This is a genomic window from Rhizobium sp. No.120 (genome assembly GCF_054558365.1).
This window is the reverse complement of record NZ_BAAJNQ010000002.1, coordinates 390,639-615,961: the sequence shown is the minus strand read 5'-3', so window position 1 is coordinate 615,961 and position 225,323 is coordinate 390,639. Positions and strand designations below refer to the sequence as shown.

Sequence of the window (225,323 nt, the reverse complement as noted above, 5' to 3'; positions counted from 1 at the left end):
CGCGCCGACAACAGCCCAGTCCCGTATTTCGGCGAAGCCAGTATTTCCGCGCTCCTCACGGGGCTACAGAAGAAGAGCGGCTGGGATCCGATCATGGACGGTGACAATATCATCGGGCTCGGTGAACCCTCGGGCATGGGCGCGATCTCGATCGAGCCGGGCGGCCAGTTCGAACTTTCCGGAGCTCCGCTCGAAACCATCCACCAGACCTGCAAGGAATCCAACAATCACCTGGCGGCGGTGCGCGAGATCGCCGAGCCGATGGGCATCCGCTTCCTCGGCGTCGGCGGCAGCCCGAAGTGGACGCTCGCCGAAACGCCGCGCATGCCAAAATCGCGCTACGAGATCATGACCCGCTACATGCCGAAGGTCGGCACCAAGGGTCTCGACATGATGTACCGCACCTGCACGATTCAGGTGAACCTGGACTTCTCGTCGGAAGCCGACATGCGCCGCAAGATGCGCGTGTCGATGAAGCTGCAGTCACTGGCAACAGCGCTCTTTGCCTCTTCGCCCTTCACGGACGGCAAGCCGAACGGGCTTTCCTCCTGGCGCGGCGAAATCTGGAAAGATACAGATAATCGCCGCGGCGGCCTGCTCGATTTCACGTTCCGCGACGATTTCAGCTTTGAAGATTATGTGAAGTGGGCACTCGACGTTCCCATGTATTTCGTCGTTCGTGACGGCCGCTATCACGACTGTACACATATCACCTTCCGCCAGTTCATGGACGGTGCGCTGAAGGGCGAAATCGCCGATTGGCAACCGACGATGGGCGATTGGACAAATCATCTCTCCACCCTCTTCCCGGATGTTCGCCTCAAGCGCTTCCTCGAAATGCGCGGCGCGGACGGTGGCCCGTGGCGCCGTATCTGTGCGCTCCCGGCCTTTTGGGTCGGCCTGCTCTATGATGACGAGGCGCTGACGGCTGCCGACGAACTGACTAAGGATTGGAACTTCCAAGAGGTCAACGCCCTGCGTGACGTCGTGCCGGTACAGGGCTTGAAAGCATTGATCAAGGGCCACGGTCTGCTTGATATCGCACGCGAAGTGATCGGCATTTCCCGCCTTGGCCTGAAGAACCGCAATCGCCTGAACGGCGACGGGCAGGACGAAACTGTGTTCCTTTCGCCGCTTGATGAGGTGCTTGCCAAGAAGGGCACGCTCGCCGACGATCTGCTGATGCTCTACAATGGCCGCTGGAACCAATCGGTCGAGCCGATCTTCGAGGAATATCAATACTGATAGGCGATTGCCTGCCGTTGCTGCCTGGCAAGTTCACGGCAGAAACCGGTATGCGCCCTCCTTTTTCCGCTATACTATCGGAATCAAGCGCCGCCTGATTCCGAAGCGGCCTCCTAGAGCTGGATGATTTTAGGTCTATTCGACCTAAAATCATCCAGCTCTAGAATCAAAGAAGTAGAGTGTGATGTCATCCGAAAACCGCCTACACTTTTCGGCATCACGCTCTAGCGGGGAAAGGGACTTCGATGCTGCCACTCTTCGAGATGATGATGCAGGCCCAAAATGGCGCCGCCACGGAGGCGCTGGCCAAGCAGTTCAATCTGGCGCAGGAGCAGGCAACGAAGGCGATGGCCGCGCTGATGCCGGCCTTTTCTTCCGGCTTCAAGCGTAGCGCTACCGATCCCTACAATTTCGTTGGCGTCATGCAGGATATCTCGTCCGGCAATTATGCCAAATATTTCGAGGACATGACCAAGGCCTTTACGCCCGAGGGCATTGCCGACGGCAATGCGGTGCTCGGACGGCTGTTCGGTTCGAAGGACGTATCGCGCGCGATTGCCGCACAGGCCGCGCAGATGACCGGCATCGGGCAGGAAATCTACAAGCGCATGCTGCCCGCCATGGCCGATACGCTGATGGGCGGGCTCTTCAAGGAGACGAGCGGCCAGATTCCACAGATGGCCAATCCCTTCCTCAATACCGATATGGGCGAAATGATGCAGGGCTGGCTGCAGAGCATCGGCTTTGCGCCCAAGCAGCAGCCGACTCCGCAGGCGAGCATCTTCGACAATCCTTTCACCCAGGCGATGGAGCTGATGTTCGGCGCCGATTCGGTCAAGCGCGAGAAGCCGGCACCGACCAATCCGTTCCTCGACAATCCCTTCGCCAAGGCGTTTCAGGACATGATGAAGAACTTCCCGATGCCGGCGGAGCCGCCGAAGGAAGAGCCGAAAGCCAAGCCTCCCGCCGGCGTCGACATGGCGGCCTATACCGAGATGTTCAACGCCATGTTCGACAGCGGCCTCGAAGTGCAGAAGACCTATCAGAAAAACATGGAAGCGATCTTCGACGGCTATTTGAAGAGCGAGGACAAGCCCGCTCCGAAACAGAAGTGACGCTTGGGTACTCGCTTTCGATTCCTGCTCACTGTTCGCAATTCCGTACAGCCCGTACACATTGCACCCGGTTATCATACACTACGACTGCGCCTATTTCTGCTTTCATCTTGAAAAGGAGATAGCCATGTCCAGCATCGATCAATCCGGAAGCTTCACCCTCGGCAACCTCAAGGTCAAACGGCTCGGCTACGGTGCCATGCAGCTCGCAGGCCCCGGCGTATTCGGCCCGCCGAAAGACCGTAACGCTGCGCTCGCAGTACTGCGCGAAGCCATCGCCTTCGGCGTTGACCATATCGACACCAGCGACTTCTACGGTCCGCATGTGACCAACCAGCTGATCCGGGAAGCGCTCCATCCCTATCGCGACGATCTCGTCATCGTCACAAAAATCGGCGCGCGGCGCGGCGCGGATGCCTCCTGGCTCCCGGCCTTCTCCGCCGATGAGCTGAAGCAGGCGGTGCACGATAATCTGCGCAACCTCCAGCTCGACGTGCTCGATGTCGTCAACCTTCGCGTCATGATCAACCCGCATCACCCGACAGAGGGCTCAATAGAGGCGCCGCTGACCGCCCTTGCGGAGCTCAAGCGGCAAGGGCTGGTGCGCCATATCGGGCTGAGCAACGTCACACGCAGCCAGATTACCGAGGGACGCAAGATCACCGAGATCGTCTGCGTGCAGAACCTCTACAATCTGGCGCAGCGTACGGATGACACGCTGGTTGATGAGCTTGAGCGCGACGGGATCGCCTATGTGCCGTTCTTCCCGCTCGGCGGCTTCACGCCGCTGCAGTCCTCGGCGCTCTCAGACGTGGCTGCCCGCCTGAACGCCACGCCGATGCAGGTAGCGCTCGCTTGGCTGCTGCAGCGTGCGCCGAACATCCTGCTCATTCCAGGCACCTCGTCACTTGCCCATTTCAGAGAGAATATCGCAGCGGCCGAGCTGAAGCTGCCGGAGGATGCGATCGCCGAACTCGATCGCATCGCCGGCGCCGGCCACGCCTGACGCGATCTCTCATCGATCCGAGATGGCTCGATCAGCCAGCTCGAGCCGTCTTTCTATGCCGATATTGTCGAGAAACACCTCGTCGTGGCTGACGACCAGAAGCGCGCCATCATAGGCTCGCAACCCGGCCTCGACCGCAGCGATGGAATCGATATCCAGATGGTTGGTCGGCTCGTCGAGGATCAGCAGCGATGGCGGCACCGAGCCGCCGAGCACGCAGGCAAGCCCGGCGCGCAAAAGCTGGCCGCCGCTGAGGCTAGAAACGATCTGCAGCACGGCATCGGCTCGAAACATGAAGCGCGCCAGCGCCGCCCGGCAGGCATTCTCGTCAGCCTCCGGGTTGATCCTTCGGAAATTATCGCGAATCGACAGCGATGGATCGAGAAGGCTGACCCTTTGGTCCAGCAGAGCGGAGTGGACGACCCGCACCGTGCCGCTCCACGGTTCCAGCGCACCTGATATCAACGCCAGCAGCGTCGTCTTACCCGAGCCATTCGGCCCGGTGACGGCAACGCGTTCCGGCCCGGTGATAGCGAAATCGAAATCGCGCAGGATCGGCCGTTCGGGCTCATAGCCGGCGGTGACGCCTTCTATCCTGAGGACGACCCTGTTTGTCGGCAGCCCCGATGTTGGCAGCTTCACGGTCAGGGGCTGCAGTATCTCGATCTTCTCGCGGGCAGCAGCGGCGTCCTGCAGAGCCTGGGCGCGGCGGCGTTCGGCGAGCCGCGTATTCTCCGCGCTTGTCATTTCAGCCCGCTCCTTCAAGCCGCCGAGCATGATGCGCGGAATACCGCCCTTGGCCGCCATCTTCCGGCCCGCCTTGTCTCGCCGTGCCTGCCGTTCGACGGCTGCCTGGGCGCTTCTTTCCACTTCGGCTACACGCTTCTCTGCCTCGGTAGAATCATGTTCGGCGGCGGAAAGCTCCAGCGCCTTGCGCTCGCGATACTGGCTCCAGTTGCCGCCATAGCGCGAAGCGCCGAGCGAGGTCAGTTCGACGATCGCATCCATGGTGTCGAGCAACTCGCGATCATGGCTGATGACAATCGCGCCTGCCCTCCAGCCCGCAAGCAGATCGATGACAGCTACGCGACCGTCGCGATCGAGATTGTTGGTGGGTTCGTCGAGGATCAAAAAATCGGGATCGTCGAGGATAAGGGCAGCAAGACCACAACGGGTGCGCTGTCCGCCGGACAGGGTCACGAGAGGCGTTTCCGGGGTGACGTCGAGCCCGACGCGGTCGAGGGCCGCGGTGATGCGCGCCTCGAGCGTCCAGTCCGCCGAGGCGAGCTCATCATTGGTCGCCTCACCGGCTTCCGCCCGCTTCAGCACGGTAAGGGCTCCGCTTGCACCGAAGAGATCGGCAACCGTCTCATTCGCCGCCACCTGCACGCTCTGGCGCAAAATCCCCAGCCGGCCGTTGAATGAGATGCTGCCGGATTGTGGCTGCACCTCGCCGGAGATGAGCTTGATCAGCGTGGTCTTGCCAACGCCGTTGCGTCCGACAAGGCCGGTGCGCTCAGCGCCGAAGCTCAGATCGAGATGGGAAAGAAGCGGCCGGCCGTCAGGCGTGGACCACGAAAGATTGGATAGAACGATGGATATGGGCATGAGCAAGAATGTCCTCGATGGCAAGGCTGAACGGCATTGCGGTCGAGGTGGAATCCATTGCTGCACACATCCTGTTGGTATCAACGATGCTCATAAATTAGGCGAGTAATATCTTCAATTCAAGTCCTGCGAGTAAAGATGCAGGCATTTCACGCATTGACGTTGATGGCATCGAGGAAGTCGATGACCCGCTTCCAGGTGAGATCGGCCGCCTTGGCGTCATAATCGGGCAGGCTGGCATCGGTGTAGAGATGGCCGCCGCCCGGATATCGAAAAATCTCCGCAGCGGTTCCGGAGCGCTCGGCAGCCTGTCGCCATGCCGCAACGTCTTCCTCCGGTTCGAACGGGTCCGGTTCGGCCAGATGAAGCTGCAGCGGCAGGCCCTTGCACGCATTCTCGGCGATCGGGGCAATGCCATGTAGAAACAGGATGCCGGCAGTCTTTTCCCGCTTCGGCCAGAGGCTAGAGATAACACCCGCCCCCATAGAGAAGCCGGCCAATACAGTCGAGGCCGGCAGGCCTGCCAGCGCCCATTCGGCACGCTTGCAGATCGTTGCCCAACCGATCTCGTCCTTGAACTCAAAGCCTTCTTCGATGGATCGCGCGATCAGCCCGTCATAGAGATCTGGCGCGAAAGCCTTGTGTCCGGCTGCCTGCGCCCGCTCGACCGCCTCATGCTCAAGCGAGCGCAAGCCATAGACGGAATGGAAGAAGATCACCGTTGCCATCATCGCTTCCCTATTATCGGTTCAGGTCGTTAGATAAGACAGTTGCCGCCGGAAGCAACTTACCCCGCGCGTGGTCCATGACGGAAACCCGGTCTCCAGAAAGAAAAAACCCGGTGTTGGCCCTTGGGCCGAACACCGGGAAAGAGGCAGGGCTTATTGGCTATCACCCTGCGGGGAAACTATTGTCCGCCATCAGCCTCTGAAGCTGCTGGAGGCGGAGAGGCGCGCGCAGCGACGCGCGGAATTAGTGAGATGGCCCGACGGATCCCCGAAGAACGTCGAGGTGGTCAGGGCAGCGTTCAAATCCTGCCGGGTGAGGCCAATGTCACGCAGCTGGCTATCGTTCAGCTCACTCAGATATTCGATTTCCTTGCGATTTCGGATTGCGCGCCAGATCGATGCGACATTACCCAAAGCAAGCATCATGCGCGCCGTCAGCGGCAGCGATGGCGTTGCTAGGCCGAGGTGAAGGGTCCGATCTGTCGTGCGCATTTCCGTATTCCTTTTCCTTGGGCACACGCGAGCCCAGCCCCTTTCCGGCGATCCGGAAAAGGGGCGTAGGCCGGGAGGAGTTCGACAGGGTTTCTGTTCGATTGGTATGCTGAATTGCATTAGGAAGATGCCAAAGCCCTATTGATCAGTCCAACGAATGTTTCTAATGATAACTATCAAACTCCTTTATAGGTGAACCCATGTCCGCGCCGCTTGATATCGATCAGTTGCAGACCTTTATCGCCATCGTGGATTCCGGCAGCTTCACCAAAGCGGCCGACCGCGTGTTCAAGACGCAATCGGCCGTCTCCATGCAGATGCGACGGCTGGAAGAGCGCGTCGGCAAGCAGCTTTTCATCAAGGACGGCCGCGGCAACCGCCTCACGGCGGAAGGCGACAAGCTGCTGAACTATGCCCGCCGCATCATTCGCCTGAACAATGAGGCCATCGCCGCTTTCGATGACAACCGTCTCGAAGGCACACTGCGCATCGGCACGCCAGACGATTATGCCGATCGCTACATGCCGGAAATCATCGGCCGCTTCGCCAAGACACATCCGAATGTCGAACTCTACATCGTCTGCGAACCCTCGGTCGATCTCGCCGAGCGCATGCATCGCGGCGAGCTAGATATTGCGCTCGTCACGCACAATCCGCGCGAACGCATGTCCGATGTGGTGCGAACGGAGCCGCTCTGCTGGGTCGGCTCGGCCAATCATCCGCTGCGAGACGATGCGCCTATTCCACTCGCTGTCGGCCGGCGCGACTGCCAGTGGCGTCAGCTTGCCTGCTCGGCGCTCGATGCCGGCGGCCGCGACTATCAGATCCTGTTCACCAGTTGGTCCTGCACCGTCGTCGCCGCAGCAGTACTTGCCGGCATGGCGGTTTCGGTCATGCCGGAATCGGCGCTCAGGACAGGCATGAAGGTGCTGACCCAAGCCGATGGCTTCCCGCCATTGCCGCCTGTGCAGATCGGCATCATGAAGCGCGCGGGTCTTTCCGTATCGCTGATGAACGCCATTACGGCGCATATCTCGGCCTGCCTCGACAACATCACGCCGGCTGCGGTGGATGACGATCTTGATGGCGAGGTGAAAACTTATACGCGCTACTATCCGCGGCTGCGCGCCGGGCACATTCTGCCGGGCTGGTGAGATCGAAGCACGCCAGCCGGTTACCTTCGGCTATGGTTACTGCGCCGGCTCTGCCAGCAAGGTAGCGCGGATCACCTGCTTCCATTCGTGCAGCATGCGAAGCGCCATTTCCTCCTCGCTCATGATGGCGAAGCGGACGGATGCGCCGATCAGATGGCTGAACAGCTGCGTGCGCGCATCGAGGTCGATGCGGCTTTCGGCCGGCAGGAAAGGCCGAATGCTCTCCAGGAAAATTTCGGCGACGCGGTTACTATGCTGTATGTTGAGCTGAAGGATATCCCTATCGATATCCGTGCCGAGCCAGACGCCGATATAGGCCGGATCGCTACGAAACTCGCGATAATACCAGTCGATCATGGTGCATACGAGCTCGACGGCGTGATCGAGCGACGTCACGAAGGCAAAAGCCTCGCCGACCTTTTGCCGGATGCGGCTGGAATGCCGATCGAGCAAGGCACGGACGATCGCCGACTTGTCCGGAAAATACTGATAGACGGAGCCGATCGGGATCGCGGCGACCGCAGCCAGCTCGGTCATCTTCATTGCGCTCACCCCCTTCTCGGCGATCAGCGCGGCCGCAACCGAAAGAATGGCATCGACACGTTGGATGCTTCGCTCCTGCTGTGGCCTCTTTCGGAACGTGATGCGGGCGGGATTATCCGGATTCATGCTCTTCCCGTTTCATTTTTGCACTGAACGACGCTCAGCGCGCAAACGCTATGACATCCGACGCGTTCAATGCGCGTAAACGGGAAAAGTTCAATTTTAATCATCACTTAGGAGCTAGCGCGAACTCCGGAGCGAGGGCCGAAACATGGTTTCGGCCCCTGTAATCGGCAAGCCTGCATCCTGAACCTGTGCCGTTCTAGGAAAGGTATTTCCTCAGGAAATCGATGGTTCTGCCCCAGGCAAGATCGGCCGCCTTCTTGTCGTATCGGGCAGCCGAAGTATCGTTGTTGAAGGCATGATTGACGCCTTCATAGACGAAGATCTCGAAGGTCTTGCCGGCTGCCTGCAGCTCCTTGCGATAGGCCTCGATACCGGCGTTGATGCGATCGTCCAGCCCGGCATAATGCAACAGGAGGGCAGCCTTGATGTCAGGCACGTCGCCTGCCGGCGGCTGCGCACCGTAATAGGCAACACCCGCCTTCAGCTCCGGCGAGATGGTCGCAAAACGATTGACGAGGCCGCCGCCCCAGCAGAAGCCGACGGCGCCGACCTTACCATTGGTCCCCTCGAGCTTGGCCAGGTAGTTCAGGCTTGCCTCGGCGTTGGCGGCCGTCAATGCCGGATCGAGATTGGTGAACATGTCGCGCGCCTTGTCCTCGTCCTCAGGCGTGCCGCCGAGCGGAGAGAGGAAGTCCGGCGCCAAGGCCACGAAGCCTTCCAGCGCTACACGCCGGGCAACATCGCGGATATGCGGGTTGAGGCCGCGATTCTCGTGGATGATGATGACGCCGCCGAGCTTGCCGGCCGCATCCTTCGGGTGGACGAGATACCCCTTCATCTCGCCCTTGCTTCCGGCAAAAATCACATCCTTTGCTTCCAGCCTGCCGTCGCCGGCGGCAACGACCTCGGCGCTTGCCTTGTTGGCTGCGAGCAGCGGCGCGATCGCAGCGGCAGCTCCGGCCGAGCCTGCGAGCTTGGTCAACTTTTCCATAAAACCCCGACGATCGAGCGTCAGATGCGTGTATTCATCATAGGCGTTGATCATCGCCTGCGTCACGACCGGCTTTTCCCTGCTCATAATCCTCATCTCCCTATTTCCTCGGCGGCAGACGACAAACAGCCCGCTCCCGCTGACAAGATAGGGCAGCCGATGTCGCCGCAACGGTAAAGGAAAAACACAAACACGTTACCGCAGGTTGCGGCTTGCGGAACGCAAGCAGCCTCAGGAGAAGGCGAGCCAGATACCGAGCCAGCCCCACATGCAGACCAGGGCCGTAAAGCCAAGAGCGAAGAGCGGGCTGCGATAGCCCAGATCGTTGCTGGTCACATGCACGAAGGCATGAGCATAGCGCGTGACGACGAAGATCCAGGCGAGGATGACGGCCGGCAGATTATCCGCCTGAGCGGTGTAGAGGACGATACAGCATACATAGAAGAGCAAGGGGAGCTCGAACTGATTGGCGAGGCTGTTTCGTACCACCAGGCTTTCCGCCGGTTCATCGGCTGCATGGTTTTCGCGAAATTGCGCTGGCTGAATGCGGCCGGCCTTCACCAGCACGCGGCGGCGCCATCCGAGAAGCGTATAGAGGATGAAAACCAATACCGCATGCGCCACCATGGGCCAGAACATTTCGTAGCCTGTCATGCCGCCAACTCCTTTGGAATTTCCGAAAGCCGATAAGACAATCAGGACGGTTTGGAGCCGTCCGGCGACAGGTAGCGAAAAATCGCGAAGCGGGCCAGCAGAATAACCGTCACAACCAGTGTGAGGAATTTCAGCCGCACGATGATCGGCAGCAGACCGGCAAGCAGCGATACCGTGGCCTCGGAGGGCGTTGCCGGCGGATACAGCATCAGGCCGGCGATATTCTCGGCATAATCGACTAACGTATAGAAGATCGGCAGGCAGAAGATGATTGTGGTCGCGCCGGGCGGGATCGGCCGGCCGAAGAAAAAGCCGCCGGGGCCGACCAGCCGCATCAGGCAAAACAGCAACCCGCCGAGCACCAGCGGGAAGATCAGCTCCGGCCCTAGATACATGGAATGCAGGATCGCCGCCGGATCGGGATGCTCCTTGAGATAGCGCAGCATGGCGATGACATCTTCGCGCTCATAACCGCCGACGCGTGCATCGAGCATCTGCTGGCCGGCTGCGACACCACTGAATGCTCTGACGAAGCCGGCCTGGATCCAAGCGAAGAGTGCAAGCGAAAGAGCCGCTAGAACCGCCGCCAGGCCCTCTACAGCGCCGCGTGTCATATGTGACACGCAAGGGTCGCTGTAGCACTTTTAATCTGCTGCATAATTCTATCCTTAAATCGATCACGATTTAAGGAATTATGCAGTAAGGGCTTGGCGTTGCCCGAAGCGCGATCTGCCAGCAATCAGCCGCCGGCGCCCGGATAGTTCGGGCTTTCGCGGGTGATCGTGACATCATGGGCGTGGCTTTCGCGCAAGCCCGCGCCCGAGATGCGGACGAAAGTGGCCCGCTCCTGGAAATCCTTGAGATCGGCACCGCCGACATAGCCCATGGCTGCCTTGAGGCCGCCCGCGAGCTGGTGCAGCACGCCGGAGACCGGCCCCTTATAGGGAACCTGGCCTTCAATGCCTTCCGGAACGAGCTTCAGAGTGTCGCGAACCTCGGCCTGGAAGTAACGGTCTGCAGAACCACGCGCCATGGCCCCGACGGAACCCATGCCGCGATAGGCCTTAAAGGAGCGGCCCTGGTAAAGAAACACTTCGCCCGGGCTTTCATCCGTGCCGGCGAGCAGCGAGCCGATCATGACAGCCGATGCTCCGGCGGCGATCGCCTTGGCAAGATCGCCGGAGAATTTGATACCGCCATCGGCGATGACAGGGATGTTCTGTTCCCGCGCCGCTTCGACCGCCGACATGATGGCGGCAAGCTGCGGCACGCCAACGCCGGCGACGATACGGGTTGTGCAGATGGAGCCGGGACCGATCCCGACCTTGACGGCATCGGCGCCGGCATCGATCAGCGCGCGCGTGCCGTCATAGGTGGCGACATTGCCGGCCATGATGCGGACGGAATTGGAAAGCTTCTTGACTCGGGTGACGGCATCGAGAACCCGCTGCGAATGGCCGTGAGCGGTATCGACGACCAGAAGATCGACGCCGGCTTCGATCAGGCGTTCGGCACGCTCGAAACCGTCATCGCCGACATTGATGGCCGCAGCGGCACGCAGGCGGCCCTGCGCATCCTTGGAAGCGTTCGGATTGAGCTGCGACTTCTCGATGTCCTTGACGGTGATCAGGCCGACCAGACGGCCATCGCCGTCGACGACGAGCAGCTTTTCGATACGATGCGTGTGGAGCAGGCGCTTGGCTTCCTGCTGCTGCACGCCATCCTTGACCGTCACGAGATTTTCGCGGGTCATCAGCTCGTAGATCTTCTGCTGGGGATCGGAGGCGAAGCGGACGTCGCGGTTGGTGAGGATGCCGACGAGGCGATGCGACTTCTCGACGACCGGAATGCCGGAAATGCCGTGCGCCTTCATCAAGGCGAGCGCTTCGGCAAGGGTGGCGTCGGGGCCGATGGTGACCGGATTGACCACCATGCCGCTTTCGAACTTCTTGACCTGGCGGACCTCTTCGGCCTGCTGCACCGGTGTCAGATTGCGGTGGATAACACCGATACCCCCGGCCTGCGCCATGGCGATCGCCAAACGGCTTTCGGTCACCGTATCCATTGCCGCTGAAATGATCGGCAGGTTGAGATCGATATCCTGGGCGATCCGGGTGGCGACATTCGTCTGGCCGGGCATGACCTCGGAGTGTCCCGGCTGCAGGAGCACGTCGTCGAATGTCAGGGCATCCAACCCGGTTGGCGTTTCAATGATGCGTGCCATGGCCAATTCCTTCGTCTGTGAAAAACAGGAAAGCCCGGAACGAATCGTCTACCGGGCGATCTTGCAAGTGTTGCTTGGAAGTTGGCGAGGGCTGGTAACACGTCTATGACAGGAAGGGAATAGCAAAAAGCGATGGGCAGGTATGCTAAGCTCTGGCGTGCTCATGTCTGATCAGTCACCTTGCCAGGAACCGGTCCGGCGGAGCAGTTTCCGCGCCACGTAAGTTGAAGATTTTTACTTGTTGTAAAAAACCGATTTCATCATGCTGGAAAAATTATCTGCGCATTTGGCCGGAGGAGGAATGGCACATGAAGACAGTCACAGCCGGCGTTCTGGAAATCGCCTATCGTGAGAGCGGACCACTCGACGGCCAGCCGGTGATCCTTCTGCACGGCTTTCCATATGACATTCATTCTTATGACCAGGTGGCCGAGCAACTTGCTGCAGATGGGTGGCATTGTTTCGTGCCGTTCTTGCGTGGGTTCGGGTCGACGCGATTCCTTTCCGACGAGACCTTCCGGTCAGGAGAGCAAGCCGCTCTCGGTTCGGACCTTCTGGCTTTCATGGACGCGCTTGGCATCTCTTCGGCGACGCTTGGCGGCTATGACTGGGGTGGCCGCGCGGCATGCATCGTCGCTGCACTCTGGCCCGAGCGCGTTCGCGGGCTGGTAAGCTGCGGGATGGGATACAACATTCAGAACATCGCCGCCGCCAGCAAACCCGCCTCGCCCGAAGAAGAATATCGCTATTGGTATCAATATTACTTCCATTCGGAGCGCGGCCGAAAAGGATTGACCGAGAAACGCCGCGAGCTTTGCCGTTTCATCTGGCAGCTATGGTCTCCCACGTGGACTTTCGATGACGCAACTTACGAACAGAGCTTTGCGGCATTCGAAAATCCGGATTTTGTCGATGTCGTCATTCATTCCTATCGACATCGGTTCGGCGGCATTCCCGGAGATTCAGAGCTGCAGTCCATAGAGGCAGAACTCGCCAAGCAACCTGATATCACCGTGCCAACCTTCGTTCTGCAAGGCGCCGACGACAGTGTCGATCCCCCTGATGCATTCGACCACGCCGCACAGCATTGCAAGACCGCGTTCTATCAACGACGCATTATTGCAGGGGTTGGACACAATCTGCCGCAGGAGGCGCCTGGTGCTTTTGCAGACGCCATTCGTGCCGTTACGCATCAAGATAGTGGTCGCTTTCGCGACCGTTCGTGAGCTTACATCCTGCGGTCAAGTCGCGGATATGCTAAGCCTTGGCTTCAGTAGAGAATCCGCCCCCCCCGCTACGATAATTCTATGCGAATAACCGTTGAGGATACAGACAAGGTGGCATTCATGACTTTCTGGATAGCGGGCGTAGTTGGGTTGGCGATTGCCTATCTCTTCGGCTCCATACCCACGGGCTATCTGGCAGGGAGACTGCTCAAGGGCATCGATCTTCGGGAACTCGGTTCCAAATCGACTGGCGCAACGAACGTATTGCGGACCCTTGGGAAATGGCCGGCCTCGACGGTACTCCTCGTCGATGTGCTGAAAGGTGCCGCGGCGATCGTCTTTGCGCGTTGGTTTTATCCCTGGCTCTACACGCTGCCGACTGCGCTTGGTCCGCAGAGCCAGCAAAGCTTGGTTCCATGGGCGGTTTGCTTGGCAGGGCTCGCCGTATTGCTCGGGCATAGCCGCCCCATCTGGTTGAATTTTCGGGGCGGCAAGTCCGTCGCGACCGGATTGGGCCTGCTGCTGGCGATAGCCTGGCCGGTAGGCTTGGGCGCGGTAACGGTTTTTGGCGTTGTCCTGGCTATTTTTCGGATTGTTTCTCTGGGATCAATCCTGGCAGCACTGACCGCGATTGCCCTTGTCTGCGGCCTGGAACAGCCATTGCCCTATCGGTTGCTGGTGATTGCCGGCGGCCTCTATGTGATATCGCGCCATCGTACGAACATTCAGCGACTTCTCGCGGGAACAGAACCCCGTCTTGGGCGAAGTGCCGTGGTCTCAAACTGAAGCGGGATCGCACATCCAGCATATGCGATCCCATACTGCCTCGATTGGCTCACACATCGAACTGGTAGCTCTTCGGAATGTAGCGAAAACCTTCCGGCTGCTTTTCGATGAAGCCGACGGCGGGGAAAGGCATGTGGAAGCCGAGGAAGGGGATGCGGTCGGCGGCGATCATGTCGAAGATGCGGCGACGAGTCTTGGCCGCCTGCGGCTTGTCCAGATCGAAACGCACGTCCCAGTCCGGACGGCCGAGAGAGAGCACATAGTGATTGGCGGTGTCGCCGGTCATGACGAGCTGGCTGCCACCGGCTTCCAGGTGGAAGACGAGATGGCCGGGCGTGTGGCCGGGCGCCAGCATGGCGGTCATGCCGCTGACGATCTGGTCGCCATCCCTAAGGAAGGTCATCTTTTCGGCGAAGGGCACGACATTGGTAAGCACTGCCTTATGCCCGCCTTCCGTCGGCGTTCCCTCGCGCGCCGTGTCAGTCCAGAATCCGTATTCGATCTCGCCGGCAACGTAGCGGGCGTTTGGAAAGGCCGGGCCATGCTCCTCCATCAATCCGTTGATATGATCGCCGTGCAGGTGCGTCAGCGCAACGACGGTAACCTGTTCCGGCGTGTAGCCGACCGCCTTCAGACCTTCGCGAAAGCGGCCGAGGCCACGTGCACGTCCAGCCGCGCCAAAGCCGGTATCGACAACGATCACCTCGGAGCCGGTGTCGATGATGGCGGGCGCATAGCTGTTCACAAGCTTTTCCGTCGGCAGGAAATTCTGCTCCAGCAGCTTGCGAACCGTATCGGGCGTCTGGTTTATGCCGAAAGTCTCCCAGGGGTTTTCCATAATGCTGGCGCCGTCCTTCACGACGGTGATGGTGCAGGATCCCAATTTGAACTGATGCGTGTCTGGGGGCGGGACGGCAGTCATGATTTCACTCCTTCTGCTGATGCGCGGCGTAAGCCACGCCTATCGTTGCCGCCGGCAGCAACAGTTCGGGAAAGTCGTTCTGTCCGGCCAAAATTTGGTCATGACAAGACAATCCAATTCCGCTAATACACCGACGACGTTTTATGCGCTTAGCATTTCCATGCTCTTAGCATATGTCAAACCCTGCTTTCGATGCCCGACGGTGGCAGACATCACGAAGACGTGATCCCCCGGCGTCTATAGAGCAAGATCCAGGATTGGCAGCAGCCTCGCATGGGACTACAGAGCGGCTGATCGTGCCAAAAGCGGCAGCTTTACCGCAGACATACTATCGAGGCAGACGCCTATGAATCGCATCGTTCCATTGATCCTGGCCGTCGCACTCTTCATGGAACAGATGGATTCCACGGTCATCGCGACAGCGCTGCCCGCCATCGCCAACGATCTGCATGTCGGCCCGATCACACTCAAGTTGGCGCTGACCTCCTACATGGTGTCACTCGCTGTCTTCATCCCGATCAGCGGTTGGATGGCGGATCGCTTCGGAGCGAAGAACATCTTCCGTGTTGCCATCTGCGTCTTCGTCATCGGTTCCATCATGTGCGCTTTTTCCGGCGGCCTTCTGGAATTCGTCTTTGCCCGCTTCCTGCAGGGTGTCGGCGGCTCGATGATGACGCCGGTCGGGCGCCTTGTGCTGGTTCGCACCACGCAGAAAAGCGATCTCGTTTCGGCCATGGCGCTGCTGTCAATTCCAGCCCTCGTCGGTCCGCTTGCCGGCCCTCCGCTGGGCGGCTTCATCACCACTTACGCTTCCTGGCACTGGATCTTCCTGATCAACGTGCCCGTCGGCGTCCTCGGCGTGATCTTGGCGTCTATCTTTCTGCCCGAGGTGGAAGCGACCAAGCCGCCGAAGCTTGATGTCATCGGTTTCCTGCTGACCTCCTTTGCCGCTTCCGGTGTCGTCTTCGGCATGTCCGTCATCAGCTTGCCGGCACTGCCGCCCTATATCGGCATCTCGGCGGTCATCATCGGCTTTATCTGCGGCGTTCTTTATGTCGGCCATGCCCGACGCCACCGGGCGCCGATTCTCGACCTGTCACTGTTGAAGAATGCCACCTTCCGCGCCTCAGTCACCGGCGGCACGCTGTTCCGCATCTGCATCGGCGCCATGCCCTTCCTGACGCCATTGATGCTGCAGCTCGGCTTCGGCCTTAATCCCTTCCAGTCCGGCCTGATTACCTTTGCCGGCGCGATCGGCGCGATTTCGACGAAATTTATCGCCCGCCGCGTCTTCACTGCCGTCGGCTTCAAGACGGCACTGCTCTCGGCTGCTGCCGTTACGACAGTCACGACAATCTGCACTGGCCTTTTCCAGCCATGGACGCCGCATCTTATCATTGTCGGCATCTTGCTGATCGGGGGCTTCTCGCGCTCGTTCTTTTTTACCGGCGTCAATGCGCTCGCCTTTGCCGATATCACCGACAAGCAGGCGAGCCAGGCGACATCGATGAGCTCGGTCATGCAGCAGATCAGCCTGGCGCTCGGTGTTGCCGTCGCCGCCATGATCCTGGAAGCCTCGACCTTCTTTAGTGGTACGGAGCTGCAGGTTCGCGATTTCCACATCGCATTCTTCTGCATTTCGATCCTGACCGTCGTTGCCACCATCCCCTTTATCCGGATGGATCGCAGCGCCGGCGCCATGGTCTCCGGCCACAAGGCCGGTCTCAAGCGCGTCGCCGCGCTGCAGCCCCAGGTGGAGCAGACGGCTGCCAAATAATGACACCACCCTTGTTGCGCTCCGTCGAAACCGGCGCTTGAGGCGTCTGTTGCTAGATTGAGGGGCGCCGGATTTAACGCGCGGCGGCGGATTGCTTTTCTTCCGCCTGATCTTCCGGCTTCCGGCCCTTGAAGCCCTTCGCCAGCAGGAACATTTCCACCGACTCGGCTCTGGATGCGCCGGGCTTCACATGGATGACCTGACGGAAATTCTGCTTCAGGAAGGTCAGCAGGTCACGCTCGGTGCCGCCCTGGAAGGTCTTGGCAAGGAAATGCCCGCCTTCCGCCAGCACCTCAACGGCAAAATGCGCGGCCACTTCGCAAAGATGCATGGTGCGCAGATGGTCGGTGCGGTGATGGCCCGTCGTTGGCGCCGCCATGTCGGATATCACGAGATCCGGTGTGCCGCCGACGGCTTCGATCAGCCGCTGCGGCGCTGTCGGATCGAGGAAATCGAGCTGCAGGATGCTGACGCCTGGGATCGGCGCCATTTCGAGAAAGTCGATAGCGGCGACACGGATATCCTCCTCGGTCGAGTCGGTCACCTTAGCGGCGATCTGCGACCAGCTGCCCGGAGCAGCACCCAGATCGATGATGCGGCGTGCGCCCTTCAGGATCTGATGCTTCTCGTCGATCTCCAGCAGCTTAAAGGCGGCGCGGGCGCGATAGCCCTCAAGCTGGGCGCGCTGCACATAGGGATCGTTGATATGGCGTTGCAGCCATTGGCGCGACGAGGCCTTCAGCTTCTTTTTCTTGACGCGCTGGCCGAGCTTACGGCCCGTGCGGTTGCCGGCGATGGTTGGCTTGGTCACGTCTGCGGCCCCTTCATATCCCTCGGTCGATGACCCCGGCGCGAACGGCCCCGCCGCCAAACACCATCGTCTGCCATCATGTCGGTCAGCAATCCCTCGCGTAGGCCGCGGTCGGCAACGCGCATGCGCGGGCTCGGCCAGCGGCGGCGGATCGCCTCCAGAATGGCGCAGCCTGCCAGCACCAGGTCGGCGCGATCCGGCCCGATGCAGGGATTGGCGGCGCGACCGGCAAAATCCCAGGATAGGAGCTTAGCCTGCATCGCACTCACTTCGTCATCCGACAGCCAGACGCCGTCGACCCTGCGCCTGTCGTAGCGCGGAAGATCGAGGTGAACCCCGGCAAGCGTCGTCACCGTGCCCGAAGTCCCGATCAGATGGAAGTCGCCGCTGTCCCGCGCTGCGCCATGCACCGGTGGGCAATCGAAACCCTCGAGCATGCGCTGAACTTCGCAGACCATCGTCTCGAACAGCTCCGGCGTCACGTCGCGACCGCCATGCCGCTCCGAGAGTGTGACGACACCGACGGGCAGCGAGGTCCAATGGGTGATGTGATTGGCCAGCCGGCTGGAGCGGTTCTCGCCGATACGGATGACGGCAATTTCGGAAGAGCCGCCGCCGATATCGAACAACACGACGGAGCGCGCCTCCGGCCCCACGAGTGAAGAGCAGCCCGAGACGGCAAGCCGTGCCTCGGTTTCACGGTCGATGATCTCAAGCCGCAATCCCGTCTCTTCCGTCACTCTCGCAAGGAAGGCTTCGCCATTGGCGGCAGCGCGGCAGGCTTCGGTCGCGATCAGCCGCATGCGGCGGATTTCACGCGTTTTCAGCTTGGCCGCGCAGATGCGCAACGCTTCGACGGCGCGATCCATGGCATCGCTAGACAGACGTCCGCTGGCTCCGAGCCCCTCGCCGAGGCGCACGATTCGGGAAAATGCATCGACTACTCGGAACTGGCCGGGACGGGTCGGCTGCGCGATTAGCAGGCGGCAATTATTGGTGCCGAGATCAAGGGCCGCGTAAAGGTCGAGCGGTCGGGAGTCGGCGTCGGCATGGTGATGATGCTGCCCTGGCCCTTCGCGGCGTTGCGGCGATTGCCTTATCGGGCGATCGTCATGGGCCGCCGGAGCATGCGCATTTGAAGGCGTTTTGGCAGGAGCGACGATCTGCGCCACTTTCTCATGCACCAGAGGCCGGCCCTGCAGGCCACGCTTGCTGCGATGCTTACGCCGATTCTTGCCGCTTTTGTGCGAAGACGGATGGCCATGATCCGGCGAGGAGCGATGCTCCGCCGGTGCCGAAAGCTGCTGTGTCTGGGAAGCATGCTGCGCGCCACCTTGGGCTGCGCGTGCACGGCGCCGGCGCTTGCGCTTTTTGGCCGGTGAGCCGGCCTCATCCTCTGCTGGGCGTTGCGCCACCTGGCTGGACTTGCCTGCCTGGATGGCCTCCGCAGAATGAGCGTTCGGACGGCCATGACCGCGCTTACGCTTCGCGCGCCGGGAGGATTTACCCTTCCTGCGCTCTGCTGCCGACGCCCCGTCTGCCTGCGGCGCTAAGCCGCTGTCGGGGTCACTCACGTATCTTTTCCACCGCGCCGCGCAAGGCCCCTGAAGGTATGCTGCTGGCGCTCGTTTGATTTTCGTTGGGCAAAGAATACCAGCAGGATGGGTTTTCGCCAAATTCTTTTTGAATCACGCCATTTTAGGCGCGCCAAAGACAGCCCTCAGGCGATCAGATGCGCCCTGACATCAGCCGCAAGTTGCTCCATCCGGTCGATCGGCGCGTGACCGATCAGCATGAAGGCGTGCGTGGCACTCGACCAATAGACGACATTCATGCCCTTGCGATTTTCCATGTCCGGCGCCGCCGCCCCCCTGGCAGATCGGACGATGCAGAGCGCCATTGGACCGCTTTCCGGATCGAGATAGGCGATCTGGGCGAGCGGCTTACTGTCATAGTTCAGGATCTGGGCACGCTTGAACTCGATACCTGGCATCGCAACAGCTTCAGGCGCCAGCGACAAATCCAATTTGGCTCCGACTTCATTCAATTGCGCAACCTGCTGCGCATGGTCGCCGGCCGGAGCACTCAGCGTATCCGCCGTATAGAGCGAGAGATATTCCGCCACTACGGCACGCCATTCCGTATCTTCATCTGGTTTCGAGAGCTGATGCCGGATGCCGATTACGGCACGATCGACGGCGATGGCAGCGACGAAGCTTGCGGCGACAGCCGCAAGGAAACCACGGCGGCCGATGCCGGCAGAGCGTATTTTGCTCTCCTGCCTCGAGGGAATAGCGGCAAGCATGGCATCCAGCTTCGCAGCCGGCGCCCGGCTAAGCATCGGCTGGAATGCCTCCGCAAAGGGCAAGGTGCTGCGCGACAGAAAATCGAATCGCTCCGCCACGCGCTCGTCGTCGGCGATCAATCGTTCGATCCGCTCGCGCTCGGCGGCATCCAGCTCGCCATCGATGAAGGCGGTGAGCTGCTCGTCCGAGGGCATCTGTCCTTTATGCAATTCACTCATTTCCATTCCCCAGTCGCTCACCTCCGGACGATTTTCCGTCAGCCGCCACTCCCATGCCATCAGCAAGTTTTGCCCGCGCCGCCGCCAGCCGGCTCATGACCGTTCCGATCGGCACCTCCAGAATCTCGGCCACTTCACGATAGGAAAGCCCCTCGACATAGGCGAGAAATACCGCGGTGCGCTGCGCCTCCGGTAGGGCCTGAACACGCTGCAGCACCTGCCCGGCGAGAACGCGTGTTTCGGTTTCCTGTGCGCCGTCGAAAACCAGCGTCTCGTCGGCATCGACGAAGCCCTGCCCCATACGCACCCTGCGCGAGCGAACCTCGTTCAGCCAGATCGAATGGAGGATGGCGAAGAGCCAGCGGTCAAGCCGCGTGCCCGATGTGAACTGAGCCGCCCGCTCCAGAGCCCTGACGCAGGTCGCCTGCACGAGATCGTCGGCCACGTCGCGCTGCCGCGACAACACGACACCATAGCGCCACAGCCGCGTCAGATGCTGGGACAGGCCCGCCCTGATATCCTCTTCGCTCGCTATGACATCCTCCGCCGCTTTCGCATGTCCGGGAGCCGCCAATCTTTTCGGCGGCTCCGTTGCCGTCAGACTATAAGCAGAAATTGCGCCACGAGCGACTGGCATCACTCCCATATTCCTCGCAAAGCTCCCTGCCTATCATCCTCATCACCGGCCATGCCCTGCCATTACAGGCTGGACGGGTTCATGATCGCTGCGTGAAGATCGCGATATTCCTCACAGCTCGTATTGCCGCAGAGCGTCTTGATCGTGTTCAGCTGGTCCTTGGCTAGGTCCATCTGGCCCTTGATGACATAGGCCTCGCCGAGATATTCGCGAACCAGCGTGTACTTCGGATCCATGGCGACGGATTTCTGGTAATAGGAAATGCCTTCATCCGTGCGGCCAAGCTTTCGGGTGACATAACCGCGATAGTTCAGCGCCTCGGCCGTATTTGGGTTTTCCATGGTATCGAGAACGGCAAGCGCTTCCTCGTAACGATGATCCTTCTTAGCAAGCGAATAAGCGTAATCCGCACGGTTCTCGTCCGTGACGTTGGCACCCTGCTGCTTGACGCACTTCTTCGTCTTCTGATCGTAGATCTCGCCCTTCTTGCAGGTCGGCGTCGTGCTGGAATCGTTGCCGGCGGCGAAGACGGGGATGGCGAAGGCGCCGAGGGTCAGGCTTGCGCCGAGGGCGATGGAAGCCAGGCGAAATGCTTGGGTCGTCATGGAATGTCTCCTTGGCAAAATGAACGTTGCGAGGGGAGAACACACCACCCGCATCTTTTATTCGGACGATGCGCAAAATTTTTTCGACGCATTCCAAGCCGGGGCGCCGTCACTCTTTCGTGACCGCTCCGGCATCGAATAGACCGTCGTCATCGCGTGTTTTCGTCCCATGCCCCCAAGGGCACAGGAGAAACTCGTGACCGATACCGTCAAACTTTTAAGCGTCGCCGCCGCAACGCCCGATAACATCATCCTCCAGACTGACGCCGCCGAGACGGCGAGCCGCCTCTTCTCAAGCCGTTTTCAAGACTTCAAATATCTCGCCCGGGTGTTCGAAAGCACCGGCATTCGCAAGCGCCATGTGGCACGGCCGCTTTCCTGGTTCGAAGAGCCGCACGGATGGCAGGATCGGATGGCGGCCTATACCGAGGTAGCCTCGGTGCTTTTCCACCGGGCGGCGACTGCAGCGCTGCGACGCGCCGGTCTTGAGGCCCGGCATGTGGACTGCGTTGTTACAGTCTCGTCCACCGGACTTGCGACGCCAAGCCTCGATGCGCGGCTCGCCGGCTTGATGGGCTTCCGCAGCGATATCGAGCGCGTGCCGGTCTTCGGGCTTGGCTGCGCCGCCGGCGTATCCGGTCTTGCGGTCGCGACGAAGATGGCAAGAAGCCAGCCGGGCGCCGTTGTCCTTTTTATCTCGATCGAACTTTGCTCGCTTGCCTTTCGGCTGGACGAGCTGACGCGGCCCAACATTATAGCCACCGCGCTGTTCGGCGATGGAGCAGCGGCATGTGTACTGCGGGCCGGCGAAGGCGGAATTGCAGAGATCGAATCGACGGGCGAACATCTGTTCCCCGATAGCCTCGGCATCATGGGCTGGAAGATCGACGATACCGGCTTCGGCATCATCCTCGAACAATCGCTGCCTGTCTTCGCTGAGACCCACCTCAGGAGCGCCGTTGCCGGCATTCTGGAGCGATCCCGGCTTTTGATCTCCGATATCGACCGCTTCATCTGCCATCCCGGCGGCGCCAAGGTGTTGGTGGCGCTCGAGAGCGCACTCGGCCTTGAAGAAGGCTCGCTCGATATCGAACGCGAGGTAATCCGCGACTACGGCAACATGTCCTCGCCCACGATACTGTTCGTGCTGGAGCAGGCCATTGCAGCCGGCTTGCCGGGGCGTTCCGCCCTGCTCGCCATGGGGCCGGGATTTTCGGCAAGCTGTATCACGCTGAGGAGGGTCGCCTGATGCTGTGGTCATCGATCGCGCTTCTGACCTTCGTGACGCTGCAGCGGCTGGCGGAGCTCATTTATGCAAGGCATAACACCGCAGCGCTCATTGCCCGCGGAGCCCGTGAATATGCGGCGGAGCACTATCCGTTCATGGTGGTGATGCACGCGGCCTGGCTGATCGGATTGTGGCTGCTCGCCATCGGCCGACCTGTCGATCCCCTCTGGTTCCTACTCTTCATGGTGCTGCAGGCACTGCGCCTATGGGTGCTGGCGACTCTGAGAGATCGTTGGACAACGCGCATCATCGTCTTGCCCCGTGCGGCGCTGGTGACCAAAGGACCCTATCGCTTCCTCAGCCATCCCAACTATGCCGTCGTCGTCGGCGAGATCGCCGTGCTGCCGCTTGCTTTCGGGCTGCCGCTTTACGCCGCGATCTTTTCTCTTCTCAACGGTATCATTCTTGCGATCCGCATCCGCGCGGAAAACGCCTGCCTGAAACAGAGTACGGCTTAACGGCATTTTTCAATTGCGTCGCTGAAATTTGGCAGGCATTTTCGATGCTTAAGGCACGGTCACGCAACGCAGAACGACCGGTTGACAATGCAATAGGCATACGGATAGCAGGATAAGATGACAAAGGACGCAATCGTTCTTGGTGCAGGCATCGTCGGTGTTTCGACGGCAATCCATCTGCAGCGGCGGGGACGGCAAGTCGTCCTGGTCGATCGGCAGCCGCCGGGCCAGGGAACATCCTTCGGCAATGCCGGCCTCATCCAACGCGAGGGCGTCGTGCCCTATGGGTTTCCACAGCAATTCGGCCTGCTGCTGCGCTATGCTTTCAACAATCGCATCGACGCGCATTATCATCTGCGCGCCCTGCCGGCGCAGATCGCCTTCCTCGCCCGCTATTGGTGGAATTCCAATACGAAACGCCATGAGATGATTTCGCGCGCCTATGCGCCGCTGATCGAACATTCCGTCAGCGAGCACAACGATCTCATCGAAGCCTCGCATGCAGAGGAGCTCATTCGCAAGAACGGCTGGGTGGAGCTGTTCCGTTCGAACGAGAAGCGCGACGCGGAATTTGCCGAGGCCGAGCGCCTCAACCGTGAATTCGGGATCGGTTACGACGCGCTGAGCAGTGCAGAAATCACAACCATGGAGCCGCATCTGAGGGGCAGCTTTGCCGGTGCGCTTCGCTGGCGCGATCCCTGGTCGGTGCTCGACCCGCATGGGCTGACGGCAGCCTATCGGCGATATTTCGAAAGCATTGGCGGGCGTGTGACGACCGGGGATGCGGTTTCGCTCGGAATGGCCGGCAAAGCCTGGAGAATGGTGACGGCTGAAGGATCGATCGAGGCGGAGGATGTCGTCGTCGCACTCGGCCCCTGGGCTGATATCGTGACGAAACGCTTCGGCTATGCCTTTCCGCTCGGCGTCAAGCGCGGCTATCACATGCATTACGCCGCCGAGGGCAACGCCGTCCTCAACAACTGGACGCTCGATGCCGAGCGCGGCTATCTGCTGGCGCCGATGAGCCGCGGCATCCGGCTGACGACGGGCGCCGAGTTCGCCTTGCGCGATGCGCCGAAGACGCCGGTCCAACTCGACCGTGCCGAGGCCGTCGCGCGCAGCACCTTCCCGCTCGGCGAACGGCTCGATCCGGAACCCTGGATGGGTGCTCGCCCCTGTACGCCCGACATGATGCCGATCATCGGCAAGGCGCCGCGCCACAACGGCCTATGGTTCGCCTTCGGGCACGCCCATCACGGGCTGACGCTCGGGCCGGTGACCGGCCGCGTGCTGGCCGAACTCATCACCGGCGAGACGCCCTTCATCGATATTTCGGCTTATGCTCCGGGCCGGTTTGCACCCTAAGCTGTTCTATCTCCCGCAATTCCGGACGGAAAACCGCTGCACACTTTTCTTGGAATTGCTCTAGAGGATCGCCCGAAGGCTTTTGACGGAGGCATCGACGATCTCCTCGATGGTGGCGTCGATATCGACAGTGACGACGCGAGGCTCACCGGTCGGCACTTCCAGCGTCTGCAATTGGCTTTCGAGCAGCGAGGTCGGCATGAAATGCCCCTTGCGCTCACCCATGCGCTTCGTCAGCAGCTCTTTCGAGCCTTCGAGGTAGATGAAATAGAGATGGCCGCCGGCGGACGCCCGCAGGCGTTCGCGATAGACGCGCTTCAGCGCCGAGCAGGTAACGACAACGCCCTGGTCTTTTGCAAGGCTTGCCGATATTTCCTGACCGATCTTCTCCAGCCAGGGCCAGCGATCCTCGTCGGTCAGGGGGATGCCCTTGCTCATCTTCTCGACATTGGCGGCCGGATGCAGAGCATCGCCTTCGATGAAATGGATGCCAAGCTTGGCCGCGACACCCTCACCGATCGAGGATTTACCACTGCCGCTCACACCCATGACGATGATGGCAAGGGGAATGTCTTGATTATCGCGCATAAGGCCTGTCCGGAATGATTGACTTGAACCGGGCACGACCGGTCTCGCCAGCCGTGCCCGACTCACAACTTGGATCAATCCAGCGGAAAGAAACAGGAAAATTTATGCGTTCCGTCGCCCGCGAGTTCCGGTTCGACCTGCCGGCACTTGTCCTGGGCACGCCAGCAGCGCGGATTGAAGTGACATCCCTTCGGCGGATTGAGCGGCGACGGCAATTCGCCCTGAAGGCGTATACGGTTCTTCTCGCGATCCGGATCGGCGATCGGCGTCGCCGACAGAAGGGCCGCGGTATAGGGATGGCGCGGCCGGCTGAAGACCTCGTCCGCCGTGCCGGTTTCCACCGGGCGTCCGAGATACATAACCATCACATCGTCTGCGATATGACGGACGACCGAGAGGCCGTGCGAGATAAACAGATAGGCAAGCCCCATCTCCTTCTGCAGGTCCATCAGCAGGTTCAGGACCTGCGCCTGGATCGACAGATCGAGTGCGGATACCGGCTCATCGAGCACCAGCACCTTCGGCCGTAGCATCAGAGCACGCGCGATCGCGATGCGCTGGCGCTGGCCGCCCGAGAACATATGCGGGTAGCGATCATAGTGTTCCGGACGCAGGCCGACGCGCGCCATCATCTCCTCCACCTTGCGGCGGCGAGTGGCGGCATCATCATCCGTGTTTATCTTCAATGGCTCTTCCAGGATGGAGCCGACCTTCTGGCGCGGGTTCAGCGAACCATAGGGGTTCTGAAACACGATCTGCACGGCACTGCGCAGGCTGCGATCGCCGAGTCTGGCGGGTTTGCCGTCGATCAGCAATTCGCCTGATGTCGGATTTTCGATCATCGTCACCAGACGGGCGAGCGTCGATTTACCGCAGCCGGATTCGCCGACGACAGCGAGCGTGCGGCCCGACTGCAGGCTGAAGCTGACGCCGTTCAGCGCCTTGACGGTCGCTTCCGGTTTAAAGGTGCCGCGCTTGACGGTGTAGAAGCGGGCGAGATCGCGCCCTTCGAGAACAGCGCCGGTCATGCGGCACCTCCTGCTTTTTGCGTAGCGGCAATCCCGGGGTGGCCGAGCGGCTTGCCATGTTGCAGCGGATAATTGCATAGGGCTACGCCCAGTTCAGGCCCCTGACGCTTGACGCCCCTGTCGCATTCCGGCGTGGCAAAGGAGCAGCGCGGCGCGAAGAGACAGCCTGTGGGACGATCATGTTGACCGGGAACGACGCCGGCAATCGACGGCAGACGCTCGCCGACTTCAGCGCGCTCCGGCAGAGCCGAAAGAAGCGCTGCCGTATAGGGATGATGCGGGTCGCGGAACAGTTCCTTGACCGGCTGCTCCTCGACCTTCTGGCCGGCATATTGCACTTGCACGCGCTCCGCCGTTTCGGCGACGACGCCCATGTCATGGGTAATGAGCACGAGCGCCATGCCCTGCTCCCGCTGCAGGCGCACGAGCAGGTCGAGGATCTGCGCCTGGATCGTCACGTCGAGCGCGGTCGTGGGCTCATCGGCGATCAGAAGCTTCGGATTGCAGGCGAGCGCCATGGCGATCATGACGCGCTGGCTCATGCCACCAGACATCTGATGCGGAAAGTTCGACAGACGATCCTCGGGAGCTGGAATGCCGACGAGATTCAGCAGTTCGATCGAACGCTGGCGGCGCGCTTTACGGTCGAGGCCCATGTGGATGCGCAGTGTCTCGCCGAGCTGGAAGCCGACCGTGAAGCACGGATTGAGGCTCGACATCGGCTCCTGGAAGATCATCGCCATGTCCTTGCCGATGATCTTGCGGCGCTGGCGCGAGGAGATGCCGCGCAGGTCCTTGCCATCGAACACCATGCGGTCGGCGGTGATCTTCGCCGTCCAGGGCAGAAGCCCCATCATGGCAAGCATGGAGACGGATTTGCCGGAACCGGATTCACCGACGATCGACAGGATCTCTCCCTTGTCGCAGGTGAGCGAAACGCCATCGACCGCACGGAACAGGCCGGACGAGGTCTGGAATTCGACGGAGAGGTTTTCAATATCGAGGAGTGCCATTACGACCTCTTCAGCTTCGGGTCGAACGCATCGCGCAAGCCGTCGCCCATCAGATTGATGGCGAGCACCGTGATCAGGATGCAGAGACCGGGGAAAGTAACGAGCCAAGGGTTGCTCTGGAAGAATTCACGCGAATCCGCGAGCATCGTGCCCCATTCCGGCGTCGGCGGCTGCGCGCCCTGGCCGAGGAAGCCAAGTGCTGCGGCATCGAGAATGGCGGCCGAAAAGGCAAGCGTCGCCTGCACGATCAGTGGACCGAGGCAATTCGGCAGGATCGTCTTGAACATCAGCCGCAGCGGACCGGCGCCGGCAACGCGCGAAGCGATGACATATTCCTTGTCGCGCTCGGACATGACGGATGCTCGCGTGAGGCGAACGAAATGCGGCTGGTTGACGATGGAGATCGCAATCATCGCATTGGTCAGGCCCGGGCCGAGGATTGCCACCAGCACCAGGGCAAGCAGCAATGACGGGATGGCAAGAATGATGTCCATAATGCGCATAATGATCGTATCGATGCGGCCACGGGCGTAGCCAGCGACAAGGCCGATCAAGATGCCGGCGATCGCCGAGAACGAGGCAACGACGAGGCCGATAAACAGCGAGAAGCGCGTGCCATAGATGAGGCGCGACAGGAGATCGCGACCATTGGCATCGGTGCCGAGCAGGAAACTGCTGTTGCTGCCCTCCGCCCAGGCTGGCGGCAGACGCTGCATGTCGCTGCCGTAAGCGGCATCGGGATTGTGAGGCGCCACGACGCCGGCAAAGATTGCCAGAAACAGGACGAAGAGGAAGATCGCGAGACCGATGACGGCGCCCTTGTTGCGAGAAAAATAGTACCAAAACTCCGCAATAGCGGAAGGGCGGTCGGATTTGACACTAACCGTTTTGACGCTAACCGTACTCATGGACCGCTCCTAGTGACGAATGCGTGGGTTGACGAAGCCGTAGAGCAGGTCGACAGCAAGATTGACGAGCATGACGATGCCGGCGATCAGCAAAAGGCCACCCTGCACCACCGGATAATCGCGCTTGAAGACGGCGTCGATCATCCATTTGCCGATGCCTGGCCAGGAGAAGATGCTTTCCGTGAGGATAGCGCCGCCGAGCAGCACGCCGACCTGCAGGCCGATCGTGGTGACGACGGCGATCATCGCATTTCGCAACGCATGCACGGACACGACACGTAGCGGCGAGAGCCCCTTGGAGCGCGCCGTGCGCACATAATCCTCGCCCAGCACTTCCAGCATGGCGGAGCGCGTCTGGCGCGCAATGACGGCGAGCGGAATGGTGCCGAGCACGATGGTCGGCAGGATCAGCGAATTCAAAGCGGACCAGAAGGCACCCTTCTGACCGGACAGGAGGCTATCGATCAGCATGAAGCCGGTGATCGGCTTGAAGAAATAGATGAGGCCGATGCGGCCCGAAACCGGAGTCCAGTGCAGATAGCCGTTGAAAACGATGATCAGCAGCAGACCCCACCAAAAGATCGGCATGGAATAGCCGACCAGAGCCACGCCCATGACACTTTGATCGAACCATGTGCCGCGCTTGACGGCGGCGAAAACGCCAGCCGGTATGCCAAGACAGATCGCGAGGATCATGGCACAGATCGACAATTCGAGCGTTGCCGGGAAGAAGGTCAGGAAATCGGTCAGCACGTCGCGCTTGGTGGTGATCGAAGTACCGAGGTCGCCATGCAAGGCGTTCCAGATATATCGGCCGTACTGTACCACCATCGGCTGGTCGTAGCCGAGATCGTGGGAGATTTGCGCATGACGTTCCGGCGACATGACGCGTTCGCCCGACAACAGCATGACGGGATCGCCGGGAAGCAGGCGAATGAAAGAGAAGGCGACGATCGATACGCCGAGGAATGTCGGGATCAGCACCGCTAGCCGGCTGAGAAGAAATCGCAACATGGCAGATGTCCAAATTTTTCCGGCGGTCAGACAGGGTGTCTGACCGCCGGGTCGCCCGGTCTTAGCCGGGCATTCTCACAGATTTTTCGTTATTCGGCGATATCGACGCCGTCGAAGCGATGAACGCCGACCGGATCCTGGAAGTAGCCGGAGACATTCTTCGTCATCGGGATGAACTCTTCCGAATGGTCGATGGTCATCCAGGGAGCTTCGCGCTTGAAGACGACCTGAGCCTGTTCGTAGAGCTTGGTGCGCTCCTTGATGTCGGCGGTCTGCTTAGCCTTCTTCACGAGATCGTCGAATTCCTTGTTGCACCACTGCGCGCGGTTGTTGCCGCCGACGGCATCGCAGCCGAGAAGCGTGTCGAGGAAGTTGTCCGGATCGCCGTTGTCACCGGTCCAGCCGAGGATGGCCGCACCGTCGCGGTCCTTGGCGGAGGAGAGCTTCAGGTACTGAGCCCAGTCATAGGTGACGATCTCGACCTTGACGCCGATCTTGGCGAGGTCTGCCTGCATGAGTTCGGCAGCGCGGCGGGCGTTCAGCATGTACGGACGCGAAACCGGCATTGCCCAGATCTTCATGCTCAGATCCTTGACGCCAGCCTTTTCAAGCAGCTTCTTGGCTTCGTCCGGATTGTAGGCGTCGTCCTTCACGTCCTTGTTGTAGGACCACATGGTCGGCGGGATCGGGTTGGTCGCAACCTTGCCGGAACCCTGGAAGACGGCGTCGACGATGGCCTGCTTGTTGACGGCCATGTTGATCGCCTTGCGAACTTCGACCTTGTCGAACGGCGCAACGAGCGTGTTGTAGGCGAGGTAGGAAACGTTCAGGCCGGCCTGTTCTAGAACCTTGAGGTTCTTGTCAGCCTTCAGGTCCTTGATGTCGGCTGCGTTCGGGTAGGGCATGAGGTTGCATTCGCCGGACTTCAGCTTCTGTGCCCGGACGGATGCATCCGGCGTGATCGCGAAGACGAGATCGTCGATCTTTTCCTTGCCCTTGAAGTAGGTCTCATTTGCCTTGTAGCGGATAACGGCATCCGGCTGGTAGGCCACGAAGGTGAACGCGCCGGTGCCGAGCGGCTGCTGGTTCATCTGCTCCATCTTCTTGTCGGCCTGCAGCTTGTCGGCATATTCCTTCGACAGGATCGAGGCGAAGTCCATGGCGAGGTCGGCGAGGAACGGCGCTTCCGGACGGTTCAGGACGAACTTGACGGTGAGGTCATCGACCTTGTCGATCGACTTGATGAGCTTCGGGAAGCCCATGCCGTCGGCATATTCATAGGAACCGCCGGCAACATACTTGGCCCACGGATTGTCCGTACCGAGCTGACGGCCGATCGAGAAAATGACGTCGTCGGCATTGAGGTCACGCGTCGGGGTGAAGAAATCGGTCGTCTGGAACTTTACGCCCTTGCGAAGCTTGAAGGTGTATTCCTTGCCGTCGGGGGAAACGGTCCAGCTTTCGGCGAGGCCGGGTTCGATCTCGGTGCTGCCGTGCTTGAATTCGACAAGACGGCTATAAACCGTGCGCGAGGAAGCATCAAATGTGGTGCCGGCGGTATAGATGCCGGGATCGAAACCTTCCGGCGAACCTTCCGAGCAATAGACAAGCGTTTTCGACCAGGCGGACGTCGCCATGACCGAAGCCAAGGCTGTCACTGCCAGCAGGACAGAAATCTTTTTCATGATATCGTTTCCCAGATTGTTATTCTTTTGAAGCCGTGGACACCACCAGAGGTTCCCATCCGGATCGCGCCGATGGAACTTTATTTTAAGTTTGAAAGCAACAAGCGCCGCCTAAAATTTTTCCAATTTCTGGAGTTTGGAAATTTTTAGATGAAAAAACCTCTGGATTGGTAATTTTCTGGCAAAAATTTGCATGCTTTTAATCGATTCAGAATGATTTGCCATTTTCCTCTTTCAATCCGCGAACGGCCTGTTGCCCGGATAGGAGGCAATACAAACAAAAATCCGCAGCTACCGGCGGTAACTGCGGACCAAAACATGACTGAACTTCGGATAACCGATCAGGCGGCGGGGGCCGCGACCACCGGCTTCTTCGCAATCGCCTTGTGATCCTTGTCGGTGAGGCCCAGCAGGAAGTTGATCTGCGGGCGGGCCTTGACGAGGTCGTCGATGGAATATTCGGTCAGAACGTCGAAGAAAGCATTGAGCGCCTTCCGCAACGCCGAGTTGAGGCCACAGCTATCGACCAACGGGCATTCCACCACGCCATCTTCGAAGCATTCCGCCATGGCGAAACTGTCCTCGGTGACGCGGACGACATCGAACAGGCTGATATCGGTCGCGGGCTTCCCAAGGCGCACGCCGCCATTGCGGCCGCGCACCGTTTCGACAAGACCTGCCTTGGTCAACGGCTGCAGGATCTTGAAGAGAAACAGTTCAGATACACTGTATGCCTTGGCGATTTCCGGAATTCGGCTCAGATGGCCTTCATTGGCGGCGCAATACATCAGCATGCGCACTGCGTAATTGGTCTGCTTGGTCAAACGCATGCCGATCTCCTGGAATCGAGGCTGCTTAGGGGCTGCCCCGTATATAGTGGCTTTCTTAGTTTTGAACAATTCCAAAATATGAAATTCATATTCAGCTTATTTAGAAAGCCTGAGCCCCTCACCCCTTCGGCTTCGCCCCCTTCTCCTTCAGCTCACTTGCATAATCAAGGATCGCCTGCTTGCGTTCGGGCGTCCCCGGATGGGTTGAGAGCATGCTGGTGCTGCTATGATCGCCAAGCCTCGTTTCAAGGATATCGAAAAACCGTGAGAGTGCCGTCGGATCCATGCCCGCCGCCTGCATCAGCTCGACGGAGCGGCGATCGGCTTGTGCCTCCGCTTCACGGGAATAGGAAAGCGCAAGTAGACCGCCGCCTTGCGTCAATAGGTCCTGAATGCCGGAGCCTACGTCACCGGCTATCAAAAGCACGAGACCTGCGATACCCGCAGCACGGTAAAGCTGACGCAGGCTGTGCCTATATTCGACGTGACCGATCTCATGGCCGAGCACGGCGGTAATCACTTCCTTATCACCGCCGGCAAGTTCGACCAGTTGATCAGTCAGAACGAGGTTTCCGTCCGGCAGAGCGAAGGCGTTCGGACCGATGAGGCCACCATCGCGGAAATTCAGATGGTAACGGCTGGTACCACCTTCCGCATTTGCGGCTATCGCGGCGAAATCATTGCGAATTTCCGTCTGCTGTGCCGCCGGCAGCTTGCTGGGGCCGAATGTCACCTGGTCCAATGTCCTCAGCGTCCCTGCCGACATCATCTCCGGCACCACGGGCGGCGTCACCAGTACCGCAACCTCCACCAAGACCGGCAAGGCGTAGCGATATATGGCCGAAGCAAGGACGATCGTCGCGAGAGCAAGGGCGATCAGACGGGGACGAACTATCTCAAGCCCATGAATGAAACCACTGCGTCCCTCGCCGCGACTTCGCAGGTAAGCATCGACAGCGTCGTTATCGCGGGTTTCAAAAACCGATTCATTTCCGAACATAATGCGACGCGGGATGGAGCCGACCCGCGAGCTGAACTCGATATCCGAACGGATACCCCAGGCGAGCCGCTTGTCTTCCGCGCCCTCTTCAGACGAGAGCACGATGAGAGACCCGCCGATATCCATCAGCCGGGACGGAACCTCCCGGCTGGAATGCGGCGGATGCCAGACACCCGTCGCGATCGTCTGCGGATCAGAAGCCAAAGTCGAATCCATCGACATCGAGATATTCCGCGCTGATCGCGTTGCCGGTCGAGCGGATCTGGTCGAACACCACACCGATTTCGCCATCGATACTGATCGCCGTATGCTCGGCCAAGAAGCGCTGCATGCGCACCGCCGCCCAGGGGCGCATCAATCCGAGAGTTACCAGGGTGACGATGACATTCGAAACTGCAATCCATGCATAGCGCCGGCGACCGAGATTACTTCTGAGCTGATGACGATGATCGATCGTTGTCGCCGACCAGACGATGTTACGGATCGACGCCCGATAGTAGAGGCCAGCAAATACATATGCGGACAGGCCAGCAACAGCTCCCACTTGCGTCGACGTGAGGCCGGCACCTGCTGAATTTGCCACAAAGCCGTGGAGACCAGCGGCGGCAACAAAGCCAAGTACTAAGCCTCCGCCGATGGCGACTGCGACCATGCCTCCGAAAACCCTATAGAGCGCGCTCAATCGCGGTTCGGTCGAGAACGGGCGATCGCCATAGCGCAGATTGTCGAAGATGTATTTATAAAACCAACGGCTTGCGATTGGGGACAACAGCCCGACAGATATCACCGTTACAAGGGCACCCAAAAAGATCGCCTTGAACGCACCGCCATAGGTGCCGACGAAATCGAAGCGCACATTGCGATAGCTCGTCACGCGCGCATTGAAGCGAAGGCCGCGCATGAGGAACCATGGGAATACCACCAGCATCACGGGCCAGATTGCCAAAACTGCCAACGGCGCTACATGTGAAAGTATGTTCACCGCGATCAGAAAGCCGAACACGATCAGCCGGCCGATCAATATCTGCTTGCCCTTGGCATGATATTCGAAACTGTGGTCCAGAATGACCGTATTCCCGTAGAAATACCGGTTCCGGCGGACCTTTGCCCAGGCCGAATAAATACCCAGCGTAACGATCGTCAGCAGAATATTGACGATCCAGATGCCGAAATATTCCGAAGCGTTGCCTGTGAAGGAAGCCCTTTGGAAAAAGGGTCTTCCGCCCAGCGGATAATCTTGCTCAACGACTGCCATGCTATGTTCCCTCCCCCACAAGAGGACGAGCGTTCCCACGGGCGCTCCTAGTAAGCACCAGACGGTGGGCGACGTGTTGCGCGGCACGTCACTCGCCTTAACATTGCATTTGAGATCAGGAAAACGACCGTCAATCAACGGAAAAATACAAGCTTACCCCACTTGAGGCGCGAACGGGCGATTTGCCCGCAAGACTGCAACCTTAATGCCACAACGGCGCCAACTCACTTATGGCACGGAAATCCAGACCGCCATTTCGCAGCCGCCGGGCTCGCGGAAATGAAACCGACGACCGCCGGGAAAATCGAAAGCTGGGCGAGTGATGACGCCGCCGGCAAATTCCACGGCGCGCTGTGCGGCTTCCAGATCGGTTGTGCGCACGACGGGCAGCGGTGTTCCGGCCGCCTCTCCCGCATCGCCATCTATGCCGGCGTCTATTCCGGCCGCCTCGATGACATGGTAGGTCGGCCCGTAGCTGACAAAGCTCCAGTCGAAGGCTTCTTCAAAGAAGCGGCGGGTCTTCAGGCCGTCTTTCGACGGAAATTCGAGATAGTCGATCTGATAGGTTATGGCCATCGCTCGGCCCTCCCGTTGTTCTTGCTTTGTTCTAAATGAAGACAGCGGTCCTGACAAGATGACTCGATCGAAAACAAACGCAATAAAAAAGCCGCCGCCCGAAAAATACCGGACGACGGCTGACGTGAGCCGGTGATTGCGATGCTTATTTCATCGTCGGCATGACGAACTCCGCACCATCCTTGATACCGGACGGCCAGCGGGCGGTGATCGTCTTCGTGCGCGTCCAGAACTTGATCGAATCCGTGCCATGCTGATTGAGATCGCCGAAGCTCGAAGCCTTCCAGCCGCCGAAGGAGTGGTAGGCAAGCGGAACCGGGATCGGAACGTTGACGCCGATCATGCCGATGTTGATGCGCGAAGCGAAGTCGCGGGCCGCATCGCCGTCGCGGGTATAGATGGCGACGCCGTTGCCGTATTCATGCTTCATCGGCAGCTCAAGAGCCTCTTCGTAGTTCTTGGCGCGAACGACCGAGAGAACCGGTCCGAAGATCTCCGTCTTGTAGATATCCATGTCCGGCTTGACGTGGTCGAACAGCGTGCCGCCGACAAAATAGCCATCTTCATAGCCCTGCAGCTTGAAGCCTCGGCCGTCGACGACCAGCTTGGCGCCTTCTTCGACGCCGCGATCGATCAGGCCGTTGACGCGGTTGTAGGCATCCTTCGTGACAAGCGGGCCCATGTCGGCCTTGTCGTCGGTATAGGGGCCAATGCGCAGGGATTCGATCTTCGGCACCAGCTTCTCGACGAGACGATTTGCCGTGTCTTCGCCGACCGGAACTGCGACCGATACCGCCATGCAGCGTTCGCCGGCAGAGCCGTAGCCGGCGCCCATCAGGGCGTTGACGGCCTGGTCCATATCGGCGTCGGGCATGATGATCATGTGGTTCTTGGCGCCGCCAAAGCACTGGGCCCGCTTTCCGTTCATCGCGGCCGTGCCATAGACGTAACGGGCGATCGGTGTGGAGCCGACGAAGGAAACGGCAGCGATATCCGGATCGGTCAGGATGGCATCGACGGCGGCCTTGTCGCCATTGACGACGTTGAGGATGCCTGCCGGCAGGCCGGCTTCGATCATCAGTTCGGCCAGGCGGAGCGGCACGGACGGATCGCGCTCGGACGGCTTCAGGATGAAGGCATTGCCGCAAGCGATTGCCGGGGCGAACATCCACATCGGGATCATGGCCGGGAAATTGAACGGCGTGATGCCCGCGCCGACGCCGACAGCCTGGCGGATGGAATACATGTCGATCGCCGGGCCGGCGCCTTCGGTAAACTCGCCCTTCTGCAGATGCGGAATGCCGCAGACGAATTCGCAGACTTCGAGGCCGCGGATGATATCGCCTTTGGAATCCTCGACCGTCTTGCCGTGCTCCTTGGAAAGAAGCGTCGCCAGCTCATCCATGTTCTGGTTCAGAAGCTCGACGAACTTGAAGAAGACGCGGGCGCGGCGCTGCGGATTGGTGGCGGCCCATTTCGGCTGCGCGGCCTTGGCGTTTGCGACGGCTGCGCGCAGTTCTTCGACGCTCGCAAGCGCGACAGTTGCCTGAACTTCGCCCGTTGCCGGATTATAGACGTTGCTCGTGCGTCCGCTCGTGCCGGCGACGTGCTTGCCGCCGATGAAATGACCGATCTCACGCATGGATGTGCCTCCTCGTTTTCTTGGATGATGACAGGATCGCACTTCAATTTGCACAAATCAATGAGCTGCTATAAGCAACCGTTGTGCAGAAATTGAAGTCCTTCTTGTGCAAGAGAGGGTGTGTGAATGGATTGGGATGATGTCCGGATGTTCCTGGCTGTGGCCCGCACGGGCCAAATCCTGGCCGCTTCGAAACGGCTCGGCGTCAACCACGCCACCCTCTCCCGTCGCGTGACGACGCTGGAAGAGCGCTTGAAGACGCGGTTGCTCGTGCGCCGCACCAATGGCTGCGATCTGACCGCCGAAGGCGAGATCTTCCTGCACGCGGCGGAGCGCATGGAAACGGAGATGCTGCGCGCGCAGGCGAGCGTCGGCCACCTCGACAGCGCGATCACCGGGACGGTGCGCATCGGCGCGCCTGATGGCTTCGGCGTTTCCTTTCTCGCGCCGCGGCTCGGGCGGCTGATCGCCCGTTATCCGGAGCTGCGTATCCAGCTCGTGCCGGTTCCCCGCTCCTTCTCGCTGTCGCAGCGCGAGGCCGATATCGCCATCACGCTCGAACGTCCCGAGCAAGGTCGCCTGGTCTCATCGAAACTGACGGATTACACGCTCGGGCTCTATGCTTCCAAAGCCTATCTGGAACACGCCGGATTGCCCGACAGCGTGGAAGCACTAAAACTACATCCGCGCGTGGGCTACGTCGAAGACCTGATCTTTACGGCTTCGCTCAATTTTTCCGGCGAGATCATGCGCAGTTGGGACGCCTCCTTTGAGATATCCACAGCGATTGGCCAAACGGAAGCGGTGCGCTCTGGCGCCGGCATCGGCATCCTGCATGATTACATCGCCAGGCAGTTTCCCGAGCTGACGCGCATCCTGCCCGATGTGTCCATCAAGCGTGCCTATTGGACGACCTATCATGAAAGTGCCCGCGACCTGGTGCGCGTGCGCACGGTCGCGGACTTTCTGCAGGAGCTGGTTAGCGAGGAGCGGCGGATTTTCCTGTAAAAATCATGCCGATGGACGCGTCTTCGGCTCGCAGGCGAAGGCCACCGCATCAGGCCGCACCACCATGATGGCGCATGCGGCGGCTGAGCCTCCGCATGCTTCGGCGGCTCCTCGTTCTCGTCGGGATTGGGAACTGGAGCCTCATCCGGCAACCTGTCCGGTTCCGGCTCTCCGATCGGCGGCTTCGGCGCCCAACCTGGGTCGGGCATCGGAGGCGTATCGGGAATAGGCTCGTTTGGTACGGACATGCCCGCTCCTTTCGTCTGCTTGCCGATATGGACACAACGACCAGCGATGCCGACGGTTCCAAGCTAATTTCGGCATCCGGCCAGCGCTTGCGACATAAGCGCGGTTCGCCGCCCCCACGCCTTGCTGCTGGACAACGGCCAGACGAAGCCTAGTATTTCACGGAGAAATCAGGAGCCAGGACGATGAGCGACAAGAAGCAGCAGAAACTGGACGAGAAAAAGCACAAGGAACAGGACGATTATCTGGAGGAAGCGCTGGAAGAGACTTTTCCCGCTAGCGATCCGATATCGCCCGGCCATGTATCGAAGAAGCCTGAAGACAAGAAATAACCCAGCCAGGTCAAAGCCGCGGGCATCTTATAAGAACGATCGGGAGAGAATGGTACGGTTGAGTGGGGTCGAACCACTGACCTCAGGTGCCACAAACCTGCGCTCTAACCAACTGAGCTACAACCGCACATGATCGCGTTGCCGCGTCAACGGGGGTCACATACGAGGACTTTGAAATTATTTCAAGTCCTATCTCCCCGCAATATAAAAAAGCTTTGCAGATATCCAAAATGATGATGCGGCTGGATGCCGACCAAGCCGGCTTGAGCTGCAAATGAAAAGTCCCGCCCCAGGTTTTCACCCGGGAACGGGACATTCATGCCTTGGGAGGCTTATCGGCAATGATCAGGCCTTGAAGGAGGCCATTGCCTTTTCAGCGGCGTCCTTGGCAGGCTTTGCCAGCTTTTCGGCAACCTTCTTGGTGGTGTCCTGGATGGACTTGGCCTGCTCGACGGTGACTTCGGCCTGCTTGCGGATGAAAGCGGTCTGAAGTTCGAAGAGTTCTGCAACCGACTTGACACGAAGAAGGGCTTCCATGTGAGCCAGCGAGCTTTCGGCATTGGTGCGCAGAACGTCGATAGCCTTGAGGCCAATCTCCACGGAACCGGACTGTGCGGTCTGCACGGTTGCCTCAACCGTCTTGCCGGCTTCCTCGGTCGCAGCTTTCAGCTTGGCGAAAGCTTCCTTGGACTGAGCAGCGCCCTTTTCCGCGAAGTCACGGAAGGTTTCGGAGAACTTGGACGGGTCGAATGCAGCCGTTGAAAAAACGTCGTCTTTCTTTACAGTAGCCATGATTACGCTCCTAAAGGGCCTATCTGAGAGGCCGTCGTGTACCTGTGTGAGGAGTATATAATATAAATTATTGTGCAGCGCAACATAATTGTGCGTCGCACAAGACGTTAACCTTTCCGGCCGAAAAATGGACCGCTCGCTGGACCGAAAAGCGAGGCGCCGTTATTAATAAACTGTTAAATCACGAGAGGCGATTACGCCCGCAAAACAGGTTGGAAAATGCCCGCAATTCAATATCCGTTCATTGACATTGCCGTGCATCCCCGCGTTCGGGAGCGTTTCGCGCGCGGTGAAGCCATGGTCATGTTCTCGACCGGCATGGATCGCGTGCTATGGGCAAACGCCGCCGGCGCCAACCTTTTTGGCTATAACATCATTTACGATTTCATCGAGCAGGGACCGAAGTCCGGCGACATCTCATTTCGCCAGATCGAGGCGACCGCGCGCGGCCTTGGCGCCGTCGGCGATCAGCGCACATTCTTGATCCGCATGGCATCGGGCTTCCAGCGAGCCGTCGTCAATGCAGCCGTTGAGCTCATCCGCATCCAGGTCGGCGAAGAGGCTGTGCTGTTTTCCTCTCCGATATCCTCGAAGCCGCTCGCAGCAGCGGAATGCGCCAAGCGCATGATCGACGGGTTCGACGATCCCGATACCCATATGGCCGTCATCGGCCGCGATGGCGAAATCGTCACTGCGTCAGCCGGCTTCAGGACGCTCGGGGTCACTCCGCAGACCGCACGAATGCTGACGACCATGGCCGGCGCGCAGCCGGACCGGCTGATCAAGCGACCGATCCCGACCGGGCGTGGCTATTTGCCTGCCGCCATCGGCAAGCTCTCCGAAATCCCGGCCCTGCACCTGCTGTTCGTCGTCGAAACGGTGCTTGGCCATCTCGATCCGACGGAAAGCCTTGCCGACGAAGCCCGTCCCGCGGCGGCCATCGAACCGCAGGCGGAGGAAGTGCGCAAGGAGCTTGAAGGCGCGGCGGCGGACGAGGAGCCAAAAGCCGCGCCAACCGCCCCCTTCGGCGACATCATCGATGCGGTGGCCGACATTGAGGAGCTGGACGAAACCCCGGAATATCGGGAGGACGAACAAGCGGAGGCGGCCTCGGCCGCCGGAATCTCAGCGGAAGCCGGAACGGAAGCGACTGCCGATGGGGATAGCGCGACCGGCGCAGTTGCCGAAACCGAAGCTCACGCCGATGAGCAGAAGCCTGAAACCATGGCGGACGGCGGAGATGATGCTGCCCCAGAAGTGACGGCAGCAGCGGAGTCGCTTCCAGCGGACGCGCATACCGATATCGAAAACACGCCCGCAGAAGGTTTCATTTTCAAGCGCAACGGACGTGCCACCCGCTTCGTGTGGAAGATCGATGCCACTGGCCGTTTCAGCGAGGTTTCGCGTGAATTTGCTGATGCGGTGGGGCCGCATGCCGCCCAGATTGCCGGCATTCCCTTTACTGATGTGGCTCGCCGTTTCAATCTCGATCCGGATGGCAAGATCGCGGAACTGCTGGCGCGGCGCGACACATGGTCCGGCCGCACGATCTACTGGCCGGTGGAGGGTACGAGCTTGACCGTGCCGGTCGATCTTGCTGCCCTGCCGACCTATACACGCAGCCGCGAATTCGACGGCTTCAGGGGCTTCGGCGTCGTCCGCCTGGCGGATGTCATCGATGATCCGATGAAGCGCGGGATGGCTCTCGGCACACAGGCGGCCGATGACACCGCGACCGATGCCGAAATGGCCGCGGAAGCAGAGGCGGCATCGAACGAGCAGCCCGCTCCCGAAATTGAACCCTCTCCGACGAAAGAAGAGATCGAAAGCCCGGCTGAGAAGGCTACCGGAGCCGACACGGTCCCGCCTTACGAACCACCTGCCCTACGGATTTCCGAGACGCCAAACCGTCGTGAGTCGGACAAGGTCGTCCGCCTCCACGAGCGCCGGACGTTGACGCAGACCGGCCTTTCGCTGAGCGAACAGGCAGCCTTCCGCGAAATCGCCCGACAACTTGAGCCTTTCGGCAAGCGCGAGGAACCGCCTGTTGGGGAGCGTCAAGACGAGCGGCATGAGCATGAGGAGGGTGCCGATACTCCTCCGCAACCGAATGCGGCCGACGAAATCCTCTCCGAAGCATCCGAAACCCCGGACGGAGACAGCCATGCCGATGACCAGCCGCCAGCAGCGGCAATTGCGGAAGAGAACGTCGCACCGCCAGTCGTGAAATTCGTCGAGGCTGCGGATGATAACAGCGCGAAAGCGGCCGACGAGGCCGCAGCTGAAGCGTCGCCGGCATCGGCCGAGCCAGAGGAGGACTTCGATCCCCTCGAGGTTCTGAACAACGCCATTCCGCCGCGTGTGAAGATGCGCACCGGCCTGTCGCCCGATATCATCGACCAGCTGCCGCTCGCGATCCTCATCCACGCCGGGGATCGCCTGATCCACGGCAATCCGGAATTCCTGCGGCTGACCGGCTATGACAGCCTCGACGAGCTCGAGCAGGTCGGCGGGTTGGATGCGCTGCTTCAACGCAACGATCTCGAAGGCAAGACCGAGCAGCCCGCCACAATGATGGTCGTACGCGCCGACGATGCGCTTGTGCCTGTGACGGCCCGGCTACAGTCGATCCGCTGGGAGGATGGTACGGCCCTTATGCTGGCGCTGATGCCGGTTGAAAGAAGCGAGCCGCCGGCACCGCTTCCAATTCCCGAAGAAGCCCGCCCCGAGCGCATCCTCGAAAAGGTCGCCAAACTGCAGGTGGAGATCGAGGAACTGCGCTCGACACTGGAAACGGCGACGGATGGCGTGATCATCATCGGCCAGGACGGCGAGATCCGCTCAATGAACCGCTCTGCGAGCGCCCTCTTCAACTATGACGACCAGGAGACCCGTGGCAAACCCTTCGTGATGCTATTTGCGCATGAAAGCCAGAAGGCAGTGCTCGACTATCTCAGCGGCCTGTCCGGCCACGGCGTCGCCAGCGTGCTGAACGATGGTCGCGAAGTGATCGGTCGCGAGGCTTCCGGCGGCTTCGTGCCGCTGTTCATGACCATGGGTCGGCTGAATTCCTCGAACGGTTACTGCGCCGTTATCCGCGACATCACGCAATGGAAGCGAACTGAAGAAGAGCTGCGCAACGCCAAGCGCGCCGCCGAAACCGCCAATGCCCACAAGACGGATTTCCTTGCCCGCGTCAGCCATGAAATCCGCACGCCGCTCAACGCCATCATCGGTTTTTCCGACATGATGGCCGGCGAGCGCTTCGGGCCGATCGGTCACTCGCGCTATATCGAATATGCGACCGATATCGGCCGTTCCGGCCGCCATGTGCTCGACATCGTCAACGACCTTCTCGATATCTCGAAGATCGAAGCCGGCGAGATGGATCTGGATTTCGCGTCAGTCGGCCTGAACGAAGCGATCACTGAAGCTGTGTCGCTGGTGCAGCCGCAGGCCAACAGCCAGCGCGTCATCATCCGCACCGCTCTGTCGCAAGCTGTGCCGAATGTCGTTGCCGATCTACGTTCGATCAAGCAGATCGCGCTCAACATTCTCTCAAACGCCATCCGCTTCACGCCGTCGGGCGGCCAGATCGTCGTCTCCACCTCCTATGAGAGCAATGGCAGCGTCGTCCTGCGCATCCGCGATACCGGCGTCGGCATGACGCGCTCGGAGCTGGAGCAGGCCATGAAGCCCTTCCGGCAGGTTTCCACCAATTCCCGCAAGCGCGGCGACGGCACCGGCTTGGGATTGCCGCTGACCAAGGCCATGGTCGACGCCAACCGCGCCACTTTCTCGATCAATTCCGCCCCGAACGAGGGCACCCTGGTCGAGATCACCTTCCCATCGCAGAGGGTGCTGGCGAACTGAGACAATCTCAGCTCGCCGTCAAAACCAGAGGTCGCGCACGCATCGTCCGTCGGAAGGAAGATCTTCAAACGTGTCGAGCCCATCGAAGTGATCGATCGGCAGGTCGGCAACGAGATCCGGCGGCGCCAGCCGCACATTGACGGCCATACGCCGGCGGCCATCCTTTTGCAGCCTCAGGCCGCGCCAGCTTACGACGCAGGCGCAGGATGGGCAGAACAGTATTTCGAGAGACGGCCTGTCCTTGCCGGCGCGGGTATAGGTGGCAGTCCGGCCGGTCACTGAGACCCGCTCTCCTTCGTAACCATAGGCCCACAGCGTGCCGTAGCGCCGGCAGAGCGTGCAGTTGCAGGCCGTGATCGAGCCCGGATCTCCTTCAAGCGTCCAGCCCGCCTTGCCGCAATGACACGAGCCGATCAGCATGGGTGCACCACTCCATTCGCTACGTGGTCGAAGGAGCGGCATTTTGCCTTAGTCACGAGATCCCTGCAAATGCACGGAGGACACGAATTCTCACTCCGGGCCACCGACGCGGCGAATGCCTCGGCTTTCAGGAAACGAAGACAGTCCAACCGACACCCAGGGCGGCAGACGCCAGCAAGGTCGATATCACCGACATCTTCAGGCGGAAGATGGCCAGCGCGGCCAACAGGGTCAGCACCAGCGAGGGCGGTGAAAGCGAGGTCAGGACGGGCACATCCATCGTCCAGGAGCCGTAGGTGAAATTCGTGGTCTCACGGAACAGCACATGGAGTCCGAACCAAATCGCGAGATTGAGGATGACGCCAACGACCGCCGCCGTTATCGCCGACATGGCGCCGGTCAGCGCGACATTGCCACGCATCTTCTCGATGAATGGCGCGCCGGCGAAAATCCAAAGGAAGCTTGGCAGGAAGGTGACCCATGTGGTCAGCACGGCGGCAAGGGTTGCTGCCGCAAGCGGGCTGAGGGTGCCGGGATTGCGATAGCCCGCCAGGAAACCAACGAACTGCGTGACCATGATCAGCGGTCCAGGGGTCGTTTCCGCCATCCCCAGACCATCCAGCATCTCGCCCGGCCGTAGCCAGCCCAGCTGCTGCACGGCCTCCTGTGCGACGTAGGCCAATACGGCGTACGCACCTCCGAAGGTCACGACCGCCATCTCGCTGAAGAATATCCCGATTTTGGAAAAGACGTTGTCGGGACCAAGCGTCATCACCAGGGCCGCAACCGGAATGAGCCACGCGGCAGCCAGCGCACCTGACGTCTTCAGAGACCAGGCGAGGTTTGGTCGAGCGTGCAAAGGGATCTCCTCGCCAAGAACGGAGTCCTTGTCTTCCAGAATTGCCCCGGAGCCCGACTTGTGCCCGCCGCCTATCCTGAAGGCCGCAATCCCTGCCCGAGAGGCCAGGTAGCCGATAAGTCCGGCTCCCACGATGATGAGGGGGAACGGAACGTGCAGGAAGAAGATCGCCACGAAGGCAGCCGCGGCCAGAGCAACCATAGCCCTGCTCTTGAGGGCTCGGCTTCCGATGCGAAACACCGCCTGAACAACGACCGCCAGGACGGCGCATTTTAGACCGAAGAACATCCCTTCGATAAAGGTCAGATTACCGAACATGACGTAGAGATAACTGAGCGCGAGGATTGCAATGAAGCCGGGCAGGACGAATAGAATGCCGGCGATCATGCCACCCAACGTCCTGTTCAGCAGCCAGCCGATATAGATGGCGAGCTGATGCGCTTCGGGACCTGGCAGCAACATGCAGTAGTTCAGGGCATGAAGAAACCTGTGCTCTCCAACCCATTTCTTCTCATCGACGACGATGCGATGCATGACGGCGATCTGTCCCGCCGGTCCGCCGAAGCTCAAGGCGGCAACGCGGATCCAGACCTTGACGGCCTCATGGAGGGGAACGATGTCCCGATGAGCCGCGCTTGATCGCTCGGCTACATTTTTTACGAGATCGGTCATAGTCGGTTACATCTTCCTCGGATTCGGCCAGTTGTGTGTCTCTTCCGTCGCATCACGACACCAACGATAGAAGGCATCATAGAGCGTCATGCCGGCTTCCAGCTGCTGCAGGTCGTCGTTAAACATCCGCGAAAGCCCGAGCGAGGCCGCAAGCAGCCCGGGCACCTCAGGCGCCAGGTCGGGCCGAGCGGTATCGGCTCCCCGGACGATAGTTGCAAGATGAAGGAGAGGTTCGATGCCGAGACCAAATTCTTCGATCATGACATCGAAGGTGCATAGCTCGCCGCGATGGCTCCAGAAAACATCTTCGATATCGAATGGCGTTGCCATGAAACGATCGGCGACGGCCGAAACTTCGGTTGCGGGAACGAACAGGAAGATCGCTGACGGATCGATAAAGCGCCGGATCAGCCACGGGCAAGCGATGCGATCGATCTTCGGTCGCGCCCTTGTTACCCATACCGTCCTGCCGCTAGCATCTCGCGGAGGCAGCTTTTCCTCGGCGACCAACATGTACTTCGCGCTTCGCCACGCTTCGAACCCGCCTTCAAGGACCTCCGCCTGCTTTCCGACGACACGCAGATGGGCAGCAACTCCGTGAGCGAGTTTCTGTCCTTTCTGGCAGAGAATGATGGCAGGTCTCGCCAGCTCGTTCGCCCAGTCGGTTACGGTTCGATAGTTGCGGCGAATGGAGCCGGGAATAAGACGAGGATCGGCGGCGAAATCCTCATCATTGCGGACGTCGAGGATCGGCGGCAAATTGGGCGTGCCGATAATACGATTGAGCTTGTCGGGTGTAATTTCCAGAAATGACGGCATGGCGCGTCCTCCGTTGGCTCGGTTTCACGGACGCGATTCTTCAGCCGTGGCCTCGTGGGGTGATCGCGACCCCAGAATTAATTTTCTGCCTGACGCGTTCCAAATGTCAAGCCGAATAACCGCGTGCTGCACCAGGCAGACAGTTCCTGGCTTCGGCGTCCACTTGCAGATTGGCCGTAACGTCGCGGCTGTTGTGAAGTTCCGCCGCGACAATGAAAGACCGCCCCGCCGATCAAGAATATCTGATGTATCTCCGAAGTATTATTGATGACAAACTTAAAATCCGTCGCCTTTTGTGAGATAATTCATCGCTGCGACCGACTATTCCGGTCGGTCATTGGGCACATAAGGGGGATCCAATGTCATCGACGGCAGTAGAAGCAGACGTAGGCGAAGTTTCGCCCAATCTAGTAGTCGATGCGATGTTTGCATGCCGAAAGACGGCCGCCATCGTAGCTGCCATAGAACTCGATCTTTTTACCTTGATTGGTGATGGCAGTGATGCAGCATCTTTGGCGACCGCTACAAATGCAGCCGAAAGAGGCGTGCGCATTCTGTGTGACTATCTCGTTGTGAACGGCTTTCTCACGAAAACAGGCAATCAATACGCTCTGACACCATCCAGCCGAGCCTTCCTCGACCGGCATTCGCCGGCCTATATGGGCGCGGCCATCGAATTCCTAGCCGCACCGGAAATCCTCAAGCAGATTCTAAACGATCCGCCTTCCTATGTCCGCAACGGCGGGTCCATTGGATTGGCGAACATGTCTCCCGACAATCCGGTTTGGGTGAAATTTGCTCGCGGCATGGGCGCGTTCACGGGCGGCAGCGCGATCAGCCTCGCCGCCGAAATGGCCAACTTGCCCATGCAGCCAAGGAAGATACTTGATATCGCCGCAGGCCACGGGCTTTTCGGGATCGAGATGGCGAAAACTTTTCCATCAGCCGAGATCGTTGCGGTCGATTGGGGCTCCGTTCTGGAATTGGCCAAACAAAATGCGCAGCAATTTGGCGTCGCCGAACGCTATAAGGTCATTCCCGGCAACGCATTCGAAGTCGACTGGGGCACGGACTACGATCTTATCCTGCTGCCGAACTTCCTGCATCATTTCGACCTGGAAACCTGCGCCGGATTGCTTAGGAAGAGCCGGGCAAGCCTGAGCGCCGAGGGCAAGGTGGTTGCGGTGGACTTCGTGCCGAACGACGATCTCGTATCGCCGCCCTTCCCCGCCGCATTCTCATGGGAGATGCTGGCGAGTACGCCTAAAGGCGAGGCCTACACGCAGAAGGATCTGGCTGAGATGGCTAGGCGTGCCGGTTTTCATAATGTGAGGGTAAAGCCACTACCACCATCGCCGGCAAGCTTGATCTTCTTCGAGTAGCGGTGCCCGGAGTACCCGGCCCCTCGTGCTGGGGGATGCGGAGATAGCGCCAAGGGGGCGGCCGCCCCCTTGAACTCGGAGATAGAAATTAATTCTCCTGCGCCCGTGCAGCCTTGCGCTTGGCCCTCGAATTCGGCTTGCCTGCTGGCGGGCCGTCGTTCTTGGCGAAGCCCGGCTTGCCGGGCTTTTTCGCCCAGGGCTTCTTGTCGGAACGTTCGGAAACACCGCCCTCGCCTGCATGCGTCCGCTCCGGCTTGCGGTCGGACTTCCATTTCGGCTTCGGGCCGTCATTCGAACGCGGTCCCTTGTCAGCAAAGGGCTTTTTCTTTGCAAAGCCGCCTTCCCGCTTAGCCTGGAAATCCGGCATGCCTGCAAGCGGCTTGACCCTGATGCCGCGCTCGAGCGTCTTGTCCGGACCGATGGCCGCGAGGAAGCGCTCGAAACCCTCCTGCGAGAGCTCGACGAAGGTCTCCTCGGGCTGCATCTTGATGGCGCCGATGTCGCGCTTGGTCAGATTGCCGTTGCGGCAAAGCATGGGGATCAGCCAGCGTGGCTCGGCATTCTGCTTGCGTCCAACCGAAAGCGATACCCAGAGACCATCGGTGAAGTCGTTGCGCCCCGCAGATGAGCCGTCATCGCGAGGCGTGACCGGAAAGTCATCCCGCCGCGGCTTTCTGCGCTCGCCTTCGGCCGGCACGTCCTGTAGCTCCTCGGGGGCGGAGTGACCAGTGCGGTATTGCCGCAGGAATGCAGCCGCCACCTGCTCGGCGCCGTGGCGCTCCAACAGCTGCCGGACGATCGACTGCTCGTCTTCGGCAAGCGGTGCTTCAAAGACCGGATCGGCTAGAAGACGCTCGTCGTCCCGCTGGCTCACCTCGTCGGCCGACGGTGGCTTTGCCCAGGTGGCACGGATGCGGGCGGCTTCCAGCAGGCGTTCGGTGCGTCGACGGGCGCTCAGCGGCACGATCATGGCGCTGACGCCCTTGTTGCCGGCGCGGCCGGTGCGGCCGCTGCGGTGCAGCAGCGTTTCCGGATTGGTCGGCAGATCGGCGTGAATGACCAGCTCCAACCCCGGCAAGTCGATGCCGCGGGCCGCGACGTCAGTCGCGATACAGACGCGGGCGCGGCCGTCGCGCATGGCCTGCAGGGCGTGCGTGCGCTCGTTCTGGCTGAGCTCGCCCGAGAGCGCAACAACCGAAAAACCGCGATTGTTGAAGCGGGCCGTCAGATGATTGACGGCAGCGCGCGTCGAGCAGAAAACGATGGCATTGCGCGCTTCATAATAGCGCAGCACGTTGATGATGGCGTTTTCCCGGTCGCTCGGCACCACGGTCAGCGCGCGATAGTCGATATCGACATGCTGCTTGGCCTCAGAAGCGGTGGCGATGCGGACGGCGTCGCGCTGGTAGTTTTCGGCAAGCTTGGCGATTGAGCGCGGCACCGTTGCGGAAAACATCAGGGTGCGGCGCTCGGATGGCGCGGCTTCCAGAATGAATTCCAGATCCTCGCGGAAACCGAGATCGAGCATTTCGTCGGCTTCGTCGAGCACGACGGCCTTGAGTTCGGAGATATCCAGCGAATTGCGGCGGATGTGATCGCAGAGACGACCGGGCGTGCCGACGACGATATGGGCACCGCGCTCGAGCGTGCGTCGCTCCGTGCGCATATCCATGCCGCCGACGCAGGAGGCGATCGTCGCGCCCGTGAGGCCGTAGAGCCATTCCAGCTCGCGCTGGACCTGCAGAGCCAGTTCACGCGTGGGCGCGATCGCTAGCGCCAAGGGAGCGCCTGCCGGGCCAAACCGTTCCGCGCCATCAAGCAGGCCGGGCGCCAGCGCCAGGCCGAAGGCAACCGTCTTGCCCGAGCCGGTCTGGGCCGAGACAAGCGCATCCTTGCCAGCCAGGCCGGGATCGAGCATGGCCTTTTGCACCGGCGTCAGCGTTTCATACCCGCGCTTTGCCAAAGCCTGGGCGATCGCAGGAGCGATGCCTTCGAATTCAGTCATCATCTGTCTTTCGGAATTCTTCGCGCACCATCAGGCGGCGATCATCGTGGCTCGCACGTCGCGAACCTCTTCTTCACGCGTGCACATACTTGCTCAAGGCCGCAATGTACAGAGCAGAGGCGGATTCGCGACGAGGAAACGAAAAAAAGGCAGCGAACCGCGCTGCCTTTGAAGTTTATGCTGTCGAAAGCAAGCTCGAGTCACGGAACTTCATGTCTCGGGAGCCGAGAGTGGCTCCAATCCGTTCCAGCTCATGCGAACGGCCTCAAGTTAGCCTTTACTTTTGACCAAGCTTTCTTAACGCAGGGTTACCAAATGAGGGTCATCGTTTGCTCCTCAATTTTAAGGTGCGCCTCAGTTTTTCAGCTCTTCCAGCCCTTCAAAGAGATCCAGTGCTTCCGGATTGGCGAGCGCCTCCTTGTTCTTGACTGGACGGCCATGAACGACCTCTCGCACGGCAAGCTCGACGATCTTGCCGGATTTCGTGCGGGGGATATCGGTAACCGCGATGATCTTGGCCGGCACATGGCGAGGCGAGGCACCGGTGCGGATGCGCGTCTTCATTGCCTTGACCAGATCTTCGGTCAGGGAGACGCCGGCGGCAAGGCGGACGAAAAGCACGACGCGGACGTCATCGTCCCAATCCTGACCGATGCAGAGCGCCTCCAGAACCTCGGGAATCTGCTCGACCTGATTGTAGATCTCGGCCGTGCCGATGCGAACGCCGCCAGGATTGAGCGTCGCGTCGGAGCGGCCGTGAATGATGAGGCCGCCATGCTCCGTCCATTCGGCGAAATCTCCGTGGCACCAGATATTGTCGAAGCGCTCGAAATAGGCGGCGCGATATTTGGCGCGCTCCGGATCGTTCCAGAACATGACCGGCATGGAGGGAAAGGCCTTAGTGCAGACGAGCTCGCCCTTCTCGCCACGCACCGGCTTGCCTTCGTCGTTCCAGACATCGACGGCGAGGCCGAGGCCCGGCCCCTGGATTTCGCCGCGCCAGACCGCTTGCAGCGGGTTGCCGAGCACGAAGCAGGAGACGATATCCGTGCCGCCGGAAATGGAGGCCAGCTGGATATCGTCCTTGATGCCCTCGTAAACGAAGGTGAAACCCTCGGGCGACAGCGGCGAGCCGGTGGAGGTCATCAGCCGCAGGCTCGAAAGGTCATGCGAGGTCTTCGGCGTCAGGCCGCTCTTGTGGACGGCGTCGATATATTTGGCAGAGGTGCCGAACAGCGCGAATTTCTCTTCCTGCGCATAGTCGAACAGGATGTTGCCGTCAGGCGCGAAGGGCGATCCATCGTAGAGGCAAAGCGTGGCGCCGGCGGCAAGGCCCGTCACCAGCCAGTTCCACATCATCCAGCCGCAGGTGGTAAAATAGAAGACCTTCTCGCCGGGTACCACGCCACAATGCAGACGATGTTCCTTGATGAGTTGCAGCAGTGCGCCGCCAGTGGAATGCACGATGCACTTCGGGACGCCCGTCGTGCCCGAGGAAAACAGGATGAATAGCGGATGGGAGAAGGAGACGGGCTCGTACTCCACAGCTTTCGCCTCGAAGGGTGCAATCAGATCGTCGAGAGTTCGCGCGCCTGACGTTGCCGCCACGACCGCCTCGGCATTGCCGGCGTAGGGCACGATGATAGCAGGCGCTTTCAGTCGCTGAGCGATGGCGCTGGCCTTGGCGGTAACATCCTGCAGCTTGCCGGCGTACCAGTAGCCGCTGCAGGCGATGAAGAGCTTCGGTTCGATCTGACCGAAGCGGTCCATGACGCCCTGCTCGCCGAAATCCGGAGAGCAGGAAGACCAGATCGCACCGATCGACGCTGCCGCCAGCATGCAGGCGATGGTTTCGGGCATGTTCGGCATCATGGCTGCGATGCGGTCCCCCTTGCCGATACCCTCGGCGCGGTAGGCCTGCTGCAGCCGGGATACCATGGCGGCCAGCCGATCCCAGGACCAGCGATCGCGCACCTTATCCTCGCCCCAGAAGACCAGCGCATCGCCCTCGCCGCTCCGCGACAACAGGTTTTCGGCGAAATTCAGCTCGGCATCGGGAAAGAAGCGGGCATCCAACATGACATCGCCATGGATCAGCGCCCGCTCACCGCGCTTGCCCTTCACGCCGCAGAAATCCCAGACCGCCGACCAGAAGTTTTCACGATCTGCGATGGACCAGGCATGGAGGCCGGCAAAATCCGCCAGCGAAAGGCCGAAGCGGCGGTTGCATTCCTGCATGAAGGCAAACATGGGGCTCCGGCGGCGAAACTCCTCCGACGGCGTCCAGAGCGGCTGCTGATCCTGCATATTTCTCTCCCCGCTTTTCGCTCTATATATAGCGATGTTGCAGCGCATTATAAAACATGGTGTTGTGGGCATTGCCAGTGCGTGATGTTTGCATCGGGCAAACATTTCCTATATCCGGCAAACTCAGGCAGACTATCCCTATCAGTTCAAGAGTCTCCTCGGGATCATGAGTGCTTCGAAAAACAACAAGTGGCGGTTGACGATGCGTTCGGCCTCGCGCTGGCTGCCTGCCTTTGCTCGCACGACCGGCATCATTCTTCTCACGATCCTCATTGTCTTTGCTGTCTTCAGAGCGACCGCCCCTTTTCTGATTTCAAGCGGTCTTGTGCGCTCTGGCATCGAGAAGGCACTGTCGGATTGGACGGGATATCGCGCCCAGATCGAAGGCGACCCGACGCTTGATTTCTGGCCGACGCCACGTGTGACGCTCAATCAGGTCACCATCCGCGAACCGTCGAAAAACGGCAAGGTTCTCGGCCATGTCGATAGCCTTTCGGCGGATTTCTCCCTGTGGTCGGCGATCCGCGGGCACGCGCATTTTCACGAATTCCATTTCCTGCGTCCGATCCTCTACATCCGCCGCGACGACAATGGCCTGATCGACTGGACGAACGAAGGCCGCCTTTCCAAAGCGATTGAGCAGGCCGAGGCCTCCTCCGGCGACGGCATGCGGATAAGCAAGGAACAGGATGCAGCCATCGGCATGCTGACCATTGAGGACGGCAGCATTGAGATGACCGACGAGCGCAGCGGCAATATCTACAAGCTCAACGCCGTCAACGCCGACATCTCCTGGCCACGGCTTTCACAGTCGCTGAGCGCCGTCGTCCTTGCCCGCTTCAACGGCCAGGACATCAAGCTGAATTTCGATTCGACGCAGCCTCTGCTTTTCTTCGCCGGCAAGAATGTGGATACCAAAACCAGCTTCGTCTCGCCGCTGATCAGCTGGACCTATACGGGTATCACTAGCATATCGGATTTTTCGGCGCTTTCCGGCAATCTGGATCTGAGCGTGCCGAACGTTCCTTCCTTCATCGCCTGGAGCGGCCAGCGCCTGCCGGCGGCCGACGCCTTGGAGAATATCTCGCTCAACGCCAGCATCGCAGCGATCGACAATGGCCTGCGCTTCAACAATCTCAGCTTCAAGGTCAACGATTCCGCAGCCTCCGGCATCATGGACCTGAGCTACACGAAAGCGGGCAAACCGAAGATTTCCGGCACGCTGGCTTTCGACCAGATGAACCTCAATCCTTTCCTTGCCGCCTTCTCCATGCGCCTGGCCGCGCAAACCGCCATCGATGCACTGCTGAACGGCAATCCGCTGCAGCGGCTCGACCTCGACTTGCGGTTATCATCGAACAAGGCGGCCCTCGGCCCCTTCCAGTTCGACAATATCGGCGCCAGCCTGCTGGTGGCAGATGGCAAGGCGAAATTCGACATAGGCGACAGCGGCTTCGAAAATGGCTCGCTGACCGCGCATCTTGAGGTCGCACCGGGCGACTTCGACGGCGGCGGCAAATTGCAGATATCGATTCGCAACGCCGATTTCGGTGGGCTCTTCACGCGCCTGAATTTGATTGGCCCGCTGCCGATGCCTTCATCGGCGTCGCTGGATCTTTCGCTCAGCACCTCGAAGCCGATCTGGGTTGCCACGCTCAGCGACGTCGCCGGCACACTGCATTTCGCTTCGTCGGGAGGATCGTTCCGCCAATTCGATCTTTCGAGCTTTCGGACGCTCGCCACCCAGAAGGCATTCTTCCGGATGAGCGATATCGCCGGCTCATCCTTCACCTTCGACAGCATCAACGCAGATGCAAGTTTTGCGAAAGGCTCCGCCGAGGTCCAGAACGCAACCATTACCGGCCGCAACGAGACGATCAGCTTCAACGGCGTGGTTCCGTTCCGCACTAACGGGCTGGCACTCTCTGGCGCAATCGAGGCGACCTCACCCTCCGACGCCAGCGAACTGCCGATGCTGCCCTTCTTCATTGGCGGCAGCTGGCCAAACCCGGTGATTTCGCCGGTCGCAACGCTTCTGCAAAAACCGGCACAGCAGCCATAGTTCTTGCGGAGGCGCCGTTCGGCCGCAGTACTTCAAGCTGCTGCAGCCGCCTGCTCATCCCTCTGTCGCTGGACTTCTCGGCGCTTCGTCGCGATGGAAGCGCATATGACGCCGAGGGCGACCACGCCGATCAGGATGGTGCAGATGGCATTAATCTCCGGCGTCACCCCAAGCTTGACCTGACTGTAGATCAGCATCGGCAGGGTCTTGGCGCCTGCGCCGGAAGCAAAGGTCGCGATTACCAGATCGTCGAGCGACAAGGTGAGCGCCAGCACCCAGCCGGAGAAGACGGCCGGCGCGATGATCGGCAGCGTCACCTCGAAGAAGGTGCGCACCGGCGGCGCGCCGAGATCCATCGCCGCCTCCTCGATGGAGCGATCGAAGGTTAGTAGGCGGGACTGAACGACGACGGCGACGAAGCACATGGTCAGCGTCGTATGCGCCATGACGATCGTCCAGAAGCCGCGATCGACGCCCGATGTTACGAAGAGCAGCAGCAGCGACAAGCCGGTGATGACGTCTGGCATAACCAGCGGCGCATAGATCATGCCCGAAAACAGGATTCGGCCGCGGAAACGCGTGTAGCGTACAAGCGTGATGGCCGCGAGCGTACCGAGTACGGTTGCAATCGTCGCTGAGAGCAGCGCGATGCGCACCGTCAGCCATGCAGCATTGAGCATCGTATCATTGCTGAAGAGGTGCACGTACCACTGCGTCGAGAAGCCGCCCCAAACGGTGACGAGACGCGAGCTGTTGAAGGAATAGATGACCAGCAGCAGGATCGGCAGGTAGAGGAAGGCCAGGCCGAGCGTGACCGAGACAATGTTGAAGCGGGACCAGCGAATCATTCGTTATCTCCCCTTCTCATCGGCTTTGGCTTGGAAATGCTGGAAGAAGACGATGGGCACTACCAGCACCAGAAGCAGGATAGTCGCTACCGCCGAAGCCAGCGGCCAGTCGGTGTTGCTGTAGAATTCCGTCCAGAGCACCTTGCCGATCATCAGGGTCTGCGAACCGCCGAGCAGATCAGGGATGACGAACTCGCCAACGGCCGGGATGAAGACCAACATGCAGCCGGCGACGATGCCAGGAATGGAGAGCGGAAAGGTAACACGCCAAAAGGCGCCGATCGGCGTGCAGCCGAGATCTTGCGCCGCCTCGATCAGCGTGCCGTCCATCTTCTCCAGCGCGGAATAGAGCGGCAGAACCATGAAGGGCAGGTAAGAATAAACCATGCCGATATAGACGGCGGTATTGGTGTTCAGGATGACGAGCGGCTCATGGATGATGCCGAGCGCCATCAGCAATTGGTTCAACAGGCCCGTCGTGCTCAAGATCGACATCCAGGAATAGACGCGGATCAGAAAGCTCGTCCAGAAGGGCAGGATGACCAGCATCAGCAAGGTCGGCCGGATCGTGCGCGGCGCCTGCGCCATGCCATAGGCGATCGGATATGCGATGATCAGCGTCAGAAGCGTCGAGATGCCGGCGATCTGCAGGCTCTCGATATAGGCGTTCATATAGAGGGGGTCGCCGGTCAGCCACACATAATTGTCGAACGACATGGTCTGCAGCTTGTCCCACCAGTCGCCGAAGCTGTCGCTCCAGGCGAAGGACGGATCATAGGGCGGGACCGACAGCGCCTTCGTCGACAGCGAAATGCGGAAGACGATGAGGAAGGGCGCTAGAAAGAAGATCAGCAACCAACCATAGGGAACGATGATGACGAGGCGCTGATAGATGGAGGAGCCGAGCGCTTTCATGATCAATCCTTCAGCAAGACGCCGGCATTTTCGTCGAAGGAGACCCAGACATTCTGATCGTAGGCGAAGGGTTCTTCCACGGCGCGCACCGCATTCAGGGAAGAGGCCTTGACCACCTGACCGCTTTTCAGCTTGACGTGGAAAACGGTCATGTCGCCGAGATAGGCGATGTCCCAGATCTCGCCTTCGGCGGCATTGACCGAAGCATTGGCGGGCGGGCGCGGCGATACCCTGAGTTTTTCCGGGCGGATGGCAAGGCTGGCACGGCTTCCCGCCGATGGCATATCGCTGGAAGCGGTACGCACCGCAAATCCCGAATCGACCGCGATCTCGACGATGCCAGATTGTGCCGAGGTGACGTTTCCGTCGAGAATATTCACATCGCCGATGAAGTCGGCGACAAAGCGACAATTGGGTGCCTCATAGATCTCGGCTGGGGTCGCAACTTGCACCACCTTGCCGTGGCTCATGACCGCGATGCGGTCGGCCATGGTCATCGCCTCTTCCTGGTCGTGGGTGACGACGACGAAAGTCAGCCCCAGGCTTTGCTGCAGATCCATGAGTTCGAACTGCGTCTCTTCGCGCAACTTCTTGTCGAGCGCGCCAAGGGGTTCGTCGAGCAGCAGCACCTTCGGCCGTTTCGCAAGCGAGCGGGCAAGCGCAACGCGCTGGCGCTGGCCGCCGGAAAGCTGGTTTGGCTTGCGCTTGGCGAATTGCTCCAGCTTGACGAGCTTCAGCATCTGCGCGACGCGATCGTCGATCTCGGCTTTCGGCATGCCATCCTGGCGCAGACCAAAGGCGATGTTCTTTTCCACCGACATATGGGGAAACAGCGCGTAAGACTGGAACATCATGTTGACGGGGCGACGATAGGGCGGCGTGCCGGCAAGATCCTGGCCATCGAGCACGATCTCGCCCGTCGTCGGCTGCTCGAAACCAGCCAGCATGCGCAAAAGCGTGGACTTGCCGCAGCCGGATGCGCCGAGAAGGGCAAAGAATTCACGATTGTAGATATTCAGGGAGAGGTTATCGACGGCGGTGAAATCACCGAACTTCTTGGTCACGTTCCTGAAGGAAATGTAAGGCTTGGCCGAAGGATCGGTCCAAGGAGCAAAGGAACGTCGGATATTACCGAGTGATTTCATTATCTATCCCCAAATGGATGCCCGGATGGGCGCGTGTCGTGCCGGCTCTTCCCCGTTCCGGCGCGCTCGTGATTCCTGCATTATCCTCATAAGGAAAGGCCCGGACGTTGCCGTCCGGGCCGCTTCGATTTATTGGCCTGTCGTGACCTTTGTCCACAAGCGCGTCGCCACGCGCTGCGTTTTAGAGTCCCAAGGGGTCAGCGTGTATAGTTTCTCGCGGACCGCGTCGGTGGGATAGACGGACGGATCTTCCAGCACGTCCTTGCTCACGAACTGCTGCGACGCCTTGTTGCCGTTGGCATAGGAAGTGAAGTTGCTCGCCTTGGCGATGACCTCAGGCTTCATGATATAGTTGAGGAAGATATGCGCCTCCTCGACATGCGGCGCATCGGCAGGGATCGCCATGACGTCGAACCACATCTGCGCCCCTTTCGTCGGGATCGAATAGGCGATGTTGACGCCATTTTTCGCCTCGGCGGCGCGGTTTCGGGCCTGCAGCACGTCGCCGGAATAGCCAAACGCCAGGCAGATATCGCCATTGGCAAGCGCATTGATATATTCGGAGGAATGGAACTTGCGAACGAAGGGACGGATCGCGGTCAGGAGATCCTCGGCCTTCTTGAAGTCTTCCTGCTTGGTCGAATTCGGGTCGAGACCCAGATAGCGCAGGGCGGCCGGAATGACGTCCGTCGGCGAATCCAGCACGTAGATGCCGCAATCCTTGAACTTGGCGGCCAGCGCGGGATCAAAGATCACATTGATGTCAGGCGCCGCATCGGTGCCGAGGATCTGCTTCGCCTTGTCGACATTGTAGCCGACACCGCTGGTACCCCACATGTAGTCGATGGCGTACTGGTTGCCGGGGTCATATGTGGCGATGCGCTGCTGCACCGTATCCCACATGTTGGAGATGTTCGGCAGCTTGGACTTGTCGAGCTTCTGGAAGACGCCGGCCTTGATCTGGCGCTGCAGGAAGTAAGCGGTCGGCACGACAATGTCGTAGCCGGTCTTGCCGGCCAGCAGCTTGGTTTCTAGTGTCTCGTTCTGGTCGAAGGTGTCGTAGACGACCTTGATGCCGGTTTCCTTGGTGAAATCCGTCAGGATGGAATTATCGATATAATCCGACCAGTTGTAGATATTGACGACCTTGTCTTCTGCCTGAGCGACCGTTGCCAGCGAAACGACAGCGAATGCCGTTGCTGCAAGCCGTGCGAACATGGACTTCATAGTCTCTCCTGTTTTGTTCAAGGGCATCCTAGCGATGCCCAACCCTCTGTTTTTCCCGTTAGACTAGAAAGGAAATCGGAAGGCGACAAGGGAAAAAGCAAGCCGACATAAGCTTTAGCCCTTTTCCTCGAAAACGATCTTTCGCCCCGCAAATTAGCAACGCCTTTAGCACGCAATCGTGAACTCAAAGCCGGCTTCACACGTGAATACGGAAGCAGGCTTTGCTAACATCGCGACATTCTCGCTCGCGAACATTCTCAAGCCCGTTTCGCCATCCTGCCCAGCGGGCAAACTCAAACCCATCATCGGGGACCTATCATGGAGTATCAGAAATTCGGCAATACCGGTCTCAGCGTCTCGCGCCTGTGTCTGGGCACGATGACCTTCGGCCTGCAGATCGAGCAGGAAGACATAGCCCATGCCATTCTCGACAGGGCGACCGATGCCGGCGTCAATTTCATCGACACCGCCGATGTCTATCCGCTCGGCGGCGGCGAACAACTTGCCGGCCGCACTGAGGAGATCGTCGGGCGCTGGCTAAAGGGCAAGCGCGACCGTTTCATCGTCGCTACGAAGGCTGTCGGAAAGGTCGGCCCGTCTCCCTGGGATCAGGGGGCGTCGCGCAAGCATCTTCTCGACGCCATCGACGCTTCGCTGCGGCGCCTGGGCACTGACTATGTCGATCTTTACCAGTTGCATTCGGACGATCGCGAAACACCGCTAGACGAGACGCTGGAGGCGCTCGACGTCATCGTACGCTCGGGCAAGGCTCGCTATGTCGGCGTGTCGAACTTCCTCGCCTACCGGCTGGCGCTGGCGCTCGGCCGCGCCGATTTTTTGCGCACCGCCCGCTTCGTTTCGGTGCAGCCACGCTACAATCTCCTGTTCCGTCAGATCGAGCGCGAGCTTCTGCCGCTTGCCGAAGAACAGCGTATCGCCGTCATCCCCTACAACCCGATCGCAGGAGGCCTCCTCACCGGCAAGCATAAGCACGATGTCGCGCCGACAGAAGGCCGCTTCAGCGCGCAGCTGCGCAGCGCCGGCAGCAATTATCTGCAGCGCTATTGGCATGAGCGCGAATTCGCGACCATCGAGAAGCTGCGGGGTATTGCCGAAGAGGCCGGGCAATCGCTGACCAAGCTTGCCATCGCCTGGGTTGCGGCCAATCCGGTGATCACCTCTGCCATCATTGGCGCCAGCCGTCCCGAACAGCTGACGGACACGCTTGCCGCCATCGATCTCAAGCTCGATCCGGAGCTGAAGGCGAAGCTTGACGAAGCCACGGTCGAATATCGCTGGGGCGACGCGGCACGGTGAAGAAGCACGAACCGGCGGTCAATTGCCGCCGGTTCTTTCACACATAGGTCGGACGCTTGCCGGCAAAGAGTTCGGCATGGCTTTTCAACAGTTTGGTCATGCGGTCGACCACCGTGCGGATTTCCTGACGATGGCGGTCGGCATTGTTCATGACGATCCATTGCCGATGGCGCAGCTCGTGAATTTCCTCGCCGACTCGCTCCAGTCGGGGTTCCTGATCTCCGACGAAACAGGGCAGAACGGCAATGCCGGCTCCGGCAAGCACGAGATCGTGCAGCGAGCGCGGACGGCTGACCGTGAAAACAATTTCCTGACGCTTGTTCTGATGGGGCCAGCGCAGATAGGCCGAGATTGCTTCCTCCTCCGCTACCGCGATCCAGCGCTGTGGGCCGACAAAGCGCATATTGCGGGCCTGATAGGCGGCATAGGCAACATCACTGATCTTGATGGCGGCGAGATTGGTCTCTTCCGGCTCGAAAGCACGAATGCCGATATCGCTTTCGCGATGAGCGAGGCTGGCGCGGCGCTCGCCGAGATGCAGATCGATGCGAAAGCCGTCGCGCTCCGAGCAGATGGTTGGCATATTCTGGCTGAGCAGCCAGCCGATCCAGGTGCCAGCGGCGATGCGGACGACAGACATGCCCTGGGCATTGCGTTGCCAGCTGTCGACCTTGCGGGCGGCCGCCTCCATCTCCAGCAGCTGATCGAACAGCGCCTGGCCGTCGCCGGTCAGCGTATAGCCCGCTTGGCTGCGCTCGAAGAGCGGACGGCCGATCTGCGCTTCCAGTTCCAACATCCGCCGGCCGATCGTCGCGGGGCTGAGGCCGCTTGAAGGGACCGCGCCGGTCAAACCACCGCCACGGGCGACATCGAGGAAAAGCTGATAGGAATCCCACGTGGTGTTTTTCATAATTGAAAAACATAAGACGATCATGGCCGTTTATAAAGCAACTTCCGATGTGTAGTTGAAGGGATGCCTCACGGAAGGAGACATCTCATGCTGGACAGCATAGCTCTGGCGAAAGCCATAGAAATCCAAAGCCTGACGCGCGAAAAGCAATGGCACTGCGACGAGGATTTGTTCTACCTCGACTACGGGCGCGAGCCGCCGCAGTTTTTCATGTGGATTGAGCGGATATTTGCTGCTTTGAACACCCGACGCAAGGAAATGAAAAAAGCGGACCGGCCGGAAATCGGCCGATCCGCCTGCAGTGGTAGTTGCAGTTAGGCTGCCGCCTGCTCGCGCATGTAATTCGCGCTGTAACCAGCATCGATCTTGAACTGTTGAATGAGGTGCAGCAAGGCATCGGCCTCAGCGGCAAGCTCGCGGCTGGCAGCCGTGGTTTCCTCAACCATGCCGGCATTCTGCTGCGTCATCTGGTCCATATGATTGACCGAGGAGTTAACCTCCTGCAGCGCGCTTGCCTGGTCGTGGCTTGCGCGGGCGATCATTTCCACATGGTGGCTGATGGTCACGATCTGGCTGCTGATCTGGGCCAGTACCGAACCGGCCTCCTGCACGAACTGCGAACCGGAATTGACCTCCTCGGTCGACTTGTTGATGAGTCCCTTGATCTCCTTGGCGGCTGCTGCGGAGCGCTGTGCAAGTTCGCGCACCTCCATGGCAACGACGGCAAATCCCTTACCGGCCTCGCCGGCGCGGGCGGCTTCGATGCCGGCATTGAGCGCCAGAAGGTTGGTCTGGAAGGCAATCTCGTCGATGACGCCAATGATCTGTTCGATCCGGCGGGAGGCGTCCTCGATACGCGACATTGCATCGATGGCATTGCCGACGACGACGGAGCTGTTATCGGCGCTGCGCTTAGCTTCGCGCACGATTGCATCCGCATCCTTGGCGCGTTCGGCAGATGAACGCACCGTCGTCGTGATCTGGTCGACAGCGGCGGCAGTCTGCTCCAACGAAGAGGCCTGCTGCTCGGTCCGCTTCGACAGAGCCTCGGCGGAAGTCGCCATCTGGTTGCCGTTGCTCTGGATCATCTCGACATTGTCGCGCACCTGGCTCAGCGTGTGCTGCAGGCGCGACAGAGAGCTGTTGAAATCCTGGCGAAGCTGTTCGAGGCGACCGATGAACGGCGTTTCGATCGTTGCCGAAATATCGCCCTGGGCAAGGCGCTCGAGACCGGCGGCAAGTTCGCTGACGGCATAGTCGATCTGACGGTCAAGCTCGCGCTTTTCGGCATCGTTGCGCTGACGTTCGTGCTCCGCTGCCGCACGCTCCTCGTCGCTCTGTTCCTCGATACGAATCTTCGAGATAGCGTTTTCCTTGAAGATGCCGAGGGCCCGGGCCATATCGCCGATTTCGTCGCGGCGCTGCTCGCCGGAGATCGAAGTTTCGAGCAAACCGTCAGCAATGCGGCGCATGGCGGCGGTGATCTGGCCAATCGGGCGCTGCAGGGTCAGGACGAGCGCGATGCCGCCGGCGACCGAAAGGATGATGCCGAGTGCGGTTGCTAGGATGGATATGGAATTTGCCTGGTTGCGCTCGCTGCCGGCGCTCTGTTTCTGCGTCTCGGCGAAAGCGGTGAGCTGACCCCAGACCTGATCGAGTTGCTGGCGGGCGCCGGCATATTCGGCGATCCGCTGGTCAATGGTTTCGACCAGCTTGCCGCCGGCGTCATCCATGGACTTGATCGCAGGACGAATGGCCGAGTCGATATCGCCGGCAAAATCCATGCTCTTGGCGCTCTGGTTCAGCGTATCGATATCGCCGCCGAGCTTGGAGACTTCCTGGCGCAGGCGGACGAGATTGTCCTTGGTCGTATTGGCATCGAAATCCGCCAGTACCAGCTGCAGCGAATAAATAGAATCCTGCAGGCGGCGCGTATCCTGAAGAACCGAATTGGTCTGTGCGACGCGCGCATCAAGAGACACGAAGGTCGTGGTCGCCTGGCGCATCATCTGCGTCGCCGTCAACTGCGTGTAGGTCGAGGTCTGACGGAAGCGCGAGAGTAACCGACCGATATTGGTGATCGTGTCGTCGGTCGGAGCATCCGTGCTTTCGGTGAAGGCCGCAAGATCCTTAATCGTGCCCGTCAATGACTGGACGACGCTTTTCTGGTTCTGCGGCAATGCGAGGTCGATCGACCGCTGCGCCTTGTTCAGATCTGTCAGACGATCCTTCAGAAGCTTGACCTTGTCGGCTGGCGTCGCCGCGTTATTGAAGTCTTGCGCCACGGCAACCAGCAGGTCGCCGCCCTTCAGCAAGCGATCGGCCGAACGCAAAGTCGAGGTCGCATCCGCCTGATCCTTGCGCATCTGGTCTTCAAGCTGCTGGCTGTTGAAATTAACGTTGAAGCGGGCACTGATCAAGGCGCGTTGGGCGTCGTCGATCGTCTTGCGTAGAGACAGTTCCTGTTCATGCAGCGACCACAGCCTACCGACGAGGTTGGACAAGTCGGCGGTCTTTGTCGTCGCGTCGGTGAGGTTGTCGCGGCCTTCCGACTCGGGCCCAAGCTGACTCAACGTCGAATTGAGTACGCTCTGCTGCGATTTGATGTCCTCATAGAGCTTGTCGCGCTGGCGAGCGTTCGTGATGCGGAGGAAATCGTCCATGGAACCATAAAGGTTCTTGAACCCGGTCAGGGACTGCAGGACGCTGTTGGAGATCTCCATGCGTCCCTGAAGCAGGCCCGATGCATAAAGCCCGGTGAGGCCCACGGCAGAAATGCTGATGACGAATGGCAGGACGAATATCAGAACCTTCGTCCTGATGTTGAAACGCGACAATATCTTGTCAATGAACATTTTGGCCCAGACCTCACACCGCTCCCCGTCGACGCCGCCTCGGCGCTGACCGGATGTATAACCATCGTTCTTGAAATATCCGCAGACAGGGTTCCTGAGTATAAGTCAGGAAGCAATCATTGCTTCGGCTCCAGCTTGCAGTAGAGCGCCCCAAGAAATCGAGTGTGATTGTGGGTGTGATTAATTAATTTTCAGATAAGGCTGTAATGCAACCTACATTACACAACCAAACGCTGAGGAACGGGCAATGAAGCGCATCTATATGCGCGAGCCAGGACCGCCGCTCGGCAGCGGCCGGGAACATAGGGCGGCTGTAATCAGAAACCGCGTACGGCGAGATAGGCAATGCAAGCGGCTGTCACGCCAGTCGCCAACATCAACAGTCTTGCCGCCAGGAGCTTGGCATTGTCACGGGTCTGAGCAATTGCAATGGCGCGAGCGCGACGCTGTGTTTTGTTCATGAGTATATTCCCATTTTCGCACTGACACGATAACCGGCAAAAGGCCGCTTTCGCAACAGGCAATATACAAAATAGAAATGTAGGAAAAGAAAACGCCAAAACCAGAGGTTAGCCGCAAGTCTCGCGGCTAACCGACGGAGATCCAGGGTGTGTGCGGCCGAAGCGCTCTACTTCAATAGTGCAGCGATCGCGGGATCCGTCGCCATTTCCGCAGCTGTCTTGCCGCCGCTCGACTTGATGGTCTTGTCGGCGCCATCCTTCAGCAAAGCCTTGACGACAGCCGGATCATGTTGCTGGGTGGCCATATGCAACGGTGTCCAGCCATCAAAATCGCCAGGCGCGTTGACGTGGGCGCCTTTTGAAACCAGCAAATCGATCATCTCCGGAGGACCATAATAGGCTGCGGTATGCAGCGGATACCAGCCCTCCGTCGTCTTCAGGTTCACATCGGCCCCGCACGTCAGCATTTTCTTGACGAGGTCAGCCTTCTTGTCACGAATCGCAATGGCGAAATTCGTATCCCCGCCCCTGTCCCGGCCGTTAGGATCCAGCTTCTTGCACTGCGCGGACGCCGCGCTGGCACCCGATGCCGTGACGGCAAGCATGCCAAGCGACATTGCTGCGGCCGCAACAATGCCTGAGAAGGTTAAGCGGCGGAATAGCTCGAGCTTGAACGCCATGATTGCTCCATGAAATATTTCGCGTTAGAGGTGTTCTATGCCCGCTTTGCCGCCCATTGGCAAGCTCAATTCAGGCCGCCTCGCCTGCGACATGGCCGGATGCCCATGCCCATTGGAAATTGTAGCCGCCGAGCCAACCGGTCACATCAACGCATTCGCCGATGAAGAACAGGCCAGGGAAGGTCTTTACCTGCATTGTCCGCGAATCAAGGCATGCCGTATCGATACCTCCGAGCGTCACCTCCGCCGTGCGATAGCCTTCGGAGCCCGAGGGTTTGACGCTCCACAACTGAATGGCTGCCGCGAGCTGCTGCAACCGCTTGTCGGATTGATCGGCCATGTTGCCGGAGATACCTTCGCTCTCGACGACATACTGGGCCAACCGCTTCGGCAGGATTTCCGCAAGCGCGGTCTGCGCCGATTGTCGGCCATTCGCCTGCTTTGCTTTCTTGAGAAGCGCAAAGACATCGATATCGGGCTCAATCACGACCGTGATCTCCTCTCCCTCCCGCCAATAGGAGGAGATCTGTAGGATGGCGGGGCCGCTGAGGCCGCGATGGGTAAAAAGCAGGGCCTCGCGGAACGCCGTCTTGCCATGGCGGATCTCGGCGGGCGCAGCAATGCCGGAAAGCGGCGCAAGGCGCTGGAGCAATTGCGGATCGAGCGTCAGCGGCACAAGGCCTGGCCGTGTTTCAACCAAGGGCAGGCCGAATTGCTCGGCGACGCGATAGGCAAAACCGGTGGCCCCCATCTTGGGAATGGACTTGCCGCCGGTGGCGACGACCAGCGAGGATGTTTCGAAGGTGCCTTCGGACGTGCCGACGCGATAGCCGCCGGCTGTCTGCTCGATATTGCCGATTTCCGTTCGCAATCGCAATTGCACGCCCGCATCGCGCATCTCGTCTGTGAGCATGCGGATGATGTCCTTGGCGCTGTTGTCGCAGAAGAGCTGGCCGAGCGTCTTCTCATGCCAGGCGATGCCGTAGCGCTCGACCATGGCGATGAAATCCTGTGGTGTGAAACGGGCGAGCGCCGATTTGGCGAAGTGCGGATTGGCGCAGAGGAAGTTCTTCGGACCGGCATGGATGTTGGTGAAATTGCAGCGGCCGCCACCGGAAATGCGGATCTTCTCGCCGGGTGCGGCGGCATGATCGAGCACGATGACGGAACGCCCGCGCTGGCCGGCGCGGATAGCGCACATCATACCTGCCGCACCCGCACCGAGGACGATCACATCGTATCTATCAGCCACACTTCAGTCCTTCATTCTTCGCCGCGCGCGCTCGTCATTTTTCCATCATACGGCGAAAGTCCAAGCGGTTTTCCCCCTCGCCAATTGGCAAACTGCAGTTATGATGCGATCACCGATCAACCCAAATACGGTGTTTTATGCCTGCGAGAAAGACCCCGCTGAAAGCTTCCATACCCGTCTCAAAGGCCCCTACAGTCCCTCCTTCTCTGAGATCGGCACGCGGCGTGGCAAACTGGAAGGAAGCGGCGCAATGGCTGCGGGCACGCGGGATCGAGGATATAGAATGCATCACGCCGGATCTTGCCGGCGTGCCGCGCGGCAAGATGATGCCGACGTCGAAATTCACCTCCAATACATCGCTGGCGCTACCCTCGGCGATCTATCGCCATACGATTTCAGGCGAATATCCGGAGGAGACCGAAAGCTTCCGCTACGAGCCGCGCGACAGCGATCTGAAGCTGGTGCCCGATCTTTCGACGCTGTCGGTCGTGCCCTGGGAAAGCGATCCGACGGCGCAGGTGATCTGCGATATCGTCAATTCCGACGGCGAGGAAGTCTCCTACACGCCGCGCAACGTGCTGAAGCGCATCATGGCACTCTACCGCGACCGCGGCTGGAAGCCGGTTGTGGCGCCGGAAATCGAGTTCTATCTCGTCGCCAAGAATGACGATCCGGATTATCCGCTGCACCCGCCGAAGGGTCGTTCCGGCCGTTCCATCCTTGGCGGTCAGGGCTATTCGATCGCCGGCATCAACGAGTTCGACGAGTTGATCGACGATATCTATCACTTCTCCGAGAAGCAGGGTCTCGAGATCGACACGTTGATTCACGAAGAGGGTCCGGCGCAGCTGGAAATCAACCTGCGCCACGGCGATCCGATCGAGCTTGCCGACCAGGTATTCATGTTCAAGCGCACGATCCGCGAGGCGGCGCTGAAGCACGGCATCTATGCGACCTTCATGGCCAAGCCGATGCAGAGCCAGCCAGGATCGGCGATGCACATTCACCAGTCGGTCGTGAACATCGAGACCGGCAAGAACGTCTTCACCAACCCGGACGGCAGCCCCTCGCCCGAGTTCTTCCATTTCATCGGCGGCATGCAGCGCTTCGTGCCGAACGCGCTGGCGATGCTGGCACCGTATGTGAACTCCTATCGCCGGCTGGCGCCGAACATGTCCTGCCCGGTCAACAATGCCTGGGGCTACGACAACCGCACCACCGCCTTCCGCGTTCCGGTCTCCGATCCGCAGGCGCGGCGCGTGGAAAACCGGCTGCCGAGCTCGGATGCCAATCCCTATCTGGCGCTCGCCGCCTCGCTTGCATCGGGCCTGCTCGGCATCATGAAGCAGGTGGAGCCGACGGCACCGACCGAGGATTCCGCCAATGAAGGCTCCATCGACCTGCCCCGCGGCCTGTTGGAAGCCATTGCGCTGATGGAAGACGAGCCTGCCTTCGAAGAAGTCTTCGGCAAGGATTTCATCGGTATCTATGCCGGCGTGAAACGGGGCGAATTCGAAACCTTCATGCAGGTCATCAGCCCGTGGGAGCGGGAATTCCTTCTGCTTAACGTGTGAGGGAGGCGCCCATGGCATTGCAGGAAACTTGGCAGAGCCCGATTGCACCCGGCCTTTCCTTCTACCAGGCAACCGTCGGGCCGCGTCCGATCTATCCGAAGCTCGACGGCTCGCGCCGCGCAGATGTCGCGATCATCGGCGGAGGCTATACCGGCCTTCAGGCCGCCTATAACCTCGCCAAAGGCGGTGTCGACGTCGTTCTGATCGACGCCAACCGTTTCGGCGATGGTGCCTCCGGCCGCAATGGCGGACAGCTCGGTACCGGCCAGCGCTGGTGGCCGGAAGAGCTCGAAGAGAAGATCGGCTACGAGCGGTCGAAGGCCCTCTTCGATCTGGCCGAAGATGCCAAGCGGCATCTACTCAATTTCTCCGCAGAGCATGGCATCGACATCGATTTCCTGCCCGGCCAGATGAATGTCACGCATAAGCGCAGCTACAAGCGTGACTATATGGACAGTGCGGAGATCGCGGCGACCCGCTACGGCTATCCGCATATGACATTCATGGATGAGGCCGAAACCCAGGAGCGGCTGGGGTCGAGGTTTTATCTCTATGGCGTACGCGATATGGGCACGGGCCACATCCACCCGCTGAAGCTGCTGATCGGCCTTGCCCGCGTCGCGGCAGAGGCCGGCGCTTCTCTCTTCGAGATGACCAAGGCAAAGGGTTTTCGGCAGGCCGGCGGCAAGACGATCATCGAAACGGACGGGGGCGAGATCACCGCCGATCGGGTGCTGATCGCCTGCAACGGCTATATCGGTAATCTAGAGCCGGTGACGGCAAGTCATGTAATGCCGATCCGCTCCTTCATCGGCGCGACCGAACCGCTCGACCGCTTTCCGGCCGTGCTGCCTGGCAACGAGGCGGTGGCCGATTCGCGATTCGTCGTGCGCTATTTCCGCAAATCGATGGATGGACGCCTGCTGTTCGGCGGGCGCGAGGCTTATACATCAGACAATCCGCGCGACATAACGCAGCACATCCGCCGGCAAATCACCGAAATCTATCCAGCTCTCGGCGATATCAACATCGACTATGCCTGGGGCGGCTCCGTCGGCATCACCATGCCGCGCCAGCCTTTCGTGCGTGAGGTCATGCCAGGCGTGACCTCGATCGGCGGCTATTCCGGCCATGGGGTGATGCTGTCAAATTATTGCGGTAAACTCTATGCGAAAACGGTTCTCGGGAATGCAGATGAACTTCGTCTCTTCAGGGAACTGAACATTCCGCCGTTCCCCGGTGGTGCGCGCGTGCGGGCGCCTCTGCTGTTCCTGGCGCTCTCGTGGTTTGCGTTGCGCGACAGGTTTTGAAAACCGGAAGATGTTTTCTTCCGCCGGCAATCCGCTCTAAAAAGCGCATTTGAATTTTGCGATGCACACTGGCCTTTTTAAATCGATTAGATTAAAAGGGGCCTCAACCAAGACCGATTGAGAGATAGCTCATGAGCAGCCAGATCATTCCCGTTGAACCATTTGATTATGTCGTTTTCGGCGGCAGCGGCGACCTTGCCGAACGCAAGCTCCTGCCCGCTCTTTACCATCGTCAGGTCGAAGGCCAGTTTTCCGAGCCGACCCGCATTATCGGCGCTTCGCGCAGCGCGCTTTCCAATGAAGAATACCGCAAATTTGCAGATGCCGCCCTCAAGGAACACCTGAAAAAGGGCGAATATGACGACGCCGAGGTCAAGAAGTTCCTCGCTCGCCTGTTCTACGTACCGGTCGACGCCCGCAGCGATGCTGGCTGGGATCAGCTCAAGAAGATCCTGGACGAAGGCAAGGAGCGCGTGCGCGCCTTCTATCTCGCCGTCGCTCCGGGCATCTTCGGCGACATCTCGCAGAAGATCCACGATCACAAGCTAATCACCAAGCAGACCCGGATCGTTGTCGAAAAGCCGATCGGCCGTGACCTCGCATCCGCCCTGCAGCTGAACGACACGATCGGCAAGGTCTTCAAGGAAGAGCAGATCTTCCGCATCGACCACTATCTCGGCAAGGAAACCGTGCAGAACCTGATGGCGCTGCGCTTTGCCAATGCGCTCTACGAGCCGCTGTGGAACGCCAATCATATCGACCACGTGCAGATTACCGTCGCTGAATCGGTCGGCCTGGAAGGCCGCGCCGGCTACTACGACACCGCAGGCGCCCTGCGCGACATGGTGCAGAACCACATCCTGCAGCTGCTTTGCCTGACTGCAATGGAAATCCCCTCCTCCATGGATTCGGAAGCCGTTCGCGACGAGAAGCTGAAGGTGCTGCGTGCACTGAAGCCGATCGACGCGTCCAACGTCGAGCAGGCGACGGTTCGCGGCCAGTATCGCGCCGGCGCTTCGGCGGGCGGCCCGGTCAAAGGCTACCTCGACGAGCTTGAAGGCGGCGTTTCCAACACCGAAACCTTCGTCGCCATCAAGGCAGAGATCGGCAACTGGCGCTGGGCTGGCGTTCCCTTTTACATCCGCACCGGCAAGCGCCTCGCCGGCCGCATGTCGGAGATCGTCATCACCTTCAAGCACATCCCGCACACTATCTTCGATCAGGCCGCCGGCCGCATCGTTGCCAACCAGCTCATCATCCGCCTGCAGCCGGATGAAGGCGTCAAGCAGTCACTGATGATCAAGGACCCGGGTCCTGGCGGCATGCGCCTGCGCAACGTCTCGCTCGACATGAGCTTCGCGTCTGCCTTCAACGTCCGCAATCCGGATGCCTACGAGCGCCTGCTGATGGACGTCATCCGTTCCAACCAGACGCTGTTCATGCGCCGCGACGAAGTGGAAGCCGCATGGAAGTGGGTGGACCCGATCCTCAAAGGTTGGGAGCAAGCCGGCCAGCAGGTACAGGGCTATACGGCCGGCACCTGGGGCCCGAGTCAGGCCATCGCGCTCATCGAGCGTGACGGCCGCACCTGGCACGACGATATCTAAACCGGGACGAGAACGATGACAGCCAACATGCATGCTTTTGCCAATGGTGCCGAACTCGCCGGCAAGCTCGCGGACAAGGTGGCCGAAACCCTTTCGGCTGCGGTTGCCGCCCGCGGCTCCGCAAGCATCGCAGTCTCGGGCGGTTCGACGCCGAAGGCCTTCTTCCAGGCGCTGTCATCGCGTTCGATCGACTGGAGCAAGGTGACGGTCACGCTCGTCGACGAACGGTTCGTGCCAGCAGACAATCCGCGTTCGAACCACCTCCTCGTTCAGGAAAACCTGCTGAAGGACAAGGCGGCAGCCGCTAAGTTCCTTCCGCTCTATCAGGCCGCGGCTTCCGTCGAGGAGGCCGCCGTCATCGCCACCGAAAAGACCAATTCTATCGGCCATCCCTTCGATATCGCCATCCTCGGCATGGGCAATGACGGCCACACGGCTTCCTTCTTTCCGGGCGGCAGCAATCTCAAGACCGCACTCGATCCGAACACCCCGCGCGGCATCATCACGATGGAAGCGGAAGGTGCCGGCGAGCCGCGGCTGACATTCACCTTCTCCAGCCTTCAGGATGCCCGATTACTGGTGCTCCATATCGAGGGAGAAGGAAAGAAGGACGTTTTGGCCAAGGCCGAAGCGCCGGGAGAAGAAACCGAGATGCCGATCCGCGCCATACTGCGCCGGGCGGCTTCCCCGGTCGAGATTTATTGGGCTCCGTGACGCGACCGTAAGGTCTGGTCATCGAACCCTGACAGACACAGCAACCTATGCTGCGCCATGTGCCCCTGCGGGCGCAGCGGCAAAGCATTGACTTTTGGACCCCGCGCCGCGCCCTCCAATGAAGCAGATAGCGAGGGCATCGCGCAGAACAGACGGAGGCAGATCGACCATGGCCGCTGACGCCCGCATATCAGCGATTACCGCACGCATCGTCGAGCGCTCGAAGCCGACACGTGAGCGCTATCTGGACCGCCTGCGCAGCGCCGCGAGCAAGGGAGCGCAGCGCTCCGTGCTCGGCTGTGCCAACCTTGCGCATGGCTTCGCCATCTGTTCCCCCTCCGAGAAGGACGCACTGGCGGGAGACCAGGTGCCCAATCTCGGGATCATCACCTCCTATAACGACATGCTCTCGGCGCATCAGCCCTTCGAGACCTATCCCGCGATCATCCGCGAGGCCGCAGCCGAAGCGGGCGGCATCGCCCAGGTGGCTGGCGGCGTGCCGGCCATGTGCGACGGCGTCACGCAGGGGCAGCCCGGCATGGAACTCTCGCTCTTCTCGCGCGACCTGATTGCCATGTCGGCCGCCGTCGGGCTGTCGCACAATATGTTCGATGCGGCAGTCTTCCTCGGCGTCTGCGATAAGATCGTCCCCGGCCTCGTAATCGCCGCCCTCTCCTTCGGCCATCTGCCTGCTGTCTTCATTCCCGCCGGGCCGATGACCTCAGGCCTGCCCAACGACGAGAAATCGCGCGTGCGCCAGCTCTATGCCGAGGGCAAGGTCGGCCGCGCCGAACTGCTGGAGGCGGAATCGAAGTCCTATCACGGCCCAGGCACCTGCACCTTCTACGGCACGGCGAATTCGAACCAGATGCTGATGGAGATCATGGGCTTCCATATGCCGGGCGCCTCCTTCGTCAACCCCGGAACGCCGTTGCGCGAAGCTCTGACGCGCGAGGCGACCAAGCGTGCTCTTGCGATCACCGCCATGGGCAATGAATTCACACCGGCCGGCGAGATGATCGACGAGCGCTCGATCGTCAACGGCGTCGTCGGCCTGCATGCGACCGGCGGCTCGACGAACCACACGATGCACATCGTCGCCATGGCCCGCGCCGCCGGCATCGTGCTCACCTGGCAGGATATTTCCGAACTGTCCGACATCATCCCGCTGCTTGCCCGCGTCTATCCGAACGGACTTGCCGACGTGAACCATTTCCATGCCGCCGGCGGCATGGGCTTCCTCATCAAGGAACTCCTGAAGAAGGGGTTGCTGCATGACGACGTGCGCACCGTCTACGGCCAGGGCCTCGAGAGCTACTCCATCGACGTCAAGCTCGGTGCCGACGGCAATGTGGTGCGCGAGCCCGCTCCTGACAAAAGCCACGACCCGAAGGTACTGGCAAGCATAGACAAGCCCTTCCAGAGCAATGGCGGCCTGAAGATGCTGCGCGGCAATATCGGCAAAGCGGTCATCAAGATTTCCGCCGTCAAACCGGAGCGCCACATCATCGAAGCGCCGGCCGTGATCTTCCACGACCAGCTCGAGATGCAGCAGGCCTTCAAGGACGGCAAGCTGAACCGCGATTTCGTTGCCGTCGTCCGCTTCCAGGGACCGAAAGCCAACGGTATGCCTGAGCTGCATAAGCTGACGCCGGCACTCGGCGTGCTCCAGGATCGCGGTTTCCGCGTGGCGCTCTTGACCGACGGCCGCATGTCCGGCGCATCCGGCAAGGTCCCGGCCGCCATCCATGTGACGCCGGAGGCCATCGACGGCGGCCCGATCGCCCGCATCAGGGAAGGCGACATCATCCGTATCGACGCGGTTGCCGGCACGCTGGAGGTGCTGGTCGATGCAGCTGATATGGCAGAACGCGAACCTGTCGTCGCCGATCTCTCGGAGAACGAATTCGGCATGGGCCGGGAGCTCTTCGTGCCGTTCCGCCACGCCGCAGGACCGGCGGATCAGGGCGCGAGCGTCCTGTTCCGCCACTGAGATAGTCTTCCGGATTTCAGCAGGGCGGCATCGAAGACTGATCAAGGAGCTTTCGATGCCGTGGTCCCTGCTTCCGGCGGAGCCTTGTCCGTCCATGCCGGCGGAAGGCCGAGGCGTGCTCCGACAAAGCCCGTCACGCCCGGCGATTTCCCGAATATCTTGCAGGCCTCGTATTTCGGTGCGCGGCCGACGAGGACCGCCAGTTTCGCTCTGGAAGGGAACGAGGGCGCCGCGCCGAACGGCGTCTTGCCCTTGACCAACATCTTGCTGAAATCGCCGCCGAATTTGGCGGCGAGGCTATAGGCATCCCCTTCCTTGGCGATGGTGCCAGAATCGAAAAATGCGTTTGCACCCCGCCCCCAGATCATGACAGCCTTCTGCTCGCCCTCTGGGTTGAAGGCTTCCGCCTCGAGTGAAAGGCTGCCCATGCCGATCGGAATGCGGGGAACGGGCACGGGCACACCCGGCAGCAATACGCTCTTGCCCACGGATGCGACTTTCGAGACTCCGACGGCCGTCGCATTCGTTGCCTTGACCTGCGTCACGACAGCACGAACGGTCAAGTCCGCCGGCTCAGACAGACCGACGACGGCGAAGCGTTCGCTCAATCCGGAACAAAGCGCCCTGTCGACGGCATTGGTGACGAGATCGCGCTGTTTGGGTGTAAAAGCGGCGTTTTCGGCGCGCATGGAAAAGGCCGTGGGAATGATCTTCACGGTCTTCGCTGCAAGAACATCCTCCTTGCTTACCCTCAGAAGCGAATGCGCGACCAGCCCTTCCGATCGGGTCAGCCCTTCATAGGAGCGCAAAGATCCCGCCCGATCCAGCGGTGCGGAGGCGCAGCCGCCCAGCAAGCTCATCAGCAGGACTATCGACCGTATATCAGCCCCCCGACGGCTTTCAGCTGCAGATGGATCATAGGTTCTACTTACGGCATGAGTTGAGATTGCAGTGACTGTCATGGATGTTTGCGCTCCTGCACCGGGTTATGAACATCAACATCATCATTAAATATCGCACTGAGTGTAATATTAATGTCGGTCATTTTGCGGCAATCGCGAAGCGAGGCGGAGAATTTATTTCACCGGAGATTGAGACAACAAAGGAGGAGTCGCGGACATGCGCCTGATTTGAGTGGCGTTGCGACTCATGCCAAAATGATCGAATGCACGATGCAACATCCAAGCCGGAAGGGCTACGCGAACAGAAGCGGCGCCTGACCTTTCAACGCATAGCGGACGTCGGAATGAAATCCTTTCTTGCGAAAGGCTATCAGGAAACGACGATCGAGGAGATTGCGGCAGCGGCCGGGATTTCCCGCCGGACTTTCTTTTATTACTTCAAGAGCAAGGACGATATTCTTCTGGCGCACCAGCGCCGATATATGGACGCGCTGCGGACCGGCATCATGGAGAATGCCTCAGCCGGGCGACCGCTGGAGGTCGTCCATCAAGCCACCCTGGGACTTGTGGCCCGCATCGAGGCGGAAGCGCCTCGACTTCTGGAAACTGCCAAGCTTTTACGTCAAAGCGAAACCCTGCGCGCCCGCGCACGGGGTAACGCTTTGCAGCTCGAACAAATCGCCTACCAAGCCCTGTGCGAATTGTTTCCGACGAAAGACCCGGACGGTCTAAGGCTGGTTTCGATGATCGGGGTGAGCCCGCTTCGCCTCTCGGTCAATAAATGGCTTCAGGAAAATGGTAGGCTGCCGCTGATCAAGTATCTTGAGGATGCGCTGGCAAAATTGCGGACGGAAATCTGAACCGTCCGCCGCCTGGATGGCTGTGTCCGTCAATCAGGATCTGATATCCAGCACGCGGTTCTTATGAGCCGGATGCGTGCTATAGACGAAGATCTTGTTCATTTCCTTCTCCGTGAGGAGACGCAGGAAACGAACTTCGACGGTGTTGTTGGAGAAGACTTTCATCAGCACGCAACCGATCTTGCTTATGCGCGCGTCGGGGATATCCAGATAGAATTGCTTCGGCAGATTATACTGGGTGAGTATCGCAAGAACCGCACTGCTCTGAGAGATACGGATAATATCGCAACGGCGGGATGCAAGGTTCATCACGCCCTTTTCGGTGTATTCGAGGCGGGCGGCATTCATAGTGTCTTCCATGCGAAACCGCACTTCGCGGTCATACATGAATGATTCTTCCTTATTGAGGAAATGCTGACCTGAATTAGCTCTGCCGAACGCGGCCATCTTGGTAGACCCCTGAAGTATATTATGAGGGGAGACTATCAGTCGGTCTTTAACAGAAGGTTTGAACGCGCCAGCCAAAGATGAATTTTGTTGTTCATTTTTATTCGGGCCGGCGCATCCGGTAAGCGATTATTTGCGATAGGAATGTCCAGCGGCATCGAAGAGATGCAGCTTCTGACGGTCGGCGGCAAAGCGCATCTTCTGGCCGCGATGAATATCGGCAATGCCGGGAATCTTGACGATGATCGGCTCGCCATCGACCAGGCCTTCGATATAGAGCTGTGTCACTTCGCCGAGCGCCTCGACAATCGAGACCTCGCCTTCGAAGAGATAGTCATCGCCCGTTGCAATCCTCAGATCTTCCGGACGTACGCCAAAGCTGGCGGTCTTGCCCTTCTCGGAAGCCTGCGTCGGCACGTCCAGCGTTACGGCCTTGCCGCCTGTCAGCGTTACGGTGGTCGCCGCGCCGGTTTCGGTCACGGTAGCGGGAATGATATTCATGGCCGGGGAGCCGATGAACTTGGCGACGAACAGATTGGCGGGGCGCTCGTAAAGTTCAAGGGGAGCGCCGACCTGCTCCACGCGGCCAGCCGACAGCACGACGATACGGTCGGCCAGCGTCATGGCTTCCACCTGGTCGTGCGTGACGTAGATCATCGTCGTTTCGGGCATGGAGTCGCTGAGCTTGGCGATCTCGATGCGGGTCGCGACGCGCAGGGCGGCATCGAGATTGGACAATGGTTCATCGAACAGGAAGACCTTGGGATTGCGGCAGATGGCGCGGCCGATGGCAACACGCTGACGCTGACCGCCGGAAAGCGCCTTCGGCAGGCGCTCGAGATATTGGGTCAGTTGCAGGCTCGCTGCCGCTGCCCGCACGCGACGATCGATCTCCTGCTTGCTTTCTCCGGCAATGCGCATGCCGAAGGCCATGTTGTCGTAGACGGTCATATGCGGATAGAGCGCATAGGACTGGAAGACCATAGCGATACCGCGCCGCGACGGCGGTACCTCGTTCACCTTCTGGCCGGCGATCATCATATCCCCGGCCGTGATGCTCTCCAGCCCGGCAATCATCCTGAGCAAGGTGGACTTGCCGCAGCCGGAGGGGCCGACGAAGACGATGAATTCGCCCTCGTTGATCTCCAGATCGATGCCGTGCAGCACATGTACGCTGCCGTAGGATTTCTTGATATCCTTCAGAACAAGTCCCGTCATTATGCTTCCTCCTCCCAAAGGCTCAGGCAAGACGCGCGAAGTAGGCGCCCCAGGCCGGAATATCGATCCTGCTGCCGTAGTTGTTGCTGGTAAAGCCGTGTCCCGTCAACGCCTGCCAATTGCCGTCAGGCAGGGTCGCCAGCGTTTCGACAGCGCTCATGTTGAAGACGCAAAGAATGGTCTCGCCGGCGTAAGTGCGGGTATAGATCAGCACATCACCCTGAGGCTCCGAAAACGCGATCTCGCCCTTGGCGAAAGCCGGGTGCTGCTTGCGGAAGGCAAGGAAGCGGCGGTACTGCTCGAGTACCGAATTTTCGTCGCCCTGCTGAACGCTGACGGCGCGCAGAATATGCTCGACCGGCACCGGCAGCCAGGGCTTGACGGTGGAAAAGCCTCCCTGTGCCACCTGGCTGTCCCAGACCATCGGCGTGCGGCAGCCATCGCGGCCCTTGAACTCGGGCCAGAACTGGATGCCATAGGGGTCCTGCAGGTCCTGATAGGCGAGATCGGCTTCCGTGAGCGCCAATTCCTCGCCCTGATAGAGGCAGACGGAACCGCGCAGGGTCAGCAGCAGCGCCGCATAAAGCTTGGCAAAGGCATCGCGGTCGGCGACCAGATTGCCCCAGCGGCTGACGTGGCGCACGACGTCATGGTTGGAGAAGGCCCAGCAGGCCCAGCCTTCCGGAGCTGCGGTGTCGAAGTCGTTCATTACCTCTTCGACGCGATCCGGCGACAGGGCATCCGGCGCCAGAAATTCGAAGGCGTAGCACATATGCATCTTGTCGCCGCCGGAGGTGTATTCGCCGACGATTTCGAGCCCGCGCTGGCTGTCGCCCACTTCGCCGACGGCTGCAATCGCCGGATATTCGTCGAGCACCGCGCGGAAGCGCTTGAGGAATTCCAGGTTCTCGGGACGGTTCTTGTCGTAGAGATGCTCCTGGAAGTTATAGGGATTGACCGCCGGCGCTGTGGATGCGTTGCGGCGTGAGGGCTCCAGCGCCGGGTTGTCGCGCAATTCCTTGTCGTGAAAATAGAAGTTGATGGTGTCGAGGCGGAAACCGTCGACGCCGCGGTCGAGCCAGAAACGCACGACGTCGAGCAGGCGATCCTGCACCTCGGGATTATGCAGGTTCATATCCGGCTGCGAGGTCAGGAAGTTATGCATGTAGTACTGCATGCGGGTCGGATCCCACGCCCAGGCCGAGCCGCCGAAGATCGACAGCCAGTTGTTGGGTGGCGTGCCGTCCGGCTTGGCATCGGCCCAGACATACCAGTCAGCCTTGGGATTATTCTTGCTCGAACGGCTTTCGACAAACCACGGATGGCGATCAGAGCTGTGCGACAGCACCAGATCGATCATCACCTTGATGCCCAAACGATGAGCTTCCGTCACCATTGCATCGAAATCGGCGAGCGAGCCGAAGATCGGATCGACGTCCTCGTAATTGGAAACGTCGTAGCCGAAATCGCGCATCGGTGACGTGAAGAACGGCGAAATCCAGATCGCATCGACGCCAAGCGATGCGACATGCGGCAGGCGGACGGCGATGCCCTTGAGATCGCCGATGCCGTCGCCATTGGAGTCCTGATAGGAACGCGGATAGATCTGATAGATCACGGCGCCGCGCCACCAGTCCTTGTCAACTTCCGAAGCCGATTGAAGAGCAATGCTCATGCTGAATGGGTCCTGTAGTAAGTGCATGTTTTTTTGAATCAGCCCCCCTTCACCGACCCGGCGAGCAGACCGCGCACGAGATAGCGCTGCAGACCGAAGAAGACGAGGAGTGGGATAAGGATGGTGACGAAGGCCGAAGCCGTCAGGATTTCCCAGTTGCCGCCGCGCGAGCCGAGCAGCGCGTTGAGGGCGGCGGTCAGGACAAGATGATCCTTGTCGGTGCCGAGGAACACCATGGCGATCAGAAGGTCGTTCCAGACCCAGAGGAACTGGAAGATCGCAAAGGAGGCCAGTGCCGGGAATGACAGCGGCAGGATGATCTTGACGAAAATATCGAAATCGCTGGCGCCATCGACGCGCGCAGATTCGATAATTTCTTTCGGCAGGCCGGCAATGTAATTGCGCAGAAGATAGATGGCGAGCGGCAGACCGAAGGCGGTGTGTGCCAGCCAGATGCCGGGATAGGTCTTCGACGGCACGCCGAACATCTGGCCGATTTCGTTATAAATGCGCAGAAGCGGGATCAGCGACATCTGCAGCGGCACGACGATCAGGCCGACGACGACCGCAATAAGGATCGCGCGGCCTGGAAACTCCATCCAGGCAAGCGCATAGGCCGCAAAGGCGGCGATCAGGATCGGGATGACGGTCGCGGGGATCGTTACCGTCAGCGAATTGATGAAGGACTGGCCGATACCCTCGCCGCCCAGCACGTTGCGATAGTTTTCGAGCGTGAATTGCGGCGGCGTGGCGACCGTCAAATAGACGCGCTTGGCCCGGGCATCTGCTCCAAACGCGCCGTTCTTCTGGTAGCGATAGCTGCCATCAGAGTTGATCGTCAGCGTCTCGCCATTCTCGATCTCGGCGGGGGAGCCTGCCTTGTAAGCGGCCGGCTCCTGCACGCGCAGGCCGAAGGACTGGATTTTGCCGCCGCCTTCCACATTGAGCGTACCCGCTATCACGAAATTCGCGCCGTCGGGTTTTGCCTTGTCCGGACCGTCGAGACGGGCAGCCGTCTTGCGCGAGGAACCGGCAAAGGCCGTCCACCAGCCGGAAGCGACAATCTGATCCTTGTCGCGCAGCGCCGTGACGAAGATGCCGAGCGTCGGCAACAGCCAGAGAAGGACGATGAGCAGCACCGCGGCATGAACGAAGATGCGGGCGGGGCCGATGCGACCGAGATTTCCAATCATGTCAGCGCCCCTTCGTCTCAGCGTTTGCACGGCGAATGTTCCAGATCATGATCGGCGTGACCGCGAACATAATGACGAGCGCGATGACGGCGCTTCGGCCGCTGTCGCCGCCGCCACGGAACATCCAGTTGAACATCAGATTGGCGAGCACCATCGTGTTCCACTGACCATTGGTCATGGTGAGAACGATGTCGAAAACCTTGAGCACAAGGATGGTGATGGTGGTCCAGACCGTGGCGATCGTGCCCCAGACCTGGGGCACCATGATCTTCCAGAAAATCTGCCAACCGTTGGCGCCATCGATGACGGCTGCTTCGATTGTCTCCTCCGGAATGCCACGCAGAGCCGCGGAGAGAATGACCATGGCAAAGCCGGTCTGAATCCAGATCAGCATGACCATCAGGAAGAAATTGTTCCAGAACGGAATGGTGATCCAGACCTCAGGCGTGCCGCCAAACAGCTGAACGACAGCGTTCAACAGACCGATCTGCGCATCCGTTCCGCCGCGATATTCGTAGATGAACTTCCAGATGACGGAGGCACCGACGAAGGAAATCGCCATCGGCATGAAGATGACGGCCTTGGCAATATTGCCCCACCAGATACGGTCGGTCATGACGGCGATGACAAGACCGAAGAAGGTGCAGGCCGCCGGCACGACGGCGAGCCAAAGGATATTGTTGAAGATCGACTGGCGGAATTCGGTGTCGTTGAGCGCCCAGAGATAGTTGGCGCCGCCGACGAACTTGCTGCCGTCCGGGCCATAGAAGGACAGGATGAAGGTCGCGACAACGGGATAGACGAGATAGACGACGAGCAGGAGCAGTGCCGGCCCCAGGAACAGCCAGGGGCGGATGAGACCGCGGCGGCGAAGATTGACGGCCGCTCGATGAACGTCGTCCCCTTCCCTTGCTGGAAAGATCAAGTCCAAGAGCTTGTTGGAAAACCAGAAATAAGCGGCGCAAATGGCAACGCCGAATATCATGGCGCCAATCGCCGATACGATCTGCGAAAACATCCCTTCCCTCCCCGAATTCTCTGCTTTTGTCCATCAGTCGGGCATCGGCCGCGCTGAAGGGCGCGTCGTTATATGCGGTATGGCGCCGCCGGCGAAGTGCCGGCGGCGGTAGGGCTATGATGTCTTACTTGATGGCGTCCCAGGACTTCTGGATACCGTCGGCTACATCCTGTGCGGACTTGCCGCCGACGAAATCCACCATGCCCGTCCAGAAAGAGCCTGCGCCGATTTTGCCCGGCATCAGGTCGGACCCGTCGAAGCGGAAGGTGGTAGCTGTGGTCAGGATTTCGCCTTCCTTGCGCAGAGTGTCATTGGCGTAGGCCGCGGTATTGACACCCTTATACGGTGTTAGGAAGCCGGACTGAGCCATCCAGAGTTCCTGGGCGATCGGCGTTTGCAGGAACTGGACGAAAGCGCGGGCGGCCTTCGAATCCTTGGTTATGGCAGCGAGCGTACCCGCACCTTCGACCGGCTTGCCAAGTTCAGGATGCGAGGCATACGGCGGGAAGTAGAAGAAGTCTGCATCCTGGCCGAGCTTTGTGCCCTCCGGGAAGAAGGACGGAATGAAGGATGCCTGCTTGTGCAGGTAGCACTTCGGCGGAACGGTGAAGAGACCCTTCGGGCTGTCGCGGAAGTCGGTCGAGGCAACGGCCGCGACGCCGCCGGCGACGTATTTCGGGTTCTTCGCGAACTTGCCGAATTCCTCGATCGCCGCAACGACCTTCGCATCATTGAATTTCAGCGAGTTATCGACCCAGTGATCGTAATCCTGCGGCGTATTCAGTCGCAACATCAAATCTTCGACCCAGTCGGTTGCCGGCCAGCCGGTCGCACCGCCAGAACCGAGGCCGATGCACCAGGGGGTGCCGCCGTCCTTGACGATCTGATCCGAAAGCTTGATCAAGTCCTCCATGGTTGTCGGGACCTTGTAGCCGGCTTCCTCGAAGTTTTCCGGAACGTACCAGACCAGCGACTTCAGGTCGGCCTTGTATGGAAAGGCATAAAATGCGTCCTTGCCGTCCTTGCCCTTGTAGGTGCCGTAGCCGACCCAGCTATCGCCGGCGCCGTAATTGGTCTTGACCCAGCTAGCGAGATCATCACCCAGGGGCGTCAGATAACCCTTGCTTGCGAGATTGGCGAGAAGGCCCGGCTGCGGGAGGATGGCGACGTTCGGCGGCGAACCGGCCTGGGTATCGATGACGATCTGCTGCTCGTAGTTTTCCGAGGACGAATATTTAGCGTTCACGCCGGTCGCTTCGGTGAAGTAATTGAGGACGCTGGTGAAGAGCGCTTCGTCCTCGCCGCGCCAGGGACCGAAGATGGTTAGCGTCTCGCCCTTCAGGTCGGCATGCGCGGCCTTGAAGTCGTCATAGCTCTTCCAGTTGAATTTGGAGTCCTGACCGGGCTGGAACTTCAGATCGGCCGCCATTGCCGTACCGGCCACCAGAGCGGCGGCAGCAACGGTCATCAGGAATATCTTTTTCATGCGTTGTCCTCCCAAATAACGAAACCCATGAGCCCAAACACGGTTTTGTGCTATGCGCCCCATTTCCTCAAAGCGCTTTGGCTACCTTTGTCATCCATTGAGAGCGGGTTAAAGTCAAGCGATTTTCAGATTCGAAGCGATATACGCAGCAATTCTCGCACTGCAACATGGAATACAGATCGATTTTTTGCTAATTACCTTGTCTCGCGCACTTCTCCTGCTACATAATTGAAAGCGCTTTGGAAGCGCTCGGGCTTTTTCGGGAGGTTGGCTCGGCATCGTGGCCGCATGCATTGGGAGGAGCTGGAATACCGTGAATCTGAAACAGCTATCGCAAATGCTCGGGCTGTCCCAGACGACAGTCAGCCGTGCATTGAACGGATATCCGGAAGTCAATCGCGAAACTCGCGAGCGCGTTCTCAAAGCAGTTCGGGAGACCGGCTATCGACCTAACAAGGCAGCCCAAAGACTTGCGACCGGCAAGGCTGGCTCGATCGGACTTGTAATGCCGACCTCGCCCGGCAACTCCTCGGATGTGCATTTCAGCGAATTCCTGACGGGGCTGGGAGAAGAGGCCTTGCGGCACGATTTCCATTTCGTCCTGACGCCCGCGGATCCGAATGACGAAGTCGGCGCCTTGCGGCGATTGGCGGCCAGCGGCAATGTCGATGCCCTCTTCGTCAATTATATGCGCGGCCACGATCCGCGCCTGGAGATGCTGAAGTCGCTATCCATGCCCTTCCTCGTGCATGGACGCTCCATTGGCTCCGAGCCGGACTATCCCTTCCTCGACATCGACAACGAAGCAGCCTTCTACGATGCCACGAAGCTGCTGCTGCAGCTCGGACACCGGCGCTTCGCCCTCTTGAACGGCCCGATCTATTTCGACTTCGCCATTCGCCGTAAGAACGGCATGGATGCCGCCCTTGCCGAGCGTGGCCTGGCGCTTGACGAAGCCTGCGTCAGCCATACGCCGATGACGGATGAACACGGCTTGTTAGCCATGGAGCGCATCCTGCAAATGGAGAAGGACAAGCGGCCGACCGCAGTGCTTTGCTCCAGTACCGTGCTGGCGCTCGGCGCCGTTCGCGCCATCAACCAGGCAAAGCTGAGGCTTGGCGAAGACATCTCGATGATCGCCCATGACGATGTGCTGACCTTGCTCAAGCCGGAAAACTTCACCGTGCCGCTGACGACAACGCGCTCATCACTGCGGGCGGCCGGCGTGCGCATCGCCGAGCGACTGATCGGCGAAATCAAGCATACCGAAACATTTCCTGCGCAGGAATTGTGGAAGGCCGAATTGATCGTGCGCGCATCGACCGGCGTTGCGCCGGCCGACTGATATCGCTCTCAAAACTTCGGCGGCGTCTTACCGGCGGCGCGATGGGCAGCGATGACGGTATTGGCCATCAGCATGGCGATCGTCATCGGGCCGACACCGCCGGGAACCGGCGTGATGGCAGCGGCGACTTCGGAGGCTTCACCATAGGCGACATCTCCCACCAGCCGGCTCTTGCCCTCGCCGCGCTCCGGTGCATCGATACGGTTGATGCCGACATCGATGACGGTGGCGCCGGGCTTCACCCAATCCGCCTTGACCATCTCCGGACGGCCGACGGCCGCCACCAGGATATCGGCACCCTTTGCGACGGAGGCGAGATCCTTCGTCCGCGAATGCGCCGTCGTGACCGTCGCATTGGCAGAAAGCAGCAATTGCGCCATCGGCTTGCCGAATAGGTTGGAGCGACCGATGACCACCGCATTCAGACCCGATAGGTCCTCGCCATGCACCTGGCGCACCAAAAGCATGGCGCCGGCCGGCGTGCAGGAGATCAGCCCGGTCTCGAGATCGCCGGTCGCAAGCTTGCCGGCATTGACGACATGTAATCCGTCGACATCCTTCTCAGGACGGATCGACTGGATGATCGCATCCGAATCGAGATGCTTCGGCAACGGCAGCTGCACGAGGATGCCGTGAATGGAAGGGTCGTCGTTCAGCGACTGGACGAGCCTTGCCAGTTCTTCCTGGGTCGTTTCGGCCGGCAGCGTGTGCTGGATCGACTTGAAGCCGCATTCCTTGGCCATCTTGCTCTTGGAACTCACATAGGCGTGACTGGCCGGATCATCGCCGACGATGACGACGGCAAGCCCGGTCTTCACACCGGCCTCCGCCTCAAGCCCAGCCGCCGCAGCCTTCACGGCCTCGATCACCGAAGCTGCTGCTTTCTTACCGTCGATCACTGTCGTCACGCTCGTCTCCCGATCATGAATTCGCTGGCAATCTACAGGCCGTCCCTTCGATGGAATGGCCTGCAAACGCCCTATGGTGTCTGAAAGTGGTAATTGCAAGGGAAAACAATGAGACGATCAGGCGCGGTCCGGATGTCTATGCACAGCATAGGCTTCGACCTTGGCACGCAGCGATGCGAGCTCCTGCCGGATGCGACCCCAATCGTCCGCAATATCGAGCCGATCCGCATCATGGACGAGGGCAACCGATGGTTCCGGCGCGATCGCCGGCAATAACTGAGGCTCCGCATCATCCTCATGGCTTAGAGCGAGGGCTGTCGGCATGACACTTTCATCGGTTGCCTGGTCTTCTGTCAGCGCGGCACCCGCCAACCATTTACGGAGGAATACAACGCAAAGTGCCAGACCAAGCCCTGTGAGGAAACCGATAACCTGATTGCTTACCAGCTGATCGTTCAGAGGCGCGGCGGCCGCGACAGCCTGGGACAGCACCGTCAGCGGCGGCCTGACTTCGGAGATCGCCATGCCAGCATTCTGCTGATCGGCCTCGTAGCGGGCCTGCGCTGCCGTGACCGCCTCCTGCAGCTGCCCAAGGCGAACGAGATCGACATCGCTCCCCGTCTGACTGGCGGTCGTCATTTGCGCGGAGAGAGCGGCCTGCTTCTCCAGAGCCGCCTTTACGTCCGCCTCGCTGCCGACCACCAGCCGCTGAAGCTGGCTGCGCATATTGGCCGCGAGATCATCGACCGTTGCCTGTTGCGCCAGCAGGCGGGGATGGCGCGGGCCGAGCTGCACCGAAAGCTGGGTCAGTTGTGACTTTGCGGCGTTGTAGCGGCTGCGCACGTCATCAAGTCCCGGCGACGAAAGTTCGCCCGACAATGCGCCGCCCAGCACCGATGCGGGTGTCGCCGATTTGACAGCTACGAGACGGGCTTTCGCTGTGCGCACCGCCAGATCTGCTGCCTTTATCTGAACATCCAGCTGCTGACGCTGCTGTCGGAGCGCTTCCGCCGCAGCAATTCTGTCTTCGCCATAGCGCGCCTTGAATTCGGCAAGGGCGGCAGAGGCGCGATCGAGTTCCTTGCGGCTGCGATCAACTGCCGTTTCGACCCCGAGCGACGTACCGGCCGCCTTCGCTACACCCGGATCATAGAGGGTTGCGATAACAAGCCGGTTGGCAATATCGGCCGATCTGGCGGGATCGCCCGATGTAACGATCAGGCGCAGCAGGCCCGTCTGATTATCGATTTCGACCGCAACGTCTTTGCGCAGCGTTGCCTGCGCACGCGACGGCGCGTCGGATGCGTTGCCGCTGCCGGAAAGCAGCTCGACGGCAATGCCGAGGGCACCCGCCCGGCTGCCGGTAAATTCCGGATCGCGATCGAGCTTCATCCTGGCGACGACGTCGGACAATACGGAGGGAGCAACGACACGCTTCGCCGCAACATCCAACAGGGCCTGGCGCCCGCGGCCGTCGCCTTCCGCGTGGAGCACCGCCTGCGAGACGTAGCGTGGCGGCGGCGCAAGCAAAATGGGAATGGCCGCCCCCATCAGCGCGGTTGCAGCTATGAAACAGAGCGCACGGAGGCTGAGAGACCAACGTCCGCTCCGGGATATGTGCTCGACGGCAACAGGAGCGGCGGCGGTTTGCGGCGGAAGCTCCGGCATGCCCTCAAGCAGATCGGGCACGAAATCCAGCAAATCGGATGCAGGCTCGGATGTCCGCTCCGGCAACCGGCCACGTTCTGCATTGTAGGCATGCGAGATATTTTCACCCTGTGCGGCAGTTGGCTCGTTCTCCCGCAGCCTTCTATGGCCGGACACCGGATAAGGATCGCCATTCAACCGTCTGCGCAGGATAGCACGTAGTTCCGCATCCCGCGGATCGTCGGTGTTGGCAGCACGCAGATCGGCTGCACCACTCAAATTATCGTCTTCACCATGGGGAGAGGCACGGGTTCCAACTCGCCGCGAAACCTCAGGGGTTTGCGCATCTTGGGGGTAAAATCCGGTCCTGGTTTTGCTTTCAAACATGGCGGGCTATCTCGCGCACATGGTCTAAGACCAATGCAAATGGTTAACCCACTCTAAACTTTCATACCAAAGAAAGAGTTAACGCCAAGCCCGCAATTACCAAAGCATTTCCGCTTTTATACGAATTGCGAAAACGCTTTAGGCTCTTGTTTCTTTGCGCATTCCGGACGGAAAACCGCTACGCACTTTTCCTGGAAATGCTCTAACTTGCCAATTTGTCCGGCGGCGCAATGTGCCGCTGCGGCAACGGATGCGGCTCTGCGCGAAGGACACGTTCCTTGCGGCCGAACTGATGCCTGACGACCTGATAAAAGAATAGCGGTATGCCGAGCATGTAACGCCGCCATAGCCTATTCGGCTCCAACACCAGACGGAACAACCATTCGCCGCGCATCGCACGCACGAGCCTTGGCGCGCGCGGCACCGTCTCGGAAATGAAATCGAACAACGCACCGACGGTCAGGACGAGACGTGCATGCTGCGGGCCGATATGTTCGGCGACCCATTTTTCCTGCAGCGGCGTGCCCATGCCGACGATCAGCACATCGATCTTCTGGCGGCTGATTTCTGCCGTCACGGCGCTGCTCCGAGCCGGATCGAAGAAGCCGTCCGATACGACGATGAACTGGTGCCACGGGGCATGCCGGCGAAATTTCTCCGCTGCCTTTTCGACGACGGAGCGCTTGCCGCCTAAGAGGCCGATCCGTTTCGACTTCTCCATGAATGTCAGCAGCGCGGGGACGAAATCGGTGCCGTTCAGATTGGCGGGGAAGGGCTCGCCATGCGCGACGCGCGAGGCGATATCGAGGCCAACGCCGTCAGGAAGCACCAGATTGCGCTCGAGAACACTGCGATAGGTTTCATCGCGCAGCATGACGAGCATGTTATGCGCATTGACGAAGGAGATCGAGGTCTGTCCGACCGGCAGGGAAGCGAGTTCGTTGACGAAGGTCAGCGCATCATTCCAGTCGAGATCGCATACGGGCAGATCGAAGATCATGCGGCGTGACGCGACGACGGCAAAATCGGCTACCTGGTTCAATCCAACAACCTCCTGCCCGGCATCCCAAAGCGCAAGATGCCGGGGCGCATCAAGCTCATGCCCCTCACCATTCATCAACGCGGCGACCGGAAGCACAGCTTGAAATTTTTATAGCAAGACAAATCCAACTTTCCGTTAGAAAAGTAGGTTGGATTTGCTGGAAGCTATCAGGAGTTTGTTAGGCATATCGATAGAATGTAAGAAATTACTTACTTTATCGCCTTGCGGCCCGGAGATGTCACTCGACCGGCACCTTGTCCTTTGCCGCATCCTGCACGATCTTGACGGGCTTGACCGTCCTCTTGCCCACGGTTTCCCCGCCGTGGGTCTCTTCCTTGGAAAGATAGTCGAGCTGTTCGATCAGCACGTCGGCGACGTAATCACCACCAAGCCGCTCGTTCATCCGCTTTTTCAAATCAGCGCGAAACGCGGCAATATCGAAATTCTGCGCATGAGCGATGTCGATCGTCTTGTTGCCGATCAACAGCGAAAACAGTTCGTCCGTCGTCAGCTCCGGCAGTGGGATTTGCAGAGCATTCGCCTTGCCTTTCTCCATCATGAAGGAGATCCGCGTCAGGAAATAGCCGGTCACCTGGCCGTTGGCGATAACGGGAACGTTGATCGATTCGCCCTTGACGAGTTCCCGTTGCGCCTTCTTGGCATCGTCAGGGCTGATTGCGGGCGCCGTCGCCACCTGCACCGAAAAATAGACCGAGGCCAAGGTTACGGCGCAGACCCACAGACCGGTGATAACGAGCTTGATCATCCGGCCTCACGGACGCGGAACTGTTCCTGCGAGTAAGTACCGTCCCCATCAGCATTCTGCACGGCATTCTTCAAAATGTCGGCAACGGCACGCACGGCCTCGAGATGCGCCTCGACCCGGCGAGCGTTCAGAACCAGCTTCTTCTTCAAATCATGCAGCTGTTCGATATGGGCGGCGGCGAGATCGGCCGGCTCGGTGTCACGAAAGAGCATGGACAATTCATAGAGGCAGCGGCTCTTATGCGCGTTCGATACCTTGAGATCGAATTCCGGGTCAGTGCCGATCCGGTTGTTCTCATTGTCGATGATCATCTCCAAGCGACCAAGGACAGACTTGATCCGATAGTCCTGCGACATCATTTCCATGTTTGTTACCTCGCTCATGCTTTCTGGGACGTCAACGAATTCTGATTGGTGATGCTGGTGTTGCCGTCGTTGTCGGCATTGGCAGCGGCCAGCGTCTTGCGCTGAAAATCGGTAATCGCGCTGAGCGCCATTTTCTTGTCGTTCTCGTCGGTCGCAGTGTGAATGGTGCCGGTATTGCGCATCTTGTCGACCTGCTCTTTGTACATTTTTTCGGCAATGCCGACGCCGCCATTCTTGGAGATCGTGTCGCCCAACTGCTCGGCCATCATGCCCTTCCAGATTTCGCCGGCAGAGCCTTTGCCGTAGAGCGTCTCGCTGCTTGGCAACATGTTCTTCACGAAGTTCTGGAGCACCATGGACTCGAACTTGCGATAGGCCTGCGGAACCTTGGTTCCGGCTACATGCGTATTGGCATTGGCAAGGCCCGCCTGCGTGGCGGCACTGTTCATCGCATCGACCGTGGCACCGAAGCCGTTGCCGTTTTCGGCCAGGCTGGTGGCGGCAAAAGCGGCCCGATTGGCGGCAAGCTTGGCCTGCGCGGCCTCGACATCGGCGGGATTGGCGGCCTTGACGACATCAAGGACCAAATCACTCGGAGGCGAAATAGCCATGTCACGTCTCCTTCTGCTCTCGCATACGCTGAAAACAAGCGGCTCGCGCTTGTGTCAGGGCATGTCGAATCAAACTGTCAGAACGGATCGGCAACCCAACGCTGCGAATCCTGCTCCATGATCGCGATGATTATGATTTTTGAACCTTGCTGGAGGCTGGCGTTACGCCAGCGAAGCGCTGATCGATGATGTCATAGACGGCATTGTCGTCCGCCTCCCGCGTTTCCAGCTCGCGGGCATCCTTCATGTGCTCTTCCAGCCTGTCGCCCTTGGTTCGCTCCTGCTGGACCTTCATCTGAATGAGGGTTTGAATGCTTTCCAGCTGCTGATCCCGGATCATAAGGCGGCCATAGCGCTCTGCGTAATGGATCGAGAATGCCATGTGAACGGGATCAACGGAGCCGATCGCGACCATCACCCGTTCCATCGATTCGGTAACTTCCGAGCGCTGGCGGGTGGTATCCGCGAGCTCGTTTTCCGCCATCCGTTCGAGATGGCGCTGCACCGCGACGAGGCGCCTCAGTTTTTCGGACCGGTTTTTCTCAGCCATCGCTACCTACCCGCCGGTTGCCTTGCCCCGGCCGCGCTCGAATCGGTGTTCGTCCTTGTCCCGTTTATGGGCTAATGCCCGTTGAAGACGGTCAGGAACGCATTGGAAAACTGACTGATCAACGCCGCAATGCTGAGATAGAGCATGAACAGCCCTCCCATCAGCAGATAGGGCGTGGAAATAAAGTAGATCGGGATCTGCGGCGCCAGCTTGTTGATGAAACCGATCGAAATCTGGAACATCAGGCCGTAAAGCAGGAAAGGGCTTGCCAGCCGCAGCATGATGAAGAAAGTCGTCGCCAGCGTATCGGTGATGGAAATCAGCGCGGCGCGCGGCTCGATATGCCCGCCGAAGGGAATGACCGTATAGGAATCGACCAGCGCCTGCAGAACATAATGGTGAAAATCCAGAATGAAGAGGATCATCAGCCCGCAAAAGCTGATGAGGCTGGTAAGCGACGTCTCGCTCGATTCCTCGATGAGGTCAGCACCGCCTGGCGCGTTGAAGCCGATCAGCATCGATATGACCGTGCCGGTAAACTGCAGGCCGAGCGTATAGATGCGAGCCATCATCCCGTACATCAATCCGATGACGGATTCGGTGAAGATGAGACCGATATAGTTCGCATCGCCCTTCGACACCTGCGGATAGATCGTGTTCCAGAGCAACGGCAGGATCGCCATCGTCAGAGCCGCCGAAAGAAGCAACCTGATCTGCGGGGGAACACGGCCGGAGGAAAATCCCGGAAGGACCATCATGCAGCCGCCGATGCGGCAGAAGGCGACGAACAGCGCCAGAATGGTCCCCTGGGGATCTGATATCATGAAATCGAACCTAGAATCTTGATCTCGATCCCCTTGGCCAATTCCACATGCGACAAGACCGGAAGCGTCGCGAACAGGCGTTCGATGATCATACGCACATAGGAGCGCGTTTCCGGCGACGTGACAAGAACGAAGGGCATGCCCCGATCCATGTATTCACGGATAACTTTCCCCGCCTGCTCGCTGAACTCTTCCAAGCTGCGCGGATCGATATCGAATTCCACCACTTCGCCCTTCTGGTCGCGCTTCAGCGCCTGATGGAAGATGAGGTCCCATTTGCTGCCCAGGCGCAGGACGCGCAGCACGCCATTGTCGGCCAGATCGCCGCAGAGCTGCTGCGCCATGCGTACGCGCACATGCTCGACAATCTGCTCGGTCTTGCGCACATGCGGCGCAAGTTCGGCAACGGCTTCAAGGATGAGATGCAGGTTGCGGATCGAAACGCGTTCGGCAAGCAGCAGCTTCAGCACCGCCTGCAGGCCGGAATAGGACATATGCGACGAGCAGATTTCGTCAGCGAGCTTCTTGTATTCCGGATCGAGGCGCTCGATCAGGACCTTCACGTCCTTGTAGGACAGCAGCGCCGGCAGATTGTTGCGGATGACTTCGCTCATATGGGTGAGCACGACGGAGACATTGTCGATCGGCTGAAAGCCCTCGCGCTTCAGATCCTCGGCGAAGGTTTCAAGGACAGAAAAGGCCGGCATGCCGAAAGCGGGTTCGCGGATCTCGTCGCCGGGCACGGTCGGCTTTCGGCCGGAGCCGGTTACGACGAGCACTTCGCCGACGCGCAACATGTTGGAGGCGATCGTCGTGCCATGGATGCGGATCTGATAAGACTTGTCGGCAATCGCCATGTCGTCGATCACCTTGATCTCCGGCACGACGAAGCCGTATTGCGTCGCGAACTTCTTGCGCATCTTGCCGACGCGGAAAGCCAGTTCCTGGTGGGCACCGAGCAGGCGGGTGGAGACGATCTTGCCGAGTGCCAGCTCGATCTCCGCGGTCTTCAGGACCGACTTGACCGAATCCTTTTCCATTTCCTTTGTCTGCATCACCTTCTGCTCTTCGGCATCGCGGCGAAGCTTGTTCTCGGCTTCGATCTGGCGCGGAATGAACCAGGCGCCGGCCGCCATCAAACCTCCGAGGAAAACAAAAGGAAGGAACGGCATGCCGGGCATGATGGCCAGAATGCCCATCAGAACCGCGGAGACGGCGAGCGCACGGGGATAGCCACTCAGCTGATTGACGACCGCCTGGTCGGTAGAGCCGGACGTCCCGCCACGCGAAACGAGGAGGCCGGCAGCAAGAGAGACGATGAGGGCCGGCATCTGCGACACCAGACCGTCACCGACGGAGAGCTTCACGAAAACGTCTGCAGCCTGGCCGATCGGCATGCCATGACGGAAATAGCCGATGATGATGCCGCCGAAGACGTTGATGCAGGTGATCAGAAGGCCGGCGACCGCGTCACCGCGCACGAACTTGGAAGCACCGTCCATCGCACCGAAGAAGGAGCTTTCTTCCTCCAGCTCGCGGCGGCGGCGCTGCGCTTCCTTCTCGTCGATCAGACCGGCCGAAAGGTCGGCGTCGATCGCCATCTGCTTGCCGGGGATGGCATCCAGGGTAAAGCGAGCGCCGACTTCGGCGATACGCGTCGCACCCTTGGTGATGACGATGAAGTTGATGGTGATGAGGATGAGAAAGACGATCAGACCGATGACGAAATCACCGGACATAACGAGGCTGGAGAAGCCAGCGATAACGCCGCCTGCGGCATCATGCCCTTCATAACCATGCGAAAGGATGACGCGGGTCGTGGCAATATTCAGCGCCAGGCGCGTCATCGTGGCGATCAGCAGGATCGTCGGGAAGGAGGAGAATTCCAGCGGCTTCTTGATCCAAAGCGCCACCATGAGGATCAGCACGGAAAAAGCGATCGAGAAGGCCAGCCCAAGGTCGATCAAAAACGGTGGAATCGGCAGGAACAGCACGCACAGGATAACCATGATACCGAGGGCAAACCCGATATCGCGAATGCTGGGATTGGCTTTGGGAAGTGCTATTGCGGGTGGTTGTGCCATCGACCGGTTCCGTCTCTTCATGAGAGGGGGCAGACGGCTGACCCGCGTGCCCTATTGGAACCGAGTTTTAGAAGCCGAAGCTTGCGCGAGCATGGCCTGTGACCATCGATGCTCGGAGCCGAAGGCGGCTGCGGCCTTCGGACCTTCTCTCGTTAGAAACCCGATTGAATACGGGAGAAGACGAGATTGGTGAAGATCGAAATCTGTGCGCCGACGAATGGCGCCGAGATGCCGATCGTGACCATGACGGCGACGATCTTCGGCACGAAGGTCAGGGTCGCCTCCTGCACCTGGGTCAACGCCTGGATCAACGCGATGACCAGACCGACGACCATGGCGGCGATGACAGCCGGACCGGAAGCCACAAGCACCGTCCAGATCGCGGCCTGGAAAATATCCAATGCATCGGCTTCATTCATAATATGTCCGCTCCCGGTTCAGCGGCACGTCATGTGCCGCTGGTCTGACCTGTGTTCGAAGACGAATCACTGCTGCCACTATCGCTCGACGTGGCCGAGGTATCAATGGTCGTGCCTGCCGGAGCGATCGTCACGCCGGCCTGGATCAGAATCTTGTCGCCGGCATTGGTTTCGGCGATGATACCGTCCGTATAGACGCTTACCTGCTTGATCGTGCCCGTGGTCTTGCCATCGGCGCTCATGATCTGCTTTCCGATATAATCGGAGGCCTGCGAAATCCACTGGTTCTGCAACACGGTTTCCAGATGCGAGTTGGTCTGGATCTGCTGCTCGACCTGCGAGAAGCTTGCCAACTGGGAAATCTGCTGGCTGGCATCCATCGGACTGGTCGGATCCTGGTTCTTCATCTGCGCGATGAGGAGCTGCAGGAAATCGTTATAGTTCAAAGTAGCCTTCGCGGATGCGGCGGCAGCATTGTTGGCAGTGTTCGAGGTATTGGTGCTGGTGCTGCTGCCGACGCCGTCTACCGCTGCCATGGGGCGATCTCCCGGCGGATGTGCTCGATCGTTGCCGCCGGCATTTCCTGGCTGTTCAGAATCTGGTCTTCTATGGGGTACAGGCTGCGGATCGCCTTCAATGCGTCAAAGGCGCGGCCGGTGGAGACAAGGCCATCGATGCGCTTGAGCTCGGCGAGCACTTCCTCATTGTGGAAACATGACAGCAGCATGACGATCGACTTGCGGAACATCGCCGTCGACTGCTCCTTGCCCTCCGGGTTGATAAGGATCATCTGCGCGATGAAATAGAGCTGACGCAGAGGCGTCGTCGCGTCCTCGGGCTGAAGCACGTGGTTTTCGAGTAGGAACGTCACATCATTCAGGAATTCCAGGGCAACCTTGCGATCGACACGCAGGACGGCCCCGTTGATAAAGATCTTTTCCCCGGCTTTGAGCGATATGCGAAGCGTACTTTTCATTTAAGTCCATCCCTGATGATGGTGGTGACATCTATGATGCCTTGATAATTTTCCGACTGGCGCAGCCGAATTCGCTCGCATTCCTTCAAAATCCAGATGGCGATCGAGATAAGGTTGGCGCGCAGTTCGACATTGAGCTGGTTCTCCGGGCTTTTAAGGTCCTCGACGAAGCTCACCCATACGCGACGCGTGTAGAAGAGAGCCTCGATCGCCTCGCGACCGTATTTTTCCGCATCGCGGGCCGCGGAGAGAAGAGCTATCGACCGGTCCAGAACTTGCCGTTCTCGTTCCTTGGCGTCGGCCACAGCGTCCTGCATGACTTCCGCATATGAGAACTGATACATTCATGCATCCTTCCTGGTCATTACATCCCTTTGATCATCAAAGGTAATTTACAAGGCTCAACTGCTGGATCTTGGAAACAATGGTATAAGCCGTTTGGAGTTGGGTCTGGAGACTGTTGACCTTGGTCGACGCCTCATAGGGATCGACTCCGGTCAGGTCACCAATGCTGGTGTTGAGAATGGTCTTCTGGGCATTCAGCGTCGTATTCGCATCCGACAGGCGCGATTGCGAGAGGCCGAGCTGGCTTGCCTGGCTGTTCAGCCCGTCAACCGACTGACGCGTATAGCTGATGGCCTGCTGCGTGACGGCGTTCACGGCGCTCTGATTGAGGCCGGGAGGCGTGCCCATGAGCGCATTGGTCACGCTGGTCGCGAGAGCCAGATACCGGATGCCGGACGAGTTCGAGTTCGTCGAGGTCTCGATGACTTCCGAATTGCTGATCCGGCTGGTCATATTCTGATCGGACGCACTCGACCAGCTCGCCCAGCTGGCGTCGGACGTGAACATCGGCTCGACCTTGGTCTTTATGAAATCGGTTATCTGGGCCGCAGATATCGTCGCTGCGTTTACTGCCGGCGACTGGCTGGACATGTAAGTCGTCAGTGCCGATTGAATAGCCGCGTTGGTTGCAGCGGATTTATCCGTCATCGGCTGGACGTCGGTATTGGTTCCGGCAAATAGATACTCGCCATTGACCATGGTGTTAGCGGAAGCGATGACATTCGACAGGGTCGAGGACGCGGCTTGCTGCGCCAGGGCGACGCTGCTGCCGTCGGTATTGCCGCTCAGCGCCACCAGCTGATCCATCAGCTTCTGCGCCTGGGTGCCCATGCCGGTTAGGGCAGTCTGCGAGGTCGTCATCCTCTGGTTGGCAATAGAATTGCTGCTGAGGATGGAGTCGATGCGCGACACTTCCCGCGTCAGGTTCACGTTGAGCGACGTGCTGCCGCCAAGCGAAACACCGATGTCGGCGTAGACGCCGGTGGTCGCCTCAGTGGAGGCGCTGGTCATCTCATTCTGTGCCTGACGGATCGTCTGGCGCATGGCATTCTGAATGGCTGTGCTCGAAATGAAAGAGAGTTTCATGGCTTAGCTCGCAAGATCCAGTACAGCTTGAAGCATCTGGTTGACGGTGTTCAGTATCTTCGTTCCAGCCTTGTAGGACTGCTCGATATCCATCATCAGTGTCAGCTCTTCGTCGAGACTGACGCCGGTCGCATTCGAATAGGCGCCCGAGGAACGCGATAGGGCGGCGGACGTATTTTCCGCCGCGGTCGTGGCCGTGCTGCGCTGGCCTTCCAGCCAGCCAATGGAGCTGGCCGAATAATCCATCAAGCTGGCATTGGTGCTGGAGCCTGCGGTAGGATCGAACGCCATCTTCGCATTCATTGCCGTAATGAAGGCATCGAGCTGTGTGGAATAGCCGCTGCCGCCGCTGGTATTCTTCGTATAACCGGTCTCAGTCGCGCTATTATTGATACCACCATCTCGCAGCAACGACGGATCGCCACCTTGGGATGTGATTAATTTCGAATTAACGGTGATCGAGCCGGCCAAACCAGTGACCGCGGTACCGCTGGCAGGAACAGTGCCACCGCTCCAGGTAAACAGACCCGGCAATGTAGGCTTGGACGGATTGCTGTTCGTTTCGGCAAAGACGGTCACCAACCCTCGGGCGATCTCATCGAGCTGCTTCTGGTAAGTCGGCGCAACATCATCGCGGATCTGAAGCGCCGCTTGCAGAGTGCCCTGCGCCGTCGTATTCGCACCCTGGCCGGGCGTCAGCGCAACGCCGTCGATATAGACACTGTTGCCGGGGACCGGAGTAGCGGCCGTGTACGTATCCGTAGCCTTGAACGTCACCGTGCGCGGAATGGTCTCGAACAGGGTCGTTCCGCTGGTGGTATAGAGCGCCATGTCGTTGTTGCCGCGCGTCACCGTCGTCACGCCGACGATCTTCGAGATCTGGTTCAGGATCGAATCGCGCTGATCCATCGCGTCGGCAAGCGCGCTGGAGGTGGGATTGGCAGCCGCCGTGGCCGATTTTACCGCCTCATTGGCCGTCTCAAACTGTTTGAGAAGGCTATTCAGCGTATCGACGTCAGACTTGATTTGTTTGTCCGCATCGGCACGGGCGCCCTGTACAGCCGTGGTGGCATTGTTGAGAGATGTAGCCAGGCTCTGAGCCGCATTGATCGCAGATTGGGCCGCCGTAGCATTGGACGGTGATCCGGCGTAATTCTGCATCGCATTCTGAAATGCCGACAGGTAGGTCGCCGGCGCAATTTCGTTGTCGTTGCCGCCAATCGTTGCCGACTGAAGATTGCCATAGGCATTCAGGAGCAGTTGTTGCGCCGAATCCGAGGAAGCCGAACTGAGATAAGCCTTCTGAAGTGCAGGTTCGCTGCTGCGCGAGATCTGCACCACCTGTGCGCCGGCCATGTCCGTGGTCAGCATGGCCTGGCGCCGCGAGTAATTCGTATTGTTGGCGTTGGCGATATTGTTCGACACGACGCTGCTCTGCGTGCCGGTATTGTTGAATATTGCCTGCGCGTTATTGAGAGCTGTTGTAAGCGACATGACTGACTCGATACCCTATTCGTTTAGCGCGGCAGATCGGCCGAAGACGCTGGAAATGTCGGAATAGCCTGTCGGAGCGAGGCCGGCGAAATAGACCAGATTGTCGTTGGCAACGGACGGACGGCTCCTCCAGAGAGTCCGAACACATTGAGATGGCGGCCAAAAGCAGCGCCGAGGCGGGCTGCCTCTGCACTCGCTTCCGCAAAGGCGGTCTCTCTGCTGCCGAAATTCCTCATCTGGAATCCTCGTTATCCTTCATACGACTGAGAGTAGGCGGCGGGCCTTGCGTGAAGCTGTCTGAGAAAACGAAAAAACGATCATCGCGAAAAGCGTCATCGCAAGGTCGAAACCCCAATGTTGCCGCAGGCGATTGAAGTAGGAAATGGTAAGAATTGACGCACATTTCCGCAGCATGCACCTTCCGCCACCGCAAAAGAACAAGCCCGGAAATCAAATGATTTCCGGGCTTATCAGCAGGTTTAGCATCTGGAATGCGCGACTGACGGTATCAGCTCCAGTCGATGCAGTAACCGAGGAAGCGTTTGGAATCGACCGGGTCGAAACCGAGCTTCTTTCGCAGTTTCTTGCGCAGCTTGGAAATATGGCTTTCGACGACGTTCTCTTCGACTTCCTCGTCGAAGATGCCGTAAATGGCGTTGAAGATCTGGGTCTTCGTCACGCGACGGCCGCGATTGGCTATCAAATATTCGAGGATGCGGCGCTCGCGGCGCGGCAATGCAAATACGGAACCGTTGATTTCCGGATCGCGGCCATCCGCGAAGACGCGAATGGGGCCGATATCCGTATAGTTGCTGATCGCCTTCAACCGGCGCCGGATCGCCGCCGCTCTGGCCAGGATTTCGCGGGGATGTACCGGCTTGCGCACGACATCGTCCACGCCGCAATCGAAAAGGGCGAGAGTGGCTTCCAGCGAGGGCTGATCGCTGACCGCGATGACAGGTGCCGCCGTCCGGTCGCGAATCGCCCTCGGAAGCTCAAGCACCTGCTGCCCCTGTCCGATCAGGAAGGCTTCGACCGCAGCAATGTCGCCCTCTGCCGCCGTCGAGACCCATTCGCTAAATTCACGTGGATCAAATCCCGTCGAAGGGATGCCCTCGCGTCCAAAGAGTGATGTGTATCCGTCTTTAACGAGCTCTCGCTCATCAACCACTACGATCATTCGTCCGCCTCCGAATCAGTGTGGTGTTTCGATGACCTATGGGTACGAATCGGGCGAATCACGAACAACTGTCGGAAATGAGTGACGGAAATTAATAATTGATTAACCATAGTGGTGCGATTTGCACTAGATATAGTAGGTCGTCGGCGTTTCACACCGATAAAAAACTTGTTAGCAAGCGTATAATTAACATTCCCATTTTAGGCAAAACCACGGCAGTCAACCGTTTCGATTGGGTTAGCGCCGGCTAACCAGGCGCCATACTCAACCTATGAGTGCTTAATCCCGACAAAACGTCGCCGCGTTTGGCGTCCATTTTCCATAACCGGTGGCGACCAGATTGGCGATCACGCGGCAGACATAGACCTTCTGGGCGGGGTCATTGTTGGGGCCCGCATGGTATCTAGCTACCGCCATCGTCCAAGTCTCGTGCCTGTCGTGCAGATTGCGGAGGAACTTTGCAGCATATTCGACATTTGCGCGCGGATCGAACATGGCATCGACGGAGGCAAAGTTTTCGCCATGAAAATACTGATTGATCTGCATGCAGCCGACATCGATGAGCTTTGCCCCGCTCTGCCGTGCGGCGGCAAATACCTGTAGGGCAGCACCCTCCGACGGCGGGAAGATCGGCCGTCCCTCGACATTGAGGGCGTAAGGATAAAGCGATCCCTTGCGCCCCGTTTCCGTCAGGCCGACGGAATAGAGGATCCCTTCCGGTATTCCGTATTTGGCGGCGGCGGACTGGATTTCACGTTCGCAAAGGCCTGCGGCACCGTTGTCAGGCGGCACCGGATTGCCTGATGCGTGCGCCTCAGAGGTAAACCGCTCCAGAGCGAGAACGCTGCAGGCCACCACCAGCGCCGTCCTCAAGGCTGCGCTCACCCGAACTGCGATTGCCATCGTTTCCATTTGCCTGCTGCCCTGAATAGTTCTGGCCCCTAGAGCGCGCGTCGCCCCCCTGCCCCTGGTTCAACAGGGACTGCTGCTGCGGCTGGTTCGATCCGGAATTGCGGCCGCCGTCCGACTGCTGGTCGGCATTGGACGCCAGGGTGACGGAGATGTTGTCGACCTGATAGCCTTGCGCACGTAGCGCATCGACCATGCGGCTCTGATCCGCATGAAGCTGCCTATAGGCTTCACCCGTCTGAACTTTCAGATCGACGCTCAATTGGTCCCCTGAAAGCCGCATGGTTGCCGTAACGTCGCCGAGATTATCCGGTCGCAACTGGATCTTCAGCGTATTGACGACCTTACCAGTGCTCGTCAGGTTTGCCGCATTGGAAAGCGCCGAGCCTGGCTGCATCGCAGCCGACCATTCGCGGTCGCCCGCCAGGCTTCCGGCGACCAACGCCGAGTTGGTGGCAAGCCCGAGGTAGCGACGCGAATCCAGTACTGTCACTGCCATCACATCGCCGCCTGCAGCAGCGCCAACCTTGACATCGGCAACGTCATTGCCGCCCTTGCTGATAGACAGGTCGAGTGTGCCGCCGCGACCATCCGCACGCGTCAGGCGGAATGTTTGCGCGGTATCTGCTCCCTTGCCGTCATCCGGCAACGTCGCAGCGGTGTCCGCGGCATCATTCGCAAGTGCTCCCTTGGCTAATGGCAATGCCTGGACCTTAGCATCGCCTGCCGTCTTACCTGCCTGTGCCGTACTAACCTGCGTGGCGACGATAGGCTGGGCAGCGTTCAGCAACGACAAGGCGTCGGAGATCGTATTGATCGGCTGGCTGCCTTGCGTCGATGCAGGCTTACCATCGTCCGTGGCCTGGATATCTTTTCCATCCTTCACGCCGGGTGTTTTACCGTCACTCTTGACCGGCGCCGTCTGACCGTTCGCAGTCGCGGCATCGGCCAATTGCTGGGCGATCTCGGCAAGCTGGCCGAGTGCGGCAGACGGCGCCGGCACTTTGCTCGCATTGGTCGCGGGCATGGCCGGGTCTGTGGCTGCGGCAGGCTGATCGGATCCGGCAGATGTTGCGGCGGCCTTACCTGCCGCTGAAGCAGCATTTTGCAGCTCGATCAGTGATTGCGAGAGCGAGGTGGCGCCTGCAGCCTGTGAAGCTTTTGCGCCCTTAGCCAGGCCGGCGAGTTCGGAAAGGTTGGCTGCGGAGGCATCGATCACCCCGACTCCGGCATTGGTACCGTCATCGGGGGAGAGAGGTGTCGCAGAGGAATTTCCCGCGACTGTCTTTGCCGCATTTGCATCCTTATCGGCAGTCGTGTCCGCATTGGCCGAGGTATCGGCAGCAGCATCGGAGCTTGAAGATTTGCCACCGTTGCCTCGCGAGCTTGTCATCGCATCGATAAAGCCCTTGCCGTCATCCTGCTTCGTTGAGCGGCCGCCTTTGGCAACAGCACGAATATCCGCCCCCGATGGGGCGCCGGACACGCCGATGTCGTTCATATCAATGACTTTCCTGCTTCAACAGGCCGTCGATGGCATCCAGCTTCGAGCGGCTTGTCGTGACGAATGCGTTGAACGAAGAGTCGGCCTCCTGCCGCCCTCCCTCCGGGGCGGGAGCCGCGTTTGCCGAGGCCCCCTGCTCAACACCCGCCGTGCCGGGAGATTGGCCTCCCGTTTGATTCGTCACAGCAGCATCGTGTTCAGTCTTCTGTTGGCTGAGCAGGTTAGGAACGCTGCCTTGCCCGAGGCTTGCCGCGTCAGGCGTCCGCAATATCTCCGCTGCCACCGCCTTTGCCGCGTCGCGCAATGCACGGTCGCGCGCATTCAGCTCGCCCGCCGGCATCTGGTTCACGTCATTGATCGCCGCCTTCAATTCGGGCGTGGATATGCCCGCCACACCACCATAGAAGTTCGCCAGCGCGCCAAAGGCATCGCCGCTATCATTGGAGATCGCCTGGGCACGGTTGGCCGCCAGCGCGGCCAGATCTGCCTTGCCGGCGATCGCGGCCCGGCGCGCCATTCGCAGATAGATTTCCCGCTGTCGCGGCGGGTCCATGAAAGACAGGATATCGACGATGTCCTGCTGCTTCACATCGGAATCGTGATCCACCACCAGCTGTACGAAAAGATCGGCAAACTGGCTGGCGTAAGGCGAATGCAGGAAGCGCCGCGTATAGCGCCGTGCATACTCTAATCCTTGCGGCACCATGCCCGCATCGGCGCACAGAGCCAGCGAGCGGCGCAATGCCGATTCCTCGACGATCGTACCAGGTGCCATCAATCGCGCCCAGTCGTAAAGCTGCAACGCCGCCTTGCCATTCTTGCCCGACATGACATTGCCTGCAACCAGCGACAGGTAGGAGCCGATCGGCTTGCCGCGATACTCCTTGGCGATGTCGGCCAGCGTGTTGACGACGAGCAGACCCTTGCCGTTCAAATATTTCCTGAGGACATCCGCAACGCGATTGTCAAAATTGCCGTTGACGTCGCGCGACATCAGATATTCGAGCGTTTCGGGGTTGCCGCCGCTCATGGCATAAATGAGTGCCGCATCGACGTTGCGGCTGTCCTCGAAGACGGATTTGTCGGCACTGCGCAGGCGCTCGTCTATGGTTCCGAGCAGGAAGCGCTGCATCTCTGCGGCAGAACTGTCACCCGCGACAACGGAATCCTGCACGAATTCAAGCGAGCGCAGCATCTTGTAGAGCGGCAGGCCGTCCTGCCCCTCAGCGCTCACTGAACCCGGCATCAGCATGCCGAGGGTGAGCGTGAACGCAAGGCGATGACGATGCTGTTTGCGCGTCATGAACTATCCCTGCTTGCCTTGACCGGACTTGCCCTTGCCTGAGGCGGGCTTTACGGGAGCCTGCGTTCCCGAAGCTGCGGGGTCCGTCGCCGCCTGCGTGGAGGGACTCGCGATCAGGATCTCGATACGGCGGTTCGCGTCGTTAAAGGGATCATTGGGCAGCTTCAAACGCCGGTCCGCAAAGCCGGACACCTGCACGACCCGCTTTTCGTCCAACCCGCCGCTGGTCAGCATGTAATAGGCACTTTGGGCACGATCGAGCGACAGCCGCCAATTGTCGTTGCGCCCGCCGACCATATAAGGGCGCCCGTCGGTATGGCCGCGGATCAGGACCGATCCCTTGCGTTCTGCGAGAAGCTTACCGATCTTCTCCATCGCCAGCACCATCTCGCGCCGGGGAACCGCCGAACCGATATTGAACATGGGATCATTGGTCTGGTCGGAAATCGTGACCAGTACCCCGCCTTCAGCCGCAGTCACCTGCAGCCCTTCGGCCAGCTGGCCGGCAACGCCCTGGATCTCAGCCTGAATTGCCTGCTGCAGATCCTTGGCCTCCTGCTGCTGCGCCTTTGTAGGCTGTACATCCTTGTTCACAGGCAAAGCGGCATTGTCTTCAGGAGTGGATGCATCGCTGCGCGTGCTGGCCTTGGCAATCTGCTGAGCCTGCGTCTGTTTCTCCTGCGCTTTGCCCGCCGCCTGCTGCTCGCTCACTGCCGGCTGTTGTTCAGGCGTTTGCGGCTGATCTGCCGGCTGACCGGTATCTGCAGCCGTTGCCTTCGACAGAGCGATGACTTCGCCCTTGGGCGATTGATCCGACTTGGCAGACTGTTCCTCGTTCGCCTTCTTCGAAGCGCTGGAAACCTGCACCTGCTTGGTCCAGAAATCCGGATCGAACGGATCGCGATAGGCCTGGCCGCCATCTGCGCCTGTGGCCGGACCCGATTGGGCGGCACCGCCCTCGCCCTTGGCGCTGACATTGGCCTGCTGACCGACTTCCTGTGCGATCTCGGCGAGAACCGAATAAGGATTCTCAAAAAAATCCGCTTCGGAATAATTCGTCTGATCACCGGATGTCGAGGTCAGATCCTCGCCGGTCTTGGCCGATTTGCCGTCATTCGGCTTATCCTGCGGCTTGTCGGACTTCTGCTGATTCTTTTCGCCCTGAGCCTGATCGACGGGTTTCTTGAGACCTTTTTCAGTCGGCTTCTCATCGGCAAGCTTGATGGGATTGAAATAGGAGGCGACCGAGGCCTTCGTCTCCTCGTTTGCGGCGTTTACCAGCCACATGACCAGGAAGAAGGCCATCATCGCGGTCATGAAGTCGGCATAGGCGATCTTCCACGCACCCCCATGACCGCCTTCGTGATCGCCGCCGCGGCGCTTGACGATGATGATCTCGTGCTTGCCGTGATTTTGATCGCCGTCGCTCATTTCAGGATCTCTTTCAGACTGGCGGCCCAGGCGGACATACGGGTCACGAGAACGCTCTCGCCGATAGTCACGGTGAGATCGACATCATCAGCCTCAACATGGCGCAACAGCGAGCCGTCATGGCCGAGGCGGCTATGGAGAACCTCAAAAAGATGGCGCGGACCGCTGACTGAGATAGGCCCGACGCCGCCGTCGAGGATCGAAGCTTTGACAAGCTCGGCAAGATCGCCGACCGCCCTGGTCGTCAGCGTCTCGGTCATGATCGGCGCAAGGATGGCGGCGGCTTCCGTGCTGATCGCCTGCCCGAGCATCGCAGCGATGCGGTTCATATCCGCCGCGATCCTTTCCGCCGCCTGCTCTTCGTAACGTATCCGCAGCGCATCCATTTCCGCGCGGAACGACTGGGCCATGGCATCGAGCTCGGCCTGATGCTTCCGCGTCAGTTCCTGCGACGCTGCCTCATACCCTTCGGCATAGGCAGCACGACGCTCGGCTTCGACATCAACCGTCGGCTCGCCTGGAATTTCGGAAAACTCGCTCGGCTCCGCAAAAGCCATATCGTCGACATGCGACGGAGGAGCCAGTTCGGCGCCAAAATCCTTGAGATATCGAGATAGCGCCAAGCTCACGCACGCATCTCCCCATTGGCGCCGCGAAGACGCTGTAAGTCGATGCCGGCAGCCGGCCGATCCATTTCCATTCTCAAAACGTCGATCATCACGCTTCCGGTTTCCGTCCTCAGGCAGCGGCATCCGGGACCAAGGTCACCAGCACTTTACGCAGCCAAGCCACTGCAAAGGACCGTAGGCAGTCAAACTTGTGCGAGGATGAATGCGGTGCGGCATAACCGATCCGAGTTCAGCCCAACGGTCACTTCGATTGAAGGATGATCAGAACCTTACTCGCCATGCTGTTGGCGATCGACAATGTCTGCACGCCCATCTGCTGCGCCGTCTGCAGGGCACTCTGTCGAGCCGAGGCTTCTTCCATATTGGTATCGACCAGGTCGCCGACGCTGCTCTTGATAGCATCTCCGAGCTTGGAAATATAATCCGACTGATCGGTGATGTTGGATGCCATCAGACCCAATGTCGAATCGGCTGAGGTTGCCGATTTCAGGAGCGAATTGGTGACATTGATCATATCGGTCAATTCGTCGTCCGTCGTGGTGCTGGAGATTGCGATCTCCGTTCCACCTGGTGGCGTCGAACCGCCGCTGGCGGCAAGGAGATAGTAGTTGCGGGCCGTTCCGCCGCTGGTCCCCGGAGCGCCGAGCGTGCTCGCGTCGACATTTTTCGTCAGCAAACCTCGCGCCGGTTGGGCGGTATCGATCATCAGGGTTTGAGAGCTATCGTAATCGATCGTCGTAAAATTGATTTGCCCGCCTGTGCCCCGCGTGAAGTTGCTGATCACCGATTGCTGCGTATTGGCTTGCTGCTCAGTGTTGTATAGCCAGTTTTCACCCGAGAAGGATGCGGATTGGGTAACGGATTGCAGCTGGTTCTTGAGCTGCTGAATATCGGCGTTGATCGCATTCTTGTCTGTGCCCGATTCCTTTGCGGAAACCAGTTTGGACTGGATCTGGGTCAGCAGGCTGACGACCGTATCCATGGCGGTGGATGCGGTATCGACTTTCGAGGTGCCGAGACCAAGCGCGTCCGTGATCGTAGAAAGGCTGCTGCGGTCCGAACGCATAGTGGTCGCCATCGACCAATAGGTAGGATCGTCGCTCGCCGCCTGAATGCGATAACCGGACGAGACCTGCCGCTGCACGACATCGAGATCTTTGTTGATACCGCGCAACACGGTCAGCGCCGCCGACGTGGATGGGTTCGTCGTCACATTGCTCATCTGAAAATCCGTAATTCCATTGGAACTGGCAAGCCGGACCGATCCGGCAGCAACGATTGGCCTCATGCCCGCCAGCGGGAAATATCCCAGCACGGCCCGTCGCTAAAGCGCAGTCCGGCAACCGCTTGGAAGGAGGACGAAAGCCGGACCTGCGCATAGTCTGCAAATCAATTAGCGGCAACGTTAACAAAAGCTTATACGCGGCGACAAGAGGGAAATACCGCCGCGCGATCTCGACGCAAGCTCCAGTCAAGGCTCACTTGAAGAGAGCGAGAACGTTCTGTGCGCTCGAATTGGCAATCTGCAGCGACTGGATAGCCAATTGCTGCTGGGTCTGCAGCGCCGACAGTTTGCTCGACTCCTCTTCCATATTCGCATCGACGAGCTTACCGACACCGGAATCGATCGTATCATGCAACGTCGAAACGAAGCTCGTCTGCAGATCGATGCGCGTCGAAAGCGAGCCGAGCTGCGAGGCCGTGCTTGTCATCGCGTTGAGGGCGCCCTGAATGAGATTCATGGCCTTGCCGATGTCGCCACCCGTCATGTTGGTGATATCGAGACTGAAGACCGAATAGGATGTGCCGTTAATATTCTGCTGGGTGCCGAGAATACCGGAGCTGGTATCGATCGAACCACCGCTTGCGCCGAACAGAACGTTGCCCTGCGAGCTGGTATCGAAGGCGTAGCTGGTGCTGTTGACTGAAACCGTGCCGTTATTGTTGCGCACGAAGGAGGAAACGACGGAGGCCGAGGCGCCATTCGCCGCATACATCCAGTTCTGCCCGGAGAAGGATGCGGACTGTGCAATGCTTTCCAGCTGCTGCTGAAGCTGGGAAACCTCCTCCTGGATATCAGCCTTCGAAACACTGCTTTCAGTTGCGGCGACGAGCTTGTCCTTTACCTGTTGAACGACCTTGATGGCGTTGTCCATTGCTGCATAGGCCGTATCGACCTTGGCCGCACCCAGGCCCAATGCATCCGAAACGGCGGAAAGCGCGCCATTGTCGGAGCGCATGGTTGTCGCGATCGACCAGTAAGCGGCGTTGTCGGCGGCCTTCGCTACCTTGTAACCCGAGGAAACACGGCTCTGCGTATCCTGCAGATTCGTATTGATGCCGCGCAGGGTCTGGAGGGCGGACATCGCGGCGTCGTTGGTGAGGATGCTGGTCATCGAAAAGTGCCCCTTATGGCTGATTTTGGAAGGGACATTCCGGTCTTGCGGCCGGGAACGGCAATCAGCTTCATGCTTGTTAACCGCCTCTTAGGAGAAGTTAACCAACCGTTGCGCTAGCCGCAACTGACAGCAATAGAGTTAATAAAAGGTTAATGTCACCGACAAAAGTTAACGAATTCATGTGGCTGATAACCGGGAGGCCTGCAAGTCAGCCTCGCGCCATCTTGGACGTCGTAGCATGGAAGCGATCCGTCCGATGTCGGACGGAAACGGCGGCGCCAATAGGACCGGCCATAGACGAGGTTGAGATGTTCAGTTTGCAAGACGCCGGACAAGCGGCAGATGATTGCCGCGCGCGAACAAGCCTCGACCCAGAGGACTGGCAGGCCCTACGCAAACAGGGCCATCAGATGCTTGACGACATGTTCGATCATCTCCAGACGCTCGGCCGGAAGCCGGTTTGGCAACATGCTCCCGCCGCTGCCCGTGCCCTGTTCGATGCGCCGTTGCCCGTGGAGGCCGGCGATCTAGCTGACGTCCACGCGATCTTTCGGGAAAACATCCTGCCCTACGGCAGCGGCAACATTCATCCGGGCTTCATGGGCTGGGTCCAGGGCGGCGGCACCGTTACCGGCATGCTCGCCGAAATGCTCGCCGGCGGGCTGAATGCCAACCTCGGCGGACGAGATCACATGCCGATCGAGGTCGAGCGCCAGATCATCCGCTGGGCGCGCGAGATCTTCTCTTTTCCGGAAACGGCAGGCGGGATATTCCTGACCGGTGCATCGCAGGCGAATTTCGTCGCGGTGCAGATCGCCAGATGCCGCAAGCTTGGCGGCAATGTCCGTGCAAACGGCCTGTCCGCCGAATCCCGGCTCGTCGCCTATGCCTCGAGCGAAGTGCATGGATGCGTGCCCCGTGCTTTCGAAATGTCGGGCATCGGCAGCAATCAGCTGCGGCGCATTCCCGTCGACGCCGTCGGCCGAATCGATCTCGATGCGCTGGAACAGGCGATCCTTCGCGACGAACAGGAAGGTTTCACGCCGTTCCTCCTTATCGGAAGCGCTGGAACGGTCAACACCGGCGCCGTCGATGACCTTGCGGCTCTGCGCGGCATCGCCGACGCCCATGATCTTCATTTTCACGTCGATGGCGCACTCGGCGCTCTTGGCGTCCTCAGCGGAGATCTCGCGTCTTTGTTTGCGGGGATCGAAGCCTGCGATTCGCTCGCTTTCGATTTCCACAAGTGGGGTCAGGTACCCTATGATGCCGGCTTCCTCCTGGTGCGGGACAGCGAGTGGCAGCGGCAAGCCTTTGCTTCGGATGCCGCTTATCTGAGCCGCGCTGAGACCGGACTTGCCGGCGGGGACTGGTGGCCCTGCGACTATGGTCCGGATCTTTCCCGTGGCTTTAGGGCGCTGAAGACCTGGTTCACCCTGAAAACCTATGGCGTTAGAGCATTAGGGCAGGCAATGAACGCCAATTGCCTACTGGCACGCGAGCTGGCACACCGGATCGAGCGAGAGCCGGCGCTGAAGCTGCTCGCGCCCGTCGCCCTCAACATCGTCTGCTTCGCCTATGTCGGAGCCGACGGAACGATGCCGGCATCGGTCAATTCCCACATCGTCGAGCGTCTCCACGCCGAGGGTCGCGTCGCTCCGTCCTTGACCCACCTGAACGGTCAGCCGGCAATTCGCGCGGCGATCGTAAACCACCGTACCCGACAGACGGATATCGACGCGCTCGTTCGGAGCGTTTTGATAATCGGCTCCCAACAGGATCTTCCGCAATGCAGATGACCAAAGCCCCCATCGCCGACCCGACCCGACCGAACATGCCGGCCGGCGCCCAAATTCTTGGCATGCGGAAAATAGTCTCTCTCGTCTATGCCGGGCATGACGTGGCGCCGCTCTGGAACGAGCTCATGCAACGCGTGACAGCGGATCCGACCGCCGCTGCCGCGCTGTTGGACATGGCGATCATTCTGCAAACCCTCGGCCGTAGCGACGAAGCCCGCCAGATCCTGAAGAGTGCCGTGCAGATGCGCCGCGACTATTGCGTGGTCCATGGCAACGGGACTGGCCCGCGGCTACTCGCTTTCGTGACCGAAGGCGATTTCATGGCCAATACGCCGCTCGATTTTCTGCTGGCCGGCAGCGACTGCGTGCTGTGGCTGTACTATGTCGACCTACAAACCGCCGCGCTTGCCGATTTGCCGGATTATGACACCGCCTTCATGGCAATCGGAGAGTCGACGGAAAACGCCCCGCTGCTTGCCCATATGCAGACGCTGCTTGCCAAATTCGACGGTCCGGTGATGAACCGCAATCCGGGACTGATCGCGAGGCTGACGCGCGACGGTGTCAGCGGCATGCTGGCGAATGAGCCCTCCATCCTTTCGCCCGTTACCTACCGCGTATCGCACGCCGATCTTTTAGCCGTCGCCACGTGCGCGAAGCAACTGGACGATTGCGCTCCGGGCCTTGCCTACCCGCTCGTGGTGCGCCCAATCAGCACACATGCGGGCAACGGCATGGAACGCATCACCGGCTCCACCGAGCTTGCAGCCTTTCTGAAGGCCCAGCCCGCTCCGGAACTCTACGTCGCGCCCTTCATCGATTTTCGCGGTTCCGATGGCTACTATAACAAGCAGCGCATCGTGTTCATCGACGGCAAGGCGTTCGCGAGCCACATGGCACTTTCGGATCATTGGATCGTGCATTATCTGAGTGCCGGCATGGAGCAGAGCGCGGCAAAACGCGCCGTCGAGCAGGCATGGATGGAAAATTTCGATCAGGATTTCGCCCTGCGCCATAAGGAAAGCTTCGCCGCCCTTTGCCGTCATATCCCGCTCGATTATTTCGGCATCGATTGCGCCGAACTTCCCGACGGACGCCTGCTGGTGTTCGAGCTCGATGTCGCCATGGTGGTCCATGACATGGATGATCCGAGCGTCTATCCCTACAAGCAGGCAGCCATGCGGAAACTGTTCGATGGCTTCGTCGATGCAGTCAGGCAAAGGGCTGCAGCGGCCCTGGAAAAGGCGTCCTGAGTCGGTCGGCGCCGATGCGCCGGGCCAAAAACGAAAACCGCGCCTTCCGGAGAAGGCGCGGCGAAGGCTTGTCTCTTGTCATCGACCAACGCTGCGCGTTAGTTCTTCCTATTAACGGAAGAGCGACAGGATCGACTGGCTCGAGGAATTGGCGATCGAGAGCGACTGGACGGCCAGCTGCTGCTGCGTCTGCAGAGCGGACAGCTTGCTCGATTCCTGTTCCATGTTGGCGTCAACCAGTTTGCCCACACCCGATTCGATCGAGTCGGACAGCGAGGAAGCGAAAGTCGTCTGCAGATCGATGCGAGCGGAGATGGAGCCGAGGCGGGAGTTCATGCTGGTCATGGCGTTCAGAGCGGTCTGAACCATGTTCAGGGCGCTGGAGATCTGGCCGCCGGTCATGCTGGAGATGTCCAGGCTGAAGACCGAAGCGCCAACCGACGCATCCGACGTACCCAGGATGCCCGAAGTCGTGTCGATCGTGCCGCCGCTCGAGCCGAACAGAACGTTGCCGGTTGCGCCGGCGTCGAAGGCGTAGGAGGTCGTGCTGACCGAAACGGTGCCGTTGGTACCGCGGATGAAGGACGAGACGACCGAAGCGGAGCCACCGCTCGAAGCCATGACCCAGTTTTCGCCGTTGAACGAAGCCGACTGGGCTACGCTCTGCAGCTGCTCCTGCAGCTGGCCGATTTCTTCCTGAACCGACTTCTTGTCAACCGAAGCTTCCATGGCGGTGACAAGCTTGCTCTTGATCTGGCCGACGATGTCGATGGCGCTGGTGACAGCGGTGGTTGCCGTATCAACCTTTGCGGCGCCGAGGCCGAGGGCGTCGGAAACCGCGCCGATGGCGCTGTTGTCGGACTTCATGCTGGTGGCGATCGACCAGTAAGCGGCGTTATCGGAAGCCTTGGAGATACGCAGGCCCGAGGAAACGGCGCTCTGCGTCTGCTGCAGGTTGGAGCCGATGCTGCGCAGCGTCTGGAGAGCGGCCATTGCGGCGTTGTTGGTAAGAATGCTCGTCATGATATTTGCCCCTTTGGCAGTGGTTAAATAAGGGACATTCCGGACCTAAAACCGGTAACGGCATTCAGCATCATGCCTGTTAACCAAAATCGTTAAGGTTAACTCGCCGCTTCGATGGTCCTAAGAAACAGCAATATAGTTAAGAAAAGCTGAACCGGCTTAAGCCAGAAAATATAAAAAAAACCGCACCTTAGGCAGGTGCGGTTAACTTGTTGTTTAGGATTTTCGACCAACGCTGCGCGTTGGTTCTTCCTATTAACGGAAGAGCGACAGGATCGACTGGTTCGAGGAGTTGGCGATCGAGAGCGACTGGATAGCCAGCTGCTGCTGCGTCTGCAGAGCGGACAGCTTGCTCGATTCCTGTTCCATGTTGGCGTCAACCAGCTTGCCAACGCCCGACTGGATCGAGTCGGACAGCGAGGAAGCAAAGCTCGTCTGCAGATCGATACGGCTGGAGACAGAACCCAACTTCGAGCCCAGGCTGGTCATGGCGTTCAGAGCGGTCTGAACCATGTTCAGGGCGCTGGAGATCTGGCCGGTCGTCATGCTGGAGATATCGAGGCTGAAGACCGAAGCGCCAACCGACGCATCCGACGTACCCAGGATGCCCGAAGTCGTGTCGATCGTGCCGCCGCTCGAGCCGAACAGAACGTTGCCGGTTGCGCCGGCGTCGAAGGCGTAGGAGGTCGTGCTGACCGAAACGGTGCCGTTGGTACCGCGGATGAAGGACGAGACGACCGAAGCGGAGCCACCGCTCGAAGCCATGACCCAGTTTTCGCCGTTGAACGAAGCCGACTGGGCTACGCTCTGCAGCTGCTGCTGCAGCTGGCCGATTTCTTCCTGAACAGCCTTCTTGTCAACCGAACCTTCCATGGCGGTCGCAAGCTTGCTCTTGATCTGGCCGACGATGTCGATGGCGCTGCTGACGGCCGTCGAAGCGGTGTCAACCTTTGCGGCGCCGAGGCCGAGGGCGTCGGAAACCGCGCCGATGGCGCTGTTGTCGGACTTCATGCTGGTGGCGATCGACCAGTAAGCGGCGTTATCGGAAGCCTTGGAGATACGCAGACCCGAGGAAACGGCGCTCTGCGTCTGCTGCAGGTTGCTGCTGATGCCGCGCAGCGTCTGGAGAGCGGCCATTGCGGAATTGTTGGTAATAATGCTGGTCATAGAAGTGTCCCCTGGAAACTGGATACTAAAGGAGGACATACCGGACTGGAGATACCGGCGATGACGGAGCAGCTTCATGCCCCTCGATCCGTTTTCCTAGAGGACCAAACCCGTCATGTCGCAAGGAAAGTCGCATCCATTGCTTGCCAATTTCTTAAATTCGATCCGCGGGTAAGCGGCTCTCCGGAACGTAGCTAACAATGCGTAAAGGCCTTTTTGGAGTTGCTTCGGTTTCAGGCAAGCTACGTGCGCAATGATCCGGCGAATCCATGAAGCCAGCCCCTCGCCCTCAGGCGAGAGTCGGTCGACATATTGCTCGGAGTTCTCGCTCTTGAATACGAAAAACGCCTTTGCGACTGCATCCAGCTTTTATCAGAAGGGGCAATATACACGCGCGCTCGAAACGCTGAACGAATTGCTTAATGTCGACGGATCGCCCAAGACCTATGCGTTGCTGGCAAAAACACTGCTCAAACTTGGGTTCAAATCGGATGCGGCGAGCGCCTATGAGCTGGCGGGCCGGCAAAAGCCGCAGCGCGACGACTATCTTCGGGAAGCCCTGTTGCTGCACAACGATTGCGGCAATGACGAGCAAGCTCTTGCCGTAGGAAGCCTGATCCTTCCAATGGCGTTTAAGGACCCGGATATTGCCTTCATTCTCGCCCGCATTTTCCTCAGCCGAGAGCAGAAAGAACTCCTGAGCGGCTTCAAGACGGTACTGGTCGAGGGACCGAAGGTCGAGCATCGGCTCATGGCATCGAAACTCCTCACCGACGATCTCTACGACGAAAGCAACCGACACTTGGTTGCGACCCTATTCAAAAAACATCCCGACAGCAGCATCGCTCGCATACTTCATCTGATCTTCGCCCGAGAAATATCCGATCTCGCGGTTGTCGACAGGTACATGCCGTCGATCACAGCGGCACTGGCAGAAGGCAATCTCGCCTACGTGATCCCGGATAACCCCTTCTTCCACCTGCATTGGTGTGGCGATGAAGCAATTAACAAATATGCGGTCCACGACACAAAACCCCTGCCCGCCGGCCTTGCCGAGGCTCGTCGCAAGTTGCCGCACGCGTGGAGCAATAAGATCCGCGTCGGTTATCTCTCGTCCGATTTCTGGCCTGGCCACGCGACAATGAAGCTGATGCAGCGAACCCTGGAACTGCACGACAGGGATCGGTTCGAGGTCACCCTTTTCGACCATTCCGATCTCGCTTCACAGAAGGAACAGGAGTTCGACCATCAGAAGTGGGGGACGATGGTCGACGTTCGCGGTCTGTCCGACCAGGACGCGGCAAAGGAGATCCGAACCCGGAATATCGACATTCTCGTCGATCTCAAGGGACACACCAAAGCAAGCCGCGCGATTATCCTCAACCATATGGCAGCTCCGATCCATGTTTCCTGGCTCGGTTTTCCCGGCTCCGTCGTCAACATCGACCTCGACTACATCATCGGCGATCATTATGTGCTTCCGGATCATTCGAAGCCGCATTTCCATGAGAAGTTCTGCCGCCTGCCCGAATGCTACCAGCCGAACGATCCGCTCAACCGCCCAAAGCCACGGCCGACGACCCGCGCGCAGCACAAGCTTCCCGAAGACGCCTTCGTCTTCGCCTCCTTCAACGGCAATCGCAAGATCACCTCGCAAATGGTCGATGTATGGTGCAATATCCTCAAGCGCAGCAAGAACAGCGTGCTTTGGCTGCTCTGCAACGGCCCCCGCGCAGAAGCCAATCTCTGGGCACGTCTGGAATCGCGTGGCATCAGCCGCAAGCGGGTCGTCTTTACCACGCGCATTCGCTACGAGGATCATATTGATCGCCAGCAGCTTGCCGATCTCGGCCTTGATACTTTCCCCGTCAACGGCCATACGACCACCTCCGAGCAGCTATGGGGCGGTCTGCCGGTCCTCACCATGAAGGGCACCAACTTTGCCTCACGCGTCAGCGAAAGCCTGCTGAATGCGATCGGCGTGCCGGAGCTGGTCGCCGAGGACCTTCAAGCCTACGAAGATATGGCGGTGCAGCTCGCCAGCCAGCCCGAACGCATTGCGCAATTCAAAGAAACACTGGCTGCCAACCGCTACATCAAACCGCTCTTCGACGCCGAGCGCTTCACACGCCATCTGGAGGCGGCCTTCGAGATGATGGTGGGCCGGGCCAAGCAGGGTCTCGCACCCGATCATATGGACGTCCCGGCGTTGCCCATGCGCACACAAGCGTTTATGGAAGAAGATCAGAGCTCGGCGGCGATCGCTGCCGAATAAAGTCCAGCGATCGTCGGAGCCACACACGTTCGGCGATCGCTTCGCTCCTGTCTTTTCAGTGGAAAGAGCGGACCAGACTCCCGACCAAAAGGTTCCACCCGTCAATCAGCACGAAAAAGAGAATCTTGAACGGCAGGGAGATCGAGGTCGGCGGCAGCATCATCATGCCCATCGCCATGACGATGGTCGACACGATCAGGTCGATTACGAGAAACGGCAGTACCACCAGGAAGCCGATTTCGAAGCCGCGGCGGATTTCGGAGATCATGAAGGCCGGGATCAGGACGCGGTAATCGATCTTGTTATCGACCACCGTCGACTGGCCGCGTTCCTTCGCCAGATCGACGAAAAGCTTCAGGTCCTTGTCGCGCGTATTGTTCGACATGAAGGTGCGGAAAGGCTCGGCAATGCGCTGCACCGCATCGGCTTCCGAAACCTGGTTGGCAAGCAGCGGCTGCACGCCATCCTTCCAAGCCTGATCGAAGGTCGGCGACATGACGTAGAAGGTCATGAAGAGCGCAAGGCTCAAAAGGATCATGTTCGACGGCGTCGTTGAGAGGCCCATGCCCGTGCGCAGGATCGAAAAGGCGATGATGAAGCGCGGAAAGCTTGTCACCATGATCAGGATACCCGGCGCGATCGACAGGATCGTCAGGAGCCCGAAGGTACGGATGATCCAGGCGGCAACCGAGCCGTTGACCGGCGCGTTCAGAAGATCAGTGGGAAGCTGTTGCGACAACTGCTGCGCCGCCGCCAGTTCGGGCGACAAGGCAGCAATGACGAATATAAATAGAGCAAGTACTGGTCGACTCATTCGATCACGAAAGTTCTGAACATAACTTTCGATACTCGTCCTTCCGAGCGCAGGTCAACACGCTCCTGAATGTCATCCCGAAGATATTGCAGGCCGCGGGCGCCTTCGATCTGCTGCAGGGAAACCGTGCGGATATAGGCGAGGATGTCCTGATGGATCGCCTGGGCAAGCTGGGCATCCGGCGGCCCCTTGAAGACGAGCGCAAGCTCCAGCCTGATCCAGCTCTGCGAGGGATAAGCGAGATTGGTGGTGATCGGGTCCAGCGCGATGATGCCATTTGCCTGGGCGGCGGCGGCAGCCTGCTTGCTGTCGCCGCCGGCTTTTGCCGTCGCCTGGACCGCAGCGGTAGCCTGTTTGATCCTTGGCGCCACCATGGTTCCGAGTACCCAGCCTCCACCGCCGCCGAGCGCGGTCAACACCAGCAACCCGGCAATCATCATGATCAGTGGCGATCCCTTGCCCTTTGCCGATTCGTCTGCGACTGCTGCCATATCCCTATCCGTTCACTGTCAAATCAGAGCGGCGAGAGCAGATCTACCGCCTGCTGCCCCCTCGGCGGCTGCTGTATTTCCGTCAGACGGCCACGGCCGCCGTAGGAAATACGGGCCTCGGCGATCTTGTCGTAGGAAATGGTATTATCCGACGTGACATCCTGCGGCCGGACGATGCCGGCCACATTGAGAATGCGGATTTCCTGGTTCATGCGCACTTCCTGCGAGCCGCTGATCATCAGGTTGCCATTTTCGAGAATACCCGTCACGACGGCAGCGACCAGAAGGTTGATCTGCTCGGAGCGCTGCATCTTGCCCTTGCTGTCGGTGCTGGTGTCGGAGCCCGATTTCGCGTCTGCATTCGTGCTTGGCTGCCATCCAAATATCTTGGCAGTGACATTCCAGCCCATATCGCTCTTGTTGGTGCGATTACGATTGGTCTCGTTGTCCCAGTTCGCCTTGTCATTGATCTGGATCGTGACGGTCAGGATGTCGCCGACATTGAGCGCGCGCGAGTCCTTGAAGAGAGCCGCCTGCGAGTCGTTCCAGAGCGAATAGCCCTGCGCGACCTGATGAGGCCGCTTCGGATATTGCGACATCTGCGGCGTCTGCGCATATTGCAAACCGCTGCCGATCGGACTCATGGCAGGCGCCCTGCCGATTTCCCTGAGAGCCTGCGACTGGCAACCGGCGAGAAAAACGACGATTGCGCAGGCAGCCGTAAGACGCGTGTTCATGAGGGGTCCTTCGACTTCGATGTATTCGGGTCGGATGCGCTGGCGATAATATTGGTGATGACCGCCGCCTTCTTCGCATCCATTTCCGCGAGAATGAGGCTCGATTGGCGCGCCGAGAGCTTCATGATGATAGCGGCTGCGACGACCGTCCTCACATCGTTGAGGCTGGCGGCCGCCGCGTCCGGCTTCATGTTCTTGTAGATATCGACCAGTCCTAGATCGGCCGTCTTGAGGAAGTCATCGCGCTTTTTCAGCCAGTCCTCATATTCTGCCTTGCGCTTGTCCATGGTGGCGATGCGCTGATCGACATCGGCCTGGAGTTTTTCCAGCTCCTGCTTTTGCAGCAGGTAGCGCTGGTCTCGGGCCGGATCGGCGATATTGGTGCAGAACTGACGGATCTCATCCTGGCTGGAAGTGGGATCGGCGACAACCAGCTTCGGCGCTTCCTGCGCCAGAGTCGCACCGAAGGACAAGAGCAGGGCTCCAGTTACGAGACTACAGCCGATCAACATATTTCTGGCAATGGCGTTCGAGATCATTGCAGCACGAGCTCCGCTTGCAGGGCGCCGGCCGACTTGATGCCTTGCAGGATGGCGATGATGCCGTCCGGCTTGACGCCGATATTGTTGAGGCCTGCGACAAGCGTCTTCAGGTCAGGCCCTTCCAGCACCGCCACACGGCCGCCGCTCTTGGTGGCAGTGATATCGGTCTGGTCCTGGATCGCCGTCTGGCCATCGGAGAAGGGTTCTGGCTGGATCACCTGCGGGTTCTCGCTGACCTGCACGGTCAGCGTTCCGTAGCTGACGGCGACCGGCGATACGCGGACGTCGGCGCCGATGACGATCGTTCCGGTGCGCTCATTGATGACGACCTTGGCCGGCGTATCGGTCTGAATACTGAGATTTTCGATATCGGCCATCAGCCGCGCCAGGTCGGCCATCTTCGGCTTGGCGATCGTCACCTCCTGCGAATCCTTGGCCTCTGCGATCGGCGCGCCAAAACGCGAGGTCGCCCAGGTGTTGACCGTGTCGGAAATGCGGATCGACGTGGAGAAGTCCGGATTGCGCAGCTGCAGGACCAGATTGACGGAATCCTTGAAGCGAGACGGCAGTTCACGCTCGATGATGGCACCGCCCGGGACACGGCCAGCCGTCGTAACACCCTCGGTCACGGAGGCGGCAGCCCCCTGCGCCTGGAAGCCGGATACAATGACGGAGCCCTGCGCCACGGCATAGATCTGTCCATCGGCGCCACTCAGCGAGGTCATGATCAGCGTGCCGCCGCGCAGCGACGTCGCATCGCCGAGCGAGCTGACCGTCACGTCGATGCGGCTGCCCGGGCTTGCAAAGGGGGGCAGGTTCGCCGTCACCATGACGGCTGCCGTGTTCTTGGCGGCGGACTGTCCGCCTTGCGTCGAAATGCCGAGGTTCTGCAGCATCGCGCGCATGGACTGCTCGGTGAAAGGCGAAGAGCGCAGGCCATCGCCCGTTCCCTGGAGACCGACAATCAGACCATAGCCGATCAGCTGGTTGTCGCGGCCGGATTGCAGCGACGCGATATCCTTGATGCGCGATTGTATCGCGAAAGCCGGATCGGCAGCGATCAGGCTCGGCAATGCGAACAGGACTGCAAGTAATTGACGAAGCCGTTTCATTTCGCGACCACGCGTATCGTGCCGTTTTGAAGGACCGTGCCGTTGACGATGATGCCGGAATCCATGTTGCGGGCACGGATATTGTCGCCGACAGCGCCATCATCCAGCGGCGTGCCCGCCGCGGTAATGGTCATGCTGCCCATGCTCATCACCAGACGGACATTGGAGCCGCGTGTTACCGCATAAGGCTGGCGCAGCGCGGAGATGGAAATGGTACGGCCTGGAAGCAGCGTGCGCTTCGATACCAGGCCGGTCACATCGCGGAGCCGCTTGGCATAGTCGCCGCTCAGATTGGGGTTGGTGACATCAACCTCTTCGAGCTGACCGCTGGTGATGATATCGCCCGGATAGATCGTCTCGGTCGGCACCACGGCGGTTCCAAGACTTCCTCCATCGGTGCTCTGCGCGCCGGCGGGCACAGCCGACGCGACTACGACGGAGAGGCTCGCTGCGGCGAACCATGCCATTGCCAAGCTTTTCATCCGGCGAAACCTCATGTTCGGCCCGTCCCTCTCGCTACTTCAGGTTCTTGCTGACGATCTGCGCCATTTCGTCGGCCGTGGTGATGACCTTCGAATTCATCTCATAGGCGCGCTGCGCGGTGATCAGATCGGTGATTTCCTTGACCGGATCGACGTTCGACGATTCGAGATAGAATTGCTTCATATAGCCGAAGCCGTTCTGGTTGGGATCGGAGACCACCGGATCGCCGGAAGCCGGCGTCTGCGTGAACAGATTGCTGCCCATCGGCTGCAGACCGGCTTCGTTGACGAAATTGGCAATCTGCAGCTGGCCGAGCACCGTCGGCGTCGTCGCCGTGCCGATGATTGCAGACACCTGGCCGGACTGGCTGACGGTGAGGCTGGTGGCATTGTTCGGAACGGTGATACCCGGCGCCAATACGTTGCCATCGGGCGTGACGATCTGGCCGGTATCGCTTCTGTTGAAGGAGCCGGCGCGGGTGTAGGCGATCGTGCGATCGGGCATCTGGATCTGGAACCAGCCGCGACCGACAAGGGCGATATCGAGATCGTTCTGCGTCTGCGAAAGCTGGCCCTGAACCTGGATGTTACGCACGGCCACGGTCTGCACGCCGAGACCGATATTGGCGCCTTCCGGCACCACCGCCTGGTTCGGCCTGTTGGCAATGCCCTTAGCACGTTCCGTTTGATAGAGAAGGTCGGAAAACTCGGCGCGCGAGCGCTTGTAACCCGTCGTATTGATGTTCGCGATATTGTTCGCGATCACTTCGAGATTGGTCTGCTGGGCGTCCATGCCCGTCGCGGCAATAGCGAGCGCTCTCATGCTTTCGTCCTTCGAGCCAGGGCGGGATCTCCGAAACCGCGAAGCGGCCTGCGAACAACTCACGCCAAATCAAACAATTAGAGCGGAAAACCCCGCACTAGATCTGCATCTTCGTAATATCGAGAAATGCCGAGACCACCTTGTCGCGCAGCGCGATCGCGGTCTGCAGGGTCTGATCGGCCTGCATGACCTTGTCGACCACTTCGCGGGTGCTCATCGTGCCCTTGATGCCGGCGAAAGAGGCTTTTTCAGCGTCCTTCAGCGAATTGATGGAATCCTTCGCGACATTCGACATGACGGACGCAAAGCTCATTCCGGCATCTACGCCTGCAGCAACGGCAGGCGACGCGTTCAGCGCGCTGGAAGCGGCGGAGGTCAGATCGGTGGCGATGCCGCCGAGGCCGCGGGTCGCAGAGAGGGAGGCTACATTCTTAACCGAGTCGATCATTGGTTCTTCAGCAAATCAATGGTGGAGGAGATGAGATCACGGGCCTGTCTGACCGTCTGCAGATTGGCCTCGTAGGAACGATTGGCCTCTCGCATGTCGGCCATCTCGACCAGAATGTTGACGTTGGGCATCTTGACGTAGCCCTTCTGGTCGGCGGCAGGGTTACTGGGATCGTATTCTTCGACGAACTTGCCCGTGTCCTCGCCGAGTTTCTTGACGCCGACCGTGGTCAGGCCATTGGCGCGATCCATCTCGGCACCGAACGTCACGGTCTTGCGCCGATAGGGATCGGCACCCGGCGTGTCGCCCGTCGAGCGGGCATTGGCGATATTTTCGGAGACGATACGCAGACGAGTCGATTGAGCCTCCAGGCCGGAGCCTGCAATTTTCAATGCGGCTGATAAGGGGTCCATGACATCTTCACTTCATCTATTGTTTTACGGCCATCAACATCATGCGATGAAAGGAGCCGACGAGGGCGGTGTTCAAGCTGTACTGGCGCTTGATGTCACCGGCCTTGGCGAGCTCGTCCTCCAGGCCGACGGTATTACCCGACTCCTGGACGCCAATTTCCTGGTTGAGCGACGCCTCTTCGACGTTGACGTTGCCGCTCGTGCTGAATTCGTTGCCCGAAAGATGCGCCGGATTGGTCCGGACCATGTTGACGTTCTGGTTGTCCAGAACTGCCTGGAACGGCGTGACATCCTTGGCGCGAAACTTCGGGGTATTGGCATTGGCGATATTGCCGGCAACAACCTGCTGACGCACCTGGAGCCACTCCGCTTGTCGCGAGGCCAGGTCAAAGAGCTGAATGGGTTGCATGGGCTTCTCTCCGTTCTTACACTGTGAATCTAGCGGGATAATCTTGCGTGGGACTTGCGGGAAATGCGTTCCCGTAAAGTCTTCGAAGTGCCTGAAATCCAGGCGATTCCGTGTTTGCTTCAATTGCTGCCGTAGACATCGCCCGTCGAGGTGACGATGACCCATTTTCCTTCTCGTTGCTCGATCGAAGCCAGCCGGCTGTTATCCGGCAGAAGCGATCCGACGCGCACGACATACATGCCGGTGTCGTCCTCGATCAGAGCGCGGCCATTGGCGACATGCAGAAGCTGGAAGGCAGACTTGCCGGGGAACGGCTGGTCGGCCGGCGGCCCCTTGTCATCCTCGCGGCCGGTATTGCTGACCGTTGCCGTCGTCAGTGGATCGGGAATGAGATCCTTCGGTTGCGAGGGATTCTTGTTGGCCATGGCAAGCGGCGAAACGCTGACAACGGGGCGGCCAGGCCAATTCGGCAGATCGCGGGTGCGATCGCCTTCGGCCACCTGGATGCCGAATTTATCCGGGTTCAGAAAGACATACCAAGGGAAGAAGGCAGAGGCCCCTGCCAGCGCCAGTCCCGTAAAGGCCAGAGCCTTGTCCGCAACGGTTCGCTTTCTTGCCGATTTCGGCGGGGCGACCGGTTCGTCTGCGTCGGATTCTCTCACTTGCGGCCTCTTTTTCAGCATGACATTCGGCAGTGTTCGACAGGCTTGCGGACAGGAAAAGACGAAGTAGTGCTGCGCACGGTCATCACTTCGCCCGGGCGGGGACGCCGCCCGAAGCATTCCTGAGGGCCGTCGCGAGATCGGTAAAAGCATCGGCCGACGGCTCTTCGCCGGGCGTCTGCTTTAAGACGTCATAGATAATCGGCACCTGGCGCACCGCGATATCGAGATCGGCGTCGGCGCCCTGGCGATAGCCGCCGATCAGGCGCAAATCACGCGTTTCCTCGTAGCGATGCACCAACGCCTTCAAGCGCGAAACCAGCTTTTCCTGATCCGAGGTCCAGGCCTTGCGCGCCAGACGCGATACGGATGCCAGCGGATCGATGGGCGGATAGCGCCCCTCTTCGGCGAGGCTGCGCTGCAGCACGATGTGACCATCGAGAATGCCACGGGTGGAATCGGCGATGGGGTCGTTGTGATTGTCGCCATCGACCAGGATCGAGATGATGGCGGTGATGGTGCCGGTCCCTTCCGGTCCGGGACCGGCCCGCTCGAGGAGTCGTGGCAGCTCGGTGAAGACGGATGCCGGATATCCGCGTGCGATCGGCGGCTCGCCGGATGCGGTCGCTACTTCGCGGATGGCGTGGGCAAAGCGGGTGATGCTGTCGACAATCAGGAGAACGTTATCGCCCCTGTCGCGGAAATGTTCGGCGATGGTGATGGCCGAAAGCGGCGCCATCTTACGCAACATCGGGCTCTCGTCGCTGGTCGCCACGACGGCGACCGATTTCTGCATATGCGAACCCAGCGTATCCTCGATGAATTCGCGCACTTCGCGGCCGCGTTCGCCCACAAGCGCAATCACGACCTTGTCGAAAGCGTCAGCCCTCGCCAACATCGACAGCAGCGTCGATTTGCCGACGCCGGAGCCGGCGAAGATGCCGAGGCGCTGGCCAAGGCAGAGCGGCGAAAAAATATCAATGGCGCGGACACCGGTCCTGAAGCCGGTTTCCACGCGCTTGCGCATCATCGATGGCGGGGCCGTGTTGGAGATCGAGCGCGGTTCCAGACCCGATGCCAGGGGACCAAGTCCGTCGATCGGCTCGCCGAGCGAATTGATCGTGCGGCCGCACCAGCTGTTATCGGGCGCGATACGGAAAGCGCCCTTGCGGATGACGGTGTCCTGGATTCCGATAGGCTCGCCCGGCTCGATCGGACAGACATAGGTGAGTTCGGGCTCGACGCGCACAACTTCACCGAGATGGACGCCCGTCGGCGACCGGTGCGCGACGAAGTCGCCGAGGCGCACCTGCCTGGAAAGTCCGGCAACCGTATAATGCCCAGCGGCGATGGTGCGCACATGACCGCCATGCGCCACGGCATTCTCCGCCAACGCATATTGGCCCGCCAAAACGGCCATATGCGAAAGCTTCGGCGACACCGCGCCCTCCGGCAACCGATCCTCGACCATGACAAGCCTTCTTTACTGGCTGCCGCCGAGGGTTTTGATTGCGTCGGTGAGCGTGCCTTCGCTGCTGCTGGTGAGCGTGCTGATATTGTCGAAGGCGCGGCTGACCTCGATGAGGTTGGTCATTTCCCGCATGCCGTTAACATTGGAGTTTTCGAGATAGCCCTGTGCGATACCGATATTCGAGCGGTCGATCACCGGCTGCGGCGTATCGGTCGGCAGGATGCCGCTGTTTTCGTAACGCAGGAAGCCCTTGCTGATATCGGAGCTGTAGAGGCCGATCTGCCCCATTCGCCGGCCGTTCTGCGTGATCGTGCCGTTTGACGAAACGCTCGGCGGACCGCCGGCGGGATCGAGCTGTATCGGCGCGCCGCCCGGATCGAGAACCGGGAAGCCACGCGTGGAAACCAGCGCGCCGCTTTCGGTCATGGTGAAGCGGCCGTCGCGCGTCACCACCAGGCCGGCCGGCGTATTCAGGCCGAAATAGGCGTCGCCCTTGACGGCGAAATCGAAGAGATTGCCGGTATTCTGGAGTTCGCCATTGTCGGTGGAGAGATAGTCGTTGCCCTGAGAAACGAAGGCGACCTTGGCGTTAAGCTTGTTTTGCGTATTGCTGAGAACCTGATCGAACTTGACTTCGGTACCCCGGAAGCCCGTCGTGTTCACGTTGGCCAAATTGTCGGCGATCGTCGTCAAACGCCGCTCGAGCGCCATCTGGGATGACAGCGCGACATAAATACCAGACTGCATTTTCAACGCCCTCCGGACATTGGAGAATAACGGGAAAGGAAACGCCGCAGGCGCTCCTACATTTCGTTAGCGGGGCATGGATGCCCTTACCCGCCATCCTGAGGGGCTTGGCTTGTGCGAAGCTGACAAGGCAAAAAGGACATGCACACGCCCATCGAACAGCCTCACGCAAGGCAGCTCCCCTAGTTCATCACATGAAGCAACGTTCAGGTGTGGACCGACGATGAATATTATTATCGGATTTGTAGTGACCTGCGGCTGCATCATAGGCAGCTTCATGGCTATGGGCGGAGATGTAGGCGCGCTGTTCCAGCCCTTCGAATTCGTCATTATCGCAGGCGCCGGTCTCGGCGGCTTCATCATGGCCAATCCGATGAAAGTGGTGAAGGATTCCGGCAAAGCGCTCGGAGAGGCCTTCCGCCATGCGGTTCCCAAGGAGCGCGACTATCTCGACACGCTCGGCGTACTTTATGCACTGATGCGCGATCTGCGCACCAAGTCGCGCAACGAGATCGAAGCCCATATCGACAATCCCGATGAATCGGCGATCTTCAAGGCTGCTCCGACGGTGTTGAAGAACAAGGATCTGACGGCTTTCATCTGCGACTATGTCCGCCTCATCATCATCGGCAATGCCCGCTCGCACGAGATCGAGGCGCTGATGGACGAAGAGCTTGAGACGATGCAGCACGACAAGATGAAGCCCTATCATTCGATCACGATCATGGGCGATTCCTTCCCGGCGATCGGTATCGTCGCGGCGGTTCTCGGCGTGATCAAGGCGATGAGCCACATCAACGAATCCCCCGAGGTGCTCGGCCATCTCATCGGTTCTGCGCTGGTCGGCACCTTCCTCGGCATCATCCTGTCCTATTCCGTCTGCGCGCCGCTGGTTTCCCAGATAAAGGTCGTGCGCAACAAGCAGCATCGCCTCTACGTCATCGTGAAGCAGACGCTGCTCGCCTATATGAACGGATCGGTGCCGCAGGTCGCTCTCGAATACGGCCGCAAGACCATCTCTTCCTACGAACGCCCGTCGATCGATGCCGTCGAGCAGGAAATGATGAACCCCGGCGGTGAGAGCAAGGCAGCCTGACAATCATGAGCCAGCAATCCGCGCATAGGGCACAGACCATGGAACGCACCCTTTTTGCCAAACTCACCGGCAACCTCGGCGATCAGGCAACGCTTGCGAAACTCGGCACTGCCCTCGCCCAGGTCTATGCAGAATTCCTGCCCGACATCATCAAGACCGAGACGGGCCTGGAGATCAACATCGCCTATGCCGGCTGTCAATCCGGCTCGATAAACGAGCTGATTGCCGGGCTTGGCGGCAATCACGCACTGGTCAACGGCTCGCTGCGCAACTGGGCCCCCAATTTCATCATCGGCTGCGGCGCCGGCTTCATCATGACGCTGATGGAGCATATGCTGGGCGCGCGCGCCGAAGATATGGAAGCGCCGCTCGTGCGCCCGCTTTCGGTGATCGAGCTTGATCTTTCCGTCATGGTGTTCGAAAAGATCGCCAAAGTGCTTCGCTCGGCGGTGAATGCAGCCGGCGGCTTCGAGCCCTACCTCGACCCGCCCTACAATATCGAGGACCGCCCGGCCGCCATCGGTGACAATGGTAGCGATTTTGCCGCTGCGATCACAATGACGATCTCGCTCGGCAAGTCGATTTCCCAGATCGTTATCATCGCACCGCAACGCGACCTGCTGCGCACCGTCGTCAGCACGCCTCGCGCCAAGAACCCGACAGCAGCTTCCCAGGCATGGTCGGAACAGCTCAGCGAGCAGGTGCGCCGCTCCCAGGTGACCCTCGAGGCACGAGTTCGGCTCGAATCGCTGACGCTCGACACCATTTCCAAGCTTGCGGTCGGCGATGTCATTCCCTTCATGGACACTGGCGATGTCCGCGTCGAAGTCAGCGCCAACAGCAAAGACCTCTACATCTGCGAATTCGGCCGCTCCGGCGAAAATTATACGGTGCGCGTCAAGGATAACGTCAATTCCGACGACGAGCTTATCAGACACTTGATGAATTGATCGGCTGGCGCGTGATCCCGCACACGGCAGCTTGAGGCAAGTTTCAACTGGAATAGTGATTTCATGGCTACGAAGACGACACAGCAAAGCAGCGAGGAATCGCTGGAGATTTCTAACAGCGATGCCGCCTTGGACGAGGCCATCGATGGTCTGCGCGGCGTTCTGAAAAAAGATAATGAAGGCGGCCTGCCCAACTTCGAGACCGACGCATTCGGCGCCGAAACGGGCACGGACCTTTCCACCTTCGGCGACTTCGGCGACGACAGCTCCGCTCCGGCCTTCGATGACGACGAGTTCGGCATCGCTTCCGCGGCAGCCGCACCAGCCGCCCCCGGCAGCGCGCTGACGGCCAATATGGACTTGATCATGGACATCCCGATCGACGTCCAGATCGTGCTCGGCAGCAGCCGCATGCCGGTATCCGGCTTGATGAACTTGAGCGAGGGCGCAATCATCGCGCTCGACAAGAAGATCGGCGAGCCGGTCGAAATTACCGTGAACGGCCGCAAAATCGGCCGGGGCGAGATTACCGTTCTGGAACATGACGACACCAGATTCGGCATCAAGCTCACTGAAATTTATAACGCCAAGAAAAGCTGAACCCGGCTCAGGATGAGCCCACTCCCCCTTGCGGGACGGAGACGAAGACCATGATGGACTTTGACGATTTCAGCGGCGCGATCGCCGAGAAACCGTTATCTCAGACTGAAAAGGCAGCAGCCGTCCTTCTCGCCATGGGCAAGCAAGTGGCTGGACGGCTGCTGAAATACTTCACGCAGGCCGAGTTGCAGATGATCATCGCCTCGGCGCAATCACTGCGGGTTATTCCACCGGACGAGCTGGCACAGCTTGTGGCGGAATTCGAAGACCTCTTCACCGAAGGCGCGGGCCTGATGGACAATGCCAAGGCCATCGAGAGCATTCTCGAAGAGGGCCTGACGCCCGACGAGGTCGACAGCCTGCTCGGCCGCCGTACCGCCTTCCAAGCTTACGAAACCTCCATCTGGGATCGCCTGGGCGAGGCCGATCCGGTCTTCGTTGCCAAGTTCTTCCTGCGCGAACATCCTCAGACGATCGCCTATGTGCTCTCGATGATGCCTTCGGCCTTCGGTGCCAAGATCCTGCTGCAGCTTCCCGAAGCACAGCGCGCCGACATCATGAACCGCACGGTCAACATCAAAGATGTCAGCCCGAAGGCTGCCCAGATCATCGAGAACCGCGTGCTCGGGCTGATGGCGGAGATCGACGCCGAACGCAACGCCTCCGGCTCCACGAAGGTCGCCGACCTGATGAACGAACTCGACAAGCCTGTGGTCGATACCCTGCTGAGCTCGCTGGAATCGATCAACAAGGAATCGGTCGACAAGGTTCGTCCGAAGATCTTCCTCTTCGACGATCTCACGCGCATGCCGCAGCCGAGCCGCGTCCTGCTGCTCAACGACATCGCCGCCGACATCCTAACGATGGCGTTGCGGGGATCCGGCAACGAAATCCGCGAGATCGTGCTGTCCTCGATCAGCCCGCGTCAGCGCCGCATGATCGAATCCGACCTGCAGATGGGCAATACCGGCATCAACCCGCGCGAAATCGCGATTGCACGCCGCGCCATCGCCCAGGAAGCCATCCGTCTCGCCAATTCCGGCCAGATCGAGCTCAAGGCCAAGGAAAATACGCCTGTGGAAGAAGCCGCATAAGCGCGGCGCGACTCAGCCAAAACATCGTAAACTGATGATCTGAGGGCCGCGCATCACGCGCGGCCTCTTTCCGTTTCGCAAAGGGCGGCTGCTTTGGCTGACGAAGACAAGGACAGTAAAACAGAAAAACCGACGGAGAAAAAACTCCGCGACACGATCGAGAAGGGCAATGTCCCTCACTCCAGGGAAGCGACGCTCTTTGCTTCCATGCTCGCGACCGTCATCTACGTCACTTTCTTTCTGCCCGAGCGCATGGGCCGCATGGGCGAGGTGCTCCGCGACCTCTTCGAAAAGCCGGACCAATGGCAGCTGGAGACAGGCCCGGACGCCATCTCGCTCTTTACCCGCATAGGCTGGGAAGTCGGCAACCTGGTGCTACCGGCGGTTTTGCTCTTTTTCGTCTTCGGCATCGGCGCTTCGATCTTTCAGAACCTGCCGACCCCCGTTCTCGAACGAATCAGGCCACAGTTTTCGCGCATATCGCCTGCGAAAGGGTTCACGCGCATCTTCAGCGCCACCGGCCTGGTAGAATTCGGCAAATCCCTCGCCAAAATCGTGCTTGTCAGTATCGTCATGTTTTTCGTGCTGCGCAGCCAGTATTTCCATGCGATCGATTCGATGGTGTCCGACCCGCAGACAATCTTCGTGCGCCTCTCGACGGTCGTCCAGCGCATCCTGATCATCGTGCTGCTGGCGACGGTCGTCGTCGGCATCGCCGACCTGTTGTGGAGCCGACATCACTGGTTCGACCAATTGAAGATGACGAAACAGGAGGTCAAGGACGAACACAAGCAGTCGCAAGGTGACCCGATCGTCAAATCGCGCCAGCGCTCGATCGCGCGCGACCGCGCCCGCCGCCGCATGATGAAGCAGGTGCCGCGCGCAACGCTCGTCATCGCCAACCCGACTCACTTTGCCGTCGCGCTGCGTTATGTGCGTGAGGAAAACGACGCTCCCGTCGTCGTCGCGAAGGGCCAAGATCTGATCGCGTTGAAAATCAGGGAGATAGCCGAGGCCAACAATATTCCCGTTTTCGAAGATCCGCCGCTCGCACGCTCCATGTTTGCGCAAGTCTCGGTTGATAGCGTCATACCATCAGCATTTTACAAAGCTGTCGCAGAACTCATCCATCGGGTCTATGCGGCGCAGACTAAAAAACGGGTACGATAACCAAATGAAAAAATGCCCCTACTCTGCCCAACGCGAACAAATACTAGCCGAAGCCATCAGCCCGGTCGCAAGCGAATTGCGCCTTCTCGATGCCGCCGATCTGATCTCGCTGCTGCGCTTCGAACGATATGGCAATCTCGGTGATCTCGTCGCCTCGGCGGCTGAGCTTTATTTTCTTCCCGGCACGGTCAACTTCGGGCTCGGCGGCGACTACAAGCTCGAGTGGGGCGGACCGGCGGAAGTGACGATCGATCTGGAGATCAAGCCGCGGGGCATCACGGTCTATGCCAAGCTCGTGCTGACGGAGCATCATGCGGGTATCGAAATCAACCACATCGCGTTCGACAAGGCCTCGTCCGACCCGGATGAAAATACGGCCCTGCTTGCACGCAGCCTGAGAGACGCACGTTATCTCGTCCGCGGCGAAGCGGCACACGCAGTCTGAAAAATCCAGCATTGCAAGACTTGCGAGGATGGTCCGTTCCGGTGCCGCGTCAGCTTATGTAGCCGAAGCGGATCGCCTTTGCGATTGCCTGGATGCGGTTGACGCTATCGAGCTTGATCGTCGCCGATCCGAGATAGGCATTGACCGTATGCACCGACAATCCCAGTTTCTCGGCAATCTCCTCGCTGATACGCCCATCGCCGGCAAGCTGCAGACAGGCGATTTCGCGCTCGCTCAGCGCTTCGGCAGCTTGTGACCGGCGTTCATCCAGTGACAAGAGCTCCATCATGAGCTGGCAGCTGCGGCCATGCAGCTCGACGATCATATCGCTCGAAAGGTCCATGAACTTGGCCGTGAAGACGATATAGCCATTGCCGACGGCACCGAGCCGCACGGGAAAGGCAACGCCGGCAAAGGGCAGGAGATGCGGCTTCAGTCGCTGCGTGAAGGCGGCAAAATCCGGTGTCTCGGCCGTGCTGTCGCTATCGCGCCCGTTCCACATCAGCGGCAGCAGCGATTTGTCGATATGCTCGATCAGCGCTTCGCCATAGGCCTCCAAGAAGGATTTGCCGACGATCGAGTTGGCCGAGCCCCAATTATCGAGCTCGCATACGAGGCGCTGTTTGTGCGGCAGGCCCGAGCCGTGCAGCCGATAAACGGCGAAATGCTGCGCATCGATCAGCTTCTGCATCGACACGAGCTTTGGGAACAGGTCGGAGCGGCCGGAGATCCGCCCGGAACGGGTAAGCCGCGATTCGCTCGGCATACCCATTGTCCTGTCTGGCTGATAGCGCATCCGGTCGGCCCTTAAACGAGATTGTTGCGCACGGCGAAAGCGATCGCTTCCGAGCGGGTCTTGGTCGCGGTCTTGCGCATGACACTGGTGATGTAATTATTGATGGTATTGCGCGAGATCCCGAGAATCATGGCGATCTCGTCGCTTGTCTTGCCTTCGGCGATCCAGAACAGGCATTCCAATTCGCGCTCGGTCAGCTCGAAATCACGCTCCAGCTTACCTTCGAAGCAACGCGTCGAGCTGGCGAGATAGCCGGCCAGGAGGCCGACGTCCCTCAGCCGCTCGGGCGAAAGTATTGCAGCTTCATTCGCCAGCAGCAGCAAGGAGAAGCGCGTTCGGCCAACGTTGAACGTCAAGGCGTGATACTGACGGCCTATACCATCGGGCAGCGAAACTTCATCGGGCAGGGCCGCCAGGCTCGGCTGAAATAGCGCCATGCATTTTTCCAGCTCGCCGATACGGCCATAACCGCTCGTCAGTTCCGTCGCCAGGCGCCGAACGAGATCGAAGGGCCAATCGGAGGCAATCACGAAGTCGAGACCGCTTTCCTGGATGAGATCGGATCGGACAAGAAGATAATGGGAGGCACCGGCATAGCTCGCCAAAGCATGAAGACCGGCTTGCAGATAGGCTGGGCCGGACACGGCACTCAGTTGCAGGACGAGCTGCTCGCGCGAGATGGCTTTGGCGGGCACGCTCGATCGCGCATCCCTATCGCCTTTGCTTACCTGCGATATCTGCATGTCCATACTTGCATTTCCTGCCGCTGTTGGACGATCGGCCGTCAACGAGAGCATTGTTCCGTCAGAACCCAATCCCTTCACCTCAGAGAACCGGCGACGAATCTCGACAAAACATCGAAGCCGGATCTTTCTCTACCGCGGCACGAACACATCCCGGCGGATTCGGGAAGATGAGCATGGCTCATCTTTGAATTCGACATCCGCAATCGTGCCGGCATATATCGCCGCAAACACGAACCGCGAACCATGGACTAATCTTCCCGCTTCGAAAGTTACGAACTTAGACATACGAAACGCCGAGATGCGGGCCGAATCGTTCCATTTATTCATGTATTACGTAATAAGCATAGTATTTGTAAGTCGATTCTTCATACCCAACAACCGCATGTCCTTTGAATTCCATCTTACGAACACGTCAATTCGGCTTATAGCGACTAATTGATCACAGGTTCATATCGACAGTGCGGTGGGGTCAAATGCCACCTGCCCGAATAAAAAAAGGACCGGGAGATTTCCCGGTCCTTCCGTCAGGCGGCCTGGTCGACGGCCCATTTTCTGAGGATCTTTGCAGCGCGCTCTTCGCTGATTTCCACCATGCGAGACAAGCGGCGCTCCGGCCCTTCCTTGACGCGGCGGTTGAAGGTGCCGGCATCGTCGCCCGTCGTTAGCAGGTCGTCGGTGCTGTCGAAGCCGAAGTCCGACCCGAAACCGTCCATCAGCGCCGCGCCAGGGCCGCCTACCGCCGGCGCGAAGTCCGGCAGCTCGAGGCCGGCCGCTTCCGGCAGCGCTGCACCGCCATTTGCACCACCGAGCGAGCGGATCAGCGGACGGAAGCCCATCCAGACGATCAGGACAGCGACGGCGACGAAGGCCAGCGAGTTGATAATACCAGCCATGTTGCGGCTTAGCATATCGGTTATGCTGAAGCCGGAGGAGGTATCTTCAAGCAGCTGACTGTCGAGGAAGTTCATGGCGTTGACGGTGACGACGTCGCCGCGAGCCGGATCGACGCCCGCTGCCGTTGCCACGATCTTCTGCATCTCCGCGATATAAGCATCGACCTTCGCCTGGTCGGCACCTTCGCCGACCATTTGCGCGATGCGCCCCTTGTTCACCACCACGGCGACGGAAAGCTTCTCGATCTTGTAGCTGTTGCGGGTCGTGGCCGTCGTCTTGCTATTGATTTCGTAGTTGGTCTGCTCCTCGCGCTTGTCGGACTGGTCGTTCGACGTCGGCGAGTTGCCGCCGGATTTCGGTGCCGCCTGCGGGATATTCTGCTCCACGGTGGCTGCCGTGTCCGGCTGGCTTTGCTGCGACTTCTGCGCTTCCTTCACGGTGCGAACGGAGCGCTCGACCTTCGAGTCGGGATCGAAGGTGGTTTCCTGCACCTGCTGGCTGTCGGTATTCAACTGCGCCGTCACGCTGGAGCGGAAATTGTCCATGCCGAGGAAGGGCGCCAGGGCCTTGTCGATGTTGGATTCGACTTCGCTCTGGACGTTCTGCACGATGCTGAGATTACGGCTCAGCGCACCGTTGCCGGGATCATCGCCCGATGCGAGGAGCTGGCCAGTGGAATCGAGGATAGTGACGTCGTCGACTTCCAGGCCGGGAACGGCGGAGGCGACGAGATGGCGGATGGCCGAAGCCGACTTGCGGGCAGCCTCCGCGCTCGCACGGATCATGACGGATGCCGTCGGCTTCTGATCCGCTTTCCGGAAATTGCCGACATCCTGCATGACGATGTGCACGCGGGCAGCGCTGATACCCGCGATCGAGGTGATGGTGCGGCTGATTTCACCTTCAAGAGCACGTACGCGGGTCACCTCCTGCATGAAAGAAGTCAGACCGAGTGACCCGACATTGTCGAAGAGCTCATAGCCGGCCTTGCCACTGGTGGGCAGGCCGCGCTCGGCGAGAAGTGCGCGGGCCTTGCCGGTCATGCCTGCCGGAACGGTCAGGCTGGAACCATCCGTACCGACCTGGAAATTGATCTTGGCTTCAGCAAGCGCGATGCTGATCTGATTGAGATCCGTGGCATCCAGGCCGACATATAGCGTCTCCTGGGCGGGCTTGTTGACGTAAAGGGCCGCAAAAAGGATCAACAGCATGGAGGCGGCGCCCACGCCTCCCAGGATCATCAGCCGCGTTCTCCCGAGATTCTGCAGATTCCGAAACAGGGGAACTAATTGATTTAACAGATTCATTCTGTTCTCGCACGATTCGTCAAAGACCTGATGGCTTTGTAACCTGCTGCGAAAATAGAAATCGAAACTTGTGCGAACGTTTCGTCCGGCAAGAAAAGCCTAGGAAAAAGCCGGAAAGAATCGGAGGATTACATAAGAAAAACAGTATCTATCGCCGGTGGCGCAATCAGAAGAAGTCGAAATCGCCGGCAGCCTTTGCCGCAGGTTGAGCCGCGGAGGGGGAATGCGCGTGAAAACTGCCGCCGCTAAGCGCCCTTTGCATTTCCGTGAGCTTCACGAGGCTTAGCGCCGTTGCCAGATCCACCGTCCAGGCATCGGGCATGGTCCCGGCAATGGTATCGATGAATTCGGCGATGCCGCGTGTCTTCTGCACCGCGAGATCAATGCCCTGGACGACCTTCATGGCCTCAGGCGAGGCCAGTATGTTGGTATCGCTGATATCGAGCAGCTGAGGTTCGACACGTTCGATCAGATAGGCGATGTCATGCAATTCGGAAACGATGCGCAGAAGGATAGCCGGAAGCGTCTCCTCGATGGCAGCCATCTCAACGCGCTGGAAAGGGGTCATGCGCTTGCCTCGTTGATCAGAAAAATTCGATCGTGTTGTCGACCGGCTTGGGAGCAACGACGGGACGCTGTTCCAGCGCCACGGTCTTCTGCGTTTCCGCACCAGTCAGCGGATATTGCCTGGCCCTTCCGGAGATCGGCCAATACTCGATCTTGCGCCCATGCTCGCCGCCCGTGCTGGAACTGACGACCGGAATACCCTCGTCTTTTAGAAACTGCATTGCAAAGATCGCGTTCTGCTCGCCGACATTGGAGAAGGTCGCGATCGTCTTGGCGCCGCCGAAGACTTTCGCCTCCAGCCGGTCGCGCCTTGCGCCCTTCTTCAGCAGACCGTTGATCAGAAGTTCCATCAGGTGCACGCCGTAGCGCGTCGCATCGCCACCGCTCATCGGCGAGTTCGCCATTCCCGGAAGGAGGAAATGGTTCATGCCGCCGACGCCGGCGATGGGATCGCGCAGGCAGGCCGCCACGCAGGAGCCGAGGATGGTCGTCAGCACCACTTCGGGATCGTTGACGACCTTGTACTCACCCTGAATGATATGCACGCGACGGGCCGCACCCTCGACGATCATTTCAATGCTCCGAACACAGCCTCGATGGCTGCCTTCATCTTTTCGATGGTGAAGGGCTTGGCCAGTACGTTGTTGGCCCCGAGCTGCGCCGCCTTCTGAACCAGCGCGCGGTCGCCCTGCGCCGTCAGAATGATGAAGGCGGCCTTCTTGGTCGCCGGGTTGGTGCGCACGGCCTGCAGGAGGCCGAGGCCATCCATCTTCGGCATGTTGAAATCGGAGATCACGAGATGATGCGGCTGCTGCTGCATGATCTTCATCCCCTGCTCGCCGTCGCCGGCAGCCGTGATCTGCTTGAAGCCGAGCTGCGTCAGCGCATCGCTGAGCAGGAGGCGGCTGGTGACCTGATCGTCAACGATCAGAACTTTGATTTTCTCCGCTAGAGACATTATTCGCTCCCTTCCTTTCGGGCGGCTGTGGCTTTCAAAATTTCCTCGCCAATGGCGTTCAGCGGAAACTGCTGTTCGACTGCACCAAGCTCGTGGGCGACCCTCGGCATGCCATAGACCACGCAGGTCTTCTCGTTCTGGCCGATGGTGCGCGCGCCGGCATGGCGCATCTTGAGGAGACCGGCGGCGCCGTCGCGCCCCATACCGGTCAAAATCACGCCGACGGCATTGCGGCCCGCCAGTTCGGCAACCGAATCAAAGAGCACGTCGACGGAAGGGCGATGGCCATTCACCGGCCCGCCGTCCACCAGACGGCAATGGGGTGCGGATGCATTGGCGACCCTGAGGTGCCTTTCGCCGCCCGGCGCCAGATAGATCTTGCCGATTTCCAGCCGTGCACCGTCGGTCGCTTCCTGGACGACCGGCGCGCAGAGACGATTCAACCGCTCCGCGAAGCTGCGCGTAAAGGTCGGCGGCATATGCTGCGTAATGACGGTCGGCGGGCAATTGGCCGGGAACTTTTGTAAGACGTTGATCAGCGCCTCGACGCCGCCGGTGGAGGAGCCGATAGCGACGATCTTGCGCCCGACACGGAAGTCGGCGACAGCCGGCGGCGGCACGCGCTGGGCGGCGGGCTTCACATATTGCCGTTGAGAGCGGGCAGCAGCCTTGACCTTATCCGCCAGATCGCCGAAGGGATGCGGCTCGCCAGGCGACGGCTTTCCGACACAATCGAACGCACCGATTTCGAGCGCGGCAAGGGTCGCATTGGCGCCGCGATGCGTCATCGTGGAAACCATGATGACGGGCATCGGCCTGAGCGTCATGATCTTTTCCAGGAATTCGAGGCCGTTCATGTTCGGCATCTCGATATCGAGGGTGACGACATCCGGATTGAGCGCCTTGATAGCAGCGCGCGCCTCCAGCGCATCGCCGGCCTGGCCGACGACATCGACGTCCGGATCTGCGCGCAATACGGCCGTAATCAGGCCGCGCATGGTCGGGGAATCGTCGACCACAAGAACACGAGCAGCTCCGTTCATGGTTTCCTCCCAGCGTTCTTGCCGAGATAACGATAGGTGGTGATGCCGATATTGTCGAAGACGTGCTTGGCCTCGCCAGCGACCCGCTCGGAGTGGCCGATATAGAGATGGCCCGCATCCTGCAGCTGGCCGGCAAAGCGCGTCCAGATCTTCGTTTGCGTCGGCTCGTCGAAGTAGATGACGACATTGCGGCAGAAGATGACGTCGAACAGGCCCTTGAAGGGCCATTGCCCGAGCAGGTTCAGCTCGTTGAAGGTGATCAGCCGCTTGACGCGATCGTCGATCTGGAATTTGCGGCGGCCCTGGACATTAACTTCCTGGAACCACTGCTTGCGCATGGCCGGAGAAACCGTTTCGAGCGAAGACTCGTCATAGGCGCCGGCGCGGGCAAGCCCGAGGATCTTGGGATCGATATCCGTCGCCAGGATCTTGAAATCGAAGTCCGCGACATTCGGCATCAAGGCGAGCACGGTCAGCGCGATCGAATAAGGCTCCTGCCCATCGGAACAGGCGGCCGACCAAATGCGCACTCGGCCCCCTGCCTTGGCGCGCGCCAACAGGCCAGGTAGAACTTCGTCGCGCAGATGATCGAAATGATGGTTTTCGCGGAAGAAGCGGGTGAAATTGGTTGTCAGATGCGACAGCATCTCGCGACGCGCAGCACTTCCCGCCGGCGAAGACACCAGTTGGCAATAGTCGCGGAAACCGGACAAACCCAGTGCGCGGATATGCTTCGACAACCTGGAATAGACGAGCGACGCCTTGCTCTCATTGAGAGAAATGCCCGCATCCGCATAGATCATGGCGGCGATTTCCATGAGGTCGCGCCGTGTCAGCGGATATTCACCGCTCGCCAGCACCTCATCGGGAGACGCCTTGAAATCCATGGCTCCCATCACGCTCATGCAGCCTCGCTTTCGCTTTCAGGGAACAGGGCTTCCAGTTCGATCAGGCAGATCATGCGGCGGTCGATCGCGACGATGCCGCGGGCAAACTGCCGCTCGTGATCGGAGGAGACTTCCGGCGTAGGCTGGATGCTGTCGTCGGTGATCGTCAGAATGTCCGACACCGCATCGACGAGAAGACCCACCACCTTGCGCTTGACCTGGGCGACAATGATGACATGCCGCGCCGTCGGCTCTGCGCGCTTCATGCCGAGCCGGCAGGAAAGATCGATGATCGGCAGGACCGCGCCGCGCAGGTTGATGACGCCGAGCATATAGCCGGGCGCGTGCGGCATGGCCGTTGCCGGCGTCCAGCCGCGGATTTCGCGAACCGACATGATATCGACGCAGAACTCCTGATCGCCGATGCGAAAGGCGATCAGCTCGCGATTACCCTGGTTCAGGTTCTTGACGGCATAAGACATCAATTCATCCCGCGGCTGCATAAGACATTTCAGGCTTCAGCGCCTGACCGCGCGAAGCGCCGACCACCGCATCGACGTCAAGGATCAGCGCGACACGGCCATCGCCGAGGATGGTCGCTGCCGCAATGCCAGGGACATGCGTATAGTTGGCCTCGAGGCTCTTGATGACGACTTGGCGCTGGCCCTGGATGGCATCGACCATGAGGGCGCGCTGACCGCCGCCTTCCGATTCCACCAGCAGCGCGACGCCATCGACCGGATTGGCCTGTGTCGCGCGGAAATTCAGGATGCGGCCGACATCCACCAGCGGGCAGAAGCTGTTGCGGATCGAGATCAGGCGATGGTTGGCTCCGAAGGAGTGGATCGCGGCAGCCTCAGGCTGCAACGTCTCGACGATCGCTGTCAAAGGCACGACCAGGGTCTGGCCAGCAACCGTCACCACCATGCCGTCGAGAACGGCCAGCGTCAGCGGCAGACTCATGGTGAAGACAGAGCCCTGCCCCGGCTTGGAGCTGATGTTGATACGGCCGCCGAGCGCCTGGATCGAGCGCTTGACCACGTCCATGCCGACGCCGCGGCCTGAAATGTCCGAAATCTTGTCGGCGGTCGAGAAGCCCGGCAGGAAGATCAGGTTATCGACTTCCTCGTCCGAGAGATTTGCATCCGCCGCGATCAAGTCGTTGTCGATGGCCTTCTGCCGGACCTTCTCGCGGTTGATGCCGGCGCCGTCGTCGGCGAGTTCGATCAGGATGCGGCCGGAACGATGCTTCGCGGTCAGGCGAACGGTGCCTTCCGGATTCTTGCCGAGTGCCGCGCGCTTTTCCGGCGTTTCGACGCCATGGTCGACGGCGTTGCGGATCATGTGCGTCAGCGGTTCGGCAAGCTTGTCGATGACGGTCTTGTCGACCTCGGTGTTCTCGCCCTCGGTGATCAGCCGGATCGACTTGCCGGTCATGTCGGCGATTTCGCGCACGATTCGCGACATGCGCTGGAAGACCGGCTTCACCGGCTGCGCGCGGATCGCCATGACGCTGTCCTGGATCTCGCGGGTGAGCTGCTGCAGCTCCTCGAGACCCATATTGATCGAGGACACGCCGTTATTGTCATTCTCTATGACGCTCTGGGAAAGCATCGCCTGATTGATGACGAGCTCGCCCACGAGGTTGATCAGGCGATCGACACGATCGAGATCGACACGGATGGTCTGGCCTGCGGCTGCGGCAGCCGCGTTATTCTGTGCTGCGGCGGCGTTCGAAGCCGCAGCTGCCGCAAGCGCAGCTTCCTTCTTCTCGACGCGTGCAGCAGCCGCGGCGAGTTGGGTAACGTTGCTCGCGGTTTCTGCAGCCGCAACGGCGACAGCGGCATCGTTTTTCGGCGCCGGTATTTCCTTTTCGGTTTCGGCAGCCGGGGCGGCGCCGTCATCGTCAAGGACCGAAAGATCGAAGGGCACCGGTACCATCGGCAATTCTTCGCTGGCCGAAGACCCGCCGCCTGCGGCCGCCTGCACATCGAGGTCGCAATCCCATTCGGCAAATTCAAAGACGGTGCGAATGGCATCTTCGCCCTTGTCCGTCTTGATCGAGATTGCCCATTTGAAATAGGCGCCTTCGGGATCGATGTCGGGAAGGCCCGGCAATGCATCCATATCGCAGAAGATGTTCATCTCGCCGAGCCGCGAGAGGTCGCGCAGCAGCAGGGTTGCATCGTTGCCCTTGGCGTAGAGATCGGATCGCGGCTTGAAATTGACTTCATATTCCGGCCGGGCATCGACGGCCGGCTCGTCGCTGCCGAAATCATCGTCGAAGCTGAAGGGGATCGGCTGGAAACCGCTTTCGTCCGTTGGCGCAGGCGCGGCCGCGACGGGCTTCGGAGCAATATCGGCAATCACCGCTGCCGACGGCGCGGGAATATCGCCATTTGCCAGCGCTTCCAGTTCCTTGACCAGGCCGCGGCTGCGCGCCGGATCGACACTGCCGCCATCACGGGCGGCGTTGGTGAGATCCGCCAGCACGTCGGCTGCCTTGAGCATGACCTTCAGGACATCCTGGGTTGGCTCCAGCTTGTTGGATCGAACGCAATCGAGCGTCGTCTCGAAGACATGAGCGAATGCGACCAGATCGTCCAGACCGAAGGCCCCCGCCCCACCCTTGATGGAATGAACGGCGCGGAATACGGCATTGACGGTTTCCGGGTCACGGTCGCCATCATTCAATTTCAGGAGACCGGATTCCAGTTCGGCGAGCTGCTCTTCGCACTCCTGGAAGAAAATCTCTTTGATTTCGTTCATGTCCATGAGGGATGGATCCTGTCTAGGCGGTTACGCGCTCGATGGCATCGATAAGCTTGGCGGGATCGAACGGCTTGACGATCCAGCCGGTCGCACCGGCCTGGCGGGCACGGTTCTTCTTTTCCGCATCGCTCTCCGTCGTCAGCACAAGGATAGGCACGGCGCGGTATCTATCGTTGCGGCGAACGCCTTCGATGAAGCCAAAGCCATCGAGGCGCGGCATGTTGATATCCGTGACGATAACGTCGGGATTGGCTTCTTCCAGAATTTCCAGGCCTTCGACGCCGTCTTCGGCCTGAATGGTCTCGAAACCCGCATTGTTGAGGGTTACGAGAAGCATATTTCGAATGGTCCGTGAATCATCCACGGTCAGAACTTTTTTCTTCATTGCCGGATCTCCTTGGCAAGCAGATGAGAGATATCCACCCCGATTACCTGCATCGTTTTTTGAAACGCATCCGACACCTTGGAGAAGGTGAAGGAGAGCTTGTCCTCATCCCAGGTCTTGGCGGCGGCCATGATGACCTGCACGCACAAGGTCCCGATCCTTTCGACGCCGGACGCATCGATTGCGACATTGCTGCCGCGCAACCCCATCAGCGTACCGCGAAGGGTGGAAGCCTCGTTGAGGTCCAGCACCGCGGCCAGACTGATTGTCTTTTCGCCTTTCCTGCTCGGCATCGCGTCATTCCCCGTTGTCTGAAACCAGGCTCGTCGGCCCGCATGTGCATGAAACTGAAAGATCAATAGGCATTGCGATCGCCTCCCGCTGCGGCCCTGCGAAGCGGGAAGCCAAAATCGGCCATCTCCTCTTCGTCCTGCGCACCGCCGAATTCCTCGCGGGCGGGGAGCTGCCGCTGCTGCGCGGCTCTGACCGGCACGGCAGGGACGGCATGCCGCCGCTCGCGCTCGATGCGGAACTCGCGGATGGTTCGCCCGAGCTCGACGACGACGGTATGCAGGTGATCGGCACCTTCGTCGGAGCGGCTGGCCTCGCTGCCGGCGGCGGCCGCGCGCTCGCTGTGATCGCCGATATCCGATGTCAACGCCTGCAGGCCGGCGACCTGTTCGTCGCTCGCAGCCGCAATTCCGGAAATGGCTTCGTTAATATCCGTCACCTGGCGCACAATGCTGCCGATCGCATCCTGGGTGCGGCCGACCATTTGGACGCCAGCATCCACTTGCGCCTTTGTTCCTGTCACCAGCACCTTGATCTCGCGTGCGGCATCAGCAGAACGTTGGGCAAGCGCGCGAACTTCCTGTGCGACCACGGCAAAGCCGCGGCCGCTGTCGCCGGCGCGGGCGGCCTCGATGCCGGCATTCAGCGCAAGAAGATTGGTCTGGAAGGCAATCTCATCGATGACGCCGATGATCTGGCCGATCTTCTCGGCTGACGTTTCGATATCGGCCATAGCGGAGATCGCCTGACCGACGATCCTTCCGCTGTCTTCCGCCGCCACTCGGGTCGATGCCGTGACGCGCTCGGCCGAGCGGGTATTGGCCGCATTGCCGCGCACCTGATTGGCCAGCTCTGCAAGCTGCTTTGCTGAGGCCGCAAGTCCTCGCGACTGTTCGGACGATTTTTCAGCCAACGATTTCGCGGAGCGGGAAATGGCGTCGCTCGTCGCTTCGGCCGCCTGCACACCACCGGACAGGGCCGAAAACTGCTGCTGAATGTCAGTGAGCGCTGCATTCAAGGCTTCCGCAACTTCGGTATAAGCTTCGGGACAATCCATGGGCAGCCGGGTCGTCAGATCGCGAGCAGCAAGGCCGTTGGCGAGATCGGCAATATAGGTTGCTGCCTCGGCGCGATCGGCAGCCCGCTGTTCGACCAGCGCCCGCTGGTGGCTGACCCGCAACTCATTGAACCGCAATGATACAGCAATCTCGACATCGACCATCACCAGGCGCACGACCGATGTTACGAGCTCGCTCAGTTCACGGGCGCGGCGCTTGGCTCCCGGCAGAATGGCGCGGCTGCCCATATCTTCGAGAAGGCCGGCAAGAAGATGCTCCAGCACCACGCCATGGCCTGCGACATGCCAGCGCGGGTCGAGCCCCATCTTGCTTTCGCTATCGGAAAGTACCTTGACGCGCTCGGCATAGAGGCTGTCGAACCGTGCATCGGTCAGCACGTCCCAATGGGAGGATTGCAAATCCTGGAGCCGTTCGAGCTGGCTTTCGCTCGCAAAATTGCGCGCGGCGTCCGGATAGGCCTGGAAGCGGTGGAAAAGATCGCGCAGGCCGGCTTTCATATGCGCTTCGAGCATCGGCCGGTGACGGCGCAGCGTGTCGCATTGCCCGGCATCGAGACCAGCAAAGCGCAAGCGATCGCGAAGGCTGCCAGCCTGCGCCCTACCTGCCTGATCTGACGGCGAATCCTGCGCCAAAGTCGTCCCTGCCGAACTGCCGCGCACTCAAGCGCCGGCGAAACCGCTGATGATCCGTGTCAGGCGCAATGAGGAGGCGAGAAAAGGCAGCCGCTGCCGTCGATCGACTGATCGAGGCACCGAAGCTCGCTCGTTCATCAAAGTCTGTTGCGGACCTGTTTGATGACATGGATACCGGATCGAACCCGGTACGACGGGGCGGCTTCATGCCTGGTGAGAACGAGTCACAATTTTCCCATTCCGACGTTCAGACTCAATGTTTATGGTTAATTCCTTGCCCGAAGGTTAATGACGGAAGCGGCCTGTTTCGTAGTTATCTATACTAAATTAGCAATTACCTTCCGATGTAATCTATCGCCGGGGGAAGAACATCGATCGCAAGTCACGAGCAAGCTTCACCCCTTACTACCCAGGGGATAGACAGTTTCGATGTCGTTACGGAGAGAGCAATGATTGTTCTTGGTTTGACCGCCTCGCTGATGGCCAGCCTGACGCTGACGGCCTTCATGCTTCTGTATCGCCTTGAAGAGGCGCGCGATAAAGCCGCTACCCGCGTCCTCTAGGGCCGCCGATCCGATATTTAGGCCCCAAAACCGGATGGATGGCGGTTCTCCGGCCTTGACCGCGGCTCTCTGGCGGTCTTTCCAGATGGCCGAGAGCTAGCTTTGGGCTCAATAGTTCCGTATTAAGCCTCAAAACTACGCACTGAGATCCATCCGTTAATGCTCGACACGACCCATTCCCGAACAAACGCCCAGAAACTTTCACTGGGGCTCGCCCTCGCGATCATCTTCGGAGTGACGCTCTGGCGCGTGCTCATGTTGCTCCTCAATAAGACGGACCTCTTCGTCGATGAGGCGCAATATTGGTTCTGGGGCCAGAATCTGGATTTTGGCTATTATTCCAAGCCGCCGATGATTGCCTGGGTCATCCGCTTCTTCAATACGATCTCCGGCTCGGATTCGACCTTCTGGATTCGCATATCGGCGCCACTCTTCCATCTCGCCACCGCCCTGATGCTGATGTGCACCACACGACGGCTGATCAATGACGAGACCGGACGCGAGATCGCCCCATGGGTCGGCGTCATCTTCATCACGCTTCCGGCCGCTTCGCTCTCAGCCGTTCTGGTATCGACCGATACGATCCAGATCCTGTTCGTGACGATCGCCATCTGGGCCTTTATCGGCCTGACAAGGCGTTCCTCGGTATTGGAAGCCGTCATCCTCGGCGCCAGCCTCGGTTGCGCCTTCCTGACGAAATATTCGGTGCTCTTCCTTCTGCCCGGCGTCGGCATCGCCATGCTGACGATGCGTTCCGCGCGTATCGCCTGGCGGGACGTTGCCATTGCCGCCATCGTCGGCGCCATCGTCGTTTCCCCCAATCTCTGGTGGAACCTTACCCATGATGCGGCGACCATAAAGCACACGGAAAACATCGCTCAATGGAGCAAGAGCGGCGGCGGCAATACTCTGCTGAAGCACATACTCAACGGGCTCAACTTCTTCGGCGCCCAGTTCGGCGTGGTCGGCCCGGTCGTCTTTTACGCGCTTTTGTGGGCGACATGGCGACTGATCCGCGGACAGAGCGATGACAGGGAAAAATTGCTGTTCTGGCTATCGGTGCCTGTCGTGGCGCTGATCACGCTGCAGGCCCTCCTCGCCAAGGCCTATGCCAACTGGGCCGTTTCAGCCTATGCCGCAGGCACCATTCTTGCCGTATGGCTGCTCTATCGGCTGACGAAAAAAGGGCTGAGCACTTCGCTGGTCATAGGTGCCGTCGTCGCCGTCGTGATCCCAGTGGCGACAATCTTTGCCTATGACATCAAGCTGCCGAACGGCGATCTCGTCATGAAGCGCTATGTCGGCCGCAGCGTTATCAGTGAGGAAATCGCCGATATCGCCGCTCAGGCGAAGATGACTGAAATCGTTGCGCAGGATCGCGATATCCTTGCCGATCTCTATTATACCCTGAAGGGTAAGCCGTTCCGCATCTATGCCCGCCCTTTCGGCGGCTTCCCCCACAATTATTATGAGCAGGATTTTTCGCTGCCGGCCAGCGTGACCGGTCCGGTATTGTTCGTCGACAACGATCCGATCGAGTGTCCGGAAGGCCAGGCCGAACTTCTGAAGAGCTGGTCACCGCCCTACGGCGAGATGAAGGGCAAGACGCTCTATGCTTACCGCTTGCCGGCATCCTGCCTGGCGCCCAAACCGTCAGCCACGGCTGAAACGGAAAATTAAGAAATCGAGCCGGGAGTGTTGACCGGCTCGTGCAACTGCATCATGACAGGCGGTTACTAGGAAGACGCTAGGCGTCCTGTTATCATGACCGAACCGCCGAAGTTCGCTCCGGCAAAGGAATGAAGGCATTTTGGACCGTTGAGCCCGCTCGAATTCGGCGCCGCCGACAGCGAAGATAGAGACGACAGGACGCACCGCGCCGGAGCGCGCGTGATCGCCTCGCTGTTCGTCGCGTTTTTCGCCTATATCGGACTGGCGCTCGGCGGCGGCATCAATCTTGCCACGCGCGCCGATACCGAAGCCCTTTCCTCTGGCAAGGACAGTCAGCCCCTCTACCTTTCCCTGCGCGATCCGGTCCGCGGGATTGTCATTGCCGACCGGCTGGTGGCACCGAAGGCCACATGGCACGACATAGGGCCTGCAACGCTTGGCTCCCTCCCTACCCTCGGATATCCGGCAACCTCTTGGCAGGTGAGCCGACCGAACGATGCCGCACGGCTCGAATCCCTTGCGTTTCGCGCCTATCTCGCTCGCGCGCCTCCGGGCACGCTCCTCTAAGCGTTTGGCGCCTACGCGCCGCATTTCCGACAAGACCTCAAGTCCGCCTGCGGCCAGGCCGTCGGCATAGGCCTATTTTCAAGGATAATACCCATGCGTACCTCACCATGGCTCGTGGCACTCTATACAGTGGTCATCGTCATTGGCTTTCTCATCGCTCTGCCGAACGCGCTGCCGCCGTCGGTTCTGAGCAAGGTCCCGTCCTGGCTGCCTCATAGTCAGGTTTCGCTCGGCCTCGACCTTCGCGGTGGTTCCTATCTTGTTCTCGAAGTCGACGAGAAGGACCTGACGAACGGCCGGCTGCAATCGCTGCAGCAGGACGCGCGCCGCGTGCTGCGCGACAAGAACATCCAGACCCGCTCGATCGTCCGCAATGGCGACCAGATCGTCGTGACGCTCACGGATCCCTCACAGAGCAGCGATGCAGTGACGCAACTGCGCACGCTTGCCAATACGATCACATCAGGCCTCTCGGCCGGTCAGTCCGATCTCAATATCACGCCGAACGGCGCGACGATCGCGATGTCCTTCTCGCAGGCCGGCATTTCCGCCAACGTCGATTCTGCCGTTCAGCAGAGCCTTGAAGTCATCCGTAAGCGCGTTGACCAGGTGGGCGTCGCCGAGCCGACCATTCAGCGCGTCGGCCCGAACCGCGTTCTCGTTCAGCTTCCGGGCGCCCAGGATCCGTCCCACCTGCGCGAGCTTCTCGGTTCGACCGCGAAGATGTCCTTCCACCTGCTGGCCGACAATGTCGATCCGAACAATCCGGGGCCTGGCGTCACCATCATGAAGGATGACCGGGGCACCAGCTATCCGGTTCTCGACCGCATCGAGCTGTCCGGCGATCGTCTGACGGACGCACGCGTCAGCTTCGATCCAAATACGCATGAGCCGCTCGTTACCTTCCGCTTCGACAGCGCCGGCGCCAACCGCTTTGCCGAAATCACCCGCGAAAATGTCGGCAAGCCCTTTGCCATTGTCCTCGACAACAAGGTTCTGAGCGCACCGAATATCCGCGAGCCGATTACCGGCGGATCGGGCCAAATCTCCGGCAACTTCACCGCGGACAGCGCCACCACACTTGCAGCCCTGCTGCGCGCCGGCGCCCTGCCCGCAAAGCTCACCGTCATCGAAGAACGCACCGTCGGCGCCGACCTCGGCAGCGATGCGATCCAGAAGGGCATCTATAGCGGCCTGATCGGCTTCGTCCTGGTTGCCGCCTTCATCTTCGTACTCTACGGCGCCTGGGGCATTCTCGCCAATGTCGCGCTGCTCATCCATACCGTCCTGACCTTCTCGGCCCTGACGCTTGTCGGCGCCACGCTGACGCTGCCCGGTATCGCCGGTATCGTTCTCGGTATCGGCCTTGCGGTTGATGCCAACGTTCTGATCAACGAGCGCATTCGCGAAGAAACCCGCAAGGGCCGCGGCGCGTTCGCTGCCATCGATAATGGTTTCAAGAAGGCCTATTCGACGATTATCGACGGCAACATGACAGCCCTGATCGCGGCCGCCATCCTGTTCTACTTCGGCTCCGGTCCGGTTCGCGGTTTTGCCGTGACCATGGGTCTCGGCCTCATCATCTCGATGTTCACCTCCGTCGCCTTCGTGCGCGTCGTGATGATCGCCATCACCCGCCGCCGCAAGCTGAAGGTGATCAACATCAGGCCGCTGATCCCCTTCAGCCCCTATGACAAGCACATCCAGTTCATGAAGGCCCGCTTCTTCGGCGTCACAGTCTCGGCGATCCTGTCGATCGCCTCGGTGGTGCTGTTTATCCATCCGGGCCTCAACTACGGCGTCGATTTCCGCGGCGGCATCCAGATGTCGGTCAAGACCAAGGACGCAGCCGATCTGTCTACGTTCCGCGAGGGCTTGAACACGCTCGGCCTCGGCGAAATCGCACTGCAGTCCTTCGGCGATAATAACAGCCTTCTCGTCCGCGCCCAGCGCCAGGACGGCGGCGAAGAGGCGCAGACGGCGGCAGTGACCAAGCTCAAGGCGGAAATCGTCAAGATCGACCCAAGCGCGACCATCGAAGGCACCGATGTCATCGGTCCGAAGGTCTCGGGCGAGCTTGCCTGGGCGGGTATTCTGTCGGTCGTGATCGCCAGCTTGGCGATGCTCGTCTATATCTGGGTGCGATTCGAATGGCCTTTCGCGGTCGGCGCCATCGTCACGCTGGTGCTCGACGTGACCAAGGCGATCGGCTTCTTCGCGATCACCGGCCTCGATTTCAACCTGACGGCCATCGCCGCGATCCTGACACTCGTGGGATACTCGGTGAACGACAAGGTCGTGGTCTATGACCGCATGCGTGAAAACATGCGCCTCTACAAGTCGATGCCTCTGCGCGATATCATCGACAAGTCGATCAACGAAACCCTGGCGCGAAGCCTCTATACCAACGCCACCGCCTTCCTGGCGCTGGTGCCGATGGCGATCTGGGGCGGCAGCGCCGTCTCCAGCTTCGCAATCCCCATGGTGTTCGGCATCCTCGTCGCCGGCGCCTCGTCGGTCTTTATCGCCGCGCCGATTCTGCTCTTCCTCGGTGACTGGCGTCGCCGCCATGCCAAGCCGGTCGCCAATGATGCGGCGGCGGACGGCAAGTCCGGCAAGGACAACAAGCAGATCCCTGCTGCGTAACAGACGAAAGGAAGACATGCCCGGCTTCCGGACATGTCTTCCGGCCGTTTATGAAATCGCCGGCATATGCAAGGGCAAGCCCGGACGCGGGGCCGTGATCTTTTCCACAGCACCGTTTTCCTGCTCGCTGACGAGCAGATGTTTGCCGTCGACGGTAAAGGCGATGCTGGTCGGTCTCGCGCCATCCGTGCGGATATGGCCGGCCATCTTCCCCTCGACATCCACCATGGAAATTTCTCCCAGTCCGTACATGGCGCAATAAAGCATGCCACTGCGATCAAAGGCGAGGCCAGCCGGCCCGCGCAGCGCATTGACGGCAGGCGATGTCATCGACTGGACAAACATTTCCTGCCTGCCGCCCACGACCTGCCGATAGATTTTTCCGGTCAGCGTTTCGCTATAGTAGAGCAATCCGTCGGCATCGAAGGCAATGCCGCTCGCAAAGAGCAGGCCGGCTGCAAGGACCCGGATGACCCGGCCTTCGGCTGGATCGATCTGATAAACGCAGCCATTATAAGCCGCCTTGAAGAAATCGGGATGGATGTGGCCGCCTTCGAGAAGATTGGCAAGAGGGATGCCGGAATCAGTCATGTAAAGCAGGCCGTCAGGTCCGAAAGCGAGCGCATTCGGATGCAGAAATGGACCATCGGCACTGCCTTCGATGACCTGCAGGACGCGGCCTTGCGCCGACAATCTGACAAGGGAATTCTCCGGGCCATTGGCTACCCAAAAACATCCGTCACCATCGACCGCAATACCCATCGGCCAACCGCCGATCCGGCACAATTCCTGCGTTACGCCGCTTGTGTCGAAAAGTTTCAGACAGCGGCGACTGGCATCCATTTCCACGACCGCCAAGCGGCCATCCGGCAAAGCCACGAGGCCGCTAGGCAGACGCAGCCCGGTGGCAATCGTTTCGTTCATGTTTTGAAACCTTCATTCCACGCATTACGAAGCCCCAAAAACTCAAAATGCTGCGCCGAAATGATACATAAGCACGAAGAATATCCTTTTCGAGCCGGGCGAGTGCAAATCCCGATAAGATTCTTGCGCTGGAGGTCACATCCGCGTGCAGGCCCTGGTCATCTTGACAGGCTTTGGCGATTCGGAACATCCATAGAACGCCCCTATATTTTCGCGCTTGCGATTCGCCGCATATCGCGCTCCGCGCCCGCCGCCGGAGGTATTCAGGAGAGTTGATGACCGCCGCCTATCTGGAAAAGCTGAACCCGGAGCAACGGCTGGCGGTGGAACATGGCACTACGGCAGGCGACGGTCATATTGCCGGGCCGCTGCTCGTCATCGCCGGAGCCGGCTCCGGTAAGACGAATACGCTTGCGCATCGTGTGGCGCATCTGATCGTCAAGGGCGCCGATCCGCGCCGCATCTTGCTGATGACCTTTTCACGCCGCGCCGCCGCCGAAATGGGCCGCCGCGTCGAGCGGATCTGCCGCGAGGTGCTGGGTGCGAATGCCGGCATTACCGCCGATGCGCTCGCCTGGACCGGCACCTTTCACGGCATCGGCGCGCGTTTGCTCAGGGACTATGCCGAGCAGATTGGTATCGATCCTGCCTTCACGATCCACGACCGGGAAGACAGCGCCGATCTGATGAACCTTGCGCGCCATGATCTCGGCTTTTCCAAAACGGAGAACCGTTTCCCGACCAAGGCGACATGCCTTGCGATCTATTCGCGCTCCGTCAATGCAGAAGCGCCGCTCGACGGCGTGCTGCGCGACTTCTTCCCATGGTGCGCCATGTGGGAGCAGCAGCTGCGCGATCTTTTCGCCTCTTATGTCGAAGCGAAGCAGGTGCAGAACGTGCTCGATTACGACGACCTCCTGCTCTACTGGGCGCATATGCTGCAGGAGCCGCTAATTGCCGAGGATATCGGCAGCCGCTTCGACCATGTGCTTGTCGATGAATATCAGGACACCAACCGGCTGCAGTCCTCCGTTCTGCTAGCTCTTAAGCCCGATGGCCGGGGATTGACTGTCGTCGGCGACGATGCGCAGTCGATCTATTCCTTCCGCGCGGCGACCGTGCGCAACATTCTCGATTTCCCCAAGGCCTTCACGCCCTCGGCCGATATCGTGACGCTCGACCGCAATTATCGCTCGACGCAGCCGATCCTGGCCGCCGCCAATGCCGTAATCGATCTTGCCTCGGAGCGCTTCACCAAAAACCTGCGCACCGAGCGGCAAAGCGCAGAGCGGCCACGGCTGGTGACGGTGCGTGACGAGTCCGATCAGGCCCGCTACATCGCCGACCAGATACTGGAAAATCGCGAGGGCGGCACACGGCTCAAGCAGCAGGCGGTGCTCTTTCGCACCTCGAGCCATAGCGGCCCGCTGGAAGTGGAACTCACCCGGCGCAACATTCCTTTCGTCAAATTCGGTGGGCTGAAATTCCTCGATAGTGCTCATGTCAAGGACATGCTGGCGGCACTGCGCTTTGCCCAAAACCCGCGCGATCGCGTAGCGGGCTTCCGCCTGATGCAGCTCTTGCCCGGTGTCGGTCCTTCCACGGCACAGCGCGTGCTCGACCAGATCGGCGAAGAGGCAAGCCCGATTGCGGCGCTCACCGAACTGCCGCCGCCACCGCGCACAGGAGACGACTGGACCGCCTTTGTCGAGACGATGCGGGAGATCAAAAGCGGCAACGCCGGATGGCCGGCGGAAATCGGCCTCGTCCGCCAATGGTACGAACCGCATCTGGAACGCGCGCATGAGGACGCTGCGACGCGCCAGGCGGATCTCGTCCAGCTCGAACAGATTGCCGCGGGCTACGGCTCGCGCGAGCGCTTCCTCACGGAGCTGACGCTCGATCCGCCTGACGCCACCAGCGATCAAGCCGGCGTGCCGCTGCTGGACGAAGACTATCTGATCCTGTCGACCATCCACTCCGCCAAGGGTCAGGAATGGACGAAGGTCTTCATCCTCAACGCCGTCGACGGCTGCATCCCCGCCGATCTCGCGGTCGGATCATCGGCCGAGATCGAGGAAGAACGGCGGCTGCTCTATGTCGCCATGACGCGGGCGAAGGACAATCTCGATCTCGTCATTCCGCAGCGCTTTTTCGTGCACGGCCAGCATGCGCAGGGGGACAAGCATGTCTTTGCCTCGCGCACCCGCTTCATTCCCGCAACCTTGCTGCAGTTCTTCGAGGTTTGCGGCTGGCCGCAGGCACGGGCTGAAAGTGCCGCCGCGATCCGGGCGCGAGAGGTGCGCGTCGATGTGGGAGCGCGGATGCGGGGCATGTGGCGGTGAGTTGAGACTCGGTCACTGGGTTGAGGGGCAATACAAGCTTTCAACTCACTCGATTGTCGCGAGTTATCCTTACTTCGCCTCGCGAAACATCTCGATGATCGCCGAAAAATCGCGGCCGCCATTGCCGAGCTTTTCGAAGAGCGCATAGAGCTGTGCCGCTTCCGCACCCAGAGGCGTGGATGCGCCGCTCGACAAGGCCGCCTCTTGAGATAGCCGTAGATCCTTTAGCATCAAGGCTGCCGCGAAGCCGGGTTTGTAGTCGTTGTTGGCCGGCGATGTCGGCACGGGTCCGGGCACAGGGCAATAGGTATTGATCGACCAGCATTGACCGGAGGAGGTCGAAGCGACATCGAAGAGGGCCTGGTGCGAGAGGCCGAGCTTTTCGCCGAGCACGAAGGCTTCGCAGACGCCGATCATCGAGATACCGAGGATCATGTTGTTGCAGATCTTCGCGGCCTGGCCGGCACCGGCATCGCCGCAATGGACGATCTTCTTGCCCATCACCTCGAGCAGCGGCTTGGCGGCAGCAAAACTGTCCGCCGAGCCACCGGCCATGAAGGTCAGCGTTCCCGCTGCCGCACCTCCAGTGCCGCCGGAAACGGGCGCATCGAGCGAAAGGCAGCCGGCATCGCCTGCCATGGCATGCGCTTTGCGGGCGCTATCGACATCGATGGTAGAGCTGTCGATCAACAGGGTCCCCTTAGGCACGGAGCGCAGTACGTCGGTCCAGACGGTCAGGACGTGCTGGCCCTTCGGCAGCATGGTAACGACGACCTCCGCATCGGCCAGGGCTTCGGTGAGCACGCTGGCAGGCTTTACCCCCGATGCTTCGGCTGCCTTCAGCACATCATGTGAGAGGTCGAATCCTGTGACGGCGTGGCCGGCCTTGACGAGATTGGCGGCCATAGGGCCTCCCATATTGCCGAGGCCGATGAAGGCGATCCGTGTCATGATGTTTTCCTCCCATGATCGGTTATCTTGTGAAAAGCGGCGGCTGCGCTGGCACGAAGAAGCGATCGATATCGGCAACGGTCACTTCGGCAAGGCTCGCCGGAGACCATTTCGGATTGCGGTCCTTGTCGATGACGGCTGCGCGCACGCCTTCGTAGAAATCGTGATTATACAATATGCCCATGCAGGCGCCGAGTTCACGATTGAGGCATTCGGCCAAATCGGCGCTCCTTCGCCCTGCCCTGAGCAGCCGCAAGGTCAACTTCAGGCTGGTCGGCGAGCGACTGGCGATCACGCTTGCGGCTTCTGCGGCAAACTCTCCGGGCTCGGCCACCAAGGCCTTCAGAATTTCCTCCACCGTGTCTGCCGAAAACGCCCGATCGATCACCTCTCGGTTTGCCGCGAGCCGGCTTTCGCCGGCGTCCACCGCCATCGTCCGGATCAGCGCATGCACGTCTTCTGCAGTGGCGGCAGCGGGCAGCGCCGCGATCGCGTCTATGAGAGCCGGCAATGCGGAGGATGCGACAGAATGATCGGCCAAGCCGGCATGCATGACATCGGCGGCGCCGATGGTCAGGCCTGTCAGCCCCATCCAGGTACCGGCTCCCCCAGGGGCACGCGGCAGCAGCCAGGTGGCGCCGACATCCGGGAAATAGCCGATGCCGGTTTCGGGCATGGCGAGACGCGTGCGCTCGGTGACGACGCGATGGCTGCCATGCGCGGAAAGGCCGACGCCGCCGCCCATGGTGATGCCATCCATCAGCACCACATAAGACTTAGCGTAGCGCGAGATGGCATGATTGAGCCGAAATTCTTCGCGCCAGAAGGTTTCCGCGCCATCGGAACCTTCCTTGCCGCTCTGGTGCAGCAGGCGGATATCGCCGCCCGCGCAGAAGCCGCGCTCTCCCTCGCCCATGACGAGGACGCTCGCCACTGCGGGATCGGCGGCGAAATCCTCCAATGCCGAAGCGATGACCCGCACCATTGGCAATGTCAGGCTATTCAGCGCCTTCGGCCGGTTGAGCCTGATGATGCCGGCCGATCCGCGCCGCTCGATGATGACTTCATCCGTGCTGTCCATGCAAATCTCCTGTCCTTGCCCCCAATCAATCCTCGGAGATTCATTTGTTGTCGGCAAGGATCATCTCGGCTGCTTTTTCGGCTATCATGATGGTTGGCGAATTGGTGTTGCCCGAGGTGATTGATGGCATGACGGAAGCATCGGCGATACGCAGCCTTGCCAATGCCCTGAGCCGCAGGTGCGGATCAACCACGCTTTGCGCATCGCCGCCCATGCGGCACGTGCCGACCGGATGGAAAATCGTCGTGCCGATATCGCCGGCGGCGCGTTCCAGATCGACATCCGTCTCGTAGGTCGGCCCGGGCTTGAACTCCTCCGGTCTGAACCGGGCGAAGGAAGGTTGCGCCACGATGCGCCGCGTCAGGCGAATGGAGCGTACGGCGATCTCCCGGTCACGTGCCGCCGAAAGATAATTCGGGCTGATGGCCGGCTGCAGGGCGAAATCGGGGCTGCGCACATGCACGGAGCCGCGGCTTTCGGGCCGGAGGTTGCAGACACTGGCGGTGATCGCCGGAAAGGGATGGACGGGATCTCCGAATTTATCGAGCGAGACCGGTTGCACATGATATTGCAAATCCGGCGTTTCCTTGTCCGGCCCGGAGCGGGTGAAGATGCCGAGCTGGCTCGGCGCCATCGCCATAGGGCCTGAACGGCGCACCAGATATTCGAGCCCGATCGCAGCCTTGCCGATCAGCTTGGTCGCCTTCTCGTTCAACGTAGGGACGCCAGTCACCTTGTAGGCAAGGCGCAGCTGCAGATGATCCTGCAGGTTCTCGCCGACAGACCGGACCTCGCGGATGACGTCGATACCGGCCTTGCCGAGCACTTCGCCACGGCCGATGCCTGACAGTTCCAGAATGTGCGGTGAGCCGATGGAGCCGGCTGATAGCACCGTTTCCTTGTTCGCATAGGCGCGCTTCGCCACGCCATCATGCTGGAACTCGACGCCGGTCACGGCATCGCCCTCGACGATCAGGCGGCGGACCTGCGCCTTGGTATAGACGGTGAGATTGCCGCGCTTCATCGCCGGGCGCAGGAAGGCTTTCGTGGTGTTCCAGCGGATGCCGGAGCGCTGGTTGACGTCGAAATAGCCGGAACCTTCGTTGTTGCCGCGATTGAAATCCGCCGTCTCGGGGATACCGGCCTCCTTGGCGGCGGCCTGGAAGGCGTCGAGCACGGCCCAGCGCACGCGCGCCTTCTCGACCCGCCATTCGCCGCCGGCGCCGTGCATCTCATCCTTGCCGCGATAATGATCCTCAGACTTGATGAAGTAGGGCAGCACGTCCTCCCAGCCCCATCCGGCGCAGCCGAGCTGGCGCCAGAGATCATAGTCGCGGGCCTGGCCGCGCATATAGATCATCCCGTTGATGGAGGAGCAGCCACCCAGCACCTTGCCGCGCGGATAGTTCAGCGACCGACCATTCAGCCCCGCTTCCGGCGACGTGGTGAAGCACCAGTCCGTGCGAGGATTGTTGATGCAATAGAGATAGCCGACCGGAATGTGGATCCAATGGTAATTGTCATTGCCGCCGGCTTCCAGGAGCAGCACGCGGTTGTTGCGATCTGCCGAAAGCCGGTTGGCCAGCACGCATCCGGCACTGCCGGCACCGATGATGATGTAGTCGAAGCGATCCATTGGTATGCCCCCTCACCCTAACCCTCTCCCCCAAGGAAGAGGGGAACTATTTCGGCATTTGCCTCGGCCCCATATCCGATGATCGTCAAAGACAGTTCCCCCTCTACCCTCGGGGAGAGGGCTAGGGTGAGGGGTGCACAACAAGAACGCATAGGTTTGATCATTATCGCCGGTGTTCAAACCCCAGCTTCCGTCCCAGCCGAGAAGCATAGAATTCGCCGACGACCCCGCGGCGGAAGAGCAGGACGCAAACCATGAAGACGATGCCGGTGATGATGGTGACGGGGAATTCCGAAGTCGCCAGATAGTTTTCCAGCGTCGCCACGAATCCTGCTCCGAAAATCGGGCCGATCAGCGTGCCGATGCCGCCAAGGAGCGTCATGAGGATGACCTCGCCGGACATCTGCCAGGCGACATCCGTTAGCGTCGCGAACTGGAAGACCAGTGCCTTGACCGCACCCGCAAGCCCAGCCAGGGCGGCCGACATGACGAACGCACCGAGCTTGTAGTGCGCGACGGAATAGCCAAGCGAGATCGCCCGTTGCTCGTTCTCGCGGATCGATTTCAGGATCATGCCGAAGGGCGAATTGATGAAACGCCAGATGATCAGCACGCCGATCAGGAAGATCGCGAGAACGAAATAATACATGTTGAAGGAGTTATTGAGATCGAGGACGCCGAGGAGGTAGCCGCGCGGCACCGACTGAATGCCATCCTCGCCATGGGTGAAAGCCGCCTGCAGGCAGAAGAAATAGAACATGTAGGAGAGCGCCAGCGTGATCATGGCGAAATAGATGCCCTGCCTGCGGATGGCGACGAAGCCCATGACGAGGCCTAGCATCGACGCGCCGGCGACGCCCATCAGGATGCCAAGCTCGGGCGGCAGACCCCACTCCTTCACCGCATGGGCGGTGAAATAGGCCGCACCGCCGAAGAAGGTCGCATGGCCGAAGGAGAGCAGACCGGCATAACCGAGCAGCAGATTGAAGGCGCAAGCGAACAGCGCGAAGCAGAGCACCTTCATAACGAAGATCGGGTAGATGAAGAACGGCGCCCAGATCAGGCCGACGAGGCCGAGGATCAGCAACAGCTTCTGCACGGAAAGCTTCGGACGCTCCTTGGAGCCCGAGCTGATTAATCCAGCCATATCACGCCTCCCGACCGAAGAGACCCGCAGGCCTCAGAAGCAGTACGATTGCCATGATGACAAAGATGACGATGTTGGAAGCTTCCGGATAGAAGACCTTGGTCAGGCCTTCGGCGATCCCGAGCATATAGCCTGTCACGATCGCCCCCATGATCGAGCCCATGCCGCCGACGACCACGACGGCGAAGACGATGATGATCATGTTCGAGCCCATCAGCGGCGAGACCTGATAGATCGGTGCGGCCAACACCCCGGCAAAGGCGGCAAGCGCGACGCCAAAACCATAGGTCAGCGTCAGAAGCACTGGCACGTTGACGCCGAAAACCTGAACGAGCGTGGAATTCTCGGTCGCCGCGCGCAGATAGGCGCCAAGCTTGGTCTTTTCGATCAGCAGCCAAGTGCCGATGCAGACGATCAGCGAGGCGATAACCACCCAGCCGCGATAGACGGGCAGGAACATGAAGCCGATATTGCGCGCGCCCGCCAGTTCCGTCGGGACGGCATAGGGCTGGCCCGAGGAGCCGTAGAGATAGCGGAAGGTCCCCTCGATGGTCAGCGCCATGCCGAAGGTGAAGAGCAAGCCATAGAGCGGATCGACCCTGTAGAGCCGACGCAGGCAGAACCGCTCGACCAGCGCACCGAACAGGCCGACGATCAGCGGTGCCAAAACGAGGGCCGGCCAATAGCCGATGCCTGTATAGGCGAGCAGCAGATAGGCGGTGAAGGCGCCGAGCATATAGAGCGCGCCGTGGGCGAAATTGATCACTCGCAGCATGCCGAAGATGATCGCGAGGCCAAGGCTCAGCAATGCATAGAAGGAGCCATTGATCAGCCCGATCAGCAATTGACCGAGAAGAGCCTGGGCGGGGATGCCGAATATCGTCGTCATGCTCAGACCCCCAGAACCTTGTGCAGCATATCCATGCGCTCGGAGAGTTCGCCGACCGGGAATTCCGAGACCATCTGGCCGTGATCCATCACATAGAGGCGATCGGCGATGCGGCTGGCGAAGCGGAAATTCTGCTCGACGAGCAAGATGGTCATGCCACGACCTTTGAGCTTCTGCAGGACTTCGCCGATGCGCTGGACGATGACCGGCGCAAGGCCCTCGGTCGGTTCGTCGAGCAGCAGCATGCGGACGCCGGTGCGCAGGATGCGGGCCATAGCAAGCATCTGCTGCTCGCCGCCGGAAAGCCTTGTGCCGACGCTATTGCGCCGCTCATGCAGGTTTGGAAACAACTCGAAGATCTCGTCGAGCGTCATGCCGCCAGCGGCCACCACCGGTGGCAGCATCAGGTTTTCATAGACGCTGAGCGTGGAAAATATGCCGCGCTCTTCCGGCACGAAGCCGATACCCTGATGGGCGGTCTTGTGCAGCGGCACCTGCATCATGTCCTTGCCGGCAAAGGTAATCCTGCCCTTGCGGGCGCGAACGATGCCGACGATGGTGCGCAATGTCGTTGTCTTGCCAACGCCGTTGCGGCCGAGGATGGTGACGGTTTCGCCCTCGCCCACGCGCATATCGACGCCGTGCAGGATATGGCTTTCGCCATACCAGGCATTGAGGCCCTGAACTTCCAGAAGCGGCGCCATCGTCAAGCCTCCTCCGTACCCATATAAGCTTCGCGGACGCGCGGGTCCCGGCTGACCGTCGCATAATCGCCCTGGGCCAGGATTTCGCCGCGCTGCAGCACCGTGACATGATGGCAGATATCGGCAACGACCGAGAGATTGTGCTCCACCATGAGCACAGCCCTGTCGCGCGCCACATCTCGGATGATGGCGGAAACGGTGTTCACGTCCTCCAGTCCCATGCCGGCCATCGGTTCGTCGAGCAGCAGCACCTTCGGATCGAGCGCAAGCGTCGTTGCGATCTCCAGCACGCGCTTGCGGCCGTAGGAAAGATCGGCAGCGATGGCATCGCGCTCTTTCGAAAGGCCGACGGAGGCGATGAGCTGTTCGGCGCGGGCATTGAGGCTGTCGAGGGCCGATAGCGGCCGCCAGAACTGGTGGGCGAGATTGTTCGGCCGCTGCAAGGCGACCCGCACATTGTCCAGCACCGTCAGATGCGGGAAGACAGCGGAAATCTGGAAGGAGCGCACGAGCCCCATGCGCGCGACCTTGTCGGGCCTTGTCTTGGTGATATCGGTGCCGAGCAGCGTGATCGTGCCATGCGTCGGCTGCAGGAATTTGGTGAGCAGATTGAACACCGTCGTCTTGCCGGCGCCGTTGGGGCCGATCAGAGCGTGGACCTGGGCGTGATGTACGTCGAGATCGACATTCTTGACGGCGGTGAAGCCGCCGAAATCGCGGCGCAGTCCCCGGGCGGATAACACCACCCGGGGCTCTTCATGCGCATGTGTCGCGGACATCACCATGGGCTGTTCCAAGCCCTATTGCTTGACGAGGTCGCAGCCGCTCTTGGCTGGGTCGATATAGGCGTCCTTGCCGGGGATCGTCGCCAGCACGTTGAAGTAATCCCACGGCTCCTTGCTATCAGCGGGCTTCTTCACCTGAAGCAGATACATGTCGTGGATCATGCGGCCATTGGCACCGACCGTACCGCCGCGGCCGAAGAAATCATCAACCGGCATTTCATGCAGCTGCTTGGCAACGGCCTCGGTGTCATCGGTGCCCGCTTTCTGCACCGCCTTCAGATACTGCATCACAGCGGAATAGGTGCCGGCATGGATCATGTTCGGCATCTTGCCGGTGCGGGCAAAGAAGCGTTTGCCAAATTCGCGGCTCTTGTCGTCGAGGTTCCAGTAATAGCCTTCCGTCAACGTCAGGCCCTGCGCCGCCTGCAGGCCGAGGCCGTGGACTTCAGCGAGCGTGAAGAGCAGTGCCGCCAGATGCTGGCCGCCCTGGGTGATGCCGAATTCGGAGGCCTGCTTGATGGCGTTGGACGTGTCGAGGCCGGCATTGGCAAGACCGATCACCTTGGCACCAGACGACTGGGCCTGCAGCAGGAAGGACGAGAAATCATTGGTCGACAGCGGGTGGCGGACAGAGCCAAGCACCTTACCGCCACTTGCCTTGACGAAATCGCTGGTCTGCTGCTCGAGCGAGTAGCCGAAGGCATAGTCCGCCGTCAGGAAGAACCATGTGTCGCCGCCCTGCTTGACGAGCGCGCCGCCGGTGCCGACGGCCAGGGCATGTGTGTCATAGGCCCAATGGAAGCCATAGGGCGAGCATTGCTTGCCGGTGAGATCCGTCGTAGCAGCGCCGGTGACGATATCGATCTTCTTCTTTTCCTTGCCGACCGCCTGCACGGCGAGCGCGACCGAAGAGGTCGTCAGCTCCATGATGGCGTCGACCTTGTCCTGGTCGTACCACTGGCGGGCGATGTTGGAGGCGATATCGGGCTTGTTCTGGTGGTCGGCATCGACGATCTCGATCGGCACACCGAGAACCTTGCCGCCGAAATCCTCGGCGGCCATCTTGGCGGCCGCTACCGACGACTTCCCACCGAAATCCGCATAGACGCCGGATTGGTCGTTCAGGATGCCGATCTTGACGACACCATCGGACGGACCGGCGGCAAAAGCCGCGGAGCTGGCTGCAAGCAGAAATGCAAGGGACGCAATAAGACTCTTTCGCATATCCTCTCCTCCCAGAGATTTGGCAAAAACGAATCTGTTCAAAATTGGCCAGCCGCTTTCCTCAAAACGGCTTTTCCCAACCGCCAAGATCAAGGAATTTGCGCGTTGACGCAAGTCGCGATTGCAATTAATTCCAAACAAGGTCTGTTCATTTTTGAACAGAGGAGGATGCATGAAGCGCACGCCGCACTTTACCTGGGACGATCTGCAGTTCTTCCTCGCCGTTGCACGAACCGGGCAGCTTTCGACAGCCGCACGGCAATTGCGCAGCAGCCATGCAACGGTTTCGCGCCGTATCGACCGGCTGGAATTCGCCCTGAAGGTCAAACTTTTCGAGCGCAATCCGCGCGGCTACATGCTGACCAGCATGGGCCAGCGCTTCGTCGATACGGCCGAGCATATGGAGCAGGAGACGGAACGTTTACGCGCCGATCTTTCCGCGGGATCGGCAGCACAACGGGGTGTCGTGCGCATCAGCGCGCCGGAAGGTTTTTCAAACTTCTTCTTCACCGGCGTGCTGCCGGAATTCACCGCGAAACACCCGAATATTTCGTTGGAGCTGATCACCATCCAGCAGATCATGTCGCTCTCACGCAAGGAGGCCGATATCGTCGTGGTGCTCGACCCGCCGAAGGCCGGCCCCTACTTCACTGAGAAGCTGACGGACTACCATCTACAGGTCTACGGATCGCGCGATTATCTCGCCCGCCATCCGCCGATCGAAAGCCGCGACGACCTGCCGGATTTCGCCTTCATCGGCTATATCGAGGATATGATCTTCGCGCCGGGATTGGACTATCTCGATGACGTTCATCCCCGTATCAAGCCGCAATTCCAAAGCTCGAGCATCTTTGCGCAGCTGACAGCGACGAAAAACGGTCAGGGGCTCTGCGTGCTGCCGTTTTTCATCGCCGGCAAGCATCCCGATCTGCAGGTGGTCCTGCCGCATGAGGTGGATCTCAGGCGCCACTACTGGATCACCTGCCATCGCGACCTGCGCCAGTCACCCCGCGTGCGCACTGTCATCGATTTTTTGGCGGAAGCCGTGCGCAAAAATGCGCCGGCCTTTCTGGGGCCTTGGAGACGGGAAAGCTGAGATCGCGCTCGCGTTACCGCATGCTTGGAGCGGCGTAGACCCTGTTGACGCCGGCGGCATCGAAGCCCGCACGTTCGGCAAGGCGAAGCTCCCAATCCAGCGAGGAGCGCACAATCATTTCCAGATTATTGTATTTCGGCATCCATCCCAATTCGCGGCGAGCAAGTGTCGCATCGGCGACGATACTGGCCATATCGCCGGCGCGACGTGGAGCGATGTGGATAGGGAAGGCGCGGCCGTGGACACGCGTGACCATGTTGAGCACATCCAGAACCGAATAGCCCTGACCGTAGCCGCAATTGGCAACCAGTGAGCGGCCGCCATCGCGCAGATGCCGCAACGCCATCAGATGCGCGTCGACGAGATCGCTGACATGAATGTAATCGCGAACGCCGGTGCCATCATGGGTCGCGTAGTCGGTGCCGTAGATATCGACCTGAGGGCGGCGGCCAAGAGCCCCCTCGCAAGCGACCTTGATAAGATGGGTGGCGCCGTCAGTCGACTGACCAGCCCTTCCCTCGGGATCGGCGCCGGCCACGTTGAAATAACGCAGCGCCACATAGCGGAAATCATAAGCGACAGCGGCATCGCGCAGCATCAGCTCGGACATCAGCTTGGATTGACCATAGGGGGATTCGGGCCGCAACGGCGCATGTTCGCCGACCGGCCTGTCCGCCGACTGCTGGCCATACACAGCGGCGGTGGACGAGAAGACGAAATGGCGGATGCCGGCCCTGATGGCGGCGCTCATGAGGATGCGGGTCTTGCCGGTGTTGTTTTCGTAATAGGCAAGAGGGTCCTCAATCGACGCCGGGACAACGGCTGAGCCGGCAAAATGAATGATGGCCTCTATATGGTTTTCAGCGAAAATCTGATGCAGCAGCGCTTCATCGGCGATATCGCCGAGATAGAAGCGGGCCGCAGGCGGCACCGCCCAGCGAAAGCCCGTGGAGAGGCGATCGATGACCACGACGTCTTCGCCCGCGTCAAGCAATCTCCAGACCATGTGGCTGCCGATATAGCCGGCTCCGCCCGTCACCAAGACAGTCATTCTTCGCGTCCCCGCCAAGTCTTATCAGCAACATATGAGGCCGCTTCCCCTGCGAAATTGATTAAAAGCGGACGGTGGGGCGGGAAAGATTGCGGAGATGGTTAGAGGGGGATTTCGCGATTTGATTGGATTTTATCGATCAGGTGCGTGACGGCAGGCTCGCATATATCGGAGAGTGCATACCCCCTTTGTCCCTGTCGGGACAGAGGGGGTATCAGAGATGAGGCGATCGAGAGGATGCTTTCGACCGTGGAGCAGGTCGAAGCGAAGCCCTCTCATAAACTCAAAATATACCCACTCAACCGCTCCGCAGCATCCGCCACCTGCACCGGATCGCGCAGGAAGCAAGCACGCATGAACAGTTCTCCGCCCTTTCCGAAGGCCGTTCCGGGTGCCAGGCCGACGCCCGTCTTGTCGACGATGTCGATGGCGGCCTTGCGGCTGTCGGTGACGCCATCGATCCTGAGGAAGGAATAGAGCGCGCCATCCGGCTTCAGCGTCTGCACACGATTGGTGGCGATCAACGCGTCGCAGAGGATATCGCGCGCGCGAGTGGCCTTTTCGATATTGGAGCGGACGAAATCGTCGCCGTCGTTCAGCGCTGCAACCGCGCCTCTCTGCATAAACTGCGCAACGCCGGAAGTCGAATATTGCACGAGGTTTTCGATCACCTGTCCGAGCTCAGCCGGCGCGACGATCCAGCCGACGCGCCAACCGGTCATCGACCAGTTCTTCGAGAAGGAATTGACGAAAAGGATCTTGTCGTCGGCTTCCTTGACATCGAGGACGCTCGGCGCGCGTCCGCCGGCATAATAATAAAGCGCATAGATTTCGTCGGCCATGATCCAGAGATCATGCTTGCGCGCCAAGGCGAGAATATCGCGGAGGTCCTGATGGGTTGCCGTCCAGCCTGTAGGGTTGGACGGGGTATTGATGAAGAGGCCCTTGGTCTTCGGCGTAATCGCCGCTTCCAGCCGGTTAAGATCGAGCGACCATTTACCATGCTCAAATTGTAAGGGTACGGCGACGGAACGGGCACCCGCGATCTCCAATGCTGCGGCGATATTCGGCCAGGCAGGCGAGAGATAAACCATCTCGTCATCGGGAGCGGTGATCGCCTGCACGGATAGCTGGATCGCCTGCATGCCGGAACCGACGACATAGAAATTCTCCATCGGCAGAGAGGTGCCGAAATGCCGGCCATAATAATCGGCGAGCGCCTGGCGCAGTTCCGGAATGCCGCGCTGCCAAGTGTAGAAGGTCTCTCCGGCGTTGAGCGAGGCCATGGCGGCGCGATTGATAAAATCCGGCGTCGGCAGGTCCCCCTCGCCGACCCAAAGCGGCAGCAGGCCTTCGCGGCCGCGGGCATAATTGACTACTTCGACAATCCCGCTTTCGGGTGCTGCGAGCGCGCGTGGGCTGAGGCTATTCAGTATCGACATGCAAAGTCTCCGGTTTCTGCCTTCATAAAGCAGAGCGGCGGACAAATCCCATGACTTTGCCTTAGCGAATGATCGATTTTGGTGATGAATAAAGCCCCAGTCCTCGCATGGACCGGGGCTTACAAAATGAATCGAGCGAAGCGTATCAGCGCTTGGAGAGAAGATCGCGGATTTCCGTCAGCAGCTGGACATCGGCCGGCGGCGGTGCCGCTTCAGCGACCTTGTCATCCTTGCGCTCGACTTGCGAGCGCAGCGCGTTCACGCCCTTGACCATCAGGAAGATGATCCAGGCAAGGATCAGGAAGTTGATGAGGACGGTGATGAAGCTACCGTAGGCGAGAACGGCACCTTGGGCGCGGGCCGCAGCAAGCGTCGGTGCATTAACCCCCGAGGCGAGACCGATGAAGTAGTTCGAGAAATCGAAGCCACCGAAAATCGCGCCGACGATCGGCATGATGATATCGTCAACCAGCGATTTCACGATGCCGCCGAAAGCGCCGCCGATGATCACGCCGACTGCGAGATCCATGACATTGCCGCGGGCGATAAATGCCTTGAATTCATTTAGCATTGAGCAGTCCCCTTCGCGTTGCCGTTGAATTCACTGTTGATAATTAGCAACATCTTTTCCCTTATTTTTCAACAGCAAATTGACCTGGGTCCTTGCCCAAACACACATATCCCATGATAATTTTGCCATATCAGCAACTTCAAGCTGTATGCTTTTGGCAACTTGTTCGTCAGTTGCGAGCAACCAAGCAGAGGCTGCTGAATATAGATCAGGGATATCGGGGTGAGTCGTTCGCTATTGGCGGCCGCGATTCAAGCGCCGACCACACTCTCCCGCATCGCCTTCGCGACGAGTTTTCGAACATAATCGGGATCGGGCGCCTGGTCGAAGAGGATACGATAGATGATCGGCGAGATGACGTGATCCATTAGTTCTACCAGGGTCGGAAAGGGTTCACCAGCCGCCTCCGCCCGCGCAATAAATACGCTTAGTTGGCAGCGTGTATAGGTGCAGCATTTTTCCGCATTTGCGCTATCGGGCACCGCGAGAACATCGCGCAGCAGTTGGCGCCCTACTCCCGAAGCCATTTCATCGGCATATTGCTCCACCCAGGCCTCCAGGTCCTCCCGGGCGCTGCCAATTCTAGCGGGCTCGCCTTCAGGCTGCAGGCGTGAGGCGGCGACATCCGCCAGAAGCTTTTGAAGGTCGCCCCAGCGGCGGTAGATCGTCGACGGCGTGACATTGGCGCGCTGTGCGATCAGCGGAATCGTCACATCGGCGCGGTCCATCATCGCCAGCATGTCGCGGACGGATTGATGCACGGCCGCTTGCACTCTGGCGCTGCGCCCGCCGGGGCGGGGATTTTCTCTATAGCCCATAAGCCCTTGCCAATTTTTCCCGTTTTGCGGATCGTGAATGATCCTGGACATTCACTAACGCAAATTATTTGCTTTTATGCATTAGGCACTCTATATGCGCGTAACGCAATCTTTTAGCTTTAGGTAGGATATAGTCGATGACCGAACTCGATTCCACCGCTAGCGCCCCGATTTCACCGGCCAGACGCCTGGCGCCATTCTATTATGCCGCAACCAGCGCCCTGTTTTTGGCTGCCTCGTCCGTACCGACGCCTCTTTACCGCCTCTATCAGCAGGCCTTTGCCTTCTCGCCGGTGCTGCTCACGGTGATCTTCGCCGTCTATGCCTTCTCCCTTCTCGCCGCGCTCCTTATCGTCGGTTCGATCTCCGATCATCTCGGCCGTCGGCCCGTGATCTTCGCTTCGATCCTCCTCAATATGGTGGCGATAGCCCTGTTTTTAATGGCCAAGGGTCCGGATTGGTTGATTGCCGCGCGCATCGTGCAGGGCTTCGCGACGGGAACTGCCGTCAGTTCCGTCGGTGCCGCTCTCGTCGATCTCGATCCGATCAAGGGGTCGATCACCAACAGCCTTGCCCCGCTTGTGGGCATGGCGATGGGTGCGATCGGTACGAGCCTGCTGATCCAGTTTGCACCGGCCCCAACCGTACTCGTCTATATCGTCACGCTTGCCCTGCTGGCGCTGCAAGCCGCGCTGCTATGGCTGATGCCGGAGACTACGAGCCGACGGGCCGGCGTGCTCGCATCGCTGAAGCCGGAAGTCGCCGTTCCCCAGCAGGCCCAGCGGACCCTGCTGGCGCTGACGCCGATCAATATCGCAGTTTGGGCGCTCGCCGGCTTCTATCTGTCGCTGGTACCCTCGCTGGTCACTGCGACCACCGGCAGCACGGCGCCGCTGGTCGGCGGCTCCGTGGTCGCAGCCTTGACGATCAGCGGCGCGGCAGCCGTCTTCCTGCTACGCAAGAAATCCGCCGTCACGATCATGAAGTTCGGCATACCAACCATGAGCTTCGGCATACTGACCATCATCGCCGGCATGCATGCGGCTGAAGTGTCGATCCTCGCTCTGGGAACTCTGATTGCCGGCTCGGGCTTCGGGGCAGCTTTCCTCGGCACGGTCAGAAGCATCATGCCACTGGCAAAGCCCGACGAACGCGCCGGGTTGCTTTCGGCCTTCTACATCCAGAGCTACCTCGCCTTCAGCGTCCCCGCCATCCTCGCCGGCTTCCTGTCGAAAGCGCTCGGCTTTGCCGAAGCCGCCGATATCTATGCGGCGGCGACCCTTCTACTCATCGGCTGGGGCGTCGTTGCCCTGAGGGCGGGGCAAGAGAAAGCGGCTTGAGCGAGGTCAAGTCGGACAACGCAGCCAATAACGCTTGAAGACTTCGATACCAGTGCCGTACGGCTCACGCGTCTTGCCCCACGCGCTGGTCGCGCTTTCCACCAAAGTATCCTCGTCAACGGGAACAAGATTAACCGGCAACGCTGACGACAAAGCCGCCCGACGATACCACGCAATAGCCTCCTTTCGCTGCCGCTCAGCGATGACACTTGTCCCATCGGCTGGCGGAACATGGAAGCGCTCCGGATGCTGCTTCACGTCCAGCATTGGATCGTGAAGTGGTACGCGCAAGAGCTCGCGATCGCCCGCCAACCGCAGTTCAAACTCGTCCTCCGCCGCCGGCACCGGGCGATTTTCTGAAGAGGTATCCGCAACACGTGCCGTTAGGATCGGCAGAGGCTGATGCTCCGCTCTCATTTCGATACGGCGAATATGGCAGAGATCCGATACCTTCTTGCTCCTGATGTCGGACCGGGAGAGTTCGTCGACTATTGTCCAAGCGCCTTGCATTTTTTGTATGAAGGGCACTGACCCATCCGCGCCATAGGATAAAAACGCCGCCTGTTCTGCCATTCTTTTCTTCATCGTATTCACGAGCTGAATATTCCGCACGTTTCTCGCGCTATCTTCCGAGTCGCTAGAGCATCGCACCCAAAAACTCATCCTGGATGGCTCTGCCGTATTTGTAATGCCGATGACATCATCACTGAGCGGTAAGATGCCTCCCTCTTGAACGCTCCTTTGCATCAGCAATCCGCGCTGGAGTGCCATCGCTGCGTCCGTGGATTTATCGAGGCCTAGCCGTTGCATCTCATCTTGAACGTTGGATATCCAATAGAAATTGCCACCACCGGCCAAGCGCAGCTCAAACCGACTTGAGCCTTCCCGGCCGATCCAGCCGTCAAAGATCGGATTGCCCGAGCGAGGTTGGTCGAAATGCGTTCTTACACCCGCGCACAGCATCTTCGGACCTTCGGCGGGAACATCCCCAGGATAGAAATCCGGCGATATATTGGCCCAGTCACCAGGCAGTATCTTGAAGAGGGTTTTCGGATTCAAATCCGGGCCGATATCGAATGCCCGTACCAGACCATCGGTTATAGCTTGCACGCGTGCGCCTGCATTCAGCTCAGTGGGCTTGGGCGGCACGACTGTGGCGTCCTGGGCTAGGAGGGGGGATGACAAGAAGGCCCCGTAGGCTAGCCATATTAGCGCAGCAGGGACGCCATGGCCCCGCCGCGCAATCAAAAACATCCAGACTGCTCTCAGCGACATCTATCGACCTATCATTATTGCGACGGTGAAGCCTACCAGCCACGGAGCCTGGCAATACAGCCTCCCTGCACAACGACAATTCCGATATCCACAACCATGAGCGGTTAGCGCGCGTTCAAGCATCAATCTAGATGAGCTGACCTCTTAGTTCGATTTTCCAGCGGTTCACGACATCGTCTGAGTGCAGCCAATCAGCTGCACGCAAATGGCAAACAGAAAGGGCCACTCCTGACAGGGGCGGCCCATGATTTGTCGCGAGCAATAGCTCTCCGGTTCAGGCCGCCTTCTTCGCGCCATAGGGATTGAAGCGTCCGTAGAAGGTCTCGCCCTTGCCGGCCATATCCTTCAGCAGCGCCGTTGGCTGGAAATGCGGGCCGTAGGTAGCAGCGAGCCTTTTGCAAAGCTCCACGAAGGTCTTCACGCCCATGCCGTCGATGTAGGACAGTGCGCCGCCGGTATAGGGGGCGAAGCCGAAGCCGAGGATGGAGCCGACATCGGCTTCGCGCGGATCGGTGACGATGCCCTCTTCGATGGTGCGGGCAGCTTCCAGCGCGATCGTGACGAGGAAGCGCTGCTTCAGCACGTTGACATCGATCTCATCGGCCTTCTTCTGCGGATAGAGATCCTTGAGGCCCGGCCATAGCGATTTCTTCGCCGGCTTCGGCGGATAATCGTAGAAACCCTTGGAGTTCTTCCGGCCCAAACGACCCTCGCCTTCGACGAGACCGCTGATCAGCTGCATGTGACGCGGGTCGACGGCTTTCTCGCCCAGATCGGCAACCGTCGCCTTCAGGATCTTGTAGGAGAGGTCGATCGCGACTTCGTCGTTCAGCGCCAGAGGTCCGACGGGCATGCCGGCCATCTTGGCGGCATTCTCGATCATCGCCGCGGGCACCCCCTCGATCAGCATGTCATAAGCTTCGTGGATATAGCGGAAGACGCAGCGATTGACGAAGAAGCCGCGCGTGTCGTTGACGACGATCGGCGTCTTCTTGATGGCGGCGACGTAATCGAGCGCGACGGCGAGCGCATGATCGCCCGTTTCCTTGCCGAGGATGACTTCGGTCAGCATCATCTTCTCGACCGGCGAGAAGAAGTGGACGCCGATGAAATCGACCGGGCGCTTGGAATTCCTCGCAAGGCCTGTGATCGGCAACGTCGAGGTGTTGGAGGCAAAGACGGCGCCGGCGGGCAGCACGGCTTCGACAGCCTCGATGACGGCCTTCTTGACTTCGCGATCCTCGAACACGGCTTCGATGACGAGATCCACATCCTTGAGATCCGAATAATCGGCCGACGGCGTGATGCGGGACAGAAGGGCCGCTCCCTCGTCCTGCGTCAGCCTTCCCTTACCGATTGAATCCTTGACCAGCCCCTCGCCAACGCCCTTGCCCTTGGTCGCGGCGTCGATATCGCGGTCGATGAGCGTGACGGGAATGCCGGCTGCTGCGGTGACATAGGCGATGGACGCGCCCATGAAGCCGGCACCGACGACGCCGACCTTCTTCAGCTCCGTCTTCGGCTGGCCGGCCGGACGGCGGGCGCCTTTGCCGAGTTCCTGCATGGAGATGAACAGCGAGCGGATCATCGAATAGGCTTCGGTGGTCTGCAGCACATGGGTGAAATAGCGCTGCTCGATCTTCAGGCCGGTATCGAAAGGCACCTGCAGGCCTTCATAGACGCATTTGAGGATGGCGAGCGCTGCCGGATAATTGCCCGATGTCTCGCGGCGCAGGATGGCGGGAGCTGCCGGCCAGAGCTGGGCTGCGGCCGGCGTCCAGATGCCGCCGCCCGGTGCCTTGAAGCCCTTTTCGTCCCAGGGGGCGATGGGCTTCAAGCCATCCTTGATCATCTGCTTCGCGGCCGGGATCAGCTGATCCGGCTCGACCACCTGATGCACGAGATTCATCGCCTTGGCGCGCGCCGCCGTCAGCGACTGGCCCGTCGTCATCATCTGCAGGGCGGATTGCGCATCCGTCAGGCGCGACACGCGCTGCGTGCCGCCGGCGCCGGGGAAGATGCCGACCTTGACTTCGGGCAGCGCAATCTTGACGCTCTTGGCGCTGGAGGCGACACGGCCATGGCAGGCGAGCGACAGCTCGAAAGCGCCGCCCATGCAGGTCCCGTTGATGGCCGAAACCCACGGCTTGCCGCAGGTTTCGAGCTTGCGGAACAGGCCCGTCATGCGACCGACGAGATCGAAGAGCTTCTGCGTGGCAGCGGCCGGGTCCTTGGCCTTTTCCTCCTGATAGAAGGAGAACATCGACTTGATCATCGAAAGGTCGGCGCCGCCAGAGAAGGAGGATTTGCCCGAGGTGAAAACCACGCCCTTGACGGCTGCATCGGCAACCGTGGCGTCGATGATGGCGTTCAGCTCTTCCAGGATCTCGGCGGTGAAGACGTTCATGGACTTGCCGGGCATGTCCCAGGTGACAAGCGCAATGCCGTCTGCGTCGGTTTCGACGGTGAAATTCGTGTAAGCCATTGGTTTCCCCTCCTCAGACGCGTTCGACGATCGTAGCCGTGCCCATACCGGCACCGATGCAGAGCGTGACCAGCGCCGTGTTGAGGTCGCGGCGTTCCAGCTCATCGAGCACGGTGCCGAGGATCATAGCGCCGGTCGCGCCGAGCGGGTGGCCCATGGCGATGGCGCCGCCATTGACGTTGATCTTGTCGTGCTCGATATCGAAGGCCTGCATGTAGCGCAGTACCACGGCGGCGAAAGCTTCGTTCAGTTCGAAGAGGTCGATGTCGGCAAGCGTCATGCCGGTGCGCTTCAGGAGTTTCTCGGTAACGTCGACCGGGCCTGTCAGCATCAGCGCCGGGTCGGAGCCGATATTGGCGAAGGCCTTGATGCGGCCACGCGGCTTCAGCCCCATGCTTTCACCGCCCGCCTTGGAGCCGAGCAGCACGGCAGCGGCGCCATCGACGATGCCGGAAGAGTTGCCGGCATGGTGGACGTAGTTGATGCGTTCGACTTCCGGATGCGCCTGGATGCCGACGGCTTCGAAGCCGCCCATCTCGCCGGGCATTTGGAAGGACGGATTGAGCGACGCCAGCGCCTGCATATCGGTGCCGGGACGCATATGCTCATCACGGTCGAGAATGGTCAGGCCGTTGATATCCTTCACCGGAATGACCGAATTCTTGAAATAGCCCTTCTCCCAGGCGTGGGCGGCACGCTTCTGGCTCTCGACGGCATAGGCATCGACGTCATCGCGCGAAAAACCATATTTGGTGGCGATGAGATCGGCCGAGACGCCCTGCGGCATGAAATAGGCCGGGAAGTTGACCGAGGGGTCCATGAACCAGGCGCCACCGGACATGCCCAAGCCGACGCGCGACATGCTTTCCACACCACCGGCGATGACGATGTCATCAGCCCCTTGTGCGATCTTGGCCGCGCCGAAATTCACGGCATCGAGACCGGAGGCGCAGAAACGGGAGATCTGCATGCCGGGCGCCTTCGTGGAATAGCCGGCTTCGAAGGCCGCGCCCCTCGGGATGACGGCGCCGGCTTCCATGACAGGATCGACGCAGCCCATAATGATGTCGTCAACCGTTTCGGTATCGAGGCCGTTGCGGTCGCGGATCGCCTCCAGCGTCTTGGCGGCGAGGCGCACGGACGGCACTTCGTGCAACGCCCCATCCTTCTTGCCGCGCCCGCGCGGCGTGCGCACGTGGTCGTAAATGAAAACCTCGGTCATGTCTCATCTCCCTGCAGCGGCTGGCGCCGCCTTGATCAAAAGGCTTCCGCCGCCAGTTCCATCATCGTGTCGGCGCCGGTTTCGATGCGGGCCTTGCGCAGCGCCGTTTCCGGCATGATGCGCTCCATATAGAACCGCGCCGTGACAAGCTTGTTCTTCAGATAATCCTCGCGCGCGCTGTCGCCAGCCGCAAGGCCTGCCTGCGCCGCCTTGGCCATCTTCGCCCACATATAGCCGAGGACGACGAGGCCAAAGAGGTGCATGTAATCGGTCGAGCCGGCACCGGCATTGTCGGGCTTGGCCATGGCGTTCTGCATGAACCACATGGTCGCGGCCTGCACATCGTTCAAGCCCTTCTTCAGATGCTTGGTGAAGAAGGCCATCTGCTCGTCGTTGCGGTTCTCTTCGCAGAAATCGCCGATTTCCTTGAAGAGTGCCATGACGGCGCGGCCGCCGTTCAGCGCCAGCTTGCGGCCGACGAGATCGAGCGCCTGAATACCGTTGGCTCCCTCATAGATCATGGTAATGCGGGCATCGCGGACATACTGGCTCATGCCATGCTCCTCGATATATCCGTGGCCGCCGAAGACCTGCTGCGCCATGACGGCATGCTCGAAGCCCTTGTCGGTCAGGACGCCCTTCAGGATCGGCGTCGCGAGGCCAAGGATATCGTCGGCTGCCTGACGGTCCTTCTCATCCGGGGAACGATGGGCGATATCGGATTTCAACGCCGTCCAGAGCAGGAAGGCCCGGCCGGCCTCGTTGAAGGCGCGGATGGTCATCAGCGAGCGACGGATATCCGGATGGACGATGATCGGGTCCGCCTTCTTGTCCGGCGCCTTCGGGCCGGAGAGCGAGCGGCCCTGGATGCGCTCACGGGCATAATTGGCAGCATTCTGATAGGCGATCTCGGCGATGGAGAGGCCCTGCAGGCCGACGCCGAGGCGCGCCTCGTTCATCATGACGAACATGGCGTTGAGGCCCTTGTTCTCGGCGCCGATGAGGAAGCCCGTGGCCTCGTCGTAATTCATGACGCAGGTGGCGTTGCCGTGAATGCCCATCTTGTGTTCGATCGCACCGCAGGTAACCGGGTTGCGCGTGCCGAGCGAGCCGTCTTCCTTGACGAGAAACTTCGGCACGATGAAGAGCGAGATGCCCTTGGTTCCCTCAGGCGCACCTTCGATGCGGGCGAGGACGAGATGGACGATATTATCCGTCATGTCGTGTTCGCCAGCCGAAATGAAAATCTTCTGGCCTGATATCTTGTAGCTGCCATCGGCTTGCGGCACCGCTTTGGTGCGCAAGAGACCGAGATCGGTGCCGCAATGCGGCTCGGTGAGGTTCATGGTGCCGGACCACGTACCTTCGACCATCTTCGGCAGATAGGTCTGCTTCTGTGCGTCGGTGCCATGCACGAGGATGGCGGCAATCGCGCCCTGCGTGAGGCCGGGATACATCATCAGCGACATGTTGGCTGCGGAGGTATATTCGCCGACGGCGCAGTGCAGCACATAGGGAAGCCCCTGCCCGCCGAATTCTTCCGGCACGGCAAGACCCAGCCAGCCACCTTCGCGATAGGCGCGATAGGCTTCCTTGAAGCCCTTCGGCGTCGAGACGGTGGCATCGTCATGGCGCACGCAACCTTCCTGATCACCGGAATAGTTGAGCGGGAAAAGCACCTCTTCCGACAGCTTGGCCGCTTCGCCGACGATCGCCTCGATCATGTCGGGCGTTGCATCGGCATAACCCGGAAGATTGTTGTAGCGCTCCAGCCCAAGCACATCGTTCAGGACGAAAAGCGTGTCGTTCACCGGGGCCTTGTAGACTGGCATTTCTCGAATTCCTCCACTTCGCCGCCGGACCTTGACTTTCCGGCCACTGTCATACTCTTACAAATTATTGACGTTTGCGTAAACGTCAAATTCATGTCTCACAGTGAAATTTTGGTGAAACCGATGAGGGAGAGCATTCCGCATATCGCCGATACGCCCTCTCCCTACGCAAGCGGGCACTGCCTCAGCGCAAGAATATCGGGCTGCGTGACAGCAGAACCGAAATAATAGGTTAAGACATCAGACAAACTTAACGAGTTGTTTACCACGTTTCGTAAATTGTACGAGTTGAGCAGCAGTGCTTCGCGTTTCTTCAACTTATGCTTGGAAATCGCGCTGTCTTTGCCGCTCTGTTTGAGGAAAGCCAATAGATTTATCCCTTTCCGAACGGCGGGATGCAGACAGCAAGGCGATGCAGCAACGTCTTCTTTCGTCAGCATGACGGCCCGGTGGTCCACAGTTCGAGGCGAGCAAAAGATATGAGCGGATCGCGATCAAATCATACCGGAACCGGCGACTGGACATCGCTGGATGCTCTGAGCCGCACGATCGAGGGGCTGGAGGCACGCATCGAAGGGCTGATGGGAACCGCCGCCGCGCGCGATACACGCCAGCGCGTCGCTGCTGGCTATGCTCCTGTTCCCGAACGAGCCGCACCCGAGCGGATACCGCCCCGCCCCGAACGCGAACAATATGCCGGCCGCGCTTACGAGCGCCCGCTGCGCAACGAACGCCATGAGAGCGACCTTCGCCCCGATCCGCTTGCCGAAATCCGTCAGCGCCAGCGCGCGCTGGAAGCAAATCGCGAACGTCTGCAGCCGCGGCGCGAGGAAATTGCGCATGCCGAACCGCAGCCGGCACGGCGTCCGGTCGACAACTATCCGCAGCGCCAGCCGATGCGGGCCGCTGCCGCCGAAGCTCCGGTCGATATCGCCCAGGCGCTCGTCAACCTTCGCCAAGATCTGAAACGCGATATCGCCGACAGCGTGAGCCGCGAAGTCACCGCTCTGCGCGCCGAAATCCGCGATATCCGCGAAAACGCTGAGGACAAGCATTTCGTCGCCGATGTCCGCCAGGATATGGCCAGGCTTGCCGACAGCATCAACCAGCTCGCCGGTCAGCCGGAAACCGCCGGGCTGAAAGCTGAATTCGACGAGCTGCGCTCGCTGATGGACGGGCTTGCTCGCGAAGAATCCCTGCATCACGTCGAGCGACAGGTGAAGGCGATCGACACGTCGGGCCTGCAGGACGAGCTCGTCTCGCTTGCCTATCGCCTCGATGACATCAAACAGCATCTTGGCGGCATGAACGACAGCCCGGCCGTGCATGCCCTGGAAAACAAGTTGCTGACGATCGCGACCGCGATGGAGAGCCTCGGCTCGATGATGCAGCCGCAGGACCAAGCCATGCAGCGGCTGGAAGGACGCCTCAGCGGCCTTGCCGACCAGATCGACCTGATGAGCCGCGATGCAGGCCGCCGCCAACCGGCTGACGATCTTTCCGGCCGGCTCGAAGCGCTCGCCATGCGCATCGACGAGCTCGGCAGCGCCAAGGCCGTCGCCCGCCTTGAGGAACGGCTGGATCAGCTTTCGCATCTGATGGAGCGTTCGCAGAAGGCCGCGCCGCAGCCCGAACTCGTCACCTATCTTGCCGATATCTCCCACAAGATCGATGCGCTGGAACACGGGTCCGTCGGTAACGCACTGGCCGACCGCCTGGATTATCTTGCCCGCCGCATCGACGAGATCGATTTCCATCCGTCCGCGCCGGCCGCAAGCCTCGACGACAGCATGGCGCGTCGCCTCGAGGGTCGCCTCTCCGACATCGCAGCCCGGCTGGAAGCGAGCACTGCCGCCCCGCCGACGGATACGCAAGCGCTGCGCAGTCTCGAAGAGCAGATCGCCCATCTCTCGACATTGCTGACGAACGAGCCGCGGACAGTTGCCGATCATCTGCCCCCGGATTTCGACCGCCGGATGAGCGCGATCGAAGACTACATGGCGACCAACGATGAATACATCATCGAAGCGGCCCGCCATGCGGCGGAAACCGTCGTCGAGGCCTATTCGCGCGAAGGCGGATTGGTCAACGGTTCGCAAGCAGCCGACATGGCGGCATTGACGGCACTCGCCGAAGATCTTCGCCATCTCGAAGATCTCAGCCGTGCCAGCGATGAACGGACGCATCGCACATTCGAGGCTCTGCACGATACGCTGCTGCAGATCGCCGATCGTCTCGATCATATGGAACAGCGCAGGCCCGCGCCCGCCATGCCGGCCGCGACATTCGAAAGCGACGTCTTTGCCGAAGCGGATGCTCCGGGCCTGAAGCCGCCCATGACCGCGCAGCAGAAGGCTGGTCCGATCATCCGCACCGTTGCGCCCGCCGAATCCTCGGTTTCCGGCGAAGTCGCCGTCGCACAGGCGATCGACGCCAGTACGAAGGCGGAAATCAAGGCGGCAGTGAAGAAGAGCGGCAAGTCCAGCCTGTTTGCGAGCCTCGGCAAGCGTTTCTTTACGCCGGAAAAGGCCGAGCCGATCTTTCCGCCGGACCGTCCCGTCATCGAACAGGCGCCGTCGATCGATCCCGCCGACGTAATGCCCGGCGAAGAGGCCAACGAACTGCTGGAGCCGGGTTCCGGCGCGCCTGACATCAAGAAGATCCTGGAGCGCGTGCGCGCCAGTCAGAACACCTCGCGCAGCGGAAACGCGCGTCAGCCGACCGAAAACGAAAGGGCTGATTACATCGCAGCCGCTCGCCGCGCCGCGCAGGCCGCTGCCTTGGAAGTCGACCAGACGCAGCGCTCGGCGCCTGCCTCCAAGAAGGACGCGAAACAAGGTGGTGTTTTCTCACGCTTCCGCCGGCCGATCCTGCTCGCGATCGGCGCCGTTGTGCTCGCCATCATGGCGTATCCGCTGGCGAATACGTTGACACGCGGCCAGAAGGCGCCAGCGCAGGTGTCGACAATGGTTGCACCTGCCAATAGCGCGACGACCAATACGGTGGCTGCCAATGCAAGCCCGGTCGCCGGCAATCAGCAGCCTGCCGCAAACCAGGTCGCCGCTCCCTCGGTTTCCACGACACAGACGGCGGAAGTCCAGCCTGCATCCACAGCCTCCGATCCCGCCGCCGCCCCAACAAATGATCACCTGATCACCGCGACCCCGCTCGACGGCAACCAGACGGCAAGCGAAGAGTTGGCCCCTGCCGGCAGCGCACCTGCACAGCAGGCCACCGCCTTCGTTCAGACTGAGAACACAGCCGCCGCCGCTCCCGCCGCCACGCCGGCAGCGCCGGAAATCACGGTACCCGACGGCATTCAGCCGCCGTCGCTCGTCGCAGCCGCTAAATCGGCCGATCCGGTCGCGCTCTTCGAAATCGGTGCACGCTATACGGATGGCCGCGGCGTTGCGGCTGATATGAAGCAGGCCGCGAAATGGTATCAGCTTTCGGCCGACAAGGGCTATGCCCCGGCACAGTACCGCCTCGCCAGCATGTATGAGAAGGGCAACGGCATCGATCGCGACCTCATCAAGGCCAAGCAATATTATGAGCAGGCTGCCAATCAGGGCAATGCCAGCGCTATGCACAATCTCGCGGTTCTCTACGCTTCCGGTACCGCCGGCCCGCAGGATTATGATAGCGCGGCGAACTGGTTTATCCGCGCCGCCGATCTCGGCGTCTCCGACAGCCAGTTCAACCTCGCAATCCTCTACGCACGCGGCAACGGCGTGAAACAGGACCTGCAGGAATCCTACAAGTGGTTCGCTATCGCTGCAAAGAGCGGCGACAAGGACGCCGCCCAGAAGCGCGATGAAGTCGCCAACGCCATGAAGCCGGCCGATCTCGAAAGCGCGCGCGCTAAGGTCGACCTCTGGAAAGTGCAGCCGGCCGATCCGAAGGCCAACGGCACTGATATCCCCGACGAATGGACTACCGGCAAGGGTGTGAACACAGCCTCGATCGATATGAAGAAGGCGATCCGCAACATTCAGGCCATCCTCAACAAGAATGGCTTCGATGCGGGTGCACCAGATGGCACCATGGGCGACAAGACGGTCGCCGCCCTGAAAAGCTTCCAGAAATCCGTCGGCCTGCCGGCCGATGGTCGGGTCACCGACCAGGTCGTCAAGGAACTGCTTGCCCGCAACAAATAGGGCCATGTTCTCGCATGAAAGCAATCAACCGAGATGCCGGCGTCAGCACGCCGGCATTTTGTTTAGGAAGCTCAGGTTGCCGCATCCCTGCCGGTGTCCACCATTCCGCCATACAGCGTCACAGAAAAGTGAAAAAAGCCGGGTTAGGGTGAAATCCGGCAATTCGAAAACTGTGACAGCGCGGCCTTTCCTAAGGCTCTGGCAATGATTTCAGATTAGAATCCGCCGTTTAAGGGGAAACGGGCTTCGGTCACCGCGCCGAAAAGCCTGCAAATGGGAACAAGGCGTGACGATCTATCTGCCGATCGCAGAATTGTCGGTGAATATTTTCATCATTCTCGGCATGGGAGCAGCCGTAGGGTTTCTCTCTGGCATGTTCGGCGTCGGCGGCGGTTTTCTCATCACGCCTCTTCTGATTTTTTACAACATCCCGCCTGTTGTCGCCGTCGCCACCGGTTCCAATCAGGTCGTTGCCTCCTCCGTCTCGGGCGCGCTCAGCCATTTTCGCCGCGGCTCGCTCGACCTGAAGCTGGGCTCGATCCTGCTTGCCGGCGGCTTGGCGGGGGCGACCTTCGGCCTCTGGCTATTCGTGCTGTTACGCCGGCTCGGCCAGATCGACCTGATCATTTCTCTGATCTACGTGATTCTCCTCGGCACGGTTGGATCGCTGATGCTGTGGGAGAGCATGCGAGCCATGCGCCGCGCAGCCGGCAAGCTGCCACCGGCAACCGGCAAGCCGCGCCATCACAACTGGGTGCAACGGCTGCCGTTGAAACTGCGGTTCAAGAAATCCAAGCTCTATCTCAGCGCCATTCCGGTCATCGGTCTTGGTTTTTTCGTCGGCATGCTGACGCCGATGGGTATCGGCGGCGGCTTCATCCTCGTGCCCGCCATGATCTATCTGCTGCGCGTGCCCACCAATGTCGTTGTCGGCACCTCGCTGTTCCAGGTCATTTTCGTGACGGCCTTCACGACAATCGTCCAGGCAGCCACCAACTATTCCGTCGATATCATCCTGGCCTTCCTCTTGATGGTGGCCGGCGTCATCGGCGCGCAATACGGCGTTCGTGTCGGCCAGAAGCTGCGTGGCGAGCAATTGCGCGCACTCCTCGGCCTTCTCGTCCTGGCCGTCGGCCTTCGCCTCGTCGTTACGCTCGTGGTGACACCAGCAGATGTTTACTCCGTCGTCATGGAAGGAGTGAGCCGATGAGAGGATCCGGACTGCTCCTTGCTGTCGTCATGCTGCTCGCTCCGCTCACCACGCAGGCGCAGGTACTGCTCGATCAGCCGACGACCTCGACCACGGCGCGCGAGACGATGGAGATCGGCACGTCGACGAGCGAGATTGCCATTACCTCGGACTTCACGGGCGCCGATCTGACGATCTTCGGCGCCCTTTCGAACACCGATCAGCTGCTTCTTGCCATCGGTCAGTATGATATCGTCGTCGTGCTGGAGGGCCCACGCGAGAATGCAACGGTCCGCAGGAAAGAGCGCGTCTTCGGCATATGGGTCAACACCCGCTCGATGACGTTCGAGCGTGTCCCGGAAGCCTATTCGCTCTCGAGCACGCGCGCAGTCGACAATATCACTACGCCGCTCGAACTCAGCGACCGCGGCATTGGCGTCGACCATCTTCCGCTGACGCCGGTTGGCTTCGTCGGCAACGTCGGCGATGTTCCGGAATTCCGCAATGCCTTCCGACGCCTGCAGAAGTCTGGCGGGCTCTATGAAAGCGATCCCGCCGGCGTTCGCTTCGTCAGCTCCTCGCTCTTCAAGGCAACGCTCAGGGTTCCCGCCGATGTGCCGAACGGTGTGCATATGGTGCGCGCCTATCTCTTCAAGAGCGGCAAGTTCCTGAGCGAGAAAGCGCTGCCGCTGCGAGTCATCAAGACGGGGATAGAGCAGACGATCACGGATGCAGCGCACCAGCGGCCGATCACCTATGGCATTTTTTCCGTGCTGCTCGCCCTCGTCACCGGCTGGGGCGCAAGCTTCATCTTCCGGAAAAACTGATCAGCCGCTTTTCCGGCGATTGGCGACCTCGGAATAGGCTTCAGTCAATCGCTCGAGTACCGAAGGCGTGCCCGGGGGCAGCACCTTGCCGAGATGCTTGCCACGCAGCTCGTCCATGAAATCATCCCAGAGCTCCTGGCCGCCATTTTCCAGCAGCTCGGCTCGGATCGACAGCTCTTCCGACACTGGAAGATGCTTACGGCCCCAGGCGCCCATATGGGCAAAGAGCGGCACGAGATCGATCGCCATCTCTGTCAGACTGTAAATAGCTTTCTGCTTATGGGTCGGATCATCCTCGCGGGTCAACAAGCCGCGCTCCACCAGCCGCTTCAGCCGATCGGCGAGGATGTTGGAAGCAATCCCCTCCTGCGAATTCTGCAGCAGCTCGCGAAAATGCCGGCGGTTACCGAACATGATGTCCCTGATGACGATCAGGCTCCAGCGGTCGCCGAGAATTTCCAACGTCAGATTGATCGGGCAGCCGGAACGATGCAATGCGTCCATAATGATCTCCAAAAAACCACTTGCATTTTGCCATCGGTCTAGCTAGCTTGCAACCAATTGCTTTTAGCAACCAGTTTTGATCCTGATATAGTTATTCAAACGGAGGAAGTGATGAGGAAGCTCGCTATCTGGAATCTCATGACGCTCGACGGCTATTTCGAGGGAACCAAGCCGTGGGATCTTGATTTTCATATGCTGGCCTGGGGCGACGAGCTGGAACACTATGCGGTCGAACTCGGCAAGGAAGGCGATTTGCTGATCTTCGGCCGCAAGACCTATGAAGGCATGGCCGCCTATTGGCCGACCGCGACGGAAGCGCCCGACATCGCCGCCTACATGAACGGCATCGCCAAGATTGCCGCCTCGCGAACGCTCGACAAGGCTGACTGGAACAATACCCGCGTCGTCGGCGATATTGTCGCTGAGGTGAAGAAGCTGAAGCAAGAACCCGGCAAGACCATGTTCGTCTTCGGCAGCGCTGAAGTGACCGATACATTGCTCAAGGCGGGACTAGTGGATGAGCTCAGGATTTGCCTTGTTCCGGTCGTCCTCGGTGCCGGCAATCCGCATTTTAAACCGGCGGCCGAGCAACGCCCGATGAAGCTTATCGACTCCACGCCTCTCAGGACCGGAGCTGTCATCCTGCGTTATGAACCGGCGAACGCTGCCTAGGCCGAGAGATTGCCGAACCGCACTGAGTAGATGCGGTCGCGGCCCAGCAGGTGCGCAATCAGGCTCTCCCGCTCAAAGAGACCTGCCATCGCCTTGTGGCGAAGATCCAGGCCGCCGGTCATCACCCCGAAAGCCGGCATCAGCAGGCGGGCGCCATCCGTGGCAAAGCAGGGGCGGCGCACTGATTTCTCCCGACGCCGAACGGTGGCCGAGGGATGCAGGTGGCCGGCTATCTCGCCAGCCTGCAACCCGGCCCTTGGTTCATGACGGAAGGTGAGCCCGCCATAATGCATCTCGTCGACCGAACGGCCGGGGAGATCGACGGTGCCATCCGGATCATGATTGCCGTTGATCCAGATCCATTCGCGGCCGCGGGCCATGTTGACGATCAGGCTGCGAAACGCTTCCGGCAGATGCTGTGAACCGACCCGATCATGGAAATTGTCGCCCAGCGACACCACGAGTTTCGGATCATAGCGCGAGATGACGGCGGAGAGGACTGTCAGGGTCGCCAGCGTATCGTAGGGCGGCAGCATCATACCGCGGCGGGCAAAGGCCGCGCCCTTTTCCAGATGCAGATCGGAGACGACGAGAATGCCTGCATCCGGCAGATAGAGCGCGCCGAGCGGATCGCAGACGGCAGCGACACCATGAATGATGGCCTCGACGCCCGCCGCACTGGTTGCGCCGTTACCCTGACCGTTCATATCTCGCGCTAGCGCCAGGCGGTTCATCACCGTAACAATCTACCTTCGTCGTCTGCTTTGCAGCATCCCTATTCCATCGCTTCGCGGATCAGGTCGTCAGCCGCTTCCGCAAGCAGGGAATCGTGGGCCTCGCCCGGTACCGGCACCTTGCCGATCTCCAGCATCACCGGCACGGCGAGCGGAGAAATATGGTCCAGCGCGCGATGGGTGATATGGCCCTTGATTCGCTTCAGCATATCCGCAAGTCGGCCAATATCCAAAAGTCCGGTCGCGGCATCCTGTCTCGTCGCCTGCAGCAAGATATGATCAGGCTCATGGCTGCGCAGCACATCATAGATTAGATCGGCCGAGACGGTCACTTGCCGGCCGGTCTTTTCCTTGCCCGGATGCCGGCGCTCGATCAAGCCGGCAATCACGGCGCAATTGCGGAAGGTGCGCTTCAAAAGAAAGGATTCGTCGAGCCAGGCTTCGAGATCGTCGCCGAGCATATCCTCGTCGAAGAGATCGGAGAGGCTGAGACGGCCGTTGGCGATCATCAGCCCCATATCCTCCAGGCCCCATATGCCGAGAGAATAATCGGTCGCGACGAAGCCCATGGGCTTGGCGCCGGCGCGCTCCAGCCTTCGGGTCAGCAGCATGCCGAGCGTCTGGTGCGCCAGCCTTCCCTCGAAAGGATAGGCAACCATGTAGGCGCGGCTGCCGCGCGGGAAGGTCTCGATCAGAAACTCGTCGCGCTTCGGCAGCAGCGACTTTTCGTTCTGAATTTCCAGCCAGTCGCGCACCTGATCCGGCAGGCGGTGCCGCCGGTCGGGATCGGCAATCATCGCCCGCACTTGATCGGCGAGATAGGTCGAGAGCGGAAACTTGCCGCCGGCATAGGAGGGGATTTTCGGATCCAGCGAGAAGGCCTGCGAGGCCAGGCATTCGCTCTCGCGGATGCCTTCGAAGCGCAGAACCTTGCCGGAAAACAGGAAAGTATCGCCGGGCGAGAGCTGCTCGACGAAATATTCCTCGACCTTGCCGAGCGGCGCGCCGCCTCTTCCAAGCGAGCCCAGCGCATTACGCTTTACCAACCGGATATTCAGCATCGCCTCTTCGACGATCGTGCCGAGATTCAGGCGATATTGCTGCGCGACCTGCGGATTGGATACGCGCCAGCGCCCATCCGCCGTCTTGCGGATGCGGGCATAGCGCTCGTAGGTTCGGAGCGCATAGCCGCCGGTGGCGACGAAATCGACGATGCGCTCGAAAGTCTCCCAGGAAAGCTCGGCATAGGGCGCCGCACTCTGCACCTCGTCGTAAAGCTCGAGCATATCGAAGGGTTCGGCGCAGGCCATGCCGAGCACGTGCTGGGCGAGAACGTCGAGCGCTCCGGCGCCGATGGGCGGCGTATCCTGTGCGCCGGTATAATTGGCATCAAGCGCTCCCTGGCATTCCATGACTTCGAAGCGGTTGGCCGGCACGAGGATTGCCTTCGAGGGTTCATCCATGCGGTGGTTGGCGCGGCCGATGCGCTGAGCAAGGCGGCTCGCGCCCTTGGGCGCGCCGACATGGATGACGAGATCGACATCGCCCCAATCTATGCCGAGATCCAGTGTGGAGGTGGCGACGACGGCGCGCAGCCGGTTCTCTGCCATGGCTGCCTCCACCTTGCGGCGCTGGCCGACATCGAGCGAGCCGTGGTGCAGGGCGATCGGCAGATTGTCGTCATTGGCCGACCATAGCTCCTGAAATAGCATTTCGGCCTGCGATCGCGTGTTGACGAAGAGCAGCGTCGTGCGATGTGCCTTCAGCTCGCGGTAGATATCGGGGATCGCATATTTGGCGGAGTGGCCGGACCAGGGGATGCGCTCTTCCGTCGACAGGATCGAAATATCGGGCTTGGCGCCGCCTTCGACGATGACGAGGCCGGCGTGGCGCTCTTCCCCCGGTCGCTGCGCTACCAGCCATTTCTGCAGGTCCATGGGATCGGCGACGGTCGCCGAAAGGCCGATGGTCTGCACACGCGGCGCCAGCTTGCGGATGCGGGCAAGGCCGAGCGACAGCATATGGCCGCGCTTGGAGGTGACGAGCGAATGCAGTTCGTCGAAGACGATGTATTTCAAATCCTTGAAGAAGCGCTCGGCCTCGCGATTGGCAAGCAGCAGCGCCACCTGCTCCGGCGTCGTCAGCAGGATATCGGGCGGATTGAGCTTCTGCCGCTGCCGCTTGCCGCTTGGCGTATCGCCCGTGCGGTTCTCAACCGTAACAGGCAGACCCATTTCAGAAACGGGCTTCATCAGGTTGCGCTCGATATCGACCGCAAGCGCCTTCAGCGGCGAAATATAGAGCGTGTGGATGCCGGTAAAGGCCGAGCCGGGCGCGATTTTCCCGCGCCGGGTGAGATCCGTCAGCGACGGCAGGAAGCCGGCAAGGGTCTTGCCGGCGCCGGTGGGCGCAATCAGCAGCGTGCTTTCACCCGCTTCGGCGCGGGCCAGCAGCTCCAGCTGATGCGCGCGCGGCTGCCAGCCCTTTTCCGCAAACCAGCGGGTGAAGGGGGCGGGTAAGGCAAGGGGGTACTGCGCGTCGATCTGGTCCACGGGGTTCAATGTAATGAATATGCGGCGGATGAGAAGCCGGGGAGGCTGGAGAAGAGCAAGGATGGGCCGTACATTCTTTCACTAAGGCCGCTTAGGCTCATTAGCTTCCGCACGCCCCCTCATCCTCGGGTCAAGCCCGAGCATGACGGTGCCTTCTTGTGGGCAGCATTCATAAAACACGCATTTCGCGCTTCCTCGCCCAACAACAACTCTGTCGCATCCCCACTTGACTCCCATCATAATCACGGATAAAAATTATCCATGATTAGAAAGGCACGGAAATGAAGCTCGGAGACGGCGTCGAACAATCCATTCATTGCGTTGCCATGCTGGCGGGATTATCCGATGGCGGCGTACTCTCGGCGGCAGCGCTTGCCGAATTTCACGGCGTTTCGGTCAGCTATCTTCTGAAGCATCTGCAGGCGCTTTCGGGCGCCGGCATTCTCGATACCGTGCCGGGGCCGAAGGGTGGCTATCGGCTGGCGCGCAAGCCGGAGGCGATCAGCCTGCTCGATATCGTGCTGGCGGCCGAAGGCCCAGCACCCGCCTTCCGCTGTGCGGAAATCCGCCAGCGCGGTCCAAACCCGCTTGAAGGGCGTTACTTCGCCAAGCCATGCGGCATCAATGCCGCCATGCTGGCGGCCGAGCGTGTCTATCGGGCTGAATTGGCAAAGACAACGATCGCCGACGTGCTGACCGATCTCAGGCAGACGGACACGGATGGCGGGATCGCCGCGAGAGGCTGCGCCTTTCTCGAGCTGCATGAACGCAAGACCAGAAACTGAACCTCAATTTAAAACCCAAGGAGAAGACCCATGCATCCGCGTTTCAACTTCGCCAAAGCCTCTCCCGATTCCTACAAGGCTGTCGTCGCGCTGGAAAACTTCGTGCAGAGCAGCGGCCTCGAACGCCGCTTCATTCACCTGATCAAGCTCCGCGCCTCGCAGATCAACGGCTGCGCCTATTGCGTCGACATGCATGTGAAGGAAGCCCGCCACGATGGCTTGAGCGAACAGTGGATCAACCTGATGTGCGTCTGGTGGGAATCACCCGTCTATGACGACCGCGAGCGTGCCCTGCTCCGCTGGGTGGATTCCGTCACCAAGATCGCCCAGACCGGCATTCCGGACGCCGATTTCGAGCCGCTGAAGCAGCATTTCAGCGAAGAAGAGATCGTCAAGATCACGGTGGCGATCGGCACGATCAACATCTGGAACCGCCTCGCCGTCGGCTTCCGCTCGCAGCATCCGGTAGATGCGGCAAGCAAGGCTGCCTGAGTACGCTATTGCCAGGCATGTGATATGCCGCCGCGTGCCCCCCTGAGCTTTCCCTTGAGCTCCGTCATCCTCGGGCTTGACCCGAGGATCCAGGCACAGGCAAGTCAGCGCGGCAGGAATGCTGTTAACGAGTACCGGCGCGCGCATTCATTCAGGCTGCGTCCTTGCGTATCACATTACATGTTCCGCAGCTTGGGCGTGGATCCTCGGGTCAAGCCCGAGGATGACGAACTCCAGGGTCAACAGAGACCCCCATCAATATCTGGATTCCAAAAACGAAAAACGCGGGGCCGAAGCCCCGCGTTTTTCATTTGCTCTCTCGCGTCCGGCGAACCGAAGCTGAGAAGTCTTAGGCAGCAACCGAGCCGAAGCCAGCCGTCGGTACTTCCGAGATGGTCTTCAGGACCTGGGAAGCGATCTGGTAGGGGTCGCCTTGCGAGTTCGGGCGACGATCTTCGAGGTAGCCCTTGTAGTCGTTCTTGATGAACGAGTGCGGAACGCGGATCGAAGCGCCGCGGTCGGCAACGCCGTAGCTGAACTTGTTCCAGGGAGCCGTTTCATGCTTGCCGGTGAGGCGCATGTGGTTGTCCGGGCCGTAAACAGCGATGTGGGCTTCGAGGTTCTTGTCGAACTGAGCCATGAGCGCTTCGAAATAGGCCTTGCCGCCGACTTCGCGCATGAACTTGGTCGAGAAGTTGCAGTGCATGCCCGAGCCGTTCCAGTCGGTGTCGCCGAGCGGCTTGCAGTGGAACTCGATGTCGATGCCGTACTTTTCGCACAGGCGCAGCAGCAGGTAGCGTGCCATCCAGATCTGGTCAGCGGCCTTCTTGGAGCCCTTGCCGAAAATCTGGAATTCCCACTGACCCTTGGCCACTTCGGCGTTGATGCCTTCGTGGTTGATGCCTGCTTCGAGGCAGAGGTCGAGGTGCTCTTCAACGATCTCGCGAGCGACATCGCCGACGTTCTTGTAGCCGACGCCGGTGTAGTACGGGCCCTGCGGAGCCGGGTAGCCGGATTCCGGGAAGCCGAGCGGACGGCCGTCCTTGTAGAAGAAGTATTCCTGCTCGAAGCCGAACCATGCGTCCTCGTCGTCGAGGATGGTCGCGCGGCTGTTGGATTCATGCGGGGTGACGCCGTCGGGCATCATGACTTCGCACATGACGAGAGCGCCGTTGGTACGGGCCGGGTCCGGATAGATAGCGACGGGCTTCAGCACGCAGTCAGAGCTGCGGCCCTCAGCCTGCATCGTCGACGAACCATCGAAGCCCCAAAGCGGAAGCTGCTCAAGCGTCGGAAATGCGTCGAATTCCTTGATCTGCGTTTTACCGCGCAGGTTCGGTACCGGGGTGTACCCGTCGAGCCAGATGTACTCGAGCTTATATTTCGTCATTACGCACCTCATAACAGTTAATCAGGCGAAGTAGGAAAAACTTTGCCCGGCGCGCCCGCCGGAAAATTCCTCACTACGAACGGCTGCTAAGAGAGATGCATGTGCTGTGCCAGATCGCATCAGCACCTGGCTCGTCAGGCGAAATTTTTTGATTCAGCCGTATTCGGATGAGATTTCCGAGCGTCAACCATCGGAATTCTTTTCGAATCGCCAGAACCGTTCTGACCCAGTTGCCAAGATGTCGCAGGCCTCCTGACCGTAGAATAGATCGGAAAATCGGCAGATCAAAGAAACGGCATTCGCCGTACCACCTTCTAGTTGCCTATAATTTCATCATTTAGCATTTTTTTTAAGCGAAATGGTGATATTCGTCTTTTGCTTTGCTATATATGAGCTGTCTCTTGAAGCGCGCCCGCTTGAACACCAAAAAGGGAGAGACACGAATGGCAATCGGTACTCGACACGAAACCGCAAAGATCTATCAGTTTCCCGTTACGGCTCGCCCGACGGCGCTCAGCCAGCGTCCGAAGGTGAACCTCACCCCGGATATTGGCCCATCCATTGCGACGGCCGCATTCGACAGCTGGTATCACGAAGCCGCGATCGTCGAATCCGACGACACCCGCAAGCAGTGAGCTTTAGCTTTACAGCGCTATATAGCGATCCGAGCGATGATTGATCGCGACGAAGAGATTGAGCGCGATTGCGCCGATCACCGAGCAGATGACCACCGGCGGCGTGGTCACAGCAAAAGCGACGGCGAGCACGCATAGGTCGATCGCAAGCTGCACTAGCCCTGCCCTGATGCCGAAACGCTCCTGCAAATAAATCCCCAGAATGCCGACGCCGCCAAGGCTGGCGCGATGACGATAGAGTGCGAGCAGGCCGAAGCCGAGCAGAATACCGCCGAGCACCGCCGACCAGAGCGCATTGATATGCGCGACATCGAAGAGTAGCGGCTGCAGGTTGGTCAGAAGCGAGGTCAGCGCGATGGCGATGAAGGTCTTGACCGTGAAGACCGGGCCGAGCTGCTTCAAAGACAGATAGAAGAACGGCAGGTTGACCACAAAGAAGGCCAGGCCGAAATTCACACCGATCGCATAGTGCAGCAGGAAAGCGATGCCGGCGGTGCTACCGGTCAGAAGGCCGGCGCTTGAAAGGCAAAATAGCCCGAGCGAGGAAATCAGGCTGCCAGAAATGATGCCCTGAACATCCTCGATCCACGAATGCCGGGTCGCGGACGTATTCCAGATACCAAATGCGCTCTTTGCGTTTGCCATGTGATTTCCCCTGGGTTTCAAGGCTTTTTGCTGAAATCCCAGGCGACAATCAAGCGAAAATACGTAAGTAATGCTGACCTATTTCAAATTCGCAAGATTCGAAATCATCAGGCCGATTTCCGGGTAATGAACAGAATGCCATGGACCGGTTTTCCGCCATCCATGCGAATGATGCTGCGGGTGATATTCAGCACCGTAAAGTCGTGCGCGGCCAAAATCCGACTGACATAGGCTTCGGAATGGGCAAACCGTAAGGAATCGCGCAGCACATAACCGTCTGCCTGCTGTGCGTCCTCGACCGAAAAGGCAAAGACGGCGCCATCGGCCGCAAGTTTCTGCACGATCGCCGTCACGCCATGCAAATCGCCGAGATACATCAGCACGTCGGCGGCGGTGATCAGATCCGCGCGGCCAACGGCGAACCCTTCATCGAACACGCCTGACAGCTCCGGCTCCAGCGACAGGTCGGCGTGGCCGAGATGATCGTAGACATGCTTTTCTGCCGCCTTGGCGAGCATGCCCTTCGACAGATCGTAGCCTTCAAGCCGGTCGACGGTGACGCGGATTTCCGGCCCGAGCAGGCCGGTGCCGCAGCCAAGATCGATCGCGAGGCGGAAATGTTTCGGGATACCAGCCGTTTCGGCGATTAGCGCTGCAAGCTTGCCGGGCACGCTATAGCCGAGCTTCTCGACGAGCGAGGTTTCGAAGCGGTCGGCATAGTCGTCGAACAGCCGCTCGACATAGAGGCTCGGCGGCCGGTCCGGCAAATCGGCACCGCCGAGAACGGCAAGCTTGAGGCGCGCACCGAAGACATCGCCCTGATCGAGCGTCAGCACTTCGTTCAGCGCGGCGATCGCGCCTGGCGCATCGCCGGCCTTCTCGCGATAGGTCGCAAGCGTGAACCAGCCCGCCGCCCAGCGCGGCACCAGCTCCAGCGCCTGCTCCATCAGCTCGGCGGCACTCGCCGGCTCGCCGCTTTCGGCAAGCATCTTGGCGTAATCGGCGCGGCGGTCGGCAATGACATCGCCGGAGGAAAGCTGGCTCGGCAGCATGTGTTTCATCCTGTTTGACGCTCGCCTTTGAACGCGGCCATAAAAAAACTCAAGTCCTATTTCAGGCAGAGGCCTGTTTGAGGTGCGCGCCTGGCAAAAGTGCTTGCGAGTCGCAGGGCCCGGCCCTATCTCAGGCACCACCGACTGCCATCATGGAGACGTCTGCATGTCCGATCAGGTGAACAGATTCCTTGGCGACTCGCCCGGCAGAACGCTGGTAAAGCTCATCATCGTGTCGCTCGTCGTCGGCTTCGTGATGAAGTTCTTCGGCTGGCGGCCCCTCGACTTCCTCTATGGCGTCCGCCGCTTCCTGCTTGATCTCTGGCACAGCGGTTTTGCCGCGCTTGGCGAGTTCGGCGATTATGTGCTGCTCGGCGCCTCCATCGTCATTCCCGTTTTCATCATACTTCGTTTGTTCAATTACCGCAGCTGACATGACCTCCCAGACACTGACCTTAACGCGCCGCGATGCGTTGCGCCTCACCGCCCTTGCGCTCACCGCATCGGTCGCAAGCTGCGCCACGCCGCCGACCCATGTTTCTAACACGCCCGCCAGCGATCAGACCGCTTCCGCCCTGCCGCTCGTGAATGCACTGCGCGCCAAGAACGGCCTGCCACCGCTGAAGGTCGACACGGCCGCAGGTGCCGCCGCCATCTATCAGGCCCGGCGCATGGCGGTTTCCGGCAAGATGGAGCATCTGATCGGTATCGGCGATGATTTCGGCAAGCGCGTCAAGGCAAGCGGCGTCAAGCTGCCGGCGGCAGAAAACATTGCCGAAGGCCAGCGTGACGTGAACGCTGCGGTGACAGCCTGGATCAACTCGCCGAAGCATTTGCACAACATGCTCGGCAAATATGACGGCCTTGGCGTCGCTCTGGCCTATGACCCCTCTTCCGGGGGCAGGCCTTATTGGTCCATGGTGCTGTCCTCGAACTGAGGAGGCATAGCGCAGCATGGATGTCCAGCAAGGGAGCCGAAAGGTTCTGCCATTCGACGTAACGCATCGGCTCGTGCTGTCGATCGCGATTCCGATGACGCTCGGCTTCATGACCACGCCGCTGCTCGGCCTTGTGGATACCGCCGTCGTCGGGCATCTCGGCCAGCCGGACGCGCTGGCAGGACTTGCGATCGGCGCCGTATTGTTCGATCTCCTTTTCTCAAGCTTCAACTTCCTGCGCGCTTCGACGACAGGGCTCACCGCTCAGGCCTATGGGCGCCATGACCGGCACGAACAGCAGGCCGTCTTCTGGCGAGCGCTGATATCGGCGCTTACGTCAGGCACCCTGATCGTGCTTTTGTCGCCTCTTCTCCTTTGGCTCGGCCTTAAGCTCATGGGGCCGCAAGGCGGCATCGCCGATGCGACGCGCACCTATTTCTCTATCCGCATGCTGTCGGGGCCGGCAGCGCTTGCCAATTACGCGCTGCTCGGCTTCGTGCTCGGCCGCGGCCAGGGCCGTATCGGACTTTTGCTGCAGACCGTCATCAATGGCGTTAACATCGTGCTCGCCATCCTGCTCGGGCTCTATCTGGGCTGGGGTGTGGCGGGTGTTGCCTGGGGCACGCTGATCGGCGAAGCGAGCGGCATGTTGCTCGGGCTTTTCATCGTGCTGCGCAGCTTTGCCGGTGAGGAACGGCCAGCGCGCGCGGAGCTGCTCTCGCGCGTCAAGCTCACGCAGCTCTTCGCGCTCAATCGCGATATCCTGATCCGGACCTTCGTGCTGATCGGCGCCTTCACGCTGATGACACGCATCGGCAACAGCTTCGGCGCCGTCATGCTTGCCGCCAATGCAGTGCTGATGAACTTCTTTCTGCTGTCAGGCTATTATCTCGACGGGCTGGCGAACGCGGCCGAGCAGATCACCGGCCGCTCGATCGGTGCCAATTATCGGCCGGCCTTCGAGCGCGGCTTGAAACTGACGGCGCTCTGGTCCTTCGGGCTGGCGCTTGCCGCCGCCCTCTTCTTCTTTACATGCGGGCCGGCACTGATCCGGCTGTTAACGACTTCCGAGGAGGTGCGCCTCGCCGCGGAGACCTATCTGCCCTGGGCGGCGATAACCGGCCTGACCGGGGCGCTCGCCTTCCTGATGGACGGGGTCTTCATCGGCGCCACATGGTCGCGCGAGATGCGCAACAAGATGCTGCTATCGTTCGGCGGCTATCTCATAGCTCTCGCCGTCTTCGTACCGACGCTCGGCAATCATGGCCTATGGATGGCCATGAACGCCTTCCTGCTGTTTCGCGGCATCTTCCTGGCCATGGGCCTGAAGAAGCGGGCGGATCAGACGTTCCGGTTCGCCCAGTAATCCAGCTTGGCATCGCGCAGGTCGCGGATCGAGCCGGCGCGCTCGCGATCGAGCAGCTTCGACAGACCGGTGACGACCTGTCCCGGCAACCCTGGCCCTTCATAGACCATGCAGGAATAGAGCTGCACGAGATCGGCGCCGGCCTTGATCTTCTCCAGTGCAGTCTCCGCCGATGACACGCCACCGACGCCGATGATCGGCAGCGCGGCACCCAGGCGGCGGCGCATCTTGGCGAGCACCGCGGTCGATTTTTCGAAGACCGGCTTGCCGGAAAGGCCGCCGGCCTCCTTGGCCTGCCGCTGATCCTTCAATCCATCGCGCGACAGCGTGGTGTTTGAGACGATCAGGCCATCAAGCGCATGAGACAAGGCCTCGGCAGCGATATCGTCCATACCCTCTTCGGTCAGATCCGGAGCGATCTTGAGAAAGACGGGAATGCGCTTGCCCGCCTTTGCCGCTTCCTCGTCACGGGCAGCAAGCACGGCCGACAATAGGGCCGACAGGCTTTCGCGAGCCTGCAGATCACGTAGGCCCGGGGTGTTCGGCGAGGAGATATTGGCCGTGAAATAGCGCGCCACGGAGTAGAAGCGGCGGATGCCGGCGACATAATCGGCGATGCGGCCGGCGCTATCCTTGTTGGCGCCGATGTTGACTCCGATGATGCCGTTGCTTCGGATGGCTTTGAGGCGCTGAAACGCTGCCTCATGACCCTCATTGTTGAAGCCGAGGCGGTTGATGACGCCTTCATCCTCGACCAGACGGAAGATGCGCGGACGGGGATTGCCAGGCTGCGCCTTCGGCGTGACAGTGCCGATCTCGGTGAAGCCGAAGCCGAGCTTCAGCAACGCCTCCGGCACCTCGGCATTCTTGTCATAGCCGGCGGCCATACCGATGGGGTTGGCAAAATCGAGCCCGGCCACGGTCTGACGCAGGCGAGGATCGGCGTTGATGCGGCAGGCCGGAACCAGGCCGGACTTCAGCGCCGCAATCGACATGCCATGCGCGGTTTCCGGATCAAACAGAAACAGGCCGCGCCGGCCGAGATCGCGAAAGGCGCCCATCATTCCGCCATCTCCGGAAAGAGGTGAGCTCCATCGTCGCCAATCGGCAATGGCTTTTCCCAAATGACTGCCGAAAGCGGCAGTGGCGCGTAGAGATGCGGGAAGAGATCGCCGCCGCGTGAGGGTTCGAAAACCAGCTTGTCGCCCAGCGCATCGCCATCGACAGCCACGAGCAGCAGCCCGGTCTGCCCTGCGAAATAGAGCTCCGCGGTTTTCCTTGCCTGTTTCGCGGTGGAGAAATGAATGTAGCCGTCGGTCAGATCGATCGCCGCGCCATGAAAAACGCCGGTTTGTCTGGCTTGCTGCCAGAGCGTGTCCGGCACGATCTTGTAAACCATTGGCATGGCGGTCATCATCCCTCTGTAAAGCTATCCTGATAGGGCTTTGCACGAAAACATCAGCCGATGTCCACGGTTTCCGTGATGGATTTGGGATTTAACGCAGAAAATCCGGAGGATGACATGACGAAGGAACTGAAAATCGGCCTTGCGGCCATGCTTCTGCCCGCTGCTTTTCTTCTCACCACGCCGGCGTTTGCGGCCGAGCCTGACGCTACGCGCTTCCAGCTGGAGCGCAGCGGCGATCATTTCATCCGCCTCGACAAGCAGACCGGCGCGGTGTCCATCTGCCAGGATCAGGGTGGCAATCTCGTCTGCCGCATGGCTGCCGACGAACGCAGCGCCTATGACGATGAGCTGGACCGGCTTTCCGACCGCGTGACAAAGCTCGAAAAGACAGTTGCCGCGAACAAGGGCTCAAGCCTGCCCGATGATGCCGAGATCGACCGCACGCTCGGGATCATGCAGAAATTCATGCGGGGCTTCATGGGCATGGCGAAGGAATTCCAGAACGAGCAGCCGGACGTGAAGCCGCAGCCGCAGAAGACCTGAGCCCGCGAAAGGCCGCGGACGAAAGCACGGGGATAAAGGACCCTATTCCTATACCGGTCTTTACTCGCCAAAATGCCTCGGTTAACTTTTTCTAAAGAGCAGAGCGTCGGGCGAGCCGGCGCGGATACCGAGCGGCGATGCTGTCACACGAAGAGATATGGGGTGCGATCGACCGGCTTGCCGAGCGGCATGCCTTGACCCCTTCGGGCCTTGCCCGCCGCGCCGGTCTCGACGCCACCTCCTTCAACAAATCGAAGCGGCTGAGTCAGGATGGACGTCTGCGCTGGCCTTCAACGGAATCGATCTCCAAGATCCTCGATGCGACCGGAGCGAGCCTGGAACAATTCCTGAGCTTCATTCGTCCAGCCGAGCCGCCGACCGCAGCACTCGTGAACAAAATCTTGCCGTCCGGCACGTCCATCCCGTTGATCGGCTTCGCCCAGGCGGGCGCCGGCGGTTTCTTCGATGATGGCGGATTTCCCGCCGGCCAGGGCTGGGACATGGTGGAGTTTCCGGTTGCGGCGGCACAAAGGGCCGGCGTCTATGCGCTTGAGGTGCAAGGCGAGAGCATGTTGCCGCTTTATCGCGACGGGGATATTCTGATCGTCGAACCGGGAGCCCAGATCAGAAAGAACGACCGCGTTGTCGTGAAGACCCACAAGGGTGAGGTCATGGCCAAGGTCTTGCTGCGGCAGAGCGCCAAGTCGATTGAACTTTTGTCGCTCAATCCCGAACATACCAACCGCAACTTCGATCTTGCGGATGTGGAATGGATTGCCCGGATCATATGGGCCAGCCAATAGGAAAGTATTCTCGTTATGCGTCGTGATATTTGGCTCGCAGGTGTGGCAGGCGCGGTCGTCGGCTCTTGGTTGACTCTCGTCGCGGTTCAGTTCGCCGGACATGGCTTCGATCTGCATGGCCGTGGCGGCGAAACGACGGCGGAGAACAAGTCGGCGGCGACGCAGAGCGATACCGCCAAGGCCGAAACCACGCTACCGAAGGCTATCGAGACACCCAAACCTGCCGAAGCCACGAAAGATAAGGCAACGATCCTGGCCGCAGCGTCCCCTTCGACAAGCAGCACCGACAGCAGCCCAGCCCTGTCTGCCGCTGCCATGGCGGCAGCAGCAGCGGCGAGTACCGGCGATGAGACGAAGGTCGAGGAAAACAAGCCGGCGGCAGCGCAGCCGGTGACGCAGCAGGACAGTAAGGTTCCAACCGATACCGCGCGCTCGAACGACGTGTCGACGAAGCCAGAGGAAGCACAAGCATCGCTGCCCGCAGCGGATACGACAAAGGACAAGGATACTTCCGCCCCTGCACAGCCGGCAAATGAAACCAAGCCGGACAAGCCAGCTGTTGCTTCATCGGACACAGCATCTTCCGGCGAAGCCAAGACCGATCCTGCCCCGGACAACCGAATACCGGCCGACCAGATCGACAGGGAGACGGCGGCGGCCGAACATCGAACCTTGTCGCCGGTGTCGCCACAGCAACAGGTTCAGCCCAAGCCTCAGTCCGAACCTCAGCCTCAGTCCGAACAGGCTGCACTGGATCCTGCATCCAAGCCGCAGGAGCAAACGACGATCGAACTCGTCCGTCCCTTCTCCGATCAGGCTGGTATATTGACCATATCAGGCAGAAGCGTGCAGCTCACCGGTATCGTTCCGACCGATGTCGACCGGATGTGTACCGGCCCGAGCGGAAAGGATTGGCCCTGCGGTCAGGCCGCACGCGCCGCGTTCCGCATGTATCTGCGCGGACGCTCCATCGATTGCGACGTGCCCGATGCCAATTGGAAAGGCACCATCAAGGGTACCTGCCGCTATGTCCGCATCGATCTCAGCGCCTGGCTGGTCCGCTTCGGTTGGGCCGATCCGGAGCCGGGTTCCCCGCTCGCGGCTCTGGTGGATGAAGCCAAGGAAAAGAAGCGCGGCATCTACGGCGACGACCCGCGCAAGAGCGGGAAATCGACGCTTGCACCGCCTCCGGCCAAGGAAGACCCGCTCAACCCCATCTGACGCCTTGCTTCCGCCATTACAGCGCCGCGCGTCATAGATGACGCGCCAAGGTCGCTGTAGCGCTTTTAATTTGCTGCATAATTTCATCCTCAAATCGATTCCGATTTAAGGAATTATGCAGTAACTTTTGCCATGAGACGCGCGACTTCTCAGTCTGCCAAATTCAAAGGACTTCGCCTGTCATGAACAAGCCGCTTTCTGCTCACGAGGCCCTGATCTACGTCATGGTACTCGCCTCGGCCGTTGACCGCACGATGAACGACCGGGAGCTCAGCCGCATCGGGGAGCTCATTCACGCCCTGCCGGTATTCAAGGGGTTCGACGACGAGAAGCTGATTTCCGTCTCCCGCGACTGCGCCAAGCTTCTTTCGAACAATGAGGGATTGGACATTGTTCTCGAAACCGTGCGTGATACGCTTCCGGCCCGTCTATATGACACGGCCTATGCGCTCGCCGTCGAAGTCGCTTCGGCCGACCTGTCAGTCAAGGCCGAGGAATTGCGCCTCCTCAGCCTGCTTCGCGACCGTCTCGGGCTCGACAAACTGACCTGCGCCGCCATCGAGCGCAGCGCGATCGCCCGCTATCGCAAGGCCTGAAGCATTACGCATTCCGGACGGAAAACCGGTATGCGCTTCTCCTGGGCCTGCTCTGATCAGTAGAGCCCATAGGGGAAATAGCGCAGATAGATTTCCTGCAGCCTGCCGTCGCGTGAGAGGGTGGCAAGCGCATGATTGATTGCCGCCGTCAGATCGGCATCCTGCTGGCGCAGCATGATGGTCATGCCTTCGCCGAGAAATTGCTGCGACAGGTAGGGACCGTCAAAAAGGGCGCAGCATTTTTCGGCCGCCGGCGACGAGACCCAGAAGGAAAGCTGCAGGCCATCGGCAAATGCCGCATCGACCTTGCCGTCCTTGACGGCAGTCAGCAATGCTTCCTTGTCGTCGAAGGGCACCTGTTTGATCGCCGGGAAGAAGGCCGCCAGCATCGCCGCGTGCGCCGTTCCCTTAACGACGCCGACCGGCTGTCCCGAGAGCGAAGCGGCCGTCGTGCCGCTGATCGGCGCCTTGAGATTGCGCACGAAGCGGGCCGGCAACATGAGGAAAGGCCGCGAAAAGGCGAAGGTCTTGCGCAACTCGGGCGTAACCGCAACGCCGGCGATGATGGCATCGCCTTGCGAAGCGGCAAGTGCACCCTGCAATTCGCCGAAGGGCAAGGCCTGGATCTGGCATTTGTCCGCTATTGCCAGCTCGTCGCAGATCTTGCGCGCCAGCTCGACATGGAAGCCGGTGAGCTTGTCGTTCTGATCGAGGAAATTGAAAGGCGGAAAATCGATCGATGTCAGGAAGCGCAGTCTGACTAGCGAAGATAGATCCGGTTTCGGCAGGCGCTCACGCGCATCGAACAGGATCGGCAGGCTCTGCGACTTCGTCTCCTGAGCGGCAACCGGCGGGGTGCAGCATATGGCGACCATGGCCGCCAACGCCAGATACCGGGCGGCAGACATGATCGGCGAAAGGCAAACACGCATGGTCTGGATCCGGCCTCCGGTCGTGGATGCACATTTCTGATTCACCAATCCGATGTAGCAGAGACACGCCGCAGGGGGAATATCATACCGTTGAATGATGACCGAAGCGGCTGCGGGATGGGTGCCGGTCGCGCCCTTTACTTTTTCGGCAGAACGAGCCGTTCAATCTTTACCGATCGGGTGCCGCTCGCCTCTCCGCGCCGCTTCAACAGCCTTGCCGGGGTACCGACATAGATGCCGTAAGGCTCGGTCCTGCCCTTGACGACGGCGTTGGCGCCGATAACGCATCCCTTGGCGATATGGGAGCCACCGAGGATCTTGGCGCCCGCCCCGATCCAGACATCGTCCTCAATGACGACCGGCTTCTTCGTCACCCCCTGCAGGCGGATCGGCTGCGAGATGTCGTCGAAATTATGATCGAAGGAGACGATCATCGCGTGCGCCGCGATGCGCACATCATTGCCGATCACAATGCCGCCGCGACCAAGCAGAATGCTGTAGTCGTTGAAGGAGACATGGTCGCCGATTTCGATGCTGCCTTCTTGCGCATCGATGATGACACCCTTACGGAAATGGACTCTTTCCCCGATGCGGACATCGCCTCGCTTCCAGATGATTCTGGTACCGAGAGGTATTTTCGTGCTGCGGGCAATCTTCAGCGCACCACTTCGAAAGAGCGCTTTCAGCCTGTAAAACCATGCAATGCCACGCATCTCGACGCTCCTGACAAGGAGCGCCCGTTCTTACACGCTTGTCTGACGCCCGCCTGAATGGGCTACAGATGGCGATGCGGCAGTACGTTCACAAGCACCGTTCCATTGACTGCACTGTTTAGATGCGCGCGGCAAGGCCTGTGATCAACGCAATCACGCCGAAGCCCGCGGCCCCTGCACAAACGGCAACCCAGCCGCCGAAATCCCATGCCGTGCCGGCAAGCGCCGATCCGAGGGCGCCGCCGAGAAAGAAGATGCCGACAAAGAGGCCGTTGATGCGCCCGCGAGCCTCCGGCTTCAGGAGATTGACGGCGCGACGACCCAAGGTCTGATCGCCGGTGACACCGACATCGAGCAAGACGGCGCTGACGCCCAGAAGGACCAATAGCGCCACAGAGTCGCCCGAGCGTATTCCGCCGACCCAGGCGGCCAGCGCCATTGCGGCGAGCGCGATCAGATGCGAGGCCAATGTCGCCACCTGCGTCCAACCCCTGTCGCCCATGCGGCCGAAGACAGAAGTCGCGGCAGCGCCACCAGCGCCAACAAGGGCAAACAGCGCGATGCCGGATTGGCCGAGCGAAAATGGCGGCTGCGCCAGGCGCAGGGCAACGGAAGTCCAGAACAGGCTGAAGCTTGCCATCATCAAGGCTGCCGTGAAAGCACGCAGTCGCAGCACCGGTTCCTCCCGCAGGAGCCCAAAGAGCGAACCGATCAAAGCCCCATAGCTCGCGCTGACCAGAGGGCGCCGCTCCGGCAGACGCAGGGCAAGCAGAGCGGCGAGCAGGGCGAGCGTCGCGGCACTTAGGGCATAGAAACTTCTCCAGCCCCAGAGGTCGGCAATCAGGCTCGCCAGCGGGCGCGAGACGAGAATACCGACCATGACGCCGCTCATGACATTGCCGATCACCCGGCCGCGATGTTCAGGCGGCGCCATGGCCGCTGCGATCGGCACGAGTATCTGAATGGCGGAACAAGCTGCTCCCAGTAGGAAGAGGAAGATCAGCAGGCTCCAGCCCGTCGGCGCGAAGGCAGCGGCAACGGCCATGACCAGAGCAGCAAGGAGCATGCGCAGCACCAGCTGCCGGTTTTCCATGAGATCCGCCAGCGGCACCAGAAAGAACAGGCCGGCGGCGTAGCCGAGCAGCGAAGCCATGGCCACGAGACCCGCGCCGCTTTCGGAAAACCCGAGCGACGGGCCGATGATGCCGACCAGCGTCTGCGGCGCGAAGAGATTGAGGATGATGACGCCGGTGGCGATGGCGAACAACAAGGTCGATGGAGCGGCGGGTGCCGCGGAAACCTCTCCCTCCGGCTCGCTCGTCATACATTCGGGGACTTGCGACATGATCTCTCCGATAATTTCTGATAATAAAGATAGCTATGTTTATCGCCTTGTCGCATAATGCGGCAACTGAAATTAAATAATAATGATTATGCGAGTTCAGCATGAACATTCCTGACTTGGAAGCCTTCGTCGCCGTGGTGGAGACGGGTTCGATCGTCGCCGCCTCCGCGCGCATCAATCTGACCCAACCCGGCATCACCCGACGCATCCAGAACCTGGAAGACAGTCTCGGCATCGCCCTCCTCGACCGGCAGTCGAAGCCCTTGCGGCCGACGGCTGCAGGACGCGAGGCCTATGAGCATGGACGGCGGGTATTGCGGTCGCTCGACGATCTCAAGGCCGGCGTTTCGCCCGGCGGCACGATCGGTGGCGAATTCCGTCTGGGGATCATGCCCTATCTTTCCGAAGCGGCCTTATCCGCCCCGCTCGACGAATTGCGCAGCCAGTTTCCGCAACTGACGCTGCGCATCGTTACCGGCTGGTCGCCGCAACTGATCGAGCAGGTCGCGCGCAGTCAGCTCGATGCGGCGACCGTCTGCCTGGCAGAGGGGCTGCAGCCGCCGGATAATGTCGTCGGCGAGATGCTCGGAGTCCATGCCGTCATTCTCGTCGCGGCACCGTCGCTCGGCATCCCCAAGCAACCAAGGCTGGAAGATCTCTCCCGATTCCCGTGGATCATGAACCAGAGCGGCTGCGGCTTCCGCGCCTTCATTCAGCATCGCTTCGAAGCCGAGCGCCTGCCCTTCGATGTCGGGGTCGAGGCCATGAGCGCCGATCTGCGCATGTCACTGGTCGCCCGCGGCCTCGGCATTGGCGTCCTGACGCCGGCCGCATTGGCGGACAGCCGCTGGCGCGATTTGGTCGAAATCGTCGACGCGCCGGATTTCAGCCCGAAAGTCGTCAACTGGCTGGTGCATCGCCCGCCAGCCGGGCGGCTGGCGGGGCCGATTGCGATCTTTGGGGAAGCGCTAAAGGAAACGCTGAAAACGAAGAGACCGCTTCTGGCGTGAAAATTATGGAGCGGGTGAAGGGAATCGAACCCTCGTATTCAGCTTGGGAAGCTGCTGCTCTACCATTGAGCTACACCCGCCTGACACCGTGAGATGTCCAACAGTTGGCGGCCTCTGTCAAGGCCGCCAAATAGTCGATCACAGCCGGAAGTGCTTGGAGAGCTTCAGGCCCTGTGCCTGATAGTTCGAGCCGAGGCCGGAGCCGTAGAGGCTGCTCGGCTGTTCCAGCATGTGTTCATAGATAAGGCGGCCGACGATCTGGCCGTCTTCGAGGATGAAAGGCACTTCGTGGCTGCGCACTTCCAGCACGGCGCGGCTGCCGCGGCCGCCGGCCGGGGCATGGCCGAAACCGGGATCGAAGAAGCCGGCATAGTGGACGCGGAATTCGCCGACCAGCGGATCGAACGGCGTCATCTCGGCGGCGAAATGCGGTGGAACATGCACCGCCTCGCGCGAAACAAGGATGTAGAATTCATCGGGATCCAGGATCAGCTCGGTGCGGCCGCGACTGTAGAGCGGTTCCCAGAAATCGAAAATATCGTGCTGGGCCTTCTTGTCGACATCGACAACGGCGGTGTGGTGCTTGCCGCGATAGCCGATCAGCCCTTCCTTGTCGCCAGCGAGATCGATCGACAGCGCGATGCCGCCGCCGGTAATATTAGGCTTCTTGCTGGCAACCAGCGTCTCGGTTTCATGCAGCGCCAGCAGTTCCGGCTCGGTGAGCACGGCCTGGCCGACCCGGAAGCGGATCTGCGACAGGCGCGAGCCGCGGCGAACGACGATCGGGAAGGTGCGCGGGCTGATTTCGAGATAGAGCGGCCCGGAATAGCCAGCCGGGATCTTGTCGAACTCCTGCGCCCGGTCGGTGATGACGCGGGTGAAGATATCGAGACGGCCGGTCGAGCTCTTCGGATTGGCGGAGGCGGACATATCCTCGGGCAGATCGAGGCGCTCCATCAGCGGCACGATATAGACGCAGCCGGTTTCCAGCACCGCGCCTTCGGAGAGATCGACCACATGCAGTTTCAGCCGGTCGAGCTTGTCGGCGACGAGATGTGAGGGACCGGGCATGAAGCTGGCGCGGACGCGAAAGGCATGCGAACCGAGCCTGAGGTCAAGGCTTGCCGGCTGGATCTGATCGACGTCCAGTTCTCTCTCGCTCGTCAGCCGCCCCGTTTCGAACAGCGCTGCGATGGCGCGATCGGCCAAAATTCCAGTATTGCGAGCCATCATGCTTCTCTCATAATTTGTCGCAGACAAAACCAAACTCGGGGAATTGACGCAAGCCGTCAACGGCAGTATTGCAACTTATCCCGTGGTGATTTGGCCGGTCGGCTTGCAGCCACGTTAAACAAATGGCTAAAAAGACCGGGGTTGAACCGGTCTGCTTTTGCGACCGGTTTTTTTGTTTTGAAAGTGGTGATGGCATGAGCAAGACTTGGCGCCCCGCAACCCAGCTCGTTCACGGCGGAACGCTCCGTTCGCAATTCGGCGAGACCTCCGAAGCAATCTATCTGACCCAGGGCTTCGTCTATGACACCTCGGAAGCGGCGGAAGCCCGCTTCAAGGGCGAGACGGATGGATTCATCTACGCCCGCTATGGCAGCCCCACCAACGACATGTTCGAAAAGCGCATGTGCGCGCTGGAAGGCGCAGAAGACGCCCGTGCGACCGCATCCGGCATGGCCGCCGTCTCCGCCGCCATCCTCTGCCAGTTGAAGGCCGGTGATCATATCGTCGCTGCCCGCGCCCTCTTCGGCTCCTGCCGCTGGGTGGTCGAGACGCTCGCCCCGAAATACGGCATCGAATGCACGCTGGTCGACGGCCGCTTTACCGAGAACTGGGAAAAGGCCATCCGCCCGAACACCAAGCTCTTCTTCCTCGAAAGCCCGACCAACCCGACGCTGGAAGTGGTCGACATTGCCGCCGTCGCCAAGCTCGCCAACCAGATCGGCGCAAAGGTCGTGGTCGACAACGTCTTCGCGACGCCGCTTTTTCAGAAGCCTTTGGAACTCGGCGCCCATATCGTCGTCTATTCCGCCACCAAGCATATCGACGGCCAAGGCCGTTCTCTCGGCGGCGTCATCCTCTCCGACAAGCAGTGGATCGACGAGAACCTGCAGGACTATTTCCGCCATACCGGCCCGGCCATGTCTCCCTTTACCGCCTGGACGCTGCTGAAGGGCATCGAGACGCTGCCGCTGCGCGTTGCGCAGCAGACGGCGAACGCCTCCAAGGTTGCCGATTTCCTCGCCGAGCAGGGGAACAAGGTCGCCCGCGTGATCTATCCCGGCCGCAAGGACCATCCGCAGGCCGATATCATCGCCAAGCAGATGAGCGGTGGCTCGACGCTCGTCGCCTTCGAACTGAAGGGCGGCAAGGAAGCAGCCTTCAAGCTGCAGAACGCGCTGGAGATCGTGAAGATTTCCAACAATCTCGGCGACTCGAAGAGCCTGATCACGCATCCGGCCACCACGACGCACAAGAACCTCACCGACGAAGCCCGTGCCGAGCTCGGCATTTCGCCGGGCACCGTGCGCTTCTCCGCCGGCATCGAGGACAGCGCCGATCTGGTCGAGGATTTCGCTCGCGCTCTCGAGCAGGTTTCCGCCTGATATCAATTGAGCCGCCCGGAGACTTCCGGGCGGCTCGACTGCCCTCACCGGGCAATCTCGCGAGAGATGGGGTAGCTCGTCAGCTGGCGGCCTTGAACTCGACCAGGCCGTTGTTCAGGAAGACCATCTTGTCGAACAATTTGAGATCCAGCGGGTTTGGCAGACGGACGTCCGAAAGATCGGGCACGGGCTTCAGCGCCGGATCGTAGCAACGATCGATCTGTGAGATGAAGACGACGATCACCCCTCTGGCGCGCGCAAAGGTCTTCAATATCTGAACCTGGATCATCAATTCCGGATTTTCTCGTTTCTGATCCAGCAACTGCAGAAAATCGACCACGGCCAGTGTGCCAGGCGACGCCCGAGCGAGCCTCTCGACGATATGATCGGCGCTGATGGCATCCGAGTTGTCGAATTCGAACAGACCGGCAAATTCCGCATGATCGGCACCAATGACAGGAAAACGGTCGACGACGACCTTTTCCGTGTCCTCCAGCGTGAAGAAGACGCTGCAATTGCCAGCCTTCATGGCCTCGACGGCAAGCCGCAAGCTCATCAGGGTCTTGCCGTGACCGCGCCGCGCGCCGATCAGCACCAGATCGCCCGGGCTCAGACGCGAATACAGCTCACCGATGGGCACGGCTGAGCTCGCTTTGCTTGCGAGCAAGCTCCAGCCCGCAAAGCCTTCATGAGCCGCGACGCGATCCAGCGCGGCGTGCAAGGGGATTTTCTGCTGGCGAGAGAGGAGCCTAGCCTTACGCTTCAAATGATAAACAGGGGCAGAAAGCCTCATATAAACCTCCTATTGCGAGCAATAACCGCAACCCCTCCTTATGCCAGGCGCTCAAACAGTCGGTTTGGATATCGACGGCCCCGCATGAAGTATACTTTCCCGAATGGAGGGCGGAGGCACGGGCCATGCCAGAATCAGATGATAGCTGAAATCCTGCTGCAGGGGAATCTCATCCAAATCCTGCCGAGGGAACTTATAAAAAGAACAGGGGTTATATGGCGCGGAGGTTTTGAGGCCGGGCGATCACGTGTGACGACCAGTCATGAAAGTCCAGAAGCAATCGCAGCAAGCGTTTCCTGAATGCGGAAGATAGATCTAAGTCTACTCCATTAGATGAGGCCAAATGACGGCGGCTTACGATACTTGGAGACGATTTCGTTAACCTTTAACATGAACCGTAATAGCTGGAATCAAAGCCGCCCTGGCCGTTCACGCAGGATTTCATCACGCCGTTCCTTGACGGAAAGCATCGGTTATAGGATACCGCTAAATATCCTGCACTTTGCGGGAGTGGTGGAAAGCGGATAATATGCCGCAAACTTGAAAATGCTGAAACAGCCATGCGGCTTGAAGGAGCGTCCGGCGTTTCGGGACAATGGCAAGGTGTCAGGCATGTATCGCGCCCTAACACGCGACATCGAGGTGGTTGTAGAACCGTTTTATCTGGAGGAGCAATCCGATCCGGAGGACGATCGCTATGTCTGGGGATACCGCATCGTCATCTCCAACCATTCGAAGAAAGCCGTGAAGCTGGTGACGCGCTACTGGCACATTACCGACATGAACGGCATCGTGGATGAGGTGACGGGACCCGGCGTGGTCGGCGAGCAGCCGCACCTGAAGCCCGGCGATACCTATGAATATTCCTCGGGCTGCCCGCTGGATACACCGTCAGGCATGATGTTCGGCCATTACCAGATGGAGACGGACGACGGGGAGCAATTCCATGTCAAGATCCCCGCCTTCTCTCTCGATACGCCAAACCTGCTGCGCACGCTGAATTAAAGCTGACTCAGGCCGCTTCTATCTCGGACACTTCGAAACGATAGGTCGTCGAGCAGAACTCGCAGGTCACGGCAATTTCGCCATTCTCCTGACTGGCCTCGATCTCCTCGGCCGTGAAGCCCTTCAAGACGCCCTTCAGCTTGTCGCGCGAGCACGAACAGCGGTCATAGACGGCCTTCGGTTCATAGACGCGTACGCCGCGCTCGTGGAAGAGGCGATAGAGAAGCCGCTCGGTGCCGACTTGCGGATCCGTCAATTCGTCGGCGTCGATGGTTTCCACCAGGCTGCGGGCTTCCGACCAGGCGTCATCCTCGACATGATCACGCACGCCTGTATCGCCATCGCCACCATGCAGGTCCGGCTGGCGCATGCGCTCAGGCGCTTCCGGCAAGAACTGGGCGATCAGGCCACCAGCCCGCCAGCGGTGACGCGGCTTGCCGTTTTCATCACGATCGAAAAGTTCTGCAGCGCCCAGACGCACGCGCGTCGGGATCTGTTCAGACTGACGGAAATAGGTGCCTGCAATCTCCTCGAGCGACGCGCCGTCAAGTGCGACAATGCCCTGATAAGGCTGCGTGAAACGGCCCTGATCGATGGTGAAAGCGAGCACGCCCTTGCCGAGCAGCTGCTCCGGCTCGGTCCGGCCTTCGGCAACTGCCTTTGCCAGCGCTTCTTCATCGAAACGGGCATAGGCCCGGACGTTTTCCGGGGTCGAGAAATCGGCGACCAGAAGGTCGACGGGACCGTCGCCCTTGGTCTGCACGGTGAACTTGCCTTCGAACTTCAGCGACGTGCCAAGCAGGACGGTCAGGACGATAGCTTCGGCGAGCAGCCGTGCGACCGGCGCCGGATAGTCGTGCCGGGCGAGAATGGCGTCCAGCAGCGGACCAAGCTGCACGGCACGGCCGCGCACATCCAGACCTTCCACCTGGAAGGGAACGACATGATCGTCACCGGCGAAATCGAACTGACCCAGCGAGGCGGCATTTTCTGCCATTGCTTTACTCCTGCAGCATGACGCCGAAAAGTGAGAGCGGTTTTCGGGCGCCGTCATGCTCTATTCTTTGATTCTAGACCGGATTCAGGTCCTAGGTCGCTTCGACCTGGGACCATCCGGCTCTAGGGCCCGCGCCCTTCAGACGCGGTTTGATATCTTCAGATCGCGCCCAGGCACCAAGCAAGAATCGACTTTTGCGCATGAAGGCGGTTTTCCGCCTCATCGAAGACAACGGATTGCGGACCGTCGATCACCTCGTCCGTCACTTCCTCTCCGCGATGGGCGGGCAGGCAATGCATGAACAAAGCGTCTTTGCCGGCCTGTGCCATCAAAGCCTTGTTGACCTGATAGGGCTGAAAGACGTTGTGACCGCGTGCCCGGTGCTCCTGATTCATGGAAACCCAGGTATCGGTTACCACGCAATCGGCGCCGGCGACCGCACGGTCTGCATCATGCGAGAGCATGATTTCGGCGCCCTCGTTGCGGGCCCAGTTCAGATAGTGATCCTTCGGCTCGGAACCAAGGGGTACCGCCATATTCATGCGATAGCCGAAGCGTGCCGCGCCTTCGATCAGCGAATGCAGCACGTTGTTGCCGTCGCCCGTCCAGGCAAGCGTCTTGCCCTTGATCGGGCCGCGATGCTCTTCAAAGGTCATGATGTCGGCCATGATCTGGCAGGGATGCGTATCGTCGGTCAGCGCATTGATGACCGGAACCGTCGCATGTTCCGCCAACTCCAGCAGGCGCGAATGATCCGTCGTGCGGATCATGATCGCGTCGACATAGCGCGACAGCACCTTAGCGGTATCGCCAATCGTTTCGGCGCGACCAAGCTGCATCTCGGTACCCGAGAGGAACAGCGTTTCGCCGCCGAGCTGGCGCATGCCGACGTCGAAGGAAACACGAGTTCGGGTGGACGGCTTCTCGAAGATCATCGCCAGCATCTTGCCGGCCAGCGGCTTGTCGGCAGTGCCAGCCTTCTGCGCGCTCTTTCGCACCATCGCGTCATCGATGATATTGCGCAGATCGGCAGCCGGAACGGCAGAGAGATCGAGAAAGTGTTTCGGAGAAGCCATGTCCTTACCTGTGCTCCAGAAAAAACAATAACGCCCGCGTGGGGCACGAACGCCCCAAATGCGGGCGGTAAGCTCAAGCCGATTTTTTGACGCGGGCAGCGCGCGCACGCTCGGCGGCACGCTCCAGGCGAGCAAGACCTTCGCGTGCTTCTTCGGCGGTAACGACCAGCGGCGGCAGCAGACGGATGACGTTGTCGCCCGCCGGCACGCCGAGCAGATGCTCGGCACGGATCGCCTGCAGCAACTCCGCCTGCGGAATGGCCGCCTTGATGCCGAGCATCAGGCCTTCGCCACGAACGTCCTCGATGATGTCAGGAAAGCGATCCTTGAGCGAGGCGAGCCCCTGGCGGAAGACCAGCGCGACATCGCGCACATGCTGCAGGAAACCTTCGGCAAGCACGATATCGAGAACCGCATTTCCGACCGCCATGGCGAGCGGATTGCCGCCATAGGTCGAGCCATGCGTCCCCGCCTTCATGCCCGAGGCGGCCTCCGCCGTCGCAAGGCAGGCGCCGAGCGGGAAACCGCCACCGATGCCCTTGGCGACAGCCATGATATCAGGCTTGATGCCGGCCCATTCATAGGCGAAAAGCTTGCCAGTACGGCCGACGCCACACTGTACTTCGTCGAGGATCAGCAGCAGGCCGTGTTCATCGCAGATCTCACGCAGCCCGCGCAGGAATTCGTTGGTGGCCGGACGGATGCCGCCCTCGCCCTGGACCGGCTCGATCAGGATTCCGGCCGTCGCATCTGTGATGGCAGCACGCACGGCATCGAGATCGCCGAACGGTACCTGATCGAAGCCCGGCGCTTTCGGGCCGAAACCTTCGATATACTTTTCCTGACCGCCGGCGGCGATCGTCGCGATTGTGCGGCCGTGGAAGGCGCCCTCGAAGGTGATGATGTGGAACTTCTCGGGATGTCCCTTGGCGAATTGATAGCGCCGCGCCGTCTTGATGGCGCATTCCAGCGCCTCGGCGCCCGAATTGGTGAAGAACACCTTGTCGGCAAAGGTCACTTCCGTCAGCCGCTTCGACAGCTTCTCCTGGCCGGGCACCTCATAAAGGTTGGACAGGTGCCAGACCTTGTCGGCCTGTGCCTTCAGCTCGGCGACAAGATGAGGATGGGCATGACCGAGCGAGTTGACCGCCACGCCGGCGGCGAAATCAAGGTAGCGCTCGCCATTTTCAGTGACCAGCCAGACGCCTTCGCCTCGCTCGAACCGCAGAGGAGCGCGCAGATAGGTGTCATAAAGCGGCGTGGTCTCGGCCATGGCCATATCTCCTGGATCACAACTTTAAGGACCGATCGCTTCCCTTTGATGAAACGGGTCCGAAAAAATCAAAAATGCCGCCTCGCGGCGGCCTGGGCACTATTGATGTTTTGCACCGCGATGTCAACAAAACTGGCGTTTTAGCAGTTGCGAGAAAGCGCTTGCCGGCAAAAGAGATGGGTTGGGCGGCGCCTATGGCAGAAATGCCACGCCCGGACAGCAAGTTGGGGAAAACCTCGAAATCGATTCCTCAAGATTCCCGCGACTCTTGTCACGGAGTCAGCCTCACACTAGGTTAAAAACCAATTGCTAGACTGCATGCGGCGGAACTAGTCACCACAATTTTAGAGCGTTTCGCGCCTCGATCCCATGCGAGGCAATGGTGAGGGATTCTGCCATCGGAAACGCGACAGCGGAGACAGGGCATGAATTGGACAGACGAACGCGTCGAGAAGCTGAAAAAGCTATGGTCCGAAGGTTTGAGCGCCAGCCAGATCGCTGCGCAGCTCGGTGGCGTAAGCCGTAATGCCGTTATCGGCAAGGTACATCGCCTGAACCTCCCCGGCCGAGCGAAGGCGGGCGGCACCACAACTGTGGCGCGCACGCCAAAGCGCGGCGCAGCAGCACCCCGCACCGCAACCTACGGATCGCGCGTCGCTACCCGCACGGTGGTCGCCCGCCAGCAGGGCGCAACGATGCTGAAGGAAGAGATCGAGATCGATTCCGTCAATGAAATCCAGTATCGCCCGGCATCGAATGTCGTCGTTCCGATCTCCCGTCGCCTCGGCCTGACGGAACTGACGGAACGCACCTGCAAGTGGCCGGTCGGCGACCCGCTGAAGGACGACTTCCACTTCTGCGGCAACGACAGCCCGGATTCTTCGCCCTACTGCACCTATCATCAGCGCATGGCCTACCAGCCGGTGCATGAGCGCCGGCGCAACAACGGCTGAAAGTGGCAGCAAGACAAAGAAAAACGGGCCCCTCGAGGCCCGTTTTTCTGTTTCCGCCGCTCCTGCATAATTCCTTAAATCGGAATCGATTTAAGGGAAAATTTTGCAGCATTTTAAGATGTTACAGCGACCTTAACGCGTCTTGAAAGACGCGTGGCGCTGTAATGGTGATACCCGAGCGGCAACCCGCTCAAGCTTCCATGGAATAGCCCGCCCCGCGAACAGTGCGGATGACATCCTGCATGTTGGAGAAATTGAGCGCCTTGCGCAGGCGACCGACATGGACGTCGACAGTGCGTTCGTCGACATAGATATCATGACCCCAAACGCCGTCGAGCAGCTGCGAACGCGAGAAGACACGGCCCGGCGAGGACATCAGAAACTCCAGCAGGCGGAATTCCGTCGGCCCCAGGCGCACTTCGCGGCTCTTGCGGTGGACGCGATGGGTTTCGCGGTCTAACTCGATATCGCCGCAACGCAGCACCGTGGAGAGAACCTCCGGGCGGGCACGCCGCAGCATCGCCTTGACGCGAGCCATCAGCTCCGGCGTCGAGAACGGCTTGACGACGTAATCGTCCGCGCCGGTCGAAAGTCCGCGCACACGCTCGCTTTCCTCGCCGCGGGCCGTCAGCATGATGATCGGCAGGCGCTCCGTCTCCGGCCGCATGCGCAGCCGGCGGCAGAGCTCGATACCGGACACGCCAGGGAGCATCCAGTCGAGGATCAGGAGATCGGGGATGCGCTCCTGGAGACGCAGCTCGGCCTCATCGCCTCTGAGGATCGTGTCGACCTCGAAGCCTTCGGCCTCGAGATTGTAGCGCAGCAGAACGCTAAGCGCTTCCTCGTCTTCTACAACAGCAACTCTCGGAACCATGCGCCTATGGTCTCCTTTCTTCGCTTCCAGATTATTCCGTCACTGCGCCGACGGTATTGGCGGTATCGTCCTTCGGGCGCTCGCCTTCCGGCTGCGCGCCTGTCGCCATGTAATAGATCGTCTCGGCGATGTTGGTGGCATGATCGCCGATGCGCTCAATGTTCTTGGCACAGAAGAGAAGATGCGTGCAGGTGGTGATGTTGCGCGGATCTTCCATCATGTAGGTCAGCATCTCGCGGAAGAGCGAGGTGTACATGGCGTCGATCTCTTCGTCGCGCTCGCGGATCGACACGGCCTTGTCAGGCGAGCGGGTCGCGTAGACATCGAGAACTTCCTTGAGCTGGCTCAGCGCCAGTTCGGAGAGATGCTCGATGCCGCGGGCGAGACGGCGGGGAACACCAGTTCCCTGCACGGCGATGACGCGCTTTGCGGTGTTCTTTCCGAGATCGCCAACGCGCTCCAGATCGGAGGCGATGCGGATCGAGCCCATGATTTCGCGCAGGTCCGCTGCCATCGGCTGGCGGCGTGCAATGGTAACGATCGCCTTGTCGCCGACTTCACGCTCGGCATGGTCGAGAACGACATCGTCGGAGATGACCTTCTGCGCGAGAGCAGCATCGCTGTTGACGAGAGCGCGTACGCTGTCGCTAACCATCTGCTCGGCCAGGCCGCCCATTTCGGCAATGCGGCGGGTCAGGAACTTCAGGTCTTCGTCGTAGGCAGAGAGAATGTGAGTGGAGACCATTTTTCTATCCTCAAGGTGAACTATGTGAAAGGAGCCGCGCGCCTGCCATCATCAACCAAAACGGCCCATGATGTAATCCTGAGTGCGGAAATCGTCGGGATTGGTGAACATCTTATCGGTGTCGTTCTCCTCGACCAGGTGGCCGAGATGGAACATTGCGGTACGCTGCGAGACGCGTGCTGCCTGCTGCATGGAATGCGTCACGATGACGATGGTGAAATTCTCCCGCAGCTCGTGGATGAGATCCTCGACCTTCGCGGTCGCGATCGGATCGAGCGCCGAACACGGCTCGTCCATCAAGATGACCTCCGGGCTGACCGCGACGGCGCGCGCGATGCAAAGGCGCTGCTGCTGGCCGCCAGACAGGCTCGTGCCGGCATCGTGGAGCCGATCCTTCACCTCGCCCCATAGACCCGCCTTCTGAAGGCTGGTTTCGACGATATGCTCAAGATCGGCCTTGGAACGATGCAGGCCATGGATACGCGGACCGTAGGCGACGTTCTCAAAGATGGACTTCGGAAACGGATTGGGCTTCTGGAACACCATGCCGACGCGGGCGCGCAACTCAACCACATCGATGCTGTCGTCGTAGACATCCTGATCGTCGAGCGTGATCTTGCCGGTGACGCGGCAGGTCTCAATCGTATCGTTCATGCGGTTAAGGCAGCGCAGGAAGGTGGACTTGCCACAGCCGGAAGGGCCGATCAGAGCCGTGACCGTATTGGCGCGGATCTTCAGATTGACATCGAAAAGCGCTCGCTTGTCGCCGTAGAACACCGAAACGTCCTGGCCGATCATCTTGTAGGGGATCGTGATCATCTTCTTGGCCAAGGCTCTTTCGCTTGCGGCTTCCGTCATCATGTTCATTTCGTGCGCCCTCCCTTACCAGCGCCGCTCGAAGCGGCGGCGCAGCAAGATGGCGCCGATGTTCATCGCGACGAGGAAGAAGAGAAGGACGATGATGGCGCCGGACGTCCTTTCGACAAAGGCACGCTCGGCTTCGCTCGCCCACATGTAGATCTGCACCGGCAGCGCCGTCGAAGGATCGAGCGGCGATGTCGGGTAATTGGCGACGAAGGCGACCATGCCGATCAGAAGAAGCGGCGCGGTCTCGCCGAGCGCATGCGCAAGCCCGAGGATCGTGCCGGTCAGAATGCCGGGCATAGCTAGCGGCAGAACGTGATGGAAGACCATCTGCATGCGCGAGGCGCCAAGCCCGAGCGCCGCGCTGCGGATCGACGGCGGCACCGCACGTAGCGCCGAGCGCGTGGCGATGATAATCATCGGCAGCGTCATCAGGCTCAGCACCAGACCGCCGACCAGCGAGGCCGAGCGCGGCAGCCCCATCATGTTGATGAAGACCGAGAGACCCAGCAGGCCGTAGACGATCGAGGGGACGGCGGCGAGATTGTTGATGTTGACCTCGATCAGATCCGTCAGCCGGTTCTTGGGTGCGAACTCTTCCAGATAGATCGAGGCGGCAACGCCGACTGGCAAGGCAAGCACGAGAACGGTCAGCATCAGGTAGAACGAGCCGATCAGCGCGACACCGAGACCGGCGGCTTCCGGGCGGCTGGAATTGCCTGACAGGAAGAGACCGCTGTTGAAGGCCTTGTAAAGCGCACCGCTTTCGCTGAGTTGCTTCATCCAGGCGACCTGGCGGTCGGATACCTTGCGGTCCTTCTCGTCGACAGTCAGATCGATCTGGCCCTTGTTGGCGGAATCGATATTGGCGCTGGCCAAGAAGGTGACCTTCTGTGTCGTCCCGATGATCGAGGGATTGGCAACGACCCTGTCGCGCAGCGCGATCCTGGCACCGTCCGACACCATCGCCGTCGCTTCGCGCACAAGCACGCGATTGGCCGGATCGATGCCGAGCACCTTCACCAGCGCGTCGCGCACAAGAACCGGATAGTTGGCTGATATCAGAACCTTCGGATCGGTGGCCCGCTTATCCGTCGGGTCGATCACCTTCTCGGAGAATTCGATCGGCAAGGTGATCGAAGTCTGGACGAAAGCGGTATAGCCCGTGCGGACCACTGTGAAGATCAGGACGGCAAGAAAGATAAGCCCGAAGATGACGGCTGTGATCCCATACGCGCGGAAGCGGCGCTCGGCCGCGTAGCGTCGCCTGATGCCGATATCACGGCGCACCGACGCACCCGGTGTCAGGCCACGCGGCATGTTGAGCTGAGAGGAGGATACGACGTCGCTCATTCGTATTGCTCCCTGTATCGACGGACGATGTAGAGCGCATAGACGTTGAGGCACAGCGTCAGGCAGAACAGCGTGATACCGAGAGCGAAGGCGACAAGCGTCTGCGGCGAGGTGAACTCCAGATCGCCCGTCAGCTGGTTGACGATCTTCACGGTGACTGTCGTCATCGGCTCGAAGGGATCGAGCTGCATGCGTGCGGCAACGCCGGCGGCCAGCACCACGATCATGGTTTCACCGATCGCCCGCGACGCGGTCATCAGCAGTGCACCGACAATGCCCGGAAGGGCGGCTGGCAGCAGAACGCGCTTGACCGTTTCGGACCGCGTGGCGCCAAGCCCGAGCGAGCCGTCGCGCAGCGAACGCGGCACGGCCATGATGATGTCGTCCGACAGCGAGGAAACGTAAGGAATGAGCATCACGCCCATGACAAAGCCGGCCGTCAAGACGCTCTGTGCCTCGATGAAGCTTCTGTAGTTGCCGGTCATCAGACCGTCGATCTCGGCGGAGATATCGCGCAGGAAGGGGCCGACTGTGACAAGGGCGAAGAAACCGTAGACGATCGTTGGAATGCCGGCCAGGACCTCCAGCATCGGCTTGGCGATGGAGCGAACGCGAGCCGAGGCATATTCGGCCATGTAGATCGCCGCGAACAGGCCGATAGGCACGGCAAAGAGCATGGCGACGAGCCCGATATAGATCGTGCCCGCCAGCAGCGGGATCAGGCCGAAGGTGCCCGAGGTCTGTGCGCCGGCGCCGGTGAAGCGCGGGTCCCAGACGGTACCGAAGAAGAATTCGCTGGCTGGCACCATGCTGAAGAAACGCGCCGCCTCCGAAAGCATGGAAACGACAATGCCGACCGTCGTCAGCACCGCAATCGAAGAAGCGACGATCAGGGCTCCGAGGATGACTCGCTCGACGCGGTTGCGGGCGCGGAAACGCGGTGCAATGGCGCGAATACCATGGGCTGCGCAAAGCAGCGATAGGACGATCGCCGCTGCCGACATAACCGTGCGGCTCACTTCGCGCATGCCATTATATTTGTTGGCGGCGTCGATCATGTAGCCCGTTGGGCGAACGGCGAGCGGAACGCCTTTCTGCGCCAGCAGCAACTGAAGATCGGCCCTGTCGCCGTCGACATCGGCAAGCTCCTGGCTATCGAGCATGCGCATGCCGCGAGCGATGCTGCGCACCATGCCGTAGCTAAGGTTGAGCTCAGCCGGCGGCAGAGACTGAACCTCCTCGGGAAAGGATTTGGTCACCAGGCGATCGATAACGATGGGGCTAGCGATCAGCCAGACGCAAACGAGCGCCAAGGGCGGGAGTACCGCCCATATGGCGGCATATGCACCGTGATAGCCGAGGCGGGAATGCATTGACGAGGGCTTGCCGCCCGACAGCGCAGCCGCCCTCACACGCCCCAGCACGAAAGCAGAGGCGCCGAAGACCGACAGGCAGAGTAGCAGCAGCGATACACTCATTCCCATTCCCCGGCGAACGCCGGCGTAGCGGAAAGCCGCGCCGGTGCTCGACCCTTCAGCAGTCACATGATCTTCCCACCCGCGAAATCCTTGCGGATCTGGTCGCGCTCAGCATCCGGTGCCGGCACGAGACCATATTCCGCCAGCGGGCCGTCCGGTCCGATCATCTGATCGCTCGTGAAGAAATCGACATATTCCTTGAGCCCCGGGATAACACCCAGATGGGCCTTCTTGACGTAGAAGAACAACGGCCGCGATACCGGATAGGTGCCATCGGCGATCGTCTGGCCCGAGGGCACGATGCCGCTAACGGTGGCGACCTTCAGCTTGTCGGCATTGTTCTGAAAGAAATACAAGCCGAACACGCCGATGCCATGCTTGTTGGCATTGATGCGGGCCAAAGTCTCGGGATAGTCGCCATCGATATCAACAGCGGCGCCATCCTTGCGCACGGCAATGCACTTCTTGGCCTGCAGAGCGGCATCGGAGACTGCAGCCTTGATCACATCCGCTGCACCGGAAGCCTTGCAGCCGGCCGCAAGCACCTTCTCTTCGAAAACTTCGCGGGTGCCATGCTTCTCGCCCGGAATATAGGCGGCGATTTCAAAATCCGGCAGCGATGGATTGATCTCGGACCACTTCTTGTAAGGGTTGGCTACGAGCTTGCCATCGACGACGACTTCGGCAGCAAGCGCCTTGTAGAGATCGACCGGTTCGAACTTGATGTCGGGATTGCTCTTGTCGAAGGCAAAGACAATGCCGTCATAGCCGATCTTGATCTGTTGGATATCGGCGACACCGGCGGCCTTGCAGGCTGCAACTTCGCTGTCCTTAATCGGACGCGACGAATTGGCGATGTCGATCGTATCCGTTCCGACACCCTTGCAGAATTCCTTCAGGCCGGCTCCGGAACCGCCGGATTCGACCACCGGGGTCTTGAAATTGGTAAAGGTCTCACCGAAGGTTTCGGCTACGATCTTGGCATATGGGAATACTGTCGACGAGCCGGCGATCTGAATTTGATCGCGGGCGGCTGCAGTGCCGGCAAGGGCAACCGATGCAACCAGCGCAAGAATGGATATTTTCAAAGCATTCACAACGAATCCCCCTGATGAGCTTTGAAGAGCGCTGAGGCGGACGCCACATCCACTTTTTCAGCTGTCCATTCTTACTGGCGAAAACACCGCCCTTTTATGTCAGGCGAGTGAAACAATTATGACAGGTTATATACCTGATATGATTTGGATAAATCGCCACCCAACTACGGATAGGTGGAGGTTTTCAGAAGCGGACCGTAAAGTCGGTTCCTTTTCCGACTTCCGACTTTACGATCAGTCGGGCGCGGTGGCGGGTCAGAATGTGCTTGACGATGGCAAGCCCGAGACCAGTCCCCTTCTTGGACCGGCTGTCCTCAACGTTAACGCGATAGAAACGTTCGGTCAGGCGCGGCACATGTTCCGCGGGTATCCCCGGCCCCTTGTCCGCGACCACAACCTCAACGGCGTTGCCGGCACCATTCAGCAGCGAAACCTCGACCGACTTGCCTTCCTGGCCGTATTTGCAGGCATTCTCGATCAGGTTCTCAAAGACCTGCACCAGCTCGTCTCGATCTCCCAACACCTCCACCTTGCCCGCTGGCAAATGCAGATTGATGGTCACATCGAGATCACCGGCCAGCGGCAATAGGGAGTCACGCACATGGCCGAGCAGGGGCACGAGATCTACCTTCTGATCCGGCGCTATATGCGACTTCAGCTCCAGGCGCGACAGCGACAGAAGATCGTCCACCAGCCTGCTCATGCGCGTCGTCTGATCGAGCATGATGCCGAGGAAGCGCTGCTGCGCTTTTGGATCGGCTTTGGCGGGTCCCTGGATCGTCTCGATGAAGCCGCGCAGCGATGCCAGAGGCGTGCGCAATTCATGGCTGGCATTGGCGACGAAATCGGAGCGCATGCGATCGATGTGGCGCAGCTCCGATATGTCGCGGAAAGAGAGCAGGAAGAGCGCATCTTCCTGCCTGTCGATCTCAGGCAAATCAATCGGTGCGATGCGTACGACATAGACCCGCTCCGAAGGCAGGCGCTCGGAATGCTCGATCTGGTTCGGCATGTTGGTCGCTATGGTCTCGCGCACCATGTCGAGCAGACCCGGCGAACGCAGCTTCGAGGAAATATGTGCGCCGATCGGAAAGGCGCCGAAGGCTTTTTCGACGGCCATGTTCTGCACCAGAACCGACGCCTCGCGGTCGATGATCAGCATCGGCATGTCGAGTGCCGCCAGTCCCGCAAAGGCGGTGCGCAACAGGCTTTGCGGGTCGACGGGCGCAGGTTCGGCCTGTGACGGCACCTCCACCCGCTCGATGAGCGGCGGACGAAGCAGCGTGACGATCATGACTATCGCCCAGATCCAGAATACGGCGCCGTTGTTGATACCCTCGAAAAGGGCAAGTGCGGCAATCAGCGTCGCCAGAACCAGCACGGCACTCTCCTGCCGCAGCCGGACTGCCAACTTCCTGACAAATGACCATTCGTCTTCCAACTGCGCCGTCCTTCGCCTGCCATCATGGAACGCTGGATTCCGCGTCTTATCTGCGATTCATGACAGAAGTATTCGGCTCTATCCACAGAAGCCAGTAACTGGCAAAAATAAATGTAGCCGGCAAAAGAGGGTGGTGGCAAAGGGCTTGAAACCATTGAATAAATGTCCCAGTTTTCTGGCCAAGCTTTTTTGCCGCTGCCGGCGGCAGGGTTAATGCCATGTAAACAGCCGAGGAGCCGACATATGGGGGAGAAGACAGAAAGCCGGGCGGTGGAGCTGGATATCCATGGCATCAAGCGCATATTCGACGTCGATGACCCCGTGCTCCCGAGCTGGATCGAAGACGAGGCGCTGACCTCTGGCGGCTATCCCTACAAGAAGAAGCTGAAGGAAGACGAATATCTCAATGAGCTGAAAGCGCTGCAGATCGAGCTCATCAAGGTGCAGTTCTGGTTGCAGGCGACCGGCAAGCGGGTGATGGCGCTGTTCGAAGGCCGCGATGCCGCGGGCAAGGGAGGCTCGATCGCCGCGACGTCGGCCCATATGAACCCTCGCCTTGCGCGGGTCGTGGCACTGACGAAGCCGACTGACCGCGAGGCCGGCCAATGGTATTTCCAGCGCTATGTCGCCCAGTTTCCGACGGCGGGCGAATTCGTGCTGTTCGACCGCTCCTGGTATAACCGCGCCGGCGTCGAGCCGGTCATGGGCTTCTGCACGCCGAAACAATATGAGCAGTTTCTGAAGCAGGCGCCGCAGATGGAAAAGCTCATTGTCCAGGACGGCATCTATTTCTTCAAATTCTATCTCGATATCGGCCGGGAGATGCAGCTGAAGCGTTTCCACGACCGACGCCACGATCCCCGCGCCGTCTGGAAGCTCTCCTCTATGGATATTGCCGCGCTGCCGAAATGGAAGGATTATAGCGAAAAGCGCGACCGCATGCTGAAGGACACGCATACGGACCACGCACCCTGGACTGTCATCCGCGCCAACGACAAGCGCCGCGCGCGCCTGAACCTTATCCGTCACATCCTGCTGACGCTCGATTATGAGGGCAAGGACAAGGAAGCCATCGGCAAGATCGACGACAAGATTCTCGGCATGGGATCGGATATTCTCACCTGACGAGTTCGGGGCGTCGCTAAAGCAGTTCCGAGAAAAGCGCGCAACGGTTTTCCGCCCAGAATGCGGTGGGAGATAATAGCATAGAGCGTTTTTGCGATTCAGGGAAACTTGGAAACGCCCTATTGCCCCGGGAGGACGCGGATGGCGTAGATATTGACGCCGCGGGCCTTGCCATCGACATCGCTATTGATGATCAGGCGCCCTGAACTGGTCGGCGCCATGGCGCGATCGAACTTGACCTGGAACAGCGAGTCCGTCTTTTGCCGGCTGACGGTGAAACGGTGCCTGCCGCAACGACCGAGAGAACCAAAATCACATTCCACAGTGATCTGTGTCGGTGCATCCGAGGTAGACTGCAATGTTAGCGCGACCGTCGATGCTTTGCCCGCCATCTGCTGAAGCACATTGACCGGAACCTCGACCGAGCCGCTGCCTTCCGGGCCGCTGCTGAGCGAGGTCAGCCTCACGGCCGGCCCTTCGTTCTCCGATACGTTCTCGGCCTTCGACTGCGGGCCTGTCGTCACCTTCGGCGCGTCGGTGGGCTTCAATATCTCCAGCCATTCCGCAGAAAAGCTGTTCTGCGGATCGATGGTGGCGAGCCCCGGATTGACCGGACCGCTATTGTCATCCTGATCCGACATATCGTCATCGTTGCTGTTGCCGCTGAAATCCTGAGAATCGACATGCGCCGGCGGATTGGGCACGCTCGTATCCCGCTGGGCGGCCGACATGAGCACACCCGAAGTCTTGATCCACCAGGCACCGACGCCAAGGAAGGCGAGCAGAATGCAGAAGACGAGCAGGCGCGAGAAAAACTTGCGCGGCTTGCGGCGCACGGCCGCGCGCTCCGGCTTGAAGTTCATCGATCGCGCCGCAGGTGGCATACCGGCTGCCGGATGCACATCATTGTCCACACCGAGATGATCGGCGGGACCGGCGCGCATATCGCCGAAATCACTTTCGCGCCCTGCCCGCTCGGCCGGCATTGGCTCGACCGGAACGGCAGGGCCAGCCGACATCGGCGGATCGCGCGTTTCCCCGCGCACGCTCATGATGGGCTCCTGCGGCCGTGCGGCTGCCTGCCTTGTTTCGGGCTTTGCTTCAGAGCGCGGTGCGGATGGAGAAACATGCGGAGCATCCAGCTCCGGGGAAACCGGTATAGCCTGCGTGGGACGGGCGCGCTCCTCAGTCTCGATCTCGCGGATCGTCGCCTCCAGCCGCTGGCGCTGAGCGGCTACGACATTGACATCGGTAATGTCCTGCTTGCGAAGGCCGGCTTCCAGCGCCTGGCGTGCCGACTGATAGATGCGAGCCCGGATTTCCGGATTGGCGCGATCAGACCGATCCAACGCGCTTCTGATAGCCGTTTCTAATCCGCTCACATCCGATCCTTTACGCTCACTCGCACCATACTCGCATAGCCCGCTGGCAAGGCAGCCATATTTTCATCAATCGTTAACGAGATTCGGTAACGCCCCGTTCTGCAATACGCAAGCCTTCGCCTTGGGTTAAGGGCACTCGGGCGGGGATAAACGGCAAAGACGACGCAAATGGGGTGACAGTAAGCGGAGGTATGGGACGGGGGGCGATCAAGGACTATTGCCCATTAGGCCCTGGCTTTCCCGCCTCCTCCACCATCTTCCCCTCTCGACAGACATCTGCTATCCCTTTGACGTTTTCGTAAACGTCAAAGGGATGATGTTCATGGCCCTCCCCTCCATCTTGACAGAGCACCTGCGCCTGCCGGTTGTGGCTTCACCTCTCTTCATCATCTCCCATCCCGCCTTGACGCTGGCGCAATGCAAGGCCGGTGTCATCGGCTCGTTTCCGGCGCTGAACGCGCGCCCGGAAAGCCAGCTCGACGAATGGCTTGCGATGATCACGGAGGATCTTGCCGCCTACAATGCCGCAAATCCGGATCGTCCTGCAGCTCCATTTGCGGTCAATCAGATCGTCCATACGTCAAACAAGCGTCTCGAGCACGATCTGATGCTCTGCGTGAAATACAAGGTGCCGATCGTCATATCCTCACTCGGCGCCGTGCCCGAGGTGAACGCCGCGGTACACTCCTATGGCGGCATCGTGCTGCACGACATCATCAACAACCGGCATGCCAATTCGGCGATCCGCAAGGGTGCGGACGGGCTGATTGCGGTTGCTGCCGGCGCCGGCGGCCATGCCGGCCAGCTTTCTCCCTTCGCGCTGGTGCAGGAAATCCGCGAATGGTTCGACGGGCCATTGCTGCTGGCCGGTGCCATCGCCACGGGCGGCGCGATCCTGGCGGCGCAGGCTGCTGGAGCTGATCTTGCCTATATCGGCTCGCCGTTCATCGCGACGGAGGAAGCACGCGCGGCCGACGCCTACAAGCAGGCGATCGTCGAGGGCACCGCTGCCGATATCGTCTATTCCAACTATTTCACCGGCGTTCACGGCAATTATCTGAAGCCCTCGATCCGCGCCGCCGGCCTCGATCCGGACAATTTGCCCGAGGCCGATCCCTCCAAGATGGATTTCGAGGCCGCGACGACCGGCGTCAAGGCCTGGAAGGACATTTGGGGTTCCGGCCAGGGCATCGGCGCCGTCAAATCCATCCAGCCCGTATCCGCTCTCGTCGATCGGCTTGAGAAAGAATACAGACAGGCACGCGCCAGGTTGGCGCTTTGACCGCCGCTGAAAAGCGGGGCTTTTCTTCACAAGCATCTCGCTTTTTTGCCAAATGGCAATTTGAGCGCTTGAAATCTGACCGCATAGACTGTATCAGCGCCATGCAAATCACGGGGCCGAACCGAATGCTCCGCAGAATGCCGCTTTAGCTCAGTCGGTAGAGCACATCATTCGTAATGATGGGGTCACGTGTTCGAGTCACGTAAGCGGCACCATCCATTTCTCCTGTTTGTCAGTGATATGGAACCGTGTGCCCAGACGCGGATCGCGATCGCTCGCGGCATGAGGCCGCCGACTGTTTGGAATGAGCACGAACTTGTGCCCACGCCTGCTTTTTCCTGCTTAGGGCTAGATTGATCGCGGGACGCCTAAAACGGTGCCAGCTGATTAACAAAGTTAAATGCATCTCCAATGGCAAAAGGTCCAAAACGGCTGCGCCAAGGCGGAGTTTTCGACCATGAACATCGTGCCACACTTCCCTCCCATCCGCATCTTTCGCTGCGGATCCGGTGAAACGAAATCCGTCGGTACGGCTGAGGAAGTCTGGAAGATACTTCTCGATGACTGGCCCTTGGAGGAAGGCGACTCCTTTCTGTCAGCATTGCTGATCTGCATGGACGTCCAATGCGGCCGACGGGCACCCGAGGAAGCGCGTATCGCCTTCATTGCCGCTGCCGCAGAAGCCGGTGTTCCTCTGCTGTCATGATATAGCGTCGTTGTAACATATCGGGACGGCCGGCACCCTGTCGCCACAACCAATGATTCAGTTTTTTATGGTTTCGTGCGCCTTGAGATAACAATCCGGGGGGATGCACCATGAAAATTGCCGTTGGCGTCGCGACATGCGGCCGCAAAGCGATTTTGGCCGCAATGATCGATCGGCTTTACAAGCAGAAGCGCAAGCCGGATCACCTCTTCCTCTGTCCAACCAAGGATGACGATATCGACATGGCGCGCCTGAGCTCTGCGCCCTTCCCCGTAACGGTCCTCTCCTCGCCGCAGGGAAGCTGCCCGCAGCGCAATGCGATCATCGATGCGGCTGTCGGCATAGATGTGGTCGCCTTCTTCGATGATGATTTCTTCGCGGCGCCAAACTATCTGGCCGAGACGGAAGCCCTGTTCGAGACAGATGAAGACATTGTCGTGGCAACCGGTGAAGTCGTCCGTGACGGTATCCTTGGGCCAGGCCTGACGGCGGACGAGGCCGATGCCGCACTCACAGCCGATGCCACTCCCTTTCCGACGCCGGTGATCGAGGCCACGCATAATGCTTATGGCTGCAATATGATCTTCCGCCGAAAAGTGATGCTCGCAAATGGTATCTATTTCGACGAGGATCTGCCGCTCTACGCCTGGCAGGAAGATGTGGATCTGTGCCGGCGACTGCGTCCTTTCGGCAAGATCGTCAAGTTCAATCGCCTGCGCGGCGTCCATCTCGGGGTTAAGGCTGGGCGCACATCGGGCCTGCGCCTAGGATACTCCCAGGTCGCCAATCCGCTCTATCTCGTCAAGAAGCGCTCCGTTTCCATGAAATGGGCGCTGAAACTGATGGGCGGCAATATTGCCTCGAATCTCGCCGGCTCCGTCAATCCGCCGCCCTATATCGACCGGCGCGGCCGTCTGCAGGGCAACCTCATCGCCTTCGGCCATCTGTTGAGCGGGTCGCTCGATCCGAAATATATCACCCGGATGTAAACTCGGCGGAGCGCCGGGAACTCGATGCGCGATTAAAACGGAAGCCCGGCGTTCGGCTTGCGTCTTTCCATGATAATGATGGGCCGGCCGCGCATTCGCGTCCGTCTTCATCCGTATAGCCATCTTCCCAAGGATATCTCCATGATTCACGTACTCGCCATCCTCACCGCGAAGCCCGGCAAACGCGCCGAAGTGCTCGAAGCCTTCCAGGCCAATGTTCCGGCCGTCCACGCCGAAGACGGCTGCATCGAATATACCGCTGTCGTGGATGTCGAAGGGGCCGATCCGGCCTTTGGGCCTGACACCTTCGTCGTGGTCGAGAAATGGGAAAGCCTGGCGGCGCTGAAGGCGCATGCCGCCGCCGCGCATATGGCCGCCTATGGCGAGAAGGTGAAGCATCTGATGGCCGATCGCGCCGTTCACGTGCTCAATCCGGCATGAACCAACGCTGCCGGACAGCTCGCAAACTCATCCTCAGACGGCGCCGAAAGGCGCCGTTCTGCCATCGGACAGGCCGTCAGTTGTGCGAGAAGTGCGGCTGGCTGTAATAGCGCCAGTGGCCACCGCCGCCGTGCCATCCGCGATGGCCGCCGGCATACCAGCCGTGATGGTATCCGCGCCCGCCATACCAACCGTGATGATGGCGATAGCCGCCATAGCCGCCGAAAACACCGAATACCCCTAAGGGATAATAGGGCTGATAATAGCCGTAGTAGGGTCGGTCATAGCCATAATACGGCGCGTAATAGCCGTAATATGGGCGATAGTAGTGATGGCGGTAATAGTAGTGGTTATGATAATGCCGATGGACGAACACCCGATGGTGATGCCCATGGTGATGGGGACGCGCCTCGGTATAGGTTGCCGGTAACACGACCATGCCTAGCGCAATCAGCGCTGTTGCCAGAATTTTCATTTCCAGCCTCCTTGAATGCCGGACGTAAACGCTACGCGGATTACTGGCGTCCTCCGGACGATATAATAAACGCAATAGCGCCTCCGAAAGTTCCGCTATCCCTTGGAAACCAGGGGGATCGTGACATCGCGATAGGTTCGTCCAAGCACGATCGCGCGCTTGTCGGGCCGATGGGTTTCAACCCGTATCGTCAAGAGGAAATGAGGAGGGTGCAATGGATGGGGACAGTCGCAAAAACGGCGCCCCAGGGCGCCGTTTTCATACCTGCCTACAGCCATCAGGCATGCGAGAAATGCGGCTTGCCGTGCCAGGGATGATGGCGATGTCCATGCCGCCATCCTTCATGGCGATGCCAGCCATGATGATGCGGACGATAGTCGCGATGGTGATGTTGATGCTAGCGGTGGTGGTGATGATCACGCGCCTCGGCATAGGTAGCGGGTAGAACAATAATGCCTAATGCGACGAGCGCCGTTGCAAGAATTTTCATCTATGGTCTCTCCTTGGGTGCCGAACGAGCCCCCCCGGCTGTGTACGCCCGGACTAACCTAACGCAGCTTAACGCGAAGATGATGCATTTGTTCCGCTACCCGCGAGATAACGTGCGCTTTCGTATCGTCCCCATATCTCCAACCAATTCGCGAACCGCCTGTTGGATCAGCCGGCAGGCTTCGACCGAGGCTTTACGGCCATTATGGGCGAGATGATAGGATAGCGGTAAGATCTCATCGGGATCGACGATGCGGACCTTGTCGGCAATCGGCAACGCGCTGACACGGCCGAGAAACGAGACGTAGCCGTGATTAGCAACCAGATCGACGATGACGGGCAGCGAGTCGGCCGAGGTGATGTCGCGACCGCGAAACCGGCGGCGGTCGCGGCTGTCGTAGCCGAAGGCCGTCGCGGCGTTGCCGATGCCGGTGCGCGGGCTCGGCACGCAGAGCGGATGGTTTTCCAGCAGCGCCGCGAATGTCTGCTCGGTGCTATCGGGCGGCGCGATCGCCACCATGTCCGTCGCGACAAGCTCCATATGTTCGAAAGCGTCGAGGCCAAACACGGAATCGACGATAGCGACATCGATGCGACCGGAGCGAAGCGCCTCGCGCAGATCATCGGCGGTCATCAGCAATAGCGACAGCATGTTGCGGTTGCCGCCGATGTTCCAGCGCGACACCAAGCTTGCCAGGGATCGGGCAACCCAGCTTTCCGAGCCTGTGGGAATGATCGAGCCGATGCGCACGGCACGGGCGGTGCGCTGAAAGCGTTCGTCAGCCGCCGCCTTCATCTCGTCCCAGGCCTGCGCAATAGCGGAGAGGATGGCATGAATTTCCTGGCCGGCTTCCGTCAGCACGGAACCCTGCGCCTGCCGCGCAAACAGGCGGCAGCCGAACAATTCCTCCAGATTGGCGATCTGCAGGGAAAGCTGCGGCTGACCAAGGCGCAGGCGACGGGCAGCGCGATTGATGCTGCCCTGATCGGCGACCTCGAGAAAGCGTTCGATGGTGGCGATCTTCAACGGCAGGCGTGCGGCCCATTGGTCATAGTCCGGGGGAGCTGGCGGCTCCTTCATTAAGGTGGAGAGTTGGCGCATGCCCGCGAGAATCGGCTGCAGCCCCTTCTGAACCTTCGAACTCGCCAGAAGAGTCGCAAGCTCGCCAGAGGCGCGCTCCACAAGCTTCATGGCAAGCTCGGTCTCGAGCCGGCGCAGCGCACCAGAGACGGTCGACGCCGAAAAGGACAGCCGCCGCGCAGTTTCCCTCACCGAGCCAATGGAGAACACCATATCGGCTACGAACAAAGCACCGAGATACAAATCCCATCCCCTTATCCGCAGCACACATCCTGGCTCGGCCGCAAGAAGATCAACGATATCCCGACGATATGCCGTGTTCTTGAAAAAAGATATCCCTAAGCCGAAAAGCGGCAGCTATCGTTCCCTTGCCGCCTTACCGATCCAGCCGCAAAAATGAGATCGGAACAGCGCCAAACGGGTAAGGGGAACAAAAACAAACGCACTTGCCCCCGAAAAAAGAAATCCAATTTCGCGCGAATGTCGAGTACGCTCGTCATAATCGCGCGACTGCAACGGGTATCCGAAGCACATCGACTTTTCCGCGATGAGCGCTACCTGCCTGAAGCAGCCACGAATTCGCCTGTGGGCTGACCGCCCGCTCGAAACCTGCCTGTCCGGACTGCGGCCCTTCAAGGCGGCGCGGGCAAGCAGAAGAACGATTTAACGGGGTACAAAGGGAAACATCATGTTCAAGAAGCTTGCACTTGCCGCCACGCTGACGGCTCTCCTTGCCAGTGGCGCCAGCGCCGCCGACGTCGTCGTCTCCTCGAAGATCGACACCGAAGGCACTCTTCTCGGCAACATCATCCTCGCGGCGCTCAATGCCAACGGCATCAAGGCGCAGGATCGCATCGCTCTCGGCACGACGCCGGTCGTGCGCAAGGCGATTACCGCGGGCGAAATCGACATCTATGCCGAATATACCGGCAATGCGGGCTTCTTCTTCAACAAGGCCGACGATGCGGCCTGGAAGAACCTGCAGCAGGGCTACGATCTGGCCAAGAAACTGGATTATGACGCCAACAAGATCGTCTGGCTGACGCCCTCGCCAGCCAACAATACCTGGGCGATCGCCGTGCGAAACGATGTCGCCGGCCCGGCCAAGCTGAAGACCATGTCCGATTTCGGCAAGTGGGTTGCTGGCGGCGGCTCGGTGAAAATTGCGGCCTCTTCCGAATTCGTCAACTCGCCGGCAGCATTGCCGGCCTTCGAGACCACCTACAGCTTCAAGCTGAAGCCAGATCAGGAAGTCGTGCTTTCGGGCGGCGATACTGCGGCGACGATCAAGGCTGCGGCCGACCAGACCAACGGCGTCAACACGGCGATGGTCTATGGCACCGACGGCGCGATCGAAGCCGCTGAACTGACCGTGCTCGAAGACGACAAGAGCGTGCAGCCGGTCTATGCGCCGACGCCGATCATCCGCGAGGCTGTGCTGAAAGCCAATCCGAAGATCGAAGAGGTTCTGGCTCCGATCTTCAAGGGTCTGACCGCTGACGTACTGCGCAAGCTGAACGGCCGCATTCAGGTCGATGGCGAGCCAGCCAAGGTCGTTGCCGAATCCTACCTCAAGGACAATGGCTTCCTGAAATAAGGCATTGATGCTGCTCTCGAGCATGATGCCGAAAAGTGTCAACGGTTTTCGGACGACATCATGCTCTGCTCCTCTGGTTCCGGAGCGGATTCAGATTTTAGGTCCAGCAGACCTAAAATCATCCGTTCCGGCGGCTCCATTTTGATAAGGTGGAACCGCGGAGTTTCAATTGGGCATGATCTTGTCCGAACCCGCCTTGAATTCTGGGCTCATGCGCTGACGGAGCTTGCCTGATGGAAGATGCGTTAGCGGTCCGCAGAGTGGACCGTCTCGGAGTGGTATTGGTGGCCGGCGGCGCGCTGGCAACGGCCTGGATGCCGTTCATCATCGTAAAGGCAAACCGCATCGCCGCCGGCAAGCCGCAACTGCTGACGCAGCTTATCGCGCAGCCGGCAGCACTGGTGCTGATTGCCCTTCTCGCAGCGGCGGCGCTTTCCGCGCTTTTCCTGCGCAACCAGGTCATTCGCCTCGGGATGGCAACACTCGCGATCGCCATGTTGATCGTGACCCTAGGACTGGTCTCGACGGCCGCAACGCCCGCGGGCAGCACCGTGGCGCGTATTACGCCCGGCGGCTGCTTCTGGGTGCTGCTCGCGGTGGTGGGATTGATGATTTCGGATGCGCTGGTCAAGCTGCGGCTGACGCCCTGGCTACGGGTCGGGGCGCTGGCTGTTTATGCGGCGCTGCTTGCCGTCGTCCTGCGCTCCGGCCTGCTCAACAATCTCTCGATCATGAAGGAATACGCCAACAATGCCGACAAATTCTGGCATGAGGCGCTCAACCATGTGTTCCTGTCTCTGGGCTCGGTCGCCATCGCCATCGTGCTGGCGCTGCCGCTCGGCATCTTCTGCTATTGGCAACCTGGCATCCGCGCCGTGGTGCTGCGGGCGCTGAGCCTGGTGCAGACCATTCCGAGCCTGGCGCTGTTCGGCATTCTCATGCTGCCGCTCGGCTATATCGCCGCCAACGTGCCTTTCGCCGCCGAGATCGGCGTCAAAGGCATTGGCGTGGCGCCGGCGCTGGTAGCGCTCGTCATCTATTCCCTGCTGCCGATCGTCGCCAATACCGTCGTCGGCCTTGCCGGCGTCGACCCTTCCGTGCGCGATTCCGCCGCCGGCATGGGGCTGACGCGCCGGCAGATCCTGACTGGCATCGACCTGCCGCTCGCCTTCCCTGTCATCCTCACGGGCATCCGCATCGTGCTGGTGCAGGCTATCGGCCTTGTTACCGTGGCAGCACTGATCGGCGGTGGCGGCTTCGGCCTCTTCATCTTCCAGGGCATAGGCCAGACGGCCAATGACCTCGTGCTGCTCGGCGCCGTGCCGACGGTCTTTCTCGCCTTCTCATCGGCCGTCATCCTCGATGCGGTCATCGACAGCATCCGGGGACAACGTGCATGACCAACATGATCGAGCTCAAGGGCGTCACCAAGCGGTATGGCAACGCCACCGTGGTCGATAGTGTCAGCATGAGCATGGAAAAGGGCACGATTACCGTCATCGTCGGCACCTCCGGCTCCGGCAAATCGACCCTGATGCGGATGATCAACCGGCTGGTGCCGATATCGGCAGGTCACATCTCCGTTGCCGGCGAGGACATCATGAATGTGCCGGCGACCGAGCTTCGCCGCCGTATCGGCTATGCCATCCAGGGGCACGGGCTTTTTCCACATCGCACCGTCGCGCAGAATATCGCCACCGTCCCCGAACTGCTCGGCTGGGAAAAGACGCGCATCGACAGCCGCGTCGAAGAGCTCCTCAATCTCTTCCATCTCGACCCCGGCACCTTCGCAGGCAAATATCCAAGCCAGCTTTCCGGTGGCCAGCAGCAGCGCGTCGGCGTCGCACGCGCGCTTGCGGCGGAACCGGAATTGCTGCTGATGGACGAGCCCTTCGGTGCACTCGATCCGGTGATCCGCGGCAAGGCGCAGAACGACCTGCTCGCCATCCAGAAGCAGTTCGGCACGACCATCGTCCTTGTCACCCACGATATGGACGAGGCCTTTCATCTCGGCGACCAGATCGCCGTCATGAGCGAAGGCAAGCTGCTACAATGCTCCGAGCCCGAGAAGATCCTGACAGAGCCGGCCGATCCCTTCGTGCAGCAACTGACCGGCACCTCCGACCGTGCCTTGAAGCTGATGTCGCTGCTGCCGCTGAAGGACAGCATGCAGCCGCCGCGACCCGGCCTCGGGCACCGCCTGCCCCAGACCCTCAATCTGCGCGACGCACTGGCGGAATTGATCTGGCAGGGCGCAGATGAGGCGACAGTGGAGGACGAGCGCAAGGTGCCTGTCGGCTCGATCTCGATCCAGCACCTGATCGAGCTGGGCCGCAAAGCATGAGATTTCTCGCCGCCAATCTCTTCCGCCTCCTGGCTCTGGCGCTGCTGCTGGTGATGCTCTTCCATCCGGAATGGCTGATACCTGTTCTGGCACCGCTAACCAAATTCGGGGCGTCGCCGATCTATACGCAGAACAGCCTGCCGAGCTTGGCGCTCAGCCATCTCGAACTCATCCTGATCTCGATCGCCGCAAGCGGCATCCTGGCCGTTCTTGGCGGCATCTTCGTCACGCGGCCGATCGGCGCCGATTTCCTGCCGCTGTCGCGGGCGATCGCCAATGCCGGCCAGACCTTTCCGCCCGTTGCCGTGCTGGCACTTGCGATCTCGACCACCGGCTTCGGTGCGGTGCCGACATTCATCGCGCTGTTTCTCTATGCGCTGCTGCCGATCTTCGAGAACACGGTAGCCGGGCTGCAGCAGGTGCCCGCCTCCGTTCTCGATGCCGCCGATGGCATGGGCATGAACGGCTGGCAGCGGCTATTCCGCGTCGAGCTGCCGCTAGCCCTGCCGCTCATCATCGAAGGGCTGAAGATCGCAACCGTGATCAATATCGGCACGGCCACGATCGGCTCGACCGTCGCCGCCAAGGGGCTAGGCGAAGTCATCATCGCCGGTCTCATCAACGATAACACCGCCTTCATCCTCCAGGGTGGCCTGATCGTCGGCCTGATGGCGGTGCTGATTTACGACGGCATGGAGATGATCGAGCGGTCGGTCACCAGCAAGATCGGCCTTCAACCTCATTGAGGTCTACGCCGATCACAGCTTCCCATCAGTTGCCCTCGCCCGACGGCAAGGATGCGCCAGGCAAGTAAAGCAGGACCGGCCTGATTTCGTAGACGGCTGTCGGATTGGCGCGGCGCAATTCGCGCGCGGCCTCCACCGCGCCCTCGATCGTCGGAAAATCGACGACGTAGAAGCCGAGCAGTTGTTCCTTGGTTTCTGCGAACGGTCCATCGATCACCATTCCCGCACCTGGCCCCCGCAAAGTGACGGCGTTTTCGGTCGATCCGAGACGCGCAGCCGGCCCTAATAATTTCTGCGCGACCATGCGGTCATTGATCTCCAAAAGCTCCTTCATGAGCGCGGTATCCTCCTCCTTGCTCCAGGATTCGACGATACTTTCCTCGTGATAGGCCAGAATGGCGTAGTACATGGTTTCTCCCCCTTGAGCCCTATACTTGAGCGATGGGGAGTTAAGCAGACCGATCGCAATCCGGGAACCCTGGATCTATACTCGACTGGAGATATGGCGAGTTTACTCATGCTTGCCTTCACTGGCT

General features: G+C 60.0%; 210 protein-coding genes, 3 tRNA genes and 1 riboswitch (1 of these 214 only partly in view). Of the genes, 67 read left to right on the top strand and 146 right to left on the bottom strand.

Annotated features, from left to right (window positions below; genetic code table 11):
* The 3 genes from ACYJRZ_RS08690 to ACYJRZ_RS08680 form a co-directional block, all read left to right on the top strand.
* Positions 1-1,245, top strand: partial view of a glutamate--cysteine ligase gene (locus ACYJRZ_RS08690; protein WP_459458020.1) — the 3' portion only. It extends 129 nt beyond the left edge of the window; 1,245 of the gene's 1,374 nt are visible here — the last part of the coding sequence; its start codon lies beyond the left edge, outside the window; the stop codon is at positions 1,243-1,245.
* 245 nt (positions 1,246-1,490) lie between these two features.
* Positions 1,491-2,360, top strand: coding sequence for a DUF937 domain-containing protein (locus tag ACYJRZ_RS08685; protein ID WP_459458018.1), 870 nt, complete (start codon positions 1,491-1,493; stop codon positions 2,358-2,360).
* A 127-nt stretch (positions 2,361-2,487) separates the two neighbouring features.
* Positions 2,488-3,366 carry an aldo/keto reductase family oxidoreductase gene (locus ACYJRZ_RS08680; protein ID WP_459458016.1) on the top strand — a complete coding sequence of 293 codons (879 nt, stop codon included), beginning with the start codon at positions 2,488-2,490 and terminating at the stop codon, positions 3,364-3,366.
* A gap of 9 nt (positions 3,367-3,375) precedes the next feature.
* On the opposite strand, the gene ACYJRZ_RS08675 is transcribed toward ACYJRZ_RS08680, so the two are convergent.
* From ACYJRZ_RS08675 to ACYJRZ_RS08665, 3 genes are all read right to left on the bottom strand, one after another.
* Positions 3,376-4,974, bottom strand: coding sequence for an ABC-F family ATP-binding cassette domain-containing protein (locus tag ACYJRZ_RS08675; RefSeq protein ID WP_459458014.1), 1,599 nt, complete (start codon positions 4,972-4,974; stop codon positions 3,376-3,378).
* 149 nt (positions 4,975-5,123) lie between these two features.
* Complete coding sequence (locus tag ACYJRZ_RS08670; protein ID WP_459458706.1) at positions 5,124-5,702, bottom strand: dienelactone hydrolase family protein; 579 nt, start codon at positions 5,700-5,702, stop codon at positions 5,124-5,126.
* A gap of 192 nt (positions 5,703-5,894) precedes the next feature.
* Positions 5,895-6,194, bottom strand: a complete 300-nt coding sequence (locus ACYJRZ_RS08665) for a DUF1127 domain-containing protein (RefSeq protein WP_459458012.1) — start codon at positions 6,192-6,194, stop codon at positions 5,895-5,897.
* 200 nt (positions 6,195-6,394) lie between these two features.
* On the opposite strand from ACYJRZ_RS08665, the gene ACYJRZ_RS08660 reads away from it, so the two are divergent.
* Entirely contained in the window at positions 6,395-7,348 is a 954-nt protein-coding gene (locus ACYJRZ_RS08660) for a LysR substrate-binding domain-containing protein (protein WP_459458010.1), read from the top strand.
* Positions 7,349-7,384: 36 nt separating this feature from the next.
* Here the strand turns inward: ACYJRZ_RS08660 and ACYJRZ_RS08655 are convergent, their stop codons facing one another.
* The 5 genes from ACYJRZ_RS08655 to guaB form a co-directional block, all read right to left on the bottom strand.
* Positions 7,385-8,017, bottom strand: coding sequence for a TetR family transcriptional regulator (locus ACYJRZ_RS08655; RefSeq protein WP_459458008.1), 633 nt, complete (start codon positions 8,015-8,017; stop codon positions 7,385-7,387).
* 196 nt (positions 8,018-8,213) lie between these two features.
* The gene (locus ACYJRZ_RS08650; RefSeq protein WP_459458006.1) at positions 8,214-9,095 is read right to left on the bottom strand and encodes a dienelactone hydrolase family protein; all 882 of its coding nucleotides are present in this window, start codon (positions 9,093-9,095) and stop codon (positions 8,214-8,216) included.
* Between the two features lie 144 nt (positions 9,096-9,239).
* Positions 9,240-9,662 (bottom strand): MAPEG family protein, encoded by a 423-nt coding sequence (locus tag ACYJRZ_RS08645; protein WP_459458005.1) that lies wholly within the window; start codon positions 9,660-9,662, stop codon positions 9,240-9,242.
* A 41-nt stretch (positions 9,663-9,703) separates the two neighbouring features.
* Positions 9,704-10,276, bottom strand: coding sequence for a hypothetical protein (locus ACYJRZ_RS08640; RefSeq protein ID WP_459458704.1), 573 nt, complete (start codon positions 10,274-10,276; stop codon positions 9,704-9,706).
* 125 nt (positions 10,277-10,401) lie between these two features.
* Positions 10,402-11,886 carry an IMP dehydrogenase gene (gene guaB / locus ACYJRZ_RS08635; protein ID WP_459458003.1) on the bottom strand — a complete coding sequence of 495 codons (1,485 nt, stop codon included), beginning with the start codon at positions 11,884-11,886 and terminating at the stop codon, positions 10,402-10,404.
* Positions 11,887-12,194: 308 nt separating this feature from the next.
* Here guaB and ACYJRZ_RS08630 point away from each other — a divergent pair, with 308 nt between their 5' ends.
* Both ACYJRZ_RS08630 and plsY read left to right on the top strand, forming a co-directional pair.
* The gene (locus ACYJRZ_RS08630; protein ID WP_459458001.1) at positions 12,195-13,112 is read left to right on the top strand and encodes an alpha/beta fold hydrolase; all 918 of its coding nucleotides are present in this window, start codon (positions 12,195-12,197) and stop codon (positions 13,110-13,112) included.
* A 120-nt stretch (positions 13,113-13,232) separates the two neighbouring features.
* On the top strand, positions 13,233-13,898 hold the full coding sequence (plsY, locus tag ACYJRZ_RS08625) for a glycerol-3-phosphate 1-O-acyltransferase PlsY (RefSeq protein WP_459457999.1): 666 nt from the start codon (positions 13,233-13,235) through the stop codon (positions 13,896-13,898).
* Between the two features lie 49 nt (positions 13,899-13,947).
* On the opposite strand, the gene ACYJRZ_RS08620 is transcribed toward plsY, so the two are convergent.
* Positions 13,948-14,820, bottom strand: coding sequence for an MBL fold metallo-hydrolase (locus ACYJRZ_RS08620; protein ID WP_459457997.1), 873 nt, complete (start codon positions 14,818-14,820; stop codon positions 13,948-13,950).
* Between the two features lie 346 nt (positions 14,821-15,166).
* Between ACYJRZ_RS08620 and ACYJRZ_RS08615 the strand changes: the two genes are divergently transcribed.
* On the top strand, positions 15,167-16,597 hold the full coding sequence (locus ACYJRZ_RS08615) for a DHA2 family efflux MFS transporter permease subunit (protein ID WP_459457995.1): 1,431 nt from the start codon (positions 15,167-15,169) through the stop codon (positions 16,595-16,597).
* A gap of 73 nt (positions 16,598-16,670) precedes the next feature.
* Here ACYJRZ_RS08615 and ACYJRZ_RS08610 read toward each other — a convergent pair whose 3' ends face one another.
* The 5 genes from ACYJRZ_RS08610 to ACYJRZ_RS08590 form a co-directional block, all read right to left on the bottom strand.
* Positions 16,671-17,408 carry an RlmE family RNA methyltransferase gene (locus ACYJRZ_RS08610; RefSeq protein ID WP_459457993.1) on the bottom strand — a complete coding sequence of 246 codons (738 nt, stop codon included), beginning with the start codon at positions 17,406-17,408 and terminating at the stop codon, positions 16,671-16,673.
* Positions 17,405-18,982: a Ppx/GppA phosphatase family protein gene (locus tag ACYJRZ_RS08605; protein ID WP_459457991.1), complete on the bottom strand. Its 1,578-nt coding sequence runs from the start codon at positions 18,980-18,982 to the stop codon at positions 17,405-17,407. The genes ACYJRZ_RS08610 and ACYJRZ_RS08605 overlap by 4 nt, the downstream gene beginning before the upstream one ends.
* 146 nt (positions 18,983-19,128) lie before the next feature.
* The gene (locus ACYJRZ_RS08600) at positions 19,129-19,932 is read right to left on the bottom strand and encodes an anti-sigma factor family protein (protein ID WP_459457989.1); all 804 of its coding nucleotides are present in this window, start codon (positions 19,930-19,932) and stop codon (positions 19,129-19,131) included.
* Positions 19,925-20,569 carry an RNA polymerase sigma factor gene (locus ACYJRZ_RS08595; protein ID WP_459457987.1) on the bottom strand — a complete coding sequence of 215 codons (645 nt, stop codon included), beginning with the start codon at positions 20,567-20,569 and terminating at the stop codon, positions 19,925-19,927. Before ACYJRZ_RS08595 ends, ACYJRZ_RS08600 begins: the two co-directional genes overlap by 8 nt.
* Positions 20,570-20,631: 62 nt before the next feature.
* Entirely contained in the window at positions 20,632-21,174 is a 543-nt protein-coding gene (locus ACYJRZ_RS08590) for a tetratricopeptide repeat protein (RefSeq protein ID WP_459457985.1), read from the bottom strand.
* A gap of 196 nt (positions 21,175-21,370) precedes the next feature.
* Between ACYJRZ_RS08590 and ACYJRZ_RS08585 the strand changes: the two genes are divergently transcribed.
* From ACYJRZ_RS08585 to ACYJRZ_RS08575, 3 genes are all read left to right on the top strand, one after another.
* Positions 21,371-22,423, top strand: a complete 1,053-nt coding sequence (locus ACYJRZ_RS08585; RefSeq protein ID WP_459457983.1) for a type III polyketide synthase — start codon at positions 21,371-21,373, stop codon at positions 22,421-22,423.
* Positions 22,423-22,920, top strand: a complete 498-nt coding sequence (locus ACYJRZ_RS08580; protein WP_459457981.1) for an isoprenylcysteine carboxyl methyltransferase family protein — start codon at positions 22,423-22,425, stop codon at positions 22,918-22,920. The genes ACYJRZ_RS08585 and ACYJRZ_RS08580 overlap by 1 nt, the downstream gene beginning before the upstream one ends.
* 117 nt (positions 22,921-23,037) lie before the next feature.
* A complete protein-coding gene (locus ACYJRZ_RS08575; protein WP_459457979.1) occupies positions 23,038-24,285 on the top strand; it encodes an NAD(P)/FAD-dependent oxidoreductase in 1,248 nt (415 codons plus the stop codon).
* Positions 24,286-24,345: 60 nt separating this feature from the next.
* Here the strand turns inward: ACYJRZ_RS08575 and ACYJRZ_RS08570 are convergent, their stop codons facing one another.
* The 11 genes from ACYJRZ_RS08570 to ACYJRZ_RS08520 form a co-directional block, all read right to left on the bottom strand.
* Positions 24,346-24,873, bottom strand: a complete 528-nt coding sequence (locus ACYJRZ_RS08570; RefSeq protein ID WP_459457977.1) for a gluconokinase — start codon at positions 24,871-24,873, stop codon at positions 24,346-24,348.
* A 74-nt stretch (positions 24,874-24,947) separates the two neighbouring features.
* Positions 24,948-25,901: a peptide ABC transporter ATP-binding protein gene (locus ACYJRZ_RS08565; protein ID WP_459457975.1), complete on the bottom strand. Its 954-nt coding sequence runs from the start codon at positions 25,899-25,901 to the stop codon at positions 24,948-24,950.
* The gene (locus ACYJRZ_RS08560) at positions 25,898-26,914 is read right to left on the bottom strand and encodes an ABC transporter ATP-binding protein (protein WP_459457973.1); all 1,017 of its coding nucleotides are present in this window, start codon (positions 26,912-26,914) and stop codon (positions 25,898-25,900) included. The genes ACYJRZ_RS08565 and ACYJRZ_RS08560 overlap by 4 nt, the downstream gene beginning before the upstream one ends.
* A complete protein-coding gene (locus ACYJRZ_RS08555) occupies positions 26,914-27,822 on the bottom strand; it encodes an ABC transporter permease subunit (RefSeq protein ID WP_459457971.1) in 909 nt (302 codons plus the stop codon). The genes ACYJRZ_RS08560 and ACYJRZ_RS08555 overlap by 1 nt, the downstream gene beginning before the upstream one ends.
* Positions 27,823-27,831: 9 nt before the next feature.
* Positions 27,832-28,836 (bottom strand): ABC transporter permease subunit, encoded by a 1,005-nt coding sequence (locus ACYJRZ_RS08550; protein WP_459457969.1) that lies wholly within the window; start codon positions 28,834-28,836, stop codon positions 27,832-27,834.
* 89 nt (positions 28,837-28,925) lie between these two features.
* Positions 28,926-30,521: an ABC transporter substrate-binding protein gene (locus ACYJRZ_RS08545; protein WP_459457967.1), complete on the bottom strand. Its 1,596-nt coding sequence runs from the start codon at positions 30,519-30,521 to the stop codon at positions 28,926-28,928.
* 341 nt (positions 30,522-30,862) lie between these two features.
* Complete coding sequence (gene rirA / locus ACYJRZ_RS08540) at positions 30,863-31,351, bottom strand: iron-responsive transcriptional regulator RirA (protein WP_459457965.1); 489 nt, start codon at positions 31,349-31,351, stop codon at positions 30,863-30,865.
* Positions 31,352-31,469: 118 nt separating this feature from the next.
* Positions 31,470-32,573, bottom strand: a complete 1,104-nt coding sequence (locus ACYJRZ_RS08535) for a M48 family metallopeptidase (protein WP_459457963.1) — start codon at positions 32,571-32,573, stop codon at positions 31,470-31,472.
* Entirely contained in the window at positions 32,545-33,606 is a 1,062-nt protein-coding gene (locus ACYJRZ_RS08530; RefSeq protein ID WP_459457961.1) for a YjgN family protein, read from the bottom strand. Before ACYJRZ_RS08530 ends, ACYJRZ_RS08535 begins: the two co-directional genes overlap by 29 nt.
* 228 nt (positions 33,607-33,834) lie before the next feature.
* On the bottom strand, positions 33,835-34,182 hold the full coding sequence (locus tag ACYJRZ_RS08525) for a VOC family protein (protein ID WP_113330104.1): 348 nt from the start codon (positions 34,180-34,182) through the stop codon (positions 33,835-33,837).
* A gap of 145 nt (positions 34,183-34,327) precedes the next feature.
* Entirely contained in the window at positions 34,328-35,824 is a 1,497-nt protein-coding gene (locus ACYJRZ_RS08520) for a CoA-acylating methylmalonate-semialdehyde dehydrogenase (RefSeq protein ID WP_459457959.1), read from the bottom strand.
* A 126-nt stretch (positions 35,825-35,950) separates the two neighbouring features.
* Between ACYJRZ_RS08520 and ACYJRZ_RS08515 the strand changes: the two genes are divergently transcribed.
* Positions 35,951-36,832, top strand: a complete 882-nt coding sequence (locus tag ACYJRZ_RS08515) for a LysR family transcriptional regulator (RefSeq protein WP_459457957.1) — start codon at positions 35,951-35,953, stop codon at positions 36,830-36,832.
* A 431-nt stretch (positions 36,833-37,263) separates the two neighbouring features.
* The gene (locus tag ACYJRZ_RS08510; RefSeq protein ID WP_167078186.1) at positions 37,264-37,410 is read left to right on the top strand and encodes a hypothetical protein; all 147 of its coding nucleotides are present in this window, start codon (positions 37,264-37,266) and stop codon (positions 37,408-37,410) included.
* 50 nt (positions 37,411-37,460) lie between these two features.
* Here ACYJRZ_RS08510 and ACYJRZ_RS08505 read toward each other — a convergent pair.
* Positions 37,461-37,537: transfer RNA gene (locus ACYJRZ_RS08505), tRNA-His, on the bottom strand.
* 218 nt (positions 37,538-37,755) lie between these two features.
* A complete protein-coding gene (locus ACYJRZ_RS08500) occupies positions 37,756-38,202 on the bottom strand; it encodes a phasin (protein ID WP_112344345.1) in 447 nt (148 codons plus the stop codon).
* 219 nt (positions 38,203-38,421) lie between these two features.
* Here ACYJRZ_RS08500 and ACYJRZ_RS08495 point away from each other — a divergent pair, with 219 nt between their 5' ends.
* Positions 38,422-42,075, top strand: a complete 3,654-nt coding sequence (locus ACYJRZ_RS08495) for an ATP-binding protein (RefSeq protein WP_459457954.1) — start codon at positions 38,422-38,424, stop codon at positions 42,073-42,075.
* An 18-nt stretch (positions 42,076-42,093) separates the two neighbouring features.
* Here ACYJRZ_RS08495 and ACYJRZ_RS08490 read toward each other — a convergent pair whose 3' ends face one another.
* From ACYJRZ_RS08490 to ACYJRZ_RS08480, 3 genes are all read right to left on the bottom strand, one after another.
* Positions 42,094-42,495, bottom strand: coding sequence for a GFA family protein (locus ACYJRZ_RS08490; RefSeq protein ID WP_459457952.1), 402 nt, complete (start codon positions 42,493-42,495; stop codon positions 42,094-42,096).
* 127 nt (positions 42,496-42,622) lie between these two features.
* Positions 42,623-44,026, bottom strand: coding sequence for a chromate efflux transporter (gene chrA / locus ACYJRZ_RS08485; protein ID WP_459457950.1), 1,404 nt, complete (start codon positions 44,024-44,026; stop codon positions 42,623-42,625).
* A gap of 6 nt (positions 44,027-44,032) precedes the next feature.
* Entirely contained in the window at positions 44,033-44,845 is an 813-nt protein-coding gene (locus tag ACYJRZ_RS08480) for a chromate resistance protein ChrB domain-containing protein (protein WP_459457948.1), read from the bottom strand.
* A gap of 359 nt (positions 44,846-45,204) precedes the next feature.
* Here ACYJRZ_RS08480 and ACYJRZ_RS08475 point away from each other — a divergent pair, with 359 nt between their 5' ends.
* The gene (locus ACYJRZ_RS08475; protein ID WP_459457946.1) at positions 45,205-46,227 is read left to right on the top strand and encodes an SAM-dependent methyltransferase; all 1,023 of its coding nucleotides are present in this window, start codon (positions 45,205-45,207) and stop codon (positions 46,225-46,227) included.
* An 88-nt stretch (positions 46,228-46,315) separates the two neighbouring features.
* Here the strand turns inward: ACYJRZ_RS08475 and ACYJRZ_RS08470 are convergent, their stop codons facing one another.
* Positions 46,316-48,232, bottom strand: a complete 1,917-nt coding sequence (locus tag ACYJRZ_RS08470) for a DEAD/DEAH box helicase (protein WP_459458702.1) — start codon at positions 48,230-48,232, stop codon at positions 46,316-46,318.
* 354 nt (positions 48,233-48,586) lie between these two features.
* Complete coding sequence (locus ACYJRZ_RS08465; protein WP_459457944.1) at positions 48,587-50,539, bottom strand: acetoacetate--CoA ligase; 1,953 nt, start codon at positions 50,537-50,539, stop codon at positions 48,587-48,589.
* 166 nt (positions 50,540-50,705) lie between these two features.
* Here ACYJRZ_RS08465 and ACYJRZ_RS08460 point away from each other — a divergent pair, with 166 nt between their 5' ends.
* Entirely contained in the window at positions 50,706-52,601 is a 1,896-nt protein-coding gene (locus ACYJRZ_RS08460) for an AsmA family protein (protein ID WP_459457942.1), read from the top strand.
* 32 nt (positions 52,602-52,633) lie between these two features.
* Here the strand turns inward: ACYJRZ_RS08460 and ACYJRZ_RS08455 are convergent, their stop codons facing one another.
* From ACYJRZ_RS08455 to ACYJRZ_RS08440, 4 genes are all read right to left on the bottom strand, one after another.
* Positions 52,634-53,449, bottom strand: a complete 816-nt coding sequence (locus tag ACYJRZ_RS08455) for an ABC transporter permease subunit (protein WP_459457940.1) — start codon at positions 53,447-53,449, stop codon at positions 52,634-52,636.
* Positions 53,450-53,452: 3 nt separating this feature from the next.
* Positions 53,453-54,364 (bottom strand): ABC transporter permease subunit, encoded by a 912-nt coding sequence (locus ACYJRZ_RS08450; protein ID WP_459457938.1) that lies wholly within the window; start codon positions 54,362-54,364, stop codon positions 53,453-53,455.
* Positions 54,365-54,366: 2 nt separating this feature from the next.
* Positions 54,367-55,509: an ABC transporter ATP-binding protein gene (locus tag ACYJRZ_RS08445; RefSeq protein ID WP_459457936.1), complete on the bottom strand. Its 1,143-nt coding sequence runs from the start codon at positions 55,507-55,509 to the stop codon at positions 54,367-54,369.
* Positions 55,510-55,638: 129 nt separating this feature from the next.
* On the bottom strand, positions 55,639-56,727 hold the full coding sequence (locus ACYJRZ_RS08440) for a polyamine ABC transporter substrate-binding protein (protein ID WP_459458700.1): 1,089 nt from the start codon (positions 56,725-56,727) through the stop codon (positions 55,639-55,641).
* Between the two features lie 327 nt (positions 56,728-57,054).
* Between ACYJRZ_RS08440 and ACYJRZ_RS08435 the strand changes: the two genes are divergently transcribed.
* Positions 57,055-58,053 (top strand): aldo/keto reductase, encoded by a 999-nt coding sequence (locus ACYJRZ_RS08435; RefSeq protein WP_459457934.1) that lies wholly within the window; start codon positions 57,055-57,057, stop codon positions 58,051-58,053.
* Between the two features lie 37 nt (positions 58,054-58,090).
* Here the strand turns inward: ACYJRZ_RS08435 and ACYJRZ_RS08430 are convergent, their stop codons facing one another.
* Positions 58,091-58,963 (bottom strand): LysR family transcriptional regulator, encoded by an 873-nt coding sequence (locus ACYJRZ_RS08430; RefSeq protein ID WP_459457933.1) that lies wholly within the window; start codon positions 58,961-58,963, stop codon positions 58,091-58,093.
* Positions 58,964-59,050: 87 nt separating this feature from the next.
* On the opposite strand from ACYJRZ_RS08430, the gene ACYJRZ_RS08425 reads away from it, so the two are divergent.
* On the top strand, positions 59,051-59,281 hold the full coding sequence (locus ACYJRZ_RS08425) for a hypothetical protein (protein ID WP_459457931.1): 231 nt from the start codon (positions 59,051-59,053) through the stop codon (positions 59,279-59,281).
* On the opposite strand, the gene ACYJRZ_RS08420 is transcribed toward ACYJRZ_RS08425, so the two are convergent.
* The 4 genes from ACYJRZ_RS08420 to ACYJRZ_RS08405 all read right to left on the bottom strand — a co-directional run bounded on the left by ACYJRZ_RS08420 (position 59,278) and on the right by ACYJRZ_RS08405 (position 64,211).
* Positions 59,278-61,818, bottom strand: coding sequence for a methyl-accepting chemotaxis protein (locus ACYJRZ_RS08420; protein WP_459457929.1), 2,541 nt, complete (start codon positions 61,816-61,818; stop codon positions 59,278-59,280). The two genes, ACYJRZ_RS08425 and ACYJRZ_RS08420, sit on opposite strands and share 4 nt — an antisense overlap.
* Before the next feature lie 317 nt (positions 61,819-62,135).
* A complete protein-coding gene (locus ACYJRZ_RS08415) occupies positions 62,136-62,279 on the bottom strand; it encodes a hypothetical protein (RefSeq protein ID WP_459457927.1) in 144 nt (47 codons plus the stop codon).
* A gap of 167 nt (positions 62,280-62,446) precedes the next feature.
* Positions 62,447-62,959: an ankyrin repeat domain-containing protein gene (locus ACYJRZ_RS08410; RefSeq protein WP_459457925.1), complete on the bottom strand. Its 513-nt coding sequence runs from the start codon at positions 62,957-62,959 to the stop codon at positions 62,447-62,449.
* 70 nt (positions 62,960-63,029) lie between these two features.
* Positions 63,030-64,211 carry a BaiN/RdsA family NAD(P)/FAD-dependent oxidoreductase gene (locus tag ACYJRZ_RS08405; RefSeq protein WP_459457923.1) on the bottom strand — a complete coding sequence of 394 codons (1,182 nt, stop codon included), beginning with the start codon at positions 64,209-64,211 and terminating at the stop codon, positions 63,030-63,032.
* 137 nt (positions 64,212-64,348) lie between these two features.
* On the opposite strand from ACYJRZ_RS08405, the gene ACYJRZ_RS08400 reads away from it, so the two are divergent.
* From ACYJRZ_RS08400 to edd, 5 genes are all read left to right on the top strand, one after another.
* The gene (locus tag ACYJRZ_RS08400; protein ID WP_459457921.1) at positions 64,349-65,785 is read left to right on the top strand and encodes a glutamine synthetase family protein; all 1,437 of its coding nucleotides are present in this window, start codon (positions 64,349-64,351) and stop codon (positions 65,783-65,785) included.
* An 11-nt stretch (positions 65,786-65,796) separates the two neighbouring features.
* Entirely contained in the window at positions 65,797-67,095 is a 1,299-nt protein-coding gene (locus ACYJRZ_RS08395) for an NAD(P)/FAD-dependent oxidoreductase (protein WP_459457919.1), read from the top strand.
* Between the two features lie 131 nt (positions 67,096-67,226).
* Positions 67,227-68,702, top strand: a complete 1,476-nt coding sequence (gene zwf, locus ACYJRZ_RS08390; RefSeq protein ID WP_459457917.1) for a glucose-6-phosphate dehydrogenase — start codon at positions 67,227-67,229, stop codon at positions 68,700-68,702.
* Between the two features lie 15 nt (positions 68,703-68,717).
* Positions 68,718-69,416: a 6-phosphogluconolactonase gene (gene pgl, locus ACYJRZ_RS08385; protein ID WP_459457916.1), complete on the top strand. Its 699-nt coding sequence runs from the start codon at positions 68,718-68,720 to the stop codon at positions 69,414-69,416.
* 169 nt (positions 69,417-69,585) lie between these two features.
* A complete protein-coding gene (edd, locus tag ACYJRZ_RS08380; protein ID WP_459457914.1) occupies positions 69,586-71,409 on the top strand; it encodes a phosphogluconate dehydratase in 1,824 nt (607 codons plus the stop codon).
* Positions 71,410-71,450: 41 nt separating this feature from the next.
* Here edd and ACYJRZ_RS08375 read toward each other — a convergent pair whose 3' ends face one another.
* The gene (locus ACYJRZ_RS08375) at positions 71,451-72,269 is read right to left on the bottom strand and encodes a DUF3313 domain-containing protein (RefSeq protein WP_459457912.1); all 819 of its coding nucleotides are present in this window, start codon (positions 72,267-72,269) and stop codon (positions 71,451-71,453) included.
* Between the two features lie 305 nt (positions 72,270-72,574).
* Here ACYJRZ_RS08375 and ACYJRZ_RS08370 point away from each other — a divergent pair, with 305 nt between their 5' ends.
* Positions 72,575-73,171 (top strand): TetR/AcrR family transcriptional regulator, encoded by a 597-nt coding sequence (locus ACYJRZ_RS08370; RefSeq protein ID WP_459457910.1) that lies wholly within the window; start codon positions 72,575-72,577, stop codon positions 73,169-73,171.
* 33 nt (positions 73,172-73,204) lie between these two features.
* Here the strand turns inward: ACYJRZ_RS08370 and ACYJRZ_RS08365 are convergent, their stop codons facing one another.
* The 6 genes from ACYJRZ_RS08365 to ACYJRZ_RS08340 form a co-directional block, all read right to left on the bottom strand.
* Positions 73,205-73,558, bottom strand: a complete 354-nt coding sequence (locus ACYJRZ_RS08365; RefSeq protein WP_459457908.1) for a hypothetical protein — start codon at positions 73,556-73,558, stop codon at positions 73,205-73,207.
* A 189-nt stretch (positions 73,559-73,747) separates the two neighbouring features.
* Complete coding sequence (locus ACYJRZ_RS08360) at positions 73,748-74,836, bottom strand: ABC transporter ATP-binding protein (RefSeq protein WP_459457906.1); 1,089 nt, start codon at positions 74,834-74,836, stop codon at positions 73,748-73,750.
* Between the two features lie 22 nt (positions 74,837-74,858).
* Positions 74,859-76,511 carry a beta-galactosidase BglA gene (gene bglA, locus ACYJRZ_RS08355; protein WP_459457904.1) on the bottom strand — a complete coding sequence of 551 codons (1,653 nt, stop codon included), beginning with the start codon at positions 76,509-76,511 and terminating at the stop codon, positions 74,859-74,861.
* 38 nt (positions 76,512-76,549) lie between these two features.
* Positions 76,550-77,704, bottom strand: coding sequence for a carbohydrate ABC transporter permease (locus ACYJRZ_RS08350; protein ID WP_459457902.1), 1,155 nt, complete (start codon positions 77,702-77,704; stop codon positions 76,550-76,552).
* 1 nt (position 77,705) lies between these two features.
* The gene (locus tag ACYJRZ_RS08345; protein ID WP_459457900.1) at positions 77,706-78,722 is read right to left on the bottom strand and encodes a carbohydrate ABC transporter permease; all 1,017 of its coding nucleotides are present in this window, start codon (positions 78,720-78,722) and stop codon (positions 77,706-77,708) included.
* Positions 78,723-78,846: 124 nt separating this feature from the next.
* Positions 78,847-80,208 carry an ABC transporter substrate-binding protein gene (locus ACYJRZ_RS08340; RefSeq protein ID WP_459457898.1) on the bottom strand — a complete coding sequence of 454 codons (1,362 nt, stop codon included), beginning with the start codon at positions 80,206-80,208 and terminating at the stop codon, positions 78,847-78,849.
* A 313-nt stretch (positions 80,209-80,521) separates the two neighbouring features.
* Here ACYJRZ_RS08340 and ACYJRZ_RS08335 point away from each other — a divergent pair, with 313 nt between their 5' ends.
* Positions 80,522-81,553, top strand: coding sequence for a substrate-binding domain-containing protein (locus ACYJRZ_RS08335; RefSeq protein WP_459457896.1), 1,032 nt, complete (start codon positions 80,522-80,524; stop codon positions 81,551-81,553).
* An 8-nt stretch (positions 81,554-81,561) separates the two neighbouring features.
* Here the strand turns inward: ACYJRZ_RS08335 and folD are convergent, their stop codons facing one another.
* The 23 genes from folD to ACYJRZ_RS08220 form a co-directional block, all read right to left on the bottom strand.
* A complete protein-coding gene (gene folD / locus ACYJRZ_RS08330; protein WP_459457894.1) occupies positions 81,562-82,461 on the bottom strand; it encodes a bifunctional methylenetetrahydrofolate dehydrogenase/methenyltetrahydrofolate cyclohydrolase FolD in 900 nt (299 codons plus the stop codon).
* Positions 82,462-82,578: 117 nt separating this feature from the next.
* Complete coding sequence (locus ACYJRZ_RS08325; protein WP_459457892.1) at positions 82,579-84,387, bottom strand: GumC family protein; 1,809 nt, start codon at positions 84,385-84,387, stop codon at positions 82,579-82,581.
* Between the two features lie 310 nt (positions 84,388-84,697).
* Entirely contained in the window at positions 84,698-85,537 is an 840-nt protein-coding gene (locus ACYJRZ_RS08320) for a WecB/TagA/CpsF family glycosyltransferase (protein WP_459457890.1), read from the bottom strand.
* A 238-nt stretch (positions 85,538-85,775) separates the two neighbouring features.
* Complete coding sequence (locus ACYJRZ_RS08315; protein WP_459457888.1) at positions 85,776-86,303, bottom strand: hypothetical protein; 528 nt, start codon at positions 86,301-86,303, stop codon at positions 85,776-85,778.
* Positions 86,300-86,668, bottom strand: coding sequence for a hypothetical protein (locus ACYJRZ_RS08310; RefSeq protein ID WP_132716670.1), 369 nt, complete (start codon positions 86,666-86,668; stop codon positions 86,300-86,302). The genes ACYJRZ_RS08315 and ACYJRZ_RS08310 overlap by 4 nt, the downstream gene beginning before the upstream one ends.
* A gap of 14 nt (positions 86,669-86,682) precedes the next feature.
* The gene (locus tag ACYJRZ_RS08305; RefSeq protein ID WP_459457886.1) at positions 86,683-87,279 is read right to left on the bottom strand and encodes a rod-binding protein; all 597 of its coding nucleotides are present in this window, start codon (positions 87,277-87,279) and stop codon (positions 86,683-86,685) included.
* A gap of 130 nt (positions 87,280-87,409) precedes the next feature.
* Complete coding sequence (locus ACYJRZ_RS08300) at positions 87,410-87,829, bottom strand: hypothetical protein (protein WP_459457884.1); 420 nt, start codon at positions 87,827-87,829, stop codon at positions 87,410-87,412.
* 71 nt (positions 87,830-87,900) lie between these two features.
* Positions 87,901-88,653 (bottom strand): flagellar biosynthetic protein FliR, encoded by a 753-nt coding sequence (gene fliR / locus ACYJRZ_RS08295; RefSeq protein ID WP_459457882.1) that lies wholly within the window; start codon positions 88,651-88,653, stop codon positions 87,901-87,903.
* Positions 88,650-90,737: a flagellar biosynthesis protein FlhA gene (gene flhA, locus ACYJRZ_RS08290; RefSeq protein WP_459457880.1), complete on the bottom strand. Its 2,088-nt coding sequence runs from the start codon at positions 90,735-90,737 to the stop codon at positions 88,650-88,652. Before flhA ends, fliR begins: the two co-directional genes overlap by 4 nt.
* A gap of 152 nt (positions 90,738-90,889) precedes the next feature.
* Positions 90,890-91,156: a flagellar biosynthesis protein FliQ gene (gene fliQ, locus ACYJRZ_RS08285; RefSeq protein WP_015338826.1), complete on the bottom strand. Its 267-nt coding sequence runs from the start codon at positions 91,154-91,156 to the stop codon at positions 90,890-90,892.
* 29 nt (positions 91,157-91,185) lie between these two features.
* Positions 91,186-91,692, bottom strand: coding sequence for a flagellar hook assembly protein FlgD (gene flgD, locus ACYJRZ_RS08280; protein ID WP_459457878.1), 507 nt, complete (start codon positions 91,690-91,692; stop codon positions 91,186-91,188).
* Positions 91,680-92,132 carry a flagellar biosynthesis repressor FlbT gene (gene flbT / locus ACYJRZ_RS08275; protein WP_459457876.1) on the bottom strand — a complete coding sequence of 151 codons (453 nt, stop codon included), beginning with the start codon at positions 92,130-92,132 and terminating at the stop codon, positions 91,680-91,682. The genes flgD and flbT overlap by 13 nt, the downstream gene beginning before the upstream one ends.
* Positions 92,129-92,476 (bottom strand): flagellar biosynthesis regulator FlaF, encoded by a 348-nt coding sequence (flaF, locus tag ACYJRZ_RS08270; protein ID WP_459457874.1) that lies wholly within the window; start codon positions 92,474-92,476, stop codon positions 92,129-92,131. Before flaF ends, flbT begins: the two co-directional genes overlap by 4 nt.
* A 37-nt stretch (positions 92,477-92,513) precedes the next feature.
* On the bottom strand, positions 92,514-93,563 hold the full coding sequence (locus ACYJRZ_RS08265; protein WP_459457872.1) for a flagellar hook-associated family protein: 1,050 nt from the start codon (positions 93,561-93,563) through the stop codon (positions 92,514-92,516).
* A 3-nt stretch (positions 93,564-93,566) separates the two neighbouring features.
* Positions 93,567-95,057: a flagellar hook-associated protein FlgK gene (gene flgK, locus ACYJRZ_RS08260; protein WP_459457870.1), complete on the bottom strand. Its 1,491-nt coding sequence runs from the start codon at positions 95,055-95,057 to the stop codon at positions 93,567-93,569.
* Positions 95,058-95,565: 508 nt separating this feature from the next.
* Positions 95,566-96,237, bottom strand: coding sequence for a transcriptional activator Rem (rem, locus tag ACYJRZ_RS08255; RefSeq protein ID WP_106996629.1), 672 nt, complete (start codon positions 96,235-96,237; stop codon positions 95,566-95,568).
* A gap of 279 nt (positions 96,238-96,516) precedes the next feature.
* Positions 96,517-97,140, bottom strand: a complete 624-nt coding sequence (locus tag ACYJRZ_RS08250; RefSeq protein ID WP_459457868.1) for a transglycosylase SLT domain-containing protein — start codon at positions 97,138-97,140, stop codon at positions 96,517-96,519.
* Entirely contained in the window at positions 97,052-98,647 is a 1,596-nt protein-coding gene (gene fliK / locus ACYJRZ_RS08245; RefSeq protein ID WP_459457866.1) for a flagellar hook-length control protein FliK, read from the bottom strand. Before fliK ends, ACYJRZ_RS08250 begins: the two co-directional genes overlap by 89 nt.
* A gap of 1 nt (position 98,648) precedes the next feature.
* Positions 98,649-99,953: a chemotaxis protein MotC gene (motC, locus tag ACYJRZ_RS08240; RefSeq protein ID WP_459457864.1), complete on the bottom strand. Its 1,305-nt coding sequence runs from the start codon at positions 99,951-99,953 to the stop codon at positions 98,649-98,651.
* Positions 99,954-99,956: 3 nt separating this feature from the next.
* Positions 99,957-101,384 (bottom strand): MotB family protein, encoded by a 1,428-nt coding sequence (locus ACYJRZ_RS08235; protein WP_459457862.1) that lies wholly within the window; start codon positions 101,382-101,384, stop codon positions 99,957-99,959.
* Positions 101,381-102,013 (bottom strand): hypothetical protein, encoded by a 633-nt coding sequence (locus ACYJRZ_RS08230; RefSeq protein WP_459457860.1) that lies wholly within the window; start codon positions 102,011-102,013, stop codon positions 101,381-101,383. Before ACYJRZ_RS08230 ends, ACYJRZ_RS08235 begins: the two co-directional genes overlap by 4 nt.
* 241 nt (positions 102,014-102,254) lie before the next feature.
* The gene (locus ACYJRZ_RS08225) at positions 102,255-103,235 is read right to left on the bottom strand and encodes a flagellin N-terminal helical domain-containing protein (protein WP_459457858.1); all 981 of its coding nucleotides are present in this window, start codon (positions 103,233-103,235) and stop codon (positions 102,255-102,257) included.
* A gap of 256 nt (positions 103,236-103,491) precedes the next feature.
* A complete protein-coding gene (locus ACYJRZ_RS08220; protein WP_459457856.1) occupies positions 103,492-104,409 on the bottom strand; it encodes a flagellin N-terminal helical domain-containing protein in 918 nt (305 codons plus the stop codon).
* A gap of 311 nt (positions 104,410-104,720) precedes the next feature.
* On the opposite strand from ACYJRZ_RS08220, the gene ACYJRZ_RS08215 reads away from it, so the two are divergent.
* Positions 104,721-106,211 (top strand): pyridoxal phosphate-dependent decarboxylase family protein, encoded by a 1,491-nt coding sequence (locus ACYJRZ_RS08215; RefSeq protein WP_459457854.1) that lies wholly within the window; start codon positions 104,721-104,723, stop codon positions 106,209-106,211.
* Complete coding sequence (locus tag ACYJRZ_RS08210) at positions 106,202-107,464, top strand: ATP-grasp domain-containing protein (protein ID WP_459457852.1); 1,263 nt, start codon at positions 106,202-106,204, stop codon at positions 107,462-107,464. Before ACYJRZ_RS08215 ends, ACYJRZ_RS08210 begins: the two co-directional genes overlap by 10 nt.
* 111 nt (positions 107,465-107,575) lie before the next feature.
* Here the strand turns inward: ACYJRZ_RS08210 and ACYJRZ_RS08205 are convergent, their stop codons facing one another.
* Both ACYJRZ_RS08205 and ACYJRZ_RS08200 read right to left on the bottom strand, forming a co-directional pair.
* On the bottom strand, positions 107,576-108,487 hold the full coding sequence (locus ACYJRZ_RS08205) for a flagellin N-terminal helical domain-containing protein (protein WP_459457850.1): 912 nt from the start codon (positions 108,485-108,487) through the stop codon (positions 107,576-107,578).
* Between the two features lie 255 nt (positions 108,488-108,742).
* Positions 108,743-109,654 (bottom strand): flagellin N-terminal helical domain-containing protein, encoded by a 912-nt coding sequence (locus tag ACYJRZ_RS08200; protein ID WP_459457848.1) that lies wholly within the window; start codon positions 109,652-109,654, stop codon positions 108,743-108,745.
* A 331-nt stretch (positions 109,655-109,985) separates the two neighbouring features.
* Here ACYJRZ_RS08200 and ACYJRZ_RS08195 point away from each other — a divergent pair, with 331 nt between their 5' ends.
* Positions 109,986-111,929, top strand: a complete 1,944-nt coding sequence (locus ACYJRZ_RS08195) for an O-linked N-acetylglucosamine transferase, SPINDLY family protein (RefSeq protein ID WP_459457846.1) — start codon at positions 109,986-109,988, stop codon at positions 111,927-111,929.
* A 55-nt stretch (positions 111,930-111,984) separates the two neighbouring features.
* On the opposite strand, the gene fliP is transcribed toward ACYJRZ_RS08195, so the two are convergent.
* The 13 genes from fliP to flgF form a co-directional block, all read right to left on the bottom strand.
* Positions 111,985-112,743: a flagellar type III secretion system pore protein FliP gene (gene fliP, locus ACYJRZ_RS08190; protein WP_459457844.1), complete on the bottom strand. Its 759-nt coding sequence runs from the start codon at positions 112,741-112,743 to the stop codon at positions 111,985-111,987.
* Positions 112,740-113,234 (bottom strand): flagellar basal body-associated FliL family protein, encoded by a 495-nt coding sequence (locus ACYJRZ_RS08185; RefSeq protein ID WP_459457842.1) that lies wholly within the window; start codon positions 113,232-113,234, stop codon positions 112,740-112,742. The genes fliP and ACYJRZ_RS08185 overlap by 4 nt, the downstream gene beginning before the upstream one ends.
* A 23-nt stretch (positions 113,235-113,257) precedes the next feature.
* Complete coding sequence (gene flgH / locus ACYJRZ_RS08180) at positions 113,258-113,971, bottom strand: flagellar basal body L-ring protein FlgH (protein ID WP_459457840.1); 714 nt, start codon at positions 113,969-113,971, stop codon at positions 113,258-113,260.
* Positions 113,968-114,510: a MotE family protein gene (locus ACYJRZ_RS08175; protein WP_459457838.1), complete on the bottom strand. Its 543-nt coding sequence runs from the start codon at positions 114,508-114,510 to the stop codon at positions 113,968-113,970. The genes flgH and ACYJRZ_RS08175 overlap by 4 nt, the downstream gene beginning before the upstream one ends.
* Complete coding sequence (locus tag ACYJRZ_RS08170) at positions 114,507-115,625, bottom strand: flagellar basal body P-ring protein FlgI (RefSeq protein WP_459457836.1); 1,119 nt, start codon at positions 115,623-115,625, stop codon at positions 114,507-114,509. Before ACYJRZ_RS08170 ends, ACYJRZ_RS08175 begins: the two co-directional genes overlap by 4 nt.
* A complete protein-coding gene (flgA, locus tag ACYJRZ_RS08165) occupies positions 115,622-116,107 on the bottom strand; it encodes a flagellar basal body P-ring formation chaperone FlgA (protein ID WP_459457834.1) in 486 nt (161 codons plus the stop codon). The genes ACYJRZ_RS08170 and flgA overlap by 4 nt, the downstream gene beginning before the upstream one ends.
* Before the next feature lie 34 nt (positions 116,108-116,141).
* Positions 116,142-116,930 carry a flagellar basal-body rod protein FlgG gene (flgG, locus tag ACYJRZ_RS08160; RefSeq protein WP_459457832.1) on the bottom strand — a complete coding sequence of 263 codons (789 nt, stop codon included), beginning with the start codon at positions 116,928-116,930 and terminating at the stop codon, positions 116,142-116,144.
* 97 nt (positions 116,931-117,027) lie between these two features.
* Positions 117,028-117,378: a flagellar hook-basal body complex protein FliE gene (locus ACYJRZ_RS08155; protein ID WP_459457830.1), complete on the bottom strand. Its 351-nt coding sequence runs from the start codon at positions 117,376-117,378 to the stop codon at positions 117,028-117,030.
* The gene (gene flgC, locus ACYJRZ_RS08150; protein ID WP_106996610.1) at positions 117,375-117,791 is read right to left on the bottom strand and encodes a flagellar basal body rod protein FlgC; all 417 of its coding nucleotides are present in this window, start codon (positions 117,789-117,791) and stop codon (positions 117,375-117,377) included. Before flgC ends, ACYJRZ_RS08155 begins: the two co-directional genes overlap by 4 nt.
* Before the next feature lie 16 nt (positions 117,792-117,807).
* On the bottom strand, positions 117,808-118,200 hold the full coding sequence (flgB, locus tag ACYJRZ_RS08145) for a flagellar basal body rod protein FlgB (RefSeq protein ID WP_459457828.1): 393 nt from the start codon (positions 118,198-118,200) through the stop codon (positions 117,808-117,810).
* Between the two features lie 119 nt (positions 118,201-118,319).
* On the bottom strand, positions 118,320-118,862 hold the full coding sequence (locus ACYJRZ_RS08140) for a flagellar protein (RefSeq protein WP_459457826.1): 543 nt from the start codon (positions 118,860-118,862) through the stop codon (positions 118,320-118,322).
* A gap of 85 nt (positions 118,863-118,947) precedes the next feature.
* Positions 118,948-120,333: a flagellar protein export ATPase FliI gene (gene fliI, locus ACYJRZ_RS08135; protein ID WP_459457824.1), complete on the bottom strand. Its 1,386-nt coding sequence runs from the start codon at positions 120,331-120,333 to the stop codon at positions 118,948-118,950.
* Positions 120,334-120,345: 12 nt separating this feature from the next.
* The gene (gene flgF, locus ACYJRZ_RS08130) at positions 120,346-121,080 is read right to left on the bottom strand and encodes a flagellar basal-body rod protein FlgF (RefSeq protein WP_459457822.1); all 735 of its coding nucleotides are present in this window, start codon (positions 121,078-121,080) and stop codon (positions 120,346-120,348) included.
* Positions 121,081-121,303: 223 nt separating this feature from the next.
* Here flgF and motA point away from each other — a divergent pair, with 223 nt between their 5' ends.
* From motA to ACYJRZ_RS08100, 6 genes are all read left to right on the top strand, one after another.
* Entirely contained in the window at positions 121,304-122,176 is an 873-nt protein-coding gene (gene motA, locus ACYJRZ_RS08125; protein ID WP_015338794.1) for a flagellar motor stator protein MotA, read from the top strand.
* Between the two features lie 2 nt (positions 122,177-122,178).
* The gene (locus ACYJRZ_RS08120; RefSeq protein WP_459458697.1) at positions 122,179-123,126 is read left to right on the top strand and encodes a FliM/FliN family flagellar motor switch protein; all 948 of its coding nucleotides are present in this window, start codon (positions 122,179-122,181) and stop codon (positions 123,124-123,126) included.
* Positions 123,127-123,189: 63 nt separating this feature from the next.
* A complete protein-coding gene (gene fliN / locus ACYJRZ_RS08115; RefSeq protein ID WP_459457820.1) occupies positions 123,190-123,726 on the top strand; it encodes a flagellar motor switch protein FliN in 537 nt (178 codons plus the stop codon).
* A gap of 50 nt (positions 123,727-123,776) precedes the next feature.
* Entirely contained in the window at positions 123,777-124,820 is a 1,044-nt protein-coding gene (gene fliG, locus ACYJRZ_RS08110; RefSeq protein WP_459457818.1) for a flagellar motor switch protein FliG, read from the top strand.
* Between the two features lie 93 nt (positions 124,821-124,913).
* Positions 124,914-125,990: a flagellar biosynthesis protein FlhB gene (flhB, locus tag ACYJRZ_RS08105; protein ID WP_459457816.1), complete on the top strand. Its 1,077-nt coding sequence runs from the start codon at positions 124,914-124,916 to the stop codon at positions 125,988-125,990.
* Positions 125,991-125,994: 4 nt separating this feature from the next.
* On the top strand, positions 125,995-126,435 hold the full coding sequence (locus ACYJRZ_RS08100) for a hypothetical protein (RefSeq protein ID WP_459457814.1): 441 nt from the start codon (positions 125,995-125,997) through the stop codon (positions 126,433-126,435).
* A gap of 49 nt (positions 126,436-126,484) precedes the next feature.
* Here the strand turns inward: ACYJRZ_RS08100 and visR are convergent, their stop codons facing one another.
* From visR to ACYJRZ_RS08035, 13 genes are all read right to left on the bottom strand, one after another.
* Complete coding sequence (gene visR, locus ACYJRZ_RS08095) at positions 126,485-127,231, bottom strand: transcriptional regulator VisR (protein WP_459457812.1); 747 nt, start codon at positions 127,229-127,231, stop codon at positions 126,485-126,487.
* Between the two features lie 11 nt (positions 127,232-127,242).
* On the bottom strand, positions 127,243-127,980 hold the full coding sequence (gene visN / locus ACYJRZ_RS08090) for a transcriptional regulator VisN (protein WP_459457810.1): 738 nt from the start codon (positions 127,978-127,980) through the stop codon (positions 127,243-127,245).
* A gap of 521 nt (positions 127,981-128,501) precedes the next feature.
* Positions 128,502-130,178: a flagellar basal-body MS-ring/collar protein FliF gene (gene fliF / locus ACYJRZ_RS08085; protein ID WP_459457808.1), complete on the bottom strand. Its 1,677-nt coding sequence runs from the start codon at positions 130,176-130,178 to the stop codon at positions 128,502-128,504.
* A gap of 166 nt (positions 130,179-130,344) precedes the next feature.
* A complete protein-coding gene (gene cheT, locus ACYJRZ_RS08080) occupies positions 130,345-130,746 on the bottom strand; it encodes a chemotaxis protein CheT (protein WP_459457806.1) in 402 nt (133 codons plus the stop codon).
* Positions 130,747-130,762: 16 nt separating this feature from the next.
* Positions 130,763-131,317 (bottom strand): chemoreceptor glutamine deamidase CheD, encoded by a 555-nt coding sequence (gene cheD, locus ACYJRZ_RS08075; RefSeq protein ID WP_459457804.1) that lies wholly within the window; start codon positions 131,315-131,317, stop codon positions 130,763-130,765.
* Positions 131,314-131,703, bottom strand: a complete 390-nt coding sequence (locus ACYJRZ_RS08070; RefSeq protein WP_007695708.1) for a response regulator — start codon at positions 131,701-131,703, stop codon at positions 131,314-131,316. The genes cheD and ACYJRZ_RS08070 overlap by 4 nt, the downstream gene beginning before the upstream one ends.
* Positions 131,703-132,746, bottom strand: coding sequence for a protein-glutamate O-methylesterase CheB (cheB, locus tag ACYJRZ_RS08065; RefSeq protein ID WP_459457801.1), 1,044 nt, complete (start codon positions 132,744-132,746; stop codon positions 131,703-131,705). The genes ACYJRZ_RS08070 and cheB overlap by 1 nt, the downstream gene beginning before the upstream one ends.
* Positions 132,743-133,651: a protein-glutamate O-methyltransferase CheR gene (gene cheR / locus ACYJRZ_RS08060; protein ID WP_459457799.1), complete on the bottom strand. Its 909-nt coding sequence runs from the start codon at positions 133,649-133,651 to the stop codon at positions 132,743-132,745. The genes cheB and cheR overlap by 4 nt, the downstream gene beginning before the upstream one ends.
* Entirely contained in the window at positions 133,648-134,115 is a 468-nt protein-coding gene (locus ACYJRZ_RS08055; protein ID WP_459457797.1) for a chemotaxis protein CheW, read from the bottom strand. Before ACYJRZ_RS08055 ends, cheR begins: the two co-directional genes overlap by 4 nt.
* A 4-nt stretch (positions 134,116-134,119) precedes the next feature.
* Positions 134,120-136,408 carry a chemotaxis protein CheA gene (locus ACYJRZ_RS08050; RefSeq protein ID WP_459457795.1) on the bottom strand — a complete coding sequence of 763 codons (2,289 nt, stop codon included), beginning with the start codon at positions 136,406-136,408 and terminating at the stop codon, positions 134,120-134,122.
* 16 nt (positions 136,409-136,424) lie between these two features.
* Positions 136,425-136,790: a chemotaxis response regulator CheY1 gene (gene cheY1, locus ACYJRZ_RS08045; protein WP_004128526.1), complete on the bottom strand. Its 366-nt coding sequence runs from the start codon at positions 136,788-136,790 to the stop codon at positions 136,425-136,427.
* Positions 136,787-137,083, bottom strand: coding sequence for an STAS domain-containing protein (locus ACYJRZ_RS08040; RefSeq protein WP_459457792.1), 297 nt, complete (start codon positions 137,081-137,083; stop codon positions 136,787-136,789). Before ACYJRZ_RS08040 ends, cheY1 begins: the two co-directional genes overlap by 4 nt.
* A 62-nt stretch (positions 137,084-137,145) precedes the next feature.
* Positions 137,146-138,792, bottom strand: a complete 1,647-nt coding sequence (locus tag ACYJRZ_RS08035) for a globin-coupled sensor protein (protein WP_459458695.1) — start codon at positions 138,790-138,792, stop codon at positions 137,146-137,148.
* A 722-nt stretch (positions 138,793-139,514) separates the two neighbouring features.
* Between ACYJRZ_RS08035 and ACYJRZ_RS08030 the strand changes: the two genes are divergently transcribed.
* The 3 genes from ACYJRZ_RS08030 to secD all read left to right on the top strand — a co-directional run bounded on the left by ACYJRZ_RS08030 (position 139,515) and on the right by secD (position 144,239).
* Positions 139,515-141,035, top strand: coding sequence for an ArnT family glycosyltransferase (locus tag ACYJRZ_RS08030; protein WP_459457790.1), 1,521 nt, complete (start codon positions 139,515-139,517; stop codon positions 141,033-141,035).
* Positions 141,036-141,173: 138 nt separating this feature from the next.
* The gene (locus ACYJRZ_RS08025; protein WP_459457788.1) at positions 141,174-141,593 is read left to right on the top strand and encodes a hypothetical protein; all 420 of its coding nucleotides are present in this window, start codon (positions 141,174-141,176) and stop codon (positions 141,591-141,593) included.
* Between the two features lie 93 nt (positions 141,594-141,686).
* Positions 141,687-144,239 (top strand): protein translocase subunit SecD, encoded by a 2,553-nt coding sequence (secD, locus tag ACYJRZ_RS08020; RefSeq protein WP_459457786.1) that lies wholly within the window; start codon positions 141,687-141,689, stop codon positions 144,237-144,239.
* 48 nt (positions 144,240-144,287) lie between these two features.
* Here the strand turns inward: secD and ACYJRZ_RS08015 are convergent, their stop codons facing one another.
* Complete coding sequence (locus ACYJRZ_RS08015; RefSeq protein ID WP_459457784.1) at positions 144,288-145,163, bottom strand: SMP-30/gluconolactonase/LRE family protein; 876 nt, start codon at positions 145,161-145,163, stop codon at positions 144,288-144,290.
* 275 nt (positions 145,164-145,438) lie between these two features.
* Here ACYJRZ_RS08015 and ACYJRZ_RS08010 point away from each other — a divergent pair, with 275 nt between their 5' ends.
* The gene (locus ACYJRZ_RS08010; protein ID WP_459457782.1) at positions 145,439-147,508 is read left to right on the top strand and encodes an ATP-dependent helicase; all 2,070 of its coding nucleotides are present in this window, start codon (positions 145,439-145,441) and stop codon (positions 147,506-147,508) included.
* Positions 147,509-147,577: 69 nt separating this feature from the next.
* On the opposite strand, the gene mmsB is transcribed toward ACYJRZ_RS08010, so the two are convergent.
* The 8 genes from mmsB to ACYJRZ_RS07970 all read right to left on the bottom strand — a co-directional run bounded on the left by mmsB (position 147,578) and on the right by ACYJRZ_RS07970 (position 155,925).
* Positions 147,578-148,459 carry a 3-hydroxyisobutyrate dehydrogenase gene (gene mmsB, locus ACYJRZ_RS08005; protein WP_459457780.1) on the bottom strand — a complete coding sequence of 294 codons (882 nt, stop codon included), beginning with the start codon at positions 148,457-148,459 and terminating at the stop codon, positions 147,578-147,580.
* Positions 148,460-148,481: 22 nt separating this feature from the next.
* A complete protein-coding gene (locus ACYJRZ_RS08000) occupies positions 148,482-149,540 on the bottom strand; it encodes an enoyl-CoA hydratase/isomerase family protein (protein WP_459457778.1) in 1,059 nt (352 codons plus the stop codon).
* 40 nt (positions 149,541-149,580) lie between these two features.
* The gene (locus tag ACYJRZ_RS07995) at positions 149,581-151,176 is read right to left on the bottom strand and encodes a GMC family oxidoreductase (protein WP_459457776.1); all 1,596 of its coding nucleotides are present in this window, start codon (positions 151,174-151,176) and stop codon (positions 149,581-149,583) included.
* Positions 151,177-151,339: 163 nt separating this feature from the next.
* Positions 151,340-152,323 carry a branched-chain amino acid ABC transporter permease gene (locus ACYJRZ_RS07990; protein WP_459457774.1) on the bottom strand — a complete coding sequence of 328 codons (984 nt, stop codon included), beginning with the start codon at positions 152,321-152,323 and terminating at the stop codon, positions 151,340-151,342.
* A 1-nt stretch (position 152,324) separates the two neighbouring features.
* Positions 152,325-153,212, bottom strand: coding sequence for a branched-chain amino acid ABC transporter permease (locus tag ACYJRZ_RS07985; protein ID WP_459457772.1), 888 nt, complete (start codon positions 153,210-153,212; stop codon positions 152,325-152,327).
* A 2-nt stretch (positions 153,213-153,214) separates the two neighbouring features.
* A complete protein-coding gene (locus tag ACYJRZ_RS07980; RefSeq protein ID WP_459457770.1) occupies positions 153,215-153,916 on the bottom strand; it encodes an ABC transporter ATP-binding protein in 702 nt (233 codons plus the stop codon).
* Positions 153,917-153,918: 2 nt separating this feature from the next.
* On the bottom strand, positions 153,919-154,701 hold the full coding sequence (locus ACYJRZ_RS07975; RefSeq protein ID WP_459457768.1) for an ABC transporter ATP-binding protein: 783 nt from the start codon (positions 154,699-154,701) through the stop codon (positions 153,919-153,921).
* 15 nt (positions 154,702-154,716) lie between these two features.
* A complete protein-coding gene (locus ACYJRZ_RS07970; RefSeq protein WP_459457766.1) occupies positions 154,717-155,925 on the bottom strand; it encodes an ABC transporter substrate-binding protein in 1,209 nt (402 codons plus the stop codon).
* A gap of 172 nt (positions 155,926-156,097) precedes the next feature.
* Here ACYJRZ_RS07970 and ACYJRZ_RS07965 point away from each other — a divergent pair, with 172 nt between their 5' ends.
* Entirely contained in the window at positions 156,098-157,021 is a 924-nt protein-coding gene (locus tag ACYJRZ_RS07965) for a LysR family transcriptional regulator (RefSeq protein ID WP_459457764.1), read from the top strand.
* Between the two features lie 13 nt (positions 157,022-157,034).
* On the opposite strand, the gene galE is transcribed toward ACYJRZ_RS07965, so the two are convergent.
* The 4 genes from galE to ACYJRZ_RS07945 form a co-directional block, all read right to left on the bottom strand.
* On the bottom strand, positions 157,035-158,072 hold the full coding sequence (gene galE / locus ACYJRZ_RS07960) for a UDP-glucose 4-epimerase GalE (protein WP_459457762.1): 1,038 nt from the start codon (positions 158,070-158,072) through the stop codon (positions 157,035-157,037).
* Positions 158,073-158,347: 275 nt separating this feature from the next.
* Positions 158,348-159,514, bottom strand: coding sequence for a pyridoxal phosphate-dependent aminotransferase (locus ACYJRZ_RS07955; RefSeq protein WP_459457760.1), 1,167 nt, complete (start codon positions 159,512-159,514; stop codon positions 158,348-158,350).
* Positions 159,515-159,659: 145 nt separating this feature from the next.
* The gene (mscL, locus tag ACYJRZ_RS07950) at positions 159,660-160,085 is read right to left on the bottom strand and encodes a large conductance mechanosensitive channel protein MscL (protein WP_459457758.1); all 426 of its coding nucleotides are present in this window, start codon (positions 160,083-160,085) and stop codon (positions 159,660-159,662) included.
* A 251-nt stretch (positions 160,086-160,336) separates the two neighbouring features.
* Positions 160,337-160,903: a TetR/AcrR family transcriptional regulator gene (locus tag ACYJRZ_RS07945; protein WP_459457756.1), complete on the bottom strand. Its 567-nt coding sequence runs from the start codon at positions 160,901-160,903 to the stop codon at positions 160,337-160,339.
* A 137-nt stretch (positions 160,904-161,040) separates the two neighbouring features.
* On the opposite strand from ACYJRZ_RS07945, the gene ACYJRZ_RS07940 reads away from it, so the two are divergent.
* Entirely contained in the window at positions 161,041-162,243 is a 1,203-nt protein-coding gene (locus ACYJRZ_RS07940) for an MFS transporter (RefSeq protein ID WP_459457754.1), read from the top strand.
* Between the two features lie 6 nt (positions 162,244-162,249).
* Here the strand turns inward: ACYJRZ_RS07940 and ACYJRZ_RS07935 are convergent, their stop codons facing one another.
* The 5 genes from ACYJRZ_RS07935 to ACYJRZ_RS07915 form a co-directional block, all read right to left on the bottom strand.
* Complete coding sequence (locus ACYJRZ_RS07935; RefSeq protein ID WP_459457752.1) at positions 162,250-163,392, bottom strand: hypothetical protein; 1,143 nt, start codon at positions 163,390-163,392, stop codon at positions 162,250-162,252.
* Positions 163,393-163,792: 400 nt separating this feature from the next.
* Positions 163,793-166,003: a 3-hydroxyacyl-CoA dehydrogenase NAD-binding domain-containing protein gene (locus tag ACYJRZ_RS07930; RefSeq protein WP_459457750.1), complete on the bottom strand. Its 2,211-nt coding sequence runs from the start codon at positions 166,001-166,003 to the stop codon at positions 163,793-163,795.
* A gap of 13 nt (positions 166,004-166,016) precedes the next feature.
* Positions 166,017-167,225, bottom strand: coding sequence for an acetyl-CoA C-acetyltransferase (locus tag ACYJRZ_RS07925; RefSeq protein WP_459457748.1), 1,209 nt, complete (start codon positions 167,223-167,225; stop codon positions 166,017-166,019).
* 35 nt (positions 167,226-167,260) lie between these two features.
* Positions 167,261-169,057 carry an acyl-CoA dehydrogenase C-terminal domain-containing protein gene (locus ACYJRZ_RS07920; protein ID WP_459457746.1) on the bottom strand — a complete coding sequence of 599 codons (1,797 nt, stop codon included), beginning with the start codon at positions 169,055-169,057 and terminating at the stop codon, positions 167,261-167,263.
* A 164-nt stretch (positions 169,058-169,221) separates the two neighbouring features.
* Positions 169,222-169,497 carry a hypothetical protein gene (locus ACYJRZ_RS07915; protein WP_459457744.1) on the bottom strand — a complete coding sequence of 92 codons (276 nt, stop codon included), beginning with the start codon at positions 169,495-169,497 and terminating at the stop codon, positions 169,222-169,224.
* 39 nt (positions 169,498-169,536) lie between these two features.
* Here ACYJRZ_RS07915 and ACYJRZ_RS07910 point away from each other — a divergent pair, with 39 nt between their 5' ends.
* From ACYJRZ_RS07910 to ACYJRZ_RS07900, 3 genes are all read left to right on the top strand, one after another.
* Positions 169,537-173,214, top strand: a complete 3,678-nt coding sequence (locus ACYJRZ_RS07910; RefSeq protein ID WP_459457742.1) for a peptidoglycan-binding protein — start codon at positions 169,537-169,539, stop codon at positions 173,212-173,214.
* A 286-nt stretch (positions 173,215-173,500) separates the two neighbouring features.
* Positions 173,501-174,424, top strand: coding sequence for a sulfite exporter TauE/SafE family protein (locus ACYJRZ_RS07905; RefSeq protein WP_459457740.1), 924 nt, complete (start codon positions 173,501-173,503; stop codon positions 174,422-174,424).
* Positions 174,421-175,230: a TIGR02186 family protein gene (locus ACYJRZ_RS07900; protein WP_459457738.1), complete on the top strand. Its 810-nt coding sequence runs from the start codon at positions 174,421-174,423 to the stop codon at positions 175,228-175,230. The genes ACYJRZ_RS07905 and ACYJRZ_RS07900 overlap by 4 nt, the downstream gene beginning before the upstream one ends.
* Here the strand turns inward: ACYJRZ_RS07900 and ACYJRZ_RS07895 are convergent, their stop codons facing one another.
* A complete protein-coding gene (locus ACYJRZ_RS07895; RefSeq protein WP_459457736.1) occupies positions 175,231-175,734 on the bottom strand; it encodes a winged helix-turn-helix transcriptional regulator in 504 nt (167 codons plus the stop codon).
* Positions 175,735-175,845: 111 nt separating this feature from the next.
* On the opposite strand from ACYJRZ_RS07895, the gene ACYJRZ_RS07890 reads away from it, so the two are divergent.
* On the top strand, positions 175,846-176,406 hold the full coding sequence (locus tag ACYJRZ_RS07890; protein ID WP_459457734.1) for a dihydrofolate reductase family protein: 561 nt from the start codon (positions 175,846-175,848) through the stop codon (positions 176,404-176,406).
* Here ACYJRZ_RS07890 and pdeM read toward each other — a convergent pair.
* Together pdeM and ACYJRZ_RS07880 are read right to left on the bottom strand one after the other, a co-directional pair.
* Positions 176,403-177,140, bottom strand: a complete 738-nt coding sequence (gene pdeM / locus ACYJRZ_RS07885; protein WP_459458693.1) for a ligase-associated DNA damage response endonuclease PdeM — start codon at positions 177,138-177,140, stop codon at positions 176,403-176,405. The two genes, ACYJRZ_RS07890 and pdeM, sit on opposite strands and share 4 nt — an antisense overlap.
* A gap of 41 nt (positions 177,141-177,181) precedes the next feature.
* On the bottom strand, positions 177,182-179,692 hold the full coding sequence (locus tag ACYJRZ_RS07880; protein WP_459457732.1) for a ligase-associated DNA damage response DEXH box helicase: 2,511 nt from the start codon (positions 179,690-179,692) through the stop codon (positions 177,182-177,184).
* 281 nt (positions 179,693-179,973) lie between these two features.
* On the opposite strand from ACYJRZ_RS07880, the gene ACYJRZ_RS07875 reads away from it, so the two are divergent.
* Together ACYJRZ_RS07875 and ACYJRZ_RS07870 are read left to right on the top strand one after the other, a co-directional pair.
* A complete protein-coding gene (locus ACYJRZ_RS07875; protein ID WP_459457730.1) occupies positions 179,974-180,477 on the top strand; it encodes an RrF2 family transcriptional regulator in 504 nt (167 codons plus the stop codon).
* Between the two features lie 30 nt (positions 180,478-180,507).
* Positions 180,508-180,969: a carboxymuconolactone decarboxylase family protein gene (locus ACYJRZ_RS07870; protein WP_015338745.1), complete on the top strand. Its 462-nt coding sequence runs from the start codon at positions 180,508-180,510 to the stop codon at positions 180,967-180,969.
* Positions 180,970-181,318: 349 nt separating this feature from the next.
* On the opposite strand, the gene ACYJRZ_RS07865 is transcribed toward ACYJRZ_RS07870, so the two are convergent.
* The gene (locus tag ACYJRZ_RS07865; protein WP_095433900.1) at positions 181,319-182,359 is read right to left on the bottom strand and encodes a glutamine synthetase beta-grasp domain-containing protein; all 1,041 of its coding nucleotides are present in this window, start codon (positions 182,357-182,359) and stop codon (positions 181,319-181,321) included.
* 443 nt (positions 182,360-182,802) lie between these two features.
* On the opposite strand from ACYJRZ_RS07865, the gene ACYJRZ_RS07860 reads away from it, so the two are divergent.
* The gene (locus ACYJRZ_RS07860; protein ID WP_459457727.1) at positions 182,803-182,994 is read left to right on the top strand and encodes a DUF2735 domain-containing protein; all 192 of its coding nucleotides are present in this window, start codon (positions 182,803-182,805) and stop codon (positions 182,992-182,994) included.
* 9 nt (positions 182,995-183,003) lie between these two features.
* On the opposite strand, the gene ACYJRZ_RS07855 is transcribed toward ACYJRZ_RS07860, so the two are convergent.
* Together ACYJRZ_RS07855 and ACYJRZ_RS07850 are read right to left on the bottom strand one after the other, a co-directional pair.
* Positions 183,004-183,639, bottom strand: a complete 636-nt coding sequence (locus ACYJRZ_RS07855; protein WP_459457725.1) for a YitT family protein — start codon at positions 183,637-183,639, stop codon at positions 183,004-183,006.
* A 107-nt stretch (positions 183,640-183,746) separates the two neighbouring features.
* Positions 183,747-184,691, bottom strand: a complete 945-nt coding sequence (locus ACYJRZ_RS07850) for a methyltransferase (RefSeq protein ID WP_459457723.1) — start codon at positions 184,689-184,691, stop codon at positions 183,747-183,749.
* Between the two features lie 166 nt (positions 184,692-184,857).
* Between ACYJRZ_RS07850 and ACYJRZ_RS07845 the strand changes: the two genes are divergently transcribed.
* Genes ACYJRZ_RS07845 through ACYJRZ_RS07835 form a run of 3 tightly spaced genes read left to right on the top strand, consistent with a single transcriptional unit; the run spans position 184,858 to position 186,995 of the window.
* Positions 184,858-185,124, top strand: coding sequence for a DUF6460 domain-containing protein (locus ACYJRZ_RS07845; RefSeq protein ID WP_459457722.1), 267 nt, complete (start codon positions 184,858-184,860; stop codon positions 185,122-185,124).
* Between the two features lies 1 nt (position 185,125).
* Positions 185,126-185,629, top strand: coding sequence for a CAP domain-containing protein (locus tag ACYJRZ_RS07840; RefSeq protein ID WP_459457720.1), 504 nt, complete (start codon positions 185,126-185,128; stop codon positions 185,627-185,629).
* Positions 185,630-185,645: 16 nt separating this feature from the next.
* Complete coding sequence (locus ACYJRZ_RS07835; RefSeq protein ID WP_459457718.1) at positions 185,646-186,995, top strand: MATE family efflux transporter; 1,350 nt, start codon at positions 185,646-185,648, stop codon at positions 186,993-186,995.
* Here the strand turns inward: ACYJRZ_RS07835 and ACYJRZ_RS07830 are convergent.
* Complete coding sequence (locus ACYJRZ_RS07830) at positions 186,971-188,059, bottom strand: quinone-dependent dihydroorotate dehydrogenase (RefSeq protein WP_459457716.1); 1,089 nt, start codon at positions 188,057-188,059, stop codon at positions 186,971-186,973. The two genes, ACYJRZ_RS07835 and ACYJRZ_RS07830, sit on opposite strands and share 25 nt — an antisense overlap.
* Positions 188,056-188,412: a DUF952 domain-containing protein gene (locus ACYJRZ_RS07825; protein WP_459457714.1), complete on the bottom strand. Its 357-nt coding sequence runs from the start codon at positions 188,410-188,412 to the stop codon at positions 188,056-188,058. The genes ACYJRZ_RS07830 and ACYJRZ_RS07825 overlap by 4 nt, the downstream gene beginning before the upstream one ends.
* A gap of 105 nt (positions 188,413-188,517) precedes the next feature.
* On the opposite strand from ACYJRZ_RS07825, the gene ACYJRZ_RS07820 reads away from it, so the two are divergent.
* The 4 genes from ACYJRZ_RS07820 (at position 188,518) to ACYJRZ_RS07805 (ending at position 191,566) form a co-directional block, all read left to right on the top strand.
* On the top strand, positions 188,518-188,946 hold the full coding sequence (locus ACYJRZ_RS07820) for a hypothetical protein (protein ID WP_459457713.1): 429 nt from the start codon (positions 188,518-188,520) through the stop codon (positions 188,944-188,946).
* Between the two features lie 137 nt (positions 188,947-189,083).
* A complete protein-coding gene (locus ACYJRZ_RS07815) occupies positions 189,084-189,749 on the top strand; it encodes a S24 family peptidase (protein WP_459457711.1) in 666 nt (221 codons plus the stop codon).
* A 15-nt stretch (positions 189,750-189,764) separates the two neighbouring features.
* Positions 189,765-190,970, top strand: coding sequence for a thermonuclease family protein (locus ACYJRZ_RS07810; RefSeq protein WP_459457709.1), 1,206 nt, complete (start codon positions 189,765-189,767; stop codon positions 190,968-190,970).
* Positions 190,971-191,152: 182 nt separating this feature from the next.
* Complete coding sequence (locus ACYJRZ_RS07805) at positions 191,153-191,566, top strand: tellurite resistance TerB family protein (protein WP_015338732.1); 414 nt, start codon at positions 191,153-191,155, stop codon at positions 191,564-191,566.
* A gap of 56 nt (positions 191,567-191,622) precedes the next feature.
* On the opposite strand, the gene ACYJRZ_RS07800 is transcribed toward ACYJRZ_RS07805, so the two are convergent.
* The 3 genes from ACYJRZ_RS07800 to ACYJRZ_RS07790 form a co-directional block, all read right to left on the bottom strand.
* Positions 191,623-192,441, bottom strand: coding sequence for a transporter substrate-binding domain-containing protein (locus tag ACYJRZ_RS07800; protein WP_459458691.1), 819 nt, complete (start codon positions 192,439-192,441; stop codon positions 191,623-191,625).
* 194 nt (positions 192,442-192,635) lie between these two features.
* A complete protein-coding gene (locus ACYJRZ_RS07795) occupies positions 192,636-193,211 on the bottom strand; it encodes an acyltransferase (RefSeq protein WP_459457706.1) in 576 nt (191 codons plus the stop codon).
* A 118-nt stretch (positions 193,212-193,329) separates the two neighbouring features.
* Positions 193,330-194,556, bottom strand: a complete 1,227-nt coding sequence (locus tag ACYJRZ_RS07790; protein WP_459457704.1) for an MFS transporter — start codon at positions 194,554-194,556, stop codon at positions 193,330-193,332.
* Between the two features lie 101 nt (positions 194,557-194,657).
* Here ACYJRZ_RS07790 and ACYJRZ_RS07785 point away from each other — a divergent pair, with 101 nt between their 5' ends.
* Positions 194,658-195,566, top strand: a complete 909-nt coding sequence (locus tag ACYJRZ_RS07785) for a LysR family transcriptional regulator (protein WP_459457702.1) — start codon at positions 194,658-194,660, stop codon at positions 195,564-195,566.
* Positions 195,567-195,572: 6 nt separating this feature from the next.
* Here the strand turns inward: ACYJRZ_RS07785 and ACYJRZ_RS07780 are convergent.
* Both ACYJRZ_RS07780 and ACYJRZ_RS07775 read right to left on the bottom strand, forming a co-directional pair.
* Positions 195,573-195,646 (bottom strand) — tRNA-Gly (locus ACYJRZ_RS07780).
* 58 nt (positions 195,647-195,704) lie between these two features.
* The gene (locus ACYJRZ_RS07775; RefSeq protein ID WP_459457700.1) at positions 195,705-196,799 is read right to left on the bottom strand and encodes a 2'-deoxycytidine 5'-triphosphate deaminase; all 1,095 of its coding nucleotides are present in this window, start codon (positions 196,797-196,799) and stop codon (positions 195,705-195,707) included.
* 72 nt (positions 196,800-196,871) lie between these two features.
* A riboswitch (SAM riboswitch) is annotated at positions 196,872-196,950 on the top strand.
* Positions 196,951-196,993: 43 nt separating this feature from the next.
* On the opposite strand from ACYJRZ_RS07775, the gene ACYJRZ_RS07770 reads away from it, so the two are divergent.
* Positions 196,994-198,181 carry an O-succinylhomoserine sulfhydrylase gene (locus ACYJRZ_RS07770; RefSeq protein ID WP_459457698.1) on the top strand — a complete coding sequence of 396 codons (1,188 nt, stop codon included), beginning with the start codon at positions 196,994-196,996 and terminating at the stop codon, positions 198,179-198,181.
* A 79-nt stretch (positions 198,182-198,260) separates the two neighbouring features.
* On the opposite strand, the gene ACYJRZ_RS07765 is transcribed toward ACYJRZ_RS07770, so the two are convergent.
* Positions 198,261-198,974, bottom strand: coding sequence for a DNA helicase (locus ACYJRZ_RS07765; RefSeq protein ID WP_459457696.1), 714 nt, complete (start codon positions 198,972-198,974; stop codon positions 198,261-198,263).
* 612 nt (positions 198,975-199,586) lie between these two features.
* Between ACYJRZ_RS07765 and apaG the strand changes: the two genes are divergently transcribed.
* Entirely contained in the window at positions 199,587-199,979 is a 393-nt protein-coding gene (apaG, locus tag ACYJRZ_RS07760; protein ID WP_459458689.1) for a Co2+/Mg2+ efflux protein ApaG, read from the top strand.
* Positions 199,980-199,986: 7 nt separating this feature from the next.
* Here the strand turns inward: apaG and ACYJRZ_RS07755 are convergent, their stop codons facing one another.
* The 3 genes from ACYJRZ_RS07755 to ACYJRZ_RS07745 form a co-directional block, all read right to left on the bottom strand.
* Positions 199,987-200,976: an Hsp33 family molecular chaperone gene (locus ACYJRZ_RS07755; protein ID WP_459457694.1), complete on the bottom strand. Its 990-nt coding sequence runs from the start codon at positions 200,974-200,976 to the stop codon at positions 199,987-199,989.
* Between the two features lie 158 nt (positions 200,977-201,134).
* Entirely contained in the window at positions 201,135-202,052 is a 918-nt protein-coding gene (gene argF / locus ACYJRZ_RS07750) for an ornithine carbamoyltransferase (protein WP_459457692.1), read from the bottom strand.
* Between the two features lie 73 nt (positions 202,053-202,125).
* A complete protein-coding gene (locus tag ACYJRZ_RS07745) occupies positions 202,126-203,325 on the bottom strand; it encodes an acetylornithine transaminase (protein WP_459457690.1) in 1,200 nt (399 codons plus the stop codon).
* Positions 203,326-203,750: 425 nt separating this feature from the next.
* Between ACYJRZ_RS07745 and ACYJRZ_RS07740 the strand changes: the two genes are divergently transcribed.
* Positions 203,751-204,278, top strand: coding sequence for a GcrA family cell cycle regulator (locus tag ACYJRZ_RS07740; protein ID WP_459457688.1), 528 nt, complete (start codon positions 203,751-203,753; stop codon positions 204,276-204,278).
* Between the two features lie 190 nt (positions 204,279-204,468).
* Here the strand turns inward: ACYJRZ_RS07740 and phoB are convergent, their stop codons facing one another.
* The 7 genes from phoB to phoR all read right to left on the bottom strand — a co-directional run bounded on the left by phoB (position 204,469) and on the right by phoR (position 212,130).
* Entirely contained in the window at positions 204,469-205,152 is a 684-nt protein-coding gene (gene phoB, locus ACYJRZ_RS07735; RefSeq protein WP_004128368.1) for a phosphate regulon transcriptional regulator PhoB, read from the bottom strand.
* A gap of 31 nt (positions 205,153-205,183) precedes the next feature.
* Entirely contained in the window at positions 205,184-205,897 is a 714-nt protein-coding gene (gene phoU / locus ACYJRZ_RS07730; protein WP_015338719.1) for a phosphate signaling complex protein PhoU, read from the bottom strand.
* 51 nt (positions 205,898-205,948) lie between these two features.
* Positions 205,949-206,764, bottom strand: a complete 816-nt coding sequence (gene pstB, locus ACYJRZ_RS07725) for a phosphate ABC transporter ATP-binding protein PstB (RefSeq protein WP_459457685.1) — start codon at positions 206,762-206,764, stop codon at positions 205,949-205,951.
* A 15-nt stretch (positions 206,765-206,779) separates the two neighbouring features.
* Complete coding sequence (gene pstA, locus ACYJRZ_RS07720) at positions 206,780-208,114, bottom strand: phosphate ABC transporter permease PstA (RefSeq protein WP_459457683.1); 1,335 nt, start codon at positions 208,112-208,114, stop codon at positions 206,780-206,782.
* On the bottom strand, positions 208,111-209,592 hold the full coding sequence (gene pstC, locus ACYJRZ_RS07715) for a phosphate ABC transporter permease subunit PstC (protein WP_459458687.1): 1,482 nt from the start codon (positions 209,590-209,592) through the stop codon (positions 208,111-208,113). Before pstC ends, pstA begins: the two co-directional genes overlap by 4 nt.
* A 62-nt stretch (positions 209,593-209,654) precedes the next feature.
* Positions 209,655-210,689 carry a substrate-binding domain-containing protein gene (locus ACYJRZ_RS07710; RefSeq protein WP_459457681.1) on the bottom strand — a complete coding sequence of 345 codons (1,035 nt, stop codon included), beginning with the start codon at positions 210,687-210,689 and terminating at the stop codon, positions 209,655-209,657.
* A gap of 184 nt (positions 210,690-210,873) precedes the next feature.
* Positions 210,874-212,130 carry a phosphate regulon sensor histidine kinase PhoR gene (phoR, locus tag ACYJRZ_RS07705; RefSeq protein WP_459457679.1) on the bottom strand — a complete coding sequence of 419 codons (1,257 nt, stop codon included), beginning with the start codon at positions 212,128-212,130 and terminating at the stop codon, positions 210,874-210,876.
* Positions 212,131-212,373: 243 nt separating this feature from the next.
* Here phoR and ppk2 point away from each other — a divergent pair, with 243 nt between their 5' ends.
* Entirely contained in the window at positions 212,374-213,255 is an 882-nt protein-coding gene (gene ppk2 / locus ACYJRZ_RS07700; RefSeq protein WP_459457677.1) for a polyphosphate kinase 2, read from the top strand.
* A 119-nt stretch (positions 213,256-213,374) separates the two neighbouring features.
* On the opposite strand, the gene ACYJRZ_RS07695 is transcribed toward ppk2, so the two are convergent.
* Positions 213,375-214,637 carry a hypothetical protein gene (locus ACYJRZ_RS07695; protein ID WP_459457675.1) on the bottom strand — a complete coding sequence of 421 codons (1,263 nt, stop codon included), beginning with the start codon at positions 214,635-214,637 and terminating at the stop codon, positions 213,375-213,377.
* A 322-nt stretch (positions 214,638-214,959) separates the two neighbouring features.
* On the opposite strand from ACYJRZ_RS07695, the gene ACYJRZ_RS07690 reads away from it, so the two are divergent.
* The 5 genes from ACYJRZ_RS07690 to ACYJRZ_RS07670 all read left to right on the top strand — a co-directional run bounded on the left by ACYJRZ_RS07690 (position 214,960) and on the right by ACYJRZ_RS07670 (position 218,055).
* Positions 214,960-215,919, top strand: a complete 960-nt coding sequence (locus ACYJRZ_RS07690) for an NAD(P)H-dependent flavin oxidoreductase (protein WP_459457673.1) — start codon at positions 214,960-214,962, stop codon at positions 215,917-215,919.
* 139 nt (positions 215,920-216,058) lie between these two features.
* Positions 216,059-216,134: transfer RNA gene (locus ACYJRZ_RS07685), tRNA-Thr, on the top strand.
* A 242-nt stretch (positions 216,135-216,376) separates the two neighbouring features.
* Entirely contained in the window at positions 216,377-216,625 is a 249-nt protein-coding gene (locus ACYJRZ_RS07680; protein ID WP_459457671.1) for a DUF982 domain-containing protein, read from the top strand.
* 110 nt (positions 216,626-216,735) lie between these two features.
* Positions 216,736-217,614: a glycosyltransferase family 2 protein gene (locus ACYJRZ_RS07675; protein WP_459457669.1), complete on the top strand. Its 879-nt coding sequence runs from the start codon at positions 216,736-216,738 to the stop codon at positions 217,612-217,614.
* Positions 217,615-217,755: 141 nt separating this feature from the next.
* Positions 217,756-218,055, top strand: coding sequence for a putative quinol monooxygenase (locus ACYJRZ_RS07670; RefSeq protein WP_459457667.1), 300 nt, complete (start codon positions 217,756-217,758; stop codon positions 218,053-218,055).
* 76 nt (positions 218,056-218,131) lie between these two features.
* Here ACYJRZ_RS07670 and ACYJRZ_RS07665 read toward each other — a convergent pair whose 3' ends face one another.
* The 3 genes from ACYJRZ_RS07665 to ACYJRZ_RS07655 all read right to left on the bottom strand — a co-directional run bounded on the left by ACYJRZ_RS07665 (position 218,132) and on the right by ACYJRZ_RS07655 (position 220,343).
* Positions 218,132-218,530, bottom strand: coding sequence for a hypothetical protein (locus tag ACYJRZ_RS07665; protein WP_459457665.1), 399 nt, complete (start codon positions 218,528-218,530; stop codon positions 218,132-218,134).
* A gap of 258 nt (positions 218,531-218,788) precedes the next feature.
* Positions 218,789-218,950: a hypothetical protein gene (locus ACYJRZ_RS07660; RefSeq protein ID WP_459457663.1), complete on the bottom strand. Its 162-nt coding sequence runs from the start codon at positions 218,948-218,950 to the stop codon at positions 218,789-218,791.
* Positions 218,951-219,116: 166 nt separating this feature from the next.
* The gene (locus ACYJRZ_RS07655) at positions 219,117-220,343 is read right to left on the bottom strand and encodes a LysR family transcriptional regulator (protein ID WP_459457661.1); all 1,227 of its coding nucleotides are present in this window, start codon (positions 220,341-220,343) and stop codon (positions 219,117-219,119) included.
* Positions 220,344-220,788: 445 nt separating this feature from the next.
* Here ACYJRZ_RS07655 and osmF point away from each other — a divergent pair, with 445 nt between their 5' ends.
* From osmF to ACYJRZ_RS07635, 4 genes are all read left to right on the top strand, one after another.
* Entirely contained in the window at positions 220,789-221,697 is a 909-nt protein-coding gene (gene osmF, locus ACYJRZ_RS07650) for a glycine betaine ABC transporter substrate-binding protein OsmF (protein ID WP_459457659.1), read from the top strand.
* Positions 221,698-221,930: 233 nt separating this feature from the next.
* Entirely contained in the window at positions 221,931-223,097 is a 1,167-nt protein-coding gene (locus ACYJRZ_RS07645; protein ID WP_459457657.1) for an ABC transporter permease, read from the top strand.
* The gene (locus ACYJRZ_RS07640; protein WP_459457655.1) at positions 223,094-224,041 is read left to right on the top strand and encodes an ABC transporter ATP-binding protein; all 948 of its coding nucleotides are present in this window, start codon (positions 223,094-223,096) and stop codon (positions 224,039-224,041) included. Before ACYJRZ_RS07645 ends, ACYJRZ_RS07640 begins: the two co-directional genes overlap by 4 nt.
* A complete protein-coding gene (locus ACYJRZ_RS07635) occupies positions 224,038-224,787 on the top strand; it encodes an ABC transporter permease (protein WP_459457653.1) in 750 nt (249 codons plus the stop codon). Before ACYJRZ_RS07640 ends, ACYJRZ_RS07635 begins: the two co-directional genes overlap by 4 nt.
* 25 nt (positions 224,788-224,812) lie before the next feature.
* On the opposite strand, the gene ACYJRZ_RS07630 is transcribed toward ACYJRZ_RS07635, so the two are convergent.
* Positions 224,813-225,196 (bottom strand): YciI family protein, encoded by a 384-nt coding sequence (locus tag ACYJRZ_RS07630; RefSeq protein WP_459457651.1) that lies wholly within the window; start codon positions 225,194-225,196, stop codon positions 224,813-224,815.
* Positions 225,197-225,323: the final 127 nt, after the last annotated feature.

Excerpts from the sequence above, each read along its gene's own strand:
- ACYJRZ_RS08685 (WP_459458018.1), top strand. The coding sequence starts at position 1,491 with ATGCTGCCACTCTTCGAGATGATGATGCAGGCCCAAAATGGCGCCGCC.
- ACYJRZ_RS08680 (WP_459458016.1), top strand. The coding sequence starts at position 2,488 with ATGTCCAGCATCGATCAATCCGGAAGCTTCACCCTCGGCAACCTCAAG.
- ACYJRZ_RS08675 (WP_459458014.1), bottom strand. The coding sequence starts at position 4,974 with ATGCCCATATCCATCGTTCTATCCAATCTTTCGTGGTCCACGCCTGAC.
- ACYJRZ_RS08670 (WP_459458706.1), bottom strand. The coding sequence starts at position 5,702 with ATGGCAACGGTGATCTTCTTCCATTCCGTCTATGGCTTGCGCTCGCTT.
- ACYJRZ_RS08665 (WP_459458012.1), bottom strand. The coding sequence starts at position 6,194 with ATGCGCACGACAGATCGGACCCTTCACCTCGGCCTAGCAACGCCATCG.
- ACYJRZ_RS08660 (WP_459458010.1), top strand. The coding sequence starts at position 6,395 with ATGTCCGCGCCGCTTGATATCGATCAGTTGCAGACCTTTATCGCCATC.
- ACYJRZ_RS08655 (WP_459458008.1), bottom strand. The coding sequence starts at position 8,017 with ATGAATCCGGATAATCCCGCCCGCATCACGTTCCGAAAGAGGCCACAG.
- ACYJRZ_RS08650 (WP_459458006.1), bottom strand. The coding sequence starts at position 9,095 with ATGAGCAGGGAAAAGCCGGTCGTGACGCAGGCGATGATCAACGCCTAT.
- ACYJRZ_RS08645 (WP_459458005.1), bottom strand. The coding sequence starts at position 9,662 with ATGACAGGCTACGAAATGTTCTGGCCCATGGTGGCGCATGCGGTATTG.
- ACYJRZ_RS08640 (WP_459458704.1), bottom strand. The coding sequence starts at position 10,276 with ATGACACGCGGCGCTGTAGAGGGCCTGGCGGCGGTTCTAGCGGCTCTT.
- guaB (WP_459458003.1), bottom strand. The coding sequence starts at position 11,886 with ATGGCACGCATCATTGAAACGCCAACCGGGTTGGATGCCCTGACATTC.
- ACYJRZ_RS08630 (WP_459458001.1), top strand. The coding sequence starts at position 12,195 with ATGAAGACAGTCACAGCCGGCGTTCTGGAAATCGCCTATCGTGAGAGC.
- plsY (WP_459457999.1), top strand. The coding sequence starts at position 13,233 with ATGACTTTCTGGATAGCGGGCGTAGTTGGGTTGGCGATTGCCTATCTC.
- ACYJRZ_RS08620 (WP_459457997.1), bottom strand. The coding sequence starts at position 14,820 with ATGACTGCCGTCCCGCCCCCAGACACGCATCAGTTCAAATTGGGATCC.
- ACYJRZ_RS08615 (WP_459457995.1), top strand. The coding sequence starts at position 15,167 with ATGAATCGCATCGTTCCATTGATCCTGGCCGTCGCACTCTTCATGGAA.
- ACYJRZ_RS08600 (WP_459457989.1), bottom strand. The coding sequence starts at position 19,932 with ATGAGTGAATTGCATAAAGGACAGATGCCCTCGGACGAGCAGCTCACC.
- ACYJRZ_RS08595 (WP_459457987.1), bottom strand. The coding sequence starts at position 20,569 with ATGCCAGTCGCTCGTGGCGCAATTTCTGCTTATAGTCTGACGGCAACG.
- ACYJRZ_RS08590 (WP_459457985.1), bottom strand. The coding sequence starts at position 21,174 with ATGACGACCCAAGCATTTCGCCTGGCTTCCATCGCCCTCGGCGCAAGC.
- ACYJRZ_RS08580 (WP_459457981.1), top strand. The coding sequence starts at position 22,423 with ATGCTGTGGTCATCGATCGCGCTTCTGACCTTCGTGACGCTGCAGCGG.
- ACYJRZ_RS08575 (WP_459457979.1), top strand. The coding sequence starts at position 23,038 with ATGACAAAGGACGCAATCGTTCTTGGTGCAGGCATCGTCGGTGTTTCG.
- ACYJRZ_RS08570 (WP_459457977.1), bottom strand. The coding sequence starts at position 24,873 with ATGCGCGATAATCAAGACATTCCCCTTGCCATCATCGTCATGGGTGTG.
- ACYJRZ_RS08565 (WP_459457975.1), bottom strand. The coding sequence starts at position 25,901 with ATGACCGGCGCTGTTCTCGAAGGGCGCGATCTCGCCCGCTTCTACACC.
- ACYJRZ_RS08560 (WP_459457973.1), bottom strand. The coding sequence starts at position 26,914 with ATGGCACTCCTCGATATTGAAAACCTCTCCGTCGAATTCCAGACCTCG.
- ACYJRZ_RS08555 (WP_459457971.1), bottom strand. The coding sequence starts at position 27,822 with ATGAGTACGGTTAGCGTCAAAACGGTTAGTGTCAAATCCGACCGCCCT.
- ACYJRZ_RS08550 (WP_459457969.1), bottom strand. The coding sequence starts at position 28,836 with ATGTTGCGATTTCTTCTCAGCCGGCTAGCGGTGCTGATCCCGACATTC.
- ACYJRZ_RS08545 (WP_459457967.1), bottom strand. The coding sequence starts at position 30,521 with ATGAAAAAGATTTCTGTCCTGCTGGCAGTGACAGCCTTGGCTTCGGTC.
- rirA (WP_459457965.1), bottom strand. The coding sequence starts at position 31,351 with ATGCGTTTGACCAAGCAGACCAATTACGCAGTGCGCATGCTGATGTAT.
- ACYJRZ_RS08535 (WP_459457963.1), bottom strand. The coding sequence starts at position 32,573 with ATGTCGATGGATTCGACTTTGGCTTCTGATCCGCAGACGATCGCGACG.
- ACYJRZ_RS08530 (WP_459457961.1), bottom strand. The coding sequence starts at position 33,606 with ATGGCAGTCGTTGAGCAAGATTATCCGCTGGGCGGAAGACCCTTTTTC.
- ACYJRZ_RS08525 (WP_113330104.1), bottom strand. The coding sequence starts at position 34,182 with ATGGCCATAACCTATCAGATCGACTATCTCGAATTTCCGTCGAAAGAC.
- ACYJRZ_RS08520 (WP_459457959.1), bottom strand. The coding sequence starts at position 35,824 with ATGCGTGAGATCGGTCATTTCATCGGCGGCAAGCACGTCGCCGGCACG.
- ACYJRZ_RS08515 (WP_459457957.1), top strand. The coding sequence starts at position 35,951 with ATGGATTGGGATGATGTCCGGATGTTCCTGGCTGTGGCCCGCACGGGC.
- ACYJRZ_RS08510 (WP_167078186.1), top strand. The coding sequence starts at position 37,264 with ATGAGCGACAAGAAGCAGCAGAAACTGGACGAGAAAAAGCACAAGGAA.
- ACYJRZ_RS08500 (WP_112344345.1), bottom strand. The coding sequence starts at position 38,202 with ATGGCTACTGTAAAGAAAGACGACGTTTTTTCAACGGCTGCATTCGAC.
- ACYJRZ_RS08495 (WP_459457954.1), top strand. The coding sequence starts at position 38,422 with ATGCCCGCAATTCAATATCCGTTCATTGACATTGCCGTGCATCCCCGC.
- ACYJRZ_RS08490 (WP_459457952.1), bottom strand. The coding sequence starts at position 42,495 with ATGCTGATCGGCTCGTGTCATTGCGGCAAGGCGGGCTGGACGCTTGAA.
- chrA (WP_459457950.1), bottom strand. The coding sequence starts at position 44,026 with ATGACCGATCTCGTAAAAAATGTAGCCGAGCGATCAAGCGCGGCTCAT.
- ACYJRZ_RS08480 (WP_459457948.1), bottom strand. The coding sequence starts at position 44,845 with ATGCCGTCATTTCTGGAAATTACACCCGACAAGCTCAATCGTATTATC.
- ACYJRZ_RS08475 (WP_459457946.1), top strand. The coding sequence starts at position 45,205 with ATGTCATCGACGGCAGTAGAAGCAGACGTAGGCGAAGTTTCGCCCAAT.
- ACYJRZ_RS08470 (WP_459458702.1), bottom strand. The coding sequence starts at position 48,232 with ATGACTGAATTCGAAGGCATCGCTCCTGCGATCGCCCAGGCTTTGGCA.
- ACYJRZ_RS08465 (WP_459457944.1), bottom strand. The coding sequence starts at position 50,539 with ATGCAGGATCAGCAGCCGCTCTGGACGCCGTCGGAGGAGTTTCGCCGC.
- ACYJRZ_RS08460 (WP_459457942.1), top strand. The coding sequence starts at position 50,706 with ATGAGTGCTTCGAAAAACAACAAGTGGCGGTTGACGATGCGTTCGGCC.
- ACYJRZ_RS08455 (WP_459457940.1), bottom strand. The coding sequence starts at position 53,449 with ATGATTCGCTGGTCCCGCTTCAACATTGTCTCGGTCACGCTCGGCCTG.
- ACYJRZ_RS08450 (WP_459457938.1), bottom strand. The coding sequence starts at position 54,364 with ATGAAAGCGCTCGGCTCCTCCATCTATCAGCGCCTCGTCATCATCGTT.
- ACYJRZ_RS08445 (WP_459457936.1), bottom strand. The coding sequence starts at position 55,509 with ATGAAATCACTCGGTAATATCCGACGTTCCTTTGCTCCTTGGACCGAT.
- ACYJRZ_RS08440 (WP_459458700.1), bottom strand. The coding sequence starts at position 56,727 with ATGTTCGCACGGCTTGCAGCAACGGCATTCGCTGTCGTTTCGCTGGCA.
- ACYJRZ_RS08435 (WP_459457934.1), top strand. The coding sequence starts at position 57,055 with ATGGAGTATCAGAAATTCGGCAATACCGGTCTCAGCGTCTCGCGCCTG.
- ACYJRZ_RS08430 (WP_459457933.1), bottom strand. The coding sequence starts at position 58,963 with ATGAAAAACACCACGTGGGATTCCTATCAGCTTTTCCTCGATGTCGCC.
- ACYJRZ_RS08425 (WP_459457931.1), top strand. The coding sequence starts at position 59,051 with ATGCTGGACAGCATAGCTCTGGCGAAAGCCATAGAAATCCAAAGCCTG.
- ACYJRZ_RS08420 (WP_459457929.1), bottom strand. The coding sequence starts at position 61,818 with ATGTTCATTGACAAGATATTGTCGCGTTTCAACATCAGGACGAAGGTT.
- ACYJRZ_RS08415 (WP_459457927.1), bottom strand. The coding sequence starts at position 62,279 with ATGAACAAAACACAGCGTCGCGCTCGCGCCATTGCAATTGCTCAGACC.
- ACYJRZ_RS08410 (WP_459457925.1), bottom strand. The coding sequence starts at position 62,959 with ATGGCGTTCAAGCTCGAGCTATTCCGCCGCTTAACCTTCTCAGGCATT.
- ACYJRZ_RS08400 (WP_459457921.1), top strand. The coding sequence starts at position 64,349 with ATGCCTGCGAGAAAGACCCCGCTGAAAGCTTCCATACCCGTCTCAAAG.
- ACYJRZ_RS08395 (WP_459457919.1), top strand. The coding sequence starts at position 65,797 with ATGGCATTGCAGGAAACTTGGCAGAGCCCGATTGCACCCGGCCTTTCC.
- zwf (WP_459457917.1), top strand. The coding sequence starts at position 67,227 with ATGAGCAGCCAGATCATTCCCGTTGAACCATTTGATTATGTCGTTTTC.
- pgl (WP_459457916.1), top strand. The coding sequence starts at position 68,718 with ATGACAGCCAACATGCATGCTTTTGCCAATGGTGCCGAACTCGCCGGC.
- edd (WP_459457914.1), top strand. The coding sequence starts at position 69,586 with ATGGCCGCTGACGCCCGCATATCAGCGATTACCGCACGCATCGTCGAG.
- ACYJRZ_RS08375 (WP_459457912.1), bottom strand. The coding sequence starts at position 72,269 with ATGAGCTTGCTGGGCGGCTGCGCCTCCGCACCGCTGGATCGGGCGGGA.
- ACYJRZ_RS08370 (WP_459457910.1), top strand. The coding sequence starts at position 72,575 with ATGCACGATGCAACATCCAAGCCGGAAGGGCTACGCGAACAGAAGCGG.
- ACYJRZ_RS08365 (WP_459457908.1), bottom strand. The coding sequence starts at position 73,558 with ATGTATGACCGCGAAGTGCGGTTTCGCATGGAAGACACTATGAATGCC.
- ACYJRZ_RS08360 (WP_459457906.1), bottom strand. The coding sequence starts at position 74,836 with ATGACGGGACTTGTTCTGAAGGATATCAAGAAATCCTACGGCAGCGTA.
- bglA (WP_459457904.1), bottom strand. The coding sequence starts at position 76,511 with ATGAGCATTGCTCTTCAATCGGCTTCGGAAGTTGACAAGGACTGGTGG.
- ACYJRZ_RS08350 (WP_459457902.1), bottom strand. The coding sequence starts at position 77,704 with ATGATTGGAAATCTCGGTCGCATCGGCCCCGCCCGCATCTTCGTTCAT.
- ACYJRZ_RS08345 (WP_459457900.1), bottom strand. The coding sequence starts at position 78,722 with ATGTTTTCGCAGATCGTATCGGCGATTGGCGCCATGATATTCGGCGTT.
- ACYJRZ_RS08340 (WP_459457898.1), bottom strand. The coding sequence starts at position 80,208 with ATGAAAAAGATATTCCTGATGACCGTTGCTGCCGCCGCTCTGGTGGCC.
- ACYJRZ_RS08315 (WP_459457888.1), bottom strand. The coding sequence starts at position 86,303 with ATGATCAAGCTCGTTATCACCGGTCTGTGGGTCTGCGCCGTAACCTTG.
- ACYJRZ_RS08310 (WP_132716670.1), bottom strand. The coding sequence starts at position 86,668 with ATGGAAATGATGTCGCAGGACTATCGGATCAAGTCTGTCCTTGGTCGC.
- ACYJRZ_RS08305 (WP_459457886.1), bottom strand. The coding sequence starts at position 87,279 with ATGGCTATTTCGCCTCCGAGTGATTTGGTCCTTGATGTCGTCAAGGCC.
- ACYJRZ_RS08300 (WP_459457884.1), bottom strand. The coding sequence starts at position 87,829 with ATGGCTGAGAAAAACCGGTCCGAAAAACTGAGGCGCCTCGTCGCGGTG.
- fliR (WP_459457882.1), bottom strand. The coding sequence starts at position 88,653 with ATGATATCAGATCCCCAGGGGACCATTCTGGCGCTGTTCGTCGCCTTC.
- flhA (WP_459457880.1), bottom strand. The coding sequence starts at position 90,737 with ATGGCACAACCACCCGCAATAGCACTTCCCAAAGCCAATCCCAGCATT.
- fliQ (WP_015338826.1), bottom strand. The coding sequence starts at position 91,156 with ATGAATGAAGCCGATGCATTGGATATTTTCCAGGCCGCGATCTGGACG.
- flgD (WP_459457878.1), bottom strand. The coding sequence starts at position 91,692 with ATGGCAGCGGTAGACGGCGTCGGCAGCAGCACCAGCACCAATACCTCG.
- flbT (WP_459457876.1), bottom strand. The coding sequence starts at position 92,132 with ATGAAAAGTACGCTTCGCATATCGCTCAAAGCCGGGGAAAAGATCTTT.
- flaF (WP_459457874.1), bottom strand. The coding sequence starts at position 92,476 with ATGTATCAGTTCTCATATGCGGAAGTCATGCAGGACGCTGTGGCCGAC.
- ACYJRZ_RS08265 (WP_459457872.1), bottom strand. The coding sequence starts at position 93,563 with ATGAAACTCTCTTTCATTTCGAGCACAGCCATTCAGAATGCCATGCGC.
- flgK (WP_459457870.1), bottom strand. The coding sequence starts at position 95,057 with ATGTCGCTTACAACAGCTCTCAATAACGCGCAGGCAATATTCAACAAT.
- rem (WP_106996629.1), bottom strand. The coding sequence starts at position 96,237 with ATGATCGTAGTGGTTGATGAGCGAGAGCTCGTTAAAGACGGATACACA.
- ACYJRZ_RS08250 (WP_459457868.1), bottom strand. The coding sequence starts at position 97,140 with ATGGCAATCGCAGTTCGGGTGAGCGCAGCCTTGAGGACGGCGCTGGTG.
- fliK (WP_459457866.1), bottom strand. The coding sequence starts at position 98,647 with ATGAACGACATCGGCGTGTCCGGCGCCCCATCGGGGGCGGATATTCGT.
- motC (WP_459457864.1), bottom strand. The coding sequence starts at position 99,953 with ATGACGCGCAAACAGCATCGTCATCGCCTTGCGTTCACGCTCACCCTC.
- ACYJRZ_RS08235 (WP_459457862.1), bottom strand. The coding sequence starts at position 101,384 with ATGAGCGACGGCGATCAAAATCACGGCAAGCACGAGATCATCATCGTC.
- ACYJRZ_RS08225 (WP_459457858.1), bottom strand. The coding sequence starts at position 103,235 with ATGAGCAATGTGACGACGAACCCATCCACGTCGGCGGCGCTGACCGTG.
- ACYJRZ_RS08220 (WP_459457856.1), bottom strand. The coding sequence starts at position 104,409 with ATGACCAGCATCCTCACCAACGACGCCGCGATGTCCGCCCTCCAGACC.
- ACYJRZ_RS08215 (WP_459457854.1), top strand. The coding sequence starts at position 104,721 with ATGTTCAGTTTGCAAGACGCCGGACAAGCGGCAGATGATTGCCGCGCG.
- ACYJRZ_RS08210 (WP_459457852.1), top strand. The coding sequence starts at position 106,202 with ATGCAGATGACCAAAGCCCCCATCGCCGACCCGACCCGACCGAACATG.
- ACYJRZ_RS08205 (WP_459457850.1), bottom strand. The coding sequence starts at position 108,487 with ATGACGAGCATTCTTACCAACAACGCCGCAATGGCCGCTCTCCAGACG.
- ACYJRZ_RS08200 (WP_459457848.1), bottom strand. The coding sequence starts at position 109,654 with ATGACCAGCATTATTACCAACAATTCCGCAATGGCCGCTCTCCAGACG.
- fliP (WP_459457844.1), bottom strand. The coding sequence starts at position 112,743 with ATGAGTCGACCAGTACTTGCTCTATTTATATTCGTCATTGCTGCCTTG.
- ACYJRZ_RS08185 (WP_459457842.1), bottom strand. The coding sequence starts at position 113,234 with ATGGCAGCAGTCGCAGACGAATCGGCAAAGGGCAAGGGATCGCCACTG.
- flgH (WP_459457840.1), bottom strand. The coding sequence starts at position 113,971 with ATGAACACGCGTCTTACGGCTGCCTGCGCAATCGTCGTTTTTCTCGCC.
- ACYJRZ_RS08175 (WP_459457838.1), bottom strand. The coding sequence starts at position 114,510 with ATGATCTCGAACGCCATTGCCAGAAATATGTTGATCGGCTGTAGTCTC.
- ACYJRZ_RS08170 (WP_459457836.1), bottom strand. The coding sequence starts at position 115,625 with ATGAAACGGCTTCGTCAATTACTTGCAGTCCTGTTCGCATTGCCGAGC.
- flgA (WP_459457834.1), bottom strand. The coding sequence starts at position 116,107 with ATGAAAAGCTTGGCAATGGCATGGTTCGCCGCAGCGAGCCTCTCCGTC.
- flgG (WP_459457832.1), bottom strand. The coding sequence starts at position 116,930 with ATGAGAGCGCTCGCTATTGCCGCGACGGGCATGGACGCCCAGCAGACC.
- ACYJRZ_RS08155 (WP_459457830.1), bottom strand. The coding sequence starts at position 117,378 with ATGATCGACTCGGTTAAGAATGTAGCCTCCCTCTCTGCGACCCGCGGC.
- flgC (WP_106996610.1), bottom strand. The coding sequence starts at position 117,791 with ATGGACCCCTTATCAGCCGCATTGAAAATTGCAGGCTCCGGCCTGGAG.
- flgB (WP_459457828.1), bottom strand. The coding sequence starts at position 118,200 with ATGCAACCCATTCAGCTCTTTGACCTGGCCTCGCGACAAGCGGAGTGG.
- fliI (WP_459457824.1), bottom strand. The coding sequence starts at position 120,333 with ATGGTCGAGGATCGGTTGCCGGAGGGCGCGGTGTCGCCGAAGCTTTCG.
- flgF (WP_459457822.1), bottom strand. The coding sequence starts at position 121,080 with ATGCAGTCTGGTATTTATGTCGCGCTGTCATCCCAGATGGCGCTCGAG.
- motA (WP_015338794.1), top strand. The coding sequence starts at position 121,304 with ATGAATATTATTATCGGATTTGTAGTGACCTGCGGCTGCATCATAGGC.
- fliN (WP_459457820.1), top strand. The coding sequence starts at position 123,190 with ATGGCTACGAAGACGACACAGCAAAGCAGCGAGGAATCGCTGGAGATT.
- fliG (WP_459457818.1), top strand. The coding sequence starts at position 123,777 with ATGATGGACTTTGACGATTTCAGCGGCGCGATCGCCGAGAAACCGTTA.
- ACYJRZ_RS08100 (WP_459457814.1), top strand. The coding sequence starts at position 125,995 with ATGAAAAAATGCCCCTACTCTGCCCAACGCGAACAAATACTAGCCGAA.
- visR (WP_459457812.1), bottom strand. The coding sequence starts at position 127,231 with ATGCGCTATCAGCCAGACAGGACAATGGGTATGCCGAGCGAATCGCGG.
- visN (WP_459457810.1), bottom strand. The coding sequence starts at position 127,980 with ATGGACATGCAGATATCGCAGGTAAGCAAAGGCGATAGGGATGCGCGA.
- fliF (WP_459457808.1), bottom strand. The coding sequence starts at position 130,178 with ATGAATCTGTTAAATCAATTAGTTCCCCTGTTTCGGAATCTGCAGAAT.
- cheT (WP_459457806.1), bottom strand. The coding sequence starts at position 130,746 with ATGACCCCTTTCCAGCGCGTTGAGATGGCTGCCATCGAGGAGACGCTT.
- cheD (WP_459457804.1), bottom strand. The coding sequence starts at position 131,317 with ATGATCGTCGAGGGTGCGGCCCGTCGCGTGCATATCATTCAGGGTGAG.
- ACYJRZ_RS08070 (WP_007695708.1), bottom strand. The coding sequence starts at position 131,703 with ATGTCTCTAGCGGAGAAAATCAAAGTTCTGATCGTTGACGATCAGGTC.
- cheB (WP_459457801.1), bottom strand. The coding sequence starts at position 132,746 with ATGAACGGAGCTGCTCGTGTTCTTGTGGTCGACGATTCCCCGACCATG.
- cheR (WP_459457799.1), bottom strand. The coding sequence starts at position 133,651 with ATGAGCGTGATGGGAGCCATGGATTTCAAGGCGTCTCCCGATGAGGTG.
- ACYJRZ_RS08055 (WP_459457797.1), bottom strand. The coding sequence starts at position 134,115 with ATGTCTTATGCCGTCAAGAACCTGAACCAGGGTAATCGCGAGCTGATC.
- ACYJRZ_RS08050 (WP_459457795.1), bottom strand. The coding sequence starts at position 136,408 with ATGGACATGAACGAAATCAAAGAGATTTTCTTCCAGGAGTGCGAAGAG.
- cheY1 (WP_004128526.1), bottom strand. The coding sequence starts at position 136,790 with ATGAAGAAAAAAGTTCTGACCGTGGATGATTCACGGACCATTCGAAAT.
- ACYJRZ_RS08040 (WP_459457792.1), bottom strand. The coding sequence starts at position 137,083 with ATGCCGAGCAGGAAAGGCGAAAAGACAATCAGTCTGGCCGCGGTGCTG.
- ACYJRZ_RS08030 (WP_459457790.1), top strand. The coding sequence starts at position 139,515 with ATGCTCGACACGACCCATTCCCGAACAAACGCCCAGAAACTTTCACTG.
- secD (WP_459457786.1), top strand. The coding sequence starts at position 141,687 with ATGCGTACCTCACCATGGCTCGTGGCACTCTATACAGTGGTCATCGTC.
- ACYJRZ_RS08015 (WP_459457784.1), bottom strand. The coding sequence starts at position 145,163 with ATGAACGAAACGATTGCCACCGGGCTGCGTCTGCCTAGCGGCCTCGTG.
- ACYJRZ_RS08010 (WP_459457782.1), top strand. The coding sequence starts at position 145,439 with ATGACCGCCGCCTATCTGGAAAAGCTGAACCCGGAGCAACGGCTGGCG.
- mmsB (WP_459457780.1), bottom strand. The coding sequence starts at position 148,459 with ATGACACGGATCGCCTTCATCGGCCTCGGCAATATGGGAGGCCCTATG.
- ACYJRZ_RS08000 (WP_459457778.1), bottom strand. The coding sequence starts at position 149,540 with ATGGACAGCACGGATGAAGTCATCATCGAGCGGCGCGGATCGGCCGGC.
- ACYJRZ_RS07995 (WP_459457776.1), bottom strand. The coding sequence starts at position 151,176 with ATGGATCGCTTCGACTACATCATCATCGGTGCCGGCAGTGCCGGATGC.
- ACYJRZ_RS07990 (WP_459457774.1), bottom strand. The coding sequence starts at position 152,323 with ATGGCTGGATTAATCAGCTCGGGCTCCAAGGAGCGTCCGAAGCTTTCC.
- ACYJRZ_RS07985 (WP_459457772.1), bottom strand. The coding sequence starts at position 153,212 with ATGACGACGATATTCGGCATCCCCGCCCAGGCTCTTCTCGGTCAATTG.
- ACYJRZ_RS07980 (WP_459457770.1), bottom strand. The coding sequence starts at position 153,916 with ATGGCGCCGCTTCTGGAAGTTCAGGGCCTCAATGCCTGGTATGGCGAA.
- ACYJRZ_RS07975 (WP_459457768.1), bottom strand. The coding sequence starts at position 154,701 with ATGGTGATGTCCGCGACACATGCGCATGAAGAGCCCCGGGTGGTGTTA.
- ACYJRZ_RS07970 (WP_459457766.1), bottom strand. The coding sequence starts at position 155,925 with ATGCGAAAGAGTCTTATTGCGTCCCTTGCATTTCTGCTTGCAGCCAGC.
- ACYJRZ_RS07965 (WP_459457764.1), top strand. The coding sequence starts at position 156,098 with ATGAAGCGCACGCCGCACTTTACCTGGGACGATCTGCAGTTCTTCCTC.
- galE (WP_459457762.1), bottom strand. The coding sequence starts at position 158,072 with ATGACTGTCTTGGTGACGGGCGGAGCCGGCTATATCGGCAGCCACATG.
- ACYJRZ_RS07955 (WP_459457760.1), bottom strand. The coding sequence starts at position 159,514 with ATGTCGATACTGAATAGCCTCAGCCCACGCGCGCTCGCAGCACCCGAA.
- mscL (WP_459457758.1), bottom strand. The coding sequence starts at position 160,085 with ATGCTAAATGAATTCAAGGCATTTATCGCCCGCGGCAATGTCATGGAT.
- ACYJRZ_RS07945 (WP_459457756.1), bottom strand. The coding sequence starts at position 160,903 with ATGGGCTATAGAGAAAATCCCCGCCCCGGCGGGCGCAGCGCCAGAGTG.
- ACYJRZ_RS07940 (WP_459457754.1), top strand. The coding sequence starts at position 161,041 with ATGACCGAACTCGATTCCACCGCTAGCGCCCCGATTTCACCGGCCAGA.
- ACYJRZ_RS07930 (WP_459457750.1), bottom strand. The coding sequence starts at position 166,003 with ATGGCTTACACGAATTTCACCGTCGAAACCGACGCAGACGGCATTGCG.
- ACYJRZ_RS07925 (WP_459457748.1), bottom strand. The coding sequence starts at position 167,225 with ATGACCGAGGTTTTCATTTACGACCACGTGCGCACGCCGCGCGGGCGC.
- ACYJRZ_RS07920 (WP_459457746.1), bottom strand. The coding sequence starts at position 169,057 with ATGCCAGTCTACAAGGCCCCGGTGAACGACACGCTTTTCGTCCTGAAC.
- ACYJRZ_RS07915 (WP_459457744.1), bottom strand. The coding sequence starts at position 169,497 with ATGCTGACGAAAGAAGACGTTGCTGCATCGCCTTGCTGTCTGCATCCC.
- ACYJRZ_RS07910 (WP_459457742.1), top strand. The coding sequence starts at position 169,537 with ATGAGCGGATCGCGATCAAATCATACCGGAACCGGCGACTGGACATCG.
- ACYJRZ_RS07900 (WP_459457738.1), top strand. The coding sequence starts at position 174,421 with ATGAGAGGATCCGGACTGCTCCTTGCTGTCGTCATGCTGCTCGCTCCG.
- ACYJRZ_RS07895 (WP_459457736.1), bottom strand. The coding sequence starts at position 175,734 with ATGGACGCATTGCATCGTTCCGGCTGCCCGATCAATCTGACGTTGGAA.
- ACYJRZ_RS07890 (WP_459457734.1), top strand. The coding sequence starts at position 175,846 with ATGAGGAAGCTCGCTATCTGGAATCTCATGACGCTCGACGGCTATTTC.
- pdeM (WP_459458693.1), bottom strand. The coding sequence starts at position 177,140 with ATGAACCGCCTGGCGCTAGCGCGAGATATGAACGGTCAGGGTAACGGC.
- ACYJRZ_RS07875 (WP_459457730.1), top strand. The coding sequence starts at position 179,974 with ATGAAGCTCGGAGACGGCGTCGAACAATCCATTCATTGCGTTGCCATG.
- ACYJRZ_RS07870 (WP_015338745.1), top strand. The coding sequence starts at position 180,508 with ATGCATCCGCGTTTCAACTTCGCCAAAGCCTCTCCCGATTCCTACAAG.
- ACYJRZ_RS07865 (WP_095433900.1), bottom strand. The coding sequence starts at position 182,359 with ATGACGAAATATAAGCTCGAGTACATCTGGCTCGACGGGTACACCCCG.
- ACYJRZ_RS07860 (WP_459457727.1), top strand. The coding sequence starts at position 182,803 with ATGGCAATCGGTACTCGACACGAAACCGCAAAGATCTATCAGTTTCCC.
- ACYJRZ_RS07855 (WP_459457725.1), bottom strand. The coding sequence starts at position 183,639 with ATGGCAAACGCAAAGAGCGCATTTGGTATCTGGAATACGTCCGCGACC.
- ACYJRZ_RS07850 (WP_459457723.1), bottom strand. The coding sequence starts at position 184,691 with ATGCTGCCGAGCCAGCTTTCCTCCGGCGATGTCATTGCCGACCGCCGC.
- ACYJRZ_RS07845 (WP_459457722.1), top strand. The coding sequence starts at position 184,858 with ATGTCCGATCAGGTGAACAGATTCCTTGGCGACTCGCCCGGCAGAACG.
- ACYJRZ_RS07840 (WP_459457720.1), top strand. The coding sequence starts at position 185,126 with ATGACCTCCCAGACACTGACCTTAACGCGCCGCGATGCGTTGCGCCTC.
- ACYJRZ_RS07835 (WP_459457718.1), top strand. The coding sequence starts at position 185,646 with ATGGATGTCCAGCAAGGGAGCCGAAAGGTTCTGCCATTCGACGTAACG.
- ACYJRZ_RS07830 (WP_459457716.1), bottom strand. The coding sequence starts at position 188,059 with ATGATGGGCGCCTTTCGCGATCTCGGCCGGCGCGGCCTGTTTCTGTTT.
- ACYJRZ_RS07825 (WP_459457714.1), bottom strand. The coding sequence starts at position 188,412 with ATGATGACCGCCATGCCAATGGTTTACAAGATCGTGCCGGACACGCTC.
- ACYJRZ_RS07820 (WP_459457713.1), top strand. The coding sequence starts at position 188,518 with ATGACGAAGGAACTGAAAATCGGCCTTGCGGCCATGCTTCTGCCCGCT.
- ACYJRZ_RS07815 (WP_459457711.1), top strand. The coding sequence starts at position 189,084 with ATGCTGTCACACGAAGAGATATGGGGTGCGATCGACCGGCTTGCCGAG.
- ACYJRZ_RS07810 (WP_459457709.1), top strand. The coding sequence starts at position 189,765 with ATGCGTCGTGATATTTGGCTCGCAGGTGTGGCAGGCGCGGTCGTCGGC.
- ACYJRZ_RS07805 (WP_015338732.1), top strand. The coding sequence starts at position 191,153 with ATGAACAAGCCGCTTTCTGCTCACGAGGCCCTGATCTACGTCATGGTA.
- ACYJRZ_RS07800 (WP_459458691.1), bottom strand. The coding sequence starts at position 192,441 with ATGGTCGCCATATGCTGCACCCCGCCGGTTGCCGCTCAGGAGACGAAG.
- ACYJRZ_RS07795 (WP_459457706.1), bottom strand. The coding sequence starts at position 193,211 with ATGCGTGGCATTGCATGGTTTTACAGGCTGAAAGCGCTCTTTCGAAGT.
- ACYJRZ_RS07790 (WP_459457704.1), bottom strand. The coding sequence starts at position 194,556 with ATGTCGCAAGTCCCCGAATGTATGACGAGCGAGCCGGAGGGAGAGGTT.
- ACYJRZ_RS07785 (WP_459457702.1), top strand. The coding sequence starts at position 194,658 with ATGAACATTCCTGACTTGGAAGCCTTCGTCGCCGTGGTGGAGACGGGT.
- ACYJRZ_RS07775 (WP_459457700.1), bottom strand. The coding sequence starts at position 196,799 with ATGATGGCTCGCAATACTGGAATTTTGGCCGATCGCGCCATCGCAGCG.
- ACYJRZ_RS07770 (WP_459457698.1), top strand. The coding sequence starts at position 196,994 with ATGAGCAAGACTTGGCGCCCCGCAACCCAGCTCGTTCACGGCGGAACG.
- ACYJRZ_RS07765 (WP_459457696.1), bottom strand. The coding sequence starts at position 198,974 with ATGAGGCTTTCTGCCCCTGTTTATCATTTGAAGCGTAAGGCTAGGCTC.
- apaG (WP_459458689.1), top strand. The coding sequence starts at position 199,587 with ATGTATCGCGCCCTAACACGCGACATCGAGGTGGTTGTAGAACCGTTT.
- ACYJRZ_RS07755 (WP_459457694.1), bottom strand. The coding sequence starts at position 200,976 with ATGGCAGAAAATGCCGCCTCGCTGGGTCAGTTCGATTTCGCCGGTGAC.
- argF (WP_459457692.1), bottom strand. The coding sequence starts at position 202,052 with ATGGCTTCTCCGAAACACTTTCTCGATCTCTCTGCCGTTCCGGCTGCC.
- ACYJRZ_RS07745 (WP_459457690.1), bottom strand. The coding sequence starts at position 203,325 with ATGGCCGAGACCACGCCGCTTTATGACACCTATCTGCGCGCTCCTCTG.
- ACYJRZ_RS07740 (WP_459457688.1), top strand. The coding sequence starts at position 203,751 with ATGAATTGGACAGACGAACGCGTCGAGAAGCTGAAAAAGCTATGGTCC.
- phoB (WP_004128368.1), bottom strand. The coding sequence starts at position 205,152 with ATGGTTCCGAGAGTTGCTGTTGTAGAAGACGAGGAAGCGCTTAGCGTT.
- phoU (WP_015338719.1), bottom strand. The coding sequence starts at position 205,897 with ATGGTCTCCACTCACATTCTCTCTGCCTACGACGAAGACCTGAAGTTC.
- pstB (WP_459457685.1), bottom strand. The coding sequence starts at position 206,764 with ATGAACATGATGACGGAAGCCGCAAGCGAAAGAGCCTTGGCCAAGAAG.
- pstA (WP_459457683.1), bottom strand. The coding sequence starts at position 208,114 with ATGAGCGACGTCGTATCCTCCTCTCAGCTCAACATGCCGCGTGGCCTG.
- pstC (WP_459458687.1), bottom strand. The coding sequence starts at position 209,592 with ATGAGTGTATCGCTGCTGCTACTCTGCCTGTCGGTCTTCGGCGCCTCT.
- ppk2 (WP_459457677.1), top strand. The coding sequence starts at position 212,374 with ATGGGGGAGAAGACAGAAAGCCGGGCGGTGGAGCTGGATATCCATGGC.
- ACYJRZ_RS07690 (WP_459457673.1), top strand. The coding sequence starts at position 214,960 with ATGGCCCTCCCCTCCATCTTGACAGAGCACCTGCGCCTGCCGGTTGTG.
- ACYJRZ_RS07680 (WP_459457671.1), top strand. The coding sequence starts at position 216,377 with ATGAACATCGTGCCACACTTCCCTCCCATCCGCATCTTTCGCTGCGGA.
- ACYJRZ_RS07675 (WP_459457669.1), top strand. The coding sequence starts at position 216,736 with ATGAAAATTGCCGTTGGCGTCGCGACATGCGGCCGCAAAGCGATTTTG.
- ACYJRZ_RS07670 (WP_459457667.1), top strand. The coding sequence starts at position 217,756 with ATGATTCACGTACTCGCCATCCTCACCGCGAAGCCCGGCAAACGCGCC.
- ACYJRZ_RS07665 (WP_459457665.1), bottom strand. The coding sequence starts at position 218,530 with ATGAAAATTCTGGCAACAGCGCTGATTGCGCTAGGCATGGTCGTGTTA.
- osmF (WP_459457659.1), top strand. The coding sequence starts at position 220,789 with ATGTTCAAGAAGCTTGCACTTGCCGCCACGCTGACGGCTCTCCTTGCC.
- ACYJRZ_RS07645 (WP_459457657.1), top strand. The coding sequence starts at position 221,931 with ATGGAAGATGCGTTAGCGGTCCGCAGAGTGGACCGTCTCGGAGTGGTA.
- ACYJRZ_RS07640 (WP_459457655.1), top strand. The coding sequence starts at position 223,094 with ATGACCAACATGATCGAGCTCAAGGGCGTCACCAAGCGGTATGGCAAC.
- ACYJRZ_RS07635 (WP_459457653.1), top strand. The coding sequence starts at position 224,038 with ATGAGATTTCTCGCCGCCAATCTCTTCCGCCTCCTGGCTCTGGCGCTG.
- ACYJRZ_RS07630 (WP_459457651.1), bottom strand. The coding sequence starts at position 225,196 with ATGTACTACGCCATTCTGGCCTATCACGAGGAAAGTATCGTCGAATCC.